The 230,686-nt window shown below is 50.8% G+C and carries 225 protein-coding genes, 1 tRNA gene, 3 pseudogenes and 1 riboswitch (2 of these 230 cut by a window edge); of the genes and pseudogenes, 102 read left to right on the top strand and 127 right to left on the bottom strand.

Going from position 1 to position 230,686, the window contains the following annotated elements; genetic code table 11:
* Nucleotides 1-456, top strand: partial view of a YeeE/YedE family protein gene (locus JL661_RS09165; RefSeq protein WP_046024580.1) — the final stretch only. It extends 537 nt beyond the left edge of the window; 456 of the gene's 993 nt are visible here — the last part of the coding sequence; its start codon lies beyond the left edge, outside the window; its stop codon occupies nt 454-456.
* An 8-nt stretch (nt 457-464) separates the two neighbouring features.
* A complete protein-coding gene (locus tag JL661_RS09170) occupies nt 465-1,835 on the top strand; it encodes a rhodanese-like domain-containing protein (RefSeq protein ID WP_004237571.1) in 1,371 nt (456 codons plus the stop codon).
* Nucleotides 1,836-1,890: 55 nt separating this feature from the next.
* On the opposite strand, the gene JL661_RS09175 is transcribed toward JL661_RS09170, so the two are convergent.
* Entirely contained in the window at nt 1,891-2,154 is a 264-nt protein-coding gene (locus JL661_RS09175) for a VF530 family protein (RefSeq protein ID WP_062771647.1), read from the bottom strand.
* Between the two features lie 366 nt (nt 2,155-2,520).
* On the opposite strand from JL661_RS09175, the gene JL661_RS09180 reads away from it, so the two are divergent.
* The 3 genes from JL661_RS09180 (at nt 2,521) to JL661_RS18375 (ending at nt 4,898) form a co-directional block, all read left to right on the top strand.
* On the top strand, nt 2,521-2,880 hold the full coding sequence (locus JL661_RS09180) for a hypothetical protein (protein ID WP_062771650.1): 360 nt from the start codon (nt 2,521-2,523) through the stop codon (nt 2,878-2,880).
* A gap of 345 nt (nt 2,881-3,225) precedes the next feature.
* Nucleotides 3,226-4,347 (top strand): ribosomal protein uL16 3-hydroxylase, encoded by a 1,122-nt coding sequence (locus tag JL661_RS09185; RefSeq protein ID WP_062771653.1) that lies wholly within the window; start codon nt 3,226-3,228, stop codon nt 4,345-4,347.
* Nucleotides 4,348-4,490: 143 nt separating this feature from the next.
* Nucleotides 4,491-4,898 (top strand): hypothetical protein, encoded by a 408-nt coding sequence (locus JL661_RS18375; protein ID WP_015422704.1) that lies wholly within the window; start codon nt 4,491-4,493, stop codon nt 4,896-4,898.
* A gap of 13 nt (nt 4,899-4,911) precedes the next feature.
* Here the strand turns inward: JL661_RS18375 and JL661_RS09195 are convergent, their stop codons facing one another.
* The 4 genes from JL661_RS09195 to JL661_RS09210 form a co-directional block, all read right to left on the bottom strand.
* Entirely contained in the window at nt 4,912-5,397 is a 486-nt protein-coding gene (locus JL661_RS09195; RefSeq protein WP_004237567.1) for a GNAT family N-acetyltransferase, read from the bottom strand.
* An 82-nt stretch (nt 5,398-5,479) separates the two neighbouring features.
* Entirely contained in the window at nt 5,480-8,176 is a 2,697-nt protein-coding gene (gene mgtA / locus JL661_RS09200) for a magnesium-translocating P-type ATPase (protein WP_062771656.1), read from the bottom strand.
* 669 nt (nt 8,177-8,845) lie between these two features.
* Nucleotides 8,846-9,292 (bottom strand): GNAT family N-acetyltransferase, encoded by a 447-nt coding sequence (locus JL661_RS09205; RefSeq protein ID WP_036417523.1) that lies wholly within the window; start codon nt 9,290-9,292, stop codon nt 8,846-8,848.
* Nucleotides 9,293-9,296: 4 nt separating this feature from the next.
* Nucleotides 9,297-10,634: an aminotransferase-like domain-containing protein gene (locus JL661_RS09210; RefSeq protein WP_062771659.1), complete on the bottom strand. Its 1,338-nt coding sequence runs from the start codon at nt 10,632-10,634 to the stop codon at nt 9,297-9,299.
* An 86-nt stretch (nt 10,635-10,720) separates the two neighbouring features.
* Here JL661_RS09210 and JL661_RS09215 point away from each other — a divergent pair, with 86 nt between their 5' ends.
* Both JL661_RS09215 and JL661_RS09220 read left to right on the top strand, forming a co-directional pair.
* Nucleotides 10,721-11,605 carry a DMT family transporter gene (locus tag JL661_RS09215; protein WP_036417526.1) on the top strand — a complete coding sequence of 295 codons (885 nt, stop codon included), beginning with the start codon at nt 10,721-10,723 and terminating at the stop codon, nt 11,603-11,605.
* A gap of 9 nt (nt 11,606-11,614) precedes the next feature.
* Nucleotides 11,615-11,854: a M91 family zinc metallopeptidase gene (locus JL661_RS09220; RefSeq protein WP_072013210.1), complete on the top strand. Its 240-nt coding sequence runs from the start codon at nt 11,615-11,617 to the stop codon at nt 11,852-11,854.
* Here JL661_RS09220 and JL661_RS09225 read toward each other — a convergent pair.
* From JL661_RS09225 to malI, 9 genes are all read right to left on the bottom strand, one after another.
* A complete protein-coding gene (locus tag JL661_RS09225; protein WP_004239362.1) occupies nt 11,845-12,987 on the bottom strand; it encodes an MFS transporter in 1,143 nt (380 codons plus the stop codon). The genes JL661_RS09220 and JL661_RS09225 overlap by 10 nt on opposite strands.
* Nucleotides 12,987-13,781 carry an aKG-HExxH-type peptide beta-hydroxylase gene (locus JL661_RS09230; RefSeq protein ID WP_225310082.1) on the bottom strand — a complete coding sequence of 265 codons (795 nt, stop codon included), beginning with the start codon at nt 13,779-13,781 and terminating at the stop codon, nt 12,987-12,989. Before JL661_RS09230 ends, JL661_RS09225 begins: the two co-directional genes overlap by 1 nt.
* A 523-nt stretch (nt 13,782-14,304) precedes the next feature.
* Nucleotides 14,305-15,330 carry a threonine aldolase family protein gene (locus JL661_RS09235; protein WP_004237556.1) on the bottom strand — a complete coding sequence of 342 codons (1,026 nt, stop codon included), beginning with the start codon at nt 15,328-15,330 and terminating at the stop codon, nt 14,305-14,307.
* Between the two features lie 69 nt (nt 15,331-15,399).
* Complete coding sequence (locus tag JL661_RS09240) at nt 15,400-16,056, bottom strand: Crp/Fnr family transcriptional regulator (protein ID WP_036417529.1); 657 nt, start codon at nt 16,054-16,056, stop codon at nt 15,400-15,402.
* A gap of 120 nt (nt 16,057-16,176) precedes the next feature.
* Nucleotides 16,177-17,424 (bottom strand): adenosylhomocysteinase, encoded by a 1,248-nt coding sequence (locus JL661_RS09245; RefSeq protein ID WP_218480966.1) that lies wholly within the window; start codon nt 17,422-17,424, stop codon nt 16,177-16,179.
* A 117-nt stretch (nt 17,425-17,541) separates the two neighbouring features.
* Entirely contained in the window at nt 17,542-18,003 is a 462-nt protein-coding gene (locus JL661_RS09250) for an NUDIX hydrolase (RefSeq protein ID WP_062771661.1), read from the bottom strand.
* Between the two features lie 18 nt (nt 18,004-18,021).
* Complete coding sequence (locus tag JL661_RS09255) at nt 18,022-18,927, bottom strand: AEC family transporter (RefSeq protein ID WP_004237552.1); 906 nt, start codon at nt 18,925-18,927, stop codon at nt 18,022-18,024.
* 151 nt (nt 18,928-19,078) lie between these two features.
* A complete protein-coding gene (locus JL661_RS09260) occupies nt 19,079-19,648 on the bottom strand; it encodes a hypothetical protein (RefSeq protein WP_062771664.1) in 570 nt (189 codons plus the stop codon).
* A gap of 5 nt (nt 19,649-19,653) precedes the next feature.
* Nucleotides 19,654-20,682, bottom strand: coding sequence for a Mal regulon transcriptional regulator MalI (malI, locus tag JL661_RS09265; protein ID WP_004237550.1), 1,029 nt, complete (start codon nt 20,680-20,682; stop codon nt 19,654-19,656).
* A 195-nt stretch (nt 20,683-20,877) separates the two neighbouring features.
* Between malI and malX the strand changes: the two genes are divergently transcribed.
* Nucleotides 20,878-22,494 (top strand): maltose/glucose-specific PTS transporter subunit IIBC, encoded by a 1,617-nt coding sequence (malX, locus tag JL661_RS09270; RefSeq protein WP_004239373.1) that lies wholly within the window; start codon nt 20,878-20,880, stop codon nt 22,492-22,494.
* Nucleotides 22,495-22,544: 50 nt separating this feature from the next.
* Nucleotides 22,545-23,717, top strand: coding sequence for a MalY/PatB family protein (locus tag JL661_RS09275; protein ID WP_004237548.1), 1,173 nt, complete (start codon nt 22,545-22,547; stop codon nt 23,715-23,717).
* Nucleotides 23,718-23,755: 38 nt separating this feature from the next.
* Here JL661_RS09275 and JL661_RS09280 read toward each other — a convergent pair whose 3' ends face one another.
* The 3 genes from JL661_RS09280 to JL661_RS09290 all read right to left on the bottom strand — a co-directional run bounded on the left by JL661_RS09280 (nt 23,756) and on the right by JL661_RS09290 (nt 25,953).
* A complete protein-coding gene (locus JL661_RS09280; protein ID WP_004237547.1) occupies nt 23,756-23,920 on the bottom strand; it encodes a hypothetical protein in 165 nt (54 codons plus the stop codon).
* A gap of 1 nt (nt 23,921) precedes the next feature.
* Entirely contained in the window at nt 23,922-24,701 is a 780-nt protein-coding gene (locus JL661_RS09285) for a PadR family transcriptional regulator (protein WP_049245749.1), read from the bottom strand.
* 241 nt (nt 24,702-24,942) lie between these two features.
* On the bottom strand, nt 24,943-25,953 hold the full coding sequence (locus tag JL661_RS09290) for an NAD(P)H-quinone oxidoreductase (RefSeq protein ID WP_004239380.1): 1,011 nt from the start codon (nt 25,951-25,953) through the stop codon (nt 24,943-24,945).
* 502 nt (nt 25,954-26,455) lie between these two features.
* Between JL661_RS09290 and fnr the strand changes: the two genes are divergently transcribed.
* Both fnr and uspE read left to right on the top strand, forming a co-directional pair.
* On the top strand, nt 26,456-27,214 hold the full coding sequence (gene fnr / locus JL661_RS09295; RefSeq protein WP_004237544.1) for a fumarate/nitrate reduction transcriptional regulator Fnr: 759 nt from the start codon (nt 26,456-26,458) through the stop codon (nt 27,212-27,214).
* 143 nt (nt 27,215-27,357) lie between these two features.
* Nucleotides 27,358-28,305: a universal stress protein UspE gene (uspE, locus tag JL661_RS09300; protein ID WP_004237543.1), complete on the top strand. Its 948-nt coding sequence runs from the start codon at nt 27,358-27,360 to the stop codon at nt 28,303-28,305.
* 58 nt (nt 28,306-28,363) lie between these two features.
* Here uspE and JL661_RS09305 read toward each other — a convergent pair whose 3' ends face one another.
* The 3 genes from JL661_RS09305 to pntA form a co-directional block, all read right to left on the bottom strand.
* On the bottom strand, nt 28,364-28,807 hold the full coding sequence (locus JL661_RS09305) for a hypothetical protein (protein ID WP_004237542.1): 444 nt from the start codon (nt 28,805-28,807) through the stop codon (nt 28,364-28,366).
* Nucleotides 28,808-28,885: 78 nt separating this feature from the next.
* A complete protein-coding gene (pntB, locus tag JL661_RS09310; RefSeq protein ID WP_004239384.1) occupies nt 28,886-30,277 on the bottom strand; it encodes a Re/Si-specific NAD(P)(+) transhydrogenase subunit beta in 1,392 nt (463 codons plus the stop codon).
* Nucleotides 30,278-30,282: 5 nt separating this feature from the next.
* On the bottom strand, nt 30,283-31,812 hold the full coding sequence (gene pntA / locus JL661_RS09315; protein WP_046024596.1) for a Re/Si-specific NAD(P)(+) transhydrogenase subunit alpha: 1,530 nt from the start codon (nt 31,810-31,812) through the stop codon (nt 30,283-30,285).
* Between the two features lie 392 nt (nt 31,813-32,204).
* Here pntA and ydgH point away from each other — a divergent pair, with 392 nt between their 5' ends.
* Both ydgH and JL661_RS09325 read left to right on the top strand, forming a co-directional pair.
* Entirely contained in the window at nt 32,205-33,161 is a 957-nt protein-coding gene (ydgH, locus tag JL661_RS09320; protein ID WP_004237539.1) for a DUF1471 family protein YdgH, read from the top strand.
* Nucleotides 33,162-33,425: 264 nt separating this feature from the next.
* The gene (locus tag JL661_RS09325) at nt 33,426-34,817 is read left to right on the top strand and encodes an amino acid permease (RefSeq protein ID WP_062771667.1); all 1,392 of its coding nucleotides are present in this window, start codon (nt 33,426-33,428) and stop codon (nt 34,815-34,817) included.
* A gap of 251 nt (nt 34,818-35,068) precedes the next feature.
* Here the strand turns inward: JL661_RS09325 and hrpA are convergent, their stop codons facing one another.
* Complete coding sequence (gene hrpA / locus JL661_RS09330) at nt 35,069-39,040, bottom strand: ATP-dependent RNA helicase HrpA (RefSeq protein WP_150974904.1); 3,972 nt, start codon at nt 39,038-39,040, stop codon at nt 35,069-35,071.
* Nucleotides 39,041-39,214: 174 nt separating this feature from the next.
* Here hrpA and JL661_RS09335 point away from each other — a divergent pair, with 174 nt between their 5' ends.
* A complete protein-coding gene (locus tag JL661_RS09335) occupies nt 39,215-39,820 on the top strand; it encodes an FMN-dependent NADH-azoreductase (protein WP_062771670.1) in 606 nt (201 codons plus the stop codon).
* 93 nt (nt 39,821-39,913) lie between these two features.
* Here the strand turns inward: JL661_RS09335 and JL661_RS09340 are convergent, their stop codons facing one another.
* From JL661_RS09340 to JL661_RS09350, 3 genes are read right to left on the bottom strand one after another with little or no spacing between them, the layout of a single operon-like run.
* Nucleotides 39,914-40,252, bottom strand: a complete 339-nt coding sequence (locus tag JL661_RS09340; protein WP_004237535.1) for a YdbL family probable chaperone protein — start codon at nt 40,250-40,252, stop codon at nt 39,914-39,916.
* Nucleotides 40,253-40,260: 8 nt separating this feature from the next.
* A complete protein-coding gene (locus JL661_RS09345) occupies nt 40,261-40,452 on the bottom strand; it encodes a YnbE family lipoprotein (RefSeq protein WP_004237534.1) in 192 nt (63 codons plus the stop codon).
* 17 nt (nt 40,453-40,469) lie between these two features.
* Entirely contained in the window at nt 40,470-43,079 is a 2,610-nt protein-coding gene (locus tag JL661_RS09350; RefSeq protein ID WP_062771673.1) for a YdbH family protein, read from the bottom strand.
* A gap of 155 nt (nt 43,080-43,234) precedes the next feature.
* Here JL661_RS09350 and JL661_RS09355 point away from each other — a divergent pair, with 155 nt between their 5' ends.
* The 3 genes from JL661_RS09355 (at nt 43,235) to JL661_RS09365 (ending at nt 45,673) form a co-directional block, all read left to right on the top strand.
* On the top strand, nt 43,235-44,239 hold the full coding sequence (locus JL661_RS09355; RefSeq protein WP_004237532.1) for a 2-hydroxyacid dehydrogenase: 1,005 nt from the start codon (nt 43,235-43,237) through the stop codon (nt 44,237-44,239).
* A 564-nt stretch (nt 44,240-44,803) separates the two neighbouring features.
* Nucleotides 44,804-45,124 (top strand): hypothetical protein, encoded by a 321-nt coding sequence (locus JL661_RS09360; protein ID WP_015422702.1) that lies wholly within the window; start codon nt 44,804-44,806, stop codon nt 45,122-45,124.
* A 279-nt stretch (nt 45,125-45,403) separates the two neighbouring features.
* Complete coding sequence (locus JL661_RS09365; protein ID WP_004239392.1) at nt 45,404-45,673, top strand: hypothetical protein; 270 nt, start codon at nt 45,404-45,406, stop codon at nt 45,671-45,673.
* A 1-nt stretch (nt 45,674) separates the two neighbouring features.
* Here JL661_RS09365 and ytfE read toward each other — a convergent pair whose 3' ends face one another.
* From ytfE to norV, 3 genes are read right to left on the bottom strand one after another with little or no spacing between them, the layout of a single operon-like run.
* A complete protein-coding gene (gene ytfE, locus JL661_RS09370) occupies nt 45,675-46,337 on the bottom strand; it encodes an iron-sulfur cluster repair protein YtfE (RefSeq protein ID WP_004237529.1) in 663 nt (220 codons plus the stop codon).
* A gap of 38 nt (nt 46,338-46,375) precedes the next feature.
* Entirely contained in the window at nt 46,376-47,512 is a 1,137-nt protein-coding gene (norW, locus tag JL661_RS09375) for an NADH:flavorubredoxin reductase NorW (RefSeq protein WP_036422862.1), read from the bottom strand.
* On the bottom strand, nt 47,509-49,023 hold the full coding sequence (gene norV, locus JL661_RS09380; RefSeq protein ID WP_004237527.1) for an anaerobic nitric oxide reductase flavorubredoxin: 1,515 nt from the start codon (nt 49,021-49,023) through the stop codon (nt 47,509-47,511). The genes norW and norV overlap by 4 nt, the downstream gene beginning before the upstream one ends.
* A 179-nt stretch (nt 49,024-49,202) precedes the next feature.
* Between norV and norR the strand changes: the two genes are divergently transcribed.
* Both norR and JL661_RS09390 read left to right on the top strand, forming a co-directional pair.
* Complete coding sequence (gene norR, locus JL661_RS09385; RefSeq protein WP_062771676.1) at nt 49,203-50,726, top strand: nitric oxide reductase transcriptional regulator NorR; 1,524 nt, start codon at nt 49,203-49,205, stop codon at nt 50,724-50,726.
* A 109-nt stretch (nt 50,727-50,835) separates the two neighbouring features.
* Nucleotides 50,836-52,875, top strand: a complete 2,040-nt coding sequence (locus JL661_RS09390; protein WP_062771679.1) for a TonB-dependent receptor family protein — start codon at nt 50,836-50,838, stop codon at nt 52,873-52,875.
* 48 nt (nt 52,876-52,923) lie between these two features.
* Here JL661_RS09390 and JL661_RS09395 read toward each other — a convergent pair whose 3' ends face one another.
* A complete protein-coding gene (locus JL661_RS09395) occupies nt 52,924-53,640 on the bottom strand; it encodes a Crp/Fnr family transcriptional regulator (protein ID WP_046024601.1) in 717 nt (238 codons plus the stop codon).
* Between the two features lie 96 nt (nt 53,641-53,736).
* Between JL661_RS09395 and JL661_RS09400 the strand changes: the two genes are divergently transcribed.
* The 6 genes from JL661_RS09400 (at nt 53,737) to JL661_RS09425 (ending at nt 58,655) form a co-directional block, all read left to right on the top strand.
* Nucleotides 53,737-54,819, top strand: coding sequence for an ABC transporter substrate-binding protein (locus JL661_RS09400; protein WP_004237523.1), 1,083 nt, complete (start codon nt 53,737-53,739; stop codon nt 54,817-54,819).
* Nucleotides 54,819-55,838, top strand: a complete 1,020-nt coding sequence (locus JL661_RS09405) for a FecCD family ABC transporter permease (RefSeq protein WP_049246172.1) — start codon at nt 54,819-54,821, stop codon at nt 55,836-55,838. Before JL661_RS09400 ends, JL661_RS09405 begins: the two co-directional genes overlap by 1 nt.
* A complete protein-coding gene (locus JL661_RS09410; RefSeq protein WP_015422700.1) occupies nt 55,835-56,575 on the top strand; it encodes an ABC transporter ATP-binding protein in 741 nt (246 codons plus the stop codon). The genes JL661_RS09405 and JL661_RS09410 overlap by 4 nt, the downstream gene beginning before the upstream one ends.
* A 40-nt stretch (nt 56,576-56,615) precedes the next feature.
* Nucleotides 56,616-56,963 (top strand): cupin domain-containing protein, encoded by a 348-nt coding sequence (locus JL661_RS09415; protein WP_004237520.1) that lies wholly within the window; start codon nt 56,616-56,618, stop codon nt 56,961-56,963.
* 3 nt (nt 56,964-56,966) lie between these two features.
* Nucleotides 56,967-57,737, top strand: a complete 771-nt coding sequence (locus tag JL661_RS09420; RefSeq protein WP_004237519.1) for a class I SAM-dependent methyltransferase — start codon at nt 56,967-56,969, stop codon at nt 57,735-57,737.
* A gap of 408 nt (nt 57,738-58,145) precedes the next feature.
* Complete coding sequence (locus JL661_RS09425; RefSeq protein ID WP_225310083.1) at nt 58,146-58,655, top strand: ATP-grasp domain-containing protein; 510 nt, start codon at nt 58,146-58,148, stop codon at nt 58,653-58,655.
* 160 nt (nt 58,656-58,815) lie between these two features.
* Here the strand turns inward: JL661_RS09425 and ycgN are convergent, their stop codons facing one another.
* The 4 genes from ycgN to JL661_RS09445 are packed head-to-tail and all read right to left on the bottom strand — an operon-like array spanning nt 58,816 to nt 61,405.
* Nucleotides 58,816-59,262: a cysteine cluster protein YcgN gene (ycgN, locus tag JL661_RS09430; protein WP_024473000.1), complete on the bottom strand. Its 447-nt coding sequence runs from the start codon at nt 59,260-59,262 to the stop codon at nt 58,816-58,818.
* Between the two features lie 35 nt (nt 59,263-59,297).
* Nucleotides 59,298-59,954, bottom strand: a complete 657-nt coding sequence (locus JL661_RS09435; RefSeq protein ID WP_004237515.1) for a fumarylacetoacetate hydrolase family protein — start codon at nt 59,952-59,954, stop codon at nt 59,298-59,300.
* Nucleotides 59,955-59,988: 34 nt separating this feature from the next.
* Nucleotides 59,989-61,083 carry a lytic murein transglycosylase gene (locus JL661_RS09440; protein ID WP_004237514.1) on the bottom strand — a complete coding sequence of 365 codons (1,095 nt, stop codon included), beginning with the start codon at nt 61,081-61,083 and terminating at the stop codon, nt 59,989-59,991.
* A gap of 37 nt (nt 61,084-61,120) precedes the next feature.
* Entirely contained in the window at nt 61,121-61,405 is a 285-nt protein-coding gene (locus JL661_RS09445; protein ID WP_036420597.1) for a YcgL domain-containing protein, read from the bottom strand.
* Nucleotides 61,406-61,564: 159 nt separating this feature from the next.
* Here JL661_RS09445 and minC point away from each other — a divergent pair, with 159 nt between their 5' ends.
* The 3 genes from minC to minE are packed head-to-tail and all read left to right on the top strand — an operon-like array spanning nt 61,565 to nt 63,407.
* The gene (gene minC / locus JL661_RS09450; protein ID WP_062771682.1) at nt 61,565-62,275 is read left to right on the top strand and encodes a septum site-determining protein MinC; all 711 of its coding nucleotides are present in this window, start codon (nt 61,565-61,567) and stop codon (nt 62,273-62,275) included.
* A gap of 22 nt (nt 62,276-62,297) precedes the next feature.
* Complete coding sequence (minD, locus tag JL661_RS09455; RefSeq protein WP_004237510.1) at nt 62,298-63,110, top strand: septum site-determining protein MinD; 813 nt, start codon at nt 62,298-62,300, stop codon at nt 63,108-63,110.
* Nucleotides 63,111-63,113: 3 nt separating this feature from the next.
* Nucleotides 63,114-63,407, top strand: coding sequence for a cell division topological specificity factor MinE (minE, locus tag JL661_RS09460; RefSeq protein WP_004237509.1), 294 nt, complete (start codon nt 63,114-63,116; stop codon nt 63,405-63,407).
* Between the two features lie 52 nt (nt 63,408-63,459).
* Here the strand turns inward: minE and rnd are convergent, their stop codons facing one another.
* The 5 genes from rnd to yoaA all read right to left on the bottom strand — a co-directional run bounded on the left by rnd (nt 63,460) and on the right by yoaA (nt 70,136).
* Complete coding sequence (rnd, locus tag JL661_RS09465; protein WP_062771685.1) at nt 63,460-64,605, bottom strand: ribonuclease D; 1,146 nt, start codon at nt 64,603-64,605, stop codon at nt 63,460-63,462.
* A gap of 146 nt (nt 64,606-64,751) precedes the next feature.
* A complete protein-coding gene (fadD, locus tag JL661_RS09470; RefSeq protein WP_036414727.1) occupies nt 64,752-66,443 on the bottom strand; it encodes a long-chain-fatty-acid--CoA ligase FadD in 1,692 nt (563 codons plus the stop codon).
* A gap of 304 nt (nt 66,444-66,747) precedes the next feature.
* Entirely contained in the window at nt 66,748-67,338 is a 591-nt protein-coding gene (locus JL661_RS09475; RefSeq protein WP_004237505.1) for a Slp family lipoprotein, read from the bottom strand.
* Nucleotides 67,339-67,424: 86 nt separating this feature from the next.
* Nucleotides 67,425-68,126, bottom strand: coding sequence for a tRNA (adenosine(37)-N6)-threonylcarbamoyltransferase complex dimerization subunit type 1 TsaB (tsaB, locus tag JL661_RS09480; RefSeq protein ID WP_036417553.1), 702 nt, complete (start codon nt 68,124-68,126; stop codon nt 67,425-67,427).
* An 84-nt stretch (nt 68,127-68,210) separates the two neighbouring features.
* A complete protein-coding gene (gene yoaA, locus JL661_RS09485; protein WP_015422697.1) occupies nt 68,211-70,136 on the bottom strand; it encodes a DNA repair helicase YoaA in 1,926 nt (641 codons plus the stop codon).
* A gap of 100 nt (nt 70,137-70,236) precedes the next feature.
* Between yoaA and JL661_RS09490 the strand changes: the two genes are divergently transcribed.
* The gene (locus tag JL661_RS09490) at nt 70,237-70,581 is read left to right on the top strand and encodes a RidA family protein (protein ID WP_004237501.1); all 345 of its coding nucleotides are present in this window, start codon (nt 70,237-70,239) and stop codon (nt 70,579-70,581) included.
* A 167-nt stretch (nt 70,582-70,748) separates the two neighbouring features.
* On the opposite strand, the gene lsrK is transcribed toward JL661_RS09490, so the two are convergent.
* Nucleotides 70,749-72,344 (bottom strand): autoinducer-2 kinase, encoded by a 1,596-nt coding sequence (lsrK, locus tag JL661_RS09495; RefSeq protein ID WP_004237500.1) that lies wholly within the window; start codon nt 72,342-72,344, stop codon nt 70,749-70,751.
* Between the two features lie 85 nt (nt 72,345-72,429).
* Nucleotides 72,430-73,353, bottom strand: a complete 924-nt coding sequence (gene lsrR, locus JL661_RS09500; protein ID WP_004237499.1) for a transcriptional regulator LsrR — start codon at nt 73,351-73,353, stop codon at nt 72,430-72,432.
* A 336-nt stretch (nt 73,354-73,689) separates the two neighbouring features.
* On the opposite strand from lsrR, the gene lsrA reads away from it, so the two are divergent.
* The 7 genes from lsrA to JL661_RS09535 all read left to right on the top strand — a co-directional run bounded on the left by lsrA (nt 73,690) and on the right by JL661_RS09535 (nt 81,229).
* Nucleotides 73,690-75,252 (top strand): autoinducer 2 ABC transporter ATP-binding protein LsrA, encoded by a 1,563-nt coding sequence (gene lsrA, locus JL661_RS09505; RefSeq protein ID WP_062771691.1) that lies wholly within the window; start codon nt 73,690-73,692, stop codon nt 75,250-75,252.
* Nucleotides 75,246-76,250, top strand: coding sequence for an autoinducer 2 ABC transporter permease LsrC (gene lsrC, locus JL661_RS09510; protein ID WP_004237497.1), 1,005 nt, complete (start codon nt 75,246-75,248; stop codon nt 76,248-76,250). Before lsrA ends, lsrC begins: the two co-directional genes overlap by 7 nt.
* On the top strand, nt 76,247-77,251 hold the full coding sequence (gene lsrD / locus JL661_RS09515; RefSeq protein WP_004237496.1) for an autoinducer 2 ABC transporter permease LsrD: 1,005 nt from the start codon (nt 76,247-76,249) through the stop codon (nt 77,249-77,251). Before lsrC ends, lsrD begins: the two co-directional genes overlap by 4 nt.
* A gap of 41 nt (nt 77,252-77,292) precedes the next feature.
* A complete protein-coding gene (lsrB, locus tag JL661_RS09520; RefSeq protein ID WP_015422696.1) occupies nt 77,293-78,309 on the top strand; it encodes an autoinducer 2 ABC transporter substrate-binding protein LsrB in 1,017 nt (338 codons plus the stop codon).
* 65 nt (nt 78,310-78,374) lie between these two features.
* The gene (lsrF, locus tag JL661_RS09525) at nt 78,375-79,256 is read left to right on the top strand and encodes a 3-hydroxy-5-phosphonooxypentane-2,4-dione thiolase (RefSeq protein WP_004237494.1); all 882 of its coding nucleotides are present in this window, start codon (nt 78,375-78,377) and stop codon (nt 79,254-79,256) included.
* Between the two features lie 3 nt (nt 79,257-79,259).
* A complete protein-coding gene (lsrG, locus tag JL661_RS09530; protein ID WP_015422695.1) occupies nt 79,260-79,559 on the top strand; it encodes a (4S)-4-hydroxy-5-phosphonooxypentane-2,3-dione isomerase in 300 nt (99 codons plus the stop codon).
* An 812-nt stretch (nt 79,560-80,371) separates the two neighbouring features.
* Nucleotides 80,372-81,229: a hypothetical protein gene (locus JL661_RS09535; protein ID WP_046024609.1), complete on the top strand. Its 858-nt coding sequence runs from the start codon at nt 80,372-80,374 to the stop codon at nt 81,227-81,229.
* Nucleotides 81,230-81,256: 27 nt separating this feature from the next.
* Here JL661_RS09535 and JL661_RS09540 read toward each other — a convergent pair whose 3' ends face one another.
* The 7 genes from JL661_RS09540 to zwf form a co-directional block, all read right to left on the bottom strand.
* Nucleotides 81,257-81,871: a protein-methionine-sulfoxide reductase heme-binding subunit MsrQ gene (locus JL661_RS09540; protein ID WP_046024610.1), complete on the bottom strand. Its 615-nt coding sequence runs from the start codon at nt 81,869-81,871 to the stop codon at nt 81,257-81,259.
* Nucleotides 81,871-82,875 carry a protein-methionine-sulfoxide reductase catalytic subunit MsrP gene (gene msrP / locus JL661_RS09545; RefSeq protein WP_004237488.1) on the bottom strand — a complete coding sequence of 335 codons (1,005 nt, stop codon included), beginning with the start codon at nt 82,873-82,875 and terminating at the stop codon, nt 81,871-81,873. The genes JL661_RS09540 and msrP overlap by 1 nt, the downstream gene beginning before the upstream one ends.
* 96 nt (nt 82,876-82,971) lie before the next feature.
* A complete protein-coding gene (locus JL661_RS09550) occupies nt 82,972-84,348 on the bottom strand; it encodes an ATP-binding protein (RefSeq protein WP_049246163.1) in 1,377 nt (458 codons plus the stop codon).
* Complete coding sequence (locus JL661_RS09555) at nt 84,345-85,013, bottom strand: heavy metal response regulator transcription factor (RefSeq protein WP_015422693.1); 669 nt, start codon at nt 85,011-85,013, stop codon at nt 84,345-84,347. Before JL661_RS09555 ends, JL661_RS09550 begins: the two co-directional genes overlap by 4 nt.
* 112 nt (nt 85,014-85,125) lie before the next feature.
* The gene (mdtI, locus tag JL661_RS09560; RefSeq protein ID WP_004237484.1) at nt 85,126-85,458 is read right to left on the bottom strand and encodes a multidrug/spermidine efflux SMR transporter subunit MdtI; all 333 of its coding nucleotides are present in this window, start codon (nt 85,456-85,458) and stop codon (nt 85,126-85,128) included.
* 1 nt (nt 85,459) lies between these two features.
* A complete protein-coding gene (gene mdtJ, locus JL661_RS09565; protein WP_004239441.1) occupies nt 85,460-85,849 on the bottom strand; it encodes a multidrug/spermidine efflux SMR transporter subunit MdtJ in 390 nt (129 codons plus the stop codon).
* A 508-nt stretch (nt 85,850-86,357) separates the two neighbouring features.
* Nucleotides 86,358-87,833: a glucose-6-phosphate dehydrogenase gene (zwf, locus tag JL661_RS09570; protein WP_004237480.1), complete on the bottom strand. Its 1,476-nt coding sequence runs from the start codon at nt 87,831-87,833 to the stop codon at nt 86,358-86,360.
* Nucleotides 87,834-88,163: 330 nt separating this feature from the next.
* Here zwf and JL661_RS09575 point away from each other — a divergent pair.
* Both JL661_RS09575 and pyk read left to right on the top strand, forming a co-directional pair.
* Nucleotides 88,164-89,013 (top strand): annotated as a pseudogene (locus tag JL661_RS09575) (MurR/RpiR family transcriptional regulator).
* 252 nt (nt 89,014-89,265) lie between these two features.
* Nucleotides 89,266-90,708 carry a pyruvate kinase gene (gene pyk / locus JL661_RS09580; protein WP_004239443.1) on the top strand — a complete coding sequence of 481 codons (1,443 nt, stop codon included), beginning with the start codon at nt 89,266-89,268 and terminating at the stop codon, nt 90,706-90,708.
* 62 nt (nt 90,709-90,770) lie between these two features.
* Here the strand turns inward: pyk and lpxM are convergent, their stop codons facing one another.
* The 3 genes from lpxM to znuA all read right to left on the bottom strand — a co-directional run bounded on the left by lpxM (nt 90,771) and on the right by znuA (nt 94,222).
* Nucleotides 90,771-91,751, bottom strand: coding sequence for a lauroyl-Kdo(2)-lipid IV(A) myristoyltransferase (gene lpxM, locus JL661_RS09585; RefSeq protein WP_046024612.1), 981 nt, complete (start codon nt 91,749-91,751; stop codon nt 90,771-90,773).
* 157 nt (nt 91,752-91,908) lie between these two features.
* Complete coding sequence (gene mepM, locus JL661_RS09590) at nt 91,909-93,285, bottom strand: murein DD-endopeptidase MepM (RefSeq protein WP_032098299.1); 1,377 nt, start codon at nt 93,283-93,285, stop codon at nt 91,909-91,911.
* A gap of 22 nt (nt 93,286-93,307) precedes the next feature.
* A complete protein-coding gene (gene znuA / locus JL661_RS09595; protein WP_004237288.1) occupies nt 93,308-94,222 on the bottom strand; it encodes a zinc ABC transporter substrate-binding protein ZnuA in 915 nt (304 codons plus the stop codon).
* A 76-nt stretch (nt 94,223-94,298) separates the two neighbouring features.
* Here znuA and znuC point away from each other — a divergent pair, with 76 nt between their 5' ends.
* Entirely contained in the window at nt 94,299-95,108 is an 810-nt protein-coding gene (gene znuC, locus JL661_RS09600; protein ID WP_046024614.1) for a zinc ABC transporter ATP-binding protein ZnuC, read from the top strand.
* Nucleotides 95,101-95,886: a zinc ABC transporter permease subunit ZnuB gene (znuB, locus tag JL661_RS09605; RefSeq protein ID WP_036414719.1), complete on the top strand. Its 786-nt coding sequence runs from the start codon at nt 95,101-95,103 to the stop codon at nt 95,884-95,886. Before znuC ends, znuB begins: the two co-directional genes overlap by 8 nt.
* A 63-nt stretch (nt 95,887-95,949) precedes the next feature.
* Here the strand turns inward: znuB and JL661_RS09610 are convergent, their stop codons facing one another.
* From JL661_RS09610 to aspS, 7 genes are all read right to left on the bottom strand, one after another.
* The gene (locus tag JL661_RS09610) at nt 95,950-96,702 is read right to left on the bottom strand and encodes a glutamine amidotransferase-related protein (protein ID WP_036417569.1); all 753 of its coding nucleotides are present in this window, start codon (nt 96,700-96,702) and stop codon (nt 95,950-95,952) included.
* A gap of 199 nt (nt 96,703-96,901) precedes the next feature.
* The gene (gene ruvB, locus JL661_RS09615; RefSeq protein WP_062771694.1) at nt 96,902-97,912 is read right to left on the bottom strand and encodes a Holliday junction branch migration DNA helicase RuvB; all 1,011 of its coding nucleotides are present in this window, start codon (nt 97,910-97,912) and stop codon (nt 96,902-96,904) included.
* A 37-nt stretch (nt 97,913-97,949) separates the two neighbouring features.
* Nucleotides 97,950-98,564, bottom strand: a complete 615-nt coding sequence (ruvA, locus tag JL661_RS09620; RefSeq protein WP_004239448.1) for a Holliday junction branch migration protein RuvA — start codon at nt 98,562-98,564, stop codon at nt 97,950-97,952.
* Between the two features lie 100 nt (nt 98,565-98,664).
* Nucleotides 98,665-99,189, bottom strand: a complete 525-nt coding sequence (ruvC, locus tag JL661_RS09625; RefSeq protein WP_004237294.1) for a crossover junction endodeoxyribonuclease RuvC — start codon at nt 99,187-99,189, stop codon at nt 98,665-98,667.
* A gap of 89 nt (nt 99,190-99,278) precedes the next feature.
* Nucleotides 99,279-100,022: a YebC/PmpR family DNA-binding transcriptional regulator gene (locus JL661_RS09630; RefSeq protein ID WP_004237295.1), complete on the bottom strand. Its 744-nt coding sequence runs from the start codon at nt 100,020-100,022 to the stop codon at nt 99,279-99,281.
* Between the two features lie 51 nt (nt 100,023-100,073).
* Nucleotides 100,074-100,526, bottom strand: coding sequence for a dihydroneopterin triphosphate diphosphatase (gene nudB, locus JL661_RS09635; RefSeq protein WP_004237296.1), 453 nt, complete (start codon nt 100,524-100,526; stop codon nt 100,074-100,076).
* Nucleotides 100,527-100,531: 5 nt separating this feature from the next.
* Nucleotides 100,532-102,301: an aspartate--tRNA ligase gene (gene aspS, locus JL661_RS09640; RefSeq protein WP_015422679.1), complete on the bottom strand. Its 1,770-nt coding sequence runs from the start codon at nt 102,299-102,301 to the stop codon at nt 100,532-100,534.
* Between the two features lie 257 nt (nt 102,302-102,558).
* Between aspS and JL661_RS09645 the strand changes: the two genes are divergently transcribed.
* From JL661_RS09645 to JL661_RS09660, 4 genes are all read left to right on the top strand, one after another.
* The gene (locus tag JL661_RS09645) at nt 102,559-102,957 is read left to right on the top strand and encodes an MAPEG family protein (RefSeq protein WP_004239452.1); all 399 of its coding nucleotides are present in this window, start codon (nt 102,559-102,561) and stop codon (nt 102,955-102,957) included.
* An 84-nt stretch (nt 102,958-103,041) separates the two neighbouring features.
* Nucleotides 103,042-103,806: a carboxy-S-adenosyl-L-methionine synthase CmoA gene (cmoA, locus tag JL661_RS09650; protein WP_004237299.1), complete on the top strand. Its 765-nt coding sequence runs from the start codon at nt 103,042-103,044 to the stop codon at nt 103,804-103,806.
* Nucleotides 103,799-104,773 carry a tRNA 5-methoxyuridine(34)/uridine 5-oxyacetic acid(34) synthase CmoB gene (gene cmoB, locus JL661_RS09655; protein WP_036417575.1) on the top strand — a complete coding sequence of 325 codons (975 nt, stop codon included), beginning with the start codon at nt 103,799-103,801 and terminating at the stop codon, nt 104,771-104,773. Before cmoA ends, cmoB begins: the two co-directional genes overlap by 8 nt.
* Nucleotides 104,774-104,899: 126 nt before the next feature.
* Nucleotides 104,900-107,086, top strand: a complete 2,187-nt coding sequence (locus JL661_RS09660; RefSeq protein WP_004237302.1) for a glycoside hydrolase — start codon at nt 104,900-104,902, stop codon at nt 107,084-107,086.
* 55 nt (nt 107,087-107,141) lie between these two features.
* Here JL661_RS09660 and cutC read toward each other — a convergent pair whose 3' ends face one another.
* Nucleotides 107,142-107,894, bottom strand: a complete 753-nt coding sequence (gene cutC / locus JL661_RS09665) for a copper homeostasis protein CutC (protein WP_004237303.1) — start codon at nt 107,892-107,894, stop codon at nt 107,142-107,144.
* Nucleotides 107,895-108,055: 161 nt separating this feature from the next.
* Complete coding sequence (locus JL661_RS09670; RefSeq protein WP_004237304.1) at nt 108,056-108,610, bottom strand: VOC family protein; 555 nt, start codon at nt 108,608-108,610, stop codon at nt 108,056-108,058.
* Between the two features lie 168 nt (nt 108,611-108,778).
* On the opposite strand from JL661_RS09670, the gene argS reads away from it, so the two are divergent.
* The gene (argS, locus tag JL661_RS09675; protein ID WP_004239458.1) at nt 108,779-110,509 is read left to right on the top strand and encodes an arginine--tRNA ligase; all 1,731 of its coding nucleotides are present in this window, start codon (nt 108,779-108,781) and stop codon (nt 110,507-110,509) included.
* A gap of 73 nt (nt 110,510-110,582) precedes the next feature.
* Here argS and JL661_RS09680 read toward each other — a convergent pair whose 3' ends face one another.
* The 3 genes from JL661_RS09680 to rimJ form a co-directional block, all read right to left on the bottom strand.
* Nucleotides 110,583-111,458, bottom strand: a complete 876-nt coding sequence (locus tag JL661_RS09680; RefSeq protein ID WP_062771697.1) for a leucine-rich repeat domain-containing protein — start codon at nt 111,456-111,458, stop codon at nt 110,583-110,585.
* A gap of 69 nt (nt 111,459-111,527) precedes the next feature.
* Nucleotides 111,528-113,063: a murein biosynthesis integral membrane protein MurJ gene (murJ, locus tag JL661_RS09685; protein ID WP_004239461.1), complete on the bottom strand. Its 1,536-nt coding sequence runs from the start codon at nt 113,061-113,063 to the stop codon at nt 111,528-111,530.
* A 74-nt stretch (nt 113,064-113,137) separates the two neighbouring features.
* Nucleotides 113,138-113,722, bottom strand: coding sequence for a ribosomal protein S5-alanine N-acetyltransferase (gene rimJ, locus JL661_RS09690; protein WP_004239462.1), 585 nt, complete (start codon nt 113,720-113,722; stop codon nt 113,138-113,140).
* Nucleotides 113,723-113,890: 168 nt separating this feature from the next.
* Here rimJ and mdtH point away from each other — a divergent pair, with 168 nt between their 5' ends.
* The 3 genes from mdtH to JL661_RS09705 all read left to right on the top strand — a co-directional run bounded on the left by mdtH (nt 113,891) and on the right by JL661_RS09705 (nt 117,396).
* The gene (gene mdtH, locus JL661_RS09695; protein WP_004237312.1) at nt 113,891-115,090 is read left to right on the top strand and encodes a multidrug efflux MFS transporter MdtH; all 1,200 of its coding nucleotides are present in this window, start codon (nt 113,891-113,893) and stop codon (nt 115,088-115,090) included.
* Nucleotides 115,091-115,154: 64 nt separating this feature from the next.
* The gene (locus JL661_RS09700) at nt 115,155-115,712 is read left to right on the top strand and encodes a lipoprotein (protein WP_032098255.1); all 558 of its coding nucleotides are present in this window, start codon (nt 115,155-115,157) and stop codon (nt 115,710-115,712) included.
* 370 nt (nt 115,713-116,082) lie between these two features.
* Nucleotides 116,083-117,396, top strand: coding sequence for a CitMHS family transporter (locus tag JL661_RS09705; RefSeq protein WP_062771700.1), 1,314 nt, complete (start codon nt 116,083-116,085; stop codon nt 117,394-117,396).
* A gap of 64 nt (nt 117,397-117,460) precedes the next feature.
* Here JL661_RS09705 and JL661_RS09710 read toward each other — a convergent pair whose 3' ends face one another.
* Nucleotides 117,461-118,021 (bottom strand): TorD/DmsD family molecular chaperone, encoded by a 561-nt coding sequence (locus tag JL661_RS09710; protein WP_062771703.1) that lies wholly within the window; start codon nt 118,019-118,021, stop codon nt 117,461-117,463.
* Nucleotides 118,022-118,084: 63 nt separating this feature from the next.
* Nucleotides 118,085-119,026 (bottom strand): glyoxylate/hydroxypyruvate reductase GhrA, encoded by a 942-nt coding sequence (ghrA, locus tag JL661_RS09715; RefSeq protein ID WP_046024622.1) that lies wholly within the window; start codon nt 119,024-119,026, stop codon nt 118,085-118,087.
* 336 nt (nt 119,027-119,362) lie between these two features.
* Here ghrA and JL661_RS09720 point away from each other — a divergent pair.
* The 3 genes from JL661_RS09720 (at nt 119,363) to JL661_RS09730 (ending at nt 121,973) form a co-directional block, all read left to right on the top strand.
* Nucleotides 119,363-119,452, top strand: a tRNA-Ser gene (locus JL661_RS09720).
* Between the two features lie 268 nt (nt 119,453-119,720).
* A complete protein-coding gene (dauA, locus tag JL661_RS09725; protein ID WP_004237318.1) occupies nt 119,721-121,442 on the top strand; it encodes a C4-dicarboxylic acid transporter DauA in 1,722 nt (573 codons plus the stop codon).
* Between the two features lie 81 nt (nt 121,443-121,523).
* Nucleotides 121,524-121,973: a methyltransferase family protein gene (locus JL661_RS09730; protein WP_004237319.1), complete on the top strand. Its 450-nt coding sequence runs from the start codon at nt 121,524-121,526 to the stop codon at nt 121,971-121,973.
* 7 nt (nt 121,974-121,980) lie between these two features.
* Here the strand turns inward: JL661_RS09730 and mnmL are convergent, their stop codons facing one another.
* From mnmL to hemA, 6 genes are all read right to left on the bottom strand, one after another.
* Nucleotides 121,981-122,883: a tRNA modification radical SAM protein MnmL/YtqA gene (gene mnmL / locus JL661_RS09735; protein WP_024472955.1), complete on the bottom strand. Its 903-nt coding sequence runs from the start codon at nt 122,881-122,883 to the stop codon at nt 121,981-121,983.
* Between the two features lie 6 nt (nt 122,884-122,889).
* On the bottom strand, nt 122,890-123,741 hold the full coding sequence (gene kdsA / locus JL661_RS09740; RefSeq protein WP_004237321.1) for a 3-deoxy-8-phosphooctulonate synthase: 852 nt from the start codon (nt 123,739-123,741) through the stop codon (nt 122,890-122,892).
* Nucleotides 123,742-123,807: 66 nt separating this feature from the next.
* Complete coding sequence (gene sirB1 / locus JL661_RS09745; protein WP_004237322.1) at nt 123,808-124,614, bottom strand: invasion regulator SirB1; 807 nt, start codon at nt 124,612-124,614, stop codon at nt 123,808-123,810.
* The gene (prmC, locus tag JL661_RS09750; protein ID WP_004239470.1) at nt 124,611-125,447 is read right to left on the bottom strand and encodes a peptide chain release factor N(5)-glutamine methyltransferase; all 837 of its coding nucleotides are present in this window, start codon (nt 125,445-125,447) and stop codon (nt 124,611-124,613) included. The genes sirB1 and prmC overlap by 4 nt, the downstream gene beginning before the upstream one ends.
* Complete coding sequence (gene prfA, locus JL661_RS09755; RefSeq protein ID WP_004237324.1) at nt 125,447-126,529, bottom strand: peptide chain release factor 1; 1,083 nt, start codon at nt 126,527-126,529, stop codon at nt 125,447-125,449. Before prfA ends, prmC begins: the two co-directional genes overlap by 1 nt.
* 36 nt (nt 126,530-126,565) lie before the next feature.
* Entirely contained in the window at nt 126,566-127,828 is a 1,263-nt protein-coding gene (gene hemA, locus JL661_RS09760) for a glutamyl-tRNA reductase (RefSeq protein ID WP_036414691.1), read from the bottom strand.
* 280 nt (nt 127,829-128,108) lie between these two features.
* On the opposite strand from hemA, the gene lolB reads away from it, so the two are divergent.
* From lolB to prs, 3 genes are all read left to right on the top strand, one after another.
* Complete coding sequence (gene lolB / locus JL661_RS09765) at nt 128,109-128,738, top strand: lipoprotein insertase outer membrane protein LolB (protein ID WP_004239473.1); 630 nt, start codon at nt 128,109-128,111, stop codon at nt 128,736-128,738.
* The gene (gene ispE / locus JL661_RS09770) at nt 128,723-129,598 is read left to right on the top strand and encodes a 4-(cytidine 5'-diphospho)-2-C-methyl-D-erythritol kinase (protein WP_004237327.1); all 876 of its coding nucleotides are present in this window, start codon (nt 128,723-128,725) and stop codon (nt 129,596-129,598) included. Before lolB ends, ispE begins: the two co-directional genes overlap by 16 nt.
* A 76-nt stretch (nt 129,599-129,674) precedes the next feature.
* Entirely contained in the window at nt 129,675-130,622 is a 948-nt protein-coding gene (gene prs / locus JL661_RS09775) for a ribose-phosphate diphosphokinase (RefSeq protein ID WP_004239474.1), read from the top strand.
* A gap of 97 nt (nt 130,623-130,719) precedes the next feature.
* On the opposite strand, the gene JL661_RS09780 is transcribed toward prs, so the two are convergent.
* Nucleotides 130,720-130,989: a stress-induced YchH family protein gene (locus tag JL661_RS09780; protein ID WP_004237330.1), complete on the bottom strand. Its 270-nt coding sequence runs from the start codon at nt 130,987-130,989 to the stop codon at nt 130,720-130,722.
* A gap of 303 nt (nt 130,990-131,292) precedes the next feature.
* Between JL661_RS09780 and pth the strand changes: the two genes are divergently transcribed.
* Complete coding sequence (gene pth / locus JL661_RS09785) at nt 131,293-131,883, top strand: aminoacyl-tRNA hydrolase (protein WP_004239475.1); 591 nt, start codon at nt 131,293-131,295, stop codon at nt 131,881-131,883.
* Between the two features lie 106 nt (nt 131,884-131,989).
* A complete protein-coding gene (ychF, locus tag JL661_RS09790) occupies nt 131,990-133,081 on the top strand; it encodes a redox-regulated ATPase YchF (RefSeq protein ID WP_004237332.1) in 1,092 nt (363 codons plus the stop codon).
* A 46-nt stretch (nt 133,082-133,127) separates the two neighbouring features.
* On the opposite strand, the gene JL661_RS18380 is transcribed toward ychF, so the two are convergent.
* Together JL661_RS18380 and JL661_RS18385 are read right to left on the bottom strand one after the other, a co-directional pair.
* Nucleotides 133,128-133,658, bottom strand: coding sequence for a DUF6216 family protein (locus tag JL661_RS18380; RefSeq protein WP_247718656.1), 531 nt, complete (start codon nt 133,656-133,658; stop codon nt 133,128-133,130).
* Nucleotides 133,648-133,971 (bottom strand): DUF6216 family protein, encoded by a 324-nt coding sequence (locus JL661_RS18385; protein WP_345739884.1) that lies wholly within the window; start codon nt 133,969-133,971, stop codon nt 133,648-133,650. The genes JL661_RS18380 and JL661_RS18385 overlap by 11 nt, the downstream gene beginning before the upstream one ends.
* Nucleotides 133,972-134,243: 272 nt before the next feature.
* Between JL661_RS18385 and yedE the strand changes: the two genes are divergently transcribed.
* The 9 genes from yedE to JL661_RS09840 all read left to right on the top strand — a co-directional run bounded on the left by yedE (nt 134,244) and on the right by JL661_RS09840 (nt 144,415).
* Nucleotides 134,244-135,323 (top strand): YedE family putative selenium transporter, encoded by a 1,080-nt coding sequence (yedE, locus tag JL661_RS09800; RefSeq protein ID WP_004237334.1) that lies wholly within the window; start codon nt 134,244-134,246, stop codon nt 135,321-135,323.
* Nucleotides 135,313-135,582 (top strand): hypothetical protein, encoded by a 270-nt coding sequence (locus JL661_RS09805; protein WP_004237335.1) that lies wholly within the window; start codon nt 135,313-135,315, stop codon nt 135,580-135,582. The genes yedE and JL661_RS09805 overlap by 11 nt, the downstream gene beginning before the upstream one ends.
* Nucleotides 135,583-135,751: 169 nt before the next feature.
* Nucleotides 135,752-137,218, top strand: coding sequence for a TrkH family potassium uptake protein (locus JL661_RS09810; RefSeq protein WP_036414684.1), 1,467 nt, complete (start codon nt 135,752-135,754; stop codon nt 137,216-137,218).
* A gap of 92 nt (nt 137,219-137,310) precedes the next feature.
* Nucleotides 137,311-137,802: a YbaK/EbsC family protein gene (locus tag JL661_RS09815; protein ID WP_004239482.1), complete on the top strand. Its 492-nt coding sequence runs from the start codon at nt 137,311-137,313 to the stop codon at nt 137,800-137,802.
* 503 nt (nt 137,803-138,305) lie between these two features.
* Nucleotides 138,306-139,280, top strand: a complete 975-nt coding sequence (locus JL661_RS09820) for a substrate-binding domain-containing protein (protein ID WP_062771709.1) — start codon at nt 138,306-138,308, stop codon at nt 139,278-139,280.
* 60 nt (nt 139,281-139,340) lie between these two features.
* A complete protein-coding gene (locus JL661_RS09825; RefSeq protein WP_062771807.1) occupies nt 139,341-140,834 on the top strand; it encodes a sugar ABC transporter ATP-binding protein in 1,494 nt (497 codons plus the stop codon).
* Entirely contained in the window at nt 140,827-141,822 is a 996-nt protein-coding gene (locus JL661_RS09830; RefSeq protein ID WP_024472941.1) for an ABC transporter permease, read from the top strand. The genes JL661_RS09825 and JL661_RS09830 overlap by 8 nt, the downstream gene beginning before the upstream one ends.
* Nucleotides 141,822-142,769, top strand: a complete 948-nt coding sequence (locus JL661_RS09835) for an ABC transporter permease (RefSeq protein WP_197708807.1) — start codon at nt 141,822-141,824, stop codon at nt 142,767-142,769. The genes JL661_RS09830 and JL661_RS09835 overlap by 1 nt, the downstream gene beginning before the upstream one ends.
* A gap of 11 nt (nt 142,770-142,780) precedes the next feature.
* Nucleotides 142,781-144,415 carry an FGGY-family carbohydrate kinase gene (locus JL661_RS09840; protein WP_062771712.1) on the top strand — a complete coding sequence of 545 codons (1,635 nt, stop codon included), beginning with the start codon at nt 142,781-142,783 and terminating at the stop codon, nt 144,413-144,415.
* Nucleotides 144,416-144,567: 152 nt separating this feature from the next.
* Here JL661_RS09840 and JL661_RS09845 read toward each other — a convergent pair whose 3' ends face one another.
* Nucleotides 144,568-145,032: an Lrp/AsnC family transcriptional regulator gene (locus JL661_RS09845; RefSeq protein WP_004237343.1), complete on the bottom strand. Its 465-nt coding sequence runs from the start codon at nt 145,030-145,032 to the stop codon at nt 144,568-144,570.
* 194 nt (nt 145,033-145,226) lie between these two features.
* Between JL661_RS09845 and JL661_RS09850 the strand changes: the two genes are divergently transcribed.
* Nucleotides 145,227-145,835 carry a LysE family translocator gene (locus tag JL661_RS09850; RefSeq protein WP_004237344.1) on the top strand — a complete coding sequence of 203 codons (609 nt, stop codon included), beginning with the start codon at nt 145,227-145,229 and terminating at the stop codon, nt 145,833-145,835.
* A gap of 51 nt (nt 145,836-145,886) precedes the next feature.
* On the opposite strand, the gene JL661_RS09855 is transcribed toward JL661_RS09850, so the two are convergent.
* The 3 genes from JL661_RS09855 to JL661_RS09865 form a co-directional block, all read right to left on the bottom strand.
* Nucleotides 145,887-146,291 (bottom strand): type II toxin-antitoxin system death-on-curing family toxin, encoded by a 405-nt coding sequence (locus JL661_RS09855; RefSeq protein ID WP_004239490.1) that lies wholly within the window; start codon nt 146,289-146,291, stop codon nt 145,887-145,889.
* The gene (locus tag JL661_RS09860) at nt 146,291-146,743 is read right to left on the bottom strand and encodes a type II toxin-antitoxin system Phd/YefM family antitoxin (RefSeq protein WP_036420608.1); all 453 of its coding nucleotides are present in this window, start codon (nt 146,741-146,743) and stop codon (nt 146,291-146,293) included. The genes JL661_RS09855 and JL661_RS09860 overlap by 1 nt, the downstream gene beginning before the upstream one ends.
* An 81-nt stretch (nt 146,744-146,824) precedes the next feature.
* Entirely contained in the window at nt 146,825-148,246 is a 1,422-nt protein-coding gene (locus JL661_RS09865; protein ID WP_032098240.1) for an aminotransferase-like domain-containing protein, read from the bottom strand.
* Between the two features lie 138 nt (nt 148,247-148,384).
* Here JL661_RS09865 and JL661_RS09870 point away from each other — a divergent pair, with 138 nt between their 5' ends.
* The 4 genes from JL661_RS09870 to JL661_RS09885 all read left to right on the top strand — a co-directional run bounded on the left by JL661_RS09870 (nt 148,385) and on the right by JL661_RS09885 (nt 151,882).
* Complete coding sequence (locus tag JL661_RS09870; RefSeq protein WP_062771715.1) at nt 148,385-149,725, top strand: cytochrome ubiquinol oxidase subunit I; 1,341 nt, start codon at nt 148,385-148,387, stop codon at nt 149,723-149,725.
* A complete protein-coding gene (gene cydB, locus JL661_RS09875) occupies nt 149,715-150,722 on the top strand; it encodes a cytochrome d ubiquinol oxidase subunit II (protein ID WP_004237347.1) in 1,008 nt (335 codons plus the stop codon). The genes JL661_RS09870 and cydB overlap by 11 nt, the downstream gene beginning before the upstream one ends.
* The gene (locus tag JL661_RS09880; RefSeq protein ID WP_073970162.1) at nt 150,703-150,858 is read left to right on the top strand and encodes a DUF2474 domain-containing protein; all 156 of its coding nucleotides are present in this window, start codon (nt 150,703-150,705) and stop codon (nt 150,856-150,858) included. Before cydB ends, JL661_RS09880 begins: the two co-directional genes overlap by 20 nt.
* 199 nt (nt 150,859-151,057) lie before the next feature.
* Entirely contained in the window at nt 151,058-151,882 is an 825-nt protein-coding gene (locus JL661_RS09885; protein ID WP_218480968.1) for a siderophore-interacting protein, read from the top strand.
* A 44-nt stretch (nt 151,883-151,926) separates the two neighbouring features.
* Here JL661_RS09885 and phoH read toward each other — a convergent pair whose 3' ends face one another.
* Together phoH and JL661_RS09895 are read right to left on the bottom strand one after the other, a co-directional pair.
* Entirely contained in the window at nt 151,927-152,712 is a 786-nt protein-coding gene (gene phoH / locus JL661_RS09890; RefSeq protein ID WP_004237350.1) for a phosphate starvation-inducible protein PhoH, read from the bottom strand.
* 311 nt (nt 152,713-153,023) lie between these two features.
* Nucleotides 153,024-154,023: pseudogene (locus JL661_RS09895) on the bottom strand (endonuclease).
* 179 nt (nt 154,024-154,202) lie between these two features.
* Between JL661_RS09895 and JL661_RS09900 the strand changes: the two are divergent.
* Nucleotides 154,203-154,376: a hypothetical protein gene (locus JL661_RS09900; protein ID WP_004237352.1), complete on the top strand. Its 174-nt coding sequence runs from the start codon at nt 154,203-154,205 to the stop codon at nt 154,374-154,376.
* On the opposite strand, the gene JL661_RS09905 is transcribed toward JL661_RS09900, so the two are convergent.
* Nucleotides 154,373-154,846 carry a threonine/serine exporter gene (locus JL661_RS09905; RefSeq protein ID WP_024472934.1) on the bottom strand — a complete coding sequence of 158 codons (474 nt, stop codon included), beginning with the start codon at nt 154,844-154,846 and terminating at the stop codon, nt 154,373-154,375. The genes JL661_RS09900 and JL661_RS09905 overlap by 4 nt on opposite strands.
* A complete protein-coding gene (locus JL661_RS09910; protein WP_004237355.1) occupies nt 154,846-155,634 on the bottom strand; it encodes a threonine/serine exporter family protein in 789 nt (262 codons plus the stop codon). Before JL661_RS09910 ends, JL661_RS09905 begins: the two co-directional genes overlap by 1 nt.
* A 205-nt stretch (nt 155,635-155,839) precedes the next feature.
* Between JL661_RS09910 and JL661_RS09915 the strand changes: the two genes are divergently transcribed.
* Nucleotides 155,840-156,478 carry a TetR/AcrR family transcriptional regulator gene (locus JL661_RS09915; RefSeq protein ID WP_032098295.1) on the top strand — a complete coding sequence of 213 codons (639 nt, stop codon included), beginning with the start codon at nt 155,840-155,842 and terminating at the stop codon, nt 156,476-156,478.
* A 26-nt stretch (nt 156,479-156,504) separates the two neighbouring features.
* On the opposite strand, the gene JL661_RS09920 is transcribed toward JL661_RS09915, so the two are convergent.
* Entirely contained in the window at nt 156,505-156,915 is a 411-nt protein-coding gene (locus tag JL661_RS09920; RefSeq protein ID WP_032098235.1) for a hypothetical protein, read from the bottom strand.
* A gap of 257 nt (nt 156,916-157,172) precedes the next feature.
* Here JL661_RS09920 and JL661_RS09925 point away from each other — a divergent pair, with 257 nt between their 5' ends.
* On the top strand, nt 157,173-157,466 hold the full coding sequence (locus tag JL661_RS09925) for a DUF5339 domain-containing protein (RefSeq protein ID WP_004237358.1): 294 nt from the start codon (nt 157,173-157,175) through the stop codon (nt 157,464-157,466).
* A 64-nt stretch (nt 157,467-157,530) separates the two neighbouring features.
* Here the strand turns inward: JL661_RS09925 and JL661_RS09930 are convergent, their stop codons facing one another.
* The 3 genes from JL661_RS09930 to JL661_RS09940 form a co-directional block, all read right to left on the bottom strand.
* Nucleotides 157,531-157,968 (bottom strand): universal stress protein, encoded by a 438-nt coding sequence (locus JL661_RS09930; protein WP_004237359.1) that lies wholly within the window; start codon nt 157,966-157,968, stop codon nt 157,531-157,533.
* Between the two features lie 278 nt (nt 157,969-158,246).
* Entirely contained in the window at nt 158,247-158,675 is a 429-nt protein-coding gene (locus JL661_RS09935; RefSeq protein WP_004239509.1) for a universal stress protein, read from the bottom strand.
* A 78-nt stretch (nt 158,676-158,753) separates the two neighbouring features.
* Nucleotides 158,754-159,617, bottom strand: a complete 864-nt coding sequence (locus JL661_RS09940; protein ID WP_062771718.1) for an NAD(P)H-hydrate dehydratase — start codon at nt 159,615-159,617, stop codon at nt 158,754-158,756.
* A gap of 154 nt (nt 159,618-159,771) precedes the next feature.
* Between JL661_RS09940 and JL661_RS09945 the strand changes: the two genes are divergently transcribed.
* Complete coding sequence (locus JL661_RS09945) at nt 159,772-159,993, top strand: DUF2594 family protein (RefSeq protein ID WP_004237362.1); 222 nt, start codon at nt 159,772-159,774, stop codon at nt 159,991-159,993.
* A gap of 170 nt (nt 159,994-160,163) precedes the next feature.
* Here the strand turns inward: JL661_RS09945 and JL661_RS09950 are convergent, their stop codons facing one another.
* Together JL661_RS09950 and JL661_RS09955 are read right to left on the bottom strand one after the other, a co-directional pair.
* Nucleotides 160,164-161,615 carry a DUF3999 domain-containing protein gene (locus JL661_RS09950; protein ID WP_062771720.1) on the bottom strand — a complete coding sequence of 484 codons (1,452 nt, stop codon included), beginning with the start codon at nt 161,613-161,615 and terminating at the stop codon, nt 160,164-160,166.
* The gene (locus JL661_RS09955) at nt 161,615-164,308 is read right to left on the bottom strand and encodes a DUF2339 domain-containing protein (RefSeq protein WP_062771723.1); all 2,694 of its coding nucleotides are present in this window, start codon (nt 164,306-164,308) and stop codon (nt 161,615-161,617) included. The genes JL661_RS09950 and JL661_RS09955 overlap by 1 nt, the downstream gene beginning before the upstream one ends.
* Nucleotides 164,309-165,042: 734 nt before the next feature.
* Between JL661_RS09955 and hemB the strand changes: the two genes are divergently transcribed.
* Entirely contained in the window at nt 165,043-166,017 is a 975-nt protein-coding gene (hemB, locus tag JL661_RS09960; RefSeq protein ID WP_032098231.1) for a porphobilinogen synthase, read from the top strand.
* Nucleotides 166,018-166,218: 201 nt separating this feature from the next.
* Here hemB and JL661_RS09965 read toward each other — a convergent pair whose 3' ends face one another.
* The 9 genes from JL661_RS09965 to ftnA all read right to left on the bottom strand — a co-directional run bounded on the left by JL661_RS09965 (nt 166,219) and on the right by ftnA (nt 173,610).
* Nucleotides 166,219-166,569: a DUF488 domain-containing protein gene (locus JL661_RS09965; protein ID WP_062771726.1), complete on the bottom strand. Its 351-nt coding sequence runs from the start codon at nt 166,567-166,569 to the stop codon at nt 166,219-166,221.
* Nucleotides 166,566-167,081 carry a methylated-DNA--[protein]-cysteine S-methyltransferase gene (locus JL661_RS09970; protein WP_004237369.1) on the bottom strand — a complete coding sequence of 172 codons (516 nt, stop codon included), beginning with the start codon at nt 167,079-167,081 and terminating at the stop codon, nt 166,566-166,568. Before JL661_RS09970 ends, JL661_RS09965 begins: the two co-directional genes overlap by 4 nt.
* A 443-nt stretch (nt 167,082-167,524) precedes the next feature.
* On the bottom strand, nt 167,525-169,570 hold the full coding sequence (prc, locus tag JL661_RS09975) for a carboxy terminal-processing peptidase (protein ID WP_062771729.1): 2,046 nt from the start codon (nt 169,568-169,570) through the stop codon (nt 167,525-167,527).
* A gap of 18 nt (nt 169,571-169,588) precedes the next feature.
* On the bottom strand, nt 169,589-170,281 hold the full coding sequence (proQ, locus tag JL661_RS09980; RefSeq protein ID WP_004239523.1) for an RNA chaperone ProQ: 693 nt from the start codon (nt 170,279-170,281) through the stop codon (nt 169,589-169,591).
* A 95-nt stretch (nt 170,282-170,376) separates the two neighbouring features.
* Nucleotides 170,377-170,874: a GAF domain-containing protein gene (locus JL661_RS09985; RefSeq protein WP_004239524.1), complete on the bottom strand. Its 498-nt coding sequence runs from the start codon at nt 170,872-170,874 to the stop codon at nt 170,377-170,379.
* 378 nt (nt 170,875-171,252) lie between these two features.
* Nucleotides 171,253-171,591, bottom strand: a complete 339-nt coding sequence (locus tag JL661_RS09990) for a YebY family protein (protein WP_036417614.1) — start codon at nt 171,589-171,591, stop codon at nt 171,253-171,255.
* Nucleotides 171,592-171,621: 30 nt separating this feature from the next.
* A complete protein-coding gene (gene copD, locus JL661_RS09995; protein ID WP_049246150.1) occupies nt 171,622-172,521 on the bottom strand; it encodes a copper homeostasis membrane protein CopD in 900 nt (299 codons plus the stop codon).
* 7 nt (nt 172,522-172,528) lie between these two features.
* A complete protein-coding gene (copC, locus tag JL661_RS10000) occupies nt 172,529-172,912 on the bottom strand; it encodes a copper homeostasis periplasmic binding protein CopC (protein ID WP_004237375.1) in 384 nt (127 codons plus the stop codon).
* A gap of 191 nt (nt 172,913-173,103) precedes the next feature.
* Complete coding sequence (gene ftnA, locus JL661_RS10005) at nt 173,104-173,610, bottom strand: non-heme ferritin (protein ID WP_004237376.1); 507 nt, start codon at nt 173,608-173,610, stop codon at nt 173,104-173,106.
* 236 nt (nt 173,611-173,846) lie between these two features.
* Between ftnA and JL661_RS10010 the strand changes: the two genes are divergently transcribed.
* Complete coding sequence (locus tag JL661_RS10010) at nt 173,847-174,080, top strand: DNA polymerase III subunit theta (protein WP_004239531.1); 234 nt, start codon at nt 173,847-173,849, stop codon at nt 174,078-174,080.
* A 54-nt stretch (nt 174,081-174,134) separates the two neighbouring features.
* Here JL661_RS10010 and yebF read toward each other — a convergent pair whose 3' ends face one another.
* Together yebF and JL661_RS10020 are read right to left on the bottom strand one after the other, a co-directional pair.
* The gene (yebF, locus tag JL661_RS10015; protein ID WP_004237378.1) at nt 174,135-174,518 is read right to left on the bottom strand and encodes a protein YebF; all 384 of its coding nucleotides are present in this window, start codon (nt 174,516-174,518) and stop codon (nt 174,135-174,137) included.
* 140 nt (nt 174,519-174,658) lie between these two features.
* Entirely contained in the window at nt 174,659-174,853 is a 195-nt protein-coding gene (locus JL661_RS10020) for a YoaH family protein (protein WP_004237379.1), read from the bottom strand.
* Between the two features lie 124 nt (nt 174,854-174,977).
* On the opposite strand from JL661_RS10020, the gene pabB reads away from it, so the two are divergent.
* The 8 genes from pabB to mntP all read left to right on the top strand — a co-directional run bounded on the left by pabB (nt 174,978) and on the right by mntP (nt 183,173).
* Complete coding sequence (pabB, locus tag JL661_RS10025; RefSeq protein WP_062771732.1) at nt 174,978-176,357, top strand: aminodeoxychorismate synthase component 1; 1,380 nt, start codon at nt 174,978-174,980, stop codon at nt 176,355-176,357.
* Nucleotides 176,354-176,920, top strand: coding sequence for a CoA pyrophosphatase (locus tag JL661_RS10030; protein WP_004237382.1), 567 nt, complete (start codon nt 176,354-176,356; stop codon nt 176,918-176,920). Before pabB ends, JL661_RS10030 begins: the two co-directional genes overlap by 4 nt.
* Nucleotides 176,921-177,110: 190 nt before the next feature.
* Nucleotides 177,111-178,475, top strand: a complete 1,365-nt coding sequence (locus tag JL661_RS10035; RefSeq protein WP_015422671.1) for an L-serine ammonia-lyase — start codon at nt 177,111-177,113, stop codon at nt 178,473-178,475.
* Between the two features lie 483 nt (nt 178,476-178,958).
* Nucleotides 178,959-179,942: a PTS mannose transporter subunit IIAB gene (gene manX / locus JL661_RS10040; RefSeq protein ID WP_170927072.1), complete on the top strand. Its 984-nt coding sequence runs from the start codon at nt 178,959-178,961 to the stop codon at nt 179,940-179,942.
* A 63-nt stretch (nt 179,943-180,005) separates the two neighbouring features.
* Nucleotides 180,006-180,803 carry a PTS mannose/fructose/sorbose transporter subunit IIC gene (locus tag JL661_RS10045; RefSeq protein ID WP_004237385.1) on the top strand — a complete coding sequence of 266 codons (798 nt, stop codon included), beginning with the start codon at nt 180,006-180,008 and terminating at the stop codon, nt 180,801-180,803.
* A 13-nt stretch (nt 180,804-180,816) separates the two neighbouring features.
* Entirely contained in the window at nt 180,817-181,674 is an 858-nt protein-coding gene (locus JL661_RS10050; RefSeq protein WP_004237386.1) for a PTS mannose transporter subunit IID, read from the top strand.
* Between the two features lie 109 nt (nt 181,675-181,783).
* Nucleotides 181,784-182,242, top strand: coding sequence for a DUF986 family protein (locus JL661_RS10055; RefSeq protein WP_004237387.1), 459 nt, complete (start codon nt 181,784-181,786; stop codon nt 182,240-182,242).
* Nucleotides 182,243-182,399: 157 nt separating this feature from the next.
* A riboswitch (yybP-ykoY riboswitch) is annotated at nt 182,400-182,597 on the top strand.
* 6 nt (nt 182,598-182,603) lie between these two features.
* A complete protein-coding gene (gene mntP / locus JL661_RS10060; protein WP_062771735.1) occupies nt 182,604-183,173 on the top strand; it encodes a manganese efflux pump MntP in 570 nt (189 codons plus the stop codon).
* Between the two features lie 51 nt (nt 183,174-183,224).
* On the opposite strand, the gene rlmA is transcribed toward mntP, so the two are convergent.
* Nucleotides 183,225-184,040 carry a 23S rRNA (guanine(745)-N(1))-methyltransferase gene (gene rlmA / locus JL661_RS10065; protein WP_062771810.1) on the bottom strand — a complete coding sequence of 272 codons (816 nt, stop codon included), beginning with the start codon at nt 184,038-184,040 and terminating at the stop codon, nt 183,225-183,227.
* A gap of 82 nt (nt 184,041-184,122) precedes the next feature.
* Here rlmA and JL661_RS10070 point away from each other — a divergent pair, with 82 nt between their 5' ends.
* The 3 genes from JL661_RS10070 to JL661_RS10080 all read left to right on the top strand — a co-directional run bounded on the left by JL661_RS10070 (nt 184,123) and on the right by JL661_RS10080 (nt 186,494).
* Nucleotides 184,123-185,172, top strand: a complete 1,050-nt coding sequence (locus tag JL661_RS10070; RefSeq protein WP_062771738.1) for a hypothetical protein — start codon at nt 184,123-184,125, stop codon at nt 185,170-185,172.
* 96 nt (nt 185,173-185,268) lie between these two features.
* Entirely contained in the window at nt 185,269-185,991 is a 723-nt protein-coding gene (locus JL661_RS10075; protein ID WP_062771741.1) for a vWA domain-containing protein, read from the top strand.
* A 272-nt stretch (nt 185,992-186,263) separates the two neighbouring features.
* A complete protein-coding gene (locus tag JL661_RS10080; RefSeq protein WP_004237393.1) occupies nt 186,264-186,494 on the top strand; it encodes a YadA C-terminal domain-containing protein in 231 nt (76 codons plus the stop codon).
* 91 nt (nt 186,495-186,585) lie between these two features.
* Here the strand turns inward: JL661_RS10080 and JL661_RS10085 are convergent, their stop codons facing one another.
* Nucleotides 186,586-188,004 (bottom strand): phosphatidylinositol-specific phospholipase C, encoded by a 1,419-nt coding sequence (locus JL661_RS10085; protein ID WP_062771744.1) that lies wholly within the window; start codon nt 188,002-188,004, stop codon nt 186,586-186,588.
* Between the two features lie 1,361 nt (nt 188,005-189,365).
* Here JL661_RS10085 and JL661_RS10090 point away from each other — a divergent pair.
* Nucleotides 189,366-191,498, top strand: a complete 2,133-nt coding sequence (locus JL661_RS10090) for an autotransporter domain-containing protein (protein ID WP_062771749.1) — start codon at nt 189,366-189,368, stop codon at nt 191,496-191,498.
* 75 nt (nt 191,499-191,573) lie between these two features.
* Here the strand turns inward: JL661_RS10090 and JL661_RS10095 are convergent, their stop codons facing one another.
* From JL661_RS10095 to guaB, 5 genes are all read right to left on the bottom strand, one after another.
* Entirely contained in the window at nt 191,574-193,166 is a 1,593-nt protein-coding gene (locus JL661_RS10095; RefSeq protein WP_036414650.1) for an MFS transporter, read from the bottom strand.
* A gap of 72 nt (nt 193,167-193,238) precedes the next feature.
* Entirely contained in the window at nt 193,239-195,107 is a 1,869-nt protein-coding gene (locus JL661_RS10100; RefSeq protein WP_004237400.1) for an amidohydrolase, read from the bottom strand.
* A gap of 107 nt (nt 195,108-195,214) precedes the next feature.
* Entirely contained in the window at nt 195,215-195,859 is a 645-nt protein-coding gene (locus tag JL661_RS10105; protein ID WP_004237401.1) for a hydrolase, read from the bottom strand.
* A 580-nt stretch (nt 195,860-196,439) separates the two neighbouring features.
* Entirely contained in the window at nt 196,440-198,017 is a 1,578-nt protein-coding gene (guaA, locus tag JL661_RS10110; protein WP_004237402.1) for a glutamine-hydrolyzing GMP synthase, read from the bottom strand.
* A gap of 59 nt (nt 198,018-198,076) precedes the next feature.
* Nucleotides 198,077-199,543 (bottom strand): IMP dehydrogenase, encoded by a 1,467-nt coding sequence (gene guaB, locus JL661_RS10115; protein ID WP_004237403.1) that lies wholly within the window; start codon nt 199,541-199,543, stop codon nt 198,077-198,079.
* Nucleotides 199,544-199,715: 172 nt separating this feature from the next.
* Between guaB and xseA the strand changes: the two genes are divergently transcribed.
* Nucleotides 199,716-201,092 carry an exodeoxyribonuclease VII large subunit gene (gene xseA, locus JL661_RS10120; RefSeq protein WP_062771752.1) on the top strand — a complete coding sequence of 459 codons (1,377 nt, stop codon included), beginning with the start codon at nt 199,716-199,718 and terminating at the stop codon, nt 201,090-201,092.
* 47 nt (nt 201,093-201,139) lie between these two features.
* On the opposite strand, the gene JL661_RS10125 is transcribed toward xseA, so the two are convergent.
* The gene (locus tag JL661_RS10125; protein ID WP_062771755.1) at nt 201,140-203,173 is read right to left on the bottom strand and encodes a S9 family peptidase; all 2,034 of its coding nucleotides are present in this window, start codon (nt 203,171-203,173) and stop codon (nt 201,140-201,142) included.
* A 153-nt stretch (nt 203,174-203,326) separates the two neighbouring features.
* Here JL661_RS10125 and JL661_RS10130 point away from each other — a divergent pair, with 153 nt between their 5' ends.
* On the top strand, nt 203,327-203,875 hold the full coding sequence (locus JL661_RS10130; protein ID WP_062771758.1) for an NADPH-dependent FMN reductase: 549 nt from the start codon (nt 203,327-203,329) through the stop codon (nt 203,873-203,875).
* A gap of 18 nt (nt 203,876-203,893) precedes the next feature.
* Here JL661_RS10130 and JL661_RS10135 read toward each other — a convergent pair whose 3' ends face one another.
* The gene (locus JL661_RS10135) at nt 203,894-204,700 is read right to left on the bottom strand and encodes an MBL fold metallo-hydrolase (protein ID WP_004239615.1); all 807 of its coding nucleotides are present in this window, start codon (nt 204,698-204,700) and stop codon (nt 203,894-203,896) included.
* Between the two features lie 191 nt (nt 204,701-204,891).
* Between JL661_RS10135 and JL661_RS10140 the strand changes: the two genes are divergently transcribed.
* The 4 genes from JL661_RS10140 (at nt 204,892) to JL661_RS10155 (ending at nt 208,171) form a co-directional block, all read left to right on the top strand.
* Nucleotides 204,892-205,350, top strand: coding sequence for a DUF6097 family protein (locus JL661_RS10140; RefSeq protein WP_004237409.1), 459 nt, complete (start codon nt 204,892-204,894; stop codon nt 205,348-205,350).
* A gap of 128 nt (nt 205,351-205,478) precedes the next feature.
* Nucleotides 205,479-206,144 (top strand): response regulator, encoded by a 666-nt coding sequence (locus JL661_RS10145; protein ID WP_004239617.1) that lies wholly within the window; start codon nt 205,479-205,481, stop codon nt 206,142-206,144.
* Complete coding sequence (locus JL661_RS10150) at nt 206,145-207,563, top strand: ATP-binding protein (protein ID WP_036418342.1); 1,419 nt, start codon at nt 206,145-206,147, stop codon at nt 207,561-207,563. It abuts the gene before it with no gap.
* A 35-nt stretch (nt 207,564-207,598) separates the two neighbouring features.
* Nucleotides 207,599-208,171, top strand: a complete 573-nt coding sequence (locus JL661_RS10155; RefSeq protein ID WP_004237412.1) for a cysteine hydrolase family protein — start codon at nt 207,599-207,601, stop codon at nt 208,169-208,171.
* A 42-nt stretch (nt 208,172-208,213) separates the two neighbouring features.
* Here the strand turns inward: JL661_RS10155 and JL661_RS10160 are convergent, their stop codons facing one another.
* Complete coding sequence (locus tag JL661_RS10160; RefSeq protein ID WP_004237413.1) at nt 208,214-208,540, bottom strand: AzlD domain-containing protein; 327 nt, start codon at nt 208,538-208,540, stop codon at nt 208,214-208,216.
* The gene (locus JL661_RS10165; RefSeq protein ID WP_004237414.1) at nt 208,540-209,202 is read right to left on the bottom strand and encodes an AzlC family ABC transporter permease; all 663 of its coding nucleotides are present in this window, start codon (nt 209,200-209,202) and stop codon (nt 208,540-208,542) included. Before JL661_RS10165 ends, JL661_RS10160 begins: the two co-directional genes overlap by 1 nt.
* Nucleotides 209,203-209,308: 106 nt before the next feature.
* Between JL661_RS10165 and JL661_RS10170 the strand changes: the two genes are divergently transcribed.
* From JL661_RS10170 to JL661_RS10180, 3 genes are all read left to right on the top strand, one after another.
* Nucleotides 209,309-209,866 carry a helix-turn-helix domain-containing protein gene (locus tag JL661_RS10170; RefSeq protein ID WP_062771761.1) on the top strand — a complete coding sequence of 186 codons (558 nt, stop codon included), beginning with the start codon at nt 209,309-209,311 and terminating at the stop codon, nt 209,864-209,866.
* Between the two features lie 143 nt (nt 209,867-210,009).
* Nucleotides 210,010-210,582 (top strand): HdeD family acid-resistance protein, encoded by a 573-nt coding sequence (locus JL661_RS10175; RefSeq protein WP_004237416.1) that lies wholly within the window; start codon nt 210,010-210,012, stop codon nt 210,580-210,582.
* 201 nt (nt 210,583-210,783) lie between these two features.
* Nucleotides 210,784-212,067, top strand: coding sequence for a mechanosensitive ion channel family protein (locus JL661_RS10180; RefSeq protein ID WP_004237418.1), 1,284 nt, complete (start codon nt 210,784-210,786; stop codon nt 212,065-212,067).
* Here JL661_RS10180 and JL661_RS10185 read toward each other — a convergent pair.
* Complete coding sequence (locus tag JL661_RS10185) at nt 212,044-212,580, bottom strand: DUF924 family protein (protein WP_032098766.1); 537 nt, start codon at nt 212,578-212,580, stop codon at nt 212,044-212,046. The two genes, JL661_RS10180 and JL661_RS10185, sit on opposite strands and share 24 nt — an antisense overlap.
* A gap of 128 nt (nt 212,581-212,708) precedes the next feature.
* Here JL661_RS10185 and yddG point away from each other — a divergent pair, with 128 nt between their 5' ends.
* Nucleotides 212,709-213,602: an aromatic amino acid DMT transporter YddG gene (yddG, locus tag JL661_RS10190; RefSeq protein WP_036418352.1), complete on the top strand. Its 894-nt coding sequence runs from the start codon at nt 212,709-212,711 to the stop codon at nt 213,600-213,602.
* Between the two features lie 81 nt (nt 213,603-213,683).
* A complete protein-coding gene (locus tag JL661_RS10195; protein ID WP_062771764.1) occupies nt 213,684-214,808 on the top strand; it encodes a glycosyltransferase family 9 protein in 1,125 nt (374 codons plus the stop codon).
* Nucleotides 214,809-215,084: 276 nt separating this feature from the next.
* Here JL661_RS10195 and JL661_RS10200 read toward each other — a convergent pair whose 3' ends face one another.
* Nucleotides 215,085-215,363, bottom strand: a complete 279-nt coding sequence (locus JL661_RS10200) for a DUF6694 family lipoprotein (RefSeq protein WP_004237422.1) — start codon at nt 215,361-215,363, stop codon at nt 215,085-215,087.
* Nucleotides 215,364-215,575: 212 nt separating this feature from the next.
* Between JL661_RS10200 and JL661_RS10205 the strand changes: the two genes are divergently transcribed.
* The 3 genes from JL661_RS10205 to osmB all read left to right on the top strand — a co-directional run bounded on the left by JL661_RS10205 (nt 215,576) and on the right by osmB (nt 217,260).
* Entirely contained in the window at nt 215,576-216,475 is a 900-nt protein-coding gene (locus JL661_RS10205) for a helix-turn-helix domain-containing protein (RefSeq protein WP_004237424.1), read from the top strand.
* 227 nt (nt 216,476-216,702) lie between these two features.
* The gene (locus JL661_RS10210; RefSeq protein WP_062771768.1) at nt 216,703-216,930 is read left to right on the top strand and encodes a hypothetical protein; all 228 of its coding nucleotides are present in this window, start codon (nt 216,703-216,705) and stop codon (nt 216,928-216,930) included.
* Between the two features lie 111 nt (nt 216,931-217,041).
* The gene (gene osmB, locus JL661_RS10215) at nt 217,042-217,260 is read left to right on the top strand and encodes an osmotically-inducible lipoprotein OsmB (RefSeq protein ID WP_004237426.1); all 219 of its coding nucleotides are present in this window, start codon (nt 217,042-217,044) and stop codon (nt 217,258-217,260) included.
* Nucleotides 217,261-217,289: 29 nt separating this feature from the next.
* On the opposite strand, the gene JL661_RS10220 is transcribed toward osmB, so the two are convergent.
* The 17 genes and pseudogenes from JL661_RS10220 to JL661_RS10300 form a co-directional block, all read right to left on the bottom strand.
* Nucleotides 217,290-217,886, bottom strand: coding sequence for a DUF1287 domain-containing protein (locus JL661_RS10220; protein ID WP_150974905.1), 597 nt, complete (start codon nt 217,884-217,886; stop codon nt 217,290-217,292).
* Between the two features lie 15 nt (nt 217,887-217,901).
* Nucleotides 217,902-218,159 carry a hypothetical protein gene (locus JL661_RS18390; RefSeq protein ID WP_225310084.1) on the bottom strand — a complete coding sequence of 86 codons (258 nt, stop codon included), beginning with the start codon at nt 218,157-218,159 and terminating at the stop codon, nt 217,902-217,904.
* 454 nt (nt 218,160-218,613) lie between these two features.
* Complete coding sequence (locus JL661_RS10230) at nt 218,614-218,883, bottom strand: YidC/Oxa1 family membrane protein insertase (RefSeq protein WP_004237430.1); 270 nt, start codon at nt 218,881-218,883, stop codon at nt 218,614-218,616.
* 471 nt (nt 218,884-219,354) lie between these two features.
* Nucleotides 219,355-219,981 carry a tail fiber assembly protein gene (locus JL661_RS10235; protein WP_004237433.1) on the bottom strand — a complete coding sequence of 209 codons (627 nt, stop codon included), beginning with the start codon at nt 219,979-219,981 and terminating at the stop codon, nt 219,355-219,357.
* A gap of 1 nt (nt 219,982) precedes the next feature.
* Nucleotides 219,983-221,329, bottom strand: coding sequence for a phage tail protein (locus JL661_RS18395; RefSeq protein WP_225310085.1), 1,347 nt, complete (start codon nt 221,327-221,329; stop codon nt 219,983-219,985).
* Nucleotides 221,330-221,334: 5 nt separating this feature from the next.
* A pseudogene (locus JL661_RS18600) lies at nt 221,335-221,998 on the bottom strand (DUF2612 domain-containing protein).
* Nucleotides 221,995-223,182, bottom strand: coding sequence for a baseplate J/gp47 family protein (locus JL661_RS10250; protein ID WP_062771777.1), 1,188 nt, complete (start codon nt 223,180-223,182; stop codon nt 221,995-221,997). The pseudogene JL661_RS18600 and the gene JL661_RS10250 overlap by 4 nt, the downstream one beginning before the upstream one ends.
* Entirely contained in the window at nt 223,175-223,519 is a 345-nt protein-coding gene (locus JL661_RS10255) for a contractile injection system sheath initiator (RefSeq protein WP_004237440.1), read from the bottom strand. The genes JL661_RS10250 and JL661_RS10255 overlap by 8 nt, the downstream gene beginning before the upstream one ends.
* Entirely contained in the window at nt 223,516-224,208 is a 693-nt protein-coding gene (locus JL661_RS10260) for a Gp138 family membrane-puncturing spike protein (protein ID WP_004237442.1), read from the bottom strand. The genes JL661_RS10255 and JL661_RS10260 overlap by 4 nt, the downstream gene beginning before the upstream one ends.
* A 16-nt stretch (nt 224,209-224,224) precedes the next feature.
* On the bottom strand, nt 224,225-225,040 hold the full coding sequence (locus tag JL661_RS10265) for a baseplate hub protein (RefSeq protein ID WP_004237444.1): 816 nt from the start codon (nt 225,038-225,040) through the stop codon (nt 224,225-224,227).
* Nucleotides 225,033-225,326, bottom strand: coding sequence for a phage baseplate plug family protein (locus JL661_RS10270; RefSeq protein WP_036418366.1), 294 nt, complete (start codon nt 225,324-225,326; stop codon nt 225,033-225,035). Before JL661_RS10270 ends, JL661_RS10265 begins: the two co-directional genes overlap by 8 nt.
* Nucleotides 225,323-225,862 (bottom strand): phage baseplate protein, encoded by a 540-nt coding sequence (locus JL661_RS10275; RefSeq protein ID WP_036418368.1) that lies wholly within the window; start codon nt 225,860-225,862, stop codon nt 225,323-225,325. Before JL661_RS10275 ends, JL661_RS10270 begins: the two co-directional genes overlap by 4 nt.
* Entirely contained in the window at nt 225,859-227,829 is a 1,971-nt protein-coding gene (locus JL661_RS10280) for a phage tail tape measure protein (protein WP_062771780.1), read from the bottom strand. The genes JL661_RS10275 and JL661_RS10280 overlap by 4 nt, the downstream gene beginning before the upstream one ends.
* Nucleotides 227,830-227,911: 82 nt before the next feature.
* Nucleotides 227,912-228,370: a hypothetical protein gene (locus JL661_RS10285; RefSeq protein ID WP_062771783.1), complete on the bottom strand. Its 459-nt coding sequence runs from the start codon at nt 228,368-228,370 to the stop codon at nt 227,912-227,914.
* A gap of 42 nt (nt 228,371-228,412) precedes the next feature.
* A complete protein-coding gene (locus JL661_RS10290; RefSeq protein WP_062771786.1) occupies nt 228,413-228,865 on the bottom strand; it encodes a phage tail fiber protein in 453 nt (150 codons plus the stop codon).
* 15 nt (nt 228,866-228,880) lie between these two features.
* Nucleotides 228,881-230,368: a DUF3383 domain-containing protein gene (locus tag JL661_RS10295; RefSeq protein ID WP_062771789.1), complete on the bottom strand. Its 1,488-nt coding sequence runs from the start codon at nt 230,366-230,368 to the stop codon at nt 228,881-228,883.
* Nucleotides 230,369-230,377: 9 nt separating this feature from the next.
* Nucleotides 230,378-230,686: the 3' portion of a phage gateway protein gene (locus JL661_RS10300; RefSeq protein ID WP_046024352.1), read on the bottom strand. 207 nt of this gene lie beyond the right edge of the window; only the last 309 of its 516 coding nucleotides appear in the window; its start codon lies off the right edge, out of view — the gene reads right to left on this strand; it ends in the stop codon at nt 230,378-230,380.

The following is a 230,686-nucleotide window of genomic DNA, read 5'->3' on the forward strand; positions in this document are numbered from 1 at the left end:
CGCTTTAATTATCTGCCGCTGAATATTACCGGTATGCTGATCGGTATTCTCGGGATTATTGCCTGGGTTTTCAGTGCTGAGGCCGGACGTAATTTTGGCTATGGCGTTGCTGTTCCTTCCGGCAATGTTATTCAGTATCTGATCACCGGACAGCAGCGTTATTTTAACTGGGGAACCTTATTTGTTATCGGTATTTTCGCCGGTTCAATGATAAGTGCGGTTATCCGCAAAGAATTCAGATTAAGACTTCCGCCTGATGGTATTACCGTCGTTAAACGCCTGACCGGCGGGATTGTTATGGGAGCAGGGGCAACACTGGCAGGCGGCTGTACCGTCACGAATTCCCTTGTGGCAACCGCTTATTTCTCCTGGCAGGGATGGATTTCCACATTCATGATTATGGCTGGTGTTTGGATCACCAGTTATTTTTTCCGTTCAGGGCAATGTCGTTTATAGGATCACATATGAAAACAAAATCACTCTTTCTTCTGATACCGTTATTACTCTCAGGTTGTGACCAGACGGTGGTAAAAGAGATCGGCATTGAAGAATTGTCGGAGAACCTGAACAATCCGGAATACATTATTATCGATACCCGGCCGGACAGTTTATATTTCGGTTTTAAAGATAAAGGCGCGGCCCGCGGCGGCCATATTAAAGGTGCGATGCAGTTTACTACCGGCTGGCTGGATTTTATCGATGAGAATAAATTTGATACGTTTGTCGAAGAAAAGGGGATTTCCAAAGAAAAAACCCTGGTATTTTACGACAGTGACCCGGATTCACTGGAACGTATTACTGCTGAATTTGCTGCCAAAGGTTTTCAGGTCAGGGCATTTAAATCCTTTATCCAGTACAGCAATTCTGATCTGCCGATGGATAAATACCCGAATTACTTTCTGAGTGTTTCTCCCGCCTGGGTTCAGGCCGCACTGAACGGTGAAAAACCGGAAAGTTATACCAGTGATCAAAAACCGGTGATATTTGAAGTGTCGTGGGGGGATGCGGAGCAATCAAAATCCTATGCAACGCATATTAAAGGTGCTTTCCATTTTAATACCGACTGGATAGAAAATGCGCCGGTCTGGAATTTATCCGAACCTGACGTTATCAAAAATAATCTGCTGAAAAACGGGATCCGCAAAGATACCCCGGTTGTCGTCTATTCTGAAAATCAGATGGCAGCATTGCGGGTATTATGGGCACTGAAATGGGCGGGTGTTGAGGATGTCCGTTTCCTGAACGGCGGTTTAAATGTCTGGACTGATGCGGAATTACCAACGGAAACCACCCTGAATATTCCGGTACCGGTTGCGGATTTTGGTGCGGAAATTCCGGTTAATCCGCAGGTCACTATTGCCATGCCGGCAGAAGCCATACAGGGTCAGAAATCCGGCCTTAAACTTATCAGCAACCGGACATGGGATGAACATACCGGCAAAATCTCCGGTTATGACTATATTCCGCGCAAAGGTGAACCGGCCGGGGCAATATGGGGATTCGGCGGTAAAAATTCGAATGATATGTCCGATTACTATGACCCGGACGGCACATTACGTAATCCGGAAGAGATTTTTGCTTTATGGAAAACGCAGGGTATTGAACCGACAGACCAGGTCGCGTTTTACTGCGGCACCGGCTGGCGGGCAAGTGTTTCCTGGTTTATGACCCAACTGGCGGGCTGGGAAAACAGCCGGATTTATGACGGCGGCTGGAATGCCTGGCAGATGGATCCGACATTACCGGTATTAAATAATATTCAGAGCCAAAAACCGGCAGCACTGAATGATTATGGTGAAATAATCAAAAAACCGGGACAATCCTGTAAAAGCTGATTTAACTGAAACACCGGTTTCCGCAGAATTAACGGAAGCCGGTATTATTGGTTATTTACCATGGGCCTTCCGGCCAGATGCTGTCTGTTTTTTCAGCAGCATCATCCAGCGAATCGAGATATAAGTTCTCAACCTCGGTACGGGCCCAGGGAGTGCGGCGGAGAAATTTCAGACTTGATTTTACACTGGGGTCATTCTTAAAACAGTTAATATTGATTAACTTACCCAGCTTTGCCCAGCCATATTTTTCGACCAGTGCATTAACCTGCATTTCGAGAGTAACGCCATGCAGCGGATCGTTGGATTTGTGGGCTGTCATGAATGAATATCCTGTTATTTTGCCTGAGCCGGGAAGAATACCGCAAACGCCGGAGTATGACAATTATCCCTCCCGGCAGACTCATTCCGTATTACTTCAGGATCTGCATTCTTCCGTTAGTCACCTTACCTTCACTGACTAATTTTCCGGCAGTATCGAATTGTTTAACTGTACCGGTAAGGGCACCGTTTTCCATTGTACCAACTGAAAAATATCGTTCCGATATTCAGAATAGAGCGGAAAAATTGCGCTGACTATAGGAAAGGGATTACTGGCGTACTGTTTTATATTGATGCTGATGACTGATAAGATATCTGTCAGAAAAGTTAAACGGATTTAATTACCACAAAAGAGAGAACAGGGCAGATGAATCTGAAAAAGCAGGCAGCGAACCGTCTTATTTTTGTACTCTCATTTTTCCTTATAGCCGGATGTAAACCGGGTAACCCCTCAGAGCAACCTGAAAAAATCAGCCGGTTTGATGGCGTTTATATATGCAGTATAAGCAAGTCATTCAATCAAATCGCAATTGAACAGAAAAATAAACACGTTTTTCCGTCTGTACTGACAAAAACCACCATTACAGTTAAAGATGGCATTATGACAGTTCATGGTATGACGTCAGGTGATTACGTCACTCATCAAATGTCGCTGACTGAGCCACCGGTTACCGGCAACGGCCGTGTGCTGTATTCAGAAGTGGAGCTGCGTTATAAAAACGGTTAGCGGTTGCATATACAGCAGATATGCAACCCGTTGAATTTAATCGGGGTAGTGACGTGTATCAGAGTGTCGGCGTGGTTTATCTTGCCATGAATATCATTTAACATAATATACATTATGCGAACTAAAGTATGAAATAACGAAATCTGTTATTCCGCCAGGCTAAATCATGCTGGTTCATTTATCGTGGATAACGATTTCTTGTCTCCGACCGTCCGACAACTGAATCACTATAAGCCCACGAATCTCCCCGCAAAAGTTATTGACCCGCACTTGACCCCAAACAAAAATATGACAGCGCATTGCTTCTATAATTATCCGCTTATTTCCTCATATAGATGTGGTCACATGGTTAACAAACTGAATCTTAACTGGCCTGAATTTTTAGAAAAATACTGGCAGAAAAAACCCGTTGTACTGAAAAATGCATTTCCTGATTTTGCCGACCCTATCACGCCGGATGAACTGGCCGGCCTGGCTATGGAGCCGGAAGTTGACAGCCGCCTGGTCAGCTTCATTGATAACAAATGGGAAGCGAGTCACGGTCCGTTTGAGGACTACAGCCAGTTAGGTGAAAAAGGATGGTCATTGCTGGTACAGGCTGTCAACCATTGGCATATGCCGGCTGCGGAATTGGTAAAACCGTTCCGCGTGCTGCCTGAGTGGCGTCTTGATGACCTGATGATTTCCTACTCAGTGCCCGGCGGTGGTGTCGGACCACATATTGATAACTATGATGTTTTCATTATCCAGGGCATGGGCCGCCGTCGCTGGCGTGTGGGTGACGCCCTTCCCATGCGTCAGTTCTGCGCACATCCGGCATTACTGCATGTCGACCCGTTTGAGCCGATAATTGATGTGGAAATGGCGCCGGGCGATATTCTGTATATTCCGCCGGGATTTCCTCACGATGGTTTCACCTTCGAAGATACCATGAACTATTCTGTCGGCTTTCGCGGACCGACAGGACGTGATCTGCTGAGCAGCTTTGCAGACTATGCACTGGAACAGGATCTGGGTGGCGTCAATTATGGCGACCCTGACCTGAAAGTACGTGAAAACTCAGGTTCAATGGAATCTTATGAGGTTGAACGCCTGCGTGCCATGATGATTGAAATGATCAACAAGCCAGGTGATTTCGAACAGTGGTTAGGCCGTTTTGCAACTACCCCGCGCCATGAGCTGGATATTGCACCTTCGGAACCGCCGTATGAGCCGGAAGAAGTACTTAGTGCTCTGAATGCCGGTGAAAAACTGATACGACTGAGCGGACTGCGTGTTCTGCATATCGGGGAACATTTCTTCGTTAATACCGAAGGCTGGATGACCACCGAAATTAAAGGTGCGGATACATTGTGCCGGTTAACCGAAGTCGGCGTGAATGAGCTCGGTGAAGCACTGGAGAACCCGGTTTTTGTTGCGGAATTAACCGAATTTATCAATCAGGGATATTGGTATTTCGACGAATAAGTCACATCAGCCCGACAAGATAAAACACCCGCTGACGGGTGTTTTATCTCCGCGTTTCAAAAACCTCTCGTTCACTACGCTCAGCCATGATAAATTGGCCGGATGTCCATCCCCAAATATTTCCTTTTTTGTGAGATAGTTCAATGAGTAAGAGCGGAAGAAACTATACAAAAGAAAAAATAAGACAGCGCCATATAGCAAATAAAAAAAGAAAACACCCTATTCGTCTTTTTATCAAAAGTTGGGATTTTTGGGGTAAATCCTGCCTTGGCCTTTTTGTTTTTGGCATGTTTATTTATTCATTAAATGATAATGTAACCATTCATTTTTTATGGATAATCTATGCCTGCATTTGTTTACCTTTATTTCCGTTTGCTAAAAAATGCAGTGATGATGTCCTTCGTCATTATTTTTCAGAATCAACATTTGAGGATGTTATTAATGGTAGTAGCCCCCGGGGGCTTGGCGGATTGTATCTGATGCTCATTATTCCGTTTGTCATCCCACTGGCAGCGGGATACTTTATATATCAGATTATAAATTACAAATAAAATCTATCGTTATTTAATCATGTCCATCTGTATGATCTGAAAATAACCGGAATCGCCGGAAATCCACACCATCATAGTTAACAGAACCATCCGGCTGAAATCCGTAACGTGTTATAAACCGGGAAACTTTCCGGGATAATGGTAATAAAATGGTGATACTGGTTAAGTGTATTTCATCAAATGCGTGGCGGATAATTTCATCACAGATGATTTTTCCCGTTCCCCAGAAATCAGGATGAAGTACCAGCGCCAGGTCAGCATCATCACCTTCTTTCTGAAGCCCTCCCCAGCCTGCAAATACATCGTCGATCACAAATGCCCAAGGGCCATATCCATTTATTTCCCACTGAGCGTCTTTTTCTTCTGCCCAGTTGCGGCTTTTTCCATCATCAAAATCCGGACTACCCAGCGGCATTTGCTGTAACACTTTCGGGTGATTGTTCAGTGCGGTAATATCGGCCGGTTTTATCTGAGTGAGCCGTTTAAATTCTAAGTGCATAGTATTCCTTTTATTTTGATACTCTGATTGTACCTATTATTCAGTAAAAATCAGCTGAACAACAGGTACAACATATCTTAACTTACAGCCACATTCCGAAACGGCGGATATAAATACCCTTCATGATTTGTGCCAGACCGCAATAGCTGACCAGCGTAGCAGCAAGCCACGGGAAATATTCCCACGGTAACGGCTCAAGCCCGATATAACTTCCGATTGGTGAAAACGGCAGCCAGATCCCGATGGCCATAACAATCCCGGTAACCAATAATACCGGCAGTGTTGCTGTGCTCTGAATAAACGGGATCCGTTGTGTTCTCAGCATATGCACGACCAGCGTTTGTGATAATAACCCCTCAACAAACCAGCCGGAATGGAATAAAACCTGACTGTCCGGACTGTTTGCCCCGAAAACAAACCATAATAATGCAAAGGTGGTGATATCAAATACAGACGATGTCGGGCCAATCCAGATCATAAAGCGCCGGATATTGCCCGCATCCCATTTACGGGGTTTGCGCAGGAATTCTTTATCCATTTTATCCCACGGCAGCGCAAGCTGAGACATATCATAAAGCAGGTTCTGAATCAGTAACTGAATGGCCAGCATCGGCAGGAACGGAATAAAGGCACTGGCGATAAGAACAGAAAATACATTACCGAAGTTAGAGCTGGCGGTCATATTCAGGTATTTAATAATATTACCGAATGTCTCGCGCCCTTTAATGACACCCTCCTCCAGAACCATCAGATCTTTTTCCAGCAGGATAATATCCGCGGATTCTTTGGCGATATCCGTTCCGCTGTCCACGGAAATTCCGACATCCGCGTCCCGCAGTGCCGGCGCGTCATTAATTCCGTCCCCGAGAAAACCAACGGTATGGCCGGCGGACTGTAAAATCCGGACCAGGGCTGATTTTTGCAGCGGCGTCAGTTTGCAGAAAATAGTGTGTGTTTGCGCCACCTGTTTCAGTTCCTCATCACCGAGGAGCGCCAATTGATCACCACTGATACTCATCGAGGCATCCAGCCCGACTTCACGACAGATTTTTGCTGTGACAACCGCATTGTCCCCGGTAAGCACTTTTACGGTTACCCCGTTATGCTTCAGTGCTTTAAGAGCTTTTGCCGCACTGTCTTTAGGCGGATCCAGGAAGGTCAGAATTCCACATAAAATCATATTTTGTTCACTGTCTGCGGAGAGCGGCAATCCCTGCTCTTTGCTATCCAGAACCCGCTCTGCGAGCAGCAGTACTCTGAATCCGGTCTCATTGTAATGATTGACCAGCGCCATAATGGCCTGTTTTTTCTCATCATCCGCAGGAGAAATATGATTTCCGGTCCGGATCAGAGAACAGCACGCCAGCATCTCTTCCGCCGCACCTTTACAGATAAGCAAGGCGGTACCATCCGGTTTTCTTACGGATACAGACAGACGTCTGCGGACAAAATCAAACGGCAGTTCGTCAATTTTCTGATAATTGTGCAGAGACTCTGTTTCGGCTTTACCGCGCCCGAAACGGATGATCGCCTGATCCATCAGGTTACGTGTGCCGCTCTGGTGAAAACTGTTCAGCCACGCCAGTCCCAGTATGGCTTCATCGGTATTACCTTCCGTATCAAGATGATGCTCGAGGATAATGTTGTCCTGTGTCAGCGTCCCTGTTTTATCCGTGCACAGGATATCCATCGCACCAAAATTTTGTATTGCATTCAGCCGCTTAACGATAACTTTCCGCCGCGACATTGCAATTGCGCCTTTCGCCAGGTTCGAACTGACAATCATCGGCAGCATTTCCGGGGTTAACCCGACTGCGACGGCAAGTGCAAAGAGTGTGGCATCAAACCAGTCGCCTTTGGTAAATCCGTTAATCAGCAGGACAACCGGCACCATCACTAACATAAAGCGGATCAGCAGGATACTGACACTATTCACCCCGCGATCGAATGACGTCTGTGAGCGTGTTCCGACAATGGATTTCGCCAGTGAGCCAAAATAGGTTTTGTCACCGGTTGCCACCACAACACCCAGTGCCGTGCCGCTGGCCACATTGGTGCCCATCAGGCAGATATTGCCCGATTCCGTCAGTGATTGTCCGTTTTCCGTTATCGTTGCGGCATCTTTTTCATGGATATCGCCCTGAGTATCATATTTCTCTACCGGAACCGATTCCCCGGTCAGAATGGCCTGGCTGATAAAAAGATCACGGGAACGGAGCAGCCGCAAGTCCGCCGGTATCATATCCCCGGCGCTCAGAACTACTATATCCCCCGGAACCAGACATTTTACCGGCAGTTCTGCCCGGACAGATCGTCCTTTTTTACGCCGGAGTACTGTGGCAGTGGTTTTTACCAGTGATTTCAGGGCTTCTGCGGCTTTGTTGGTCCGGTATTCCTGCCAGAAACGCAGTACCACACTCAGAAAAACCATCGTTCCGATGATCAGTACACCGGTGAGGTCAGTGTCTTCGCCCTGTTGCAGGGGGATCAGATAATCCGTCATAAAGCTGATAACGGCCAGCGCCAACAATACATAAATAAACGGATTATGAAATGCGGAAATAAACTGAATAAACGCGGGAGGTGCTTTGTCATGTGCTACCACGTTTTCCTGATGTTCTATCAGGCGGTCAAGGGCATCAATTTCATCCAGCCCCAGCATATCAGAATGTAATTCTGCTAATGTTTCGTCTGGTTTTTTTGCGGCATATACCGCCGCAGGGAAAGCATTATTATCGCGCACAGCCGGAGTGACAGTGCGGTTAACGTTGACAGTCATGGTACGATTCCTTTTATTTCCTCAGATAAACTGAGTCATTTATTTTTCACCGGACTGTCTGATTTAACAGTTAATTTAAATAACTGTCATGATAACGGACAGTCCGGGAAATGATATATTTCCGGGCCCGGGTGGTGTGTCCATATATTCCTTATCAGCAAAAGATAGCCTGTACGCTTATTCATAAATGAATACGTACTGTGGATTTTTTAATAAAAAGCCATTCCCCTTCCGTTCTGAATAGACGGAATAGCAGGATACGGTGCGCAAACACGGCAATTTAAAATGAATTAACCGAAAAACAATCAGTTAGGAGGGAATAACGCCAGCATATAGAGATTCATGATAAATCCGTCCTTTCGGGCCTATCCCGTGAAAGATAAGCGAAATTAAATAAGGAAGTACCATTATAAAGAGAGGTACTGCCGCAGTATTACTGCCGGCAGTCAGAGAAAAACAGAATTACCGGCAGGATCAATGTATTTTGATAAATAATCTATGACTGTCCAATTACGTGTTCTCCGCAAGAAATAAACACATGGAGTATATTCCCGTAAAATCACAAAGTAAATCGTTTTCTCTGAGGGAGAAACAATATATATAATAGTATTATTTAGTTAAACAACACACTGATTTAACAGCGTATATACGATAAAACAGTATCCCTTTTCACTGTTTATAAATATCCGGTCTGACAATCTGCCAGATATAATTCTCCCGGTTGACCGGGCTGTAACCCGATTTTTCATATAACCACGGCGCTGACGATGTGACCAGCATAATGCGTCTCAGCCGGTTCATCACCGGATGTGACTGACAGCACTCCATCAGCCAGCGGCCGAGTCCTTGTTTCTGATATTCATCGATAATATAAACATCGCAGAGATACCCGAATGTAACCCCATCGGTGACAAGCCGTGCAAAACCGATTTGTTCTGTACCGGCAAATAACCCGAAACACAGGCTGTTCAATATACTTTCATTGACCAACTCCCGGCTGATCCCTTCCGCCCATGCGGAATGCGTCAGATAGTCATGAATTTTACCGATATCCAGCCTGGTGATATCCGTTGTTACGGTATAGTGCCGGTCATGCCATTCGTGAATGCTTTTCATAACATCATAAATCCATCAGATAGGTAATGGTGTCTCTGACAGCCATCAGCGCGGATTCCAGGTCATCATACGGCAGTGTGCTGACAGCCACACGGATAGCCTGCGGGATATCGCGGGTTACGGCATAAGACTCTGCAGGACTGACGGCAATATTGGCCGCTCTCAGGCGGCTGATAACCGCATCGCAGCGCACATTTTCCGGTAACGGGATCCACAAAAAATAGCCGGCCGGATGTGCGATATGGGGTAAATCAGCAAAAATCCGGCTGACAATTTTTTGCCGGGCTTTGGCATCGCGGCGCTTTTTCTGCTCCAGTTTTTCGGCTGCTCCCTGCTCCAGCCACTCACGGACAATACCGGTCATCAGTGCTGGTGTGTTCCAGGTAGTGATGCGGATAATTTTTTCCAGCTCAGCAATATATTCCGGAGGAGCAACAATTAATCCGACCCGCAAGCCGGTGGCGATATTTTTGGAAAATCCGGTGACATAAAATGTGATATCCGGCGCCAGTTCTGCCAGCGGAGCTGGTGCTGGTTTCTGCAGAAAAGCATAGGAGCCGTCTTCTATCAGAAAAAAACGGTTTTCCCGGGCCAGACTTATCAGCTTCCTGCGGGATGTCAGATCCATCACCCAGCCGAGCGGATTATGCAGTGTCGGCATGGTGAAATAGCCGCGGATTTTCCGCTGGCGGCATAATTGTGCCAGCGCTGCCAAATCCGGGCCTTCCGGGGTAACCGGCACCGGAACCAATTCGATATGACAGGTTTGTGCCAGTGCTTTAAAGCCGGGATAAGTCAGTGCATCCGCCGCAATTACATCACCGGGGCTGAACATGCTCAGTACAACAGAGGCCAGACCGTGCTGGGCTCCGCTGACCATGACAACAGTATCCGGGTCAACGGCAGAAAAACCACGCAACTTCAGGTGATCAGCAACAACAACCCTCTCCTGATGCCGCCCGGCGTGAGGCAGGTAATGCAGCAGACTTTCCAGATGGCCGCTCATGGATAACCGGCGCAGCGTGTGGCGCAGTAATGCGGTCTGTTCCGTGACTTCCGGATAGATAAAGTTAAGGTCATACATTGCCGGAGTGACATCACATTCAATACCGGTAACCGGTAATAAACTGATATCTCTGACAAATGTTCCCCGTCCGGTTTCACCACTGACCAGCCCCTGATTGATCAGTTCCTGATACACACGTGACGCTGTCACTAATGACAGCCCTTCCTGAGCCGCAAAAGCACGATGAGTCGGCAATTGTGTTCCGGCCGCCAGTTCACCGTTACGGATACGGGCTGCAAGGGTATCGACGTACTGTTTATAACGTGGCGTTGCCATACAAATGTATCCATGACAATTTTTTGATTGTCATAATTATCCGCATTATTCTCTGTAATAACAAGAGGTAATTAACGGAGTACAGGATGGATAATGCAATGACAACGGTTTCCCGCTCAACACACGGCTGGATCAACGGGTTTATCGGCGTGCTGATTTTCAGCGGTTCCCTGCCCGCCACCAAGGCGGGTATTACCGGCTTTGCACCGGATTTTCTGACAACCGCCCGCGCAGCGATTGCCGGCATTGCCGCTCTGCTCATTCTGGCCGTTCTGCGCCAGCGTTTGCCAGCTGCGAAGTATCTGTTGTCGCTGATCGTTGTGGCGGCGGGTGTCGTCGTCGGGTTTCCGCTGCTGACAGCTCTTGCTCTTCAGTATGTCAGTTCGGCACACTCGATTGTGTACCTGGGATTGTTACCGTTGGCGACGGCACTGTTTGGTGTGCTGCGCAGCAATGAGCGTCCGCGCCCGGCGTTCTGGCTTTTTTCTGTCCTCGGCAGCTTGTTTGTGATGGGGTTTGCCTTATTTCAGGGCGGTGAAAGTACTCTGACAGGTGATTTGTATATGGTTGCGGCCGTGTTGCTGTGCGGACTGGGTTACGCGGAAGGTGCCCGCCTTTCCCGGCCACTCGGCAGCTGGCAGGTGATCTGCTGGGCATTGGTGCTTTCTCTGCCGCTGATGCTGATTCTCAGTATCACTTTCCTGCCGGTGACATTCAGCGGTATACCGGCACAGGCCTGGGGCGGACTGATTTACGTTTCGTTATTCAGCATGCTGATTGGTTTTTTCTTCTGGTACCGTGGCCTGGCGGAAGGCGGTATTACCGGTGTCAGCCAGTTACAGCTGTTACAACCGTTTTTTGGGCTGGTGCTTTCCGCGTGGTTACTGAATGAAACCGTCAGCTCCGTAATGGTTGCGTCAACCTGTGGTGTGATTGCCTGTGTTGCCGGTTCAAAACGGTTTTCCCGGTAAGAAAAAACCATGTTGTGCCCGGTATCTGCCGGGCTGGCTATTGTTTTGTATCATGAATTAGTACATGTACTCCATTATCTGCAAGGTGAATGTATACACATTATTCCTGCTGATTCTCCTGAAAGTATCCGTTATCCTTATTGGGAAGAAGAAGCCAGAACCATTGGCTTCGATCCTTTTACATCAGAAACTATCTCTGAAAATACTTTTCGTGCAGAAATAGGTGTTCCGCTGAGAATTCACTGGTAACCCACTCCCTTTCGCGATGCCAGTATACCGGCGACAACCAGATACAGCGCAATAACCAGCGGTAAAAACAGTATCGAATCGCTGTAAACCGCCGCTGTCATTGCCGCACCAATTGCCAGTGAAATACCGGAGAGACCGTCGAGGACTGCGATTTTACGCGGAGAATTGGCCAGAGTGATCAGAGTATCGATACCCGCACCGTAAAACATTTCCAGCAGAGTGACACCCAGCACAATCAGTAACAGAGCCGGAAGTTCTGCGATACCGGAGAACCACGGAATAAACAAAAAAATGCATAAACCGGTTGCCGCCATCAGTGCGGTAATAATACCCCACTTCTCCGTGAAGTAACGGTATACCGGGATTTGCCCTGCGATAATAACCAGCGTATTAAACAGCAAAACCGGTCCTATCAGATACTCAGAGCCGGATCGGATAAGCTCCAGCGGCACAATGACTTCAAAACTGTAATACAGCATGGCAAAAATAGTGCTGAGCACAGAGATCAGAACGGTGTCTCTGCCGGTAAGATCAGAAAAATGAAAGTAATAAAAGTGATTTTTCGTTTCACCGGGACAAGAACGCAGTTTTGCTGAGAAGAGAATACCAATCATGAAAATCCCGGTCAGAATCAGTAATGCGTACGTAAAAGGCAGTGAAAAAAAGACACACAGTGTAATGAGTACCGGTGCAATCGCAGCACCGGTATTATTCAGCGTCATTCGTACTGAAAAGCTTTCGCTGATATTTTCCGAGGTAGCTTTAATATAGTATTTTACTGCTACTGAAAATACGGAGGTGGCAATACCGTTTGCCAGCATCACCACAAGACACAGATAAAATGTTTGTCCGATAAAGAGAAATAACAGTGATACCAGTTTAAACGACAGTGAAAAAATAATGGTTTTCTTACTATCAAACCGGCTTATCAGCGGAATAATAAAAAAATAGGCCAATGAGAATGACCAGAATTTAATCGTGCCGAGATACAGAATTTCTTTTTCACTGAGTGTTTTCCCGGCAAAATAAAGTAATGCCAGCGGCATCAATAACCCGGAGCCCAGCGCATTAAAGAAAAAGCAGATATTAATCGCCCTGCTTTTCCGTTCAAAAATCACCCGGTAGATCAGCATTAGCTGAGGTTCCAGCGCTGACAGATAGCCGTGAAAATATTTTTTCCTGTTTCTGTCAGTATGGCATGCTGCCTGACAATATCGGCGGTATTACGAAGCTTTTCCAGATTACTGCTCAGCCGGTCATAATATTCCGGCTCTGGTATACCGTTACTGTTACGGATAATTTCAGAAAATACATAACATATCCGGGATAATACAAACAAGGCATGAAAAATACCGATCATCGGCCGGTCGTCATCACGCAGTGGAGCAGCAAAGACTTCATCAGCTGGGTTTAGTACCAATGGATCCCCCGCATTGAGGATATTCAGTGCCGTATGGCCGCATTCATGTGCCAGAATATCAATATAATAAGCGACCGAATGTGACGGATGAACATAGGCAAACATCATTCCCCACATATAGAAATTGGTACCGGAACGCATAAAGCGGGAGCCGTCTGCGGTTTCCTGAGTCAGGTATATCTGATGGATAAACCGGTCAATTTCATTGCCGGTTTCCGGCGCGCAGCGATGAATAACGGATAATGCCTGTGTTATTTTTTCCGTTTCCGCTGCTGCCAGTACCGGATCATCACAATAGCCGAAACCAAGTTGTTTATCATCACGGATAATTTTCAGGATCATCGTTTCTGCCAATAAATGACCGGCAGATGTCAGTGGCGAGATAGTCAGTGGTAACGGCGTTCTTTTTCGCATCAACTGATTGAGGTAAGTTACCGCATCAGCATGTTCATCATCTTCCGCATATTTACCGGCGATATAATGAATAGCGCAATTTTGCCATGACAACGGAACTTCTGAGCTTATTTCTGGTAAACGATAATAGGATAATAAATAATTAAGTGATTCATAGACTTCATCAGAAAAATACTGATAAGCCTGCTGATGTTTATAATCAGGAAAAGTCAGATTTATCATATAACAGTGTCCGTCAGGTGGATTAGCCATGCCCCGGCTGACTGACATGGCCTATCAATTAGTTAGTGTGTTTATTATTTACTGAATGACCATCCTGATAACGGCGATTTTATTTTCAGCAATTTACTTTTATCTAATTTCTTCATTATTTCATTTCCTTATTAATAACAGATTATATGAATGGGTGTACTGTGTACTCAGATTGCTGTTAAACCCTAAAATAAAAATAACGATTAAAAAACACTTTTTTTAGTCAGTGTTATTTTTCTGAATCAGTATCACGGAAATAAGCAGGAATAATGATGAAATAAATAATTGCCATAATATGAAGTATAAAAAAACCACGCTGTGTTTTCACCGCGTGGTTTTATCAATACGGAAATTATCCGGACCCTCAGATCAGTGACAGAAATGTCTTTTTAAAGTCATCGATATCATGCTGTGTGGTTGCCCACGAGGTGCACAGACGCAGACAGGATTTTCCCGGTTCCTGCAACAGCGTTTCATGGAAAACAAACTGTTTTTTCAGCTTTTCTGCCAGTGCGGAAGGCAGAATAACAAAGACCTGGTTGGATTCCGGCGGTGCCAGGAAGGTAAAACCCTGCTCCGTAAAGAATGCCGCCAGTTGTCCGGCCATGCTGTTGAGGTGTTTGCCTAATGAGAAATAGAGGTCATCTGTAAACAACGCCAGGAACTGAGCACCCAGCAACCAGCCTTTTGCCTGAAGAGCGCCCTTCTGTTTGATACTGAACCGGAAATCATCTTTCAGCGCCGGATTATTGATCACCAGAGCTTCCGCCGCGATCGCACCGATTTTGGTACCGCCGATATAGAACGCATCTGTCAGTGCCGCGATATCCTCAATTGTCAGATCACTTTGTGCGGACATTAAACCAGATGCGAGACGGGCGCCGTCAAGATAGAGCCATAACCCGTGCTCATCACAGAAACGACGCAGTGCCTGCAATTCTGCTTTACGGTAAACCGTGCCGATCTCAGTGGAATTGGTAATATAGACCAGTTTCGGTTGTACCCAGTGCTCATCATTATGTTCGGCAATGACCGGTTTAAGATGATCGGGTGTCAGTTTGCCGTCAGGGGAAAATACGGTGATGACTTTGTGTCCGGTCGCTTCAATTGCCCCGGTTTCATGGGTGGCAATATGGCCGGTGCTGACGGAGATCACTGCCTGATGCGGACGCAGAAAATGGGAAATCGCCGTCAGGTTGGTGATTGTACCGCCGTTAAAAAAGTGGATATCAGCCTGCGGCTGACCAATCCGCTGTTTAATCAGCGCTGCGGCATCACCGCATAAAGTATCCGTGCCGTAACCGTCATGGCGGTGGCCTGCTGTGTCAGTAATGGCTTTTAAAACAGCCGGATGTGCAACTTCATTATAATCATTCTGAAAACGGTACATATGCTCCTCCGATAGTGTGCAGTAATACTATGCTTATACTTACCGGCGCACAATGGCACGGATCGCAGTTCAGTCCGGTTTTACCAGCCCGATCACACCTTCACTGAGGGTAATTTTTCCCTGTGTTTTCAGGCGCAGCAGAACTTTATCAGTATGACGCCGCGATGTGCCGAGAATGCTGGCCAGCATGTCACGGGGAAGATGGATCTGATGGCCGCTGATTTGTGTCAGCATATAGAGCAGATTGTTTTCGACGGAATCAACAGCATTCATCAGCCGCTGTTCACCGTTGATAAGGCAGCGTTTTGCCAGCTGGCGGTTAAGCAGCAGAGACAGGCGGTGATCCTGTGACAACCAGGACAGAAATGTTGCCGCCGGCATCCGCAGTACACGGCAGTCTGACAGCGCAATCACATCATAACGGTATGCCTGCCGGCAAATCGCCTCCATCTCCCCGAGGAATTCACCACGATAGCAGAATGTCAGCCCGACCTGCTTACCATTCTCCGCCTGCTTGTTAACAATAAACTCGCCGTCCAGAATGATATAGACCGCCTGAGCCGGGTCGCCCTGGCAAATCAGATTCTGTCCGTTATAAATATGCAGTGTGGTGACACTGTTTCTGACAACTTCCGGCGCATCACGGAGCAGGCCGTCTGCCTCCGGCAGCAGCTCTTCTTCGCTGAATTTCAGCCATAATTCACGAAACGGGGTTGTATTTTGCATGTACCGTATCTGTCAGGACGGGATAATCAGTGGGTAAACGTTAGCATGGTTAACAACAGGTTTGAACCGGTAAACACCGGTTTTGACGGGCTGCGGATTACCGGCAGCCCATCAGTCAGGTTACTTCAGCTCGTAGCCGTTCAGATACTGCTGCTGTCTGGTGGTCAGATTATCAAGTGAAACCCCCATATCCTGTAATTTCAGTGCCGCCACTTCACGGTCGATTTCATCACTGACATCATAAACTTTTGCTTCGTGGTCATGGCTGAGCAGATACTCGGCGCTGAGTGCCTGAAGAGCAAAGCTCATGTCCATAATTTCTGCCGGATGCCCGTCCGCACAGGCAATATTAACCAGCGCACCACGGCCCAGCAGATAGAGTGTGCGGCCATTTTTCAGGGTATAACCTTCGATGTTTTCGCGGACGATTGTGACGCTGTCACTTAACTGCTGAAGATCGGTCAGATTGATTTCATCCTCAAAGTGCCCGGTATTACTGATAATGGCACCCTCTTTCATCAGACTGAAATGATCCGATGTCAGTACATCACAGCAACCGGTGGCGGTGATAAAGATATCACCCAGCGGTGCTGCGGCGGACATGGTCATGACCGCAAAGCCGTCCATTTTCGCTTCCAGGGCTTTTATCGGATCCACTTCTGTGACAATCACTTCCGCGCCCAGTCCTTTCGCCCGCATGGCACAGCCTTTTCCGCACCAGCCGTAACCGGCGACGACCACGGTTTTCCCGGCAATAACCAGGTTGGTGGTACGCATAATGCCGTCAAAAGTGGATTGTCCGGTACCGTAGCGGTTATCAAACAGGTGTTTGGATTGTGCACCGTTAATCGACAGCACCGGGAAATTCAGTGCGCCGTTTTTTTTACGGGCCACTGCACGCAGAACACCGGTGGTGGTCTCTTCACAGGCACCGATCGTGTGCTTTGCATATTCCGGATACAGGCTGTGCAGCTCATGTACCAGGTCACCGCCGTCATCAATAACAATGTGCGGTTCACAGGCCAGAGTCTGTTTTACAAAGTTGCGGTAGGCTTCCGCATCCGCGCCGTGGATGGCAAACGTATGAATACCGCTGACAACCAGTGCGGCCACGATATCGTCTTTGGTGGACATCGGGTTGCTGCCGGTGACGGACACCTCAGCCCCGCCTGCGGCCAGAACCCGTGCCAGATAGGCGGTTTTTGCTTCCAGATGAATAGAAAGCGCTATGCGTTTTCCGGCAAACGGCTGTTCTTGTGTGAAACGCTGTTCCAGTGCACGCAGCAGCGGCATATGGGCGCGAACCCAGGCGATTTTTTGCTCACCCTGTGGTGCTAAGGAGAGATCTTTATAAATACTGGTAACCATGGCAACTCCTGCATACGGCTTTTATAACGGGATGAGCCACAGTAACCGGAGGTTGCGGGGGTCTCCAGGGCATTTGCCCTGAAACAGAAAAAAAAGGCAGCCGGGTGAAAGCTTTGTTCAGCGGCGCGCCTGCACCATAGCAATCAGGCCGCAGACATCCTGCGGGACATTGTCCGTTTTCAGGATCTCGTCCGGCGTCATCCACTGAAAGTCCGGATGTGGTACGGCGGTTTCATCCAGCGGATGGCACCAGTACACCATATCAATATGCCAGTGGTCGCCGGTTTTCTTATCCGGGATAAACTCTTTCAGGATCGCCATCGGTAATGGCAGCACGCCGGTTTCCGGCAGTGGTGTGATAAATTGCTGCGCCTGTGTATCCCAGCTGACAATCCGGCATTCCAGTCCGGTTTCTTCGTGAATTTCACGCAGTACAGCATCCTGAGGCTCTTCATTTTCCTCAATATGCCCGCCGGGCGGCAGCCAGATACCGAGCTTCGGATGGTGATGGAGCAGAAAACGGCCGTGACTGTCACTGACCAGACCGGAAGCGGTAAAATGTTTGATAACAGACGTCATTATTTTTTCTCAGGTTATTCAGGTGATCATGGTCAGAACCACCGGCAGAGTCAGCACCGCCACCATGGTCTGAAACGTGATAATCCCGGCCATCAGCTGGCTGTCACCACCGAGCTGACGCGATAAAATATAGGCGGTCGGTGCGGTCGGAATAGCAAAAAAGATCACAAACAGCTGATATTCCAGTTGGGTTAATCCCATCACGGTCGCCACAGCAATCGCCAGCAATGGCATAACACACAGGCGGACAAGGCTGTTAAGGCTGATTTTCAGTGCGGAATAGCGGATAGTCGCCACCTGCAATGCCGCCCCGACACAGAGCAGCCCCAGCGGCAGACTGGCACCGGCCAGCAATCTGGCAAACTGACCGGTGTTATACGGAAGACCGGCACCGGTGACATTCAGGAGCATCCCGATAATACAGGAAATAATCAGCGGGTTTGTCAGAATGGGTAACAACAGGCGGCGCAGCGATAACTGCCGAAATTCAGATAACGCAACCACGGAAATGATATTACACAGCGGAACCAGTACCGCGAGGATCACCGCCGCCACCGCCACACCGGACGGGCCGTAAAAATCATTGACGATGGATAGCCCGAGATAGGTATTAAAGCGGATCGCGCCCTGCAGCAGTACGCCGAATTCTGCCGTTGGTATTCCGCGCAGACGTTTTACCACCGCAAATGCTGCGGTGGCCAGCCCGAGCATAATTACCAGTGCGATTGCCAGTTTCGGCAGTTGCGGGTTATCCAGCGGAGCAACGGCGAGGCTGTTGATAAGCAGCGCCGGAAATAAGATATAGTAGTTCAGCTTTTCCGCGCCGTTCCAGAACCCGGCATCGAAAACCGGCCGCCGCTTCAGAATGCAGCCGAGCAAAATCAGCGCAAACAGCGGCCATAATGTCATCAGAATTGCGAACATCAGCGGAAATCCGGCAAGAAACGTATTCCCGCATCATAACAGGAACAACAGGTTACGCGAGCAGCAACGCCGGTTTTGTATCGCTGATCTCGTTTTTACATTTTATCTGCCGCAGCGCATAAAACGCACTACGTTTTGCCGGGGCTATATGTTAGCCCCCGGCAGACGTAATCACCTGATAAGTGCAGTCAAATGCCGCTTTCTGAATACGGTAACTGTCCTGCGGATCCTGTCGCGAGCGCAGCAGCACATCCCCTTTCATAACCCGCTGTTTTTCACCCCACGGCGCAATAATCACAAACGGTTTTTCCTGCGTGATCACCAGATAATCCATCGGCTCTCCCTGCGGCCGGAAACGCTGCCGGTTGCCGCTGTCAGACGGTGTCAGTGCACTGCCGTAACGGCGTGTAAACGCCGTTTTTTTCACCAGAATTTCTTCATTGCCGGTAGCGTCACAGATGTTCTGTACCACCCAATCCCCGGCTTTCGCCGGTTTTGAACGGGTTTCTTCCCCTTCACCCCGGATAAGGGTCACTACGATTTCACCGGGCACCGCCGGACGGGCGAGAACGTCTCTGGTTTTACGGGCAACACCGGTACGGTTCCCCGCGTCCGCAAATAATTGGTTGCGATCCTGAACCGGCAGCAAATCCAAATCTTCCGCCGGTGCGGAAAACGCAGGCAGCGTCAGGAATAGCAGTCCGGAGAGTATTTTTTGCATCGTCGTTATCCGTTTAGCTGGGAAAATCCGGGTGACAGTGTCACGCTTGCAGGCGGCGAGCTATCACCACCAATACGCCGCAGCAGACGCGTTGCGGCACTGCGGCCCACATCCCGCGATGGCTGGGTGATAAAGGCTACCGGGATGTCATACAGTGCTTCACTGCCGATATCATCAAACCCCACCAGGGCGATTTCCTGAGTGAAATAACTTTCGTTATCCCCCTGTCTGACCGTGTTACCGGTGCTCAGGGCGGCAAAATACGCGCCCAGCGCCGTACCGGTGTTGTGGCAGACAATCGCACTGACTTTGGGGTACTGATACATAAATTCAGATACCCGGCGGATAATATTCTGCTGTTTGTTATCCGTTTCCACTATCCATTCGGTGCGGAACGGCAACCCGTACTGCACCAGTGTCGAGCAGTAACCGCCGACCCGCTCAGCGCGGGTGAGAGAATCACTTTCACCGCCGAAATAGGCAATCTGGCGGTGACCGTTTTTGATCAGGTATTCCGTTGCCATTCTGGCGGCAGAGGCATTGTCCGGGCGGACAACATCAATGCCGGAGAACTCACTGGCCCGGGCCGCGCACACCATCGGGATCTGATAATGATTTATCCGCTCAACCACGTCATTGGTGAGAAATTTACCGCCGCCGACAATCACACCGTCCACGCCGTAGCGGATCAGACTGTCCAGTGAACGGGCAAACCCGGCAGAAGAATTGCCGCACTGAGTCAGAAAAACCTGTTTGCCCTGTGTTTCCGCATATTCACTGACACCGGCGGCGACTTCCGCATAAAACGGTTCGGTAATATCTTTGACAATCAGGCCGATTACATTAGAGATATTGTCCCGCAATGTGGCGGCCTGCTGATTGCGGACATACCCCAGTTCTTCAATTGCCGCGTTGACTTTATCTGCGGTTTTCCGCGAGATCCGCCCTTTTCCGCTGAGCACCAGTGACACCGTGGTTACGGAGACACCTGCCTGCTGCGCCACATCGACTATCGTGACTTTTCTGAGATTCATAACGCCGGATACTTCCTTATGCTCAGGATACTGCACGGGATTTTACACAAAATACGATAAAACGTTTTATCTATTTCCGAAATATGGTTGCCAGGTCATGTTTATTTTTTGTGATCGGGCAACTATTATAATCTGGTAAAACGTTTTATCTTATTTTACCTTCACAACACCACACTGACATTTACAGGATACCGTATGAGTAGCCAACCAAAACAAAAAGTCACGCTCTGGGAGTTTTTCCAGGGACTTGGCAAAACCTTTATGCTGCCTGTCGCGCTGCTCTCGTTCTGCGGGATCATCCTCGGCATCGGCAGTTCCCTCAGCAGCCGGGATGTACTGACACTGCTGCCGTTTCTGGATCACACCGTCTTCCAGTTACTGTTCACCTGGATGAGCAAAATCGGCTCATTTGCCTTCAGTTTCCTGCCGGTGATGTTTGCTATCGCCATTCCGCTGGGGCTGGCGCGTGAAAACAAGGGCGTGGCTGCATTTGCCGGGTTTGTCGGCTTTGCGGTATTTAACCTCGCCACTAACTTCTACCTCACTGCTGCTGATATTTTACCGACTACCGACCCTGCTATTCTGAAAGCCCATAACATCCGTGATGTGCTGGGTATTCAGTCAATCGACAGCGGGATCCTCGGTGCGGTTATTGTCGGTATTATTGTGTATATGCTGCATGAACGCTTCAATACCATCCGTCTGCCGGATGCCCTGGCGTTCTTCGGTGGTACCCGTTTTGTGCCGATTATCACCACTCTGGTACTCGGCCTGTGCGGCCTGCTGGTTCCGCTGATCTGGCCGTGGTTTGCGATGGGTATCAACGGATTAGGTAAGCTGATTCAGAGCGCCGGAGCATTCGGACCAATGATTTTCGGCTCCGGTGAGCGGCTGTTACTGCCGTTTGGCCTGCATCATATACTGGTGGCGCTGATCCGCTTTACTGAAGCGGGCGGCACTATGGAAGTGTGCGGTAATACCGTTAACGGCGCACTGACCATTTTCCAGGCGCAGCTCTCCTGCCCGGAAACCCAGGGCTTTGCGGCCAGTGCCACACAGTTCCTGTCTCAGGGTAAAATGCCGGCGTTCCTCGGCGGCCTGCCGGGTGCGGCATTAGCGATGTATCACTGTGCTCACCCCGAAAATCGTCATAAAATTAAGGGATTACTGATTTCCGGTGTGGTTGCCTGTGTTATCGGCGGCACAACTGAACCGCTGGAATTCCTGTTCCTGTTTGTCGCGCCGTTCCTGTATCTGATCCACGCAATTCTGACCGGACTGGGCTTTACCGTAATGGCGATTACCGGTGTCACTATCGGTAACACCGACGGTAACCTGATTGACTTTGTGGTCTTCGGGATCCTCCACGGTATCCAGACCAAGTGGTATATGGTGCCGGTGGTGGCCTTTATCTGGTTCGCTTCTTACTATGCGATTTTCCGTTTCGCCATTACCCGCTTCAATATCAAAACCCCGGGCCGCGATACAGACACCAAAGAAAGCGCACCGGCAACCGGCAGTTCCGCAGGAAAATCCGGCTATGATGTTCCGGCTATTCTGGCGGCGCTGGGCGGTAAAGAGAACATTATTTCACTGGATAACTGTATCACCCGTCTGCGGATGTCCGTGCAGGACATGAGCAAAGTGGATGACGCACAGCTTAAAGCATTGCGGGCGATCGGGGTTGTCCATCTGAATGAACATAACTTACAGGTGGTTATCGGCCCGCAGGTTCAGTCTGTCAAAGATGAACTGGAAAAGCTGATGAAATCCGCGCCTGATTCCGCTCAGCCGGAACCGCAAAACGCCTGATAACTGACACCGCACTGCCTGACAGTGCGGTTTTTCTTTACGGAGAAACTATGTCCTCTCTCTTTTCTGTCCCGGTTGACCGCCACGGCACTTACTGCACGCAATGGGATTTTGTGCAGGATCGCTTTGGTCAGGCGGATTTACTGCCTTTTACTATCTCAGATATGGATTTTGTCACCGCACCGGTGATCCTGAAAGCCATTTCAGAACGCACCGCGCACGGCGTGTTCGGCTACAGCCGCTGGCAGCACAACGATTTTCTCAGCGCTGTTGCACACTGGTTTTCATCCCGCTTTCAGGCGCAGATTGATACTCAGGCGCTGGTGTACGGGCCATCAGTGATTTACATGGTCAGCCAGATGATCCGCCTGTGGTCACAGCCCGGTGACGGTGTGGTGGTGCATACCCCGGCGTATGATGCATTTTATAAGACGATCACCGGTAATCAGCGCACTATTGTTCCCTGCCCGCTGCAAAAAACTCCTGAGGGCTGGTGGTGCGATATGGATGCACTGGGATCCCTGTTTGCAAAACCAGAGACGCGGATTCTGCTGCTGTGCAGCCCGCATAACCCGACCGGGAAAGTCTGGACCCGCGAAGAACTGACCACCATGGCAGAATTGTGTGAACGGCATAATGTGCGGGTGATCAGTGATGAAATTCATATGGATCTGTGCCGGGCGCCGCATCAGCACACGCCGTGGTCTGAAACCGGGCGCGGGGAGTGGGCATTATTCACCTCAGCATCCAAATCCTTCAATATCCCGGCACTGACCGGCGCTTACGGGCTGATTTCAGATACCGCCTCCCGCGAAGCCTATTTTCATCAGCTGAAAGCCTGTGACGGGCTCTCTTCTCCTGCCGTGCTGGCGGTTATCGCTCATATCGCCGCCTACCGGGAAGGTGCGCCGTGGCTGGATGAGCTGCGTGATTATCTCTTTGCTAATCTGGATTATATAAAGCAGCGGCTGGATGCTGAATTTCCGCAGCTGAACTGGCAGGTGCCGGAATCCACCTATCTGGCGTGGATAGATCTGAACCCGCTGAATGTTGATGATAATGCCCTGCAACATGCACTGATTACACAGGAAAAAGTGGCGATCATGCCGGGATATACCTACGGAGAGGAAGGACGCGGATTTTTGCGTCTCAATGCCGGATGCCCGCGTGATAAACTCGCCGCAGGCATGGATAAATTAATTAATGCGCTGAAATCACGCTGATTTTTTTGCACGACCCGGGCGCATTCGCTGCGCCCCGGTTATTCGTGTTTGCCGACCTTATTGCGCAAGGCGCGGCGTAAATAGGAAAACGGTAAGCTGGGACACGACTTATCTGCGGGCCTGCCGGTGTTCACCGCTTCCTGTTTTTCATCCTGAACCGGCTTTTCCGGCGGGATTTTTCCGGAGGTGGTGTTTTCCGCCATATTATTCCCCTTCTTTACTCAGAGCGTCGTTAACCGCTTCTATTTTCCGTACTGCATCATTAAGAATATCGGCAATCTGCCCGAGCTTGGTTTCATCCAGTTCACTGGTGACCAGTTTATGGCGCAGCAGTGCCCGTAAATTCCCCAGAGCCTGCTCGATTTCATCTGATAACAGAGAACCACGGCGGAAAGATTTGGTCTCCTGCAGGCGCTGTGCAATCTGTTCCAGAACATCGGTGTTCTCTTCCAGATGCATTTTACCTTCCGGTGTCAGGCTGTAGCTTTTACGGCCGTTACCGGTGTTTTCCGCGACAATCAGCTGCTGATCTTCGAGCAGGGTCAGTGTCGGGTAAATCACGCCCGGACTCGGTGTATAGAGGCCGGAAGTCAGCTGACCGATAGATTTGATTAACTCATAACCGTGACTCGGTTTCTGGTTAAGATTAGCCAGCATCATAATACGCAGGTCACCATGATCAAGCAGACGGCGAAGCCCTTTTCCGCGACCGCGGTGACGACCGTGTTCGGGCCCTTCGTGACAACCGTGGCCTTCGTGGTGCTCATGATGATCACCGTGGCAACCATGTTCGTGTTGTCCGTCATGTCCGTGATGATCACCATGGCAGCAATGGCTGCGGTGTTCGTCGTGACCGTGATGTTCGCCGTGGCAACGATGCCCGTCTTGTCCGTGGCGTTCCCCGTGACGGCCGCCATGACCCCCGCGGCGCTGACGCCCTTCCTGTGAATCACAGGCGCGGTGGCGTAAAGCATGAAGAAACATAATAAATTCCTTTTGTGATAAATAGTGATAATCAGCAAAATCAGAATTTAGATATATCTGTTTTGCCTTCAGGAACTACTATAGTCTCCCGGAATAGAAAGATCAAATTAGATATATCTAAAATAGCACTTTTTGTATTTTAACGGGAATGATTATCACTATCACAGTATAGCAGGAAGTGACCTGCACTATCAGCAAATGGTGCGAAACACACTGACAGTGCAGGTATAAAGGAAGAAAATCAGAAGTCAGGATTAATCAGAACAATTTTTCCGGTTAAATCGCCGGACTCCATCAGCTGGTGGGCCTGTGCCGCATCCGAGAGGTTAAAGGTATAATTGACCAGTGGCTTGACCTTTCCTGACCGCAGCAGCGGCCAGACTTTATGGGCAAGATCCCGGGCAATCACAGCCTTCTCTTCCGGTGTCCGCGCGCGCAGTGTCGAGCCGGTATGCAGCAGGCGTTTTACCATCAGCGGCATCAGATTCAGGTTCTGCGGGTTACCTCGCATCAGGCCGATCTGGATAATCCGCCCGCCTTTAGCCGCAACCTCATAGTTTTTGCTGACATAATCACCACCGATAAGGTCAACAACCATATTTACACCCTGACCGCCGGTCAGTTCCGGAATGACCTGTGCAAAATCCTCTTCACGGTAATTAATGACGTGATCGGCTCCCAGTTGCCGGGCAAGTTCTGCTTTTTCACTGCTGCCGACGGTGGTGTAAACCGTGGCACCAAAGGCTTTCGCCAGCATGATCGCCACACTGCCGATACCGGAGGTGCCGCCGTGGATAAGCACACTCTCTTCACTCTGCAGTTTGCCGGTCTGAAAGACGTTCGCCCACACGGTGAAAAAATTTTCCGGAATGGCCGCCGCTTCCGTGTAACTCAGGTTTTCCAGCGGCAGCGCGATACTGTCATGAACCAGGCAATATTCCGCATATCCTCCGCCCGCAACCAGCGCACACACTTTATCACCGACCTGGCGGCGTTTGCAGTCTTCCCCGACAGCCACAACGTCACCCGCGATTTCCAGTCCCGGAATCGGGGAAGCATCCGGCGGCGGCGGGTAACTGCCCTGACGCTGGAAGACGTCAGGCCGGTTGACACCGGCTGCGGCGACTTTAACCAGCAGGTATTCTCCCTGTACCTTCGGCAACGGCATCTCAATCGCCTGTAATACTTCCGGGCCACCGTGCCGGGTAATATCAATTGCCATCATCGATTCAGGTAATGCATATGACATCATTACTTTTCCTTAACTTAAACAGTCCCGGTTTTGTAATACCTGTCGTTTTATGACGAATCAGGCAAATTACGGTTTCAGCATAATGCAGCATATCAAAGATAGCACTGCAGGTTTATGACGGTGTATTATGTCCGGCTGCTGCTTTTTTATATTTTTTATCTATGCCGGACCGTGTTTCTTTTCGTTATTTATTTGTGATGTTTTTTAATGTATCACACCACTTTATAACGTGAAAAGAACGCATTATTCATATTTAATCCATTTATTAACATACTGATGAGCAGGAAATTGACCTGCATTCCCTCCCTCTGTTATTTTAAACCGGATTATTGAGAGTTTAATCAAATAATTCACATTATGACATCACGAAAAAAGCATAATATGTCAATATTATGCCCCTGTTTTCAGCCCAGTATGACGATATTTAAACTCAGACCACTTACCACTTTTGGTAGTCTGTGATAAAATTGATTCAAATCAATATTATTTCAAGAGCAAGCCTATGATCCCGGAAAAACGTGTAGTACGTAGAATTCAATCAGGTGGCTGCGCGATCCACTGCCAGGATTGCAGCATCAGCCAGCTTTGCATCCCGTTCACGCTCAATGAGCATGAGCTGGATCAGCTCGATAATATCATCGAGCGCAAAAAGCCTATCCAGAAAGGCCAGGCACTGTTTAAAGCCGGAGATGAGCTGAAATCACTGTATGCAATCCGCTCCGGGACCATCAAGAGCTACACCATCACCGAAGAAGGTGATGAGCAGATCACCGGTTTCCATCTTGCCGGTGACCTCGTCGGCTTTGATGCCATTATCAATACCGAGCATCCGAGTTTCGCCCAGGCGCTGGAAACGTCCATGGTCTGTGAGATTCCGTATGAGACCCTGGATGACCTGTCCGGTAAAATGCCTAACCTGCGCCAGCAGATGATGCGCCTGATGAGCGGCGAAATCAAAGGTGACCAGGAAATGATCCTGCTGCTCTCCAAAAAGAATGCGGAAGAGCGTCTGGCTGCTTTTATTTATAACCTGTCCCGCCGTTTTGCGCAGCGCGGTTTCTCCCCTCGCGAATTCCGCCTGACCATGACCCGTGGCGACATCGGTAACTATCTGGGCCTGACGGTCGAAACCATCAGCCGTCTGCTGGGTCGTTTCCAGAAGAGCGGAATGCTGGCAGTAAAAGGCAAATATATCACCATCGAAGATATGGAACAGCTGGCGGCCCTGGCCGGTAAAGTACCTGCACTGCCACAGGATTAGTAATTCCTTCCCCGGCAACATTTTTGGCTGCCGTAAAACGCATCAGACCGGTTTATTTCGGTCTGGTGCGAATATTTCCTACATTCCTGCTCCCGTTTGGTTTATCTTTATAGATACGTATCCAGCCCCGCGAGGAGAGATGAATGTCTGAATATCAGAACCTCTTAGTTGCAATAGACCCCAATCAGGATGATCAGCCGGCATTACGGCGTGCGGTATATATCGTGCAACGCAATGGCGGACGCATCAAAGCTTTCTTACCTATCTATGATCTGTCATACGATATGACCACCCTGTTGTCCCCTGAAGAACGGGATGCTATGCGCAAAGGCGTAATTGCCCAGCGTTGCGCGTGGATCAAACAGCAGGCGCGTTATTATCTGGAAGCCGGCATCGATATCGAAGTGAAAGTGGTATGGCATAACCGGCCTTATGAGGCGATTATCAGGGAAGTTGTCAGCGGTGGTCATGACCTGCTGCTGAAAATGGCGCATCAGAATGATAAGTTTGAGTCTCTGATTTTCACCCCGCTGGACTGGCAGCTTCTGCGCAAATGTCCGTGTCCGGTCTGGATGGTTAAGGATAAAGTCTGGCCGGAACAGGGTTCTGTGGTGGTCGGTGTGAACCTGTCCAATGAAGAATCCTACCATGATGCGCTGAATCTCAAACTGGTGTCGCTGACACAGGATCTCGCAAAACGGATTGTGAAAGACCCGGCAATCCATCTGGTCAGTGCTTATCCGGTGGCGCCTATCAATATCGCTATCGAATTACCGGATTTTGACCCGAATACTTACAATAACGCGCTGCGCGGCCAGCATCTCATCGCCATGAAAGAACTGCGCCAGCAATTCTCCATCGGCGAAGAGTACACCCACGTTTATGAGGGATTACCGGAGAAAGTGATCCCGGAAGTGTGCGGTGAACTGAATGCCGGGGTGGTGGTGCTGGGTATTATCGGCCGGACCGGTATTTCTGCCGCGTTCCTCGGCAATACCGCAGAGCATGTTATCGACCATCTGAAGTGTGATTTGCTGGCGGTGAAACCGGACGGCTTTGTTTGTCCGATCGATACCAGTGATGATGATTAATCCTGTCTCCCGCAGAGGCCACGGCTTCTGCGGGAATTTTCTGCGCGTTCTGCGATAATCAGAACAATGGCGCACACATCCCGTCACCGAGCACTTTCTTCACGTTCTTCTTATTCGGTTTAAATTCACCGACTAATTTATTATCGGAATAAACCTTAAATTCCGCAGCTTTACTGAGCGCTTCAGTCAGATTGGTCCAGGCCGCAGCACCGGCACGGTGTTTGGTGCTGTCCGGTACAAAATATGCTTCGTCGTCAATCAGAAATTCAATCTGCCCTTCCACTTCATGATCACCGGCCGAAATATCAATACTGTGATCGATTGAATTTTCATAATCCTCCGGGTCCGCCCCGACGTTACAGGCAACGACAACGGTCACGCCGGTGTCATTACTGATCCCGTACTCGATAAACCCCTGGCCGAAACCGGATGTCCAGATATTCGGAATGGCTAATGCGGAGGCAGAAAAGAGAAAGAGTGAAACGGCCATCATTTTTTTCATTAATCTGAGCCCTCTGAGTGAAAAAAAGGCGGGTAACGCATTTACCCGCCTTGTGCATTTTATGCTTTTTTACCCGGATTACAGTGCGCGCAGAATAGCGTCACAGCTGGCTTTGGCATCGCCAAACAGCATCTGGGTGTTTTCTTTGAAGAACAGCGGGTTCTGAACCCCGGCATAACCGGTATTCATCGAACGTTTGAAGACAATCACGTTCTGCGCTTTCCACACTTCCAGAACCGGCATCCCGGCAATCGGGCTGTTCGGATCTTCCAGTGCCGCAGGGTTAACGGTGTCGTTCGCGCCGATCACCAGCACCACGTCGGTGTCTTTGAAATCATCATTGATTTCATCCATTTCCAGCACGATATCGTAAGGCACTTTTGCTTCAGCCAGCAGGACGTTCATGTGCCCCGGCAGACGACCGGCAACAGGATGGATACCAAAACGGACTTCGATGCCCTTATCACGCAGTTTCTGAGTGATATCGTGAACCGGATACTGAGCCTGGGCAACCGCCATACCGTAGCCCGGGGTGATGATAACGGAACTTGCCCCTTTGAGCATTTCCGCCACATCTTCCGCACTGATTTCACGGTGTTCGCCCTGCTCTTCATCACCGGATGATGCCGTACCGTCAGTACCGAAACCACCGGCAATCACACTGATAAAGGAGCGGTTCATCGCCTTACACATAATGTAAGACAGGATCGCACCGGAAGAACCGACCAGCGCACCGGTGACAATCAGCAGGTCGTTGCTGAGCATAAAGCCCGCCGCCGCCGCTGCCCATCCGGAATAGGAGTTCAGCATGGAAACCACTACCGGCATGTCCGCACCGCCGATAGAGGCGACGAGATGCCAGCCGAAGGCCAGTGCAATCACGGTCATCAGGATCAGGGTGAAGACCTGTAAGCCGGTGCTGTCGGTTTTGACAAAGGTCCATAACAGCAGGAAGGACACCACCAGTGCCGCCAGGTTCAGCTTATGGCGGTTAGGTAGCATCAGCGGTTTGGAGGATAATTTTCCGCATAATTTGCCGTAAGCAACAATAGAACCGGTGAAGGTCACCGCACCGATAAAGATGCCGAGGAACACTTCTGTCAGGTGAATATTGTTCATCACCGCCGAGGTCAGCGCCTGGTTGTGATCCATATAGCTGTTGAAACCGACCAGGACTGCCGCCAGACCCACAAAGCTGTGCAGAACAGCAACCAGCTCCGGCATTTCGGTCATTTCGACTTTACGTGCCAGACGAATACCGATTACCGCACCAATCACCATGGCAACAATAATCCAGCCGATATTGGCAGAATACGGCCCGAAGATGGTGGCAACCAGCGCGATAGCCATACCGGTAATACCCAGCAGGTTACCCCGTTGTGAGGTTTCATGGCGGGATAACCCGGCCAGACTGAAAATAAATAAGATTGCGGCAACAATATATGCCGCTGTAACGACTCCGCCCGACATATTCATTACCCCTTACGAAACATTTTAAGCATACGCTGTGTGACGGTGAATCCGCCGAAAATATTGATACTGGCAATCAGTACCGCAATGAAGGAGAAGAATGTCACCCAGCCGCCGCTGCCGATTTGCAGCAGTGCGCCGACAACGATAATCCCCGAAATTGCGTTGGTCACCGCCATCAGCGGGGTATGCAGCGCATGACTGACATTCCAGACCACGTAATAGCCGACCACACAGGAGAGTGCGAACACGGTAAAGTGGGATAAAAACTCCGGCGGAGCCACGTTGGCCAGCCAGGAGAACAGGATAAATGCCAGTACCATCAGGCCGTATTTCAGCCACGGTGACATCGGTTTTTCCGGTTTTTTCTCTGCTTTCACAGCGGCCGGTTTTGCCTGCGGTTGTGCGGATACCTGAATCGGCGGCGCAGGCCAGGTGATTTCACCGGCTTTCACTACCGTCAGACCGCGGATCACCACATCATCAAAATCAATGTTGATCTGCCCGTCTTTCTCTTTGCACATCAGCTTCATCAGGTTCACCAGGTTGGTGCCGTAAAGCTGGGATGACTGTGTGGCAAGGCGCGCCGCCAGGTCGGTATAACCGATGATTTTCACGCCGTTTTCCGTGGTGTGGATTTCCCCCGGAACGGTCAGTTCACAGTTACCGCCGTTCTGAGCCGCCAGGTCAACAATCACGCTGCCTGATTTCATCGACTCAACCATTTCTCTGGTGATGAGTTTCGGTGCCGGTTTACCCGGAATCAGTGCGGTGGTGACAATAATATCCACTTCTTTCGCCTGATCCGCGAACAGCGCCATCTCAGCTTTAATAAAAGCTTCCGACATGACTTTCGCGTAACCGTCACCGCTGCCCGCAGTTTCTTCGAAATCAAGTTCGAGGAATTCGGCACCCATACTTTTAACCTGATCTTTTACCTCAGGACGGGTATCAAAGGCACGGACAATGGCCCCGAGGCTGCCTGCCGCACCGATAGCGGCCAGACCGGCAACACCGGCACCGATAACCAGCACTTTGGCAGGCGGTACTTTACCGGCAGCAGTGATCTGCCCGGTGAAGAAACGGCCGAAGGCGTTGGCGGCTTCCACAATCGCACGGTAACCGGCGATATTGGCCATCGAACTCAGTGCATCCAGCGACTGGGCGCGTGAGATACGCGGTACAGAATCCATCGCGAAGACGTTAACACCCTGTGCTGACAGTTTTTCCAGCAGCTGCGGGTTCTGGGCAGGCCAGATAAAGCTGACCAGTGAGCTGCCCGCCTTCATCAGCGGAATTTCATCATCCTGAGGAGCATTCACTTTAAAAATAAGGTCAGACTGCCAGGCTTCCTGTGTGCTGACAATATCAGCACCGGCTTCGCGGTAAGCGTTGTCATCAAAACTGGCAAGATGACCGGCTCCTGTTTCAACAGCCACATCAAATCCGAGTTTTTTCAGTTGTATTACTGTTGCCGGCGTGGCGGCGACCCGGGTTTCACTGGACTGTCGCTCTTTTGGTACACCAATACGCATAATGTTCCCTTATATAAGCTCAAGTGTTTTACGGATGATTGGTCGGACATGTGCGTAAAAAAACAACCAACTGCACAAATTCAGATCAAAAGCACCCTTTTATCCGATATGTCCTAATAAGCTACTGAAAAATGTGATATCGATCCATCTAATTTGTTTGCTGAATGAAATTAAAACGGTATTTATCCGGGCGGAAATTTTTTTTGCCGATAAATGACTATGATTGCATAAATTTATGGTAAAAATAGCTGTATGATTAACAGTCGTTAGATTGCACGATAAATTAAAGCGACAACAAGCACAAATACATGTCATAATTGTGCGGCCAGGATATAAAATTTACAGGTTCAGCACGTTATGAATATTAATTGCGCAAGGCGGAAGGATTTTGTATGAAGCTGAAAACAACGGTCATCGCATCTGCGATGTTTTTTTCATTTACCAGTCTGCTCCCCGCTCAGGCGGCACAGGAATTAACACCGGAACAGGCCGCTCAGTACCAGCCTTTCGAGCGGATTGCAGTTACAGGGCGTTTTAATGCTATTTATGAAGCCGCAGCTGCCGTTTCGCGTAAAGCAGACAAAATGGGTGCCGATGCTTTCTATATCCAGAGCCTCGATGATCTGAACAACAACGGCAATATGCGTGTTGTTGCGGATGTTTACCACCGCGATGCACCACCGGCCGAGGAAAAAGGCTACCGCCAGTTCCGTGGCGTTAATGAATTACCTGAGAAAGATGCCATCGGCCTTCAGCCGTTTGATACCGTCACTGTCAGCGGCTTTTTTGCCAACAGCCCTGATCTGAACGATGCTATCGCCAAAGAAGCAGTGAAAAAAGATGCGGCCTCTTTCTTTATCGTCCGTAATATTTTCACCAACGATGGCGGTAACCAGCTGGTCACTGCATATGTCTATAAAGCGGATGCACCAAAACGTGTACTGCAGACAGAAGAAGCGCTGATCCCTGCGGATTCTGATGCCGGTCGTGCCGCACTGGCTGCCGGTGGCGAAGCTGCCAAACAGGTCGAAATCCCTGGTGTGGCCTCCTCTACTGACACCGCCGGTAACAATGTCGGTCGTTTCTTTGAAACCCAGTCCTCCCGCAGCGGCCGTTATACCGTGACTCTGCCGGACGGCACCCAGGTTCAGGAACTGAACAAGGCGTCAGCCGCTGTTATGGCACCGTTTGACAGCGTAACCTTTACCGGTTACTACACCACGTCACCGGAAGTCTCTTATCAGGTCGCCAAACGTGCGGCAGCCAAAGGGGCGAAATATTATCATATCACCCGTCAGTGGCAGTCCAGCGGCGGTAACGTGACTATCAGCGCTGATTTATTTAAATAATCACCGCCTGACAGTTCACCGGAAAAAGCGTATCTCTGATACGCTTTTTTTATGGCTTTTGTCCGGGGTATTAACACTTTCACTACATTCTTCTGCTGTCATTCTGATAAACAGTAAATATGCATAATATAATGCAATTAATGCATGATTAAACATTGCATATCCCGCCGTGTATCCGTACAATCAGCGCCAATTTTTGCGTATTCAGTCAGATTGACTGCATGAATACCCTGCTTACCGCATCAGATTTACCGGGAAGGTCTTTTGGATAAGAAACTCAGTTTAACCGCGCTCACCGCATTAGTGCTCAGTTCTATGGTTGGTGCCGGTGTGTTTAGTCTTCCGCAGAATATGGCCGAAGTGGCCAGTCCGGCTGCACTTATTATCGGCTGGTCAATTACCGGTGTCGGTATCCTCTTTCTGGCTTTCGCCCTGCTGCTGCTTTCCCGGCTGCGTCCGGATCTCGACGGCGGCATCTTTACCTATGCCAAAGACGGTTTCGGGGAACTGATTGGTTTCTGCTCCGCCTGGGGATACTGGTTATGTGCAGTGATCGCCAACGTCTCCTATCTGGTGATTGTGTTTGCGGCGTTCAGCTTTTTTACGGATACCCCGGACAATATTGTTTTCGGCGACGGAAATACCTGGCAGGCGCTGATTGGTGAATCTGTTCTGCTGTGGTTTGTGCATTGCCTGGTGCTGCGCGGCGTACAGACTGCCGCCGGTATCAATAAACTGGCAACGTTCGCTAAACTGGTGCCGCTCGGCCTGTTTATCGTACTGGCTGTGATCGCTTTCCGCTGGGATACCTTCCATCTTGATTTCACCGGTGTGGATCTCGGCGTGCCGGTGTGGCAGCAGGTGAAAGATACCATGCTGATCACCCTGTGGGTGTTTATCGGGATTGAAGGTGCTGTTGTGGTTTCTGCCCGTGCCCGCCGCCGCAAAGATGTCGGCCTGGCCACAATGATGGCAGTGATTTCCGCACTGACGATTTATATCCTGGTTACCCTGCTGTCAATGGGGGTTGTTGCCCGTCCGGAACTGGCAGAAATGCGCAACCCGTCAATGGCGACACTGATGGTGAACCTGATTGGCGGCAGCGGTGAGATTATTATCGCAGCGGGTCTGATTATTTCTGTCTGTGGTGCATACCTGAGCTGGACAATTATGGCTGCCGAAGTGCCGTTTATCGCCGCACTGCATGGCTCTTTCCCGTCACCGTTTAAAAAACAGAATGCGAATAATGCCCCATCCACCTCTTTATGGATGACTAACGGTGCGGTACAGCTGGCACTGGTGCTGATCTGGCTCAGCGGCAGTAATTACAATACGCTGCTGACCATTGCTTCTGAAATGATTCTGGTGCCCTATTTCCTGGTCGGTGCATTCCTGGTAAAAACCGCCCTGAGAATGAAAAAACCGGCACTGCTCGGCGTGGGTATGATTGCGGCAATGTATGGCTTATGGCTGATTTATGCATCCGGCATTATTAATCTGATGCTGTCAGTTGTGCTCTATGCACCGGGTATTCTGGTATTTCTCTATGCCCTGAAAAACCGTGAGATAAAAACCACACTGCATTTTGTCGAGTGGAGCATTATTGCAGCCCTGCTGATAGCGGCAGTTCCCGCACTCTGGTATCTGGTGCGCTGAAAATCTGAAAACAGGAGCCGGTCACTGACCGGCTTTTTTGTCTCCTTCCCCGCTTCCCCCAATTTTCTCTGCCGAACATAAACAAGCACCGTTGCTTCCTGCGGAGGATTGAGATGAAAACAAACTGCATGTTGTAACTAAAATGATGCATTCACAGAAAAAGGACAAAAGAAAACGGGCGATGATATGCCCGTTTGTTACTATAATCACCGGCACTGGATAAATAAACAGCGTTCCGCAAAAACGGCACTTTACCCGCTGATTTGTTCCATTGCCTGAATAATCCGTTTATCAGAAACCGGATACGGCGTTCCCAGTTGCTGGGCGAACAGACTGATACGCAACTCTTCTATCATCCAGCGCACAGCCTCCGCTTCCGGTCTGCGTTTCTCCACCGGTGGTAACTTACCCTGCCACTGCTTCCACAGGTTCTGAACATGCTCAATTTTACTCATATTCGCCCTGTCGCGGTTAACGTCAGATACCAGTTTTTCGATGCGCCGCTCTATCCCCTGTAAATAGCGCAGGATATCCGGCAGACGCTGCCAGCCGTGAGCCGTTACAAAGCCCGGGAAGACCAGTCCGCTCATTTGTGCTTTGATGTCAGAGAGCGCAAACGCCATCTGCATATCAATCCGCCCTTTCAGGCGTTTACTGATGGCAAATGTGGTGGTCAGGATCTGCTCCACCAGCTTCGCGATACCGACAACGGTTTCGTTCAGCTCAGCCCGGACAAACTCCTGTAACTGCGCGAATTTATCTTCCTGCCAGACCACGCCGCCGTATTGTGCGATCAGCTTGTCGACGCCACAGGCGATACAGTCATCAATCAAATCCAGCACTTTGCCGTACGGGTTAAAATACAGCCCCAGTTTGGCTTTGTTCGGTAATTTCTCATGCAGATATTTGATTGGCGACGGGATATTCAGCAGCAGTAAGCGCCGCGTTCCCGCCTGCATCGCCAGTTGCTGCTCAAATTCCGTTTCAAAGACCTTAATCCCGACACTCTGCTTTTCATCCACCAGCGCCGGGTAAGCTTTCACCGCATAACCTCCGCGCTTTTGCTCATAACAGCCGGGAATATCGCCGAAACGCCAGATATGAGCACCGCTTTGCTCGATACCGTCATCGACCACATCAGACAGTGTCTGTTGCACCTGCTCTTTCAGGCTCAGTTTCAGTGCTTCCAGATCGTAACCTTCCGCCAGTTTTTTCTGTTTATCCCCCGTGATACGGAAGGTGATTTTCAGATGTGCCGGAATTTGATCCAACTGCCAGGATTCGCGATCAACCGTGACACCGGTCATACGGCGCAGTTCCCGCTCCAGCGCATCCAGCAGTGCGCCCTGCGGCTCAGGTACCCGCTCCATAAATGCGCCCGCATAGTTTGGTGCAGGCACAAAATTGCGGCGTACCGGTTTCGGCAGCGATTTAATCAGCGCAATAACCAGCTCTTCACGCAGCCCGGGGATTTGCCAGTCAAACCCTTCCGGACTGACCTGATTCAGTACCGGCAGCGGAATATGTACGGTCACACCGTCCGCTTCGGTTCCGGGTTCAAACTGATAGCTCAGGCGGAATTTCAGATCCCCCTGATACCAGTAGTTCGGATAATCCTGTGCAGTTACCTGATTAGCATCAGAGCGGATCAGCATGTTTTTCTCATAATTGAGAAAATCCGGTTTCTGTAGCCGTTCCCGTTTCCACCAGTTATCAAAGTGGCGTGACGAGATAATATCCGGCGGCAGACGGGTATCGTAGAAACTGAACAGAGTTTCATCATCCACAAGGATATCGCGGCGCCGGGATTTGTGTTCCAGCTCTTCCACTTCATTACGCAGTTTCTGGTTTTCCCGGAAGAACGCATGACGGGTCAGCCAGTCACCTTCCACCAGCGCATGACGGATAAAGAGTTCACGACACAGCGCCGGATCGATATTACCGTAGTTCACCGGACGTCCCGCCACGACCGGCAGGCCATAGAGAGTCACTTTTTCCATTGCCATCACCGCACCCTGAGATTTCTCCCAGTGCGGCTCGCTGTAGTGATATTTCACCAGATGCGGTGCCAGCGGCTCTATCCATTCCGGTTCAATTTTAGCGGCAATCCGCCCCCATAACCGGCTGGTTTCCACCAGCTCCGCCACCATTACCCATTTCGGCGGCTTCTTAAATAAGCCGGAACCCGGGAAGACGGAGAAACGCGCATTACGCGCCCCGGTGAACTCCTGTTTTTCCGTGTCTTTCTGCCCGACATGGGACAGCAGACCGCTCAGGAGCGACAGATGGACACTTTTATAATCCGCCGGTTCGCTGTTCACCGGAATTCCCTGCTCTTTCACCACCTGGCGCAGCTGGGTATACACATCCTGCCATTCGCGGATCCGCAGATAGTTAAGAAACTCCTGACGACACTGTTTGCGCAACTGCGAGTTGGATAACACTTTCTGCTGTTCTTTCAGGTAGTTCCACAGATTCACAAAGGCAATAAAGTCAGATTCTTTATCCGCAAAGCGGCGGTGTTTTTCATCGGACGCCTGCTGTTTCTCCAGCGGACGCTCACGGGGATCCTGGATGGAGAGTGCGGCGGCGATCACCATGGTTTCCCGCACCGCGCCGTGGTTACGGGCTTCCAGCACCATCCGCGCCAGGCGCGGGTCAATCGGCAGTTTCGCCAGCTGACGGCCGGTTTGTGTCAGATGATAATGCCCTTCGGCGGAGGTTTTACCGTCGATAGCACCCAGTTCTTCCAGCAGTTTGACGCCATCCTGGATATTGCGTTTATCCGGCGCTTCCACAAACGGGAAGGCGGCGATATCCCCCAGCCCGATCGCGGTCATCTGCAGAATAACGGAGGCCAGGTTGGTACGCAGAATTTCCGGGTCGGTAAATTCCGGCCGTGACAGGAAATCATCCTCCGAATAGAGTCGGATGCAGATCCCGTCAGAAACACGGCCGCAACGCCCTTTGCGCTGGTTTGCCGAGGCCTGCGAAATTGGTTCTATCGGCAGACGCTGAACTTTTGTCCGGTAACTGTAGCGGCTGACACGGGCAAACCCGGTATCAATCACATATTTGATGCCGGGAACGGTCAGCGAAGTTTCCGCCACGTTGGTGGCCAGTACGATACGGCGCCCGGTGTGCGGCTGAAAAATCCGGTTCTGTTCACTGTTGGAAAGACGGGCAAACAGCGGCAGCACTTCGGTATGGCGCAAGTCTGCTTTGTTCAGGGCATCGGCGGTTTCACGGATCTCCCGCTCCCCGCTCATAAAGATAAGGATATCCCCCGCGCTTTCCCGTCCCAGTTCATGCACGGCATCCAGAATGCCCTGAGTCAGGTCGCGATCCGAATCATTCTCTTCCCCCATCACCGGACGATAACGGACTTCCACCGGATAGGTACGCCCGGAGACTTCAATAATCGGTGCATTACCGAAATGACGGGAAAACCGCTCCGGATCAATGGTCGCAGAGGTGATGATCACTTTCAGATCCGGACGTTTCGGCAGAAGCTGACGCAGATAGCCGAGGATAAAATCAATATTCAGGCTGCGTTCGTGGGCTTCATCGATGATGATGGTGTCATACTGCAGCAACAGCTTGTCCTGCTGTAATTCTGCCAGCAGGATCCCGTCCGTCATCAGCTTAACCAGCGAATTATCACTGACCTGATCACTGAAGCGGACTTTATAACCGACGGCGCCGCCAAGCGGGACTTTCAGTTCCTCCGCAATACGGGAAGCTACGGTCCGTGCAGCCAGACGACGCGGCTGGGTATGACCGATAAACCCGGTGATACCGCGTCCCAGTTCCAGACAGATTTTCGGGATCTGCGTGGTTTTACCGGATCCGGTTTCACCCGCGATGATCACCACCTGATTATCACGGATCGCGTTATAAATCGCTTCGCGCTTCTGCGAGACCGGCAGATTATCCGGATAGGTAATCTCCGGCCGGTTGGCAATGCGCAGCTCTGTGCGGGTAATACCGCGCAGCATCTCATCCTGTAACCCTGCCAGCACCTTCTGCTGAGATTCGGGGTTGCGGATCTTCGCCACCCCCGCCAGCCGTTTGCGGAACTGATGCTGCTCCCGCAGCGATAGATGGGGGATTAACTGTTTTAATTCATTAAGAAGGGAATTCACCTTGCTGTCCTTCTGATAGGTAATATCGTGCCGTCTGTACGGTTTGGCTTTTTGTGCGGCGGGTCTCCCCTCTGTCATTGTTATCCCGTTTTCGGAGTAACGCACACCGCGTGTCTTTATTAAACTTGCCGTATCCGGCCATTGTCAGATTTTTTGATGTTATGCGCCGAATTTATCTGCTGTTCTTTATACAGCGGCTTTCATACACTGATTACGTAATAAATAAGCTGAATCACAATAACAAGGTTTACTATGCAAAAAGTTCTCGTTCTGAAATCCAGTATTCTTGCGGACTACTCACACACCAACAAAATGGCGGATTATTTTATCGGACAATGGCGGAAAAATCATGCAGATGATGCGATCACTGTCCGCGACCTGAGTGCTGACCCGGTACCGATTCTGGATAACGAAATTGTTTCCGGTATGCATGGTTCCGCAGGCGGCACCTTAACACAGCGTCAGGAGTCCGCAAATGCATTACAGACTGAACTGATTGATGAGCTTTTTGCACACAACGTTATCGTATTCACCGCACCAATGTATAACTTCACCATACCGACACAGCTGAAAACCTATCTGGATTTCATTGCAGCTGCCGGCAAGACCTTCCGCTATACCGAAAAAGGTGCCGAAGGGCTGGTGACGGGCAAACGTGCGATTGTTCTGACTGCACGCGGCGGTTTCCACCGCGATCAGACGTCTGACCTGATTGTGCCGTTTATGACACAGTTCCTGGGTTTTATCGGGATCAGCGATATTGAGTTTATTTATGCCGAAGGTGTCTCGATGGGTGAGGATTTTGCTGAAAAAGCACAGCAGAATGCCCGTCAGTGCGTTGAAGCGCTTTCCGCATAACCGGATAACAACACAAAAACAAGCAGTATCATCATTAATCATCCTTGTTCCGCGCCGGGTCATCCGGCGCTTTTTTTTGCATCCGTTAATCCGTTACTCTTTCTTCAGCCATTTACCGTTGATACCGAGCACATATTCGCCCTGCGGCGCGCGGGTCACCAGTTTCTGTCCGGCGATTTTAGCCACTTCATCCGCTTTCATCCGGTTGGTTTGTGCCAGTTCGCTGTATTTTTGCGTCCGGGCTGTATTAATCTCTTTCACCAGACCGCTGACATCCTGCCGTGACGATGCTTTATCCACGGCCGCGATATAACCGCTGAAGGTTTCGCCCACCAGTCCCTGCTGTTTGGCCTCATCCAGGGTCAGTGCAAACGCAGAGCTGCTGATCAGTAATGTCAGCGCGGCCAGCCCGCTGTTAATGAATTTACGCATTATTCACCTCAAAATATCGCTGAGTTATTTTTCAGCAAATCTTCAACCTGGCGGTCAATTTTGACATTAATTTCATGTTCAATTTTGACATTCATATTGATATCAATGGGTTTATCCGGTGTGGCCACTTCCACCCGCAGACAACCGTTAAGCGCGATAATCATCAGCGGTAATACCGCACCTGCTATCCATTTTTTCATTCTGACTCCGTCGGATGTTACTCCTGATTCTGTGAAATACTCTTTTCCAGCCAGGCTTCCAGATTGCTGCCGAAACGCAGACTGCGCCATAACTGAAACACATTTTCCTCATGCCGGTAATTCAGATTTACCGCCCGCCGTGCATCCAGTACCGGATTATAGCCGGAAACCACTGATGACATCGTCAGGACACCCAGGTTGGTCAGATTAACATCCGTCCGCACCCGTTTCATCACCAGATAATCCAGCCAGTTAATCGCCGTACCCGCTGAAATATTGTTTTCACTGACCGATTCAACAAACTGATTATCCAGATTGAGGGTCAGCGGTTCGTCGTTTTCCACCCAACCGTTATGCACAATCCACTGCGGATTATCAATATAAAACGGTAATTCCCCGCTGATACTGCCTTCAAGGGCAAACTGTGTCACTTTCAGCGTATTGATCAGCGGGCCGGTATTCAGTTTATCCAGTTTTATCACCGCTGCGGTTTTCTGCGGAATGGTCAGTGACGGCATGGTGACCTGTCCGCCCAGAATATCCAGACTGACGCCGGACAGTTCCAGCGGATAGGCATCACCGTACGGGTAATAACCCTGCAAATCGGCTTTAATATCCGTCACTTCAAACAGATTCTCAACACGCGCAATCCGCAGCATCACAGGCGTTTTACTGCCGAGCTGCCAGCGGCTGTCCGCGAGCCGCCACGGCAGCACAAAATCCACGCCGCTCACTTCGCCGTCTTTCAGCCACATGCCCGCCTGTTTGACCACCCAGTGCCCGCCGGCGACAAATCCCTGACCCGGTGCAGCAGAATACGCCGCCTGGGCATAGAAAACACCGTTACGCAGTGTGATCCCCAGATCGGCCGGGATCAGCGTCTGAAATGCCCGCATATCCTGCTCCGGCCAACGAGCCTCACCACGCAGACGGACACCGTCCCAGCGGCTCCAGTAATGTATCGGCCCGATATTTTTTCCGGCTGACAGTGTGCCTTTAACAGAAAAATCGCGGGGGTCACGGCCATCCAGCGTCATATCAAAGGTCGCGGACGGCAGATAGCTGTTATCCAGCCGGATTTTCCGGGTGGTCAGCTGCACTTTACCGGACAATTTCTCCTGCCCGTCAACCCGCGTCCAGATCAGCGGGGATAACAGTGTCAGCGCCGGGGCATCCATCGACATCATACCGTAGCGGATACCGTTGAATCCGGTGTTCAGTTTCCGGATACGGATTTCCTCATCCAGCCAGGAACCGGCGCCGGAGAATGTCCAGTCCGCATTCAGCGGTTTCATCCGGCCATTTCCCCAGATTTGCCAGTACCAGCGGCCATTATCCGGCAGGAATTCCCGCGCCTGGCCTTTCATCTGAAAACGGTAACGCCCCAGCTCCGGATTATTCACCGTCACAATAGCATCCAGCGGCCCGGAAATTCCCTGCTGTGACAGCGAGGTTCCCGCCAGCGGCAGACGCAGTTCTTCCACCAGAAAATCCGGACTGAGCTGCCCGCGAGCCCGCACCAGTGCCCCGGAGCGTAACCGGATCACCGGATCGGCAAACGTGCCGGTCAGTACCGCCGGTACCCGTCCGGCTGCCCACATATCATTGTGATTAACCTGCCCGGCCAGCTCAAAAGGAATATCAAACTCAGTCAGCGGAAGCGGTGTTTCCGGTAACTGCAATACCACCGTGCCTTTACCGCGCACACCCTGCGTGGTCACGGAGATCCGCGCCCCCAAAAGCATATCCGCCGGTGAGGAGAGCCAGTTTTTCAGTTCTGCGCTGATAGTTCCCCGCAGGGGCTGTTCCCACTCATCCCAGCGCCATTCCCCGTTTTTAATCAGAATACTTTCCGCCGTGGCTTCCCAGGGAATATTCAGCAGCACGGTCTGCGGATCAGTTTCACTCAGCGTCAGAACACCCTGCCGCCCCTGCCAGTCAAAGGCAGCCATCAGCGGCTGTGGCCGGTATGTGGTTGTGATTTCAGCCTGTAATCTGCCTTTATCCGGCAGCTCCGCTGTATTCAGCGGCAGTGTCAGTGCGCCGCTGAGCGCAAATTTTTCATCACCAACAGTGGCATCCAGTTGTGACAGAGTCAGGTTCAGCGCCGGATCAACCGCCAGTTCCGCCTGAATGTTCTCACCCTGATAACTCAATTGCTGTCCCCGGCCGGGTGCGGTTGTCAGGCTCAGTTTTCCCCGGTACATCTGCCAGGGCGCGGGGATAACGTTATCAGCGGTCAGCGTCACCGGCGGCAACTGCGATAACAGCGCACCGATATCAACCGGTGTAGTGTCTGTTTCTTCAGGGCCGGAAGGTAATTTCTGAAAGCAACCCGCATCACCGGTCAGTGAACCGGCATCAATAATCCAGCGGCCGCCGCGCTGATAGTGAAGTGACAGCTTTTCCCCGCCCGCCAGCTGACATTCATTACTGCGGAGAGCCGCTTCTTCTATATAGAGGCCACCCGCACGAATTTTTGGCTGAGAAAGTGACAGTGTAACGCCATCCGGCAGAGAGGATTTCACCACGGCAGGCAGCCAGCGCGGAATTGTCAGCCAGGCCGCCGGGAGGATAATCATCAGCAGAGCAAGCAGTACGACCAGCACTTTCAGTAATTTTTTCATAGACCTCAGAGGTGCAGTTCCCCGGTTACAGATACATCAACTAAGCGTTATACTGTAGTCAGCAGATTTCAATCATTTCTGAACACAGGACCGCCCTATTTTGTCAGGGCTATCCGGTTTAGTGTAGCGATTTATTTTTTAGCGGAGGAACCCCGATGAAAATCGTCAGTTACAGTACCAAACATTACGACAGCAAACATATGGATTTGATTAATCAGGATCCTCGCTTTCAGTATGATATCGAATATTTTGATTTCCCGCTGACACAACAAACCGCAAAAAACGCCGTGGGTGCCGATGCTGTCTGTATTTTTGTTAATGATGATGCGAACCGGGAAGTATTGCAGGAACTGGCGGATCTCAATATCAGAATCCTCGCACTGCGCTGTGCGGGTTTTAATAACGTGGATTTAGCCGCCGCTGAAGAGCTGGGTATTCAGGTTGTCCGTGTTCCGGCCTATTCCCCGGAAGCTGTGGCTGAACATGCCGTCGGTATGATGCTGAGCCTGAACCGCCGTATTCACCGTGCTTACCAGCGCACCCGCGATGCTAACTTTTCTCTCGAGGGTCTGACCGGCTTTAATATGCATAACCGCACAGCCGGGATTGTCGGAACAGGCAAAATCGGCCTGGCCGTACTGCGGATATTAAAGGGATTCGGGATGCGCCTGCTGGTGTCTGATCCTTATCCTAACCAGACAGCACTGGATCTGGGTGCAGAATATGTCGATCTGAACACGCTGTTTGCGCAATCTGATGTGATTTCACTTCACTGCCCGCTGACGCCGGAAAATCATCATCTGCTGAATGAAACCGCATTTGCCAAAATGAAAGACGGCGTGATGATTATCAATACCAGCCGCGGTGCATTAATTGATTCCGCTGCCGCCATTAATGCCCTCAAACAGCAGAAAATTGGCGCGCTGGGTATGGATGTGTATGAAAATGAACGTGATTTATTCTTTGAAGATAAATCGAATGATGTGATTCAGGATGATGTGTTCCGCCGTCTCTCTTCCTGCCATAACGTCCTGTTTACCGGCCATCAGGCGTTTCTGACAGAAGAAGCTCTGTTGAGTATCAGCGAAACCACGCTGGAAAACATCACTAAGCTCTATAATGGCGAAACATCTTGTAACATTGTGTTACAGAATTGGTAGCTATTACACGGAACATTACAATTTAATCCCGGGGATTTTATTTTGTTTCCCGGGATTCTGGTCATAAAAAAACCAATAAACATAAACTTAGGTGATGTCATTCAGTTTATTCTTAATTTTGCCCATCCCGATTTTTGATGCTAATATTCGCTCCGTTTTTTGATGAGTTTTCCTCAATAATCACAGCAACTGACATTCCCGTTTATATTGATCAAATTTAAACAGGAATGTATTTCGGATAAAAAAAGCCCCGTAACGGGGCGGACAGGATATAGATACTGAGTAAAGTGTTTTTGTTTTAATGTCCGCATTATAAACTACACTTAATAAACAAATCCTAAATAAAAAGAACAGAAATAACAGCCCTTGTTTTTGTTGCGACAGGCTATTTGTTATGGGTCTGTTTAATAATACTGATGTAACATTCAAACTATAAAGTAAGACGTAGCGATCATATATTATCATTAACCGTTAACTATCATTTGTGATGTTATTAACTGATACTTTTCTCATAATATTAAAACGGGACACTTTCAGTTAATATCGAATACAGAGAGTAAAAATATGTCTATGTTAAACCGTTTAGTTTTAGTTGCAGGTATTGCATTATCTTTTGTTACACACAGCGCATCATTGCAGGGTCAGCAAGGCGGCGTCATCAATTTCTACGGGTCACTGACAGAAGCCCCCTGCACCTATCAGGTATCCGGCAATAACGTCAATGCCGAATGTTACCGTTCCGGTGAAACCGCCAAATATAACAGCAGTATTCAGGCGGATAATAAACCTAACGGTACATTAATACCGGATAACATTGGTGAAGTAAATATCACTCCGGTTTTATCTGATTCAGAAAAACATATTGTCACCATAAGCTATCGCTGATTAGGCAAAGATATACTACACAGCAAATATAGAAGTCAAATAACGGATTTATTAAAAATAACATTTATCCCGTATTATAAAAAATAATAAACAATATGCCTCATTTAAATCAAACACCCACGGGTGTTTGATTTTCTTATTTGTGATAAAGAAGAATCTTATTCCCGCCCTCATCGTGACCACTCTCAGATTCAGCCGGTAGTACTCTTATCTGTCATATGATAACGTCGTATGTAAATTAAGTAATATTAATGATACCGGTAAAGGGACACCGCACGAATGAATCATTCTCTGACAATGTTACTGCAGCGTTTGCAAACCACCGTACCTGCATCACAGGTTACTTTTACCCGTGATGAACTGAATATACTTATCCGGGTACTCTCTGCATACACTGCAGCACCGGCAGCCTCACTGATTATCACCACCCGCGACTCCGGAGCGGTCAGCCATGCTATTAACTACGGCTGGAGTGAGGAAGAAAAACAGCTGACGGAACAGCAAGGCGGGCAATATATCCCGCTGTTCCGTCATGATATCAGCAGCTGAACTATTCCCCGGCCAGAGCGCGCGGAAACAGTAAGTTATTCTCCAGGCTGATGTGTTCCATTAAATCATCAATGAAGGTATTGATACCGTTATACAGTACCCGCCAGGTTGTGCAGGCTTCTTCCGGTGCTGTGACATTATTGGTGATAAATTTAATCACCTCCACAATATCCCCCGCATCATCATGCTCTGCTTCCATAACCTGTACCGGCCCTGCCGCCTGCGGTCCCATGCCGTTGCAGATCATCGGAAACAGCACTTGTTCCTCTTTCATCATATGCGAGGTCAGCTCTTCATGCAGTGCCGTCAGTTGCCGGGTCAGCCCTTTCGGGACACTGGCTTTGGCGGCATGCACCCGCTCCACTTTTTCCGCCTGTAAAATCAGTTCCGGTAATTGTGCGCGGTGGCGATCGTGATAACGGGTAATAATAAAGGCGATAATGTCGCTCAGCGGGGCTTTCCGCCAGTCCTGCGCCGGTGCCTCATCTTTCAGGGCGAGTAATGCCTGTTCAATTTCATCGATATTCAGGGATTTTTTCTCTGCCGCTTTTGCCAGTGTCCGTTTTCCGCCGCAGCAGAAATCCAGATCATAACGGCGGAAAAGTGCCGATGCACCATTCACAGACAGCGCCAGTTCGCCCAGGGTTTTTTCACGTAATGTCATTTTTATTACCTCAAAATTCAGTCATAAACCATGATAAATCAGTGCTGCGGCAGCTGACGCAGCAGCGTAAAAGCATCACTGAGTTTGTCTTCCGTTACCGCAAAAGCGTGCAGATTTCCGGCGCTGTCATGGCCTTTGGCCGTCATACCGTTGCGGCTGATATCAATACTCCACCGCAGATCAGGATGATGAAAATCCCCGGCGAGCTGTACCGGCAGATCCGGTGTTTTCACCCTGATAAGCATTGGCGGCAGTGTCAGTTTTCCCTCTCCGCCGGTCAGATTTTTTGCCAGACAGACCGCGCTGAGCATAATCGGCTGCAGATACTGCATCACTTTACCGTCAATTTCCGCGCAATCGCCGAGGGCATAAATATCCGGATCGGATGTCTGTAATGAACTGTTTGTCACAATACCGCGCCGGACAGTCAGACCGGCCAGCTCAGCCAGCGAGGTATCCGGTTTCAGTCCGGTGGCGGCAATCACCACATCCGCGCGGGTCACACAATCATGATCAAACAACGCCTCTATATCATTTTCTGTTTTCTTCAGTGACTGTAACTGTGTACCGGTCAGCACCCGCACACCGGATGCGGACAGGTTATGCCGCAGACGGCTGCTGAGTTCAGCGGGCATCAGTGAGGACAAAATACTGGCCGCCATATCCGCCAGGGTAACGGTTTTCCCGGCCCGGCAGAAATCCATTGCCAATTCTGTGCCGATCAGGCCGCTGCCAAGGATCAGTACCCGCTGTGCATTACGCAGCCGTGTTTCGTGCCGCTGAAAATCCTCGCGGCTGTTAAGTGTCAGCATCAGTTCATTGCCGGGCACCGGCGGACGGCCCGGTGTTGCCCCGGTCGCCAGCACCAGTTTGTCATAGTGCCATTGCTGCTGCTCACCGCTGATAAGATGCTGTTGTGCATCAATGCCGCTGATCCGGGTATGCGGGAACAGCGCCACATTATATTGCTGTGCAAATTCCTGTGCTGACTGCCGGATAAGATCATCAGCACGCTGATTCAGACTTATCACATGGCTTAAATCCGGTTTGTTATATTCATCGATACTGTCTGCCGCAATCACCGTCAGCAGCACCTGTGTATCGGTTTTACGGATATTTTTCACCAGCTGGCGGGCAGCAAAGCCCCCGCCGATAATCACAATACCTGCACTCATGCGGCCTCCGTCGCCAGGACATCAAATACATCTTTACCGAGAGAGCATTCCGGGCACAGGAAATTATCCGGTACACAGGACCACGGTGTTCCCGGCTCCACGCCCTGCACCGGCTCGCCTTTCTCAGGATCATAAACCCACTGGCACACACCGCACTGCATGCACGGCCCCAAGTCCTGAGATGATACATTGGTGACACTGTCACATGATTTTGCTTTTCCGGTATCATTAACAGCGGCTGCCGGGGCGGCCACCGGTTGCGGCGTGATCGCTTTTGGTGCCGCAGCTGCCGGTCTGCTGACCGCCGGTAATACCCCGGTCGCCCACTGCCGCGCCAGGTCACGTCCGTATTGGCGGCACTCTTCAAGGGTATTCAGATCAGGACGCCATTTTGCTTTCAGTGACATCGTGGTTTCAAAACCGGCATCCATCAGCCGGGTCTGCACACGGTCAACCGCTCCGCCGTTCCAGCCGTAGCTGCCGAAAGCCGCTGCTTTTTTATTGCGGAACCGCAGACCGGTTAATTCCTCCAGCATGCCGGCAATTTTCGGCATCATGACATTATTCATAGTGGATGAGCCCACCAGCGCTCCTTTTGAACGGAACACACTGGTGATGATGTCATTCTTATCGCTGCGGGCGACGTTAAAGATTTTCACCGCCACATCCGGGTCCGCTTCATTGATCCCCTGTGCGATTGCATCGGCCATCATGCGGGTGTTGTTCGACATGGTGTCATAGAAAATCGTGATACGATCTTCCTGATAATCCGCCGCCCATTTCAGATACCACTCCACGATTTGAGTCGGATTATCGCGCCAGACCACGCCGTGTGAGGTCGCGATCATATCCACCGGCAGCCCGAAACCGAGGATTTCAGTAATTTTCGGGGTCACCAGACGGCTGAACGGCGTCAGGATGTTGGCATAGTAACGCTGGCACTGCTCAAACAGCTCAGTCTGATCCACCTCATCGTTAAACAGGCGCTCGTCGCAATAGTGCTGACCAAAGGCATCATTACTGAACAGAATGGCATCTCCGGTCAGATAGGTCATCATACTGTCCGGCCAGTGCAGCATCGGGGTTTCGACAAAAATCAGCTGTTTGCCGTTACCGATATCCAGGGTATCCCCGGTTTTCACCACATTAAAATGCCATTCCGGGTGATGATGATGTCCGTTAATAGAATCAATGGCATTTTCAGTACAGTAGATTGGCGTGTCCGGGATCGCCGCCATCAGTTCGGTTAATGCCCCGGCGTGATCTTCTTCCGCATGGTTAATCACAATGTAATCAATATCGTTCAGGTCGATTTGTGTCTGCAGATGCTGCACAAACTCGCGGCTGAATTTGTGATCAACTGTATCAATCAGGACATTTTTCTCTTCGCGGATCAGATAGCTGTTATAGCTGCTGCCGAGCAGGGTTTTGTATTCTGTTCCGTGGAAATCGCGGACTTCCCAGTCACGCTGTCCGACCCAATGCACATTATTTTTTACATGAATAGCCATTTGATAGTTACCTTCTGTTTTTATGCTTCGTTACAGAGAGATAATCAATTTGCGTGCCAACTTTTACTTTGTTGTTTTATAAAGATTTTAAATTTCAGGACAAAAAATAAGTGTCAAAATGACTATGCAATTAACTGTCATTATGACATTGTACTGTCATAATGACAGCGGAGGAACGCATGGGATTTTCAGTTGATGTACTTACCGGCATTGCTATTGCCTTACAGCGGGATATCGGTCATCAGGATCGCTTTCAGCGTCTGGTCTCCACGCTGCGCCGGGTACTTAATTGTGATGCAGCCGCGCTGCTGCGTTATGAATCACATCAGTTTATTCCGCTGGCGATTGACGGGCTGTCGCCGGATGTTCTCGGCCGCCGCTTCCGGCTGGATGCGCATCCCAGACTGGAAGCCATCGCCCGTGCCGGGGATGTCGTCCGTTTTCCCGCAGACAGTCAGTTGCCTGACCCTTATGATGGTCTGATCCCGGATCATGTCCATCTGAAAGTGCACGCCTGCGCCGGTCTGCCGCTGTTTGCCGGGCAAAACCTTATCGGTGCGCTGACACTCGACAGCCTTGCACCGGACCAGTTTGATACATTCAGTGATGAAGAATTACGCCTGATTGCCGCTCTGGCCGCCGGAGCACTTAATAACGCCCTGCTTATCGGTCAGCTCGAGAACCAGCAACTGGCATTCAGCGCCTCCGCCGGGCTGGCGGCAGGGCAATCCGGCGGACAAACCGATATTATCGGCCTTTCACCCTGCATGATGCAGTTAAAGAAAGAGATAGCCATTGTGGCCGGTGCTGATATGAATGTGCTGGTCAGCGGCGAAACCGGTACCGGTAAAGAGCTGGTGGTGCAGTCCATTCACGAATTATCCGCCCGCCGTGATCACCCGCTGGTGTATCTTAACTGTGCGGCACTGCCGGAAACCGTTGCGGAAAGTGAACTATTCGGGCATGTCAAAGGCGCATTTACCGGTGCTATCAGTAACCGCAGCGGGAAATTTGAAATGGCGGATAACGGTACCCTGTTTCTGGATGAGATTGGTGAGCTGTCACCGGCGTTACAGGCCAAGCTGCTGCGGGTCTTACAGTATGGTGATATCCAGCGGATCGGTGATGACAGGCCGCTGCGGGTGAATGTCCGCGTGCTGGCTGCCACCAACCGGGATCTGCGGGCAGAAGTTGCCGCAGGCCGTTTCCGGGCTGACCTGTTCCACCGGCTCAGCATTTTCCCGTTACAGGTGCCGCCGCTGCGGGAACGCCATGAAGACATCCTGCTGCTGACCGGCTATTTCTGCGAACGCTACCGTCAGACGTTTGGTTTGCCGCAGGTGGTAATAAGCCCCGCGTTACGCCTGGCGCTGCTGCACTATCACTGGCCGGGTAATGTGCGGGAGCTTGAACATGCCGTGCACCGCGCCATTGTGCTGGCGCGTGCCACCGGTAACAGTGAAGAGCTGCTGTTACAGCCTCATCACTTCTCGCCGGAAGAAATCCCTGAACCGGTTGTCAGCCCGGAAACACATCCTGCAGAGGCCGATCAGGATCTGCGCACGGCCACCGATGCCTTTCAGACGGAACTTATCCGCACGGCACTTACCCGCAGTGACGGCAGCTGGGCAGCGGCGGCCCGCCGTCTCGGGATTGATGCCGGAAATCTGCACCGTCTGGCAAAACGTCTGGGGCTGAAATAATCCCCGGACGGGACTTTTTGACAAATGTCATAGGGTAAGCCGCATTTTCTGCACTATGTTATGACCTCAAATGAAAATGATAACCATTACATTTATGAGGTCAGGGATAATGCAGAACAAAATCACCCGCCGCAGGCTGACACACTGCCTCGCGCTCTCACTTACTGCCGGTGTCTCCGCTGCGGCAGCGGAACCCGCACCGGACACCCTTATTGTCACCGCTGCAAAACAAAGCCGTCTCGCACCGGATGCCGCACAGGAAAAAGAAAAACTGGAGAATGTCGCGGGCGGCACCAACCTGATTATGGTTGAAAAGGATACCCGGCTGGCGACGCTGCATGATGCACTGGATTATCAGCCCGGCGTGCTGGTGCAGAATTTCTTCGGCGGTATTGATCAGCCCCGGCTGAATATCCGCGGCTCCGGTGTGCAGAGTGCCCCGCTGGCACGCGGCATTCTGCTGATGCAGGACGGGCTGCCGGTCACCGATGCGGACGGCAGTTTTCATATCAGCACCCTGGAAATGAGGGATGCGCGGATGATCAGTGTCCGGCGCGGCGCCAACAGCCTGAACCCGCAGAGTAACAGTCTGGGCGGTGAGCTGGATCTGATTTCCTATACCGGCCGCGATGAAGGCGGACGCCTGCGCTATGAATACGGTTCTTACGGCCGCGAAGGTTTACAGACGGCATTCGGCGGCGTATCGGATGACGGCCGTTTCGACGGACGCATCAATTTCACTTATGACCATTTCGACGGCTACCGTAAACACTCCTCATCACAGCGCAAAACCGTGCGCGGTAACTTTGGCTATACCGGTGATAATTTTGAGAACCGCACCTCCCTCAACTGGACCGATCTGCGCTTTGATGTCGCCGGGCCGGTCTCTGAAGCCGTGCTCGACAGTGATCCGACAGAGGTTTACCCGATGGTCTGGCTGCGGGATCCGCACCGCAATGTGGAGCAGTTCCGTGCCGCCAACCGTTCGGACTGGCAGATCGATAATCAGCGCATCAGTGCCGGTGTCTGGTATATCCGTACCCACGATAATTTCACCACCCCTGCCTATTACCGTTTCAGTCAGAGCCACAGTGAAGGTATGCAGCTGGGCTGGCAGATGGAAACCGAGCCGGTCTCCTGGCGGGCAGCACTGGCGGCTGATCATATGAGCCTGGAAACCGATCTGATGCAGAACCGGCGCGGCACAAAGATGGACAAAACACCGATCGGCAAGTTTGACGGCAAAGCAGACAATATTTATGCCTCCGCCGGTGCCGGTATTCATCTGACACCGGGTCTGACCCTGAATCTGGATCTCAAAGCCACTCATGCGCGGCGTGATACGGAAAAGCGCAACAGTTCCGTTTCACTGGATCAGAACTGGACCTTCTGGACCCCTAAAGCCGGGGTGATCTGGCGTCCGGCTGATAATCAGCGCTGGTTTGCCAACGTCAGCGCCAGTCAGGAGCCCGCGACCTTCCATGAAATCATTAATTCCTCTGACGGCCGCCTGACAAAACTGGATCCGCAGAAAGGCGTGACGTTTGAAATCGGCGGTGACGGTGATATTACCGAACAGCTGAAATGGAATGTGGCGCTCTACCGCAGCTTTATCAAAGATGAATACATCACAACTTATGATTCAGAGGGAAATATCACCGGCGTCTTTAATTATGCCGCCAAAACCCGTCATCAGGGGCTGGAAGCAGGAATTAACGGCGTGATCCCGGCGGGTCCCGGAGATGTGGAATATAAGCTGGCCTGGACGTGGAATGATTTCCGTTTTATGGGCGGTGAATATAACGGCAATTATATCGCCGGAATCCCGCGTAATATTGTCTCGGCGGAAGTGCTGTACCGGATCGGCGACTGGCGTTTCGGCCCGAATATTCACTGGGCACCGACCGACATGGCCGTCGATCACGAAAACCATCTCAATATTCAGAAGCGCAAACACTATGCGGTGCTCGGGCTGAGAGGCACTTATCAGCCTGCGGATAACTGGTCGCTCTATATGTCAATGGATAACCTGACCAACGAACACTATGCGACCACCTCTGTAGCGAACCGCTCAGTCACCGGCAAAGACAGCACTCTGTTCCCGGGGATGGGATTCAGTGTCAACGGCGGTATCACCTATAATTTCTGATCTTACTGATATAAGAAATCCCCGCCCGGCGGGGATTTTTTTATTTATTCAGAACGGGCGCTGCGCCGGGATAGCCAGTTCCGCCAGATAGGATTCATTGGTGATCCGCACCGCGTCTTTATCAATTCCGATAAACGCTTTCTGCCGCCAGCCGGAAAACAGGCGGCTGAGAGTTTCATAACGAACACCCAGTTTTGCGGCTAACTGCCCGCGCGATAACGGCAGCACCACACAATCCGATTGCTGGCACCGTTTCAGATCCAGCAGATAAGCTGCCAGCCGCTGCTCTGCGGAGCTGGAGGTCAGCCAGTCGATATGGTTAATATTCTCATACAGCTTCAGGCTGAACCGCGCCAGTAACTGCGCCATAATTGCCGGACAGGCATGACACAGCCGTAAAATCGCCTGTTTATCCAGCATCAGCGCACTGCTGTCTGTTCTCGCCCGCAGGCTCATCGGGAAGCGATTGTGCGGCATAAAGACAGCAGCAATCGCCACCAGCTCACCGGCGGTAAACATACCGAATACTTTTTCCTCACCCGACCAGGTGTGACGGAAAACATCAATCTGCCCGCTGATCATCAGCGGACAGGCTTTTACGGTCTCTCCTTCACGACTGATCAATTCCCCCGCCGCAAACTGACGATGTGTGCTGTCTGCCAGTACCAGCGTCAGATCATCATCCTCTGCCGCCTGAAATAACGGGCACGACCGGAGGATCGCCATTTGCTGTGCGGGGGCAAGGGTCTTTTTGACAAATGTCATAGGGTTTTCCTCTCAGTGCGGCCAGAATAAATGCAATTATAAATGATAACCAATCGCATTATCAATTTAATCATAAAATAAAAGGCGAATAACCTTATGATTAGTAATAGATTTACATTATTGCCGGTACTGTTTTTTACCTGCACAACAGCAGCTTATGCCGCAAAAGGTGCCGTGCATTTTACCGATATGTCACAGCAGAATATTGAACTCGCCGCTCCGGCACAGCGGATTGTGGTGATCCCGATTCCTGCCGCCTCCATGCTGGTCAGTGTTGATGAGAGCAGCAAACGGCTCGCCGGGATGCATCCCTTTGCCGGTGTCGCTGCCCGCGACGGCATGCTCAGTGTGATGTTTCCGGATGTGCTCTCTGTACGCAGTGATGTGGTGGGGAATGATTTCGCACCGAATATTGAAGCCCTGCTCTCGGTTAACCCGGATCTGGTCTGGCAATGGGGACACCGGGGCGATGACATTATCACGCCGATGCGCAATGCCGGTCTGACCGTTGCCACACTGGATTACGGCAAAGAAGCCTATACACAGGAGTGGCTGACCCTGATGGGGAAAACCCTCGGCAAAGAAACCAAAACGGACGGGCTGATTGCCTGGCGCAAACAGGTGATCAATCAACTGGAAAACAGTGTTGCTGCGATTCCGGAAGACAAACAACCGCGTGTGCTCTATCTCTCTCATTTTAAACAGAGTATCCAGACTTTCGGATCCACGTCTCATAACAATGCGGATTTTGCACTCGCCGGGGGTGTCAGCCTCAACCGTGACCTGACCGGGCCGCGCACCCTGAATATCGAGCAGATTCTGGTGTGGGATCCGGACATTATCCTGCTGGGCAATTTTGAGGCCGGACTGGCACCCGCTGATATTTATAACAATCCGATGCTCAGTGATGTGACCGCGGTAAAGAATAAACGGGTCTATAAACTGCCGATCGGCGGCTTTATCTGGGATGCGCCAAATCAGGAAACGCCGCTTTACTGGCAGTGGCTGGCTCAGATTTTTCATCCGGAAAGTGCGGCATTTCCGCTGCGGGAAGAGATCCGCAAACGCTATCTGCAACTGTACGGCTATTCTCTAACCGATGAAGAAACAGACCGTATTTTACAACTCGATCTGAACCGGGAAGGCCGTGATTATCTGACACTGATGGGGCGGCCGTGATGCGAAAATCCCGTCTGCAATGGTGCCTGTTATCCGCCCTGCTATTACTGACCATCGTGCTCGCGCTGTGTGCTGGGCGCTATGCGGTCTCTGTGACAACGGTTCTGCAAATTCTGGCGGATACCCTGACCGGACGCAGCCCGTCTGCAGAATACAGCCGCACCGCTGAAAATGTGGTGTTATATGTCCGTCTGCCGCGCATTCTGATCGCCGGGCTGGCCGGTGCCGGGCTGGCGGTTGCCGGTGCCGCATTACAGGGCATCTTCCGCAACCCGCTGGTAGGGCCGCAGATTATCGGTGTTTCATCCGGCGCAGCGCTGGGCGGCGCACTGGCCCTGCTGCTTTTCTCCTCTTTATTTATCACTATCAGTTTTGCCTTTCTCGGCGGTCTGCTGGCCATTGTGCTGGTCTTTTTACTGGGGCTTAACCGGCACGGCAGCAGTCTTCTGATGCTGATCCTTGCGGGAGTGATTATTAACGCTTTTTTTGCCGCCCTGATTTCGCTGATCACCTATTTTGCGGATCCGAATAATACCCTGCAAACCATCGTGTTCTGGCTGATGGGCAGTTTTGCCACTGCAACCTACCTGAAAGTGAGCGTGTTACTGCCGGTTGTCATCATCGCAGGCGGGATTATTTTTGCCCTCCGCTTCCGCATCAATGTGCTGTCCCTCGGCGAGGAAAACGCACAGGCGCTGGGGCTGCCCGTCACCGTAACCCGCTGGACTATCCTGGTCTGCGTCACGCTGATCACCAGCGCCACCGTGGCCGTTTCCGGCACCATCGGCTGGGTCGGGCTGATTATTCCGCATATCGCGCGACTGATCAGCGGACATGACCACCGCGTCCTGCTCCCCGCCAGTGCCCTGACCGGTGCGATTTATCTGATCGCCGTAGATACCCTGGCGCGCAGTATGACCAGCGCGGAGATCCCGCTGAGTGTCATCACCGCACTGATCGGGGCACCGATTTTCGCCCTGCTCATTCACTCCATGAATAAAAAGGTGGCAGACCTGTGATCCGTGTTAATCAGCTCAGTTACCACACCGGCAAACGTCCGTTATTTGACGGACTGACATTCCGCCAGCCGCCGGGTACTATCGCCGCCATTCTCGGCCCGAACGGCCGCGGAAAAACCACCTTGCTGCGTCTGCTGCTCAGCCTGCAAAAAGGGGCAACCGGTACTGTGCAGCTCAGTGCACCGGCAGCCTATGTGCCGCAACTCAGCGGCGCGCTGTTTAATTACTCTGTCCGCACCATGGTCAGCCTCGGCAGGGTTCGCCACCTGCCCTGGTATGCGTCCCCGTCCCGCCGTGATCACGACATAACTGAACAGGCAATGGCTGACCTCGGATTAACCCCCTTTGCGGACACCCCATTTAACCTGCTCAGCGGCGGTGAAAAACAGATGGTGATGATTGCCCGCGCACTGGCCGGTGAACCGGACATTCTGATCCTGGATGAACCCACTTCCGCGCTGGATCTGGCAAATCAGGATACGGTTCTTTCCGTTCTGAAAATGCTGGCTGCAGAGCGCGGCAAAACCATCCTGTTTACCAGTCATTATCCGCAGCATGCCCTGCATATTGCGGATCACTCATTGTTACTGTTTGACGGTACACAGGCGCAGTTTGGTCAGACACCCGCACTGCTGACTGAAGAAAATCTGGGAAAGCTATATCAGCTTCCGGTTTCTGTCGTGCCGGTTAATCATCCGCACCGGCAGACCTGCGGAGTGATCCCTCTGTTCCGCTGACTCTATGTTTATTACCTGATTAACTACAAGGATACTTATTATGAGCAATAACACGATTACCCCGGCAGAAGCATTAGTGATTGCTGACCTGGTGAACTACACCGAACAGGGTATTTCCAGCCGCGTTCTCGCCAAAAACGGCGGCGGCAATATCACCCTGTTTGCTTTTGATAAAGGTCAGGCACTCTCTGAACACAGTGCCCCGTTTGATGCCATTGTAATGATTGCCGAAGGCTCTCTGATCCTGACCATCGCCGGAAAACCGGTGACGGCAAAACCCGGGGATATTGTCCGTATGCCGGCCAATATTCCCCATGCTGTGGACGCGCCGGAGCGGGCAAAAATGCTGCTGGTGATGTTACGTGAACCGGAAAACAAACAGGACTGAATAATGGAAAGTACACATACCGGTCATGAAGCCGGACACAAATTTCTGGCGCGTCTGGGTAAAAAACGTCTGCGCCCGGGGGGCCGCACCGCCACAGAATGGCTGCTGGCACACAGCGGATTACAGACCGACAGCCGCGTACTGGAAATTGCCTGCAATATGGGCACCACCGCCATTGAAATCGCACAGCGTTTTCAGTGTCATATTACCGGCATTGATATGGATAAACAGGCACTTGCCAATGCACGGAAAAATATCCTCGCTAACGGGTTGTCACACCTTATCACCGTACAGGAAGCGGATGCCTCAAAACTGCCGTTCCCGGATAATCATTTTGACGTGGTTATCAATGAAGCCATGCTGACCATGTATGCGGACAAAGCCAAAGCCCGTCTGTTACAGGAATATCTGCGGGTACTGAAGCCCGGTGGTCGTCTGCTGACCCACGATATCGCGCTGACAGAGCGGCGAGAGGATGAGAGTGTCACGCAGGAAATGCAGGCTGCCATTCATGTCAAAGCACAACCGATGCTGAGTGATGACTGGCTGGCACTGTTCCGTGACGCAGGTTTCCGTGATGTGATCCGCTCGGAGGGTGCGATGACACTGATGACACCGAAAGGTATGCTGCACGATGAGGGACTTGCCGGCACACTGAAAATCATCCGCAACGCCCTGAAAAAAGAGAACCGCCCGCAGTTTTTACAGATGTTCCGCCATTTCCGGCAGAATCGTGATCGCCTGCGCTATATTGCCGTTGTCAGTACAAAATAATAAGCAGTGAGGAATGTCGTGAAAAATGCACCGGATATTTTTTTCCGGTGCACTTTTATCTGTTTCCGGGGCAAAGAATTGTTACCATGATGAAAAATGCTGCCCGTCACCGGGTTTGATATTCAGAGGAATGATATGCAAATTATTTATCCTGGATACTACACCGGCAACTATCTGCCTGACGACACCTTTGCTGAGGAATATCGCTGTGCACAGCAACAGGGGGTTTCCTGTCTGTTACTTGACTAGGAAGCGGTATCTGACGGTAAATACCGCTTTTCCGGCAATATTTCAGCTGACAGCCCGGTAATCTGGCGCGGGTGGATGCTGACCGGAAAAGAATACCGGCACTTACATCATGCTGTTACGACCTGTGGCGGTAATATGCTGGTGTCCCCTGAGGAATATTTGCAAAATCATCATATTACCGGCTGGTATGATTTTTGCCGTCATTATACAGCAGAAACAATCTTCACAACCGAAGATGCTGATTTCGATACCCTGACCTCACAATTAAAGTGGCCGGGGTATTTTGTTAAAGACTATGTTAAATCACTGACCACATCACGCGGATCACTTGCTGCAAACGCTGATGAGATCCGCGAAATTATCCGGCTGATTTTTCGCTACCGGGGACAAATTGAAGGAGGTATCAGCCTCAGGCACTATGAATATTATAAAACTGACAGCGAACGCCGCTATTTTGTGCTGAATGGTCAGGCTTTCTCTGCTGATGATAATATCCCGCCTGTTGTCCGGGAAATTGCAGATATCATTACCACACCTTTCTTCTCTGTGGATATTACGGAAAATACAGCCGGTGAATTACGTCTGATAGAAATCGGCGACGGTCAGGTCTCCGATATAAAAGAATGGGATACTGAAAAATTTATTACTCTGTTTTCTGGTGCTGACTGAGATTACATTTCGTTATGGCTCACTCACAACACATGACCTATCCATCAAAACTAAACTTAAATATGCCATGTTTCAAATGTATAATAAATATTTATTGCGGAACAGATGGAGCACGTCAGCGCAAAATGCCCCATCTATGTCCCGCGTTGTAAACAATCAGTTAAAACCCGCCCTCGGGCTTATTCAGAATATGGTCTTCCCAGTTCTGTACCACACTTTCGGTGACGGCTATGTGACGGACGGTAATGCCTTTCTGGTGCATCAGGGATTTGGATCCGCTGATTAGCGGGTGCCAGGGTAATAACGGTTTGCCTTCCATGACCAGGCGGTAAGCACAGGTCATCGGCAGCCAGGCGTCAAATGTCGGCAGGTTTTCCCGCGTCAGTTTGATGCAGTCCGGTTCATAGCGGAAACGGTCTTCATAATGACGGCACTGGCAGCTTTTAATATCCAGCTGGTTGCAGGCCACATCGGTGAAATAAATTTCATCAGTGTCTGCGTCCATCAGTTTCTGCAAACAGCATTGCCCGCAGCCATCACACAGTGATTCCCACTCTTCGTCACTCATTTCATCGAGGGTTTTCACCGTCCAGAATGGTTGAGACATGTTCTTTTTTCCTTTTACTTCGTGGCTGACCCGTTTCAGATAATCCGCGTGGTCAGCATGTGATCATTTACAGAGATTTTCAGCATATCGCCCGATACCAGCGGCCCGACACCTTCCGGTGTGCCGGTCAGGATAATATCCCCCGGACGCAGCGTGAAATAGCGGGACATATAGCTAATCAGCGGTATCACCGGCGTCAGCATTTCGCGGGTATTTCCCTGCTGGCGCAATTCATTATTAACGGTCAGGCTCAGGGTGACATTCTGCGGATCCGGGAATTCATTGACCGGAATAAACCCGGACACCGGTGCAGAGCCGTCAAATGCCTTACTTTTTTCCCACGGCTGCCCTGCCGCCTTTAATTTCATCTGCACATCGCGCAGTGTTAAGTCCAGCGCGACACCAAAACCGGCAATCGCCCGGGCGCAGCGATCTTCATTGGCCTGTTTCAGCGGAGCGCCGATCAGAACCGCCAGTTCGGTTTCGTGATGCACTTCGCCGAACTCTTTCGGAATGGCGACCGGCTGACGCAGATCGCACAGTGCTGTTTCAGGTTTAATAAAAAGAAGGGGTTCTGCGGATGCCTGTGATTTCATCTCCGCAACATGCTTTGCATAATTCAGCCCCACACATACCACTTTCCCGACCGGAAAATCCAGGAGAGCGCCCTGCCAGTCACGATGCTGATACATAGTCTTACCCCTTTAATTTATTATTCTGATGACATCAGCGGATTTCCGCACCGACATTATCTGCCATCAGCGAAACGCTGAGTGCAAAGAAATACGAGCGGTTCCAGTGCATGATGGTGATAAAGTTCTGTGTGACCAGATACACCCGCTCCTGCTTATCTTCCGGTACGACTAACCACATCGGGGTCGATTCCGGCAGGTTTGCCTGTGCAGGGAGTGTCACACCCAGGGCCTTCCACTGCGCCAGTGTTTTGCTCTGGTTTTTCTTTGTTCCCTCAATGCTGCGGTCAAAGCCTGCGGGAACAGTCACTTCATATCCCCACGGCAGCCCTTCTACCCAGCCTTCAGTGGCCAGATAATTCGCCGTGGAAGCAAACACATCCGCTTTGTTATTCCAGATATCCACCACGCCGTCACCATCACCGTCCACGGCATAAGTCAGATAGCTGGCCGGCATAAACTGGTTTTGTCCCATGGCTCCGGCCCAGGAGCCTTTCAACTGCTGATCTGCCGGGATATGTCCCTGGTCGATAATCTGCAGTGCTGCGATAAACTGTTTAATAAACATCTCTTCGCGGCGGCCTTCATAGGCCAGGGTTGCCAGGGCGGAAATCACATCTTCTTTACCCTGATAACGACCGAAACCACTTTCCAGTCCCCACAGGGAGACAATATATTCCTGCGGCACGCCGTAACGCTGACTGATACCGGATAGCAGCGCCGCATTGGCATCATGCTGTTTTACTGCGGCGCTGACAGCGCCTTTGGTCACACGGCGGGCCAGGTAATCATCCAGCGTGACTTTTTTCTCAGGCTGGTTTTTATCAGACGTTATAACACGTTCGATAAAATGAAAATTCTCAAAAGCGCGGGTCAGTGTGGATTCTTTAATACCCTCCTGACGTGCCATCGCTTTCAGCTGTTCAGCATAGGCCGGAAATTGTTCTGCTGTCCGTGAGTCAGCCGGAAATTCCCGCTGTAAATCCGCCACGGACAACCGTGCAGCGGCCGGCTGCTGCACTGCCGGAGCATCAGCCGTTAATTTGGCCGGTGATACCGGTGTCTGAGATGCACTGCATGCCGTCAGCGATGCCGTAATAATCACGGCGCTTAATAATGTCAGGCGCATAGCGATATCCTTTCTGGTTATTTCGCGGGGATTATTATTAGGATTTATCCTGAATATTCAGTGTATCCCGGTATTCCGATAACAGATCTTCCACCGGTGGCGGGAACTGCAGATAATAACCGGCATCGATCAGTTCCTGTTTCACTTTCTCAATATCCGCATTGGCCAGTTTATCGCGGTTTGCAAGGTTGATCAGCATGCTGAAGACGGGCTTGCCGAAACTTTTCAGCAACTCTTCCGGGACACGGGAAAAATCATCTTTCTTTTCGATGAACAAATAGGTTTGATCGCGGTTCGGACTTCTGTAAATTGCACACAACATTGGAATTATCCCGTTTAAATCAAATCGTGACTTGCCAGTAAATGGCACTAACTATAACATGCTATTGTTTTTGATAATATCGTTACCCGGCATTGCGTCGCTGCAATGCAATTTATATATGGCTGAATAGCGGGCCGCTAATTATACTGAGTCGGACAGATGTCACCATCGCCAATTGATCTTAAAGGCAGTAACTTCACACTTTCGGTTCTTCATCTGAATAATGAGGATCCTCAGATTATTGAACAGGCTGTGCGCGAAAAAGTCAGCCAGGCGCCGGCCTTTTTCCAAAATGCTCCTGTTGTGCTTAATGTCAGCCAGATTTCATCCGGCGCGAACCTGAAAATTATCTTCCGTGCCGTCACTGACGCCGGTTTGCGGATTGTCGGGATCAGCGGCTGTCAGGATGAGAAAATGCGCCGGGCCGCAACCCGAAGCGGGCTTCCGCTGCTCAATGAGGGCAAGAGTGCCCGTGTTGCTGAACCGGAAGCGCCGGAGCCTGAAACACCGGCAGCATCATCCGCCGCAGATTCATCCTGCCGGAAGACCCGGCTGATTAATGTGCCTGTCCGTTCCGGCCAGCGCATTTATGCCCCGAACAGTGACCTTATCGTGACCGCCAATGTCAGTGCGGGCGCGGAACTCATTGCGGATGGTAATATTCATATTTACGGGCTGATGCGCGGACGTGTGTTAGCCGGTGCGGCAGGTGATACGGAAAGCCAGATTTTCTGCACCCATTTGCATGCGGAACTGATTTCTATCGCCGGACAATATTGGCTGAGTGATCAAATCCCGGGCGAATTCGCCGGGAAAGCGGCCAAACTCAGTCTGGTTAATAATGAACTCACTATCAACAATCTAATATAGACCTTTAACAAGGAATAATTCCATGGCACGCATTTTAGTTGTTACTTCAGGTAAAGGTGGCGTAGGCAAAACCACTTCCAGCGCGGCCATAGCGACCGGCCTTGCCCAGAAAGGAAAGAAAACCGTTGTGATCGATTTTGATATCGGTCTGCGTAACCTTGACTTAATCATGGGGTGTGAGCGTCGCGTCGTGTATGACTTCGTGAACGTTATTCAGGGCGATGCCACACTAAATCAGGCACTTATCAAAGATAAGCGGACTGAGAATTTATTTATCCTGCCTGCTTCGCAGACCCGCGATAAAGATGCACTGACCCGCGAAGGCGTGGAGAAAGTGCTGAACGAATTAGGTGAGATGGACTTTGATTTCATCATCTGTGACTCCCCGGCAGGGATTGAGAGCGGCGCACTGATGGCGCTCTATTTTGCTGATGAAGCCATTATTACCACCAACCCTGAAGTTTCATCTGTCCGTGACTCTGACCGTATTCTCGGGATCCTGTCCTCCAAATCCCGCCGTGCGGAACAGGGACAGGAGCCGATTAAAGAGCATCTGCTGCTTACCCGTTACAATCCGGGCCGTGTCAGCCGCGGTGATATGCTGAGTATGGAAGATGTGCTGGAAATCCTGTGCATCCCGCTTATCGGTGTGATTCCGGAAGATCAGTCTGTTCTGCGTTCATCCAACCAGGGTGAGCCGGTGATTCTGGATCAGGAATCAGATGCAGGTAAAGCTTATGACGATACCGTCGCCCGTATTCTGGGTGAAGATCGTCCTTTCCGTTTCATTGAGGAAGAGAAAAAAGGTTTCTTAAAACGCTTATTCGGGGGGTAAACCATGGCGCTGTTAGACTTCTTCCTGTCGAGAAAAAAACCGACAGCTAATATTGCAAAAGAACGTTTGCAAATCATTGTTGCAGAGCGTCGCCGCGGTGAATCTGAACCGAATTACCTTCCGGATCTGAAACGCGATTTACTGGCAGTTATCTGCAAGTATGTTCAGGTCGATCCGGAGATGCTGTCTGTCCAGTTTGAGCAGAAAGGCGATGATATATCCGTTCTTGAACTGAACGTCACGCTGCCTGAAGGCGATGAAGGCACGAAGAAAGACGAGACTGCAAAAAAAGAGTAGTTTTAGTGACTGATAATAACACGGCGGGTTACCCCGCCGTGTTTTTTGCTGTTTATTCCCCGGAGACAGCACTGACCTCAATACCGGCAACCACCTCTGCCAGAACAGTCTCCAGCAATGGTTTACGCCAGCCGTTCAGCAGTTCCGGCTCTTCGGATGACGTTTTAAATCCCCACACTTTATTCAGATACTGGTTAATCTGACGGCGTGATGCCAGCAGCTCCGGACTGAATTGTTCCGCTTCGCTCAGCTCAGTAATGCGTGCTTTAATCGCCTTAAATGTTTTGCGGTATAACGGATGATCGGACACATTTTCCACCGGAGCCGGATAATCAGCCTCATTCAGTGCACGGCTTTCTTCCGTTAACGCCAGCAGGCGTCTGCCGTGACAGCGGATTTCCTGGCCGGTCAGCCCCAGTCCGTCCAGCTCGCCCAGCGAGGTCGGCATATAACGCGCCACTTTCCACAGATGTTCTTCACGTACCACAAAATTGACCGCCATATCACGCTGACGCGCCTGTTCCAGCCGCCATTGCGCCAGTTTCTGTAAACAGGCCAGTTGCTGCGGACGCAGTTGTGCGGCACCGCTGAAATCGCGGTAAGCTTCCGCCGGGTCAGTCTGGGTAATACGGCGCTGCGCCATCATGGCACACTCTTCTTCCGCAGAAGCCAGGTAACCGGCCGCACGGACTTTTTCTGTCAGTTTTTCCGCCAGCGGCAACAGGTAATACACATCCGCCGCTGCATATTCACACTGTTTTTCTGTCAGCGGACGCGCCAGCCAGTCAGTGCGGGATTCACTTTTATCCAGGGTAACACCGAGGTAGGTTTCCACCAGCGTGGCAAACCCGCAGGAGAGCGGATGCCCGGTAAAGGCGGCCAGCACCTGGGTATCCACCAGCGGCTGCGGCACACATCCCATGCTGTTGAAAAAGACTTCGATATCCTCACTTCCGGCATGGAGATATTTGATCATATCCGGTGCAGCCAGTAAGGTTTTCAGCGGTGTCCAGTCAGTGATCCCCAGCGGATCGACCAGTGCGAGATGCTCCCCGTCATAAAGCTGAACCAGACCGAGATGCGGATAATAGGTTCGTATCCGGACAAATTCGGTGTCCAGAGCAAGATAAGGTTTGCCGGTAACCTGTCCGCAATAGGCGGCAAGGTGTGTATCGCTGGTAATCAACTGATAATTCAAAACAACTTCTCTTAGTCTTTGACGACGTGGTTAAGTGATGTGATACAGAATAATTCAACAGATCAGAGTATTTCAATCAATAGTCGTAACAGAACAGATAAACGCCGGTTTTAACCGGCGTTATTATTCTGCGGCCTGATGTGGTGTCATGCAACCGGCTGAACATCCGTTTTGTGCTTTTCCTCATCGCGCAGTTCGCGGCGCAGAATTTTACCGACATTGGATTTCGGTAATTCATCACGGAATTCAATGATTTTCGGGACTTTATAACCGGTCAGATAACGGCGGCAGTGCAGACGCAAATCATCTTCTGTCAGTGATTTATCTTTACGGACCACAAAAATCTTCACAGTCTCACCGGAGCTTTCACTCTCCACGCCGATAGCAGCACACTCCAGCACTGCCGGATGCAGCATGACCGCATCCTCAACTTCATTCGGATAGACGTTGAAGCCGGACACCAGAATCATGTCTTTTTTGCGGTCAACAATGTGCAAAAAACCGTTCTCATCAAACTGCGCGATATCCCCGGTGGCGACCCAGCCATCTTTCAGCACTTCAGCGGTGGCATCCGGGCGGTTCCAGTACCCTTTCATCACCTGCGGACCACGGACCCACATTTCACCCGGCTGCCCTTCCTGTACATCCGTGCCGTCATCATCCAGCAGGCGGATCTCAGTGGACGGTACCGGGAATCCGATACTGCCGCTGTAACTTTTCAGGTTATGCGGGTTGCCGGCGACCAGCGGGGAGCATTCTGTCAGCCCGTAGCCTTCCAGCAGATGTTTGCCGGTCAGTTTTTCCCAGTTTTCCGCCACTGCTTTCTGCACCGGCATACCGCCGCCGACAGAAAGATTCAGGGTGGAGAAATCGAGTTTGTGAAATTCCGGATTGTTGATCCAGGCATTAAACAGGGTGTTTACCCCGGTAATAGCCGTGAACGGGTATTTGCTCAGCTCTTTAATCGTTCCGCTGACATCACGCGGGTTAGTGATAAGCAGATTACGGCCGCCGATTTCAATAAACAGCAGGCAGTTCACTGTCAGTGCAAAGACGTGATACAACGGCAGTGCGGTGACAATCAGTTCTTTGCCGACATTCAGCTCCGGAATATAGGCCGCCCGCGCCTGCTCAAGGTTTGCCAGCATATTGCGGTGGGTCAGCATCGCGCCTTTAGCCACCCCGGTGGTACCGCCGGTGTATTGCAGAAATGCCAGGTCTTCACGGTGAATTTCCGGTTTGACATACTGCATGCGGTAACCCTGATGGATAGCGCGGCGGAATGAGATAGCATCCGGCAGGTTATATTTCGGTACCAGACGCTTGATATATTTGACCACAAAATCCACCAGCGTGGCTTTCGGACGGGAAAGCTGATCACCCATACGGGTCAGGATCACATGGCGGATTGGCGTGTTATAAACGATTTTTTCGAGGGTGTGTGCAAAATTGGAAACAATCACAATCGCGGCACAGCCGCTGTCATTTAACTGATGTTCTAACTCTCTTGGTGTATAGAGGGGGTTGACGTTCACCACCACCATCCCTGCACGCAGGATCCCGAATAAAGCTATCGGGTACTGCAGTAAGTTCGGCATCATCAGCGCGATGCGATCCCCTTTTTTCAGGCCCAGTCCGTTTTGCAGGTAAGCGGCAAATGCGCGGCTTCGCTCTTCCAGTTTCCGGTAGGTCATCACCTCGCCCATATTGATAAAGGCGGGCTGGTCCGCAAAGCGTGATACCGCATTCTCCAGCATCTCTGCCATTGAGGCATAGGTGTCAGGATTGATATCTGCCGGGACATCTTCCGGATAGTGTTTAAGCCAGACTCTTTCCAAGGTTTTACTCCTGATTATTGCTGCTCATCTCATGACCCGCCGGTGTTAACAAAATATTTACATAAATAAAGTATTTACATAAAACGGCGTTTTCGGATAATTTTTCTGTTTCAGGTTGAGAGTCACATCACTAATTTGTTTTATAAAGCCAGATAACAATCGAGGCGGCAAATGCCGCCTCTTAATCTATTCACTGTAACAAGCTGAGGATAATCATTCCTGCTTATCGTCACGGGCGGGATTATACACTCAAATCCGCATTTATGCTGAACTTTAAGGTTACCGTACCCGCAAATCCGCGCGATTAAGGTACTAAATAATCCTGCACCACTGCCGGTCCCGGCGGATAATACCAGCCGCCGCCATAATAGCCGCCGCCGTAGTACCCGTTATGCCAGCGCCACGGATCCGGACCATACACCGGCGGCGGCATAATCACCTGCCGTGCCTGGTGCCAGCGCTGGAAACCAGTGACATCAATCACCGGGAAAGTATAAGGAACATCGCCTATCTTACCGGCTTGTGTACCGTTCATCAGCCCGACCACCGTGACATACTGGTCGCGGAAGTTATCCGGCTCCATAAAACTGTTGATCCGGGCATACATCCGGCCGGTGATCGTTGAACCGAGGAATGGCGCACCGGTGCTGTTCAGCGGCATCACCGCGATTTCCAGCTGTGTCATATCCGGCTGATTCTGCACGCTGAGTACCCGCCCGCCGAAACGCGCTTCCATCCCTTTGTAAGCCTGCGGCGCTTTCTGAACGGCCTGAAAATCCGTCAGCATCGTGGTGCCGCTGCCCTTAATGGATTCCGGTACTGTGGCGCAGCCGGCCAGCGCCAGTGATAAAATCACAACACCATACTTCAGACTGCCCCGTAAGCGATTCATCATGATATGAGCTCCTGTGACGGATAGTATTCATTTATTGTGGCTGATGATTGCCGGTTCAACAATTGACACAGGCTATTTTTTTTACGTTATTCCCGGCCCGGTAATTTCTTCCAGGTCACTTCGTTGCGCAAATACACCGGCTCTGCCGATTCAGGGGCAGATGTTTCCCCGCGGCGCAGTGCATTCAGTGCAGGCGGCAGCATATCCTGTGCATGCGGCAGCGTAATCTCTGTCATTTGTGTGCTGAGGGTCAGCGTTTCCTGCATCTGCGGATACGCCGCCCAGCCGGTGCCTGCCAGTCCCCATTCGCCGGTGAGTGCGGCACAGCGGGTGACAAAATCAGCCGGTTTCAGCACTGCTTCCGCCAGTTCCTGCCGGAAAATACCCTGCTCATCACGGACATACGCCGCGCAGTACACTTCATCCATGCGGGCATCAATGGCAACCAGCACACGGGAGAGCCCGGCAGTACGGAAAACCCCTTCCGCCATGGTTTCCAGTGATGAGACACCGATCATCGGCAGCTCAGCGCCCAGCGCCAGACCCTGCGCGATCCCGACACCAATCCGCACGCCGGTAAAGCTGCCCGGCCCCTGACCAAAGGCCAGTGCATCAAGATCACGGAGAGAGAGATTCTGCTGTGCCAGCACCGCCTGCACCATCGGCAGAATGCGCTGTGTGTGTTCGCGGGGGGTGACGGCAAAATCGGCGGTGATCTCACCATTGTTGTAAAGTGCAACAGAACAGGCTTCTGTTGCTGTATCTAAGGCTAAAATTCGGCTGGACATGCCATAACTCCGGCAAATAAATAAGGTTTATGGTAACAAAAAAATCACGGTAACAGTGACTTTTATTGCGAAACTGATTCAGTGTTATTCCGCTGTGCGGCGCTGTGACTGCCGTGCTGCCAGAAATTCCGCAGCTTTGGTCAGTGAACGGGTCCGTGGCGACGGCGGCAGACTTTTCAGGAAGATTTCCCCGTAAGGCCGCATAACAATCCGGTTATCACAGATCACAATCACGCCGTAATCCTCCGTATCACGGATAAGCCGCCCGACCCCCTGTTTAAGGCTGATCACCGCATCCGGGATCTGAACATCACGGAACGGATCGCCACCGCGTACCTGACAATCTTCCATGCGTGCTTTCAGCAGCGGGTCATCCGGTGCGGTAAACGGCAGTTTGTCGATGATGACACAGGTCAGTGCATCACCGCGCACATCCACCCCTTCCCAGAAACTGGCGGTGGCCACCAGCAAGGCATTACCGGAGGAGATAAAATCACGGAGCAGCTGTGTTTTACTGGTTTCCCCCTGCACCAGCACCGGCAGTGTCAGTGACTGGCGGAATTCGGCGGCGAGATCACGCATCATCTGGTGTGAGGTGCATAAAAAGAAACAGCGGCCACGGTTATGGTTGATCAGCGGGCGCAGTTGTTCCGCCAGCTGTTTTGCCGCACCGTACTGATTCGGCGACGGCAGAAAACGCGGCACACAGAGCAGAGTCTGTTCCTGATAATTAAACGGGCTCGGCAGGATCAGGGTTTCGGCGTTATCCAGCCCGAGGCGGCGGGTAAAATGGTGCAGATCATCATTCACCGACAGTGTCGCGGATGTAAATACCCACGCCATTTTCTGATTACTCATCATTTCGCGGAATTTGTCTTCCACGGTCAGCGGTGTCAGTGCCAGCAGGAAATGACGTCCATAGCTTTCAAACCAGTAACTGTAACCGGGGATGGAAACATCTTTCAGCCGTTTGAGCCGGTTGCGGTACAGGGTCGCCCGTTCAAACGCCGCATCCAGCATGGCAGAGCGGCCGAGAGAGAGCTTCATCACGTCATAACAGAGTTCCAGAGCATCATCGAGCAAGGTGAGCGCCCGCTGAAACTGCGGCTGTGCCAGCAGTTCCCGCAGATTACCGCGAAAACCGGTATCACCGAGTGCCAGCCGGAAATCCTGCACACTCATCGTCAGGCGATCCGCACATTTCTGTAACTGCGCCTGGTCACGCAGCTCGCTGCGGTAGGCTAATGTGATATCGCGGGTCAGATCAAATAACTGACGGCTGCTGAGCTGCTGACCGAAATACTGACTGGCGATATCCGGGATCTGATGCGCCTCATCAAAAATAATCACATCCGCCTCAGGGATAAGCTCCCCGAAACCGGTGTCTTTCACCACGCGATCCGCCATAAACAGATGATGGTTGACCACCACCACATCCGCTTCCAGTGCCTTGCGCCGGGCTTTCAGTACAAAGCATTCTTTATACTGCGGACAGTCGCTGCCGAGGCAGTTATCGTTGGTACTGGTGATCAACGGCCAGACCGGGCTGTCTTCCGGAATATCGTGACAGGTGGTGATATCCCCCAGTTCAGTCGCTGTTGCCCAGCGCCGCGCCGCCACTATCTGCGTGAGCGTTTCCGGCTCCATATTGATATCGCCGAGAGTCTGCTGCTCCAGCCGCTCCAGACAAAGATAGTTCGAGCGCCCTTTGAGCAGCGCCACCCTGCCGTCATAATCCAGCGCCTGAATAATGGTGGGGAGATCGCGGTTATAGAGCTGATCCTGCAACGCTTTGGAGCCGGTGGAAATAATAGTTTTCTTTCCGGCACGCAGCGCGGGTACCAGATAGGCAAACGTTTTGCCGGTCCCGGTTCCGGCTTCCGCCACCAGTTGCCCCTGCGTTTCAATTATCCGGCTGATCGCCGCCGACATAGTGACCTGGGCTTCCCTCGGCTGAAAACCGGGAATGACACGGGCTAAGCGGCCGTTTTTTGCAAAATCGTCTGACACGCGCGTTCTCTTCTGACAAAATAGGCGCTAATTATGCCAAGGGTTGAGCAATAGCACCACCTTGCCGTGTAAGAAACTGGATATATTTACAGGAGAGAGAATGACAATTCAGCGAATTGATCCGGAAGACCGCTGGTCTGAAGCGGTTGTACACAACAACACCGTTTATTACACCAGTGTTCCGGAAGATCTGAGCGGCGATATTACTGCCCAGACCACCAGTGCCCTGCACGCGATCGATAAAATTCTGGCCCGCGCCGGTTCAGATAAAAGCAAAATCCTCGATGCGACCATTTTCCTGGCAGACAAAGCCGATTTTGCCGGTATGAATACCGCCTGGGATGCATGGGTCGCGAAAGGCAGTGCGCCGGTTCGCTGCACCGTGGAAGCTGCTCTGATGCACCCGGATTATAAAGTCGAAATCAAAGTGATCGCAGCAGTCTGAGTGTTGAAAAAAGCTCTGCCGGTCAGGTACTGAGCCGGTAACGGGCAAAGGAAACGAAAAGCATGCGAGCCATGGATGGCGAGCCTGAGCGTACAGGGACTGTATTCACAGCGACTTTTCGTTTTTGCCCGTTAACGGCCCTCTCCGGAGCCGGATTATACCCCCGGTTATTTCAGCCCCGGCGCCTTCCACATCGATGTTGTCAGGCCGGAATCCACCAGCGAAAGCTGATCCGCATATACCTTCTGCCAGTTCTGTTTGGCTTTGTCATAAACCTCGCGGTGTGCCGGATTTGGCTGATACTCATGCTGCCACTGCACCAGACGCTCACCCGCCGTCACCATATCATCATATAACCCGACACCCGCTCCGGCGGCGATCGCACACCCCAGCGCCGTGGCTTCTTTGACAACCGGTACCCGTACCGGCACACCGGTAACATCCGCCAGGATCTGGCTCCACAGTTTGCCTTTCGAACCACCACCGGCGAACACCAGTGAATCCGCTTTCACACCACTGAATTTTGCAATCAGATCAAGATTGAGGGATGAAACAATCGCTGCGTTCTCCTCCAGTGCGCGGAACAGCGAGGCTTTGTTACTCTTTTCCGCATCAATGGAGAGGTTAATAAAGGAAGGCGCCGCGTGATACCAGGATTTAAAGCGCATCACATCGGAGAAAATCGGCATAATACCGTGAGAGCCGGCAGGCACACGGGCCGCCATATCTTCCAGTAATGAGTAAGTGTCCACGCCGAGACGTTCAGCGATAATTTTTTCTTCCGCGCAGAACGCATCACGGAACCAGCGCATCGTCAGGCCGGTAAAAAAACTGATGGATTCCGCCTGTACCATCCCCGGGATCACATGTGGGTTGATGCGGGTATTCATATCCGGATCGGTGACCGGTGCCGGTAAATTCACCACCTGCTGCCAGAACGTGCCGCCGAGCACCGCAGTTTGTCCCGCTCTGACCACGCCCAGCCCGAGACAGCCCAGTTGAACGTCCCCGCCGCCCATCACCACCGGCGTGCCTTCTGCCAGACCGGACTCTTTCGCGGCATTCGCTGTGATATAGCCCAACACGGTACCGGTTTCTTTAACCGGAGAGAGAATATCCGCGCGCAGCCCGGCCATTTCCAGCAGGCCAGGCCGCCAGTCACGGGTTTTCAGATCCAGCATCCCGGTGGTACCGGCATTGGAAGGATCAACTGCCAGCTCGCCGGTCAGTTTGCAGGCCAGCCAGTCGCTGATCATAGTGAGTGTGCCCGCCTGACGGTAGATATCAGGCCGGTGATGTGCCAGCCACAGCAGACGCGGCATAGCACCGAGGGCTAAAGTCTGGCCGGAGCACTGATAAACATCATATTCAAAAGTGTTATCGTACAGCTCTTTTAATTCACTGACTTCATGGCTTGAGCGCGCATCCACGTTGGCACATGCCCAGATCGGTTCGCCGTTGCGGTCATACAGTACAATGCCTTCACGCATTGAGCAGGCCGCCACCCCGGCAATCGCCGAAGCAGGCAGACCGGCATTTTTCAGCGCCAGCGCAATACAGTGACACGCCAGCTGCCAGTTCACCGGCAGATCAAATTCCATCGAGCCCGGTACATCCGGCAGCTCATTGTGACGCCACTCCGCCTGTCCGACCGCCACCTGATTGCCGTGAAGATCAAAAATAACGGCTCTGATACTGCCTGTTCCCGCATCCAGCGCCATCAGGTATTTTTCTGATGAGCCGCTGCCCGTAATCTGATTCATGTCGCCATCCTCACAAATTCAATTGGACTGATACCGTTACACCATGAAATACAGCGTGATTTTCGTCTGCGGGACAGTCAGTGCATCAGGTTAATAATGTCAGCATCACCCGTGCCGTCTGCTCGTCTGTCACCAGAGAGTTGATATAGCCCCCCAGCAGTGCCGCCACAATCACCTCGGCTTTTTCCTCACCGCCCGCCACCCCGACCACCGTCGGAATATTTTTCAGCTCTGCGGGGGTGATGCCGATAAGTTCGCGGTGCATCTCCACTTCTTCTGTCAGTTCCCCTTCGCGGCCGATAAAGTAGCCAAGAATATCCCCGACCGCCCCGCGCCGTGCCAGCATCAGCTGTTCGCCGCTGCTGATATAGCCGGAACGCATAATGGTCGCATCCTGTTTCTGATTCACAGCGCCCAGGCCGACAACGGCAATATCCGCTGCACTGGCTGCCATCAGCACATCCTGCACGCTGCGTTCCTGACGGAATGTCGCTGCCACTGCGGCACTTGATGCCCGCAGCGGTGCCGGAATAATGCTGACCGGGCAGTTGGCATCAAGCTGGCCGATGCCGGTCATGTACTGCCCGACGCCGCCGGAGAGAGTCACCAGACGGATCTGCTGCGAAGAGACAAACCCGCTCAGATGCTGCAATGTCGCCATTGCCGCCTCCCCGAACCCGACTGCCAGCAACTGGCCGGGCGAAAGCTGAGACATCAGCAGATGTGCACCGGCCACGCCGAGGCGGGTATGGATCTCCGGGCCGTTCAACGCCGGGAGTATGCGAATTTGTTTTAACGAAAATCTTTTTTTCAGAATATCTTCAAGTTCAAGGCAGCCTTCAAACCGAGAATTTATCTGTACCCGGATGACGCCGGACTGACGTCCTTTTTCGAGCAAACGCGAAACTTTCAGCCGTGTCAGACCGAGCAGATCCCCGATATCTCCCTGCGTGAGACCATCGTGGTAATAAAACCAGGCAATACGGGCCAATAACTCTTCTTCATTCATACTAAGTCCTGAGGCGTCATAGTCCATCGAAGAAACGGAGCTTACCGGGGCTGCTTTCGTGTTTTTTGAAACTGTTGTCATGTGAACTTTTGTTTTCCGTTTTTACAGATAAGCACCTTTTACAGAAATCTGCCAGAGGTGCAGGCCAAAATTTTGAACAAATTCTAACGCAGATCTGATTTTTTCACAAAATATGGCCGAAATATTGTCTTATTTGATTTTTATGGCTTACATTTATGAACAAATGTGTTTATAAATTATAAATGTTCATTTTATTGATGTTTTCTTAACCACATAACATCCGGCAGCAATACCCATAACACCAGAGGTGCCGTTATGTCAGAGAAGCAACACCCGATTCAGCCGCTGCTCACCGCCCGCGGAATAGCCAAACAGTTCTCCGGTGTGGTTGTCCTCAAACACATCGATTTCACACTGTTGCCGGGACAGGTTCATGCGCTGCTGGGCGGCAACGGCGCGGGAAAATCCACGCTGATGAAAATTATTGCAGGGATTGAACAGCCGGATGCAGGCACCCTGACGCTGGAAGGTCAGGAGATATCGCACCTGACTCCGGCGAAAGCCCATCAGCTGGGACTGTATCTGGTTCCGCAGGAGCCGCTGCTGTTCCCGAATCTGTCTGTGCAGGAAAACATTCTGTTCCGGCTGCCGAAACATCAGGCGGGCAAAGCCAAATTACAGCAAATGCTGACATCACTGCGCTGCAATTTTGATCTCAGTGCGCGGGCGGGCAGCCTGAATGTGGCGGATCAGCAGCTGGTGGAGATCATGCGCGGTCTGATGCGGGATTCCCGCATCCTTATTCTTGATGAACCGACAGCATCTCTGACCCCCGCCGAAACCGAACGCCTGTTTGGGCGGGTGCGGGAATTACAGCAGCAGGGTGTCGGGATTGTCTTTATCTCTCATAAACTACCGGAAATACATGCCATTGCCGATTATCTGAGCGTGATGCGTGACGGCAATATTGCGCTGGCCGGTCCGGCAAAACAGTTTTCCACTGATGAAATCATTCAGGCCATCACACCTGAAGCGAAGAAAAAGCCGCTGTCAGAGACGCAGAAGCTCTGGCTGGATCTGTCCGCCACCCGTAACAGTCCGCAGGATGATACGCCGGTGCTGGATGTCCGTAATGCGTGCGGCGAAGGATTCCGTAACATCAGTTTTGTTGTCAACCCGGGGGAAGTGGTCGGGCTGGCCGGTGTCGTCGGCGCCGGCCGGACCGAACTCGCAGAAACATTATACGGGCTGCGCCCGCTGATCGCCGGAGAGGTTTTCCTCAACGGTGACAATCTGCGCGGTGTCAGCAGTGAAAAACGCCTCATCCGGGGGCTGGTCTGTTTACCTGAAGACCGTCAGGCCTCCGGACTTTTCCTTGATGCCCCGCTCACCTGGAATATCGGTGCGCTGGTGCATAACCACCAGGGGCTGCTGGTCAACCGCTCGCGGGATGATGCCTTGCTCGAGCGTTACCGCCGTGCCCTCAATATTAAATTCAGTGACGGGCAACAGACGGTACGCACGCTGTCCGGCGGTAATCAGCAAAAAATCCTGATCGCCAAATGCCTCGAAGCCAATCCGTCACTGCTGATTATTGATGAACCGACACGCGGCGTGGATGTCGGCGCCCGTAATGACATTTATCAGCTGATACAAAGTATCGCACAGCAGAATGTGGCAATTTTACTGATCTCCTCTGACCTCGATGAAGTGGTGGCGCTGGCTGACCGCGTGCTGGTGATGCATCAGGGGGAATTCTCCGGGGAATTGCAGCACAACGAGCTGAACACCGACACTATTATGCATATGGCGTTCGGCGAACACCGCCCGCAGACAGAAACAGAAAGCAGCCCGTTACAGGAGGCCGCATCATGCTGAAATATATCCAGAATAACCGTGAAGTAACGGCACTGCTTGCTATTCTCTGCCTGTTTGTCCTGCTCGGCGGCATGGAAACCCGTTATTTCAGTCTGCAAACCGTCACCATGATTTTCGGCAGTGCGCAAATCCAGATGCTGCTGGCCATCGGTGCCACCCTGGTGATGCTGACCCGTAATATTGATGTGTCTGTCGGATCCACCACCGGGCTGTGTGCAGTGATTGTCGGTATCGCGCTGAATGCGGGACTGCCGCTGACGGTGGCGATCCTGCTGACTGTCGCTGCCGGTCTGCTGGCCGGATTCTTCAACGGCATCCTGGTCACCTGGCTGCGGATCCCCGCCATTGTTGCCACCCTCGGTACGCTCGGGCTATATCGCGGCATTATGCTGCTGCTCACCGGCGGAAAATGGATTGAAGGTTTACCGGCGGAACTGAAAGATCTGTCAAAACCGGTCTTCCTCGGGCTGTCGCCAATCGGCTGGTTTATTATCCTGCTGATTATTCTGATGACCCTGTTCCTGTCCCGCACCACCGCCGGACGCGGTTTCTACGCCACCGGCGATAACTTACAGGGCGCGCGCCAGTTGGGTGTGCCGGTTGATCGCACCCGCATCATTGCCTTCTCTGTAAACGGCATGATGGCGGCACTCGCCGGGATTGTGTTTGCCTCACAAATCGGTTTTATCCCGAATCAGACCGGTAACGGCCTTGAAATGAAAGCCATCGCCGCCTGTGTGCTGGGCGGGATCAGCCTGCTCGGCGGCACCGGTACCATCGTCGGCGCTATCCTCGGTGCCTATTTTATGACTCAGATTGACAGTGTGCTGGTGCTGCTCAGATTGCCGGCCTGGTGGAATGACTTTATCGCCGGCTTTGTTTTACTCGCGGTTCTGGTCTTTGACGGCCGTCTGCGTGTGGCGCTGGAGAAAAACCTCCGCGCCCAGCGCTATGCCCGGTTCCTTAATCCTTCCGCACCGCAGGAGGCGAAAAAATGAGCATCACCAAACGTTACGGCTGGGAAATTGCCCTGGCGCTGCTGATTGTCCTCGAAATCCTGTTATTCGGTATGGGTAACCCGCGCCTGCTGGATGTCAATGTGCTGCTGTTCAGTACCAGTGACTTTATCTGTATCGGTCTGGTGGCGCTGCCGCTGACGCTGGTGATTGTCAGCGGCGGGATGGATATCTCCTTCGGCTCCACCATCGGGCTGACCGCTATTGTGCTCGGGATCCTCAATCAGGCCGGTGTACCGATGATTGCCGCCATTCCGCTCACTCTGCTGACCGGCGCACTGTGCGGCCTGATTAACGCCCTGCTGATCCTGTTTACCGGGGTTAACCCGCTGGTGATTACGCTCGGCACCATGTATCTGTTCGGCGGCTGCGCCCTGCTGCTCTCCGGATTATCCGGTGCGACCGGTTTTGAGGGGATCGGCGGCTTCCCGGCAGCCTTCACTGATTTTGCTAACCTTGATTTACTCGGCATTCCGCTGCCGCTGATCATTTTTGTCCTGTGTGTACTGGTGTTCTGGTTTTATCTGCACCGTACCCATCCGGGCCGTAATGTCTTTTTAATCGGGCAGAATGCCCGTGTCGCGCGCTACAGTGCTTTCCCGGTGACACGCACTATCTGTCTGCTGTATGCGATGGTCGGTGTCAGTGCCGCACTCGCCTCTGTCATTTTAGTGTCCTATTTCGGCTCTGCCCGTGCGGATCTCGGGGCATCGTTCCTGATGCCTGCTATCACCGCTGTTGTACTGGGTGGTGCTAATATTTACGGCGGTTCCGGCTCTGTATTAGGCACCGCGCTGGCTGTTTTGCTGATCGGCTTTTTACAGCAGGGATTGCAGATGATCGGCGTACCAAATCAGGTCTCCAGTGCACTCTCGGGTGCGCTGCTTATTGTTGCCGTTGTTGGTCGTTCCGTTTCTTTACACCGACATCACATCCTTGGCTGGTGGGCGCGTAAACGCAACAGGCAATTCGTATCAGAGTAAAACACGTTTGTTATCACAGATTTGACGAAATGGAGAAAACCATGAAACCCATCATGAAAAAACTGGCGCTCGCCACTGCATTAAGTCTCGCATGTGTTTCCTGGGCGAATGCAGCAGAAAAAGTCGCCTTTATTCCTAAACTTGTCGGTGTCGGCTTCTTTACCAGCGGCGGCCAGGGTGCTGTGGAAGCCGGGAAAAAACTCGGTATCGATGTCACCTACGACGGCCCGACCGAGCCGAGTGTGTCCGGTCAGGTACAGCTTATCAACAACTTCGTTAACCGGGGCTATGACGCGATTATTGTCTCTGCCGTTTCGCCGGACGGATTATGTCCGTCACTGAAACGCGCCATGCAGCGCGGTGTGAAAGTCCTGACCTGGGATTCCGATACCAATCCGGAATGCCGCTCTATTTATATCGACCAGGGCACCCCGAAACAGCTCGGCGGCATCCTGGTGGATATGGCTGCGGATCAGGTGAAGAAAGAGAAAGCCAAAGTCGCCTTCTTCTATTCCAGCCCGACCGTAACTGACCAGAACCAGTGGGTCAAAGAAGCGAAAGCGAAAATCGAAGCCGAGCATCCGGGCTGGGAAGTCGTCACCACCCAGTACGGTTATAACGATGCCACCAAATCCTTACAGACTGCCGAAGGTATTCTTAATGCCTGGAGTGACCTGGATGTGATTATCGCGCCGGATGCCAACGCCCTGCCGGCGGCGGCTCAGGCCAAAGAGAACCTGAAACGTAACGATGTGGCGGTTGTCGGGTTCAGTACCCCGAACGTGATGCGTCCGTATGTGGAGCGCGGCACAGTTAATCAGTTCGCGTTATGGGATGTTGTCAAACAGGGCGAAATTTCTGTCGCCGTGGCTGATGCACTGATGAAAAAAGGCGAACTGAATGTCGGCGATAAGATTACCGTCGCCGGTGTCGGTGAAGTTGAAGTCTCCCCGAACAGTGTTCAGGGCTATGACTACGAAGCAAAAGGCAACGGGATTGTGGTACTGCCTGAGCGCGTGATCTTCACCAAAGAGAACATTAACAACTATGATTTCTGATGTAGTTGCTGATTTAACCAATGGCGCGGGCACCCTCCGCGCCAGTTTAACCAGGGGAGAATTCCATGGCTGATTTAGATGATATCCGTGACGGCAAAGACTTCGGGCTTAATACGCCGCAAAAAAACACCCTTTATACCCTCAAAGGCTGCGGTTCGCTGGATTGGGGTATGCAGTCGCGTCTGGCCCGTATTTTTAATCCGCAGGATAATAAAACGGTCATGCTGGCCTTTGACCACGGCTATTTCCAGGGGCCGACCACCGGCCTTGAGCGGATTGATATTAATATCGCCCCGCTTTTTGAGCATACCGATGTCCTGATGTGTACCCGCGGGATCCTGCGTGCCCAGGTGCCGGTCACGACCAACAAACCGGTGGTGCTGCGGGCATCCGGTGCTAACTCCATCCTGACCGAACTCTCCAACGAAGCGGTTGCGGTGGCAATGGATGATGCGGTACGCCTGAATGTGGCGGCGGTTGCGGCTCAGGTCTATATCGGTACTGAGCATGAACACCAGTCCATCAAAAACATCATCAAAATGGTGGATGCGGGGATGCGTGTCGGTATGCCGGTAATGGCAGTGACCGGGGTGGGTAAAGATATGGCGCGTGATCAGCGTTATTTCTCACTCGCCAGCCGTATTGCTGCAGAAATGGGCGCTAATATCATCAAAACCTACTTTGTTGAGGAAGGTTTTGAGCGCATCACCGCCGGTTGTCCGGTACCGATTGTCATTGCAGGCGGTAAAAAACTGCCGGAAAACGAAGCTCTCGACATGTGTTTCCGCGCCATTGACCAGGGCGCATCCGGGGTGGATATGGGCCGGAATATTTTCCAGTCCGAAAACCCGGTTGCCATGATGAAAGCGATCCGTGCCGTTGTGCATGGCGGTGAGAGTGCAGCACAGGCTTATCAGCTGTTCCTGAGCGAAAAGAACAAGGGGTAAATTTTGAACGTAACATTAGTGGAAATTAATGTGAAACCCGGCAAAGTGGATGAATTTATTGCCGTTTTTCGTGAAAACCATCTGGGATCGATAAAAGAGCCCGGTAACCTGCGTTTTGATGTGTTACAGGACCCGGAAGTGGAAACCCGCTTTTATATCTATGAAGCCTATGCCGATGATGCAGCCGTGGCGGCACATAAGAAAACCCCGCACTATTTACAGTGCGTGGAAAAGCTGGAAGACCTGATGACCGGCCCGCGTAAGAAAACTGTCTTTATCGGGCTGATGCCGGAAGTGAAATAAGCATATCCTGTTTGATCTGTTAAGTGACCGCACAATGGCGGTCACTTTTTTGTATTGATTATTCATTGTTTCATTTTTATGGATGATTATTTATCTTATTTTTTTATTTTTCCCGAAAAATCGGATTAATAAAATATAATACGCATGTTCATAATTGCACTCAAAAATAACAAGCATGTATTTTTTAATCTATCTCATATTTTCCTTCTGACATAAAATCGGGCTCAATCCATTTTGGTCCTTTCATATAAAGGCCGCCTTTCTCTCCTCCGCACATTATTTTTTCTTCATTCAGAAGCCGGTGCGTTTCGCGGAGAATCATAATATTACACGACTCATATTTATCCGGGCCATTATGACGATAAAAAAAAACGATCTATTGCCGGGTAAATAAGACCACTTTCACGCCTGGCAACCAGAAACAGGATAACATCTTCCATCGATTCATTTTTTACCATTTCATTGTAATCAATCATTTTACATATTTTTCTCTCATAATAAAATCTGACTCAATCCATTCATCTCCTCTTCTGAACGCCATTCACAATGAATATGCTGTATCAGCTATATCATACATATTATCAGCAGCATTACTTTAAAATCTGCCTGCAGGTGATTTTATCTGGTGATTCTTTTCCGGACAATACTGAAATGCGTTACTCTGACTTTCTAAAACTGTTGTTTCGGCGAATATCATTAAGAGAATTTCAGAATAAATAATGCAGATTGTCTGTTTGTCTGGTTGCCTGAACGGAATAACTCCCTTACCATCGAAATAAATGAATCTGAATTTATAGCTTTCCGGAGAAATCGTGAAAAAACTCACAGTAACCTGCTCAGTTCTGCCTTTGGCGCTGTTTTCCGCTGTTTTCGCCCTGCCATCCTATGCCGCAGAAACTGACTGCCAGCCGATGTCTGAACAAACCCGGCTCAATCATATGAGGATGATGGGGCTTTCTTACCTGAACGGACCGGTAAAATCATCCTCCATGGTCACCGACAGCGATCAGCAGGACAGCGATGTCAGGATATTTTCTGCCAGTAATGTGACACTGTCACCCTGCGGACAGATCACTCACTATGATTTCATCCGCAGAAGTATGCAATACGGCATGACCTTTGATATACAGGTAGCCGGAGCGGAAACCGCTGATGCCATCAGTATGGAATACCGTTTTTCCTCAGACGAAGTCGGCCGGAAAAAAGAGCGCCCGACCATCAGCCGGATTATCCTGCTCAAAGATGCACAACAGGTGATTACCGGCTACCGGACAGAAAATTTTATTGAGGGCAACAGCACTATCCTGACCGAAAACGGCGCTGTAGAATACCGCGATGGCAATATACATTCTGTAGTGATAGACGGCGAAGTTCTCGCCAAACCCTACAGTATGAACTTTGAATATGACAGTGCCGGCCGGGTAACCCGTATTTACACCACGCCGACCCTTCTCAGTAATTACCATTTTACCTACAATGAGAAAGGCGGCCTGGATAAAGGAACAGAAAGAACGGAGTCGATCGGGATCGTCACCGGTAATGATATTCAGTGTACAGAATGGGATACCTATCAAAACTGTACCGCAGGGCTCTGGCTCCGACATATTAACGGTGAACCGGCCGGTGAAGTACCTTTCCGTACCACTTATGAGTATTACAGTGATAAATAACAGCAGAAGACAATCAGCATAATCGTATTACCCGATTTTATCGGGTAATACTTGTTCTTTACTTCGCTGCTGCCGGCGATGACAGTACGCCAGAATAACCAGTACCAGATAAATGGCCGGTTCCGGTGTATCTGTCTTCGCTGCTAAAATATAGTGCGTAATAACAATAAACAACAACGGATACAGCAAATTATGAATTCGTTTCCACCACCGGCCTGATAAGTTGCGTATCCGGTCAGACGACGTCACTGCCATCAGGCACAAAATTAACCAGCCAGCCACACCGAGATTAAGATAAAAACGGGAAAGTATCTCACTGAAAAAGAGTGCCGTATTTTCTGCACCTATTTCAAGAAAAAAATAGCTGGCCAGATGCAGCGTTGCCCAGAAAAAACACCATAATCCGAGTAATTTTCTCACCTGATATAAACTGTTCAGCTTAAAATAAAAAGCAATCACCGGTATCACTGTGATAATAATAACTAAACGAAGTGCCGTAATACCGGTGAAATGCTGAATGTCTTTTGCGGGATCTGCCCCCAGTACCCCGTAACTAACAGCATAAATAAGCCATACCAGTGGCAATACTGCCGTCAGATGAAAAAAAAGTTTAACCACCGGGTAACGGAATAATTTCATCATCAGAAATATCTCCGCAAATCCATTCCTTTATATAATTCTGCCACGTCTTCTGCATACCCGTTAAACAGTAATGTCGGCTGCCGTGTTGTCCGGCCTAACCCTCCGGAGCCGATAAAACGTTCTGTAGCCTGTGACCAGCGCGGATGATCAACCTGCGGGTTTACATTGGCATAAAACCCATATTCACGGGGTGCTGAAAGATTCCATGTGGTCGGCGGCTCAGATTCTGTCAGGCGAATTTTAACAATGGATTTTATGCCTTTAAAACCATATTTCCACGGTACCACCAGCCGGACAGGTGCTCCATTTTGTTTCGGCAGTTCTTTTCCGTAAACACCGGTTGCCATCAGTGTCAGAGGGTGAAGTGCTTCATCCAGGCGCAACCCCTCAATATACGGATACTGAAGCCCGCCTCCGGTAAAACGGCTCTTTTGACCGGGCATTTGTTCCGGGGCGTACACCGTTTCAAAAGCAACATATTTCGCTTTGCTGTTCGGTTCCGCTGATAATAATAAATCTCTCAGAGGAAAACCGACCCACGGAATAACCATTGACCATGCTTCCACACAGCGCATTCGGTAAATACGCTCTTCAGCCTGAAATTTATGACGGATCTCATCGGCATTTAATACCAGAGGCCGGTTAACTTCCCCCTCAACTGTCAGTGTCCATTCATCCGTTTTCAGGGTATGTGCGTTTTCAGCCGGGTCCGATTTATTCAGGCCGAATTCATAGAAATTATTGTAACCAGTCACCTTATCCTCCGGCGTTAATGCCAGGCCGGACTGATACTTTTCAGGTTTTGTATAACTGAGGTCTTTTAAGATTGTCTCCGGAACGCCGGGCTTATCATCGCCGGAAAACCACGAAAACAGACCGGCGCTGACTGACGGGCTGACCATTAATCCGGCCGTACCGGCACCTAATAACTTAAGCAGATTCCTGCGTTTCATCATAAAAACGGATTCCGGCGTAATCTCAGACGATCGTATTATTTTTTTCATGATGAGTCCCTGTATTCAGCAATCACGGTGATAACATTCCGGAACTGTTATACCGCATAATCTGAATTTAAAGCTGACAGGACGATGACAAATTTGTCATGAAAGGGGATGAGTATCCGGAAAAATTAAGGTTACCGTGTTATATGACCCGGTACGTTCAAATCTGACCTCACCTGAATGCAATTCTGTTATTGCCTGAACAATCGATAAGCCCAGCCCGCTTCCTTCTGACGTTCTCGCATTATCTCCGCGCCAAAAGCGGGTAAAGACCTGTTCACTGTTTGCAACAACATCACCTTTGTTCATCACTGAAATGACGGTGCTGCCATGATTATTTTCTGCACCGGCAATAACCTCCGTATTTTCATATGAATATTTAACCGCATTTGACACAACATTAACCATAATCTGCATCAGCAATACTTTGTCTGCTGATACCGTCACATCCGATATTTTATTAACCAGCCGGATATTTTTCTCATCGGCATAAAATGCCAGTAACTCATAAATATCCTCAACCAGCTCAGAAACAACGATGGTTTCCCGCTTCAGATTAATATTTTTATTCTCTGCTCTGGCGATAAACAGAATATTTTGTATTATTTTTGCCAATTTATCCAGCTCTTCTGTATTGCTGGCGATAATCGCTTCATACTCATCCGCAGTGCGCGTTTTTTGTAATGTGATTTCATTCTGAATTTTAATGGCATTAATGGGTGTTCTTAATTCATGCGCTAAATCATCCGCAAGTTGTGTCAGCCGGACAAAATCATTTTTCAGCCGTGAGCGCATGATATTCAATGAATCACCCAAACTTTTCAGTTCATCCGGTAAGCGGCTGATATCCACCGTCTGTCCCAGAGAGTGCAGATCTGTTTTCGCGGTGATCCGGCTGAGATGCGTAATATCCTGCAATCCCCGGCGGATAAGCCATATACTGAAGACGACCATCAGAAGAATAGCAATAACGGAAACAATCAGACTTTGCTGTAAATATCCGCGTAAAACACTGCTGCGATCAACCGAACGCTTTGCCAGAGTGACATATAATTTACCTTCAGGAGCCTGAATCTCAAAATTAACCACGGAAACCGGCATGTTATCATCCGTATTCTGGTATGAGATTAAAGGCGTTTCCTGATTATCCGGATAATTAAGTTTGTCCCGGGTATTCAGGGTTATCTCCGGGTTGGTATCCACAATAACGTGATTATCAGCATCTGCTATCTTAATAACATCCTGCCGCATATCCATCATCCGCCGGAAATAAACAGGTAACGATTTAATATCAATACCACTGACTATCAGTTTAGCCAGTTGGTCGGCACGGTTAATCAGGATGTCATCATCTTTTGAGGCAAGTTCATTTTTCAGAGAGTGATAAAGGATCAGTGTGACAAAACCTGCGTTTGCCACCATCAGCAACATAAATAATGATACAATTTTAAATCTCAGTGAACGTATTTTCATCATTCCGATCCGTTCAGGCGGTATCCCATACCACGGACAGTTTCAATTAATTTACGATCATGATCGTCATCTATTTTTTTTCTGAGCCGCCGGACAGCCACATCGACAATATTGGTATCACTCTCAAAATCCATTCCCCACACCTCACAGGCAATCAGTGTTCTGGGCAGGATCTCCCCTGAATGCAGCGCAAAAAAAAGCAACAGTGAATATTCCTGACGTGTCAGCGATATTTTCACGCCTCCCCGCTGTACATCATGACGGGTCAGATCAATGCTGAGATCGGCGATCTCAATCACTTTGGAAGCTGGTTGAGAAGTACGCAGCTGATTCCGGACTCTCGCCAGTAATTCGGAAAATGAAAACGGTTTAACCAGATAATCATTCGCGCCCAGTTCCAGTCCTTTTACCCGGTCAGCAACTGCATCCCTGGCTGTCAGACAAATAACCGGTACCATTTTGGCGGTTCTCAATATTCTCAGCACTTCCCAGCCATCCATACCGGGCAACATAATATCGAGAATAACCAGCCGGTAATTGTTCTCCAGAGCAAGATACAACCCGTCTCTGCCATCTGCCGTGATATCAACAATAAATCCGGCTTCCTCTAATCCCTTTTTAACCCAGCTGCCGGTCTTTTCATGATCTTCAATCAGTAATATTTTCATTTTTATAATCCGGAATTTTACCTGTACATCCTGCATCAGTGTATTTTAATTCCGGACATAAAAAAACAGCAGACAACTCCGGGTTGTCTGCTGTTTTTCTGTGACGCAATGATCAGGCAAACTTAATCATCACCATACCCAGCAGAAGCAGAATAATCCCGCTCCAGCCTTTGTAATTGAGGCGCTGGTTAAACAGGATCCAGCCTGCAGCCACTGTTGCCACAATACCGAATGCTCCCCACAATGCATACGCAACGGAAAGCTCGATACCGCGGACTGCCAGTGCCAGACAACTGAATGCCCCCAATACCGCCAGCAGCGATAAAATACCCAGCCACAGACGTTTAAAGCCGTTTGACATTTTCAGCAGGATATTCGCCAGAATCTCCAGTACCACGGCCAGCAGTAAAAATGCACCGTGCCACCATTCAAATGTCGATAACATATTACGCCCCTTTCAGCATCTCATTCAGTGGCGCACGAACCGGTTTGGCAGCAGGCTGCTTTTTCTGCACTTTTTTGGTGCCGTATTTAATCAGGGTGATACCCGCGATTAACAGTGCCAGACCGCCCAGTTTCAGCGGTGACAGCGATTCATGGAACCACATCACACTAAACGTGGTGATGATCAGGATCCCGATCCCTTCCCACAGCGCATAAGCCACCCCGAGGGCCACTTTTTTCACTGCCATGGATAATAAAATATAAGAAGAGGCAATCATGATATACATCACAATCATCCCCGCACTGCCGCCGGAGACACTCGCGTATTTCATCGACAATGTACCGATCACCTCGGTAATAATGGCTAAGCCTAAAAACATCCAGTAAATCATAGTTATTTCTCCTGATGGACAACGCATACAGGTTCACGGCGCAAAACAGACTGTTTGCGTGAACGGGTGCGTTTATCGCGAAACGAAAACGTTAAATGTAACGATGTGACCAAAAACGCAGGCGCGTTTGGTTCGTCAGACGAAAAGAGAAATAGCTATAACTCGCCGTACCAGTAGTGTTCGCTTGATACGATAGCGGAAAGGAAAAGTACATGGGTAGAACGTCGGATTTTAATCCTGCTACTACTGTCGCTTTGCATGATGTCTTATTCTTTTGTCTGTCCCCGGACAGGGTGACAACAATGAAAGAATCCTCCGGTTATTAATATTCATATTATTTTTAGCACAAGTAACACAGTTCAGCAATGCTGCGGTGAATTATTTTTCAGTAAATAATTTTATTTTTTAGACAGTTATAAAAAATGACCACCTTCTTATTCAGAAGATGGTCATAATTACGCAAATATTGAACCGGTTAACTACCTTTACTGATACCGCAGATGGATAATTATTCCACTTCGTTCCAGGCATGACCGTCACGGGCCATCATGGCGATAGAGGCTATCGGCCCCCAACTGCCTGCCTGATACGGTTTTGGCGGTTCATTATCCATTGCCCAGGCGTGCATAATAGAATCCACCCACTTCCAGGCTTCCTCCACTTCATCACGGCGGACAAACAGTGCCTGAATACCGCGCATAGCTTCCAGCAGCAGGCGTTCATACGCATCCGCAATATGTGTCTGGTTGAACGTTTCCGAGAAACTCAGATCCAGCTTGGTGGTTTGCAGACGGTGTTTATGATCCAGCCCCGGTGCTTTGTTCAGCACTTCAATATCAATACCTTCGTCCGGCTGCAGACGGATAGTCAGTTTATTCGGCGGCAGATGCTGATAGGTTTCATTGAAAATATTCAGGGACGGCTGTTTGAAATAGACCACCACTTCCGAACATTTTGACGGCATCCGTTTTCCGGTACGCAGATAGAACGGCACACCGGACCAGCGCCAGTCGTCGATATCCGCGCGGATAGCGACAAAGGTTTCGGTCTGGCTGACGGTATTCGCGCCCTCTTCATCCAGATAACCCGGTACTTTTTCGCCGTGAACAAACCCGGCGGTATATTGCCCGCGTACGGTTTTTTCACGGACATTCGTGATATCAATGGTCCGCAGTGAGCGCAGCACCTTCACTTTCTCATCACGGATACGGTCACTGGTCAGGTCATCCGGCGGTGACATGGCAATCATAGTCAGAATTTGCAGCAGATGGCTCTGCACCATGTCACGCATCTGCCCGGCTTTATCAAAGTAACCCCAGCGCCCTTCAATCCCCACTTCTTCCGCCACCGTGATCTGGACGTGGTCGATGGTACGGTTATCCCAGTTATTCACAAACAGGGAATTGGCAAAACGCAGCGCCAGCAGGTTCAGTACCGTTTCTTTGCCGAGATAATGGTCGATGCGGTAAATCTGGCTCTCTTTAAAATATTTCGCTACTTCGGTATTGATCGCCTGTGATGAGGCCAGATCATTACCCAGTGGTTTTTCCATCACCACACGGCTCGGTTCTTTATTCAGATGCGCTTCACCCAGCCCTTTGCACATGGCGCTGAACGTGCCCGGCGGCATCGCGAAATAGTAAACAGCAGTATTTTTGTTTTCCGCAATAATATTGGCGAGGCTTTTGAAATGAGAGGTCTCATTCACATCGAGATTACAAAACAGCAGACGGGCACTGAATCGTTCCCAGAGCACCGGATCCAGTTGCTCGTTGAGGAAGGTATTGAACGCATCCTCAACAAATTTCTGATACTCCTCACGGGACCAGTCCGCACGGCCTGCCCCGATAATCCGCGTTTCCGGATGAATATTACCGGCTTTTTCCAGCTGATATAAAGACGGGAGTAACTTGCGGCGTGCGAGGTCGCCTTTGGTACCGAAAATGACTAAATCACAGGCGGGAACCGTTGCTGTCAGCGCCATAGAAAACCTCTCCTCGTGGCTGTGGAATTGTAATTTTGTTACAGAGATAACGAATAATGTACTCGTTTGCGCCTGGCCAGTAAACATAAATGCGGGTTACCGCACATTCTGACAGGTCTCTGTCGCCGGTCTTTCTGTGTGCAGTTTTGTAATTTAATTACTTTTTTGATGCAAACTTACTAAAATGAAAATCAGACACAGCTCAAACTTTCAAAAAAAAGCCGGATCCGGGGGAGTTTCCCCTCTCCTTTGCCCGGGCTTACGTAGTATATTTTCAAAAAATGAGGGTGGCCGGTGTGTCACACAGATCAATATAAAAGGCACAGTGGCATGAATATTTTAGACCGTCTCCGTAACAGTCTGGATTACCTGAGTAAATCGGAAAAAAAAAGTTGCAGAGACGATCCTCGGTGCACCACAAATAGCTATTCATTCCAGTATCGCCACACTCGCCAAAATGGCGGATGTCAGCGAACCAACCGTTAACCGGTTCTGCCGCCGTCTGGACACCAAAGGTTTTCCGGATTTCAAACTGCTGCTGGCGCAAAGCCTGGCAAACGGCACTCCGTATGTCAGCCGCAATGTGGATGAAAATGATTCCGTTGAGGCATACACCGGCAAAATCTTTGAGTCCGCCATGGCTGGTCTGGATGCAGTCAGAAGCACCCTCGATATGCTGACCATCAACCGCGCCGTGGATTGCCTGACACAAGCCCGGAAAATCGCCTTTTTCGGCCTGGGTGCATCTGCGGCGGTCGCCCATGACGCGATGAATAAATTCTTCCGTTTCAATATCCCGGTGATTTATTCCGACGATGTGGTGATGCAGCGCATGAGTTGTATCAACAGCACCGAAGGTGATGTGGTGGTTTTAATTTCCCACACCGGCCGGACAAAAAACCTGGTTGAAATCGCCCGTATCGCCCGTGAAAATGACGCTACCGTGCTCGCCATCACCTCCGAGAACTCGCCGCTCGCGGCGGAAGCCTCTCTCACCATCATTCTTAATGTACCGGAAGACACTGATATTTATATGCCGATGATCTCCCGTCTGGCACAGCTGACGATTATTGATGTCCTCGCCACCGGTTTTACCCTGCGCCGCGGCCCCAAATTCCGCGATAACCTGCGCCGGGTCAAAGAAGCCCTGAAAGACTCCCGAATAGATAAACTCCGTTGATTTTTAACCATTTGTGTCAATTTGACACATTTCCTGCTGCCGGGTGTAATGACCATCACGAATTAGTAATATAACGGATGGTAGGATAACGTCTGACTCACTGTTTTGCGTTTGCTGACTCGATTTTTATTTTAAATACGCGATAATCAGACAGGAGTGAATCGATTTTACACTTTCCTGCCGGGAGCGATTTTCCCGGCGGGGAGTTTTTATCAACACCATTTCACCTTATTCAGGTCAACGGAGTAATTTATGTCAATACGCCTCAGAAGAACGAAAATCGTAACGACCCTGGGCCCCGCCACCGATCGCGATAACAATCTTGAAAAAATCATCCGTGCCGGTGCCAATGTGGTTCGTATGAACTTTTCTCACGGCAGCCCGGACGATCACGTTGAACGTGCGAATAAAGTCCGTGAAATCGCTGCCCGCCTCGGCGTACAGGTGGCTATCCTGGGTGATCTCCAGGGGCCGAAAATCCGGGTGTCCACCTTTAAAGACAATAAAGTTCTGCTGAATGTCGGCGATAAATTTATTCTGGATGCAGAGCTGGGCAAAGGCGAAGGTACCAGTGAGCACGTCGGGATCGACTATAAAAAGCTGCCGGAAGATGTGGTGACAGATGACATTCTGTTACTCGACGATGGCCGTGTGCAGCTGAAAGTGCTGGATGTCAAAGGCACTAAAATCATGACCGAAGTGACCGTCGGTGGTTTGCTTTCCAATAATAAAGGTATCAACAAACTCGGCGGCGGGTTATCTGCCGATGCGCTGACAGAAAAAGATAAAGAAGATATCAAAACCGCAGCCCGTATTAATGTTGATTACCTTGCTGTCTCCTTCCCGCGCAGTGCGGAAGATCTGCACTACGCCCGCCGTCTCGCCCGTGATGCCGGTTGTGAGGCAATGATTGTCTCCAAAGTCGAACGCGCCGAAGCGGTCGCCACCGATCAGGTGATGGATGAAATCATTCTCGCATCCGATGTGGTGATGGTCGCCCGTGGTGACCTCGGTGTGGAAATCGGCGATCCGGAGCTGGTCGGCGTCCAGAAAAAATTGATTCGTCGCAGCCGTCAACTGAATCGTGTCGTGATCACAGCAACCCAGATGATGGAATCCATGATCACTAACCCGATGCCGACCCGTGCGGAAGTGATGGACGTGGCAAACGCCGTACTTGATGGTACCGATGCAGTAATGCTCTCTGCAGAAACCGCTGCTGGCCAGTATCCGGCGGAAACCGTGGAAGCAATGGCGCGGGTTTGCCTGGGCGCAGAGAAAATGCCGAATGTGAATATCTCCAAACACCGCCTGGATATGACCTTCGACAATCCGGAAGAAGCAATTGCGATGTCCACCATGTACGCGGCCAACCACCTCAACGGCGTGAAAGCGATTATTGCCATGACCGAATCCGGCCGTACCGCGCGTATGATGTCCCGCATCAGCTCCGGCCTGCCGATTTTCGCCATGTCCCGCCATGAAAAAACTCTGAATCAGTGCTCACTGTACCGTGGTGTCACCCCGGTATTCTGCAGCACCCACACCGATGGCCTGGCAGCAGTCACCGAAGCTATCAGCCGCCTGAAAGAAAAAGGCTATCTGTGCACCGGCGACCTGGTCATGGTCACCCAGGGCGACCAGATGGGCCTGGTCGGCAGCACCAATACCAGCCGTATTCTTGAAGTGAAGTGATTTTCTTCAGATAAAAATGAAACCGCCTGTCGGATGACGGGCGGTTTTTTTTATGTCCCGTCTCAGGGCAATTCTTTGTGTTTATAGATTTTATACGGCTCTTCTTCACCGTCTTTGCGGGTTTTCAGCAGTTTCAGGATCCAGGTGTATTGTTCGATATTCGGGCGCACCAGGGCTTCCACTTCTTCGTTCATGCGACGGGCGATATACAGGTCGTCCTGACCGTCAATATCATCCATCGGCGGGCGGACGTGGATATGGAACTGGTGATTTTTATGATCGTACACCGGAAACAGCGGGACAATCGCCGCTTTGCACACTTTCATCAGCCGCCCGATAGCAGGCAGTGTGGCTTTATAGGTGCTGAAAAACGGAACAAACTCACTGTGCTCTTCGCCGTGATCCTGGTCCGGCAGATAATAACCGCTGAAGCCATTACGCACACTGGCGATAAACGGTTTGATACCGGCCTCGCGGGAATGCAGGCGGCCACCGAAGTGAACCCGGGCTTTATTCCACAGGTAATCCGCCACCGGGTTTTTCTGGTGATGGAACATACCCGCCACTTTATTTCCCTGCGCGGCAAACAACATAGCCGGTAAATCGATCGCCCAGCCGTGCGGCACCATAAAGATGATATTGCGCCCTTCTGCCTGTAACGCGTCAATAATGTCCTGCCCGTGAACCTGCGTGCGGGAAATCACCCGCTGCGGATTGCGCAGACACAACTCCGCCAGCATCACAAAGGCGTGTGGTGCACTGGCAAACATCTCATCTGTGATCCTTTCCCGCTCCGCTTTCGGCATGTCCGGGAAACAATAATACAGATTGATCAGTGCCCGGCGGCGTCCGCCTTTGGCAAAACGCCCGGCAATCCGGCCCACACCGGCCAGCATCGGGTCACGTAATTTAACCGGCAGGTAGCTCAGACCGGCCAGTGCGCCTGCCGCAACCCACATGCCCCAGTATTTCGGGTGCAGGTAATGGCGGTGAAATGTCGGGATATAGCCCGCTTTGCTGTCTGTATCGTTTTCTTTATACACAGAGGGATACCCGTATTAAATTAAGCTTATTTATCATGATATTATAAATACCGTGATCTATTATTATTGATTATCTGAAATCAGAAGTACATTAAAATTCTGTACGCTGAGAATGCGGCAGGCGGGTGTCTGTGCACCCGCTGCCGGAATGAGAGGATTAATCAAGTGTCAGCTGTGGCCGGTATTGTTTGACCAGTGCCAGATAGCCGGTGCGGTCTTTGCCGGTCAGCCCGCCGGAACGCGGCAGTTTTGCTGTCAGCGGGTTCACAGCCTGTTGTCCGTTCCAGACTTCAAAGTGCAGATGCGGACCGGTTGAGCGCCCGGTATTACCGGATAACCCGACTTTATCACCGCGTTTGACTTTCTGGCCCGGTTTGACCAGCAGTTTGCGCATGTGCATATAACGGGTGGTGAACTGACGACCGTGACGGATAGCCACGAAATTACCCGCCGCACCACTGAATTTAGCCACAACCACTTCCCCGTCACCGACTGCCAGTACCGGTGTGCCGACCGGCATCGCGAAATCGACCCCTTTATGCGGGGCAACACGCCCGGTGACCGGGTTTACACGGCGCGGGTTAAAGTGTGAGGAAACACGGAATTGTCTGGCGGTCGGGAAACGCAGGAAGCCGCGCTCCAGCCCGTCGCCTTTGGCATCATAAAAACGGCCGTCTTCGGCGCGGAATGCATAATAATCACGTCCGTTAGTATGCAGACGTACAGCCAGCATCTGGCTCTGTTCCTGTTTGCCGTCCAGCATTTCACGGGAAGTCAGTACAGTGAAGCGATCGCCGTTTTTCACTTTACGGACATCCACCTGCCATTGTAATGCTTTGGAAATATCACGCACTTCGCTGCGGGTCAGTCCCGCTTTTGATGCACTGGCATTCAGGCTGCCGCTGACTTTGCCGGTCAGGCGTTTAGTCTGCCATTCACCTTCGCGCATCTCTTTGGTTTCTTTGAATCCGTTGCCGCTGCGGACATAGGTACGGGTTTCACGGCGGTTCACCGCCCAGCTCAGGGATTTCAGTTCGCCGTCGTCATTCAGCTCCCAGGCGAGGGTCTGGCCGATTTGCAGGTTACGCAACCCTTTGTACTGATTGGATAATAAAGCCACATCAGAGGAATCTATCCCGTACTGTGTCAGAATGGCAGACAGGCTGTCGCCGCTGGCAACAGTGTATTCAAGTGATGTCGGGATAACGGTGTCAGTCGGGGAGGCTTCGTCGATATCATCAGACTCTTTGGCAAGTCCTTCATCCGGCAGCTGATCACTGCTGTCGGTGATAATATCGTCAGTATCGGTATCAGTGTCCGTGCCGGTTCCTGCCTGCGTGCCGGAGGTGTCAGCAGGTGGCGCAAAATCAGTTTCAATATATTGTTCGTTATCAGCATTCCGCTCATGATATACAGCAAACGGGTGCCAGACAGCGACACCCAGTGTTGCGGCAGTTAACATCCCCAGCATCATGCGATGCGCTTTGGGTAACTGGTTGTATACCAGAACGGCGGATTTTGCCAGTTGCTGCAATTGCACGCGTTCTGTTCCTTATTTATTGCTCCAGGCAGGATGCGTACTGTGCTGATAACCGTGACAGGAAGTTGGTATAACCGTCCCGATCCACTGCAATTCCGCTGCCCAGCGGGTCAAGGACGCCCATCTTCGCGTTCGTCCCTTTGGCCACCGCTTTAATGACTGCCGGCCTGAACTGCGGCTCAGCAAACACACACAAGGCGTTTTGCTCAGCCAGCTTTAATTTGATGTTATTGAGTGTCTGCGCACCCGGCTGAATTTCAGGGTTGACCGTAAAATGCCCGGAAGGCGAAAGGTCAAAACGTTTTTCAAAATAACCATAGGCGTCATGAAAAACAAAATACCCGTGTGTTTTCACCGGTGCCAGCTGCTGAGCAATATTCTTCTCAGTTTCAGTAAGTTGTCCATTGAATTTACGCAGGTTTACGTCCAACACAGATTTTTTATCCGGATAACTCACCAGGAGTTTATTATACACTGCCTGAGCGGTCTGCCGGGCAATATCCGGTGACATCCACAGGTGCATATTGTACTCACCGTGGTGGTGATGCCCGTCCTCATCATGGTCGTCATCTTCATCGTTTTTCAGCAGAAAAGGTTTAACAGACTCAAGTTCGCTGATAACGATCTGTTTTTGCTCCGGAACAGCTGAAAGCGGCTTTTGCAGGAAGGTTTCCAGCTCCGGCCCGACCCAGACAACCAAATCCGCTGAACGGATTTTTTTCAGGTCAGACGGTTTGAGTGCATAATCATGCGGCGAAGCACCATCCGGCAGTAAAATCTGTGTGTCCGTGACGCCATCTGCAACCGCAGCGGCGATTAACCCGATAGGACGTACTGATGTTAACACATCTGCGCTGGCGGTTTGTGCGGCCAGACTCAAAAATGTGGCAATAAACGCTGTTTTTATTCCGTGCCGTGACTGGTGCTGCATAATGGAAACTCCGTGACATGATTGCGATAATGTTATATTATAACGTTTCATTCATTCTGCAAGATAATAATTTGTCATGTCAACACTTATCGCGGTAAATGATGTTTCTGTCGCTTTTGGTGCCAATACGGTACTCGAGGACATTTCATTTACATTATCCCCCGGGAAAATCATCACCCTTCTCGGGCCGAACGGCGCGGGAAAATCCACTATTGTCCGTGTGGTACTCGGCCTTACCGAACCGACGTCCGGCACCGTCACCCGCACACCGGGTCTGACTGTCGGCTATGTTCCGCAAAAACTCTATCTCGACCCGACAATGCCGCTGACGGTGGCCCGTTTTCTGCGTCTGAAGCGCGGTGTCAGCAAGGGCGAGAGTCTCGCGGCGCTTGAGCGGGTCAATGCCGCGCATCTGACCGGAAAACCGATGCAACGGCTGTCCGGCGGTGAAATGCAGCGTGTGCTGCTGGCCCGTGCCCTGCTCGCCCGGCCGCAGCTGCTGGTGCTGGATGAGCCGACTCAGGGTGTGGATGTCAACGGCCAGGTCGCGCTGTATGACCTGATCACCCGGCTGCGTGATGAACTGAACTGCGCGGTGCTGATGGTTTCTCACGATCTGCATCTGGTGATGGCAAAAACCGATACCGTGCTGTGTATCAACCGGCATATCTGCTGCTCCGGCGAGCCGGATGTGGTAGCCGCCCATCCGGAGTTTACCGCCATGTTCGGTAGCCGGGCCGCGACACAGATCGGCGTGTACCGTCATCATCACAACCACAGTCACGAGAACGGCAGTGCAGTGCTATCCCCTTCTGCACCCTGCTGCGGGAATCACGCCCCGGCAGATGTCTCTGTAAAACCAGCTCCGGAGTGCCGCCATGATTGAATTACTGTTACCGGGCTGGCTCGCCGGGATTTTACTGGCGATCGCGGCCGGTCCGCTCGGCTCCTTTGTGGTTTGGCGGCGGATGTCCTATTTCGGAGATACGCTGGCGCACGCTTCGCTGCTCGGGGTCGCCTTTGGCCTGCTGCTGAATGTCAGTCCGTTTTATGCCGTGATTGCCGTGACACTGATTCTGGCTATGCTGCTGGTCTGGCTGGAACGCCGTCCGCAACTGGCGGTGGATACTCTGCTGGGTATTATGGCGCACAGTGCGCTGTCTCTCGGTCTGGTGGTGGTCAGTCTGATGTCGAATGTGCGGGTGGATCTGATGGCGTATCTGTTCGGTGACTTGCTCTCAGTGACCTATGAAGATTTGCTGCCTATTGCCGTGGGTGTAACTATCGTGACCGGTTTGCTGATGTGGCAGTGGCGCAATCTGCTTTCTCTGACCATCAGCCCGGAACTGGCATTTGTTGACGGTATCAACCCCGGCAGACTGCGGATGATGCTGATGCTGGTCACGGCACTGACCATCGGCCTTGCCATGAAATTTGTCGGGGCGCTGATTATCACGTCTCTGCTGATTATTCCTGCCGCTGCCGCCCGCCGTTTTGCGCGGACACCGGAGCAGATGGCTGCGGGTGCGGTTGTCACCGGGATGATTTCCATCACCGGCGGATTAGCCTTCTCCGCCTTTTATGACACCCCGGCGGGACCGTCCGTTGTGCTGTGCGCCGCCTGCTGCTTTATTCTCAGCCTGTTGGTGAAACCACATAATTAATTGTCTGTACAGCAAAAAAGCCCTGTTCTTTCAGGGCTTTTTACTTTCAGCTAAACTGTGTTATTACGCTGTTTCTGATTTTGTCCGCACTTTCGGTTTCACCGGATTCACACTCAGCACCAGCTTATCGAGAAATGTGATTAGTTTTTCATTCATTTCACTGTAGCTGTGTCTGCGGATAGCGCTTGGTGTATCAACAAAACGGAATCCGGCGGCAGATTTCAGATCATTTTCGCCGTTGAGGATCAGATACTCCACCACATCACGGGTCAGTTCCATATGACACTGGAAGCCGTAAACGCGTTTGGTGTATTCAATAATCTGACGCGGACAACCGGCACTGAAAGCGATAATCTGCGCGCCTTCGGTTAATCCCGGCATATCATAATGCCAGTGGCCCACCCCCAGCGAATCGCCGAAATGAGAAAACAGCTGGCTGCGTTTTCCGGCGTTGGTCATATGGATGGTAAATTTGCCGAACTCTTTTTCCGGACTTTGTGTATACGGCGCGCCTAATGCTTCGCCGATAAGCTGTGCCCCGAGGCAGACCCCGATGACAACTTTATTTGAATTGATAGCATTGGCGATAAACGCCTGCTCTTTTTTGGAATCAAAATAAGAGCATTGCGCAGTGGTGGTTTCCGGGTTTTGCGGCCCGCCCATGATAATCAGAAAATCAATTCCGCTGATGCTGTCAGGTAACTTGTCACCTTCATACAGACGGGTGAACGTGACATCGTAATTATTCTTCCTTGCCCAATACTCGTAAGCGCCCGGTGCTTCAAAATAGTCATGAATGATAAAATGAACACGCATAGTCAGTTCCTTTTCCCTTTAACGAAATCCTCCTTTTTACATTACAGGGTTCAGACGATGCATGCCAATTTTTAAATGTCGAAAAACAACCAATTACAGAGATATCCTCCCGGAATAATCCCCAAAAAAGCCATTTAATTATCACATGGGCAAAATGGTAAACATATTATGTTTACCCTAAGGTTTGACGGCCGGGTTCTTAATCGTTTCCACTGTGATCAATACCAAAGTGACGATAGGCATGTGCGGTGGCAAGGCGTCCGCGCGGTGTCCGCTGAATAAAGCCCTGCTGGATTAAGAAAGGTTCGATGACATCCTCAATGGTTTCCCGCTCTTCACCGATGGCCGCCGCCAGGTTATCCAGCCCGACCGGGCCGCCCATAAATTTATCAATAATGGTGACCAGCAACTTGCGATCCAGGTAATCAAACCCGGCAGAATCCACATTCAGCATATCCAGAGCCTGACCGGCAATCAGCCCGTCAATACCGCCGTCACCTTTCACCTGGGCAAAATCCCGCACCCGGCGCAGCAGACGGTTGGTGATACGCGGTGTGCCGCGTGAGCGCATGGCAATCTGGCGGGCACCATCATCCGAGATATCCAGCCCCATATAACGGGCACTGCGGCTGACAATATGCTGCAAATCATCAGTATTATAAAATTCCAGCCGCTGCACGATCCCGAAACGGTCCCGCAGCGGTGATGTCAGAGAGCCTGCACGGGTGGTGGCACCGATCAGAGTAAACGGCGGCAGGTCGATTTTAATGGAACGGGCAGCAGGCCCTTCCCCGATCATGATATCCAGCTGGTAATCTTCCATCGCCGGATAGAGAATTTCTTCCACCACCGGAGAGAGGCGGTGGATTTCATCGATAAACAGCATATCGTGGGGTTCGAGGTTGGTCAGCATGGCCGCCAGATCACCGGCTTTTTCCAGTACCGGTCCGGAGGTGGTGCGCAGATTAACGCCCATTTCATTGGCGACAATATTCGCCAGTGTGGTTTTCCCGAGCCCCGGCGGGCCGAAAATCAGCAGATGATCGAGGGCATCCCCGCGCTGACGGGCAGCCTCGATAAAGATTTCCATCTGTGAACAGACCTGCGGCTGACCCACATACTCCGCCAGTAATTTCGGCCGGATAGCGCGATCCACCACCTCATCATCCGGCAGCGTTTCCGCCGTAATCAGTCTGTCAGCTTCAATCATGACCTGTCACCCCGTTGTGTCATCATCGTTTTTATTATTACAGCGCGGCGCGCAGTGCTTCGCGGATCAGTGTTTCGCTGTCTGAACCGGCTTTTGAGACTTTCGCTATCATGCGGCTGGCTTCCTGCGGTTTATAGCCGAGGGAAATCAGTGCCTCAATGGCTTCAGATTCCGCATCTGCCTGGCTGTTACCCGCCTGCTGACTGGCCGGAAGCGACATTTCCGCATCACGGAACAGGTCACCGTTAAGCCCTTTGAAGCGGTCTTTCATTTCCACGACCAGACGTTCGGCAGTTTTCTTGCCCACACCCGGCAATTTAATTAACTGTGCCACAGCCCCCTGCTCAATCGCCGCCACAAACTGCTGCGCAGACATACCAGAGAGGATAGCCAGTGCCAGTTTCGGCCCGACGCCATTCACTTTGATTAATTCACGGAACAGCGCGCGTTCCTGCTTATCATTAAAGCCGTACAGTAACTGTGCATCTTCCCGCACAATAAACTGGGTGAACAGAATGGCTTCCTGACCGGCATCCGGCAGTTCATAGAAACAGGTCATCGGCATATGGACTTCATAGCCCACACCATTGGTTTCCAGTAATACGACAGGCGGCTGTTTTTCCAGCACAATACCTCTTAAGCGACCGATCACGCGCGTCTCCTTTATGATTGCGGCAGAGCCTGTTTATAGCATAAAAAAAAGCTGGACGTATATCCAGCCATCAGAAAATCACGGGTATCTGCGACACCGGTTACTCTTTCAGCCGTCCGCGTGCCATCACCAGACGCGGCTGCCCCATCTGCACCAGGTTCTGGTTAAAGTGACAGTGAGTAATAGCAATCGCCAGTGCATCTGCCGCATCTGCCTGCGGTGCCGCTGACAGTTTCAGTATTGAGCGCACCATATGCTGTACCTGGGCTTTTTCCGCCGCCCCGGTACCGGTGACCGTTTGTTTCACCTGGCGCGCCGCATATTCAAATACCGGCAGATTATTATTCACCGCTGCCAGAATCGCCACCCCACGGGCCTGTCCCAGCTTCAGGGCAGAATCAGCATTTTTGGCCATAAAGACCTGTTCGATAGCAAAACAATCCGGCTGATACTGGGTGATGATTTCACTGACACCGGCGTAAATTTTGCCCAGACGGGACGGGAGATCATCCACCTGTGTGCGGATACAGCCGCTGCCGATATACAGCAGACGCCGTCCCTGCTGGCGGATAACACCATAACCGGTCACCCGCGAGCCGGGGTCAATACCGAGAATAATTGCCATAGGAGGACCGTATTGTCACAACAGGAAAAAAGCAAGAAAACAGAGGGATGCGCACAGTGGCGCATCCTCTGCGGAGTGAGTGACGGAAATTACAGCAGTGCTGCAACTTCGTCTGAGATATCGCCGTTGTGGTAGACTTCCTGCACATCGTCAGAGTCTTCCAGCATATCGATAAGGCGCATCAGTTTTGGTGCGGTTTCCGCATCCAGATCCGCTTTGGTGGACGGGATCATCGATACTTCGGCAGATTCAGCTTTGAAACCGGCTGCATCCATCGCGTCTTTGACATCACCCAGAATTTCCCAGGCGGTATAAACGTCGATAGCGCCGTCGTCAAAAGTTTCAACGTCTTCAGCACCGGCTTCGAGCGCCGCATCCATCACCGCATCCTCATCCAGACCCGGTGCATAGGAAATGATACCTTTGCGGGTAAACAGATAAGCGACGGAGCCATCGGTTCCCAGATTGCCGCCGGTTTTGGTGAACGCATGGCGCACATCCGAAACCGTACGTTTACGGTTATCCGTCAGGCACTCAACCATCACAGCAGTACCGCCCGGGCCGTAACCTTCGTATACGATGGATTCCATGTTATCGTTTTCATCATTACCCGCCCCGCGTGCAATCGCACGGTTCAGGGTATCGCGGGTCATGTTGTTTGCTAACGCTTTATCCACTGCCGCACGCAGACGTGGGTTAGATGCAGGATCAGGACCACCAATGCGCGACGCCGTGACTAATTCACGAATGATTTTCGTGAAAATTTTACCGCGCTTCGCATCTTGCGCGGCCTTGCGGTGTTTGGTGTTGGCCCATTTACTATGACCTGCCATTCTCTAATCTCCAGATTAAGTCTTACGACGTTCATTCATTTAAATCCGCTGTCACTGCGGAAGAACACACTGACGAACGAATTCTTCAATTGCTTCCCCGTTACTGGGTGAGATAGTTTTCGCGGCGGCATCCGCTGCCGGTAACCACTCATACGCCAGATGCTCCGTTAAGGGAACCGCTTTCAGCGCGGGTAAGCATAACACAAACCAGTGTTCCGTATTGTGCGTCACGTCCGGTGCATACCGGTGACGGAAATGCGGAAAAATGGTATAGCGGACGGTGCGCTGACAATCCGTCAGCCGCAGTCCCTCCGCAAGGATATCAATACCGGTTTCTTCTTTTACTTCCCGCAATGCGGCATCGCGGGGAGTTTCTCCCGGTTCCAGACTGCCGGTGACGGACTGCCAGAAAGCAGGATCGTCACGGCGCTGTAACATCAGAACACGCCCCGTTTCCTGCTCACAGATAACCACCAGCACAGATTCAGGGCGTTTAAAAGCCATCAGATTCAGTCACTCTCTTTCTGAGTTACTGCAATCGCCAGCTCTTTCAGAGCATCGTCATTCGCGAAGCTCGGTGCATCTGTCATCAGACAGGCGGCAGCCGTGGTTTTCGGGAACGCGATAACGTCACGGATGTTTTCGGTACCGGTCAGCAGCATCACCAGACGGTCAAGACCAAAGGCCAGACCCGCATGAGGTGGTGTGCCGTATTGTAACGCATCGAGCAGGAAGCCGAATTTGCGGCGCTGTTCTTCCGGGGTGATCCCGAGGATGCCGAATACCGTCTGCTGCATTTCGTTACGGTGGATACGGACAGAGCCGCCGCCCACTTCGTAGCCGTTGATAACCATATCGTAGGCATTGGCGATCGCGTCTTCCGGCGCGTTTTTCAGCTCTTCCGGTGACATATCACGCGGCGAGGTGAACGGATGGTGCATCGCGGTCAGACCGCCTTCACCGTCGTCTTCAAACATCGGGAAGTCGATCACCCACAGCGGACGCCAGCTGTTCAGGTCGGTCAGGTTCAGGTCACGGCCGGTTTTCAGACGCAGCGCGCCCATTGCATCGGTTACGGTGCCTTTCGCGCCCGCGCCGAAGAAAATAATGTCGCCGGTCTGTGCGTCAGTGCGCTCCAGAATGGCTTCAACGGTTTCTGCGGTCAGGAATTTGGCGACAGGAGACTGAACACCCTCAATACCGGCAGAGCGGTCGTTCACTTTCATCCATGCCAGGCCTTTCGCGCCGTAGATGCCGACAAATTTGCCGTATTCATCAATCTGTTTACGGGTCATTTCCGCGCCGCCGGTGACACACAGTGCCACAACACGGCCTTTCGGATCATTTGCCGCATCAGCAAATACAGAGAACTCAGAATCTTTCACCAGGTCGGCGATATCTGTCAGTTCCAGCGGGTTACGTAAATCCGGTTTATCAGAACCGAAGCGGCGCATTGCTTCCGCAAATGTCATCACCGGGAAATCACCCAGTTCAACATTGATGATTTCATTCCACAGTGAGCGGATCATACGCTCCATGGTCGCACGGACCTGGTCCGCAGTCATGAAAGAGGTTTCCACATCGATCTGAGTGAATTCCGGCTGACGGTCAGCACGTAAATCTTCATCACGGAAACATTTGACAATCTGATAGTAACGGTCAAAACCGGACATCATCAGAAGCTGTTTGAACAGCTGCGGAGACTGCGGCAGTGCGTAGAATTTGCCTTTGTGGACACGGCTCGGCACCAGGTAGTCACGGGCACCTTCCGGTGTGGCTTTGGTCAGCATCGGGGTTTCGATATCGAGGAACCCTTCGGTATCCATAAAGCGGCGGACAAACCCGGTGATGCGTGCGCGGGTTTTCAGGCGGTTCGCCATTTCGCTGCGGCGCAGGTCGAGATAGCGGTATTTCAGACGCATCTCTTCGGTGTTTTCGTGGTTGCTGTCGAGCGGTAACGGCTCGGAGCGGTTAAAAATGGTCAGGCCATCTGCATGCACTTCCACACTGCCGGTCGCCATCTCTTTATTAATTTGATTTTCAGGTCGCGCGCGGACAGTTCCGGTAATCTGAATACAGAATTCATTCCGTAATTCAGAGGCTTTGGCAAATGCTTCTTTTTGGTCGGGATCGAAGAAAACCTGAACGATGCCTTCACGGTCACGCATATCGATAAAAATCAAACCCCCGAGATCACGACGACGGTTTACCCAACCACTAAGGGTTACTTTTTGATCGATGTGAGCACTGTTGAGCTGCCCACAATAATTAGTACGCATACGATATCCTTTTGTCCGCTATTGTGCGTTTCTGCAAAATTTTGGCATGGTTCTTTATGAAGAAATGTCAAAAAGGCGATCATTATAGTGGAAAATTCCTGATGAGATAAGTGCAAACAGCACATCTGCCGCAGAGAATTTAGCCACTAATTGATAATTTTCAAATAATTCAGTATGCCTTAATATTAAGGATTGTGTTACCCGCTGCTTTGAGGTTTATCATTCTTTTGCTGTTTCAATTGGCCATGGAGTAAAAAATGGTTAGTTCCCTTTATATTGTACTGGGTGCGCTGTTAATCATTAAACTGTCACTCGATGTGATTAAACTGCGGACACTTTACCGCGTCGCTTATGGTGACGGCGGATTTTACGAGTTACAGACGGCGATTCGTGTGCAGGGCAATGCGGTTGAGTATATCCCTGTTGCACTCCTGCTATTACTGGTGATGGAGCAGAACGGCGCCCAGGTGTGGATGGTCCATGTCTGCGGGGTTATTCTGATTGCCGGCCGGCTGTTTCACTCTTACGGATTAAAACACCGCGAGAACCGCTGGCGGCGTACCGGGATGGCTGCCACCTTCACCGCCATGATCCTGATGGTGCTGGCGAATATCTGGTATCTGCCGTGGCAGCAGATTTTTTCGCCGTACATGTAACCGCTCACGCCGGGACATAACACTTTCTGCGCCGGGTCACCTCTGTTAGAATGCGCGCATCTTTTTGTATTGCAGATCTGTGTTATGTCCAAAGAAATTCCGAATCCGCCGCAGGATACTCTGTTCGCGGCACCGATTGCCCGTCTTGGTGACTGGACGTTTGATGAGAAAGTCGCGGATGTGTTTCCCGATATGATCAAACGCTCAATTCCGGGCTACTCTAATATTATTGCCATGATTGGCATGCTGGCCGGCCGTTTTGTCACGCCCGGCAGTCAGGTTTATGATCTCGGCTGTTCCCGCGCTGCCGCCACCCTGTCTATCCGCCCGAATATCGCGGATAAACCCGGCTGCCGGATCATCGCCGTGGATAATTCCGCGCCGATGGTGGAACACGCCCGCCGCCATGTGGAAAGTTATAAATCCCCGGTACCGGTTGAAGTAACCGAAGGCGATATCCGCCATATTGCGATTGAGAATGCCTCAATGGTGGTTCTCAATTTTACCCTGCAATTCCTGGCACCGGATGACCGCGCCGCACTGCTGAAAAAAATCTATCAGGGCCTGCTGCCGGGCGGCGTGCTGGTGTTATCGGAAAAATTCAGTTTTGAGGATGAGCAGATCGGCGATTTGCTGTTCAGCATGCACCACGATTTCAAACGTGCCAACGGCTACAGTGAGCTGGAAATCAGCCAGAAACGCACCATGCTGGAAGATGTCATGCTGACCGACAGTGTGGAAACCCACAAATCACGGCTGAAAGCGGCCGGTTTTGAACATTGTGAAGTCTGGTTCCAGTGCTTTAACTTCGGGTCATTACTGGCAGTGAAAGAGAATAACCATGATTGATTTCGGCAATTTTTATCAGTTAATTGCAAAAAATGAGCGCCTGAGCCACTGGCTGGAAACACTGCCCGCGCAGATTGCGAAATGGAATAAAGAGTCCCTGCACGGCTACTATCCTGGCTGGGTAAAAACCATTGAAAATCTGCCGGACATGACTCCGGACATTCTCGATCTGAAAACCGGGGTTACTGCACAGCGCACACAGCCGCTGACCGACGGGGAAACCCGCCGTATCAATAACATTCTGCGCAACCTGATGCCGTGGCGTAAAGGCCCGTTCTCGCTCTACGGTGTGGAGATTGATACCGAATGGCGTTCTGATCTGAAATGGGATCGCGTTCTGCCGCATCTGTCCCCGCTTGCCGGGCGCACCATTCTGGATGTCGGCTGCGGCAGCGGTTATCACATGTGGCGCATGGCAGGTGAAGGCGCGGAACTGGTGATCGGTGTGGATCCGACTCAGCTTTTCCTCTGCCAGTTTGAAGCCGTGCGCAAGCTGCTCGGCAATGACCAGCGCGTGCATCTGCTGCCGCTGGGTATTCAGGAACTGCCTGCACTTCAGGCTTTTGATACCGTGTTCTCCATGGGTGTGCTTTATCACCGCCGCTCCCCGCTCGACCACCTCTGGCAGCTGAAAGATCAGCTGGTGTCCGGCGGCGAACTGGTACTGGAAAGTATTGTTGTTGAGGGTGATGAACATCAGTGTCTGATCCCGGGTGAACGCTACGCGCAGATGAGCAACGTCTACTTTATTCCGTCAGCCAAAATGCTGGCTGTCTGGCTGGAAAAATGCGGCTTCATCAATATCAGGATCGTGGATGAGTCTGTCACCACCACGGATGAGCAGCGCCGTACGGAGTGGATGATCAATGAATCCCTCGCCGATTTCCTCAATCCTGACGACCCGTCACTGACGGTTGAAGGCTATCCCGCGCCGCGCCGCGCGGTGCTGATCGCCGAAAAGCCATAACCATCAGGAATGCGTATACACCCTGATATTTACAGGGTGTATACCTCCGAAAAACTGACTGTTCTCTCTCCGGGGATTCGGCTACCCTGCCTGTCATATTATGACGAATAAAGGCCACTCCGGATCATGAAATATCGCCTGTCCGCACTGTATCTTCCGCTTCTGTTGTCTGCCTCTGCGGCCTCTGCCACTGTGTTAACGGATAATAATCATCAGGTTTTTATCGACCCGGAAACCCTGCACATAGCAGTGGCGGATACCACTGTCAGCCGGGGAACAGAAAAACAGCCGGTCAGTGATTTAACAGAATATCCCCGCCGTGTCAGCTGGTTCTGGCCGGACAGAGATATGAATGTCACCGCTGTCCTCAATGATACCGAGCTGACCCTGACATTCACCACCAATCAGCCGCAGAATTTTCAGTGGTTCACCCTGCCGGATAACACTGTTTCCGCCCTCTATATGCCGCTGGGCGAAGGACGTCATATTCCGCTGAATAATGAACAGTGGCGTCACTATATGGTTACTGAACAGGATAATATCGATACCAATCAGGATTTGCAGTTACCGCTCTGGAGTCAGCAGCAGGATCGGGTCTACAGCTGGGTGTTACTCAGCCCGTTCCATAACCGTCTGCACTTTGAGGAAAAACAGCAGCGCCTGCAGATGAGCGCGGTACATCAGTTTAACCGTTTTAATCAGCAGCAGCCGTTTACTGTTCTGCTTCACACCGGTGATACCCCGCTGGACGGCGCACTGCGCTACCGCCGCTGGTTACAGGATAATAAGCAGTTCACATCACTGGAAGAAAAATTCGCACAGATCCCGGACGGCAAAAAACTGATCGGTGCCACCCATATCTATTTATGGGGAAAAAGTATTATCGATCAGCAGGATATTACTGACTGGCCGGGACTGGTACGTTATCTGCAATCCCCCGCCGGTAACGGGTTATGGTCGGCAATGGAGCCTCAGAGCCGTGATGCTTTTGCTGCTCTGAACGGTAAAACACCGGAAAAATGGCAGCAGCCGTTTCTGGCCGATGCTCTCAACCAGGCACTGAAGAAAGTTACACCACTGAGCCGCACCCCGGATGACAGTGACTTTATGGCTGCGCAGAAAACACAGGCCCGGGCGATCCGTTCTGCCGTAAAACAGCAACTGAGTCCGTTCCTGGCACCGGAAGCCAACTGGGGTCAGGGGTTATCCCTTCCTCTTTTAACCGCACTGACCGGGGCAAAACTGGATAAGCTCTGGCTGGGCACCGATAACTGGACTGCTACCTGGTATCAGCCGCAGGCGGTCAGCTATGCCAAAGAGCACGGTTATCTTATCGCCAGCTATGATTCCTACGACACCGCCATCCCCTCGGGAAAAAATACGGAATGGCTGACGGCACAGATCCCGTCAGAATTACGCGAAAAATGCGCGATTGTGACCGGAACAGGCAGAAAACTGCCGGGATTCGGCGGGGATGGTTATTACCTGAATCCGGGCTGCATGCAGGATTTTTCAGAAACACGCATGACTGAACTGGTACAGCTGACCGGCATCAACAGTCTGTTTCTTGACGTGGACGGCACCGGCATGGTGTCTGATGATTATAATCCGGCGTCACCCACAAGTGCGGATGCTATGGCGGCAGCGAGAAATAACCGCTTACGGTCGGTGGCAGAAAACATCCGTATCCCGCTGGGTTCGGAAGACGGTAATGCCGTGACCGCGCAATATCTGATGTTTGCCCACGGTACCGAAACCCGCGGCTTCGGCTGGAGTGATGCGGATATTCACCGCAACAAACAGTCCCCTTACTATCTGGGAGCCTGGTGGCCGGAAAATGAACCGGCGATCTTTTTTACACCGGGAAAACTGAAAGATATCTACCTGACCACGGAATTTGATCCGCGCTGGCGGTTGCCGCTGTATCAGGCTGTATTTCATGATGCGGTGATCACCACGCATCACTGGACGCTGGATAACCTGAAATTCCCGGCGGTTACCACCACACGGGAACTGCTGAGCCAGCTGTATAACACGCCGCCACTTTATAACCTCAGCCGTAATACGGTACAGAAGCGTCTTCCTGCGATGATAAAATCGGACAGTATTTTCCGCCCGCTGCATCAGCAGTTATGGAATAAAGCCCTGACCGGCTTCCGCTGGCTGGACAGTGACGGCCTGGTACAACAGACACAGTTCAGTGATGGCTCTGTCATCACCGTGAATTTTGCTGACCATGCCATTGCCGGTTATCCGCCGCGCTCACTCAGTGCGATACCGGCAGAGGGAAAGCCCGTTAACGCCGCCTTCTGACAGCAAAACGCCCTCAGTATGAGGGCGTTTTTGATGTAACCGGAAATGAACCGGATCAGTGCACGACCATACTGTGCAGATCCAGAACCCCTTTCATCGCCTCGACGGTGTCCCCGTCCACACAGGTATGGGAAAACTCATCAGCTTCGCTGTCACTGCCCATCGCCACACCGACTTTGCGGTAGCGCATAGTGGACGGCTTGGTTTTGGATGCTGAACTGTGCACTTCCTGAAGGCCGATATCAAGGAACTTCTGAATATTCGCCAGCCGCACACCGGCACCGGCCATAATCACCGGCCCTCTGCTGGCTTCCTGTAACTCTTTGAGCAGAGGTAATCCCAGCTCCGCACTCAGCTGCTGGCCGGATGTCAGAATACGGCTCACACCCAGGTCGGTCAGCTGCTGTAATGCCAGCATCGGATTCGCACACATATCAAAGGCTCTGTGGAAAGTGACCGCCATGTCGCCCGACAGTTTACACAGCATCTTCATCCGCGGCAGATCAACATGCCCGTCCTCATCCAGAATACCGGTGACCACCCCGGGAAAACCCAGGTCGCGGATTTTGGCGATATCATTCTTCATAACCGCAAATTCCGAGGCTGTATAGCAAAAGTCACCGCTGCGCGGACGGAGGATCGGGTGAACCGGGATCCGCAACCGGTCGATAGTCTGTTTCAGCATGCCCCAGCTCGGGGTCAGCCCGCCCTCTGACGGCGCGGCACACAGTTCAATCCGGTCAGCGCCGGCTTTTTCCGCAGTGAGGGCACATTCCACGCTGTAACAACAAATTTCCAGTTTCGCCATTGATTAGCCTCATCACTTAATTTCGCAGGTAAATATCTCTCGTAAACGATTCAGTCATCCTGATATACACTATTACATGTAATTTAGATTAATGAATTGTTAAATATCACAAGATGCGAAATATCCGGCCGATTCGCACAGGGAAATGTCAGAATTGCAGGTTACCGCTCACTTTCGACAATCTCCTGCAATGTAAACGGATGAAACTTAATGGTGATATTTTCCCGGCTGACAGCCAGTGTCGGGTTCGGCAACCGCTCCTGTTCGCCGTGCGGATGGCTGGCTTTTATCACTACCCCGGCCGGTAATGGTGACGGCAGCAGTGCGGCAGCCCGCTCTGTCAGGGTCTGCGGGTCACCCGGTAACACCAGTTCGATATGTTCCCAGCCCTGGTGTGCATACTGTTTATCTTTCGGGAACGGCAGTTCCACCACCGGAATCTGCCAGTGCAGCAGTGTCAGCGGCTCATACAGTAAAAACAGATAAATCGGGCGGCCGTTAATCTGATTATCCGATAAAACGGTGCCGCATTCGCGGAATCCGGCCAGCCACTGTTCCGCCAGTGCCGTATCGTGAGCCCGCAGTGAGATGTGATCCGCCTGATAGTGCGTGAGATCAAGCTGCAAATCCGCCGCAAACTGCTGTATTTTTCCGGCAAACACCGGCAGCTCTGCCATCAGACCGGCAAGGGATGCTGTCTGTACGCTATTTTTCATTATGATCCCCTGTGAGAATTCATCCGCAAAGGCGCAGATAGTAGCATGAGACCCTGTTTTTGTGGTATAAAACCAGCCAAATTTCACGACAACATCCCGCCCGGACGAGCCCGCTCCTCCGTCGCTGTTTCCGGGGTGTCATTTTGTTCTTTAAATTAAGGTAAACCGGTGAATATTCAGGCAATTCTTTCAGATAAGATCCAACAGGCTCTTATCAGCGCAGGGGCACCACTTGATTGTGATGCTATCGTTAAGCAGTCCGCCAAAGCGCAGTTTGGTGATTACCAGGCCAATGGTGTGATGGCTGCCGCGAAAAAAATGGGTATGCCGCCCCGACAGCTCGCTGAGAAAGTGATTGAACTGCTGGATCTTGACGGAATTGCGGAAAAAACGGAAATCGCCGGTCCCGGTTTTATCAATATTTTCCTCTCCCCTGACTGGCTGACCACTCAGCTGGAAACCGCGCTGGCTGATGACAAACTGGGCCTGACCCCGGTTGAGCCGATGACCATCGCCATCGACTACTCTGCTCCGAACGTAGCCAAACAGATGCACGTCGGGCATCTGCGCTCCACCATCATCGGTGATGCGGCAGCACGTACCCAGGAGTATCTGGGCCATAAAGTGATCCGCTGTAACCACGTCGGTGACTGGGGAACACAGTTCGGCATGCTTATCGCGTATCTTGAAAAAATGCAGAATGAAGATGCCGGCGATATGGCACTGGCCGACCTGGAAGCCTTCTATCGCGAAGCGAAAAAGCATTACGACGAAGACGAAGTATTTGCTGAGCGCGCGCGCGGCTATGTGGTCAAATTACAGGGTGGTGATGAATACTGCCGCACCATGTGGCGTAAGCTGGTGGATATCACCATGCAGCAGAACCAGGAAACCTATAACCGTCTGAATGTCACCCTGACCGAAGATGATGTCATGGGTGAAAGCCTGTACAACGACATGCTGCCGGGCATTGTCAGTGACCTGCTGAACCGCCGTATCGCCGAAGAGAGCGAAGGCGCGATTGTCGTCTATCTTGATGAATTCAAAAATAAAGAAGGCGAACCGATGGGGGTTATTATCCGCAAAAAAGATGGCGGATATCTCTACACCACCACCGATATCGCCTGTGCAAAGTACCGTCATGACGTACTGCATGCCGACCGCGTCCTTTATTACATTGATTCCCGCCAGCACCAGCATCTGATGCAGGCGTGGACCATCGTCCGCAAAGCCGGTTATATCCCGGAGAGCATGACACTGGAACACCATATGTTCGGTATGATGCTCGGCAAAGACGGCAAACCGTTCAAAACCCGCGCAGGCGGCACTATCCGCCTGTCCGATCTGCTGGATGAAGCTGTTGAACGCGCGGAGAAACTGATCCGTGAGAAAAACAGCGATATGCCGGAAGATGAGCTGAAACAGCTGGCGGAAGTTGTCGGTATCGGCGCGGTGAAATACGCGGATCTGTCAAAAAGCCGTACCACCGACTATATCTTCGACTGGGACAACATGCTGGCCTTTGAAGGTAACACCGCACCGTATATGCAGTATGCCTATACCCGTGTGGCATCCGTCTTCAAACGTGCGGATATTGATGCGGACAGCCTGACACAACCTATTATCCTGACTGACGACCGCGAGCGCCAGTTAGCTGCCCGTCTGTTACAGTTTGAAGAAACCATTACTGCTGTTGCCCGTGAAGGTCTGCCGCATATGATGTGCAGCTACCTGTATGATCTGGCAGGTCTGTTCTCCGGTTTCTACGAGCATTGCCCGATTCTGGCAGCGGAAAGCGAAGAACTGCGCCAGAGCCGTCTGAAACTGGCGCTGCTGACACAGAAAACCCTGAAAGCCGGTCTGGATACTCTGGGTATCGGTACTGTCGAGAAGATGTAATCCCGGCATTACCGGCGATTATTTCTGCAAAAAAGGAACCTTATGGTTCCTTTTTTATTGCCTTCTGAGTCTCTTACAGCAATACCCGGCACCCTGCTGCCTGTAATTTTTCTGCCACCGGTGGAATGACGGAGAAATTATTCCAGCGCAGGTCCAGTTTGCGCAGCTGTGTTAATGCTGCCAGGCTGTCCGGCAGTGTACTCAGCTGATTCGCACGTAAATCCAGATATAACAGGGATGATAATTCACCGGTGTTTTCCGGCAGGGCTTTCAGGGCATTGAAACGCAGATTCAGTGTATTGAGTTGTTGTAACCGGCTTATTTCCGGCGAAATAAACGCCACCCGGTTATTATTCAGATCAAGAATTTCCAGCGCTGCCACAGCTGCAATCTCATCCGGAACAGCGGTTATTTTATTATTCATCAGATGCATTTCGCGGGTATTTTTCAACCCGCTGACAGCAGAAGACAGTTCCGTTATCCGGTTATTATAAAGACGGATTTCTTCCATTTTTTCCATTTCAGAAAACCATGCCGGTATTGCTGTCAGTTGATTATCCGTTGCATTAAAATAACGCAGATTTTTCAGTCCGGAAAATGACGACGGTAAGCTGCTGTATCCGTTTTCACTGAGATAAAGATATTGCAGCTGATGTAATTCACCTATTTCCGGCGGAACATCCGCGATACAATTATGTCCCAGATCCAGCATTTCACAGGCAGTCAGCTGTGCAATATCCGGCGGAATATAAGCCAGCTGATTACAGGAGAGATTCAGTACCTGTAATGACGTACAGTGACGCAGTGCAGCCGGATATTCAGAGAGCTGATTGTTATAGGCACTGATAACCTGCCGGGTATACGGCGGCGTGATAAACGCATCAATTGACGTATACCCGCCGTTATCCAGGTTCAGTTCAGCATCAGAAACAGTGTGTTGGTGCAGCATACAAACGCTCCGGCATCCGCGATTCCGCAGGGCTTGTTATCAGCCCCGTCAGAATAAGATAAAAACAGTTTATAAGCTGCGCTGTGCAAAGTCCCGCAGGCGGAAACCAAGCGCATACAGTGCGGCAAAATAGGCACCGGCACCGGCAATCACCACACCCATCAGGCGCAGCATACGCATCAGCATATTGCCCTGTGACCATTCCGGCATCAGATACATCATACCCACCAGTACCGCGGCCATAAACAGCATTGCGATCACCAGTTTGAGGAAAAATTTTCCCCAGCCCGGCAGCGGTGTGAAGATATTCTGTTTGCGCAGTTGCCAGTACAGCAGTGAGGCGTTGAAACAGGCCGCAATACCAATCGACAGCGCCAGACCGGCATGTTTAAACGGCCCGATAAAGGCCAGGTTCATCAGCTGTGTCAGGATCAGCGTGGCAATCGCGATTTTCACCGGTGTTTTGATGTTCTGGCGGGAATAGAATCCCGGTGCCAGTACTTTAATCACAATCATCCCCATCAGACCGACGCAGTAGGCAATCAGTGCCTGTTGTGTCATCAGGGCATCAAAGGCGGTGAAATTTTTGTACTGGAACAGGCTGACCGTCAGTGCTTCCGCCAGAATCGCGAGCGCCACCGCACACGGCAGAGCCAGCAGGAAACAGAGACGCAATCCCCAGTCCATCAGTTTGCGGTATTCGGTGGTATCCCCTTTGGAGAAGCTTTTTGCCAGCGACGGCAGCAGAATCGTCCCCAGTGCCACCCCGAGCACACCGGACGGCAGTTCCATCAGACGGTCAGCGTAATACATCCAGGAGACCGAGCCGGACACCAGGAATGAGGCAAAAATGGTGTTGATAATCAGTGAAATCTGGCTGACCGATACCCCGAGGATCGCCGGCCCCATCAGTTTCATTACCCGCCAGACCCCGCTGTTACGGAAAGAAACTCTCGGCAGCACCAGCATGCCGATTTTTTTCAGGTGCGGCAGCTGATAGGCAATCTGTAATACCCCCCCTGCCAGCACAGCCCACGCCAGCGCCATAATCGGCGGATCAAAATACGGGGCGGCAAACAGTGCAAAACCGATCATACTGACATTCAGCAGGGTCGGTGCAAATGCAGGGACGGAAAAACGGTTCCAGGTATTGAGGATCCCCCCCGCCAGTGAAGCGATGGAGATCAGAAAGATATACGGAAAGGTGACTTTCAGCAGATTGGCGGTCAGCGTAAATTTATCCGGGTCATCGGTAAAACCCGGTGCGGTGACATAGATAATCCACGGTGCGGCCAGCATTCCGAGCACGGTGACCACCGCCAGAATCAGTGTCAGCATCCCGGAAACATAAGCGATAAAGGTGCGGGTCGCTTCCTCGCCCTGCTGAGTTTTATATTCCGATAAAATCGGCACAAAGGCCTGGGAAAATGCCCCTTCGGCAAAAATACGCCGCAGCAGATTCGGCAGTTTAAAGGCGACAAAGAAGGCATCGGCAGCCATCGATGCCCCGAAAATCCGGGCGATAATGGCATCACGGATAAAGCCGAGTACACGCGAGAACATCGTCATCGAGCTGACGGCGGCGAGAGATTTCAATAAATTCATGCTGAGTGTGCTGGTCAGATAACAAAGGCGGAAATAGTATCACGATAACGCGGGCGGAACAGAAAAACCCGCCGTTATCGTGGCTTAACCCAGTCCGGGGTGGTCAGTGCGGTCAGAACATGGTCACGCCACCGGCCGTTAATCATCAGATAATCTTTTGCGTAGCCCTCTTTTTCAAACCCGAGCCGGGCAAGGAGTTGTCCGCTGCGCTGATTATGCGGCATATAGTTTGCCATAATGCGGTGCATGCCCTGCTGACGCTGCATATAGCGCAGTGTCGGCTCCAGGGCTTCCTGCATATAATGCTGCCCCTGCCATTTTTCTCCCAGTGAATAGCCGAGAAAACAGGCGTAAAACACGCCGCGGATGACATTACTGTAGTTCGCCACCCCCATCACCTCATTTTCAGCCTGATCCAGCAGCAGAAAATGGAAAGCGGTGCCCTGACGGTGCATATCCGTCATCAGCTGTAAGCGGGATGACCAGCCGGAAGGATGATAGTGGCTGCGGTCGCGGAGAGGCTCCCAGGGTTTCAGAAATGCTTCGTTTTCACAGTAATATTCACTGATGCGGTACGCGTCCCGCTCGTGCGCCAGCCGGACCACCATTCTGTCCGTGTTAAAACGCAGCTGCGGCGTATTCGCGCGGTAGCCGAACAACATAATTCCTCTCTCAGAAGGCCGTAGTCAGGGTGTGCTTAACCACGTTCCGTCGATAAAAAAAATATCATCCTGAATTCTCTGTTATCAGACGCTGAATAAGCAGAGAATAGAAGGCGTAATCATCTCCCTTTTTTCTATTCCTTTCAATATTTAATGTGGTGCTGAATGTCACTTGTCAGACAAGCCCGGACGCTGGGTAAGTACTGGTTGCTGGTGGATAACCTGCTGGTTGTTCTCGGCTTCTTTGTGGTCTTCCCGCTGATCTCCATCCGTTTTGTTGAACAACTCGGCTGGGCGGGGATTGTGGTCGGGTTTGCTCTGGGGCTGCGCCAGCTTGTCCAGCAGGGGCTGGGAATATTCGGCGGTGCGATTGCTGACCGCTTCGGTGCCAAGCCGATGATCGTCATCGGTATGTTTCTCCGTGCAGGCGGTTTTGCCCTGATGGCCATGGCGGATGAGCCGTGGATCCTCTGGCTCTCCTGTATTCTCTCGGCTATCGGCGGCACGCTGTTTGACCCGCCGCGCACTGCGCTGGTAATCAAACTGACCCGCCCGTATGAACGCGGCCGTTTCTATTCCCTGCTGCTGATGCAGGACAGCGCCGGGGCGGTACTCGGGGCACTGCTCGGCAGCTGGCTGCTTATCTATGACTTTCATCTGGTCTGCTGGGTGGGCGCGGCAATCTTTATTATCACCGCCCTGTGTAATGCCTGGCTGCTGCCCGCTTACCGCATTTCCACCACCCGCACCCCGGTCAAAGAGGGGCTGACCCGCGTACTGAGTGACAAACGGTTCTCCCGCTATGTGCTGACACTGACCGGTTATTTCATTCTCTCCGTGCAGGTGATGCTGATGTTCCCGATCATCGTCAACGAACTGGCGGGCACACCGGCGGCGGTGAAATGGATGTATGCCATTGAGGCTGCATTATCACTGACTCTGCTCTATCCGCTGGCCCGCTGGAGTGAAAAACACTTCCGGCTGGAAACCCGTCTGATGGCCGGTTTATTCCTGATGAGCCTGAGTATGTTCCCGGTCGCACTGACTCATTCACTGCATGTATTATTCGCGATTATCTGTTTGTTCTATTTAGGTTCGGTGATTGCCGAACCGGCACGGGAAACCCTCAGCGCGTCACTGGCGGATCCGCGCGCACGCGGCAGTTACATGGGCTTCAGCCGCCTGGGGCTGGCATTCGGCGGTGCCATCGGTTATACCGGCGGCGGCTGGCTGTATGATCTGGGTAAAGAAATGCAATTACCTGAACTTCCCTGGTTTTTACTCGGTACAATCGGGCTGATTACACTGATAGCACTTTACCGCCAGTTTAACCCGAAGAAGATAAGCCCTGCCGTATTAAATTGATCCGGATATTTGGGATTTGCCGCAGCACAGGTTAGTATCGGGTGGTATACAACAGGAGATACCGATGAGATTATTCCTTTTTACCGCGGCACTGGTCGCAGCAACAGTTTTAACCGGCTGCGATAAATTAACCGAAATCAGTGTCAGTGAAGAGACCATTAACAGTGCGGTGGCAGAGAATATCCATCTGAATAAACAGATTGGTATGGATGGTGTGGCAGATGCGGATTTTACCCTGGAAAAACTGCTCACCGAGATTGGCCGTGAAGAGCCCGGCAAAGTAAAACTGACGGCAATCGGCTCGCTGAAGCTGGTTTCGCTGTTCGGTTCACGGGATTTCACTATTTCAATGTCTCTCAGCGCCGCACCGTATTTCGATGCCACCAGCGGGTCAATCTATATGCGGGATGTTGAAATTACCAATTACACGCTGGATCCGGACAAATGGGATACCCTGATTTCCGCGCTGATCCCTTATCTCAATCATACACTGAGCACCTTTTTCAATATCACCCCGGTGTATGTTCTGAATGGCGATAATACAGCCGAAGCGGCTGCGAAGAAGTTTGCCAAGGGCATTGAAATTCGGCCTGGCCGGATCGTTATCCCGTTAACCGAATAATTTCGATTAAAAATTTTAATTGTGATAGTAAATTATTAATTCACTAAATTATGATACCGTTCCTTAACTATCCCGCTGGGAACGGTATCACCTTCCTGTTTTGCAGAAGAATATGACGAAAATTCAATGCATACGAAAAGATACCAGGTTATCCCATTCTGACGCATCTGCAGTACGCTTCCTGTAAAACAGAGTGAAACACTGATTTTTCTGCTGTTACAGATAAAATTAATTTGTGATTGAGCGCTTTTTTCTGAATCTGCAGGATTCTTTTTTGATGATATATTTCACAATTCATAAACATTTTTAACACTCATCTAATCTCTTTCAGTAACATCAGAAAATAACTATTCCGGATAAGGATCATCTGATGCTGACACTGATTGGGCTGCTGATCATCATTTCTATTGTCGTTCTGCTGATGACAGGAAAAACCAGCCCTGTAATTGCCATGTCTGTTATTCCCCTGCTCGGCGCCCTGCTGGCCGGCTATTCCCTGCCTGAAATCACTGAATTTTTTGATTACGGCATCAAAAAAGTGGCCAGTGTCGCAGTGATGTTCCTGTTTGCCATTCTGTTTTTCAGCATTATGAAAGATCTGCACATCTTCAATCCGTTTATCCGCCTGATGATCGGGCTGACCCGGGGAAATGTGGTCATTGTGGCGATGGTTACTGCGCTGGTGGCAGCCGTTGTGCATCTCGACGGTTCCGGTGCGGCAACGTTTCTGATTATTATCCCGGCGTTTTTACCTATCTACCGGCGGCTGGGTATGAGCCCGTATCTGATGTTGCTGCTGATGTGTATGAGTATGGGGGTAATGAATATGGTGCCGTGGGGCGGACCGCTCGGCCGCGCCTCTGCTGTGACCGGTATTTCCGCTTCAGTGCTGTGGCAGCCGCTGATCCCGGTACAAATCATCGGTATTACCGCATCGGTGCTGGTTGCCGCGCTGTTTGGTCTGCGGGAAAAACGCCGGATCGCCCGGGCGGCACAATACGGCACCACGCCGTATGAGCAGGATTCGCTTCTTGAATTGTATGATGAGGCGGATAAAGAACACGGTACGGAAAAACCACAGCGCTTTCTGATTAATATCTCGCTGATCCTGCTGGCTATCCTCAGTCTGGCACTGGGGTGGCTCGCGGCACCGTATATCTTTATGCTGGCGCTCTCCGCCGCTCTCATTGTCAATTACCCGAAACCAAAAGACCAGGTAGCCGTGATTAACCATCATGCCCCGCAGGCGTTATCTATGGCAGCAATTATCCTTTCCGCCGGGGTATTCCTGGGGATTATGGATAAAGGCGGGATGCTGGAGTCCGTGGCAAAGGATCTGCTGCTGATTATTCCGGGACATATGGCGGAACAGTTTCATATTATTATCGGGATGATTGGTGTGCCGCTGGATATCTTTACCAGTACCGATGCCTATTACTTTGCCCTGCTGCCGATTGTCCGTGATGTGGTGGCATCCGCCGGTATTCCGCCTGCTGATGTGGTGTATGCCATGGCTATCGGTAATAACGCCGGAACCTTTGTCAGCCCGTTCTCACCGGCTGTGTGGCTGGCGGTGGGGATTGCCGGGGTGGATATGGGGCGGCATCTGCGCTACTCCTTCTTCTGGATCTGGCTGTTCAGCTTTATCACCCTGGCGGCAGGCTGGTTCCTCGGGCTGTTCTGAGCCGGATACAAAAAGCCCGGTCATCTGACCGGGCCTGAAAAATAATATGTGACAACGTCACACATTAATCATCGTTTTCGTCTTCTTCTGCGTCTTCTGTCAGCTCTTCATACAGCGCGGACAGTGCTTCACGGGTCAGAATAGCCAGGGTGCGGTAAAAGCCGTGCTGTGCATGTGACTCAACTTTCCCGAGAAATGCATCACTCCACGGCAGCAGATAGTCCGCAAACAGCGCCGTCTGCGCACTGACTTCATCTTCCTGTGCCTGATCTTCCAGCCAGGATGCCCCCAGCAGCAAAGATCCGAAACTGTCTGTTACCGCATCAGTCAGCGGCATACCGCGTTCACTGAGAAACTGACGGACTTCACTTTCCGGTTCACCGGTATAGTCCGACCGGAGCTGAGCCACCGCCCCGTCAGCAAACAACTGCTGATAATCCGCTGCCAGTTCCGCACTGTCGCAATGCTCAGCCAGCCGTGTCAGCAGTGCATCCTGCTCCAGCGGCCAGTGGGCTTTCAGCTGCCCCTGCTTAATCATCGTCAGAACCGGTGCCAGCACAGGATCAGCCGGAGCGCGGTTAAACAGGGTTCCGAGCAGGCGGCAGACCAGTGAAAATTCATTCATACTTCAAATCCTTATTAACTGAGTTGCCGCTATTGTCCGGATTGTCCTTATTGCTGTAAAGAATTAATACCCCAGCTCCATATTCACCACGCCCTGCGGTGCTTCGCCCCGCTCAATCCGCTCAATATTAGCAACGATGGCTTTCATTGCCTCTGACGGAATGGTAAATGCAGCAATGTGCGGCGTGACATCCACCCGCGGGTGGGTCCAGAACGGGTGCATTTCCGGCAGCGGTTCGGTGGCGAACACATCCAGGCTGGCACCGGCAATCTGTCCGTCATCAATGGCTTCCAGTAAATCGTTATCCACCAGATGCGAACCGCGCGCCAGGTTAATCAGGTAAGAACTCTGCGGCAGCTTACTGAACAGTGACTGGTTGAGGATCCCTCTGGTCTGCGGTGTGTCCGGCAGCAGATTGATCAGCAGGCGGCTGTGGCTTAAGAATTCATCCAGTTGATCGTTGCCGTGGAAACTGGTCACGCCGGGGATCTGTTTTGGTGTCCGGCTCCAGCCATGGACTTTAAATCCGAATTCTGCCAGCTTTTCCGCCACGGAACGGCCGAGAACTCCGGTTCCCAGCACACCGATTTCGAATTCATCAAATGTGAAAGCAGGCTGTGCTTTCCAGATACGCTGCTCCTGCTGGCGTTTATAAATATCCATCTTGCGGAAGTACCACAGCGCCTTGGCAACCGCGTACTCCTGCATCTGCGCCCCCATCCCGGTATCTTCAAGGCGGATCACCGGCACCCCGGCAGGCAGTGTGCCCGGGTTTGCCTGTTCCTGTTTCAGAATGGCATCCACCCCGGCACCCAGCGCAAAGACCCCTTTCATGGTGGTCCGCCCGGCCAGACACTCACGCGGCGGTAACCACACCAGGGCATAATCCGCCGGCTGGTTATCACCCGGAACCCATTTGCGGATATCCGCCTGCGGCAGGTGTTTTTTCATGCCGTTGATCCACAGCTCAGAATCAAAAAAAGGATGGTAGAAAATAATATTCATGCGGCGCTCCTCTGTTTTTTTACCAGCCTGATAGGATTACGCAAAGAATTCAAGCCCCGGACAGATTTTCGTATCGTTAAAATGTTGTTATTGTTAACTGACCTGCATATTTTTCCGGCAGATGATTTTCCGCCGGAAAAAAATCAGCGGTTATTTTTCAGGCAGCCGGTACGCTGTTTTCAGCGGATTTGCTATGTTAATCACCAATATGCTGTTTTTTTGGTTAAACAAACGAAAAAACACATTTTTTTTCATGGCGTGTATTGACGGGTTACGTCGCTTCCCCTATAGTAGCGCCCCGTTGCAGCGAGATATCAACGCAACGAACAGTACCCCGGTGAGATGTCCGAGTGGCTGAAGGAGCACGCCTGGAAAGTGTGTATGCGCGAAAGTGCATCGAGGGTTCGAATCCCTCTCTCACCGCCATCTTAAGAGAAGAGCCTGCTGAGCAATCAGCAGGCTTTTTTTCGTTTCTGCTTTTTCTTTTTTATGCTGCTATCCGGTCCGGCGGCAGAATATCCTGTTTTATTACACCTTAACTTCTTCATATTTTTGATTTTATTTTAATATCCGCTATTGTATACAGCGTCATTTGATGTATCTCAGCTAAATCTCTCCCTGTTTTGCGTAGACTAATGCGCGTTGGCGTCTCCCTATTTTTTTCATATGACTCAGAGGTGACAGTTGTCCGGAAATGAAAATTTCAACATTTAAAGGATTATCTCTTTTTACTGCATTAATTGACTCGTGCTGGAAACAGCCTTACTCCGTTTCCCGTCTGATAAAAGATACCATTGCAGGTATCACCGTCGGGATTATTGCTATCCCACTGGCCATGGCATTGGCTATCGGCAGTGGTGTGGCACCGCAATATGGCCTGTATACGGCCGCTATCGCCGGTATTGTGATTGCGGTGACCGGCGGCTCCCGTTTCAGTGTCTCCGGGCCGACCGCCGCGTTTGTGGTGATCCTCTACCCCGTATCCCAGCAGTTCGGGTTAGGCGGGCTACTGATAGCCACTCTGATGTCCGGGATTATCCTGCTGGCAATGGGTCTGGCGCGTTTCGGTAAACTCATTGAATATATTCCGATTTCCGTGGTGCTCGGCTTCACCTCAGGGATTGCGATCACCATCGCCACCATGCAGGTGAAAGACTTTTTCGGTCTGACCATGGCGCATGTACCGGAAAACTATGTTGATAAGGTTATTGCCCTTGTCAGAGCCATGCCGACCATCAATCTGTCGGATACCCTGATTGGCGTAACCACACTGCTGGTGCTGATCTACTGGCCGAAACTGAAACTTCGTCTGCCGGGACACCTTCCCGCTGTAATTGCCGGGATGCTGGTGATGCTGGTGCTGTCCCTGTTCGGCATGGAAGCGGCCACCATCGGCTCCCGTTTCAGTTATACCCTGGCGGACGGTACACAGGGTGCGGGGATCCCGCCGATTCTGCCGCAGTTTATCCTGCCGTGGAATTTACCGACCCCGGACGGCAAAGAATTTGTGTTCAGCTGGGCCACCATTACCGCCCTGATGCCGGCAGCGTTTTCGATGGCAATGCTGGGCGCGATTGAATCGCTGCTCTGTGCGGTGGTGCTTGACGGTATGACCGGCAAAAAACATAACTCCAACGGCGAATTACTGGGTCAGGGACTGGGTAATATCACCGCACCGTTCTTCGGCGGCATTACCGCCACTGCTGCTATCGCCCGTTCGGCGGCTAACGTGCGTGCCGGTGCCACATCGCCGGTCTCTGCTATTATTCACTCTCTGCTGGTGCTGCTGACTCTGCTGATCCTGGCGCCGCTGCTTTCTTATCTGCCGCTGGCCGCGATGTCCGCTCTGCTGCTGATGGTGGCATGGAATATGAGTGAAGCGGCTAAAGTCATTGAACTTATCCGCCGCGCGCCGAAAGACGATATTATCGTGCTGCTGCTGTGCCTGAGCCTCACTGTGCTGTTTGATATGGTCATTGCTATCAGTGTCGGGATTGTGCTGGCCTCACTGCTGTTTATGCGCCGTATCGCCAATATGACGCGCCTGAGTGAGTCTTCCTATACCGATCACGACAAAGGGCTTCTGGTTGTCCGGGTTAACGGCCCGCTGTTCTTTGCCGCTGCCGAGCGGATTTTTGATGATCTGAAAGTCAAAAGTTCGGGATATCACACCATTGTAATGCAGTGGGATGCGGTGCCGGTACTTGATGCGGGTGGATTAAAAGCCTTCCGCCGTTTTATTGACGAAGCTGGTGTGGATACACACATCGTGGTCACCGATATTCCGTTCCAGCCGCTGAAAACCCTGGCGCGGGCACGGATTGTCCCGGTTGAGAATAAAATCAGCTTTTACCCGTCGGTCAGTAAGGCACTGATTGAACTGGGGCTGATGGATGGTGTGACATCAGAGGCATGATAACCTCTGTAATCAGGCTATAATGAACAGAGCGGCGGGCGTAATGTCCGCCGTTTCTTTATCTGTTACCGGAGAAAAATCATGGCCGTATTCCGTCTTCCCTTTCTTAACTGGCTGATTATCAACGCCGTTGCAGCCATCTGGCTGTATGCCAAAGATGCACTGGTGATTCAGTTCAGCGGCTGGAGCGGCATTTTAGCCATATTGATCGGGCTGGAAAGTCTCGGCTGGATTGGTGCATCACTGGTGTATTTCCGCCGCCATAACACCACGCCGAACCCGCTCGGCGAAGCGACCCATCTCATCACCGGCGGACCGTTCCGTCTGTCACGCAATCCGGTCTACCTCGCGCTGACCACTGCCTGTATCGGCTTTGCTCTGCTGACCCACTCTTACTATTTTCTCATCGGCGGCCTTATTTTCTGGCTGATCACCGATCTGTTCAGCATCCCGCAGGAAGAAAAATTCCTTGCCGGAAAATTTAAACAGGACTGGGCGGCCTATTGCCAGCAGACACGGCGCTGGCTGTAATTCACGCTCAGATTGCGCTGCCCTGGCCGCCGTTTGCCAGCAGATACTGCCACAGGCCGTTCATGCCGAGCCAGCGGTTGCTGCACCAGTCCGGTGCCAGTAAGGTCGGACGCCGTGCGCTGGCGCAGATGCGGTGATAAATAACGTCCGGCGGTGTGTGGCGGATCATCTCCCCGGCGGTGGCGACATACTCTTCGAGGGAAATGGTGGGTAAGCGCCCCGCCCGCCAGGCTTTTGCCATGGTGCTGCCTTCCACAATATGCAGCGGATGCAGTTTGATACCTTCAACGCCGGTCTCCAGCACACGCTCAAGTGTGATGAGATTATCGGCTGCGGTTTCTCCCGGCAGACCGGTGATCAGATGACAACACACTTTCAGCCCGCGTTCACGGGCGGCCCGGGTGGTGGCCTGATAACAGGCAAAATCATGACCGCGGTTGATACGTTTCAGGGTTTTATCATGGGCGGTCTGTAATCCCAGTTCCAGCCATACCTCATAGCCCTGCTGCTGATAGCTTTGCAGCAGCTCCAGCACCGCCTCCGGCACACAGTCCGGCCGCGTACCGACACACAATCCCACCACATCAGCCTGTGTCAGTGCGGATTCATACATCTCTCGCAGCAGTTCAACTTCCGCGTAGGTGCTGGTATAGGCCTGGAAATAAGCAAGATAACGTTTGGCGCGGGTGATTTTTCCGGACTGCTGGCTCAGTTGATCCTCAATGGAATCATACTGTGCATTTTCATCCGCAAAAGAAGCCACATTACAGAAGGTACAACCGCCGCGCCCGAGGGTGCCGTCGCGGTTAGGGCAGCTGAAGCCGCCGTGGAGGGTGATTTTATGGATTTTTTCGCCATAACGGCGCTGAAGATCAGCGCCGAACATGTTAACGACTGTGTGAAGCTGCATCGGAAATTATTCGGTATCCAGCTCAGGGAAGCTTTTCACCAGATCGTCGATAGCTTTAACCTGCTGCAGGAACGGCTCCAGTTTTGCCAGCGGCAGCGCGGAAGGACCATCACAACGGGCATTATCCGGGTCCGGATGTGCTTCCAGGAACAGACCGGCCAGGCCGACTGCCATCCCGGCGCGGGCCAGTTCAGCCACCTGACCACGGCGGCCGCCGGATGCGGCACCAAACGGGTCACGGCATTGCAGGGAGTGTGTGACATCGAAAATCACCGGGCAACCGCCGGAGGCTTTTTCCATCACTTTAAAGCCCAGCATATCCACAACCAGGTTGTCATAACCGAAGTTTGCACCGCGATCACATAAAATGATCTGGTCATTGCCGCCTTCACGGAATTTTTCCGCGATATTACCAACCTGCCCCGGGCTGATAAACTGCGGTTTTTTGATGTTAATGACCGCGCCGGTTTTCGCCATGGCTTCCACCAGGTCAGTCTGACGCGCCAGGAAGGCCGGTAACTGGATCACGTCCACCACGTCCGCCACCGGCTGTGCCTGCCAGGATTCGTGAACGTCGGTAATAATTTTCACACCGAAGGTTTTTTTCAGCTCTTCAAAAATCTTCATCCCTTCCTCAAGGCCCGGACCACGGTAAGAATTGATGGAAGAGCGGTTTGCCTTGTCAAAAGAGGCTTTGAAGACGTACGGAATATTCAGCTTCTGCGTGACAGTCACGTAATGTTCGCAGATTTTCATCGCCAGATCGCGGGATTCAAGGACGTTCATGCCGCCGAACAGAACAAACGGCAGCGCGTTGCCGACACGAATATCCCCGATAGATACGACTTTCTGTTGCATGGTATAACCTTTTGGCAGAGGCAATTAAATTGCGTTTATGAAAATATGTAAAACGATATCCGTTTATCAGTGCAGAACGATATGCTGCTGTTCGTAAGTGTGGATCTGCATTTTTATCATTTCAGATACCGGATCCTGCGGACATTGCTCAATAAAATAATTCAGATCGGAAACTGCAATATGGCTGCAGTCCAGCTGGGCATAAATCAGCCCGCGATCACGGATTTCATACGGGTCATCCGGATCAAATAATAAAATGGTTTCGCTGACTTTCAGTGCCTGCTCCATTTTTTTCTCTTCCATCAGCGCGACTTTAATACTGTCGAGGTATTTGCGCACCACATGGCTGTTTTCGGCTTCTTCGAGATCATCCCCGGTCAGATGATGCGCCGGGCTGACCGTACCTTTAATCCAGACATCCAGTGTGTGCTGATCCAGCAGATCGCCGTTAATCGGGTTAATAAACAGGGTTTCGTCATCGAGATCCGCCCGCAGAATCAGCTGGGTCGGGAAAACCACCGGCACAACCGGCAAACCGATAGCCTGTGCAATATGCAGAAACAGGATGCCGAGTGATACCGGCGAGCCGCGCTGAGTACGCAGCACATTATCCAGCCACAGCGTGTCAGACAGCGAATAAACGCCGCTGGCGCCGCTGAACTGCCATTTGTGGTAAAAGAGTGTGATCAGGGTCTGTAAACAGGTATGTTCGTCGGAATACGGCGGGAGGCGTTTACGGGTCTGACGGATAAGTTCATTGATGTGTGCTTCTGCCTTTTCCCGGTCAAAATCCGGACGGACAGTTTTTAACACTAACATAATGCCGCTCAGTAACGGCGCACCATTGAATTCAAAATCGGCAATGCTTTTCATTTCTCTTCCCGTTGACCTAAAGTAACCCGATCATTTCCGCCATAATCGCGGCGGGTTTCCACCCGGTAAAATCCGTTTTCCCGGAACAGTTCGCGGACAGCGTCTCCCTGCCGCCAGCCATGTTCCACAATCAGCCACCCGCCAAGTGTCAGATAATGAGCGGACTGCGCAGCGATTTCCGCCAGATCGGCCAGGCCGTTCTGCGGGGCGACCAGCGCACTGCGCGGCTCGAAACGGACATCCCCCTGCACCAGATGCTCATCATTCTCATCAATATATGGCGGGTTACTCACTATCATAGCAAATTGATGAATCGGCAGTGAAGCAAACCAGCGACTTTCTTTAAAGGTTGTATTCGTCAGCCCCAGACGGGCGGCATTGCGCTGTGCCAGCGCCACCGCATCCGGCTGGATATCCGCCCCGGTCACATGGCAATCCGGCCGTTCAGAGGCCAGTGCCAGCGCAATCGCGCCGGTGCCGGTACCGAGATCCAGAATATCGCAGGATGCTGCCGGTAACAATTCCAGCGCTGCCTCCACCAGACATTCGGTATCAGGACGCGGAATAAGTGTGGCGGGAGACACTTCCAGCGGCAGTGACCAAAACTCGCGCACACCGGTGATATACGCCACCGGCTCGCCCTGCTCCCGGCGGACAAGCAGCGCCTCAAGACGCTGCTGTTCATCCCCGCTGAGCGGGGTTTCATCAAAAGCAATAATGTAGCTGCGGGTTCGGCCGGTGACAAACGTCAGCAGGATTTCCGCATCCCGTTTCGGGCTGTCGCTGTGACTTAAACGGCTGACAGCCTCTGCCAGCCAGGTCCGGAACGTCATCAGTCCTGCTCAGACAGCGCGGCGAGCTGATCTGCCTGATATTCGTTCACCAGCGGCTGGATCAGTGCATCCAGCTTACCTTCCATGACCTCATCCAGACGGTACAGAGTCAGGTTGATACGGTGATCCGTCACCCGTCCCTGCGGGAAGTTATAGGTGCGGATCCGATCCGAACGGTCACCGGAACCCAGCAGGTTGCGGCGCTCAGAGGCTTCCGCCTCATGACGGCGGGACTCTTCCGCCGCTTTGATTCGTGCGGCCAGCACCGAGAGTGCTTTGGCTTTGTTTTTGTGCTGCGAACGCTCGTCCTGGCACTCCACCACAATCCCGGTCGGAATATGAGTGATACGGATAGCGGAATCCGTGGTGTTAACGTGCTGACCACCGGCCCCGGATGAACGGAAGGTATCAATGCGCAGATCCGCCGGGTTGATATCCGGCAGTTCCGCTTCCGGGACTTCCGCCAGCACCGCGACAGTACAGGCTGAAGTGTGAATACGGCCCTGGGATTCGGTTTCCGGCACACGCTGCACGCGGTGGCCGCCGGATTCAAATTTCAGGTTACCGTAGGCATTTTCACCAGTGACTCTGAAAATAATCTCTTTATATCCGCCGTGCTCGCCGTCGTTACTGTTCATGATCTCAATCCGCCAGCGGCGTGATTCCGCATAACGGCTGTACATACGGAACAGATCACCGGCAAACAGCGCCGCTTCATCGCCGCCGGTGCCCGCACGGACTTCCAGGAAGCAGTTGCGTTCATCATCCGGATCTTTCGGCAGTAATAAGACCTGTAATTCCTGTTCTAAGGTTTCATTCCGCAGTTTTGCGTCTTTCAGCTCTTCCTGTGCCATTTCCTTCATTTCAGGATCATCAAGAAGCATTTGGGCGGTGTCGATATCATCCTGAATGGTCTGCCAGGCTTCAAAACATTTCGCAACGTCAGTCAGCTGCGCATATTCTTTCGACAAGGCACGGAATTTATTCTGATCAGCGATAACATCGGCGTCCGCTAGGTGCGCCTGAATTTCTTCATAACGTTCTTTCAATGCTTCCAGTTTTGCGACAATAGAAGGCTTCATTCGTAGTCTGCTACCTTAAAAAATATATAGAGGAAGTTAATGATGCTCCAGCCCAAGGCTGTCGCGTAACAGAGTCAGACGACCGGTATCACCGTCACCGGCGGCCTGCTGAAGTGATTTGGTTGGTGCGTGGATCAGGCGGTTGGTCAGCTGCTGTGACATCTGGTTGATAACCTCTTCCGGGTCATGCCCCTGCTGAATCAGTGCCACGGCTTTTGCGGCCATGGCGGCGCGGATCTCTTCAGCCTGTTCGCGGTATTCGCGGATCGTATTGACCGCGCTCTGGGCGCGCAGCCATTCCATAAAGTGCCCGCTTTCCTGCACCACAATGGATTCCGCCTGTTGTGCCGCCACCTGGCGCTGCGCCAGATTGTGCTCAATAATCGCCTCAAGATCATCCACAGTGTAGAGATAAACGTTACTGAGTTTTTCCACATCGGCTTCGATATCACGGGGAACCGCAATATCCACCAGCAGCATCGGGCGGTTACGGCGCGCTTTCAGGGCGCGTTCCACCATACCTTTACCGATAATCGGCAACGGGCTGGCCGTGGAGCTGATAACAATATCCGCTTCCGCCAGCCGGCTGTCGATTTCCGGCAGTGTGATCACCTCTGCATTGACTTCCTGCGCCAGCACGCGGGCCCGCTCGCGGGTACGGTTGGCGATCATCATGTGTTTTACGCCGTGCTCGTTCAGGTGACGGGCCACCAGCTCGATGGTTTCCCCCGCCCCGACCAGCAGGATATTCAGTCTGGATAAGGATTCGAAAATCTGACGCGCCAGGGTACAGGCGGCAAACGCCACCGATACCGCATTGGCACCGATATCGGTTTCAGTACGCACCCGTTTGGCGACAGAGAAAGATTTCTGGAACAGGCGTTCCAGTTCACGGGAAAGTGAACGGTATGTCTGTGACTGAGCAAAGGCTTTTTTGACCTGCCCCAGGATCTGCGGCTCGCCGAGTACCAGGGAATCCAGCCCGCTGGCCACCCGCATCAGATGACTGACAGCTTCATTATCCTGATGCCAGTAAAGGCTGGACATCAGTTCCTGCGGGTTGATGTTGTGATAGCGGCACAGCCAGTCAATCAGCTGATCGCGCTGATTATTCTGTTCATCCACACTGAGATAGATTTCTGTCCGGTTGCAGGTAGACAGCACAACGCCGCCGCTCACGGACGGTTGTTCGAGCAGATTGGTTAATGCCGCTTCCATGCTGTCCGGTGAGAAAGTCACTTTCTCACGTAAGGCAACAGGTGCGGTTTTATGGTTAATGCCGAGAGCTAATAGAGTCATATCCTGCAATACAGACCGGGGTAAGTGTGTAAAATACCGGTTAAGTATACCGGAAATCAACACCCTTACTAAGGATAACTGCATGCATTTTAGCAGCCGATCCCGCGCAATTAAAGCGTTAAACGGGAAACAGTGATAATAAGCACGTAATGCGGTGCGCAACAGGCCGTGTCAGCCGGGCGGATAATTGCGTAAATCAGCGTAAGAGAGGTAGGAAACAGCCACTGAAACAGGCACAATACTGTTATTGCTTTTATAAGTTGTTAAAGGAAATTACAACGTGGCCTCTATTCAATTACCGCGCTTTATCCGGCTTCTGCCCCTGTGCAGCCTGATACTTGCCGCCTGTACCCTGCCCGACAATACAGAGAAAGGCGATGTTTCCGCCACCTCTGCCGGCTGGAAAGCACAGACAGAACAAATAAATCAGTTACAGCGTTATCAGACGCGCGGCTCGTTTGCCTACATCGGTACCACCCAGAAAACCTATGCCCGTTTCTTCTGGCAGCAGTATTCCCCGGACAACTACAAACTGCTGCTCACCAACCCGGTCGGCAGCACCGAGCTGGAACTGATTGTCAAAGACGGCCAGACCCAGCTGACCGATAACAAAGGTCAGAAATATTACAGTGATGATCCGGACAGCATGATTTACCAGCTGACCGGTATGACTATCCCGATGGAAAATCTGCGTCAGTGGATTGTCGGCCTGCCGGGTGACGCGCAGTCCTATGCCATCAGCAATCAGTATCACCTGAAAGCGCTGAGCTGGGCTCAGGGCATGGAAAAGTGGAAAGTCACTTATCAGTCCTATGATGAAAAAGTCTCCCCGCAACTGCCGAACCGCCTGGATATCGAACAGGGTGATAACCGCATCAAGCTGAAAATGGATTCATGGACACTCAACTGACATCACTGACCTGGCCGTCCCCCGCCAAGCTGAACCTGTTTTTATATATCACAGGCCGCCGCGCGGACGGCTATCATACGCTGCAAACCCTGTTTCAGTTTCTGGATTATGGTGACAGTGTCACAATTACACCACGTACTGACGGTGAAATTCGTCTGCTGACCCCGCTTGCCGGCGTACCGGATGAGCAAAACCTGGTGATCCGCGCCGCCCGTCTGTTACAGATTTATGCACGGGAGCATCACCTGACAGCGGATTTACCCGGTGCGGATATTGCCGTTAAAAAAATTCTGCCGATGGGCGGTGGTATCGGTGGCGGTTCCTCCAATGCTGCCACAGTGCTTATCGCTCTCAACTATCACTGGAAGTTACAGTTACCCGACGAAACGCTTGCAGAGCTGGGTGTGATGCTCGGTGCGGATGTCCCGGTATTTGTCCGGGGCCACGCGGCAATTGCTGAAGGAATAGGCGAAATTCTGCACCCTGCGTCTCCGCCGGAACGCTGGTATCTGGTTGCACACCCCGGAATTTCGGTTCCGACACCGCTTATCTTCACAGATCCGCAATTAATTCGCGACACGCCGATCCGCTCTCTGGCCGCATTATTACAGGCTCCGTACGCAAATGACTGTGAACCGATTGCAAGAAAACGTTTTCGTGAGGTTGATTGCCTTCTTTCCTGGCTGCTACAATATACTCCGTCACGCCTGACCGGTACGGGTGCATGTGTGTTCGGAGAGTTCGAAAACCAGGCAGCCGCCCGACAGGTGTTAATTAACGCGCCGGCGTGGGTGAAGGGCTTTGTGGCACGTGGTGTCAACATTTCGCCGCTTCATCAGTTCCGCGCTGGTCTACTGTAATTGCCCCTGATTCCGTCTCCGGACGCTTTCAGGTTCACAATTCAATCTCTCTGGACGCATGCCTGAGGTTTTTCTCGTGCCTGATATGAAGCTTTTTGCTGGTAACGCCATCCCGGAACTAGCACAACGTGTTGCCAACCGCCTGTACACTAACCTCGGAGACGCTGCGATCGGTCGTTTCAGCGACGGTGAAGTCAGTGTTCAAATCAATGAAAACGTGCGTGGTGGTGATGTTTTCATCATCCAGTCCACCTGTGCGCCAACTAACGATAACCTGATGGAACTGGTTGTCATGGTTGATGCACTGCGCCGTGCTTCTGCGGGTCGTATCACTGCTGTTATCCCGTATTTCGGCTATGCCCGTCAGGATCGCCGCGTCCGCTCAACGCGTGTGCCAATCACCGCGAAAGTGGTCGCTGACTTCCTCTCAAGTGTGGGTGTTGACCGTGTGCTGACAGTGGATCTTCACGCTGAGCAGATTCAGGGCTTCTTCGATGTTCCGGTTGATAACGTCTTCGGCAGCCCAATCCTGCTGGAAGATATGCTGCAGAAAGATCTGGACAACCCGATTGTGGTTTCTCCGGATATCGGTGGTGTGGTCCGCGCCCGTGCGATCGCCAAACTGCTGAACGACACTGATATGGCTATCATCGACAAACGCCGCCCGCGTGCGAACGTTTCTCAGGTGATGCATATCATCGGTGATGTTGCCGGTCGTGACTGTGTACTGGTTGACGATATGATCGATACCGGGGGCACGCTGTGCAAAGCTGCGGAAGCACTGAAAGAACGTGGTGCGAAACGTGTGTTTGCATACGCAACTCACCCTATCTTCTCCGGCAACGCGGTCAACAATATCCGTGATTCTGTGATTGATGAAGTGATTGTCTGTGACACCATTCCGTTATCAGCGGAAATCAAAGCACTGAATAAAGTCCGTTCTCTGACTTTATCCGGAATGCTGGCAGAAGCCATCCGCCGTATCAGTAATGAAGAGTCTATCTCCGCGATGTTCGAACACTGATTTCATAATCAGTATACACATTGCGTGCTTAAACCCGTTGTGAAGACAACGGGTTTTTTGTTGGCAGGCATTTTAACCGTTAGCGATAATATTTCGTTTACGGCATCCGGCGGCGGTAGCGGCTGTGGAAATGACGCAGCCAGTAATATTTATCCGCAATGGATTCACGGCGCCCGCTCAGACCGGCTCCGCCCAGCCACACCAGGGCACCGATAAAGATCCCCATCAGGGAGGCTTCGGAATAGATATCCGGTAAAGGAAGTGCAAAAATAAGGACACCGACAGTAAAGGCCATACTGCCGACCATCAACAGCATACCGACAACCATCAGCAGGTTACCGAGCAATAAGGATAATTTACGTTTCATAGGGACCTCCGCCACTCTTTTGTCTGCTAACAACTCAAAGTACGAAAGTAGGAATTCCTTCTTGACATAGATTATAGCCCGAATTGATACGTATATGTTGCGTATGAGATCACATAGACCAAAAATAAAACTTTTTATTTGGCTTATTGTGCCAAAAAGCGAAACTTAATAATTCATCGCTAAATTATTGCACAAATAGTCACATCCGTCCGGGAAGGACGTTTCTTTTGTACTCCGCGCGGGTGACGGGTAGAATAGCCCTCTTTGCAGTCAAAACCTGCCTGAACAACAAGTGATACAAGTGTGAGTCAGATAAAATTAATTGTGGGGCTGGCCAACCCCGGTGCGGAATACGCCCAAACCCGCCACAATGCCGGTGCCTGGTATGTGGATGAACTGGCCCGCCGTTATAATCAGTCATTAAAATCAGAAAGTAAGTTTTACGGTTATACCGCGCGTCTGAATATTCAGGGGAATGATGTCCGCCTGCTGGTACCGACCACCTTTATGAACCTGAGCGGCAAAGCAGTCGGTGCCCTCGCCGGTTTTTACCAGATTGCCCCGGATGAAATTCTGGTGGCACATGACGAGCTGGATCTCCCGCCCGGCGTGGCAAAAATGAAGCTCGGCGGCGGCAACGGCGGTCATAACGGTCTGAAAGATATCCAGAGCAAATTGGGTAACAACCCGAACTTTCATCGTCTGCGTATCGGCATCGGCCATCCGGGTGATAAAAGCAAAGTTGTCGGTTTTGTACTGGGCAAGCCCCCCGCCTCCGAACAACAACTGATTGATGAGACCATCGATGAAGCTGTGCGCTGCACCGATGTGCTGATGAAAGACGGCATGGCAAAAGCCATTTCACGTCTGCATACATTTAAAGCCGGTCAGTGAGCCGCAGGTATCGTCTGTTTATCCGTAACCGTGTATAATCGGCGGCAATTATTTAACGTGCTTGCAGGCCGTTTTGGTCTGCTGTCATTTTTAAGGTGAAGAATTTATGGGTTTCAAATGTGGTATCGTCGGTCTGCCGAACGTCGGGAAATCAACGCTGTTTAACGCGCTGACCAAAGCAGGTATTGAAGCGGCGAACTTTCCGTTCTGTACAATTGAGCCGAACACCGGCGTGGTGCCGATGCCGGATGCCCGTCTGGATGCACTGGCGGAAATCGTAAAACCACAGCGTATTCTGCCGACCACCATGGAATTCGTCGATATCGCCGGTCTGGTGAAAGGCGCCTCCAAAGGTGAAGGTCTGGGTAACCAGTTCCTGACCAACATCCGTGAAACAGAAGCTATCGGCCACGTTGTCCGCTGCTTTGACGATGATAACATTGTTCACGTTTCCGGCCGTGTTAACCCGGCAGAAGATATTGATACCATCAATACCGAACTGGCGCTGGCTGACCTCGACACCTGTGAACGTGCTATCCACCGTGTGCAGAAACGCGCCAAAGGCGGCGACAAAGACGCGAAACTGGAGCTGGAAGTACTGGAAAAATGCCTGCCGCTGCTGGAAAACGCACAGATGCTGCGCACACTGAACCTGAATAAAGAAGAAATGGGGGCGATCCGCTACCTGAGCTTCCTGACCCTGAAACCAACCATGTACATTGCCAACGTCAATGAAGATGGCTTTGAAAACAACCCGTATCTGGATCAGGTGCGTGAAATCGCAGAGAAAGAAGGTTCAGTTGTGGTGCCGGTATGCGCGGCAATCGAATCCGATATCGCTGAGCTGGAGGATGGTGACCGCGAAGAGTTTATGGCTGACCTCGGTATCGAAGAACCGGGCCTGAACCGCGTGATCCGCGCCGGTTACGCCCTGCTTAACCTGCAGACCTATTTCACCGCCGGTGTGAAAGAAGTCCGTGCATGGACTATCCCTGTCGGCGCAACCGCCCCGCAGGCAGCCGGTAAAATCCACACCGACTTTGAAAAAGGCTTTATCCGCGCCCAGACCATCGCATTTGAGGATTTCATCCAGTACAAAGGCGAACAAGGTGCAAAAGAAGCCGGTAAAATGCGCGCAGAAGGTAAAGATTACATTGTGAAAGACGGCGACGTACTGAATTTCCTGTTTAATGTGTAATCTATATTCATAAGGCATCCGGGAGGATGCCTTACCTGATATATATTTATTTCCGTTTCTTATATAATTTTATTTTATTAAACAGCATCTTTCTTGCATCCAGAGTGTATGATAAAAACAGCATATACTTAAATCGGAATACTGATACGAGTAATATCACTATAGCTAAAAAACCATATACCAATCGTTGTTCCTTTATTAATTTCACAAGATAATCCTGGTCTGATTTATTATCAAAGGTGTTACAAATCATAGTGACCGTATCCTTATCTAAGGTTGATTTTATTTCTTCCGGAGATAAACAGTTATCTTTATTTACTATCCACGCTGGCGTATTCCCGCCAAAATACTGATATTCACGGGCACCATCTTTATTAATCAAAAACCACTCTGAATTATTGACACTGACCAATCCGGCAGGTTTGACGGCTATATTTAAAACCGGAATAAAAACCAGCGTAAGCAAAAATGCAATCTCTACCGGAAGGGAGAAAAATAATATCTTATTGATTTTTTTAATTTTTAATCTCTCAATGCAGAGGTTGCTTTTAAGCTTAGATATTAATTTAAAATCCAATTCGAACTTTCTGACCCAATGTTGAAATTTCTTTTTTTTGCCGCTTCGATACTGCACTCGTGTTATAATAATAATTAAATTCTTCAATTTCTAATATATCATTAATAAAATCATTTTTATCCTTATAATTAAACCCAATACAAACCCTCCATATCCTTCTGACAACAGAAAATCCTGATTTTGATTTCTTCCTTATATAATAAAACAAGCCAATTGTTATTGATAAACATAAAATAAAAACCATTTCTTTGTTAAAAATTGATGATACATAAGATATTGATGTCTCAAATGAAATTGGCATTTTATTTATCATCCGCTAGTTAAATTGAGAATAAATTTTAATAAAAATTATGGCTGTAAACAATAGTGTTGTTACCTTTTATATCTCAATTTTTTATCAGCGATAACCTTCATCAGGATGATTTTACTATCTGCATCATTGTTCCGTGAATTTACGGAGATTAGTTATTGCTTTCAAAATCTTTGACCCGGGTAAAAGATATTATTTGTCACTGCGGTACATTGACCCTGTGCTTAATAGGTTCTATTAGTCAGGAGATAACATCTCCATAACGGAGTCATATAATGTCCGCAACAAAAATAATTATCATCATTTCCGGTATTATTATAGGGATCAGTGCTGTAGTCCTTGGTATATACGGAAACCCGCCAAATATGGGTGTTTGTGTCGCTTGTTTTATCCGGGATAGTGCAGGCAGTATGGGATTGCATAATACCGAAACCGTCCAGTATCTTCGTCCTGAAATTTTTGGTTTTATTCTCGGCTCATTCGGGGCTGCGGTTATTTTTAAAGAATTTCAGTCCAAAGCCGGTTCTGCACCGGTGATCCGCTTTACACTCGGTTTTCTGATGATGGCCGGTTGTCTGGTTTTTTTAGGATGTCCGCTGCGGATGATCCTGCGGATTGGTGCCGGTGATTTAAATGCGGTTGTCGGGTTATTAGGCCTGGTCGCCGGTATTGGTATCGGCAGTCTGTTTATTAAGAAAGGATTTTCATTACCGCGTAATTATCAGCAGTCTGCCGCTGAAGGCTTAATATTACCGGCGGTGTGCCTGGTCTTATTTGTGCTGTTTATTATCGACAGTTCCATTTTCAAATCCAGTGTCAAAGGGCCGGGAGCCGCTCATGCTCCGGTCTGGATGGCAATAACCGCCGGGCTTATTATCGGGGTGATTATTCAGCGTACCCGTTTCTGTTTTATCGGTATGGCTAAAAATATCTTTCTGTCCCGCAATTACACGATGGCAATCGGCGTTCTCGCCCTGCTGCTGGTTGTTATTGCCGGTAATATGCTCACCGGAAAAATCAATATCGGGTTTGATAATCAGCCGATTGCCCATAATGACGGGCTGTGGAATTTCCTCTCCATGTCACTGGTCGGATTATGTGGTGTCTTTATTACCGGCTGCCCGCTGCGGCAATTAGCCAATGCCGGACAGGGTAATACCGATGCGGCTGTCAGTGTGCTGGGGATGCTGACCGGCGCGGCTTTTGCGCATAATTTTTCCTATGCCTCAAGCCCTGCCGGTGTGACTGAAAACGGTAAACTGGTTGTTATTATTGGCCTGGTACTGACCATCGCCGTCGGCATTATTTATACCCGGCTTGCCAATAAAAAATCCGGAGCTGAGAATGCCGCATAACGGTCTGTTTCATAACTATCTGTTTCTGTTCCATGTGCAGCACGGATTAAAAAAACTGAAAATCCGTTTGCAGGAAGATTCCGTGGCATCATCCGTTATTGATGCGCCGCGCAGGATCACCACGGAATGTGAAACAGCGCTGGCTGCACAATTTTCCGCTGAAAATGATTATCTGAAGTATACCGGTGAAAATATCCGTGAAATCTGGCGGACGGACGGTTCGGATTATCAGCGGGTGTGGGCTGACGAAACGATGTAATATGGCTTTTTTGTGCCGTTATACTGACAGAAGGCTGCTGCCGGTTGCAGCCTTTTTTGATCCTGCTGCGCTGTTCAGCTGAAAACAATTTACAATCAGCGGCAATCAGTTCACTATCAGCTATTTCGTATTATCTGCTGTTTATTTTAGAGAATCCGGTGGTCATCCTGTGATATCAACCCGTTCCCGAGTCATTATCCATCTGAGCAGTTTTCTGATAGTGATTTACAGCCTGACACTGCTATTACCGATGCTGGTTGCGCTTATTGCGCAGGAGCAGAGTTTTTTCGCGTTTGCCGGCAGTTTCCTGATTTTCTTTCCGGCCGGGTTAGTGTGCTGGTACCGCAGTAAAACCACCGGGCTGCAATTACAGACGCGGGACGGCTTCCTGGTTATTGCGGTATTCTGGCTGTTATTTTCTGTTATCAGCGCCATGCCGTTCTGGCTGGATGACCATCTGAATATGGCTTTTGAGGATGCCTTATTTGAAGGTGTTTCCGGTATTACCACCACCGGCGCCTCAGTATTTCACAATGTCACTGATTTGCCCCGCTCGGTTTTATATTACCGCGCCCAGCTTAATTTTATCGGCGGTCTGGGGGTTATTGTCCTGGCGGTGGCGATATTTCCGCTGCTGGGTATCGGGGGAATGCGTTTATATCAGTCTGAAATGCCGGGTCCGTTTAAAGATGAGAAATTAACACCCCGTTTAGCCAGTTCTGCCCGCAATTTGTGGTTCACCTATTTATTACTGGGATTTTGCTGCACGGTTGCTTTTAAACTGGCCGGAATGACCTGGTTTGATGCCTTATGCCACGGGCTGTCGACCGTCTCTCTCGGCGGGTTTTCCACTTACAGTGAAAGTATCGGCTATTTTAACAGCTCCGCGATTGAGTTAGTGGCAGGGGCTTTTTCATTATTATCCGCCGTCAACTTTACCCTTTATTTTGTGGCGCTGGCAAAACGCAGCCTGAAGCCCTTATTCAGTAATACGGAATTGCGTTTCTATTTTGCCGTGGCGGCATTGATTATCGGGCTGGTCTTTTTTGAAGTGTGGCGGGCAAATATGTATTCGTCCGCAGAAGAATCCTTTGTGCATGCTTTTTTCCTCACCAGCTCCATGCTGACAGATAACGGGCTTGCCACCGGTGATTATGCACAGTGGCCGTCTCATATTATTGTTCTCTTATTATTTGCCAGTTTTTTCGGTGGTTGTGTCGGCTCCACCTGCGGCGGAATAAAAGCGATCCGGTTTTTAATTCTCTCCAAACAGAGCTGGCGGGAAGTCTATTCCCTGATCCACCCGAAAGCACAAACCCTGATTAAAGTCGGTGATACCGTTGTGCAGCACCGGCTGATTAATTCCGTCCTGAGCTTTTTCTTCCTTTATGTTATTTGCACCTGCTTTTTTATCTGGTGCCTTAATCTGATGGGGTACGATTTAATGACCTCATTTGCCAGTGTCGCCGCCTGTATTAATAATATGGGGCTGGGGTTCGGGTTAACAGCACCCGGGTTCGGGGAGATCTCTCCGGCGGCAAAATATCTGCTCTGTTTTGCTATGTTATTAGGCCGCCTGGAGATATATACCCTGCTGGTGCTGTTATCGGTCAGTTTCTGGCGTAACTGGCCGTAGTTCACATCACATTCCGGACGCAAACACATTGGTTTTCCCTGTATTTTTGATTACCGTGACCGGTAGTCAAAATAAGAAACAGGGAAAGCCGTATGTCTTCATCAGATAATATCCTCCGCAAAATCACCACCCTTCTGGATAATCACCATGCCCGCTATGAAATCATGAGCCATGATGCACTCGGTTTTACCTCTGATGAAGTGGCTCAGGTGCGCGGTGTTGAACTGGGGCAATGCTCCAAAGCCGTGGTGTTAAAAGTGAAAGGCAACGGCGTGAAGAAAAATGTGCTGGCGGTATTGCCCGGAGATGAAAAAATTGACGGCGAAAAACTGGCCGGTTTTTTCGGTGCTAAAAAGATTTCCTTTGCCACCGCTGAACAGGTGAAAACACTGACTGATTGTGTCCCCGGGGCACTGGCACCCTTTACATTTAATCCGGAACTGGAGCTGGTGATTGACCCGGTTCTGTTTGAACGCTACACCGATATCGCCTTCAATGCCGGAACACTGACAGAAACCATTGTGCTGAATGCAGAGGATTACCGGACGATAGTGAAACCACAGGAGTTCAGTTTTATTCTGTGATACGTTTCAACAACCACCAGCGAAAATTACAGTAGAATCAAATAATAAGTAAATCACATCTGTTGTTTGTGTTGTTTTATTTCAGAATTAATATCACCTGCTGATTTTATTTTGTGATATGAATCACGTAAAAATGCAACAACATTATTTGTTGCATTACAAACAATCGGTTCAGCGCGATTTTATCGTAAGTCATAAGTATTTTTACAAATGTCAATAAAAATACTTTCCGCATGGCAATAATAAAATGCACTGATTGTTTTTATTTATAGGTTATTTTGTTAATTTTTTGTTTCATTGATATAGTTTCATGTAATTTAATTACACCGAATATCAATTGAAACAGTTTTGCATCAAATTAACAACACACCTATATCAATAATGGGCATAGATCACATTTTTTAGTTCTTCCTCCCCCTTTTATCATCCCTGCTCCTATAGTCAGGCTTCTATTTGGTCTCCCTGCAACACTCTCTGTATCCATATAAAAAGGGTTATTACCGATGAAGAAATCATTTTTTAAAGTTGCGGCATTATCTGTTGCACTCTTTTCCGCCAGCGTCATGGCAAAAGAATACGAAATCGTCAACGTCGTCAAAGTCTCCGGGATTCCGTGGTTTAACCAGATGGATAAAGGGGTTCAGCAGGCGGCAAAAGATCTGGGCGTAAATGCGTATCAGGTCGGTCCTTCCACGCCGGATCCGGCTCAGCAGGTAAAAATCATTGAAGACCTGATTGCCAAGAAAGTCGATGCTATCACCGTGGTGCCGAATGACGTAACTGTTCTTGAGCCGGTCTTTAAGAAAGCCCGCGAACAGGGAATTATTGTGCTGACTCACGAAGCACCGGACGGCCATAACGCCGACTGGGATATCGAAACTATCGATAACGATGCTTATGCCAAAGCAACCATGGATGAACTGGCGAAAAACATGGGCGGCAAAGGCGGCTATGTGATTTATGTCGGCTCCCTGACAGTTCCTCTGCACAACAACTGGGCAAACCTGGCGGTTGAGTATCAGAAGAAAACCTATCCGGAAATGTTTGAAGTGACCAGCCGTATGCCGGTTGCGGAAAGCATTGATGCCTCTTTCGCGGCGACCAATGACCTGATGAAAGCCCATCCTGAAATGAAAGGGATTGTTTCTTACGGTTCACTGGGCCTGATTGGTGCCGGTGAGGCCATCAAGAAAAAACGTGCGAAAAACAAAATCAGCACCGCGGGTATCCTGATGCCTGCACAGGCTGCACCGTATCTGAAAGGCGGCGAAATCAAGAAAGGTTTCCTGTGGAACCCGGCTGATGCGGGTTACGCGCTGGTGTCTGTCTCCAAAGATATGCTGGACGGCAAAAAAGTGACCGACGGTGTGGAAGTCAAAGATCTGGGTAAAGCTGAAATCGATACTCAGAAACAGGTGATTAAATTCAATAAAATCCTGGAAGTTGACAGCAATAACGCCACCTCGCTCGGTTTCTGATCCTTCTTTATTTTTTGTTAAAAAGGGCAGCATCCGTGCTGCCCTGTCATGGGCTGGTATATGTCAAAAGACGCACTGATTACCTTAAAACAGGTTTCCAAACACTTCGGCTCCGTCATTGCACTCGATAATATAAATCTGACGTTTAACCGGGGTGAGGTTCATTGTCTCGCCGGCAAGAATGGCTGCGGCAAAAGTACCTTATTCAAGGTGATCTCCGGGGTCCATCCGCCGGAAAAGGGCGCAGAAATTATTATTAACGGGCAGAGCTACAACAGGTTAACCCCGCAGCAATCTATTGAGCAGGGTATCCAGGTGATTTACCAGGATCTCTCGCTCTTTCCTAACCTGACTGTTGCTGAAAACATTGTGATTCAGGAACATGTTAAGTGGTACAAAGGGCTGGCCAACCGCCGCCGCCAGATGAAACAGGCGCAGGAAATTATCAGCCGTATTGGCTTGTCCCTGCCCCTGCATAAACGTGTTGAACAACTTTCCATTGCTGAATGTCAGCTGGTCGCTATCTGCCGCGCGATGGCAAATGATGCCCGGCTGGTGATTATGGATGAACCGACAGCCTCACTGACGCGCAGTGAAGTCAATCAGCTGATCCGCGTGGTCGCTGATCTGAAAGCCAACGGCGTCACCGTGGTGTTTGTCAGCCATAAGCTGGATGAAGTGATGGAAATTTCCGACCGGATCTCCGTGATCCGCGACGGGAAACTGATCGGAACGTATGATGCGGATAAGATGAACAGTGATGAGCTGGCGTATCTTATGACCGGTCAGCGTTTCGAGTTCACACCGCTTTCTGCGTACAACACCGTGGGACTCTTACGTCTCAGCGCAGAGAAACTGACAAAACAACATCAATTTTATGATATTGACCTGAAGCTGCATGCCGGTGAAGTGGTCAGCATTACCGGGCTGCTCGGTTCCGGGCGCACAGAGTTGTGTCTGTCACTGTTCGGCATGACGAAACCGGACAGCGGCACCCTGCTGATCAACGGTTCACCGGTTAAGCTGAACTCCAACCGGGATGCGATTAACCACGGCATCGGCTATGTGTCGGAAGACCGCATGAGCACCGGGCTGGTGATGGCGCAATCCATTCACGACAACACCACCTCGGTGGTGCTGCCGCGTCTGACCCGCAAAGGCGGGCTGCTCGACCATACCCGGGCGCATGACCTGGTCAGTAAGCTGATTGAGGCACTGCAGATAAAAGTGTCCGACCCGGCACTGCCGGTTACCAGCCTGTCCGGCGGAAATGCCCAGCGTATTGCTATCGCCAAATGGATTGCGGCGAAACCGGATATTCTGATCCTCGATTCCCCGACAGTCGGCGTGGATGTCGCCAATAAAGAGAGTATTTATCAGATCATCAGAATGCTGGCCGCCGAAGGCATGGCGATTTTAATGATCAGTGATGAAATTCCTGAAGTATTCTATAACAGTCACCGGGTCATTGTGATGAAAGAAGGTCGTTTTACCCATGAGTTCAATCCGTTAACCACAACGGAGCAGGCAATCACGGAGGCGGTTAATGCTTAAGTCATGTCGTCATCTGTTTGCACATCATGAGTTCTGGCTGGCGGTATTAATTGTGCTGCTCAGTGTGTTTCTCAGCATCACCAATGAAGATTTTATGACATTGGGCAATGTGTTTGATATGACCACCAGCACCGCCATTCTGGCGATTATGGCCTGTGGTCTGTTTGTGGTGCTGGTCTCCGGCGGGATTGATATCTCCTTCCCGGCCACGGCGGCCACCGCGCAGTATGTGATGGCTACTTATGTGCTGTCACAGGGTGGTAACTTCTTTATCGCCTTTGCTATCGCGGCGGTTGTTGGTTTACTGCTGGGGCTGATCAACGCCCTGCTGATTTACCGCCTGAAAGTGCCGTCTATTATTATCACCATTTCCACCCTGAACATCTTTTTCGGCCTGCTGATCTATTTCACCAACGGCGAATGGCTGTACGGTTTCCCGGAGTGGTTTATGGATGGGGTTGAGGTGATGTCATTTACCGGCAGCGACGGTTATGACTACGGCCTGTCCCTGCCGATCCTGACCCTGATTACCGTGATTATTTTCACCGGTTTTCTGATGAGCAAAACCCGTATCGGCCGTCAGATTTATGCGGTCGGCGGTAATGCGGATGCCGCGAAGCGTGTCGGTATCAGCATTCTCGGCGTGATGCTGTTTGTTTACGGCTATATGGGCGCGCTGGCAGGAATTGCTTCTGTGGTGCAGACACAAATCACTCAGTCCGTTGCACCGAATGCCCTGATGGGCTTTGAACTGACAGTGCTGGCAGCCGTGGTATTAGGCGGTGTCAGTATGACCGGCGGCAAAGGCTCTCTTACCGGGGTTATCCTCGGGGTTGCCCTGCTGGCAATTGTCAAAAACGGCCTGACCCTGGCCGGTGTACCGTCTTACTGGCACACCGTGCTGACCGGGCTTATCATTGTTATCAGTATCAGCTTCACCGCGTATAACGAAAAACGCCGTGCCGCTGCCGGAGGTCATCTGTCATGATGTCAATGCTGAATCTGCGGAGTGACCGCAACATTATTTACCTGCTGGTGATCATGGCCGCTATCCTGCTGTTGCAGGGAATGTTTAATGCAGGCGCGTTTTTCTCTGTTTCCAACTTCCAATCAATGACGTCCCAGATGCCGCTGCTCGGTATGCTGGCGCTGGCGATGTCTGTCTGTATGCTGACCGGCGGGATCAACCTGTCCATTATCGCGACCACCAATGCCTGCGGGCTGGTGATGGCGAGTGTGATGGCGATGAGCCCGGGTGACGGCGCCATGTTACTGCCTGCCCTGCTGGCCGGGCTGGTCACTGCCGTGATTATCGGTCTGATTAATGGTTTTCTGATTGCGTTTGTCGGAGTGTCTCCGATCCTCGCCACCCTCGGGATGATGACCTTAATCAACGGCCTGAATGTGCTGATTTCCGGCGGTACCGTGATCTCCGGCTTCCCGCCGTCACTGCTGTGGCTCGGTAACGGTACCCTTCTCGGGATCCCGATGCCGCTGATCCTGTTCCTGCTGTTTGCGTTCCTGCTGTGGGGATTGCTGGAATATACGCCGCTCGGCCGTACCGTTTATCTGATGGGTTCTAATGAAAAAGCAACGCGCTTTTCCGGCCTGAATACACAGAAAACCATTATGGCAGTGTATGTGATTTCATCTGTTCTGTGCTGGGTGGCCGCGATTATTATGATGGCTAAGTTTAACTCCGCCAAAGCAGGATACGGAGAATCTTACCTGCTGATCGCTATTCTCGCCTCTGTGCTCGGCGGTGTGAACCCGGACGGCGGTTTCGGACGCATTATCGGCATTGTACTGGCTCTGTTTGTCTTACAGATGCTGGAAAGCGGCCTGAACCTGCTGGGTGTCAGCAGCTACCTCATCATGGCGCTGTGGGGCGGTATTCTTATCTTATTTATTGCATTGCAGAAAGCCCGGTCATAAGGGAGCGGATTATGAGTGTCTATTTTATTGGTGTGGATGTCGGGAGCGGCAGCGCCCGGGCCGGGGTTTTTGATGCTGCCGGACGCAAAAAAGGCGAAGCAAAGCGGGATATCCGTCAGTTCAAACCACAGGCGGATTATGTGGAACAATCCTCCGATGATATCTGGCGCAGTGTGTGCCTCGCGGTAAAAGATGCGGTGGCACAGGCACGTATCGACCCGATTCAGGTCAAAGGCCTCGGTTTTGATGCCACCTGCTCCCTGGTGGTGCTGGATAAACAGGGTCAGCCGCTGACGGTCAGCCCGACCGGCCGCAGCGAGCAGAACATTATTATGTGGATGGATCACCGGGCTATCAGTCAGGCGCAGCGGATCAATGACACCAAACATCCGGTGCTGGCGTATGTCGGCAACCGCATCTCGCCGGAGATGGAAACACCGAAACTGTTATGGCTGAAGCAGAACATGCCGACCACCTGGGCGAAAGCGGGCTATTTCTTTGATCTGCCGGATTTTCTGACCTGGAAAGCAACCTATACCAACAGCCGGTCACTCTGCTCCACCGTGTGTAAATGGACCTACCTCGGCCATGAAGATCGCTGGGATACCCATTTCTTCCGCCAGATTGGCCTGGAAGATCTTCTGGAAAACGATGCGCAGATTATCGGCCGCGAAATCCGCCCGATGGGTGAGCCGGTCGGTAACGGTCTGACACCAAACGCAGCGGCAGATCTGGGGCTGATTCCGGGCACGCCGGTTGCCACCTCGATTATTGATGCCCACGCCGGCGGGATCGGCGTGCTGGGTGCCGCAGATGCCACCGGCGCACAACCGGATTTCAACACCCGGCTGGCGCTGATCGGCGGTACCTCATCCTGTCATATGGCGGTATCCAAAAATGCCCGCTTTATCGACGGGATCTGGGGTGCCTATTACAGTGCCATGATTCCGGGTTACTGGCTCAATGAGGGCGGACAATCCGCAACCGGCGCACTGATCGACCATATGATCACGTCACACCCGCAGTACAATGACGCGAAAAAACTGGCTGAACAGAACCAGCAGACGGTGTATCAGCTCCTCAATGACCGCCTGCTGGCACTGGCGGGTTCAAAAGAGGATATCGCCCTGCTGACACGGCATATCCATGTGCTTCCTTATTTCCACGGCAACCGCTCGCCGCGTGCAAACCCGAATCTGCGCGGCGTGGTGACCGGTCTGCGTATGACACAAACCCTTGATGATCTCGCGCTGATTTATCTGGCGACCATCCAGGCGATTGCGCTGGGCACCCGTCATATCATTGAAGAGATGAATAAAGCCGGATATGCCATTGATACCATCATGGGTTGCGGCGGCGGCACCAAGAACCCGATCTTTATTCAGGAACATGCTAACGCCACCGGATGCGCCATGCTGCTGCCGGAAGAGAGCGAAGCGGTTCTGCTGGGTTCGGCCATGCTCGGCTCTGTGGCTGCGGGCTTTTATGCCTCTATCCCGGAAGCGATGCAGGCCATGAGCCGGATCAGCAAAACGGTGACACCGCAGACTGAGAGCATCAAACAGTTTTATGATGCCAAATACCGCGTATTCCATCAGTTGTATCATGATGATCAGCGTTACCGGCAACTGATGTCCGAAGTATAATATTCTGGTTTTATCTGCAGAGGCGCGTTTTTTTAACGCGCCTTTTTCTTTGCCTCTGATTTGACCCTCATCACAAAATCACTGCGCAATCCTGTTGCTTATAACCTGCATGAGTGCACAATTCTGTTGCTTTTCGTGATAATCCTCACAGTTTACAGGGGTAACGCGTGTGTCACCTTCAGGGTTTCCATCGGCACTTCCGTTTTAACGCTTTGAATACTTGGGATTTGTGTCAGATGATCGGCATGAAAGCGGCGGTATGAGGTCAGGTCTTTGGTCACAATGCGGATCATCGCATCGCATTCACCGGCCATCAGATGACACTCCACAATCTCCGGCATTTCATTAATGGCCGCAACAAAATCATTGATAGTCTGTGCGTCCTGCCCCTTAAACCAGATACGGGCATAGAGCATCAGCCCAGCGCCTATCTTGCTGCCGTCCAGAATCGCCGCATAGCGCCTGATAACGCCGGTTTCCTCCAGACGACGTACCCGTCTCAGACAGGGTGACGGAGAGAGCCCCACTTCGCGTGCCAGCTCCACATTCTGCATTCTGCCGTTACGTTGCAGCTGGTCCAGGATCCGCCGATCCATCTTATCCAGTTCAATTGACATTTAAATCACCACCTGACAGTTTTCGCGCAATAATATTGCTAAGAATAGTTTTTTCGGGTCAATTTAACAACCTAATTTCCCACGAAGCCCCGTATAATTTGCATAACAAATCAGGACGTCACAATATTGAATTAAATTCTTAATATTCAACAAATTGTGAATTATTCATATATTTTTTGAACTTGGGGTGTCGTATGGTCATAAATACATTGATGGTGTTTGGCGCAACCGTGTTACCCATTGTATTTGCTCCCGGACCCGATATTTTATTCGTTTCATCACAAGGTCTCGCCAGCGGTTCCCGCGCGGCACTGAAAGCCAACATGGGCGTGCTGCTGGGTTACGGTATGCATTCCATTCTGGCGGCATTCGGGCTGGCAGCCGTTGTGGTGGCATCCCCGGTTCTGTTTAACGGCATGCGCTGGTTCGGCGTGGCCTATATTGCGTATCTGGCTTTCCGTATGGTGATGTCTGCCATGCACAAGAGCGAAATGCCGCCGATGCAGCCGGCAGCAAAATCGGTTATCACCAAAGGCTTTTTTACCAGCTTCCTGAACCCGAAAGGCCTGCTGGTCTACTTTGCTATCCTGCCGAACTTTATTTCCGGCAGTGAGAGTGTTGCGATGCAGTCCCTGTTGTTATCCGGTGTGTATATCGCCAGCTGTGCCATTGTTTACAGCGGTGTGGCACTGATTTTCGGCCAGATGAGCAAAGGGGAATATAACGACAAACGCCGCCGTATCGGTGAAGGCGTTGCCGGGGGATTACTGGCCACCGCTGCAATGAGCCTGGCATTCAGTTAATCTGAGAAAAGTCAGCGCAATCAGCAAAACGGGCACTGAAAAGTGCCCTTTTTAATATCCGCCGGTTGTCTCTTCAAGCAGGTCGTTGTGATAATCGGACAATACTTTGAGAACAAACGCTGCTGTATCGCGTTCCGCTTCTCCGGTGGCTGCCAGTATGGTCAGCTTGACCAGTTCCATAGAGACATTAAGTTCAACGCCGTTCAGTATCAGAAACACACTGGCTGCCTGGAAAGCCGTTCTTTTATTTGCATCATTAAAAGCATGCGCTTTGGCAATTGAAATCAGGTACATGGCAGAGAACTTAAAAATATCCTCACACTCCTCATAATCCCGCAATGCCTCAATACGGGATAACGCCCCTTCCAGTTTGCTGAGATCCGGTTTACCGCTGTTCGGCAGTGTTGAGCGCTGTATTTCAACCACTTCATCAACTGTCAGAAATCGGATAGTCATTATTTGTCTTCCAGCGCTCTGATGATGTCAGCGTGTTTTGTTTTCGTTCTTGCCAGTGCCTTCTGGAAATCGGTCAGATTTTTACCGGCAATATCCGAAAGCTGCCCGGTAATACGCAGCATCTCTTTCATTGCATCTGAATTCACCGCAGCCTCAAGCTGAGCCGACGCTTTACGCACCGTTTCGATAAAATCCGGGGAAGGCAGAACAGATTTTACCGCCTCCTCCATTTGCCGGAGCTGATTTATGGTATCCGCCGGAAACAGTGTTTCCGGTTTACCGGCAAAATACTCCGCCGCCGGTTCTTCTGCTCTGCATGATGACAGGACAGTGCCGGAAATCACTACATCCGGCTTTCCGCGCTGGGTGATTGTCACGTTCTCGCCATTCCTGAGACTGTCCAGGATAGCGGAAAGCTCCGTTCTCATCATGGTGTAGGATACATTTTTCATAATAACAACCTGTACATGTACACATTTGTCCGGATAATAGCCCGGATCCTGAGTTATGACAATGCATACCGGATGTTCAAATCACCCCTGTGTTTTCTTCAGTACATGACACAGCTGCCCCAGCACTTTCATGGCGTTATCCAGCCGCTCATTCCATTCAAATGAGCAGTTCAGGCGGAAGGCGTGATTAAACTGGTCACTGGTGGAAAACATCGAGCCGGGCGCGATGCTGATCTGTTCATTGAGTGCCATACGGTACAGTTTGACGGCATCAAACGGTGGTTCAAATTCCAGCCAGAGGAAATAGCCGCCCTGCGGGCAGTTGACCTTCACATCTGACGGGAAATATTCGCTGATGGCATACAGCATCCGGTGCTGGCGCTGCTCCAGCTGCTGACGCAGTTTTTTCAGATGCGCATCATAACCGCCCTGACCGAGATATTCCGCAATCGCCTGCTGTGTCGGCATACTGGCGGATACCGTACTCATCATCTGTAACTGCTGGATTTTCCGGGCATGTTTACCGGCCGCCACCCAGCCGACGCGGAAGCCCGGCGCCAGACATTTGGAAAACGAGGAGCAGTGGAAGAAATTGTTATCTTTATCCAGGCTTTTCGCCGGTTGCGGCGCATTGCTGCCAAACCAGAGCTCACTGTAGACATCATCCTCTATCAGCGCGATTTCATGCCGCGTCAGGATCTCCACCAGCCGCCGCTTGTTTTCCGGCGGCATGGTGCCGCCGAGCGGGTTCTGGAAGTGCGTCATCAGCCAGCAGGCTTTGATATCATAGCGCCCTGCCACCTCTTCCAGCGCATCAAGGTCAATCCCGGTCTGCGGATCGGTTTTGATCGCCACCGCTTTCAGGCGCAGACGTTCAATTGCCTGCAATGCGCCGTAAAATGCCGGTGATTCAATCACCACCCAGTCCCCCGGTTCTGTGACCGCCTGTAAGCTCAGTGACAGAGATTCCATTGCTCCGGCGGTGATGACAATATCATCCGGTGAGACATGGATCCCCTGTGCGGCATAGCGCCGGGAAATATTACGCCGCAGTTTTTCATTGCCGGGCGGCATATTGACCACCGCGCTCTGCGGTGCGATGCGACGGGCCACTGCACCCAGCGCTTTGGAGAGCTTCGGCTGCACCAGCAGCGAAGGATCGGGGAATGCCGACCCGAACGGAATAATGGCCGGGTCTTTGCAGGCCTGAAGGACATCAAACAGCGAGGCGTTGATCTCCACATTTTCACTCAGGTGCATACCCAGACCACCTTTGGCCTGGGCAAACGCCGGGGCGCGTTTGGCGACAAAATACCCGGACTGCGGACGGGCCACCACCCATCCCTGGCTCTCCAGTAACTGATACGACTGTACGACAGTCATCAGGCTCAGTCCCGACTGTCTGGCACTTTCCCGTAATGACGGCAGCCGGTCACCAACCTGCCAGATATCATCTTCGATCTGCTGTTTTATCTGCTCTGCTAACTGTTCGTAGCGTGTCATGGAGCGCTCTCCGTAAAACTGTTATGGACATCTCATGACTAATTGTCACTATTATACTTTAGCAACTCATGGTGTACTGTGCCACACATTTCATCTGCGTAATTATCATTTACATAGCTATAACAACGAGAGGTCACAATGTTTGGGTTAAGTGCCCTTGAGCTTGCGCGAATTCAGTTCGCCTTCACTGTGTCGTTTCATATCATTTTCCCTGCAATCACCATCGGCCTGGCGTCATTCCTGGCGGTGCTTGAGGGGATGTGGCTGAAAACCCGCAATGAGGATTACAAAAAGCTCTTTCATTTCTGGTCAGCCATCTTTGCCGTGAATTTCGGCATGGGGGTGGTTTCCGGTCTGGTGATGGCCTATCAGTTCGGTACCAACTGGAGTTTCTTTTCTGAGTTTGCGGGATCAATCACCGGTCCGCTGCTCACTTATGAAGTACTGACTGCGTTCTTCCTGGAAGCCGGTTTCCTCGGCGTGATGCTGTTCGGCTGGAACCGTGTCGGTGAAAAGCTGCACTATTTCGCCACCTGCATGGTTGCGCTCGGCACACTGATGTCCACTTTCTGGATCCTGGCTTCCAACAGCTGGATGCAGACCCCGCAGGGGCATGAAGTAATAAACGGTGTTGTGGTGCCGGTGGACTGGTTCGCGGTGATTTTCAATCCGTCCTTTCCGTACCGCCTGCTGCATATGACAACCGCCGCATTTCTGGCATCCGCCTTCTTTATCGCTGCTTCTGCCGCCTGGCATCTGCTGCGCGGCAACAAATCCGGTGCCATGAAAAAGATGTTCTCCATGTCATTGTGGCTGATTGTGGTTCTCGCACCGCTCCAGGCACTGATTGGTGATGCACACGGGCTGAACACACTGAAACATCAGCCGGTTAAGGTAGCGGCAATGGAAGGTCACTGGGAGAACAAACCCGGGGAGGCCACACCGCTGATCCTGTTTGGTATTCCGGATAATGCACAGGAAAAAACCCGCTATGCCGTGGAAATTCCCGGGCTGGCCAGCCTGATCCTGACACACAGCCTTGATAAACAGGTGCCCGCACTGACCGAGTTCCCGCCGGAAGACAGACCGGACAACGTGTTCGCCGTGTTCTGGTCATTCCGCGTGATGGTCGGCTTCGGCATGCTGATGCTGCTGGCTGCCGCACTGAGCCTGTGGCTGCGTTACCGGGGGCGTTTATATGATTCCCGGCCTTTCCAGCGCTTTATGTTATGGATGGCACCGTCCGGGCTTATCGCGATTCTCGCGGGCTGGTTTGTGACTGAAATCGGCCGCCAGCCGTGGGTGGTTTACGGATTACAGCGCACGACAGATGCCGTTTCAGCACACGGTGAGATGCATATGAGCATCAGCCTGCTGATCTTCTTTATTGTTTATGGTTCTGTGTTTGGTATCGGCTACATCTATATGATGAAACTGATCCGCAAAGGTATCGCGCCGGAGGTGTCTCATGGGCATTGATTTACCCCTGATTTGGTTCGTCATTATTATATTCAGTACGTTGATGTATATCGTAATGGACGGATTTGACCTCGGTATCGGCATCCTCTATCCCTTTGTGAAAAGCAATGCTGACCGCGACCTGATGATGAACAGTGTCGCCCCGGTCTGGGACGGTAACGAAACCTGGCTGGTGCTGGGCGGGGCCGCGTTGTTCGGTGCTTTCCCGCTGGCCTATGCCGTGATTCTGGATGCACTCGCCATTCCGCTGACACTGATGCTGGTCGCGTTAATCTTCCGTGGTGTGGCTTTTGAATTCCGCTTTAAAGCAGATGAACATCACCGTTATTTCTGGGATCGCGCGTTTCTGATCAGCTCAGTTATCGCCACTTTTGTGCAGGGTGTAGTCGTCGGCAGCGTGATTGAAGGTTTTCCGGTTGCAAACCGCGCCTTTACCGGCGGTGCCTTTGACTGGCTGGCGCCGTTCCCGCTGTTCTGCGGTTTCGGTCTGGTGATCGCGTATGCCCTGCTCGGCTGCGGCTGGCTGGTGATGAAAACGGAAGGTCATTTACAGCAGCAGATGTATAAGGTGCTGAAACCTCTGACCCTGGTGATGCTGGCGGTACTGGCCGTGATCAGTCTGTGGACACCGCTGGCGCATGACACCATTGCGGCGCGCTGGTTCAGCTTCCCGAATATTCTGTTCTTCCTGCCGGTACCGCTGCTGGTGCTTGTCTGTGCCGTTGCGCTGTTCCGCAGTGTCAGCCGTCATCTGCACTATACGCCGTTTTTTGCGGCACTCGGCCTGGTTTTTCTGGGTTTCACCGGACTCGGTATCAGTATCTGGCCGATGATTATTCCGCCGGTGATCGATTATGAAATGGCCGCCGCCCCCGGCGAAAGTCTGAGCTTTATGCTGGTTGGCGCTTTATTCATCATACCTGTGATCCTGGTATATACCTGGTGGAGTTATTATGTCTTCAGAGGAAAAATCACCCATGACCAGGGCTACCACTGAGTCTGCCGCAGCGGCCCCCTGGTGGAAAAAATCCGCCTGGATGGTCGCTATCTGGGCAGGCAGTGTTCTGGCATTGTTTGCAGTCTCATCGCTTTTCCGCTTATTAATGACGGCGGCGGGAATGAAAGTAAGATAGTCGTCATGTCTCATCAGTAAGTACCTCATCAGTACGTCATGCACTGTGTAAGCAGCTGCATTGCCCGGCACACCGTACCCCCATACGGTGTGCTTTTTTAAATAATTTTATTGATAATGATTACCATTCTTCTGAATTCCTGATACACTCCGCGAAATAGATATAACGAAACTAATAACAATAGAACGGAGAATTGCGCATGAGCCGGAAAAAAAATATCTACCGCCCTGCACCGCCGCGTCTGATTCAGGTGAAATCCTTTACCGACGTCACCCCCAATCTGCGCCGCATCACCTTTACGGCTGAGTCACTGGATACCTATCCGGCAGATTGCGAAGGTGGTCACCTGAAGCTGTTTATTGCCAAAGATGCGCCGAATCCGCCTGCTCTGCCGGTATTGTCCGATAAAGGACCGGTCTGGCCGGAAGATAAACCACGGCCGACCGCCCGTACCTATACCGTGCGTGCGATCCGCCCTGAACTGAAAGAAATCGATATTGAATTCGCTATGCATGATGATGCCGGTCCGGCGGTGGATTTCGCCAGAAATGCCAAACCGGGTGATTATATCGGTATTACCAATCCCGGCGGACCGGATCCGCTGCTGCCGGTGGCGAAACACTACTATATGGCAGCTGATTTAACAGCACTTCCCGCTGTTGCCGCGCTGCTGGAAAAAATGCCTGCAGAGGCTCAGGGCAATGTGGTGATCCGCATCGATCACGCGGATGACCAGCAGGTGCTGAACAAACCGGCGGGTATCACCCTGCACTGGGTGACCGGCGGCACAGAGAAAACCGCTGAAGTCACCGCACTGTTTAAAAGCTGGCCGGTCGCCGATGTGACAGAGTGTACGTTCTGGATTGCCGGAGAGGATGCGATGGTCAGGGATCTGCGCCGCTATGTGCGCCGTGAGCTGAACGGGGAACACAGTCAGATGTATGCGATCCCGTACTGGCGTTTCGGTTACGATGAGGAAGGTTATCACCGCCTGCGCCATGATGTGATGGATGCTGACGACTGATAATAAACAGGCTGCGGCGGTGTCTGCCGCCGCAGCCCCTGTACTCAGTTATAAGCCTGCAATGCCCGCAGACAGAGTGACGAACGCACACAGTCATCCTGCGTGAAAGACACCACTGATACCATATCGTCATCCCGGAAACGGCGCAGCACATCGGCCAGCCCGGACGGGACATTGCCCGGTAAATCACACTGACTGACATCACCGTTGACAATCACTGTCACATTCTCCCCCATCCTGGTCAGGAACATTTTCATTTGTGTGACAGTTACGTTCTGTGCTTCATCGAGGATCACCACCGCATTCTCAAAGGTTCGTCCGCGCATGTAGGCAAACGGTGCAATTTCCACCTTACCTATCTCCGGACGCAGACAATACTGTAAAAATGAAGCCCCCATCCGTTTCACCAGAACGTCATACACCGGCCGGAAATACGGCGCGAATTTTTCACTGATATCTCCGGGCAGAAAGCCCAGATCCTCTTCCGCCTGTAACACCGGACGGGTGACAATAATCCGCTCGATTTCCTTATTGATCAGTGCATCTGCCGCCAGTGCGGTACTGATAAAGGTTTTGCCGCATCCGGCCTCGCCGTTGGCAATAATCAGTTGTTTATGCGCTATCGCTCTGATGTATTTATCCTGTGCATCATTTCGCGGTAAAACAGCACTGTTGTCGCGTTTTTCCCGCGCCATGCCGATAGCTTCCACCCCGCCCGCCGGGATAAAAACCGCCACATTATCATCATTAAAACGTGCCCTGCGCGACTCTTTCCGGCTCATTCGTTTTGCCTCTTTGCGTGCTCTGACTACCGCTTTTTGTCTGCCCATAATCTTAATCCTGTTGATTTCTGATGACGGAATAACTGAAACAGTGAGTTGGCAACCGGCGGCTCCCTTCAAGCCATGAGTGAACATTCAGATAAAAAAAAAGCCGGTGATAAATCCGCCCTGTTGTTCAGGGTATTTATCACCGGCCGGTACTGTCGTTCGTCTGTATGTCGCATTCGTTATCCTCAGATGACAAACTAAAGCGAACACTAAACTGACTTTGTGACAGTATAATGACAATACTTTCTTTTCAGCAATTAAAATCGGCGGATATTTAACATTTTTGCCACATTTCTGTTATCCGCCGCACATCAGCGTGCTTTGCAGTTCTTCGCCATACTATAGCCTGCGGCCTGTGCAGAAGCGGCATCAGGGAACATTTCAACATTTTTACTGCTGATCCGGTTATAGCCCGGGCAATCCGGAAAGTGGTAAATCTTACTGTTACGGTTACCGCGGATACGCTGATTTTCAGACTTTTTTTTCTGCCTGCGGCGGTACGTTTACCGGTGTCACCGGCACGGACGGCAGGCGGGTAAAAATACCGTCAGCACTGTTGATATGCCCCGGCTCCCAGCGGCGTTCGCCGGTCACAAACGGGTTTGACTGCCCGGTAACCGCACGGATACGGCGATCCCGTTCCCGCTCGGCGGCAGACGGCGGAAATTCGCTGTCCCACACCATCAGTAATTTCTGCTGCTGTTCTGACATTGCCAGATCGTAGCGGTCATGCATATAGAACCAGACCCGCGCCACCTCGCCTTTGACTTCATCGCGCGGCTCGAAAACCCGCTGCTTAAAATCCACCCGGCTGGTGCACTGCCCGTAGCTCTGTGAACCGGCGCCGCGTGCGATCCCGTAACGAAAATTACTGCGATCCCCGTTGACTTCGCCGACAGACGGCGCCAGGTTGTGGAGATCTGCTTCCATTGCACGGAAGACCGGGTCCTCACTGACACAGTTTTTGCGCCCGCCGTTCTGCCAGCACTGACGCTGATGCCCGAACACCCAGGCAGGAACAATATGCTCCCACTCAATCCGCTCTGCGCGGGTCAGCTGTGACCGTACACGGTAACCGCAGCTGTTCAGATCCACCCGGCCGCCGGATTTTCCGGTCCACTCCCACTGACAGCCGCAATACAGTGTTCCTTCCCCCTGCGGGTTACGGTTCTGGTCGTAATAAATTTTTTCACGGGCCACTATTTTGGCCTCGTCAAACCGTTCCGGCGCAGCTGCAAATACCGCAGACGTAATAACACACAACAAGAATAATGAAACACGAAATGATTGAAAAATACGCATATAAATCATAAACCAACAGAATACCAGGGGTGGCAATTATGCCACGCCGTGCGGGAATTATCGCCACAGATTTTTTATTAATCTGTCAATCCGCCGGATAAGACAATTTCAGGGTGTTTTTTTACAGAATGGTTTTAATTCAAAACGTTATACTACGCAGCCATCAATACGAATTCCGGAGAATAACGATGCATCCGCTGGTCGATGAGATGATAGAAGAAATAGTCGGCACCGCCTGTGCCTACGATGATAATGAGGTTGATGTCCGTGTGCAGGAAAGCCGCAACCGGGTGCAGATTCAGATTAGTGTGACCGATAAACCGGTTATGGACATTATCCTGAATCTGACCCGTATCAGTTAAACGCGCGGACGCTTGCGGTACAACCACAAACCGGGAACAGACAGCCCGATAGACAACGCGCCGACCACAAAGCCCGCCCGCAGGAAATTGCTCACCAGCATCTCCAGCAGTTCCGGGGTAAAACCGGACTGTGACAGTTTGATCACCGCCAGCATTGCCATATAGGCATTAATACCCGGAAACATCGGGATTATGGCCGCTACGGTAAAGACTTTCGGGTGTGCCAGCCACCAGCGGGACCACTGAATACCGATGATCCCCACCAGCACCGATGCCCAGAATGTGGCGGCAACGATGTCAAAACCGGCGGCAATCAGCATAAACCGGCTGCCGTGACCTATCGCCCCCAGCAGTGCGCAGTATTTCAGTGCCCGTTTCGGCACGTTGAATACCATGGCAAACCCTGCCGCCGGAATAGCTGCCAGCAGCATATCCTGCGCCAGTGCAGCCAGAAAAGAGAGTACCGTCATCATATCCAGTCCCTCAGGCTGCCGAGTGTGATCGCGGTAAAAATACCGATACAGGTTGCCAGGGTGAGCAGGCTTGCCATCGCCCAGCGGGCAAGGCCGGTGTTAACATGCCCTTTGAACATGTCCGCAACCGCGTTGATCAGCGGAAAACCCGGCACCAGCAGCAGCACACTCGCCGCCATAGCAATGCCGGACGTTGCCGAAAACAGCGGAATTTTCAGCATCATTCCGGCCACCATCGTGGCAACAAACGCCGTAAAACAGAAGTTAATCAGCGGGTTCATATGCCGTGCGGTCAGCACCTGACGGACATACATCGCACAACCGCTGGCGGCAAAGGTAATCACCGCCCCGTCCCAGCCGCCGTTATTCAGCTTACAGAAACAGGCACAGGACAGCGCCACCATCAGCACCATCACCCAGCGCGGATAGCGCAGTGGTTTCATATGAGCGAATTTTTTCTGCACCCCTTTGCAGTCAAGATGACCGTGCTCCGCGAGGATCACCACATGCTGCACTTCTGTGACGATATGCATATTAATACCGCGATCGACCACCTTGCGGGTGGATGTCAGGCAATGCCCGTCAATGATCGTGGTCAGCACAATGGCATTCGCCGAGATGGCGCAATCCACCTGGTCAGCTCCCAGAGCCTTCCCTGTCCGTCCCGCCAGCTCCTCCACCAGCATGCTTTCCGCACCGTGCTGTAACAGCAGCAACCCGCACTCGATACACAGGCGGGTGATAGCCCGCTGCATATCCTGTGTAATCTCTTTCCCCTGTCCCATAATTTTACCGTTAACCGTTGATGGTCCGACTTTCCCGCTATTCTAATTCTTTGTATTAACAACTCACTGGGTTTGATCAATAGTTTGATAATAAATAGTCTTACTATGCCGTAATTGCAGTATGGCAGGGAAACAGGCTATTGAGCAATCCTGCGCGGCGTGGTTAAATCAGGACATATCACTGCCACAGGAGCCTGTATCTGTTATGTCATCCACCCCGTCACCATTAACCCCGAAAGGGCAGCGCCGCCGTCATGCCATTCTCACCGCCGCTGCGGATGTTTTTATCCTTCATGGTTACGAAGGCACGACTCTGGATATGATAATTGAACAGTCCGGCGGGTCACGTTCCACTCTGTATACCTCTTTTGGCGGGAAAGAAGCATTGTTTCTGGCCGTTATAGACCATCTTATCAGCGGAATTTTTGAGGATAATGAAGAGGAAAAACCGGAAACAGCACCCGATGCAGAGACACTGTTATACACCAGCGGCAGACGCTACCTGTACAGTATTGTTCACCCGCAGTCACTCGGCTTATATCAGCTGATTCTGGCGGAATCACAACGCTTCCCGCAAATCAGTGAACAATTTTACCGCGCCGGTCCGCTGCGTGCCGCACAACAACTGGCGGCCGGGCTGAAAGCACTGCCCGGCATCACCGCGACTGAGGAAACATTGCTGGCCGTTGCCGCCCGTTTTCTGGAAATGCTGAAAGCCGACCTGTATCTGCCGGTTTTCAGTCATCGTCATAACAAGCCAACGGCGGAATTTATTGAAAAACAGCTGCCGTTATCTGTGGAGATAACGGCCTGTTACCTCCGCCACACATTAACCCCCCAATGAGCAGCGGTTATCATTAGCATCTCCCTTCAGGCGGTCACTTCTGCCGCCTTTGCCCGCGCCGCTGCCATGTCATCAGCAACAAACACCGGCACACCGTAGACTGCACCGGCCATCGGCGCGAATTTCTCCAGCTCCGCTTTATCCCCGGTTTCCTGATTGACCGTCAGGATCATCACATTGCAATATGCCGCCATTTTCTCTTTTCCGGTTTTCAGCCAGCGGCGGACATACTTACGCGCATCCATATCTTCCTGTGTATCCGGCTTTTCCGGCCCGTCTTTCGGCGGGTAAATTAATGCGAACGGTGTCTGCTTGTCCAGCAGCGCATCCAGCTCTTTCACCCACTGTTCTGTTTGTGCCATATTTTCCGGGAATGACTGCATTATCACCACCGGGAAGGCGCCTGTATCCATATGAACAAAATTAACTGCTGACATAATAACTCCGTAACCCTTTTTGTATTTATCAGTACATTATTATTCCGGCAGAAACCTGTCAACAAATAAGAATGCGTTTCAATTGCATCAGCACAAATTGCGCATTATCTGCCCGCAGGTGCCGGGCTGTGTTATTCTTATGCATAAAGTAAGTAATTATTCTGAGATTCATCTTATTCTTATATATATTCCATGATATTTCGGGGCATATTGATTAATTATTCATATCCGTTCCTGCCTACAACATAAGGTCTATAATGAAAAAGCTGACACTAATTACCCTGGGATGCCTGTTCTCTGTTACTGCTTTTGCTGCCAATGCCAGCAAAGTCTGTGATGAATATTTCACTGAAATCGACGAAATGGTCAAACTGGCAGAGCAGGAAGCCAAAGGTGATGCTGATGCGACTGCACAGATCACTGCCATGAAACAGCAGCTGGAAACCGCAAAAACACAGATTAAATCTGTACCGGAAGAGACTCAGGACATGGCGTGTCAGCAGGGCCTTGATGCACTGAAGGAATTCAAAGCATCGATGGCGAAACAGTAATTCTGTTTTCACGAAAAAGGTCCGCGTTTGCGGACCTTTTGGTTTTTATCGTTATACTTAATATTCAGCGGACAACCAGTACGGAAACCTGCGCATGTGCCACAATCCCGGAGGCGGTTGACCCCAGCAGATGGGTTGAAATACTCGGGTGACGCGAACCGACAACAATCAAATCAGCATGGATCTCTTTTGCTTTTGCCAGCACTTTATCTCTCGGCGTGCCGTAATCCACAAAATAACTGACCTGCTCTGCCGGTAAATCCACTTTTTCGGCAATCGCTTTTAACTCATCTTTTGAACGGGCAACGGCTTTTTCCGCAAATGAGTTCAGCAATTCATAGTGGTAATTATAGCTTATTGAGAATTTCGAAATATCCGGTACAGAGTGAAACAACATCAGTTTCGCCTGTGACATCTTTGCCAGATAAATCGCGTGTTTCAGGGCATTACTCGTCAGTACATCTTCTGTCACATCAATAGGAACTAATATCGTTTTATACATACCATCCCTCATTGTCAGTTCAATGTGTATTTGAATTAAGTATAGGCAATAAACAGGAAACCGCCGTGCCGGGATAAAATTTCACTGCCTTTTTATGATTTTGTGTTTTCTATCCGGAAAAAAATCCGGCTATACCACGTATTATTCCTCTGTATTTTCGTATGAGACAGGCAGATAACCAGCAAGAAGAGAATGATTCTTTTATGAGTAGCGGGGATGACGGCAGGAAGAACAAAAAATACCGGTGGCATCATCGATACCACCGGATACAGATTACATCAGCGGACAACCATTACTGAAACCGGTGCGTAACGGACAACACCGCCGGCAGTCGAGCCCAGCAAATGAGTGGAGATATTCGGACGGCGGGAGCCGATAACAATAATATCGGCTTTTACCTCTTCCGCTGCCTGGATAATTTCATCACGCGGCGAACCGAACGTAATAGTGTAAGCAAGACGCTCCGGCGGCAGATCAATAGAATCCATCAGCATATGAAGATCTTCTTCCGCTTTAATGGTCGCTTTATCTTTTATCTCCATATAACCCAGCGCATACGCATTAATAATCGCGGATGAGATCGGCAGGACATGGACAATATGCAGCTTAGCCCCTGTTTCTTTCGCCAGATAGAGTGCATGGCGGACAGCCTTACTGGTCAGTTCTTCTTCTGAAATATCGATAGGAACCAAAATTGTATTATACATACTGCCTCCTTGAATAAATCATGCGATATATTGTCACTATATTAAACAGAGCGAAAAATATCTGTGAGATTGATACCGTTAACTCTTATTACCCGGCATTTCTGTTATCAGGCGGTTACGGATTAACCGCACATAATCAATAATTTCATGAGCAGTTAATCCGGCAGGGCCGATACCGGCGGCCACACATTCATCTGCCGCCGCGCCGTGCAGCCAGACCCCGCCACAAACCGCTTCCTGCACCGGCAGCCGTTGTGCCAGCAGACTACCGATAATACCGGATAGCACATCCCCGCTGCCGGCAGTCGCCAGCCCGCGGTTACCACTGTGATTACACCATAGCTCACCGTCCGGTGAGGCAATCAGGCTGCGGTGCCCTTTCAGCACCGCCCAGCAGTGATACTGAGCTGCCAGCGCCAGCACTGCCGCCGGGCGATCCGCCTGAATATCCGCCACGGTGGTATGCAGCAGACGGGCGGCTTCCTGCGGATGCGGGGTTATCACACAGTTATCATCCAGCGCGATACCCGGCGTGGCGGCCAGAATATTCAGTGCATCCGCATCCAGCACCTGTGGTTTACCGGTCTGCATAAACGCCGCTTCCGCCAGCGCCCGGCTCTCTGTACTCTGCCCCAGTCCCGGACCGGTAACCTGTGCGGTCAGCGCCGGATCATCCGCAAGGGCGCGGGCAGTACGCAGCATCAGCTCCGGTGCATTCTCAACAAACGGCACCGGCAACTGCGGCTGATTAAACCCCAGGATCACTTTGCCGCATCCGGTTTTCAGGGCGGCACATCCGGCCAGAATAACCGCACCGGTCATTCCGGCCGCCCCGCCGGTGATCCCGAGGGTACCGAATGTGCCTTTATGACTGTCTTCCGGGCCCGGTGTTTTTAATGCCGGGTAATCGCGGGTTATGGCATTGATATCAATAATATTCATATGATTATTTTGCCTTTTTCAGCGGATAATGAACGCACCCTGTTTATCAGCATAACGGGAAAATAAAAAAGAAGGTAGAGCAGTGACGGGCAGATCTGGTATTCTTTGCGGCTGATATATCCGGGACTGATAAATATAACGGTTGAGGTTAACCATGAATAACGCATTTAAAACTGAAAACGATACTGAAACACTGGCTGCGGAAGTGACCTGCTTAAAAGCACTGGTGACATATTTACTGAAGGCGGTGGGTCAGGCGGATGCCGGCCGTATTATCGTCAATATGGAACGCCAGATCAGCGAAATTGATGATGAGCATCTGTCAGGTACCTTTAAAAATACCATTGCCCAGATTAAAACTGAGTACCGGAAATAATTTCCGGCCTGGCAATTAATGCTGTCCGGGGATAATGCAACGAATCGCTAAAGAGAGAGGCCGCTGTTTGTGTCAGGATAATGTTCCTGTACTAAATACCCTTTCTTTTTTATTTTCGTTTCTGTCCGCACGCTGTTATACAACGTGCGGACTTTTTTTATGCTGTACGGTTATTTCTGTTCCGTTTTCATTTCTTTCAGCAGGCGGACAGCAAATAATCCGAGTATTACCACACCAGCCACCAGCACACCCCATAACAGCCAGGTTTTCCAGGCAAACGGCGGCGGGGCTTCCGGTTCAGGCAGTAACTTCGCTTCCCCGCCCAGTGTGACCACTTTTTCTGACACATCAGCCCGCGGAATCGCATCCTGACTATTCAGATTATTGCCCGGCAGAAGCTGGGACAGCGGTAAAAATACCGCATTGGCATCATGCGCCCCCCATACCAGCAGATACGGCGCAGAGCCCTGGGCGTTGAAGGTCAGATATTGTGCATATTTAACCCCGGTGACCTTCGGTGGTGTCCCGCGCCAGCTGCTGTTAATCGCGGTCAGTCTGACCTGGCGGACCGGCAGATCATTCAGCCGGATGTTACTGTTGCGGTTTTCCGCATCATCCGACACCAGTGAATAAAGCACTTTATTATCCAGCGGCAGCCAGTTCCCTTCTGTACCACTCCGGTATTCTACCCGTACCGGCAGCACCGTATTTTCCCGGTCAATATGAAAATCCAGACGGCTGAGACTCTGGGTATTCGGCAGACTGTAAATCATACTGCCGTCAGTGTCCTCCGCAGGCACAAAATCAAAACGGTTCACCTCACGGCGCTCCACAGTCCGGGAACTCATCCCTTCTGCGGTGGTGATTTGCGGTGGTGCCTGATTGTTATCTCCGGTAACGGAAAGCAGCCAGTATTTCGCCCTGCTTTCATCACCGCTGATATAGCCCGGAATTTTTATCTGCTGTGCCAGCAGCGTATCCTCACCGGATTTCAGATCCATCAGCGGCACATCGAGGATCACCGGCGACCAGTTCTGTTTGTCATCGCTGCTGAACAGTGAGGCTTTGGCCTGCATATTACCGGTCTGCTGCGGCCAGTTCAGTGTGACTTCCCGCAGCGGCAGCGGGAGCTGCTGTTTGTTATCCGGCACCAGCAGGTAAGTCGCGGTGGACGGACGCGCCAGGCTGTCCGCATTATCATTGTAAATCGTCAGTTCTGTACCGTTATCCGCTTTCAGGCGGATTTTGCGGTTGCCATCCTGCTCTTCCGTCCGGCTTTGTGACAGCGGATAGATAACGAAGCGGACACGCGCGCTTTCATCTTGTACCTGCTTCGCCGCCGTCAGTGACATCGGCACCGGCGTACCGGAGCTGTCAAAGATACGGATATCCCGCAGATCCGGCCAGGCACTGTTGAGCCAGACATTATCCGGGACTGTCAGCCGGTAAAATGGGGCATTCTCCGCCCGGAGCTGTAATTCCGCCCCCTGATTAAAATCATTCAGTGTCTTCGCCGGGGTATCCGCCCGCGAAAGGGTCGTCACCGATGTCAGCACCGCCGCCAGGAGCACAGCCCCGGTATGCCATTTGCGGCGCAGTGCCGCCTTTTTACCTGTGATCATCAGTTATCTTCCTTATTATTCTGTATGTCAGTGCCTGTTTTCGGCGGTAACGGCGAGAAATATCCCACAACCAGTATCAGCAGTGCCACCCCGATAAATGCACCGGCTCTGGCAAGCCCGCTGCTCTGGTTCATATCAACCACAAAGAGTTTAATAATCACCACGGCAAAGACAGCCGCCCCGGCCAGCCACAGATGGCGTTTATGCCGGCGGGTTGCGGAGGTCATCAGGATCACGGCAGTCAGTGCCCAGACAATCGCCAGCGTGGTCTGAATAAGACGGGACTGCAGCAGCCCGACGGTTGTCCATGTGGTGCCGTCCACAAAGGCCAGGGCGCGGATCAGAATACCGTTCGCCCACCAGATACCAAGCACAGCGATGGCAATACCCAGGCCGCGCACCACATCTGCCCGGAAATGCACTGCCGGTGTGGTCCGTATCAGCGCATCACGCAGACACCACAGTGCAGCAAGCCCGAACAGCCCGGCTTCATCCAGCGGGTTCAGCAGCGGCACATACTGCCAGAGCGACAGCTGACCATCCTGCATATTTCCGGTAAACAGCGCCAGCCCCAGTAACACAGCCAGCGGATAGGCACTCTGCCAGTACAGCGCGGCATGATTGTCCATCGGCGGCCGGTGCAGGCGCTGCATGGCGTAAAGCACGAAAATCACGCCGCACGCCGACAGCATGGCAATAAAGTAACCCCACTCTTCCATACCCCACGGCAGCTGCATTTCTGCCCACATCACTTCGGCGGCGACCAGGCCGATGACGGTCCAGAGTGATGCGCCATGCATCAGATTGCTGACAATGCGCGGTGCCTGTTCCGGCAGCAGCCGGATAAAGGTGATCATACTGCCGATAACCAGCAGCCAGATAAAGCCGCCGTACAGCGAACCGGCCGCATGTGTTCCGGTAAGGATATAGTCACACAGTATCAGCAGGCTCACTATCCACAGCGCACTGATGCAGTAATACAGCTGAGTCCACTGCACTTTGCGCGCCAGGAAGAACCAGCTCCAGACCGAGATCACAAGCCCGGTCAGCACATATTCCTCACCGGACAGTAATTCACCCGCCGGTGATAACCACGGCAGCATCCACAGCCACGAGAGCCAGGTGATCATGGCCGGGATAATCAGCAGTCCGGAAATCAGTTTGCTGCGATTCATCAGACGAAAATGGTGATGAAGCGCCCCGGCAACCAGCAACCCGCCCCACTGGAAGATATACATCCAGACGCTTTGTTCTGACCAGTAAATAAAGTCCATGCTGTAGAGCAGAGACGCAAACCCGAGCAGCACCAGCCCGGTGGCACTCCAGCCGACAATCCGCTGTTTTTGCAGACAGGCGAACCAGAGTATCGCCAGCCCTTCAATCGTCCAGGCCACGGATGTCCACTGCGGCGACAGTGCCAGCGGTACCGCCAGCGAGATAAAGCCGATACTGAGCAGCAGGAAACCGAGCGACAGGCGCTGCCCGTCAGCACGGAAGCGACGCAGACTGACCACCGCCAGCAGCAGATAAATCAGCCCGAAGGCCAGCGATGACATTGCGGTACCGAGATAGAACGGCTCCGTAATGGCATATTGCAGGGAAAACGCCAGCACCGGCGGCGCAAACAGCAGCACCGAGTCCACCATCAGCTGTTTTCGCCCGTCATCTGTCCGGACATGATGCCGTGCATATTGCTGCGTCAGCAGCCCGTAGACCACCAGATTCAGAATAATGAAGATCTGACAGTTCAGGTAATACTCCGGCTGATAGTTATCCACGCCCCAGATCACACCGACCACAAAGGTAAAGGCGAAACCGGCGATATTCAGCACCCGCCAGCCCTGCCAGTAGTTCATGATCAGAATGGAGACGGAAAGCATCAGATAATAGGAGAACAGCGCGATATAGTTACCGCTGCCGGTGGAGAGCAGCACCGGTGCCGCATAGCCGCCGATCACAGCCAGGACCGCCAGGCTGACCGCGTTCTGTATCACCGCAAAGAAAACAGATGCCAGGCAGATAACCACCATCAGCGGCAGTGCAAAGGCCAGCGGCAGGAACTCATAAAGCTTATAGGCGGCAAATATCGTGATATAAAACGCACCGAGGCTGCCGCCCTGAACAATCAGGCTGTACAGCCGGTTTTTATGGCGGACACACCAGCCGACAACAAAGAGTGTTACTGACAGGATTGCCGCGCCGATCAGACGGACTTCCGGTGTCAGGATATTATTTTCGATACTGAATTTCAGCAGATAGGAGAGGCCGATAAACAGCAGCAGAATACCGATTTTGGCCGGGAGATTGCCGTTAAGCAGCCATTCGAGAATATTGGCCGCCGGGCTTTTGCGCTCCGCCGCTGCAGTATCCGCCGGGAACGGCATTGCCGCCGCCGCGATGACGGGTTCCGGTTCAGAAACAGGATCAGGTTCCGGCACCGGTTCATACTGCACTTCCGGCTCCGGCTGCAGCGGGATCACTTCAGACAGCGCAGCGGCCTGAACGGTGGCCTCCGCTACCGGCTGACCGCCGGTCAGGGCATCCAGTTCGCGGCGCAGTGATTCCGTTTCCTCCGTCAGAACACTGACCTGCAACTTCAGCAGCGTTGTGCGCCGCAGCGCCGCAACAGCAATAAACGGCGTCACAACAATGAGCGCCACTAACACAAAACCCCAGAAGAGTAATGAATCCATGTTTATCCTGTTTTTCAGTCTTTAACTTAGAGTGTAGACAATTTTTAATTTCCGTTATCTCACATACTGCCTGTTATGCTGCTAAAAATCAGGTGAATAAATACGGGTATTTAACAAATACCATAAAATGCTGTTTTATCCCGTTAATCCGTTGTTAAAACACCGGAAACATCTGCTGATACGCGGGATTCACACCTGTTTTGACTGAAAATCATTTTTCTGGATTTTAAATATTGACTGTTATCACAAAAAGGGGCAATTTTGAGATACAGATCACAACAATAAAAGGACACTCACTATGCGATTTTTAGCCCGCTTCTTAAAAGAGTTAGACAACGTCACCGCGTCCTTCTGTGTGGTCGCATTTTACCGTAACCGTCTCTGACGGACAGACTGAGCATTTTTGAGCTGTATCGGTTCAAATCAAATTTAGTTTAAATGTTAAATTTAATTTGTGAGAAAGATTGACACTCATCAACAAAGTGCTAAAGTTATGTCATCGAATTGTGAGAACGCAATAAACAAGAACGCAATTATGTTACCTGCAATAAAAAATATCAGACGTTTTATCTCAGAGCTCAATAAAATCGCCCGTATTATATTCTGAAGATAAACGCACATCGTTTTCAGGCTCCCTCTGCGGAGCCTTATTTTTTTCTGCCTGTACCCCATCCTCCTCTGAAAGGTTTATACTGACCGCATTATTTTTTGTGAAATAAGGAGCAACTGTCGTTATGCAACATGACATCCAGCGTCTCAGAAGAATTCGTCAGACCCCGCAGATGCGTGATCTGTTCCGGGAAACCTCATTAAGCCTCAATGATCTCGCGTTACCGATTTTTGTCGAAGAAGGCGCTGATGACTATAAAGCCATCGACAGCATGCCCGGCGTTATGCGCATTCCGGAAAAGCGCCTCGCTTACGAAATCGAGCGGATCGCCAAAGCCGGTATCAAATCCGTCATGACTTTCGGTGTTTCACATCATCTGGATGCAACCGGCAGTGATGCCTGGGCGGAAGATGGTCTGGTTGCGCGGATGTCCCGTATCTGCAAAGAGACCGTGCCTGAAATGGTAGTGATGTCCGATACCTGTTTCTGTGAATACACCAGCCACGGGCACTGCGGTGTGGTGCATGACGGCGTGGTCGATAACGACGAAACCCTGCATAACCTCGGGTTACAGGCAGTGGTTGCCGCACAGGCAGGGGCTGATTTTATCGCGCCTTCCGCAGCCCAGGACGGCCAGGTACGGGCTATCCGTCTGGCACTGGATGCCGCCGGGTTCCATCAGACCGGGATTGTGTCCTACTCCACCAAATTCGCCTCTGCCCTTTACGGCCCGTTCCGTGATGCAGCCGGTTCCTGCCTGAAAGGCGACCGCAAAACCTATCAGATGGATCCGATGAACCGCCGCGAGGCTATCCGTGAATCCCTGATTGATGAGCAGGAAGGTGCGGATATGCTGATGGTGAAACCGGCCGGAGCTTATCTGGATATTCTGCGCGATGTGCGCGAGCGTTCAAATCTGCCGCTGGCGGCCTATCAGGTGAGCGGTGAATACGCGATGATCAAACTGGCTGCACAGGCCGGTGCTATTGATGAAACCCGCGTTGCACTGGAGACTCTCGGCTCCATCAAACGTGCCGGGGCAGATTTAATTTTCAGTTATTTCGCCCTGAGCCTGGCAGAGAATAAGATCCTGAGCTGATACGCTGAATTATCTTCTTTGCTGAAAAATCCCGGGTCGCCGGGATTTTTTGTGCTGTGACGCTTCCGGTACAGGCAGACAGAACGAAAAAAACGCTGTAAATACATCCCTGTACGCTCGGATCGCGCCATCCGTGGCGCTTACGTTTTCCGTTCGCCTGTCTGCCTGTACCTGCGCGTCAGTCAGGCCGCCGATATGTCATCAGGATAATTTTTCTTCCAGAAATGCCTTCAGCACTTTAGCCTGGTTATGTTCTTTATCTTTTGCCGCAAACAACAGTGTCAGATTGCCCTGCACCGCTCTGGCCACCAGCGGTTGCCAGCTTTGCAGCCTGCTCTCCAGCTCTTCACGGTAACGCCGTTCAAACTCCGGAAACTGATCACTGTTAGCGTGGAACCACTTGCGTAATTCCGTATCCGGCGCAACATCCTTATTCCATTCATCGTAATTCAGATCGGTTTTTTTAATTCCGCGCGGCCACAACCGGTCAACCAGTACCCGGTAACCGTCACTTTCCGCGACCTCATCATAAACCCGTTTACAGAAAATCATGCTGATGCTCCTTTAACCTGTTTTTCATGAGCCAGTAACCAGGCTTTGCGGTCCGTTCCTCCTGCATAGCCGGTCAGTTCGCCGTTTTTGCCGGTAACGCGGTGACACGGTACCAGCACGGAAACCGGATTCATCCCGTTGGCCCGCCCGACAGCCCGGACAGCGCGCGGTGAGGATAATGACACCGCCAGCATACTGTAAGTAACGGTGCTGCCAAACGGCACAGACAATAATGCATCCCAGACTTTTTGCTGAAAAGGCGTTCCCGGCAGCACCAGCGGAACGGTAAATATCATCCGTTTACCGGCAAAATAGTCCTGCAGTTGTGACTCCAGCAACGCCAGTTGAGGATGATTTCCGTCTGTTACCGCCATTTTCAGCCGGGAAGAAACCAGCTGTAAGGTATCTTCACGGCGGTTGTCTTCTGTAAATTCCAGAAAACAAACACCCTGCTCTGTTGCCGCGGCCGACATTTCACCCAGTACCGTGCTGAATTGTGTACGAAATATCATCAGAATTCCTTTATTTTCCGTGTATCACTGTCAGGTGTACCGTTTTCTTTACAAAATCGTATATTTTATGAGTTAAAATTGATTTTATTGCGCTCAACTTCTTTTGAGTGAAAACTTGATTGAACTCACACTAATGAGTAAAGTACATCCCAACGATACAGCACATTAACTGTACCAGTTTAGATTAACAGATAAACACGTTCACCTGAGTATTGAACATTATTTTCAGAAATAATGGAGGAATTGTTATGGCTAAATTAATTAAATCCACAAAAACAACTTTTGATCGTATTACCACTGCAGTTATGACAATTTCTGTACCGCGCTTCTTTTAATTAATACGCGACGAATTGCCGGTGCCGCTGTGTTTATGCGGCACAAAAAAAATCGACAGCCTGAATGCTGTCGATTTTTTTTTTGATGTTATTCCGTAAAATAACAGGTTATTGCGCACTCTTACTGATATCCGGCACTTTTGCCAGATCTGCTGCAATCTTAACGGTTTCATCAAGATACGCGTCCGGCCCTTCATAATCTTTCGGCAGTGCCTCGAGATTTGCCAGCGGTTTCTTGCCTTCACGGGCATAACGTTCATTAATCCGTTTCAGCTTAATCCCTTCCAGCTCTTTATCTTCTTTATCACGCTTCGCGTAATTCAGGGAAATAATATACTGAGTCGGTTTATTGGCTTTAAACCGTGCCAGGTCTTCGTAAATATAAGCGAATTCCGGATCGGTTTTTGAACGTTCCTGATATTTCTGAGCCAGTTCAGGTACCGCTTTGCGGATAATATCTGTCTGTGAATACTGCGCCGGGGCAATGCTGTCCCACGGTAATGCATTATCCTCAAAGCTTTCACCGATATCGTCGTTATCAAAGCCGGTCGGCATAATGATATCCGGCGTTACCCCTTTACGCTGGGTACTGCCGCCGTTAATACGGTAGAATTTCTGGATAGTATATTGCACAGAGCCCAGATCCGGCCATTCAGGGCGCAGCATCTGGTCATAAATACGGCTGACAGGGCGATGCTGCTGCACAGTACCTTTACCGAAGGTCGGTTCACCGACAATCAGTGCACGGCCGTAATCCTGCATGGCTGCTGCGAAAATCTCAGACGCGGATGCGCTCAGGCGGTCAACCATCACCACCAGCGGACCTTTGTAGTAGATAACATCATCGCTGTCCGCATCTTCACGGACACGGCCGTTGTTATCCCGCACCTGCACCACCGGACCACTGGTGATAAACAGGCCGGACAGATCAACCGCTTCTGTCAGTGCACCGCCGCCGTTACCGCGCAGATCGATAATCACCGCATCCACTTTCTCTTTGGCCAGTTTCTGCAGCTGGGTTTTGGTGTCATTGGTCAGACCCACATAGAAACCCGGAATATTGAGCACTGCGACTTTCTGGTCGCCGACCTGTTTGATGGTCATTTTCACCGCTCTGTCTTCCAGACGGATCTGCTCACGGGTCAGGGTCACAATACGTGGTTTGGCCCCTTTGGTATCACCCAGCACTTCCAGGCGGACTTTACTGCCTTTGGCACCTTTGATTTGTGATACCACATCATCCAGGCGCCAGCCGACCACATCCACCATCGGCTTGCCGGTCTGACCAACAGCCAGAATTTTATCCCCGACCGCCAGTTCCTTGCTCTTCAGCGCAGGACCACCGGCGACCAGTGAATTAATCACAGTGTAATCATCATCCATCCGCAGCACGGCACCAATGCCTTCCAGAGACAGGCTCATTTCTGAGTTAAACTGCTCGGTATTGCGCGGGGAGAGATAACTGGTGTGCGGATCGATCTCGCGGGCAAACGCGGTCATGATCAGCTGGAAAACATCCTCACTTTTCGTCTGTGTCAGACGCTTCAGAGCATAGGTATAGCGCTTGGTGAGGGTTTCTTTGATTTCATTGTCATCTTTGCCGGACAGTTTCAGGGTCAGCCAGTCATACTTGACTTTGGCATCCCACAGTTTATCCAGCTCGGCTTCTGTCTGCGGCCACGGTGCTTTGCTCCGGTCCACATCAATGACATCGTCGCCGTCAAAATTCATCGGCTGCTTCAGGCGGTTCAGCGCGTACTGAAAGCGCTCAAAACGGCGTTTTTGTGACAGATTAAACAGATCGTATAACGGCTGTAATTCCCCTTTGCGGAGATAATTGCCGACATCTGCTTTGTTCTTACTGAATTTCGCCACATCAGACGCCAAAAAGACGTTATGGCTGTAATCCAGCAGATTCAGATAACGCTCCAGAATTTTCGCTGAAAATTCGCCGTCGAGCTGAAACTGACGGTAATGGGAATGCAGAAACCGGGACGTCACACGCTCACTGACCGTAGAGTGCTCCGGTGCCTGCTGAGTATCCGGCAGCTGGCTGATTTTGACATCCGGCAGCACAGAGGTGCCGGTTTTTGCCATCGTATTGCCGGTTAAACTAAATCCGATGAGCAACGCCAGGGGTAAAAATTTGTTCATGCCTCGGTTGACTCCGTATCAGAATTTTAAGTGTTCCGCACGCACGATCATTGCCAACCCTGAAGGCAGCTGAACACGTACACCGTCTTTGGTGATCTCGAGAACCTGCGCATCCATAACGCCGGAACCGACTGTCACCTTCAGTTGCTGCCCCACCTTCAGTGCCTGAATATCAGTGATTGGTGTCAGTTCAGACTGAGATTCGGGACGTGGTGCACGTGGTTTACGTGGTGCATCAGCGGATTTCGGCGACGGAGCTTTACCGGTACGCGGCGCTTTAGGCTTATCCGTACGGCTGCGGCGGGAGTCAGCGGCGGCTTTATCTGCCGGACGCGGTTTTTTCTCACCGTCCTGCTCACGTTTCTGCGCGCGCTGCGCCTGGACTCTGGCTTTCGCTTCCGCTAACTGGGTACGGGCATGTTCAACATGTTCCGCTTCCAGATCGCCGCAATCGTTACCATCCAGGTCAACACGTTTGGCCCCTTCTTTGACGCCGTACAGATAGCGCCAGCTGGAGGTGTACATCCGCAGTGCGGTACGTAACTGTGTTTTACTGATACCATCTTCTTCAGTGATACGACTGACGATATCGCGGAAGATGCCGATTTTCAGCGGGCGGGCTTCGCCTTCTGCCACAAAGCATTGCGGGAAGCGCTGAGCCAAAAATGAAATAATTTCTTTACTGCTATTCAACTTGGGTTGATTTTCCATGAATTTTCCTGATTACAACGGTGCTTTGCCAACCAGCAGGCATGAACAGGCGTCATTATAATAGTGTTACAGACAAATGCTATGCTCCCGGAGGCCTAACTTGCGATCATTTCACGATATTTCGGCATAAAGCACGTTGCCAGATGTGCGCAGAGCGCGTCATTCAAGGCTTTGAGACCAATTTCATCATTATTATCAAAACGATTAAAAACCGGGCTGTCGATATCCAGTACGCCGATAATCTGACCATTTACCACGAGCGGCAACACTATTTCTGAGTTACTGGCCGAATCACAGGCAATATGTCCGGCGAAATCATGCACATCATCCACACGGATAACCTGCCCCTGAGCAACCGCAGTTCCGCAGACACCACGACCAACCGGAATGCGGACACAGGCCACTTTCCCCTGGAACGGCCCCAGCACGAGGGTATCCCCCTGAAGGAGATAGAATCCGGCCCAGTTTATCTGTTCCAGCTCGTCAAAAAGGACGGCACTGACATTGGACAGTGTCGCGATGACATCTTTCTCATCACTGATAAGCGATGTTAAACGGCGGGTTAAATCCTGATAAAACGCGAGTTTATTCATGTGTCACACTACAGTTACGGGTTAATTATCCGGTTAAAGTAATGTTTAATTTATATCAAATAACGGGGCAGCCCTATAGGATTATTACAAATCCTTTCGCATTTTTCGTGAAAATGAGGGAGAAGAACGGCGGGAATAAAAAAGAGACCGGATAAAGTCCTCTATCCGGTCCAGGGAAAAAGGCTCATAGCGAGCCGTGCGCTAAAATTGCCATTGAAAATATCGTACAACCTACATGATTAAGATTAGTCGGTTTGGTTACATATGCAAAATATTTATTTATCAAATTGTTAACATGTATCTGATTTAAATGGCTTATATTTCAGATGGTTAATTAATAACCGAATATTAATCGTTAAATTTCATAATTAATATGTGTTATTTATCACCACACAGCGCACCGGCAGCCTCAATGATCGGAGTAAGATCCATGCCTTTTTCCGTGTCTCCGGTTTGTTTTAATGTGATAACTGAGAGATCAGTCACCTTTATTTTCTGCTCTTTTGCCTGTTGTGCCGCCACATCATTCAGCGGATACGACATCAGTGTCGACGGATTAATCACCCACAGTGCATTTCCGTCCCGGCAGTTGATCATCACTTCCTCACGGGTAAACGGCCACTTTTCACCAAACTCAAACTTGCTGATGGTTTTCAGCGGCGCAGCCTGTGCCGCACCTGCCAGTAAAAGAGGAATAAATGCCAGAGCTTTCTTCATAGTGTGTCCCGGTTGTCAGCCTGTCCGGAGTTATGCAGGCTGATAAGTTGCAAAAATCGCCACCATTAAAATGGCCAGTGTGCCGAGAATTATCTCAACCCAGCTGTTAATCATCAACAGGCGGAAGCGGCCTGATTGTGCGATTTTCGGTACCACCGCATAACGGTTTATCACCGCCAGCAGCACCATCGTCAGCACCAGCCCGGTTTTCAGCCATAACAGTGCCTGATAATCACTGCCGCTCCACTGCGGCCAGTCCGGCAACAGCAGCATGGTGCTGATAAGACCGGTTGCCAGTACCAGAAAGACAGCAAGATGCCCCAGGTTTGAAAAACGGATCAGGGTTGCCACCACTTCTTTCGGCAGTCCCTGCGCGAGTGTGTCACGCCGCAACAGGATCAGCAGACAGACCAGGAACGGCCACAACCCGCCGAACCAGTAAGCGGCACTGAGCAGGTGAACAACCTGATTAAACTGATAGAGCCGCCCTGTCCAGCCGCTGTGCAGCATGCCGTGGCCGGTAAAGGCGTGCAGCGCCAGCATCGCCGCAGCACAGATCAGAAACAGACTGCTTTGCGCCCGTCCGGACGGCAGCAGCAGTCCGCCGCAGAGAATAACGGCAAGCACCAGCTGCCAGCGCCAGATCTCCCCGAAAGAGGTGGAAAGCACCGCGAGGATAATATCCGGATCCTGCATATCCGCCCAGCCGTCCCCCATCAGTGCCGCCTGTAACAGCAGCCAGAGGAACGTTGTCAGGACCGTGAACACAGTTGCACTGCGGGCGGTATAACGCAGTCTGGCCCGCAGCAGCAGCGCCACCCGGTCACCGGGCAGCAGAACAGAGAACAGGCCGCATCCCGCAAGGAGCATCACGGCCGTAAAATGAATGAAGCGGCAGATAATCAACAGCGCTTCCGGTGTCAGTTCCATAACCGGTTTATTTCACCGTAAACTGATAGTCACCGTTTGTTTTGTGCCCGTCAACAGAAACTACTTTCCATTCAACGTGATAGATACCGGCCGGCAGCGTTTCTGTCAGCGGCAGGATCAGGCGGGTATCATTCCCTTCCGCCAGCTCCGGTTTTCCGGCAGCGACAGGTTTATTCTGTGCATCTTTCACACTGATTTTACTGAATTTCAGTTCAATCCCTTCTGAAAAATCCAGAGAGATATTTTCCGGTGAACCGGTCACCGCCGCATCTGCCGCCGGAACCAGGGTTTTGACATGAGCGTGAGCAAACGCCTGCTGGCCGGATAAACCGACAAATAAAACAACAACAGCAGATAATTTGCGCCAGTGCGCGGTCAGGTTGGTTAACATGATGGTATGCCTCATTTTTGCAGGTGATGTAATTATGCGGGACATACTAGCGCAACCGGGGGCATTGCGGAAACCTTCACAGGCCGGAGAGTGTTTTTTGTGATCGGTAACACAAATAAAAACCACACAAATATCAGTATATTATGATAATTGTGTGGCTATATTATAAATAATAATGCTGTCAGAAATAATCAGCTTGCGGATGGTTCGCTTGCCATACGGCCCAGATCTTTATCCAGCAGGAACAGCGACTTACCACTATCACCCACCATTGCGAATTTATCCAGCACAGATTTGAACAGTTTTTCTTCTTCGTGCTGCTCAGCCACATACCACTGCAGGAAGTTAAAGGTAGAGTAATCCTGTGAGGTCAGCGCAGCATGAACCAGCTTATTAATTTCATCAGTAATTAATTTTTCATGTTCCAGCGTCAGGGTGAAAATATCACTCACTGAACTGAATTCTGACGGTGGTGCATCTATGGCCCCGAGCAGCGGCATCGCGCCGGTATCGCTGAGGTAATTAAACAGGCGCTGCATATGCTCCATTTCTTCCGCTGCGTGCGCTTTCAGGAATGCGGCAGCACCTTCGTAGCCTTTATCTGCACACCATGCACTCATCTGCAGATATAAATTTGAGGAATAAAATTCAAGATTCAGCTGGGCATTCAGTTGATTGACCATATCCGGCTTTAACATATACAGGCTCCTGTCAGTCGTTTATTTCATCATCTGCGGTCATTATGCACACTCCTGCCGGGAAGAAAAGTGCTATTTAATAAATTCACAACATATTGAAAACAAAATGATTTTGTAAAGATAATCAGAATTAATCGCATTCTCTTTATGAGGATACCGAATACACGTCAATCCGGGCTTGCAGTCAGGCGGCAGCTCAGTTAAGTTAAGGCCGTCAGCCGTTACAGGAGCATATCGTGAGTTATAATCTTGCCGAACTCAGTCAGGAAGAGATGGATAAAATCAATGCGGACTTAGCCGCATCCGGTGTCGCCTTTAAAGAGCGCTATAACATGCCGGTGATCGCCGAGCAGGTGCAGCAGACACTGCCTGAATCCCTGCGCGCCTATTTTGCCGAACGTCTGGTATTTTACCGCCAGCGCAGTGCCGGGCTTTCCCGCCTGCCGTATGAGCCGAATGCCAAACGCTGAATATAATAAAGGCGTGCCTGAGCACGCCTTTTTACGGTTTAACAGCCAGTATCATTACTGCGGCAGACTGTATGTCATGGTCTTCGCCGCACAATTGATATCAACGGTGTAACTGACCTGTTTTTTCGAGCCGCGCACAACCAGCGGCACACTGTAATTACCGTCTTTCTCAGTCACTTCCGCCACATTCACCCAGGCAACCGGCTTGCTGCCCAGCAGCGCTTTATCATCCTGCCAGCGCGGGTAGCGGCTCTGCACAAAGTCATATTTTACCTGTGCCGCTATCTGATCTTTATTCAGCGATTCACACGCCGGGAAAGTCACCATACGCTCATTTTTGACTTCCGCCGTGGCCGGAGCCTGTGCGCTGACGGTGAATGCCAGCAGAATACCTGCACCTGCCAATCCGGTACGGGTGAACAGATTCATTGCCTTCATAAAACCTCCTGTTTTAATCCCGAAAGAGACTAAATGTCATTTTTATACAATAGCGCTTAATTAAATTTCACTTAATGCTTATTGCTGCAAAGTAACATATTTATTATCAGGAAATTGTGACACTTGTTAAATATTTGTTTCTATTCTTCGCTGTCGTCATCTTCCTCATCAAACAGCGCGCGGATCTGCTCACCGCCGTGATGCCGTTCGCGTAACTCCGCCGCGACCTGTGCGATAGCCTCACCACTGCTCATACCTTGCTGCATCAGGGTGTGGATCCGCTCAACTGCGGCCTGCTGTTCTTCATGACTTAACGCGGGCATTCCGGTAAACATAATCACCTTCTATAACATTTCAGTAAAAAACACATTATACTCATAAAGATGGCGGGACGCATCCGCCTGTTTTCCGATAAGATAACCGGCAGTTTCCGGACACAGATTACTGACAGACTGAATTATGACATCACATTCCGTACCTGTACTGACACCACTTGATTATCATCCCGGTCTCGCCCTGACCCTGTTTGCCCCGCTGTCGCATCAGCCGTGGGCCATGCTGCTGCACTCCGGCAGTGCTCAGCATCAGCATAACCGCTTTGATATTCTGACCGCCGATCCCCTGATGACACTCACCACCAGAGGCGATGAGACCTTAACTGAAGATAGCCGGGGGCAGCGCCTCCGTCAAAATGATGATCCGTTTCAGTTACTGGATGCGGCGCTGACACAGTGCGGACTGGATCCGCAACCGCACGATGACTATCCGTTTGCGGGCGGCGCGATGGGATTATGGGGCTATGATCTCGGGCGGCGTACCGAGTCTCTGCCGTCACTGGCACGTAATGAGCTGTCGGTGCCGGATATGGCCATAGGCATTTACGACTGGGCGGTGATTGTTGACCACCAGCGCCGCTGCGCCACATTAATTACCTATACCGATCCCGCCGCGCGTCTGCACTGGCTGGAGAATCAGAAGGCACCGGAGAGTCTGCCTTTCGCCCTGACCGGCCGCTGGCAGTCCGATATGACCGAAGCCGAATATCACGCAAAAATTGCCCGTATTCATGACTATCTGCAGGCCGGTGATTGTTATCAGGTCAATCTGTCACAGGGTTTTTCCGCTCCGTATGAAGGGGATGAATGGCAGGCGTTTCTGCGGCTGAATGACGAAAACCGGGCACCGTTTTCCGCGTTTCTCCGTCTGCCGGAAGCCGCCATTCTGTCGGTTTCACCGGAGCGCTTTCTGTGGCTGAAAGACGGCACCGCAGAAACCCGCCCGATTAAAGGCACCCGTCCGCGTCATCCCGCTGATCCGAAGGCCGACGAAGCAGAAAAACAGGCGCTGGCCGCGTCAGAGAAAGATCGCTCGGAAAACCTGATGATTGTGGATCTGATGCGCAATGATATCGGCCGGGTGGCACTTCCCGGCTCGGTCAGTGTGCCGTCACTGTTTGCGGTCGAGCCGTTCCCGGCAGTCTGGCATCTGGTCAGCACCATCACCGCACAGTTACCGGCGGCATGCCGGGCAGCACAGTTACTGCGCGCCTGCTTCCCGGGCGGTTCGATTACCGGTGCGCCGAAAATCCGCGCGATGGAAATTATTGAAGAGCTCGAACCTGTCCGCCGCCACACCTATTGCGGCTCCGTCGGTTATATCAGCGCCTGTGGCACCATGGATACCAATATCGCGATCAGAACCCTGATTGCGGAAAATAATCACCTTTATTGCCGGGCAGGCGGCGGGATTGTCGCAGACAGCCGTGCCGCAGATGAATACCAGGAAACGTTCGATAAACTGGGCCGCATACTGACGGTACTGCCGGAGAAAATATTATGAGTCCGCTTGAGCGCTTTATTCCCCGGTTTCAGTTAACCCGCCCTTCCGAAGCAGAAATTGCCGGTGAGCGGGATCGCCGGGCCGCCGTTTTGCTGCCTATCACCAATAAAGCCCGGCCAGGGATCCTGCTGACACAACGGGCGGTATCGCTGCGCTCTCATCCGGGACAGATTGCCCTGCCCGGCGGCGCGGCAGATCCGGGCGAGATTTCCCCCATCGCCACCGCACTGCGCGAAGCGCGTGAGGAAGTCGGCATTCCGCCACAGGCCGTGCAGGTACTGGGACAAATGGCACCGGTGGACAGTGTGACCGGCTTCCGGGTCACCCCGGTGGTCGGGATTATTCCGCCATATCTGCCGCTGGCCGGTAACCCGCAGGAAGTGTCAGATATTTTTGAGCTGCCGCTGGATGCCGCCCTCGATCTGAGCCGCTACCGCTACATTGATATGACCCGCAATACTGTGGAGCGCCGCCTCTATTTTTACTTATATGAGGGACGGATGATTTGGGGGTTAACAGCGGGTATTTTATATCGCCTCGCAACGCAAGTGAAAAATGATTGATTTGTAACCGAATTCACACTTCTGCCCTATTTCCCCCTGCTTTTTTTCATCAGGTATGCCCGAATTTTATCCGAAAGCGCTGTTCCGCAGTGAAAAATGCGATAAACTACTTTATCCGTGTGAGCAAATAACAGTAAAGTAACGCGCTTTACGATAAATCACTATTACATTGTTTTTTAAGGAGTCTGACGTGATTAGCGTTTTTGACATGTTTAAAGTGGGGATTGGTCCTTCCAGCTCCCACACCGTAGGGCCGATGAAAGCCGGGAAGCAGTTTGCTGATGAGTTGGTTGAAAAAGGTCTGATTTCCCGCGTGACCCGCGTTTCTGTTGATGTCTACGGATCACTCTCCTTAACCGGGAAAGGTCACCATACCGATATCGCTATCATTATGGGTCTGGCCGGTAACTTGCCGGCAACTGTCGATATCGATGGTATCGCCGGTTTTATCCGCGATGTCGAAGAGACTGAGCGTCTGTCCCTGGCCAATGGTCAGCAGACTGTGGACTTCCCGCGTGAAGGCGGCATGAATTTCCACACCGGTAACCTGCCGCTGCACGAAAACGGCATGAGTATCACCGCATTTGCCGGTGATGAAGAGCTGTACACCAAAACCTATTACTCCATCGGCGGCGGGTTTATCGTCGATGCCGAGCATTTCGGTCAGGATAACGCCAACGAAACACCGGTATCCTACCCGTATGCCTCAGCGGAAGAGCTGCTGAATCACTGTCATCAGACCGGGCTTTCCGTCTCCTCCCTGATGCTGAAAAATGAGCTGGATATGCACAGCCGTGAAGAGATCGACGCGTATTTCGCCGATGTCTACAAAACCATGACTGACTGTATCGCTCACGGTCTGGAAACCGAAGGCATTCTGCCGGGGCCGCTGCGTGTGCCGCGCCGTGCCGCTGCACTGAACCGCCTGATCAACTCCGCCGGTAAACTCTCCAAAGACCCGATGAACGTGGTTGACCTGGTCAATATGTTTGCTCTGGCTGTCAACGAAGAAAACGCAGCGGGCGGCCGTGTGGTTACCGCACCGACAAACGGTGCCTGCGGGATCGTCCCTGCGGTACTGGCGTATTATGATCACTGCATCGAGAAAGTGACACCGGAAACCTATCTCCGCTACTTCCTCGCCTGCGGCGCGGTCGGCATTCTGTACAAAATGAACGCGTCTATCTCCGGTGCGGAAGTCGGTTGCCAGGGCGAAGTCGGTGTGGCCTGCTCAATGGCGGCTGCCGGTCTGACTGAAATCCTCGGCGGCAGCCCGGAACAGGTCTGTGTGGCTGCTGAAATCGGTATGGAACACAACCTGGGCTTAACCTGTGACCCGGTTGCCGGTCAGGTTCAGGTACCGTGCATCGAACGTAACGCCATTGCCTCTGTGAAAGCGATCAACGCTGCCCGTATGGCTATGCGCCGTACCAGCGCACCGCGTGTTTCTCTCGATAAAGTCATCGAAACCATGTATGAAACCGGGAAAGACATGAACGCCAAATACCGTGAAACATCACGCGGCGGTCTTGCAATCAAGGTTCAGTGCGACTGATTTTGTGATTTAACTCACAAAACATAATTCGCTGACATTAATATCCCTGCAACATTGCAGGGATATTTTTTACCTGAAGCGCATCAGCACCGGTCATTTTTCGACCAATTTGTAATGTTTTCAGATGCAAATGTTTATAATATGTAAAATATCATAGTGTATAACTCTGCAAAACAATCAAACATCACCTCATCACTCTGACAAATAGCTCATTCAACACAATAATTAACTATAATTAAGTGTTTAATGTTTCTGTTTTGTTGTTTTCTGACGGAAAGCAAGTTTTTTTACCTTCATAGAATGTTAACCTTCTATTTAATTAGTGCCCCGAAATTAATTATCGCTGTTTAAACGTAAATAATTAGCGGTATCACGGGCCTGAGACTATCTTTACACCGGAGTCTTACGGTTTTTTTTCTGACCCATAAAAGATTCTGTGTAATACACAAGAACCATCCTGACTGATGTTAAGGGGGAACAGAGGTGAGTATAGCCATTATGATTGGCACCCACGGCAAAGCCGCTGAGCAGTTACTGCGCACGACGGAAATGCTGATCGGTGAACAGGAGAACGTCTCCTTCATCGATTTCGTACCGGGGGAAAATGCCGACACACTATATGCGAAGTACAATGAGAAGCTGCCCGGTTTATCAACCGCTGACGGGGTATTATTCCTCGTTGATACCTGGGGCGGCAGCCCGTTCAACGCAGCAAACCGTATTGTGACTGAGCAGGATCAGGCCGCAGGCGGCAACAGCAATTATGAGATAGTCACAGGCGTTAACGTGCCGATGCTGGTCGAGACTTTTATGTGCCGTGATGATAATCCGTCATTGCAGGAACTGGTTGCGGTAGCGCTGGAAACCGGCCGTGAAGGGATCCGCGCCCTGAAAGCACAGGACGAACCGGCACCGAAAGCAGCACCTGCACCAAAACCGGCCGCACAACCGGCGGCACCGGCAGGCCCGGGCGGACACATGACTATCGCCCTCGCCCGTATCGATGACCGTCTGATCCACGGCCAGGTCGCCACCCGCTGGACCAAAGAAACCAACGTCAAACGCATTATTGTCGTCAGTGACGAGGTTGCCAAAGACACCGTCCGCTCAACACTGCTCAAGCAGGTTGCTCCTCCGGGTGTAACCGCGCACGTGGTGGATGTGGCGAAAATGGTGCGTGTCTGGAATAACCCGAAATACGCCAATGACCGCTGCATGCTCCTGTTTACCAACCCGGCAGATGTTCTGCGCCTGGTGGAAGACGGTGTGGAGATTAAATCAGTCAACATCGGCGGGATGGCCTTCCACGAAGGTAAAAAACAGGTTAACAATGCGGTTTCTATCGATGAAAACGATATCGTGGCATTCAAAGCGCTGAATGACCGCAATATCGAGCTGGAAGTCCGCAAAGTCTCCACCGATTCAAAAATAAAAATGATGGATTTAATCAGCAAAGCTGAAAGTTAATTTGACCCATTACTCAATACAAAATTTGTTGTCTGCAAAATGACTGGTTAAAGGAGAAACACAATGGAACTTTCCGTTGTACAAATCGTCCTGGTCTTCATCGTTGCCTGTGTTGCAGGTATGGGGTCAATCCTCGATGAATTCCAGTTCCACCGCCCGCTGGTCGCCTGTACGCTGATGGGGATCGTACTGGGTGATATGAAAACCGGGATCATGATCGGCGGTACGCTGGAAATGATCGCACTCGGCTGGATGAACATCGGTGCGGCAGTGGCACCGGATGCGGCGCTGGCATCCATCATTTCCACTATCCTGGTTATCGCCGGGGGCCAGAACATCGGTGCCGGTATCGCGCTGGCTATTCCGCTGGCGGCTGCCGGTCAGGTGCTGACCATTATCGTCCGTACCATCACCGTGGCCTTCCAGCACATGGGTGACCGTGCAGCTGATAAGGGAAATCTCACCGCGCTGGGGATGATCCACGTCGGTGCCCTGCTGTTACAGGCAATGCGTATCGCTATTCCGGCGGTTATTGTGGCCGTGTCTGTCGGTACTGATGTTGTCCGTGAAATGCTTGACTCGATTCCTGACTGGGTCACCAACGGTCTGAATATCGCCGGGGGCATGATTGTTGTGGTCGGTTACGCGATGGTTATCAACATGATGCGTGCCGGCTACCTGATGCCATTCTTCTATCTGGGTTTCGTTACCGCGGCATTTACTGATTTCAACCTGGTTGCGCTGGGTGTCATCGGTGCGGTTATGGCTGTGCTGTATATTCAGCTCAGTCCGAAATACAACAAATCGGAAGTCGTTGTCGCTGCCGGCAGCAAAAACGACCTGGATAACGAGTTAGACTAAGAAGGTGAGCAACATGGTTGATACTACAAGCAACGTAACCGGCAGAAAACAGTTAAGAAAGAGCGATATCCGGGGTGTCTTCATCCGCTCAAACCTGTTTCAGGGTTCATGGAACTTTGAACGTATGCAGGCAATGGGCTACGCCTTCTCCATGGTACCGGTGATCCGCCGTCTTTATCCGGAAAATAATGAAGAACGCAGACAGGCTATCAAACGCCATATGGAGTTCTTTAACACCCACCCGTATATGGCTGCACCTATCCTCGGTGTAACCTGTGCGATGGAAGAGCAGCGCGCTAATGGTGCGGCTATCGACGACGGTGCCATCAACGGTATCAAAGTCGGTCTGATGGGGCCGCTGGCCGGTGTCGGCGACCCGATTTTCTGGGGTACCGTGCGTCCGGTCTTTGCCGCCCTCGGTGCGGGGATTGCCATGACCGGCAGCCTGCTCGGGCCGTTACTGTTCTTCTTCCTGTTTAACCTGGTCCGCCTGGCAACCCGTTACTACGGCGTGGCTTACGGCTACAAAAAAGGCCTGGATATTGTTCAGGATATGGGCGGCGGCTTCCTGCAGAAACTGACAGAGGGGGCATCAATCCTCGGTCTGTTTGTTATGGGTGCGCTGGTGAACAAATGGACAAAAGTGAATATCCCGCTGGTGGTGTCGGAAATTAAAAACCCGACCACCGGCGAGATGGAAATCACCACTGTTCAGACCATCCTCAACCAGCTGATGCCGGGCCTGATGCCGCTGCTGCTGACATTCGGCTGTATGTGGCTGTTGCGTCATAAAGTGAATGCCCTGCTGATTATTATCGGCTTCTTTGTGCTGGGTATTCTGGGTTATGTCTTTGGTTTCCTGGGACTGTAACCGGTAAAAAACACGTTCTGACGAACGCGTATTTTCAGAAAGAGTATGGTAGTTTAAACGGGAGGCTCGCCTCCCGTTTTCTGTTTCACTTCAGGGGAAAAGAACCACAATGAGTGTAAATGATATTGTTCTGCTGGCTGTGATTGTGCTGATGCTGCTGTTTGCCGTCTACGACGAATTTATTGTTAACACACTAAAAGGCAAAACACAGCTGCGGATAAAACTGCGCCGTAATCACCGCGCTGACGCTGTGATCTTTATCCTTCTTATCGGTATTGTTATTTATAATAATATAACCGGACACGGCAGCCCGTTAACAACTTATTTACTTTCCGGCTGTATTATCATTGCTATTTATCTGGCTTTTATTCGTTCACCGAAGTTATATTTTAAGCAGGACGGATTTTTTTACGCCAATGCATATATTAAATATGATAGAATAAAAACAATGAATTTATCAGAAGACGGCATTCTTCTTGTGGGTTTGGAAAATCGTAAAATTTACATCAAAGTCACGCATCTTGATGATTTACAAAAAATTTATAATTTTATGATTAATAATAAATAATAACCCCTTCTTTTTATCCCCCTACAGAAATAAAGACTAATGATGATATTAGTCTTTATTATCTTATTAAAATACCATGTAATGAAAATCATTCTCATTAGCATCTTTTAAAACTAAAATATATATTCTTGCCTTTTTTATTTTCTGTGATATCTTTCCGGTCACGTCATTGGGGAGTAGCCTGTTCTGTTATTAACCTCTCAGGGAAATAACAGAAAATCCGTGTCAACATACTTGCGTGATATTATATCAGCATGGTGCGGATGCCGTTTCGGTTGGCAAGACCATAGACACGCAGTTCACCGGAGGTCGGGGTTGGATTGTGTGTATATGGATAAGCTACCCGACCGAGACTGAGTTTATGAGTTTTTACGCCACCCTCGTCCTTGCCCTGGCCCTGTCTATGGATGCCTTCGCCGTTGCTGTCTGCAAAGGCGCTACCCTGCACAAACCACCTTTACGTGAAGCACTGCGCACCGGATTTATCTTTGGTGTGATTGAAGCCCTGACGCCGCTTATCGGCTGGGCTATCGGTATTTACGCCAGCCGCTACGTGATGGAATGGGATCACTGGATTGCTTTCTCACTGCTGTTTATCCTCGGTGCCCGCATGATTTACAACAGCGTCACCGTCGGTGATGACTGCTGCGCCCGCCATGAAAAACCACAGCGCCACAGCGCATTACATCTTGCCACCACAGCGGTTGCCACCAGCCTGGACGCGATGGCGATTGGTGTCGGCCTTGCGTTTCTGGAAGTCAATATTGTCCATACCGCGATGACTATCGGGCTGATGACCATGATTATGGCCACCACCGGGATGATCCTCGGGCGTTATATCGGCCCGATGCTGGGCAAGCGGGCAGAAATTGTCGGCGGGATTGTACTGATCCTGATCGGATTTACCATTCTGTATGAACATATTGGTTAATCGCTTAATCACTTCTGATGACCCGCTCCGGCGGGTCTTTTTGTTTCTGAATCAGGCTTCCCGGCGGTAAACCCGGATCAGAAAATCTGTTTCGCAGGAAAAGGCGGTTTCTGCTGCCAGCTGATGTTTCACAGCCTCTGTCGCTTTCCAGGCAAACGGTGTCATCGAAAGCAGTGCGAGTGCATCCGCGCCGTTCAGCAGCATCGGGTACGCCACCTGCTGCTCTTGTGCCGGACCGAATCCCGGGAAATGCTCTTCCTTCAGCGGGTGCAGATGCACCTCATCATAAATAAGGGATTTCAACTGATACAGATGACGCGGCCCCGGGGTCACGGTAATCACAATGCCGCCCGGTTTCACCACACGGGTTAACTCATCCGGATTACACGGCGCATAGATCCGCAGCACCCCATCCAGACTGTTATCCTCAAACGGCAGCCGCTGGCTGGATGCCACACTGAAGCTGACCTGCGGATAGCGTTTTGCACCGTAGCGGACAGCAACCTTCGCCACATCCAGCCCGTACACCGTCACCTGCCGTGCCGCAAGGTTTTCCGCCAGTGCGCCGGTGTAGTACCCCTCGCCGCAGCCGATATCCAGCACCTGCTCCGCCTGTACCGGTAAATACTGTTCAAATGCCGCGATTACCTGATCCCGCATCGGGCGGTAATGGTGATTATCCAGAAATGCCCGGCGCGCCTGCATCATCTCTTTACTGTCACCCGGCTCTTTCGAGCGCTTGAACTGGACAGGCAGGAGATTGATATACCCCTCTTTCGCGAGATCAAACTGATGGTGGTTTTCGCAGCTGTAACTGCCGGAGCGGTGCGTCAGCGGGTGCTGGCAAAGCGGACATTGGTAAGACATAATCATTCACTGTGAAATAATGTAAGGGTGCAACCGGCAACGGCCTGTGCCGGTGACGGAAAATCTGAGGCGAAACCATACCATGAAAACCTACTGGTGGCAGGATAAAATTGATGATTATCAGCAATGGCACAGCCTGCTTGTCAGGGTTAATCCTGAAACGGTAAATGAAGATGCCCCTGCGCTGCTCAGCGGCCATAACAGCCGGATGCAGCTGCAGCTGCGTGGTTATCCGCTGTTCTGGGCAACCGTACTGCGTGATCACTGTGGTGTCTGGCTGATTTATAATCAGGACCATCCCGCTCAGCAGAATCTGTTATCGCCGCTCCGCTCACAACAGACTGAGAAAATTGCCGCTCTGCCGGCAGAAGAACAGACCCCGCAGTGGTGCCGTTACTTCGCCCGTGATTTGCAGGAACGGCCTTCCCCGCTGCTTGCGGCCGGAGAGTGGCTGCTGCACCCGATGAATATCAGACCGCCGTCCGCCCCTTATGTTGTCAATGCCCCCTGTTCCCGGGAAAAATGGTGTTTCCGTTCACCGTCTGCCAACGATATCAGCAATGCGGACTGGCTGTTATACAGCGAAGACCTGCCGGATCTGCAATCCCCCGGACGGGTTATGTTTGCGGACTGGTGGTTCGGCGGTTACCAACTGCTGCCGCGTTACGCGGTTGAGCCGCAAAGCAGCCGCCTGAAATACTGGCGTAAAGTTGCCCGCGAAGGAAAACTGCCGCCGGTGCTGATCTGGTACATCAGCGGCCTGGCATCCTACATTATACTTGATGGTCATCTGCGGTTGCAGGCAGCGTACGACGAAAATATTCCGCCTTCCTTTATTGTGCTCAGCCAGTACCATGAATGCAGCTATGAACCGGATCCTGCCGCGATTGCAAAAGTGCAACAGGCAATAACGCATCAGATGGATAAAAATCCGCATCCGGATATCCGCGGGATCAACCAGACATTAATCAGCCTGTATCAGAACCGCTACGGGCGGCACTCCACCCGCAGCCGGGCAATACTGGGTGACGGTCGTTCATGGGAAGAGGATGTTTCCCGTTATCTGCGCCGCCACGGCGACACCGGGCACCTCACGGCTATTTTGCAGCGGACGGAAGAAACCGCGGGATAGTTAATCAGATAAATCTGCTGTGAATATTTTTTGTTCACCTCAGAATACATCATTATCCGTCGTATAACCCTGTCAGAAATAGTATAAGGAACATCTATGTTCAGACTCTCCCGCACCTTTATTGCACCACTCCTGCTGTTATTTTCCGCCTCGCTGTTTGCGGCAGCCGAAACCAAACCTGCGGCACCGGCAGATTTGGATCTGGTCTTTGTTCTGGATAAAAGCGGCTCCATGTCCGGTTTTGAACAGGACACCATCGGCGGTTATAACTCCGTTCTTGCCGAAAACCGTAAAAAAGAAGGCAATATTTACGTCACCACCGTTTTATTCAACCACGAAAACAGCACGCTGCATAACCGCGAGCCTATCAGCAAAGTCAAAAACCTGACACTGGATGATTATTCTGTCGGTGGCAATACCGCATTACTGGACGCTGTCGGTATTACTATTGATAAGATCCGCGAAAACCGCAAAATTACCAAAAATAATAATGTGTTATTTGTGATTATTACTGACGGCGAAGAGAATAGCAGCCGTAAATACAGTCGTGATAAGATTAAATCAATGATTAATTCTGCGGAGAAAGAAGATAAGTGGGACTTTATTTTCCTCGGCGCCAATATTGATGCTATCGCAGAAGCCGGTAATATCGGCATTAAAAGCGACAACGCCACCGGTTATGTGCAGGATAAAGCTGGTTACGGCAAAGCGTATGATGCCGTAAATAAAGCAGTTGAAGTAAAACAGCAATCAAAACCGATTACTTCCGAATGGAAAGCGGAAGTCGAAAAAGATAACAACGAACGCAGTAAAAAATAACAAAACACCTCTTATTTATTCACCAAAACAGTACGGTCCGCCGTACTGTTTTATTTTCTCATCCCGCCGTTCTTTTTTCCCCGCAACTCTGCTTACCATGAACATCAAATGACTGAAGTTCAGCCGGATAAATACGCCAATTTGACTATATTAATGCTAACACCACGGCGCAGAAAGCCAATAATACCGCGAATAATGCGTATAATCTGGCAACACACAACTCGGCCCGTATTGATAAACTGGAGCTGCGTTATGATGAGCTGAATGACAAGATGCAGCGCGGCTTTGCAATGTCAGCCGCCACGTCAAACCTGTTCCAGCCGTATAATGTCGGTAAATTTAACCTCAGTGCAGCTGTCGGCGGATATAACTCCGAAAATGCGGTTGCTGTCGGCAGCGGCTACCGTTTCAATAAAAATGTGGCAGTTAAAGCCAGCCTGGCAACCTCAACATCAAACGGCGGTGATGTCATGTATGGTGCCGGTATGAACCTGGAGTGGTAACACACCGGCATATACGGGATAACATATTTTTATAGTGAAGAGCCGGTAAGGTATTACCGGCTCTTTTTCTATCGGGTGATAATCATATTCACTATGATATTAATAAAAAAGCTAAAAACAATCCTCTTGCCGGATTTAGCATATTCCGAAAGTTAGTCATAATAACACCATTAGAAAGCATAGCGATATTATGAAAATCAGAAACGACGACACCACAGCATTCACCACGGGACATTATATGAGTAGCCAGTTCCGGGTTTTTATCTTCAGCATAATCCCTTATACTCCTTGTACCCCAAAATCCGGCTGCAATGCTGGTAAAATTAATTGTCATCCATTCAGTATTGCCTCTGTAGGCTGCAAAACTCCATGCATTTTTTATTGCATGCCATTTTTTGACTTCATCTGTTTGATTATATTCATCCTGTACGTGTATTCTTTCGCCAATATCAAATGTTGCATTATCTTTCCAGGACGTTTGTATTCCGTGGGGTCCGCCAAAGCGGCTGAAAAGAACAATTTTGCCTCTGACTTCCTCCAGCAGAGGGAAACGGTCCTCCCCAAACCACCAATAAGAATCATAATATTCCTTCTCAAAGGTTTCCTGAAAACTCCGGGTACATTTCTCTTCTGTATGTTCACGTTTAACTGACATAAGAATAAATTCACTCGGATTTTCCTGCAAAAAACGCTTACATTCATTCAGGATATCACCAAACATTTTATTTAAGTATATTATCCCATGATGCATGGCAAATGAATTACTTATATGACGACAACGTGCATCAATAAACCGGATTCCTGAATTAAGTTGCTCATAAACAGAATCATCCTGTGTTTTTACCATCCCGCCTTCACCTATCCCTTCACTATATGTACCTGTCGCTGAATCATGTGTACCGGGTAATGATATCTGGTTAATAGGCAACTTTCCATCAATGAACTTCAGCCAACATTTTTTTTTCAAAGGTCCCATATAGTGCCAATAAGCATTATCCTGTCCATTTTCCGGAAAATACCAGTTAAAAGAAGATGGCTTACCATTTTTTTTAAAAATAAAAAAAGAATTCAGTCTCGCACTATAGAAATAATCGCCTTCCTGGCCTTCATCTACATCCCAAGATTTAGGATCCACAGGATTACCTGCCCTAAAGTCGATAAAATCCCAATATTCATTTGAGTTGCCATCAGATGGAAAATACCATTTATGTTCAGACGGATTACCGTCTTTTTTCAAACGTAAGTAACCATATTCCGGCTCATAGTAAATGCAACCCTCGATTCCGGGTTCACGCCAAGTTTTGGGCTCTGACATCGTTCCGGGGTAATACCCAACCCAATCCCAGAACTGATTATTGACTTCTTTTTTCGGATAATACCAGTTTTTATCAGATGGACTGCCATTATATTTTAATCTAAAGAATAAATTATAATCCGGATAGTAGTAGATATCACCGATAACACCATCAACACCCCAGTATTTTGGTCGTTCATACGTTCCTAACTTCATTTTTATACCAATCTCCAATCATTGAGGGAGTCTGCCATATTTATATTTGGCAGATTACATTAAATCATTCATAGAAATAATGTTAGCACCAATTATTATGCGCTCCATTAGAAATGGTCTGTTTTTTATTAAAAAAAGCCAACAAGATAGAATTAAAATATTTTAACATATGTTTTCATTAGTGAATTTTAACGTAGGAGTAATAAAACGGAATGTAATAATTCATCATGAAATCATGTAAAACCACTGCACCTTTTAATATTTAAACTCACCACCATGATTATAGTTTCATTAAATTAAATCACCTTCCAATAAGAAGTGAAAATTAGAAATAAACTTCACTATAAATAGTATGGATTAATAATATACAAGATATTGATGTGTCGATTCAGTCGACATATCAATATCTGAATAAACTAAGGGTGACATATCCGTTTTGGTTGCTCAGTACCGAGACTGAACCGGAGCTATTTAAAGCACAGAAAAGAGAATAACCGAAAATAAAAATACAATTACAACCGCCGCGAGTAATACCCTGAATATCCCCTTCACCGTCTGTTCAAGAAATACCAGTCCGTGTTTGTTACCCATCTCGTTCAAGATCCATCATTTTACTCATTTTATTTTTAGTTATGTGAAACCCATCACGATATGATGATATTACTTATTCATTTAGTCAATAAATATACTGTTACCGGACTCTTTTTTTGATGACCATCAGTGTCACCCGCTCAGCAGACAAGGCAGTGCCCTGCATTCAGATCTGACGTATTTTTTATCCGTTTTGCTCTTCACCGGGGAAAAAACACATTCCCGCAACCGAACTGAAACAATTCATCGGATGCTGCCAATCAGTTGATAATGCTTTATCACTGAAAGTATGACGCAACGCAACAAACCCGGTATCATCATGTTATTACTCATTTTTTACCCTTACAACACTATGCCTTTCATAAAACAGATCTGACATAAATACAACGTTAATTGCAATTAATTCCAACTTATTCAAAATAACCAGATTTATAATCCGCAAACACCCTTTCAACCTCCCCAAAAGCAGTTCATCTGTTTTTTTTACTAAAAAAATGTGTCTGAGCGCAATTTTCATTTGCCTTAAGATCGAAAACCCAATAAATTACGCCTCAAATTGGTTTAACCCAAAATTTTCATGCAGTCATCCGCAACGATACAGGCGTGCCTGACACAACCTGGTTTGCATCCCCATTTTTATGATGGACATATATTATTAATATAATTAACTAATCTGATTTTTTAACAAAACTTTTGATTCAACACCGGGTTTATTGCTGACACCGCAATAAGTCACATCATCGTATTACCTGAAAAGAATAAATATCATCATGGCTTACGCACATAAAAAACACTTTAATAAAACATTACTGGCATTATTACTGACTTCACAAAGCACACTGGCATTTTCCGCAATGGATTATGAAGTCTCAAAGATAAAAGATATTGGTCAGTCATCATCTGTTTCTGTTGATGGTAAAGTAATTGCCGGAACTTATGAAATCTCAAATAATAACTATCGTCCTTTTATTATTATTGATGGCAATGCAGTTGACCTGAGTAAATATGCAGCCGGGAATAACAGTATTTATGTCTCCGGCCTTTCAGCAGACGGTAATATCGCCATCGGTTATATCGTTGATGTAAATAATAAATCTGACTCTAAAATGTATATTTATGATACCAATACCGATACGGTGAATATCCCTGATCAGCAGGCATTTGCCAGTGTCGCTTCCCTGGGTATTTCCGGTGACGGTAAAACCGTTATCGGCATTGCAGACGAAAAAGCTTTCCGCTTTAGCGGACAGGACGGCATTACATTATTAGATCCGTCAGAAACAGCAACCTCCACCGCAAACGGCGTTAATTATGACGGCAGTGTAATTGTCGGCCGCTTCATCAGCGGCAGTGGTCAGGCATTTAAATATACCGGTGATAAAGGCATGGTTTCACTGGGCACCCTGAGAGAAGAGAATGCGGGCGAATCCGGCGCTAATGCCGTATCCGCTGACGGGCTTGTTACCGTAGGCTGGTCAAATATCAGTGAATATGAAACACATGCGATGAGTCATACCGATAAAGACGGTATGCGTGATCTCGGCACCCTGAAGAAAGATAACAGCGGCTATTCCAGTGCTTCATCTGTTTCAAGTGACGGACAATTTATTGTGGGTTCATCCGATAACGAAGATGATATCGCACGTGGCTTTGTCTATGTTTCAGGTGAAAAAAAGATGTACGAACTGAAACCACTACAGGAAAGCTTTGAAGGTGAATCCAGTGCGGAAGCCATTTCTGCGGATGGCAAAGTGGTCGCCGGTTATGTGCAGAATGACAATAATGAAACATCCGCTGTTCTATGGAAACTGGACTATAAACCACCAATGACCCCGCTTGAGCCGTCAAAACCGGTTGATCCGTCTGAACCACTGACACCGCTTGAGCCATCAGAGCCGGTCAAACCAGTCAAACCAATCCTGCCGCTGACACCGGTTGACCCGGCTGATAACGGCGGTATCACGGCCTCTGATCCTGTTGATATTATTAAAACCCGCAATACAGTAACAAAACTGGCAAACAGCAGTTATCAGGTTCTGGATTTATACCAGACCGCCCTGTATAACCTCGCGGAAAGCCGTTGCCAGATGGGTGACGATAATTACTGCGCCGGCCTGTTTACCCAATATGACAATGTGCATCAGAACAGCCGTGTGGCCACCGGCGTATTTGGTTCATTCCGTTTACCGGCAGAAAACTGGACGCTGGGCGCGTCACTGAATTTCGCCGTAAATACCCGTCTGGCCGATGGCTACGACACCCGCGGCAATAATCATCCCGGTGTTGGCGCATGGCTGCGTTATCAGGAAAATAAAGATAACTCCGGCTTTAACAGTGAGCTTTCCGCTGCATTTTTACAGCAGGGTCTGGAAATCACCCGTCAGGCACAACGGGGCACTGAAACCGGAAAAGGCAATTCTGATATCAAAGGTTACTATGTAAAATTCACCACCGGTTATGGCATTACCGTGAGTGCAAATACCCTGGTGACACCACTGGCTGCTATTAAATATCATAATGTCACCCGTGCCGGATATACAGAATCAAATGGTATTGATTTCCCGGCAACCTATGGCCGTGCCGGAAATAAAAACCTTGATTTACAACTCGGCGTGGATTTGAAACATCAGTTTAATAAGAGCACAGAACTGGATGCAGGTATCGGCGCGGATATTAAACTCAGTCACCAGCGTGATGCCTTTACCGGCCATATTCAGTATGTGAACGATGCTGATTATATTTATGATCGCGGCAACAGCCAGAGTGTAAAACCGTATGCCCGTGCCGGTGTGAATTACTTTATCACGGAGAACTCAACCCTTCGCGGCGATATTGGTTATCACACCACGGATTACCGTAATGATGGTTTGCAGATTGGTCTCAGCTATTCATACCACTGGTAACCACTGTTTCAGTTAATTAAAATCATCCGGCAATAACTATTTATTGCCGGATTTTTATTATCTGTACAACCTGTTTTATTTCTGTTTTTCCGTATCCGCAGAATATGAGAGATAATGCACAACCGTTTTGCTCCGGATAATAGCATTTAACTGACTGTCAATCCGGCGATCATCCACGGTTGCCCGTTTATGCTGACGGTGATGTTCTGCCGGGGATGACACCATAAATGTCTCCATAAATTCATCCTGCGTACCGGGAACCGAAAACAGCCCTCTGGAATAACCACCATCCCGTAACCGGATCCGTTTTAATTGCTCCATCAGTGCAAAAAATTGCGCCTGATGTTCCGTATCCACTTTATACTGAATACACACCATCACCGGTTTTTTATCTTCCTCAGAATACGGTAATTCCTCCGGCATTGTCAGATGTTCAGACGGTGATAGATTGATATTGTCGTGGTCAATTTTCACTTTCAGCACACATAACCAGACAACAATAATACCTGCTGCCGCCGCAAGCAGCGCGATTGTTATTGATGTGTGTGAGGCAATCTGCCCCCAGATTAATGACCCCAGTGCCATTGACCCCGAGAATACCGTCAGATACAGCGCCAGTCCTCTCGCTCTGACCCAGTCCGGCAGTGCTGTCTGCGCTGACACCATCAGCGTGGAGAGCGTGATCAGCCAGCTGAACCCGGCAATAATACTGCCGGCGATTGCCAGATATTTTGATGTGGTCACGGCAAAGATCACCAGCACAATAACCGTTCCGGCAGTCCCGGCAGTCACTAATATTCCGGTACTGAACCTGGCCCGCAGCGCAGATAAACTGAATGCCCCGGCGACCGCCCCGATACCGATACTGGTGGTTAAAATCCCGTATAACGTTGCATCCCCCTGAAGCGACACTCTGGCAACCAGCGGCAGCATTGCCCAGTAAGCACTGGCGAACACAAAGAAGGCGGCGGCTCTGATAATGGTTTTAATCAATGCCGGACTGTAACGGGCATAGCGCAACCCGGAAATCATCGCGGCGACAACAGATTCCGCCGGTAAGGTATTTTCTTGGTGTTTCTCCCCTTTCCACCACCATACCGCCACAATAATGGCAATAAAACTGAGTGCATTAAGCATAAAAGGAAGATAAAGCCCTACTTGTGAAATCAGCACACCGGCCAGAGCCGGGCCAATGGCACGGCTGATATTAATCCCCATACTGTTCAGTGCGATCCCCGCTTTTAATTCATGCGGAGCCACAATACCCGGGACAATCGCCTGCCATGCCGGGCCTAAAAAAGCCGCACCGGATCCGAGAATAAAGGTAATTAACAATAACCAGCCAATACTGACCACATTGAAATAGACCAGAACAGCCAGTAATGCAGCGGCAAAAAACATCATGATATTGACAAATATAAGCAGCTTGCGCTTATCGAAAATATCAGCAATCGCCCCGGCCGGTAAGGCTAATAAAAAGACCGGCAATGTGGTCATCGCCTGAATGGTGGCAATCATGACAGGATCAGGACTCAGATTGGTCATCAGCCATCCCGCACCGACATCATTCATCCATGTTCCGATGTTAGAAAATAATGTCGCCATCCATAACACAAAGAAAATACGGTTACGCAGCGGCGACCAGGCTGATGATTGCGGATTAGTCATGTGAATATGATCTCCGGTTTAATATGGCCGGTGTTTTACCACCAGCCACAGTATTAACATGTACAGCGATAATTAAAATGCAAAGCAGGAACAGCCCAGCGCGCCCCAGAAGGCATTATCATCCGCAACCGGCACAGACGATTTACGGGCGATATCATGCTGGTGTCCGTGAACATGACACGAACCGCAGCACTGGTGTAACTGATTCAGGATCGCAGCTTTATTTTCCTGCTGTAAATAAGAGTAGTGTCCCGGCACTTTAATAACCGGTGACCAGTCAGGTAATACCGGAATTGACGGCGGTGCCAGCGGCCCGAAAATACCGTTGCCGTAAACAACCTCGCCGTTCACCACCGTCAGCAGGGATTCTATCGCTTTAATTTCCGCTTCCGGCACACGGAAATAATCGTCAGATAAGGCAATAAAATCTGCAAACTGCCCTGATTTAATCTGCCCTTTTTTACCCTGTTCATCAGAGAACCAGGAGCTGCCGATAGTCCATAACTCTAACGCGGTATCCCGGTCTAACCGGCTATTGTCGTCATACATCTTCATACCGCCGACTGTCCGGCCCGACACCAGCCAGTAAAGCGCTGTCCACGGGTTATAACTGGCTACGCGCGTCGCATCCGTTCCCAGGCCGACCGGCACTTCCGCGTTCAGCATTTTAGCCACCGGCGGCGTGTGTTTCACCGCTTCATGACCATAGCGGTCCGCAAAGTATTCGCCCTGGAATGCCATTCGGTGCTGAATTGCCAATCCGCCGCCCAGCACTTTTACCCGTTCAATATTTCGCTCACTGATGGTTTCCGCGTGATCGAAAAACCAGTGCAGGCCGTCAAACGGGATCTCTTTATTTACTTTTTCAAACACATCCAGCATACGGCTGATGGATTGATCATAAGTGGCATGCAGACGGAACGGCCAGCGGTGTTCAACCAGGTGGCGGATCACGGCTTCCAGCTCCGCATCCATATTATCCGGCAGATCCGGTCTCGGCTGCAGGAAATCCTCAAAGTCAGCCGCAGAGAATACCAGCATTTCCCCTGCACCATTGTGACGGAAAAAATCGGTTCCCTCTCCCGGCGACACCATCGATGTCCATTCGCGGAAATCCTCCAGTTCCTGTTTCGGACGCTGGGTAAATAGGTTATAGGCGATACGGATAGTCAGTTGATTCTGTTTTGCCAGCTCCGCGATAACCTCATAATCTTCCGGATAGTTCTGGAATCCGCCCCCGGCATCAATCGCACTGGTTACCCCGAGACGGTTAAGTTCGCGCATAAACTGACGGGTTGAATTAACCTGATAATCCAGCGGCAGTTTCGGGCCTTTCGCCAGCGCGGAATACAGCAGCATGGCATTGGGTTTTGCAATCAGCATGCCGGTCGGGTTACCGTGCTCATCCCGCTGAATTTCACCGCCCGGCGGGTTCGGGGTATCTCTGGTATAACCGATCACACGCAGTGCCGCTTTATTCAGCAGCGCGCTATCATAAAGATGCAGCACAAAAACCGGGGTATCCGGTGAAACCGCATTGATTTCATCTAATGTCGGCATCCGTCTTTCGGCAAACTGGAATTCACTCCAGCCACCCACAACACGGACCCACTGCGGCGCCGGCGTCACATCAGCCTGTGCTTTTAACATCGCCAGGGCATCCGATAATGACGGCACACCTTCCCAGCGCAATTCGAGGTTATAATTCAGTCCGCCGCGGATAAGATGAAGGTGCGAATCATTCAGGCCGGGAATAATCACCAGCCCTTTAAGATCAATAATCTCTGTTTCTTCATTCCGTAACTGCATAACTTCATCGTTGGTTCCGACAGCAATAAATTTGCCGTCACGGACAGCAACGGCCTGAGCAACGGGATTTTCACGATCGAGTGTATGAATATCACCGTTGATAAATATTTTTGATGCGAAGCGTTTATTCATGATGATGTGTTTCCTGTTTATGAGGAACTCACTGCTTATCAAATACTGTTGCGGCAAGCGGTATAGGAAAAAATAACCGGAGAGCGACCTCTCCGGTTGTTACGCTGTTACTTAATAACGCGCTGAGGTGCTTTATGAACCATAGTATAGGCGTAATCGACACCCATGCCGTAAGCACCGCTGTGCTCCTGAACCAGCCCCATTACTGCGTCATAGGTTTCTTTACGGGACCAGTCGCGCTGGTACTCCAGCAATACCTGCTGCCAGGTCACAGGAATAGCCCCGGCCTGCACCATACGATCAATAGAACGTTCATGCGCATCAACTGAGGTACCGCCGGATGCATCTGTCACAATATAAACTTCATAACCGGCTTCAATCGCCATTAAGGTCGGGAAATTCAGGCAGACTTCTGTCCATAATGCCGCCATCACTAATTTTTTACGTCCGGTGGCTTTAACGGCTTCGACAAATTTCGGGTCTTCCCAGGAATTCATGGAGGTACGTTCGATAGGTTTTGATTCAGGATGGACGGCCAGTAATTCAGGCCAGATATATCCGCTGAAGCTTTCTGTTTCAACGGAGGTATAAATTGTCGGCACATTGAAAATTTTTGCTGCTTTTGCCAGGCCAACGGTATTATTTTTCAGCTGCTGGCGGTCGATATTTGCCACACCAAAGGCCATTTGCGGCTGATGATCAATAAAAATAACGGCAGAATTTTGTGGGTTTAACAGTTCTAATTTAGACATAATGCGTTCCTGTTCAATTGGTTAAATTGATAAAAATAAATATTAATCTTGCTCACTGACAGGAAACATAATAGGCCGGCACCGGATAATGACCAGATGCCAAATTTGACTTTAGAAGTCAAAAAAAATGAACGATATTTGTTATTTGTTGATTATATTGTTTTTTATGCTGGTTTTTTCGGAGTAAATGGCAATCGCTTTATGCACCTATAACAATATGCTCATTATAGTTTAACTAAAAAACAGCATATTAATTCTTTCTTTGTTTTATTGTTCCGGAATGAAATGATATCTACTGATCGTCGTATGTTGATGATCATTCGTTATTCAGATGATCCTCAAAAATATCTCATTTTGTCCTTCATCACTCTTTTCTTATTTTATCTTTTTATACCAGCCATAATGTAAGTATCACGGTAAAAAGATGCGATAATACCGACTTTAATACCTCATTCAACTTGTGCTTGGCGCTGCTAATAAGTACCAGATACAACAACCGCCAAAAATAAAAAAGCCCATTTTTACATGGGCTTAACTCATTATTTTGCCAGCCACTGCCAGCTAATTTCTTATTGCAGGATCATTCCCACTCAATCGTCGCCGGTGGCTTGCCGCTGACGTCGTATACGACACGGGAAATGCCGTCGACTTCATTGATGATGCGGTTGGAGACGCGGCCTAACAGGTCGTATGGCAGATGTGCCCAGTGTGCGGTCATAAAGTCGATGGTTTCGACTGCGCGCAGTGAGACAACCCAGTCGTATTTACGGCCGTCGCCCATGACACCGACAGAACGCACCGGCAGGAAGACAGTGAATGCCTGGCTGACTTTATGGTACAGATCCGCTTTGTGCAGCTCTTCGATAAAGATAGCATCAGCACGGCGCAGGATGTCGCAGTACTCTTTTTTCACTTCACCCAGTACGCGGACACCCAGACCAGGGCCCGGGAACGGATGGCGGTACAGCATATCGTACGGCAGACCCAGCTGCAGACCGATACGGCGGACTTCGTCTTTAAACAGTTCGCGCAGCGGCTCAACCAGTCCCAGCTCCATATCTTCCGGCAGGCCGCCGACGTTATGGTGGGATTTGATCACGTGGGCTTTACCGGTTTCAGAGGCGGCAGATTCAATCACATCCGGATAGATAGTGCCCTGTGCCAGCCATTTGACTTGTTTCTGTTTTGACGCTTCTTCATCAAAAATTTCAATGAATGTATGGCCGATAGCTTTACGTTTGGCTTCCGGGTCTGCAATACCTTTCAGGGCATTCAGGAAACGGTCTTCCGCTTTGGCGTGGATGATATTGAGGTCAAATTTGCCCGCAAACATCTCCATAACCTGCTCTGCTTCGTTCAGGCGCAGTAAGCCGTTATCCACGAATACACAGGTCAGGCGCTTACCGATAGCACGGTTTAACAGCATGGCAGTCACAGATGAGTCCACACCACCGGAGAGTGCCAGGATAACATGATCATCACCAATCTGCTCACGCAGACGGATAACGGTGTCTTCAATAATGGCTTCCGGAGTCCACAGGGCTTCACACTGACAGATATCCAGCACGAAACGTTTGAGGATTTCCTGGCCCTGGTGAGTATGGGTCACTTCCGGGTGGAACTGTACGCCGTAGAAACGTTTTTCGTCGTTTGCCATGATCGCAAACGGACAGGTTTCGGTGCTGGCGACAGTCACGAAATCAGACGGGATAGCGGTAACTTTGTCACCATGGCTCATCCACACATCCAGCAGCGGTTTGCCGTTGTCATCCAGCATATCCTGAATACCACGGAACAGTTCGCAGGTTTCGCGGATTTCAACCTGTGCATAACCAAACTCGCGCTCGTCAGAGGTTTCTACTGCGCCACCGAGTTGCATAGACATGGTCTGCATGCCGTAGCAGATACCGAGAACCGGTACACCGGCGCTGAAGACATACTCAGGCGCGCGCGGGCTGTTGTGTTCAGTGGTGCTTTCCGGGCCGCCGGAGAGAATAATACCGTTCGGATTGAAATTACGGATCTGTTCTTCAGTGACATCCCATGCCCACAGTTCACAATAAACGCCGATTTCACGGATACGGCGCGCGATCAGCTGAGTGTACTGCGATCCAAAGTCGAGGATAAGAATGCGGTGCTGATGAATATTCGTTGTCATTAATGTATGTTCCAAGAGCAAACAATTATAGGCTGGCGGTCCACAGACCGCCGCATGAATCAGAGACCTGAACGGTAGTTTGGTGCTTCTTTGGTGATAGTCACATCATGAACGTGACTTTCCTGAATCCCGGCACCACTGATACGGACAAACTCTGCTTTAGTATTCAGTTCGTGAATAGTTGCACAACCGGTCAGTCCCATGCAAGAGCGCAGGCCGCCCATTTGCTGGTGAACGATGGTTTTCAGTACACCTTTGTAAGCCACACGGCCTTCGATACCTTCCGGCACCAGTTTGTCAGCGGCGTTATCGGTCTGGAAGTAACGGTCAGAAGAACCTTTGGACATCGCACCGAGTGAACCCATACCACGGTAAGATTTGTAAGCACGACCCTGATAGAGTTCCACTTCGCCCGGAGATTCCTCGGTACCGGCGAACATCGAACCGACCATCACACATGCCGCACCGGCTGCCAGCGCTTTCGCGATATCACCGGAGAAACGGATACCGCCGTCAGCGATAACCGGAATGCCGGTGCCTTCCAGCGCTTCAACAGCATCAGAAATAGCCGTTAACTGTGGTACGCCCACGCCGGTTACGATACGGGTGGTACAGATAGAACCGGGGCCGATACCCACTTTCACTGCGCTGACACCGGCTGCTGCCAGGGCTTTCGCGCCTTCGGCTGTGGCGACGTTACCGCCGATGATCTCGAGATCAGGGTATTTTTCACGGGTTTCACGGATGCGCTGTAACACGCCTTCGGAATGACCGTGAGAGGAGTCGATTAACAGAACGTCCACACCGGCAGCCACCAGCGCATCAACACGCTCTTCGTTACCGGCACCGGCACCGACTGCTGCGCCGACACGCAGACGGCCGTGCTCATCTTTACAGGCGTTTGGTTTACGCTCTGCTTTCTGGAAATCTTTTACAGTGATCATGCCGAGCAGATGGAAGGAATCATCCACCACCAGCGCTTTTTCCACGCGGCGCTCGTGCATTTTTTTCAGAACCACTTCGCGGGCTTCGCCTTCGCGGACGGTTACCAGACGCTCTTTCGGGGTCATGACGGCAGTCACCGGCTGATCCAGGTCAGTCACGAAACGCACGTCACGGCCGGTGATGATACCGACTAATTCGTTATCGGTCGTGACCACCGGATAACCGGCAAAACCGTTCTGTTCAGTCAGGGTCTGGACTTCGCGCAGTGTGGTGCACGGAGTAACAGTCTGCGGATCAGAAACAACGCCGCTTTCGTGTTTTTTCACACGGCGGACTTCATCAGCCTGACGCTCAATGGACATATTTTTGTGAATAAAACCGATGCCGCCTTCCTGGGCAAGGGCAATCGCCAGACGGGCTTCCGTTACGGTATCCATCGCCGCCGAGATCATCGGGACGTTCAGACGGATTTTCGCGGTGAGTTGTGTCGATAAATCGGCAGTGTTGGGCAGAACTGTGGAGTGTGCAGGAACTAAGAGAACATCATCAAAGGTTAAAGCTTCTTTTTTAATACGTAACATGTGCAATATCTCACCAGGCAGCAGGATTGAAAGAAGATAAAATATTGCCGCGGCATTATACAGGTGGTAATCGGTTGCGCCTAGCCTTTTTTTCAAAAATTCGTTGCTAATCTGTCAGAAGGCGGTAGTATCGGACAATTAAGTCCTTGTTTTATTATTTGATCTGGCTCACATGTTGCTACCTGAAAATACCGCAATTTTTACTGTTACCCGGTTAAATACGACTGTCCGGCAGTTACTCGAGCTGGAAATGGGCCGGATTTGGATCAGCGCGGAGATCTCCAACTTTTCGCGCCCGTCTTCCGGTCACTGGTATTTTACCCTGAAAGATGAAAAATCCCAGGTGCGGGCAGCCATGTTCCGCGGCAACAACAGCCGTGTGACATTTGCGCCGCAGAACGGGCAGCAGGTGCTGGTACGCGCTGCGATCACGCTGTATGAGCCGCGCGGGGATTACCAACTGATTGTTGAGTCCATGCAACCTGCCGGTGAAGGTCTGCTTCAGCAGCAGTTTGAACTGCTGAAAGAGAAACTGAAAGCCGAAGGACTGTTTGATACCCATCTGAAAAAACCGCTGCCGGTGCCTGCCACCTGTGTGGGCGTGGTGACATCCGCCACCGGGGCCGCCCTTCACGATATTCTGAATATTCTGCGCCGCCGTGACCCGTCACTGCCGGTGATTATCTACCCCGCTCAGGTTCAGGGTGCTGATGCACCGGCACAGATTGTCCGTGCAATTGAAACCGCTAACCGCCGTAATGAATGTGATGTGCTGATTGTCGGGCGCGGCGGCGGTTCACTGGAAGATTTGTGGAGTTTCAATGATGAGCGGGTGGCGCGGGCCATTTTTGCCAGCCGGCTTCCGGTGATCAGTGCCGTCGGTCATGAAACGGATATCACTATCGCCGATTTTGTCGCGGATTTGCGGGCACCAACCCCGTCGGCGGCGGCAGAACTGGTCAGCCGTGACCTGACAGAGCGCCTGCGGCAGATCCAGTCAGTACAACAACGGCTGGAAATGGCGATAGATTATTTTATTGCCAGAAAACAGCGGTTGTTCAGCCAGTTACATCACCGCTTGCAGCAACAGCATCCGCAACTGCGTCTCGCACGGCAGCAACAACTGATTCAGCGCCTGGAACAACGGCTGATTCAGGCCGGACAGCTTATGCTGACTCAAAAGTCCCGTCAGCTGACACAAACAGAACAGCGTCTGATGCGCCGGGATCCGCGCCCGCAACTGCAACAGCAGCAGCGCCATGTTCAGCAGTTGCAGTACCGTCTCTCCTCTGCCATGCGTGAACAGCTCAGTCAGCAACGCGAACGGTTTGCCCGTCTCTGCTCTACACTCGAGGGTGTCAGCCCGCTGGCAACACTCAGCCGGGGCTTCAGTATCAGCCAGACAGACAGCGGTGAAGTGCTGAACAAAACCCGTCAGGTAAAAGTCGGGCAGAAAATCACCACGCTGTTACAGGATGGCAGTGTGGAGAGTGAAATTATCGCCGTGCACAAAAAAGCGGCTGCCCGTAAACGGAAAGCCGCTGAGTAACATCCGATTTTACCGGTGACATTGTCACACATTAAGTGACAGTGTCACTACTCCTGTTGTTCATCCACCATCAGCAGGAACACATAACCGAGCGCCACATCCCACAAATAGTTGAACCGTCCTGACTTACCGCCGTGCCCCGCTTCCATATCGGTATAGAGCAGCAGCAAATTATCATCCGTCTTCAGTTTCCGCAGTTTTGCCACCCATTTTGCCGGTTCCCAGTACTGAACCTGAGAATCATGCAGGCCGCTGGTCACCAGCATATTCGGGTAGGCTTTCGCCTCAATGTTGTCATACGGGCTGTAGGCGCGGATATCCCGGTAAGCGGATTCATTTTCCGGGTTGCCCCACTCGTCATATTCGCCGGTGGTCAGCGGAATGGACGGATCCGACATGGTGGTCAGTGCATCCACAAACGGCACCTGTGTCACGATACCGCGATACAGCTCCGGCGCCTGATTAATCACCGCTCCCATCAGCAAGCCGCCTGCACTGCCGCCGGTAGCGTAGATCCGGTTTTCCGCACCATAACGCCGGGCAATCAGTTCGCGAGTCACATCCACAAAATCATTAAAACTGTTGATTTTATGCTGCATCTTTCCGGCATTGTACCAGCGTTTACCCAACTCACCGCCGCCGCGGATATGCGCCTGAGCATAAACAAAACCGCGATCCAGCAGGCTCAGCCGGTTGGCGTCGAAATCCGGATCCATACTGGCACCATACGCGCCATAACCTTCAATCAGCAGCGGATTGAATCCCTGCTGATAGTGATCTTTATGCCAGACCAGCGAAACCGGTACCTGCACGCCGTCACGGGCAGTGATCCAAATTCGTTCACTGTGATAATTATCCCGCTGAAAACCGTTTACCTGCGCCTGTTTCAGCAGCGTCCGTTCCCCGCTGACCATATCCAGCTCATACACCGATGCCGGTGTGGTCATCGAGGTATAACCGTAGCGCAGCAGCTGACTGTCCGGCTCCGGATTCAGCCCGAGCCACGCGCAGTAAGCACCGTCATCAAACGCAACCTGTGTTTCTTTCCCGCTCTGCCGGTGAATAATACGGATTTGCGGCAGTGCGGCGTGGCGTTCCTGTAATACCAGCCAGTCACGGAACAGCGTGAAATCTTCCAGGTCGGTATCCGGCTGCGGCGCAATCAGTGTTTGCCACGGATTTTCCGGTGCATTCGTCTGGTAGAGGCCAAACAGTTCGTTTTCATGGTCAGAGCGGATATAAAACTGACCATCCAGATGATCGACGTGATACTCACGCCCGTCCTGACGCGGCGAGAAACAGACCGGCGGCTGTAATGGATCATTGGCATTGATCAGATGAACTTCGGAGGTTACCGGGCTGTGACAACCGATAAAAATCCACTCACGGGAGGATGACAGGGATAACCCGGTATAAAAACGGTCATCGTCCTCGCGGTATACCAGTTCATCCTGTATGGTATCTGTGCCGAAACGGTGGCGATATACCTCGAACGGCAGCAATGTCTGCGGATCCTGACGAACATAAAACAGAACCGAACCATCGGCTGACCAGACCAGATCGTCAGCCACTTCTGTCAGCACTGATTCCTGCCAGTGATTATCGGTCAGATCACGGTAAGCCACCTGATATTCACGGCGGCCGACTTTATCCTCGGCAATCGCAATACGGCGGTTATCCGCACTGACTGCAAGAGACACCAGCTCATAATAGGCCAGCCCCTGTGCCCGTACATTGCCGTCCGCCAGCACTTCCCACTGGTCACTGTTTATTTTGCGCCGCTCATACAGCGGATACTCTTTGCCCGCCTCAAACCGGGTGCGGTAAACATAGCCGTTGTAACTGTATGGCGCGGATTCATCCGCCTGCGGCATGCGGGCGACCATCTCCTCATACAGCGCTTCGCGCAGCGGCTCTGCTGCCTGCAATTTCTGCTGTGTATAGCGGTTTTCATCCGTCAGATACTGAATCACCTGCGGATCACTGCGGGTATCATCCCGCAGCCAGTAATAGTTATCCGTCCGGGTTTCACCATGTGCAGTGAACTGTACCGGGCGTTCCGGGGCTTGCGGGATAGTCATTCCGGCTCCTGATAAGATCTTTTTTTTGTTGTGATGTCATAGAAATTTACTAAATTTTGCTCTCTGTTCCGCGATTCCGCACTATGATAGTAACGTTTTCATTTGTTTTATTGCTTGTTCATCACCGGGTTTTCACCGGTTCAGGAGGTTACAATGAAACAGTACCGCGTTGCTGTTGTTGTCGGTTCACTGCGTGAGCAGAGTTACAACCGTCAGCTGGCGCATGCTCTGGTCTCTCTTTTCCCTGCACACATTCAGTGCGAATTTGTCAGTATCGGCTCACTGCCGCTCTATAATCAGGACTGTGATGCACAGCCGCCTGCTGAGGTGCTGGCATTCAAACAGCAGATTTCACAGGCTGACGGCGTGATTTTTGTTACGCCGGAGTATAACCGTTCTATTCCCGGTGTGCTGAAAAACGCACTGGATCAGGGCTCCCGTCCGTGGGGACAAAACAGCTGGGATAACAAACCGGCCGCTGTAATCGGTACCTCTGCCGGGGCGATGGGTACCGCGATGGCACAGCAGCATCTGCGCAATGTGCTGGCATTCCTGAATATGCCGACACTCAATCAGCCGGAGATGTACCTGCAATGGTATGACGGCATGATCGGCGAAAACGGTAAATTCAGTGAAAAAACCGGTGCGTTTGTGCAGAAATGGGCAGATGCCTATGTCTGTTTCCTGGAAGCGCACGGCTGATAAGCCCGCCGGGCAGACTCAGCGGAATGTCAGTTGCTGCCCGGTATTAAAATCGTCCGCATTCAGGGCATTGCGCCCTCTGGCACCGGTACAGTGACAGCCGTACACCCGGGTTTGCGGATCCACGGCCTCCTGTGCGCGGCGCAGTGCTGCCGGTGTTGCCCGGCGCAGATGCAGCCCGCCGACCACCGCCTGCACCGGTGCATTATCTGTCAGGGCACGCGCATGCTGTATCACTGACTCAATGCCTGAATGGCTGCATCCGGTGATAATCACAATCCCCTCCTCCCCGCGCCAGATCAGAAAACTGTCGTCACGCACATAATCTGCCTCACCGTTACTGAGCAGTACCCCGTAACGGCGCACCACGGCCCGCTGCGTGATTTCTCCGGCGAACAGAAAGCGGGATGAGATAGAATACGGTTTTTCCGTCAGCACGAACTGATAGTCACGGCGCAGTGTTTCTTCACAAAATAACGGAGATAACCGCTTGAATTTCAGCGGGTAACTGCCCAGCCACAATGCGGCGCGGCGCGGCTCGAAAATATGCGGGTGTGCAATCACCTTCAGCGCCGACGGCAGATTATGCCGTTCCGTACGGGTTAATCCGCCGAAATGGTCATAATGACCGTGAGACAACACCACCGCATCAATATTTTCCAGTGAAATCCCCAGTGCCTGTGCATTGCGGATATAGGTATCATCCGCGCCCGTATCAAACAGCAGCGAGGTTTCCCCGTCGTCCAGCAACAGGCTGAGACCAGGGTGAGAATCCAGTTTCGGGTCAGTATTCGTATTTTCCAGTAGTGCGGTGATGCGTAACATGGATGATAATCCCTGAAAGATAAATGTATTCTGCCGTTATATATAACACAGTGTTTTCCGCTATAACGTATCTGTATTGTACCGCAGAGTGCAGATTATGATTTAATTCAGGTAATGTTAATAAATCAGCATGACCCGGCTGTAAAATTGTTAAATAATAGCCGGCCGACACAGACTTTCAGGAGTTCCGCATGGGAATTATTACCGCTTTTGCAAAAAGCATCGATAACAGTCAGCTTTTACGCCTTTTGCATCAGCAAATAGAAAAACAGGATGCGCCGGTAGCCTGCCGTGACGATCTGGACGATCAGCTCACCGATATCGCCGCCTATATGCACGATGAACATTATCCCGCCCTGGCAAAACGCCGCAAAAAGGTGAATATGCTGACCGGGTTACTCGCCCTGCCGGTATTACTCTTCTCCCTGCTGCTGTTTTCACAGAAGATTATTGATGCCCTGTCACTGAATATCGACATCAGCTATTTATCCCTGACCCTGCTGGATTACAGCCTGACCTATATCTGGGCAGTGTTTATTTATGCCGCCGTGTTGTTCGGCACCATTTTTTATTTTTATTTCCTGCAAAAACAGACAGAAAAATATGCCGGTCATCTGATTGATGATTTTATAAACCGGATATCACATTAAGCGGGATTGATTAAGGGTACATTAAGCCCCGTTGCCACAATAATTTGCCTGCGTTGTCACAGTAATCGTCAATGCTATACTGCAATCCGCTTTTACAGAGAGCCCGCTTTTACAGAAAGAGAGGAAACGTGCAAATTCTATTAGTCGAAGACGATTTACAATTAGGTAAAGCACTGTGCCGGGGACTGGAACTGGCCGGTTTTCGTGTGTGCTGGCTGCGTTTACTGGCCGATGCCCGTAAGCGGCTGACAGAACAGCATTTTGACCTGATGCTGCTGGATCTGGGGTTACCGGACGGCGACGGGTTTGACTCTCTGGTGGAGTGGCGCAACAGCGGGGAGCAAATCCCGATTATTATTATGACCGCCCGCAATCAGCGTGATCATCTGGTCAATTCCCTCGATTCAGGGGCGGATGATTTTATTTCCAAACCGGTTGAACTGCCGGAATTAATTTCCCGCGTTAAAGCAGTTTCCCGCCGTATTGCCGGTTTTTCCTCACAGTTATGGAAAGTGGATAATATCACCCTTAACCCGATGAACCATCAGGTGACACTGAATGACGAGTTATTACTGCTCTCCGGCAAAGAGTATCAGCTGTTATATGAATTAATGCGCAATACCGGTAATGTGGTGCGTAAGCATGAGCTGGAGCAGCGTTTATTCGGGCTGGACGATAAAATCGAAAGTAATTCCCTGGAAGTGCATATCCATAATCTGCGCCGCAAAATCGGTAAAGAGAAAGTGATTACCGTCCGCGGAATTGGTTATCTGCTGAAAAAGGACAGCGAATAAGTGAGAATCCGCTCATTCTTTGTTTATACCGTTCTCCTTCAGACCTTCTCAATGCTCCTGCTGTGGGGCGTCTGGATAGCCTGGCTGAAATACGCTTATCTGCCCGGTTTAAGTGAAGATTTTAATGCCCAGCAGATGGTGATTGCCCGTGGTGTCTCTGACACACTGCGGGAAACCCCCACGGATTCCGCCACCTTCCCGCAGATTGCCCGTGCCCTGGAGAGTATGTACGCCAATGCGATGAAAAGCGGCCTGGAAGAGGAAAATTATGATCCGCTGGTCGCTATTCTGCACAGTACAACGGGCGAAGTGCTGTACAGTAATAAACCGGATGTTCATATTCCGCTGAAACCAGACGGAATCGAGCGTTTCACCGAGGACGGCGAAACCTGGTATCTTGCTTATAATACCGACCCGGATATGCAGCGCACTGCGGTTATCGGGGAATCCGGCACCGACCGCCATATGCTGATCGGCGACCCGGCAACCGGCACCGCCGTCCCGCTGCTGTTTATTCTCGGCACCATGCTCTCATCCACGATTATCACCACCTATCTCAGTCTGCGCCCGCTGCGTGAAACCACCCGCAGTATCGCCACCCGTAACCCCGGCAACCTGACACCCATCAGCATGAAATATCAGTACAATGAAATGCGTCCGGTACTGCATGCCATTAACCAGCTGATGCAGCGGGTGGATGCCGCCAATCTGCGGGAAAAACAGTTTATGGCGGATGCCGCTCATGAACTGCGTACGCCGATTGCCGCCGTACTGGCACAAATTCATCTGCTCAAACAGATTGATGACCCGGCGGAGCGCAACGAAATCACTGCGGATATGGAAATCAGTCTGGATCGCGCGGTATCACTGTCACGGCAGCTGATTGATCTGGCCCGGCTGGAAACGGAAGATTATCCGCTGAAAATGGAAGAGATCGACCTGACCCAGGCACTGAGCCACACCATTGCCATGCTGGTGCCCTACGCCCTGCGCAAAAATATTGAGTTTTCCTTCGACGGTCCGGAAAGCTGCATTGTTGTCACCGATAAACAGGCGCTGTTCTCCATCATCAACAATATTCTGAATAATGCGGTGAAATACTGCCCGCCGGACAGCCAGGCCGAAGTCTCGCTGGACACCGGCAATCCGGATGAAGTGCAGATTATTATCCGCGACAACGGCAACGGCATCAGTGAGCAGTACCGCCACCGCCTGTTCTCTCGCTTTTTCCGTGTGCCGGGCTGCAGTGAAAACGGCAGCGGTCTCGGCCTTGCCATTGCACAGAATCTGGCGGAAAAAATCGGCGGTTATCTCTCCGTCACCGACGGATTGCAGCAGCGCGGTATCGGGTTTGTGATCCACATTCCGGCAAAAAACCGTGAAATTTCCGCTGCTTCCCATGACAGTTCTGAAACATAAGGCTATGCTGAAAAAAGTCAGAACAGGAGGGACAGATGAAACAGGCACTGATTATTATCGACCTTATTAATGACATTACCGGCAAACACGGGCTTTCCAACGCCTGCCATGACCAGACTGCCGCCCGTAATCTGATTGCAGCCACACGGGAAACCGCCCGTCAGGCGCGGCAGCGGGATATTCCCGTGGTATGGGTGCGGGTCGGGTTTGCGGATGACTGGCATGATATCCCCGCCGGATCACCGATGTTTCAGCGGGCAAAAGAGATTGGTGCCCTGAAACTGAGCGGCAGCGGTTGTGACTGGGCAGACGGTACGGATGTGCAGAAAGAGGATGTCTGTTTTGTGAAGAAAGGCGTTAGTGCCTTTGCAGGAAATGATTTGCTGATCTGGCTGCGTAAAGCCGGGATTGAACACCTTGTTCTGGCCGGTGTCAGCACGGTGATGGCAATTCAGAGCACCGCGCGTTATGCCCACGACAGCGGGTTTTATGTCTCGGTAGCGGAGGATTTGTGTGCCGCACCGACAGCGGAGCTGCACCAGATAAGTCTGGAGATGCTCCGCCCGATGGCTGCTATCACCACATCCGCCGCCTGGCTGGCACAATAATCTTTTATCATCCGCGCAGTGATGCTGCGCGGGTCTCTCTGTTTACCACAGCGACAGCAGATAACGCAGCAGTGCGGTCACAATCGCAGCGGCCAGCACAATCACCAGAAACGGCTTTTTATACCACGTCAGTATTCCCGCAACCGCCACTCCGGCCATTTTCGGCCAGTCTGATAATTCCTGTCCGCTGAAAATCGTCATCGTTACCGCCACAGCAAACAGAATGACAATCGCCCCCGTGGAAAGCAGATTTTTAACGTGTGACGACACCGAGAAACGCCCGCTGAGCAGCGCCCCGGACGCCCGCATGGCATACGTACCGACCGCCAGCAGCGCGATCCCCGTCAGAATGGATAATGTATCCGGCATTACGCTCTCCTCAGGCTGACCACCAGCCCCAGCAGTGATAACAGCACCGGGATCCCCGGCGGTAAAAATGGCGTTGCCGCCAGGGCAATCACCGCTCCCAGCAGAGCAGCGCGGCGTGTTTTCGCCTCACGCAGTGCAGGCAGACACAATGCCAGGATAATCGCCGGGAACATGGCATCCAGCCCCAGCGCTTTGGTATCCACAATAAAGGTACCGAGAAACTCACCGATAATCGTCCCCAGCGGCCAGCACAGAAAAATTCCCAGCCCGCACAGCCAGAATGCGGCTTTCTGTTTGTCCTTCTGTTTTTCCGCCAGACCGAACACCACACTCTCATCATTAAGAATATGGAAGCCCAACAGTTTTTTCGGGCCTTTACCGGCAAGGTCGTGCACCGCAAGGCTGAACGGCACATGACGGGCATTCACCAGCAACCCGGCCAGCGCCGCAGACACCGGACTGCCGCCGGCCGCCACAACGCCGATAAACAGAAACTCTGACGCCCCTGCCAGCACAACCAGGGACAGTGTCAGCGGTACCCAGAGCGGAAAACCGTTGGCATGCGCCAGCGCCCCGTAGGAAACGCCGACAATTAAATCCGCCACACAAACCAGCAAAATATTGCGGATCATGGCATTATCGAGTGGAATAGCGAGTTTCATTGCGATAGACTTATAAATTGAACGATACGTTCATTATGTCGAACGGTTTAAATTACGCAAGTGTTAATTCCGGGTTATTTCCGTTAACCAGCAGAGAGTGTATTTTATGGATTCACCTATCACCCCGCCCCTGCAGATCATGGCTGTCAGGCTGACCGAAGAGCGTCAGCGCCAGGGACGTTCCATCGCTGATGTCGCGCGCAGTGCCGGTATTGCAAAATCCACACTGTCACAGCTGGAATCGGCACAGGGAAACCCGGGAATCGAAACACTGTGGTCGCTCTGTGTGGCACTGAATATCCCGTTTGCCAGTCTGTTTGAAACCCCGAAAAGCCGGGTAACCGTTTTGCGGCGCGGGGAAGGTATTCAGGTCAGTGCTGAGAATGCGTATTACCACGCTTTTCTGCTCTCTTCCGCTTCTGCGGTTAACCGCCGTGACCTGTACACCATCACCGCGCAGCCCGGCAAAGACCGCGTGTCTGAGCCGCATATGGCACAGGTTACCGAACATATCCTGCTGATGACCGGCAGTGCCGTCGTCGGTACCCTTGATGAACCCGCCACACTTTTGCCCGGCGACTATATTTCCTACCCCGGCGATGTCCCGCATATTTTTAAGGCGCTGGAGCCCAATACCACGGCAGTCATGATTATTGAGCACTGATTTTACGCATTTGGTATTCACAAATACTTACTTATCGCAAATAATGTAAAGTGAAGTTTATCATTTCGGGTATATTCCGCATCCGGTATCAGGCTGCCCTGCATGCTCTGATGCCGCTGTAACGGGCTTACTAAGGAAAAACCATGCTTGATTTTAATCGTCAGAATTTAACTCATATGACAGCCGACGCCCTGAAGAAACAACGGGGCTACCTGTGGATCATCGCCATTCTCCTGCTGGCCGGTGGTGTGGCCTGTCTGATGAACCCGCTGATATCCGGTGTGACTCTCAGCTATATTATCGGGGGGCTTCTCCTGATAAACGGGATCTCCATGTTATTTGTGACACTCAGCAGCCGGCTCTACAGCGGCGGCAGTAAGCTGTTTTCCGTTCTGGTTGCGGTCGCCTATCTCCTTCTGGGTTATGTGTTCCTGACCGAACCGCTCACCGGGATGCTCAGCCTCGCTATTCTGCTCGCCATTCTGTTTATTGCCGGCGGGATCCTGCGTCTGGGTTCTGGTCTGCGTCAGATGTCTCAGGCGCGCGGCTGGCTGAACATTATCATCGGCCTGCTCGATCTGTTTATCGCTTACCTGCTGGTCGGTAACGGCCCGATTGTGTCTGTCACCCTGATTGCGACTCTGGTCGGTATTGAACTGCTGTTCAGCTCTTTTGGTCTGATCGCCGTCGCTTCTGCCCTGAAAAAGAATAATTAACCGCATCCGGTGGCGCGGACAAATAATTTGCCGCGCCACATCCCCCTTTTTTTTTTTTTTTTTTTCGCTTTTCCCGTATCTTTACATACCCTTTCAGTACCCGTGCCTGAAAAATGGTACAGTATTCAATGTGATCCCATTTTTAACATTTTGCTGCTCACTAAGGAGTCTGTAAAAACCACGTCACAGGAGACATTTTTTATGGAGCAACAACTGCGGTTATGGCTGCAACAACAATTTGAACTCAGTAATGACTACGCCTCATGGGCGGCCATTACCGGGGTTATTGTCCTTATTCTGGCTATCGCTGTTATTCTGCATCTTACCCTGCACAAAGGCCTTCTGCCGTATATTGAACGCCGCACCGGTGGTGCTCAGCGTCCGTGGGGCGCGTTAATTACCCGCACCCGGCTGTTTAACCGGTTTGCCTTTCTGATTCAGGGGATAGTATTTAATATCCAGGCGCTGATCTGGCTGGGACGCGGCTCTGCCGCACAGGAGATCCTCACGACCGGCGCACAGGCATGGTGTCTGTTGTTCGGCATGCTGCTGCTGTTTTCCGTGATGGACATTCTTCAGAACCTCTCCCGCCATACCCCGTCTCTGAGCCGCCTTCCGCTGCGCGGCGTGATGCAGAGCCTGAAACTGATTATCGCGGTGCTCTTCAGTATCCTGATTATTTCGCTGCTGATAGGAAAATCCCCGCTGATTTTACTGAGCGGACTCGGTGCCATGACCGCCGTGCTGATGCTGGTCTTTAAAGACCCGATCATGGGACTGGTAGCCGGTATTCAGTTATCGGTCAATGATATGCTTAATGTCGGGGACTGGCTGGAGATGCCGAAATACGGCGCGGACGGTGCCGTGACGGATATCGGGCTGACCACGGTCAAAGTGCAGAACTGGGATAATACCATCACCACCATCCCGACTTACGCCCTGATTTCCGATTCCTTCAAAAACTGGCAGGGAATGACGGCATCCGGCGGACGGCGCATCAAACGCAGCATGAACCTGGATACCACCAGCATCCGTTTTCTGACTGATGAAGAGATCAGCCGGCTGCGGCAATCAAACCTGATAGCCGGGTATATCGATGCCAAATTACAGGAAATCGCAGAATACAATGCGCAGGAACCCGGAGATACCCTGCTCAACCAGCGGCGGCTGACCAATATCGGGACATTCCGTGCGTATGCGGAGGCATACATCAAAGCCAGTCCGCATATTCACAAGAAGATGACGACCATGGTGCGCCAGCTGGCACCGACACCGGACGGGCTGCCGGTGGAAATCTACGCCTTCACCAATGTGACGGCGTGGATAAGCTATGAGCAAATCCAGTCCGATATTTTTGATCACCTGTTTGCGATCCTGCCGCAATTCTGGCTGCGGGTGCATCAGACACCAACGGGCTTTGATATGCGCGGTATTGCCGCGCATTTCGCCCGTGAGTGTGAATCAGAACGCCGAGCCGGGCTGTAACAGAAACTCCGCCTCTTCCGGGGTGGAGTTCCGCCCCAGAATCTCATTGCGGTGCGGGTAGCGGCCGAAGCGGTCAATGATCGCTTTGTGCCGCCGCTCAAAATCCTCCGTGCTCTCATCAAGCCCTTTAAACAACTGTTCCGCCTGCTGATGGATCAGTGCGGATTCTGAATGCATATACGGCATCAGCACAAACTTGCGCTGAACCGGGGGCAGTTGCAGATAATCCGGTGTTTTCACTGCTTCCTGTGCCAGCACCAGCGCCATCGGGTCCTGTGCAAATGACCGCGCGTCACCGCGCCAGAGGTTACGGGAAAACTGATCCAGCACGAGGATCTCCGCCAGACGTCCGCCGATGTGTGCCCGCCAGCTGGAACATTCTCCGGCAGCTGCCTGCTCCCATACCTTAAGAAAACGGCGGCGGATCAGGTCATCAAACTGTGTGTCTTTCTTAAACCATTGTTCCGGTGTGGCTTCATTAAACCAGAAATCCAGAATCTGTTGTGCTTCCATCGTCAGTCTCCTTATCAGTCCGGCCATGAGGATCTCTCCCTTTGCCCGGCGGTCATATCACGGTATGCTGGGAAATCATTATTAGTTTAACGCATATATTGTCAATTATTTATCACAGGCCGATATTCATGGGAAAACTGTCCGCACACACCGCCACATTTTACGGCGTTCTGGCCATTCTGTTCTGGAGTACTATTGTCGGATTAATCAAACGGGTCAGTGAGGATTTCGGGCCTGCTTTCGGTGCGGCGCTGATATACACCCTGGGCTCAGTGATGTTACTGCTGGTGACCGGATTTCCGGCCATCCGCCGCTGGCCGCGCCGCTATCTTATCTGGGGCACGCTGTTGTTCGTCAGTTATGAGATCTGCTTTATTCTGGCGCTCGGTTTTTCTCAGAACCGTCAGCAGGCGATTGAACTGGGTATGGTGAATTACCTGTGGCCTTCCCTGACTGTCGGACTGGCTGTACTCATGGGCGGGCAGCGTCTGCGCCTGCCGCTGATAGCCGGTCTGGTGCTGGCGGTGCTCGGTATCAGCCGGGTGATTGGCGGAGAGAACGGGTTATCCCTCAGTTCTGTCGCCGCCAATGTCGCACTTAATCCGCTGAGTTACGGCCTGGCGTTTGCCGGTGCGGTGATCTGGGCCTTCTACAGTAATTTATCACGCAGGCTGGCGGACGGTAATAACGGCATTACCCTGTTTTTTATCATCACCGCCCTGATGCTGTGGGTGGTGACAGCCTTTGACGGCATCACACTGCCCGCTGAATTTTCCGTGTCGACCGTTGGTTTTCTGGTTGCCGCCGCTGCACTGTCCTGTGCCGCAAATGCACTCTGGACCATTGCGGTACTGCGCGGTAATGTTGCCCTGATAGGTACACTCTCTTATTTTACCCCGGTACTTTCCACCGCGTTTTCCGCATTATTACTCAGCACTGCTCTCTCCTTTGCATTCTGGCAGGGGGTGCTGATGGTTACCGGTGGTTCCTTATTATGCTGGCTCGCCACCCGCCGGAAATAACATGAAAATGAACCGGCGGATTTCCGGCGGAATATGCTAAATTAGCGCCATGCTATTATTGGTTGCTTTTCAGGAAATACGATGTCCAAAAAACTTAAACATAAACTGGTTAATTTATTCTTACAGATTTATACGCGCCGCCGTGATTTTTCGCACTCCGTCGCTGCCTTTAAACAGCTGAAGACTATCGACTTCCGGAATATTGTTATTTATTCGACAACGGCACTCGGGGATTTTCTGATGAATACCCCGGCAATTCATGAAGTCAGAAAGCGTTTTCCTGATGCCAGAATTACCGTTGTTTCCGGTAATAAAATGGCACCTTATATCCTCACCGGTATCGGTAAAGACTGGGACGATGTGGTGTGCTGGAACAGCAAAGTCAATACCGTACTGAAACTGGTCAGGGATTTAAAAGCGCACGGAACACCGGATCTGGTTCTGATTATGCACTCACATAACCCGTATGATTATCTGAGCGCAGTCATGACCGGGGCACCGTTTGTTTTCCGCTGTAATCATCCGACAAACCCGTATATGGAGCGCTGGCTGACAAACTCGACCCGCTTTGCACACCGCCATTCAGTACAGGTCCGCCTTGATCTGATCACTCCGCTCGGCTGCCGGTTTACCGAAAAAAGTGTTGAGATGCGGGTACCGTGTGAGGTCACAAAAGTACCGTCACCGGTAAGACGGGTTGGTTTTCAGATGGGCGCTTCCAGTGAGGAACGACGCTGGCCGGTTGAGAATTTTGTCACACTCGCACGCACTCTGCTTACCCGGTACCGTGACCTGAATATTGTTCTGGTCGGCTCGCCGAATGAAATTCGCCTGTCCGATGAATTTCTCAGTTTACTTGAGCCGGAATTTCACAACCGGATTGAGCCTCTGATCGGTAAAACCACCGTCGAAGAATTAACACAAATCGTAAATAACCTTGATCTTCTGGTCACAAATGACACCGGAACCATGCATCTGGCATTTGCGTTAAAAGTCCCCAGTGTCAGCATGCATGTCAGCACCTGTCCGCAATTCACCGGCCCTTATCAGGACTATGAATTACATGAAATTATTTCTGGGTTTGCCTCAAAATTACTGCTGGAAGAGGGAGAGCATGAAATGGCCTCAATTTCTGCGGATACAGTAATTGAAGCAACCGTTAAATCATTATCTGCGCGGGGAATATTGCCGGTATCAGAGGAATAACGCTGCGGAATAATCCTGAGTAAAAGCACGGTCTCACACCCGGCCGTAAAATACAGTAGACTGACAGAAAAAGGAGGATCTATGTCAGAGAATATGCAGAAGCCGAAAATGACACAGGAAGAAGAGGACGAAATTGAGTCCCTGACAAAAAGCCTTGTCATGCGGGATAAGATGAAACTGCCGGGAACGTATTAAATTCCACCGCGATGCGGCCAGAAACCGTTAACCGTAAAACTAAGCCTGCCGGCAGCAGATAAACCGGCAGGCTGAAAAGGGTTATTTTGCCATTTCAATAATTTCTTTTGCTGTTTTACCCTGTAATTTTTCTTTCAGCAATGCCATCATTTTTTCTTCATCGCCACCGCTGGCAAAAGCCACCTGGAAGCTGATTTTAGTAATAGCGCCTTTCAGCTCACGGGATTGCTCCGGGCTCAGATCTTTTTCCATTTTTGCAATGGATTCCTGTGCTGCCTGCTGAGAAGACATATCCAGTGTTGCATCACCACAAGCGGTAAGAGCAAAAGAGAGCGCGATAACTGCCAGTAATTTTTTCATTTTCCACCTCGTTAATAATATCTGCAGTATTTTACATTGCCGGAAAGATAAAACCATGTTTATTACAGGCAGAATTAACCGTTTATTTATACAGTTATAACCATGTTTGCCCGCCCTGTGAAAACGGGAAATTTATTTGTTATTGTAAATCAGCTGTTTTTCAATACCGGTGCCGATATAATACCTCCGTCTGAGAAATACACGGAAAAGCTATGTTTAACGAATGCGTTGTTGATGAAATTTTAAACTGGATAGAAAATAATCTTGAGTCTGATCTTTCATTAGAAGCCGTTGCCGGGAAAGCCGGATATTCCAAATGGCATTTTCAGCGTATTTTCAAACAACAGACCGGCTATACCCTGGCAAATTATGTCCGTGCACGGCGTTTATCCTGTGCGGCCATCGCCCTGCGCCTGCTACCGCTCAACCTGATGCATTTATCCATGAAGTACCGCTTTGATTCACAACAGACATTCTGCCGTGCCTTCAAACAACATTTTGGTATTACCCCGTCAGGATACCGTAAAAAAAGCGGCTGGCAGCCGGGAGGCTTTGTACTGCCGAAACGTTATGCCGGAAAACTGCACTCCTCGGTTGAGATGACGACATTGCCGGAAAAAGTACTGACCGGGACTTCGAATGTGTATCAGGCGGCATCGGATACCTGGAATATGAACCTGCCAAAGCTGCGCAAATATTACTGGCAGCCTTTTTTACAGCGGCTGACCGCTTTACCGGAGGCGGTTTATGCCATACACGGTGTCAGTAAATCTGCCGGGGACACTTTCTCAATGTATTATGCCACCCTGGCCGAAGCACACTGCCTGAAAAATACGATGCCGCAGGATATTGTTTATACGCCCGGACATGCCCATTACTTAAAAATTATTTTTACCGGTGATTTTTCAGATATTGATTTTCAGGATATTACTTATGATATCTATAATAATATTCTGCCGGAACTGAATATAATCCGCCATCCGGAGCATCCGGATACGGAAGAGTACATATTTCAGGAAAACATCACTGAATTAAACCCGGAAAACCCGAAACTGGCAGTCCGGGTGATTAATTATTACATCCCTGTTATGACTGATGCAGCAGGCTGGTGATCATTATCGGCCGGGACTATGCTGTTGCGGCCATTTTGTTCTGATCCCTGCTGTGCAATAACTCCCTGCATATATTCCAATCGTAGTTTATCTTATCTGCCCGTATATTATTCTGATAGTTGTCTTAAAATAACAAAATCAGGAATTGACTGTTATTTACCCTCTGTTTTTTACACAGGAACCGGTTACTATGAAAAGGAGTATCTTCTGATTTGCGGAGGTAACCGATGTCATCATATGCAGAACATATCACCACGGCGCACATTCAGTGCGATGCGGAAGAAGCGCTGCTGCCGACACATCCTTTCGCTGCTGTTTCTGTCGCGGATGCCGCTATTGCGGATGAAGCCGAAGTCACGGCGCATAATGACCGGATTGAACATCTCAGTAATGCCATCAACTACACTTACGGTATTTTATATTGCCATCTGTCGTTTAAGCCATTAGCGGTATAGCTGATATCAGGTAATGTACCGGGATTGTTACGTATTTCCCGATTATTCTGATACAGACGATTCCCGAACAGGTCTATGTTGTAACACGCCTATTGTTCAGGAGTTTATGAGATGAAAATGAATATTAAGAGAGTAAGCACAGTGACTTTATCCGCAGTCCTGCTGATTGCTGTAGCCGGTTGTTCAAATATGTCGAAACGTGACCGGAATACTGCTATCGGAGCCGGTGTCGGTGCTGTTGGTGGTGCAATCCTGACCGACGGCAGCGCACTCGGAACCGTCGGCGGTGCGGCAATCGGCGGCCTTATCGGACACCAGGTGAAAAAATAATTTCCGGAGCCGGCATACCGCCGGCTCTTTCATTCTTTCCCTGCTTTATACCGGTAATGCCCGGTGATTTTCCAGCTGAACAGCACATCCTCACTGACCTGTCCGCCGCCGATATTATGCATGACCAGCGGATTTCCGCTGAACAGCGCAGTTTTACCGATCACAATACCGATATGCGGACGACCATTATCCAGCTGCCAGGTCACAATGTCACCAGCCACATAATCCGCCGCGTTTTGTGTGATCGGTTTGGTTTCTCCTTTCCGGCTGAAAAAAACCATCAGATTGGGCACTCTGCGGTGATCAATATTTGTATCCGGCCGTGTCTGTCCCCACAATTTACGGCCCGGGTAGAGAGAAAACGCCGTTTTGATATCTTCATGCACCTCTTTTTGCAGATCGATACCTATTTTCCGGTAACTGCGGATCACCACATCCGAACATACCCCTTTCCGGGGTGAAACATCCCCGCCGGGATAAGCGATTTTTTCATAGGACGGATCATACAACACCAGCCGGTCAAGCTGCTGAGCCGCCTGATTCAGCGTTCCCGCACCGTAACCGGCGGGTATTATGGCGACAGACAGTAAAACAGCACATATTCCGGCAATATAATGACGCATCATTTCCTCCGTAACCGCTCAGAAAATCCCGTCCCTGCCCCAGATGTAACGTAATACACCGGCAGCATCCCGCGGACTGAGCTGTAATATATTCTGATACAGCGCTGATTTTATTTCACAGGCCAGTATGGCATCCTTTTCCAGGGTTTCGGCTTCCTCTTCATCTAGCAAATCACCATAGGTATGGCGCAGCCGGAGAAAGATACCGGTATATAATGCGTCAGTTTCTGCCTGAGATAAACCCGGCATTGTTTCTTTTGCGGGTAAAAATGTCATGACAGCTCCGTTATCCGGCTCTGCAGGGTAAATGAAGCTGAAACAAAGCAACCCAGAGGGATCTTTATCCATCGCGCTGTTAAACAATGCCTGCCGGTTTTCTGCATATTGCAGTATCATTTCATCCGGCGTTTGCTGCAGCAGTACTTTTCGATCGTCTGTATTACTCATATAAATCATACGGTAAAAATTCCGCAGTTTAATACCGGATAAAAGAGAATTCCGTCCTGATATATTGCTGTGCATTGTTTCTGCCGCAACCGCTTTTGGTGACAGAAAAAAAATAAGAAGAAAAAACAGAAAGAAGGCAGAAAAATACACTGTAATACGTAAACGGGGCATTACAGTAAACAGCAGAAAAACCCCCGGCACCGGAGCGGAATGTCCGGATAAAATGCCGGGCAGCATCTGCGCTGTCATATCAGCAGGTTACCCGGCTCATTCCAGTACCAGCTTATCCGGCCCGTTCAGCCCAGACATTATATTCTCTGACCAGCGCCATGACTTCATTATTGGAATCTTTCATTTCCCGCATATGCGCCTGAAGCTTTTTCAAATCACCGGGAAATTCCCGCTGAATTTCCTGTGTTTTTATCCGCAGACGCTGCATTTCTTTATTTCGTCTTTCCAGCGCCGCCATCAGCATATCTCTGATTTGATTACACTGCGCAATAGCTTCAAAATCGAATTCTGAATACGCCCGCATATCGTCGTTGTCAGTCATAAAAGCATTACCCTTATCTGCAATATACTGAACACCGATTATAGCGTTTTACCGCCGTGATTGTCCCCGTACCTTGTGGCAGGTAAAAATATTACCGTCTCTTTATCCGGCAGAATATTTTCACCAGCAGTCAGATTCACTGGTTACGCATGAGGTGATTAAATTGCCATGGTTCACCGTCTAATCTCTTCATGGATATGATCCCGTATTTACTTAATAATGAAAAGATGCATTTTCAAAGTATCAGTGCTCCGAAAATAGTTATCATTTATTTCAATGTATTCAGAAAAGCCGGATCCTCCTTTTATCCATAGGATTCTTACATGGTATTAAAACTAACAGCATTAAATATAAAATTAAAAAAATGTTATAAGGCTACTCTCATGTATAGGACACATAAAAGTCTAATCATTCTACTTAATTACTCTTTTCATTAAGAAGCGGCAGATTAAACCGCCGCTTCTGATATTATCAATCCACCGAATCCGGAAAAACAGGCCATGTTGTAGCGATACCTGCTGATGTATCAGTATCAGTGACTTCTATACTAAAAATTTCCCATTTTGTCAGCTTAACCTGATCTTCAGCAGTTGCCATCCCCAGGCGTATTTTTCTCTCAAGCATAACAATCATCTGTTCTGCTTCAGACAGCAAGGATTGTTTTCGACTATTCGCTATGGTGATTTCATGTTTTAATTTTTCGGACTCATCTGTGACCCACTCCTCACCATTCCATTTATCAAAAGGTGTCAGTGGTTCACGTAATGTCAGATTTTCTGGTAAAGTACCAAACATACTTATTTGAATTTTTTCTTTCGTAATTTTGTCATAACCAGTTTTACCTCTGTGATCTTCAGTATGCACCCAATGTTTACCATCTTCACTGCGAACAACTGCAAATCCGGGAGCAGGTATTACTGGTTTATCCAAATAAACATCGGCTTTTAAACTAAATCCTAACGGAACTTCATCCTGGCTTTTGCCGGTATATTCTCTTGTAAGGGGATGACAACAATAAACCTCCGCCCATCCGGGAGTGATTGCCAGGCCATTCTTGTCAAATTTTGCGTACTGAATTTTTGTATTGTATTCTGCCATTTTAAATAACCCTTGTAATATAAATAACCGCTTTATTTACCGGTCTGAATTCATGAGCTGTCCTTACTTGCCGGGAAGCATCAAAAGAGTACGAAATTGAGTTTGCATTGGCACCAGCAGCACGTCCGCCTTTATTTACTGAATGCCGGAATACTCCTTCTGAGAAATCACCGCCTTCAATTGTCGGGTTACCAAAATTCCCGGTTAAATTTTGCATTGCATCATTTTGAAAACTCCCGAGTTTTCGTCCGGAATCATATCCTCTCCCATTGTCTAATGCGCGTTTAAAAAGTCCTCTGTCATCAGGGAGTTTCAGATCCGGAAAAACTTTGGCAAGCATTGGGTATAAAGATGCATTAAACTCGCGACCATCATTTATTAAAAACCCGTCAGGAATGGCTACTGCTGACTGCCATTCAATAGTGGCGCCAATAGGAATACCGACAATCTTATCCTCATTTACTGCCCCATTATTATTTAAATATCTAACTGTCAGCCCTGCTTTATGGTCAATATATAGCTGCGCTGTATCAGACCCTCCGCTTCCTGATGATATTGAAAACCCTTTGATATATTTAACACTCACTCCGCCTGAAAAAACCCCATTGAAACCGCGTTCCGGCATTGTTGTAATATCACTAAAAACATAATAATTCCCCGCCGGTTGGTAGTTTCCCTTCGGCTGAAATTTTTCACTCAAACCGAGATTATTGATAAATTCGCTTTTATCCGGTATATCCGCACCATTTTTATCTTTAGCTAGTTTTCCGTTACTCTCTGTTTTAGTTGCATAATCACCAACCGGTTGTTTACCTGCCAACCCGTTAATCAATTCAGATTTAGTGGCATAATTACCTTTCGGTTGGAAATTAGTATCAGATTCCGCTTTGGAATAACTGTAACCTTCCGGCAGATAATTACCCGCAGGCTGGAATTTCTGATCAGACTCACCTTTGCTGTAAGCGCCCACCTCTCCGGCGGTCAAATCTGCTTTCAGTTCTGCCCATGCCGTTCCGGCAACCGGTTCGGTGGTGTTATTTTCAATTTTTGACTGCCAGGTTTTGTTTTTGTGGTACACAACACTGCGGACAGCATACGGTTTACCGGCCTCCTGCCAGACCGGAGCCCCGAAGGACTGCATTTCGCCGACTGCTTCTGTGATATCGTGAAACAGGCTGTTCATCTTCTCACGTTCGATATCTTTGGCGGCCGGATCAGTGGCCTGGTCCCGCTCGTAGTCATACCCGTAACCCTGGGTATAGGAAACCGCGCCGTCGGCCCGGACTTCATCAGGAATAGCAGCGCGGTCCCCTTGTGTTGCAAAGGGGACTTTAAATAATTTAGTCATACGTTTTATGCTCCGAAGTTACCGCTCAGGAAGTTTTTCCGGTTTTCACCATGACCAAAGGCTTTTTTGGTCACAATCCGGTATTTGACGCCGACACCGGACGGGCGCGGCATAAGATCGAAGTTCTCCAGCAGAACGCGCAGGCGTTCATCCGGATTAAAATTAAACACGTAGTACAGATAGGTCATATCCAGCGGATCGAGCACAAATACCCTGCTGTCTTTATTGCCGAAAAACCGTTCGAGGAATTCATTAATATTGCTGACCGTCGGGCTTTGCGTCAGATTGAAATAACGCATACGGATAATCAGCCGTTTTTGTTCCTGTGTCAGTGACAGTGTGTAATCGCTGTTACGCCGGAAATTCGCCCTGAAATTGGCCTTTTTATTACCGAAACCGGTACCGATTTTTGTTTTTATCATGCGGCGGAATATCCACTCCGAGCGGCACATCCAGGATCCGTGCCCAGATACCGAGGCCAAAATCAGTGGCGGTATCGATATTAAACACATCGTTGTACCAGTTCTGCCAAAAGCTGACGGTCGCCCGCTCAAACCAGTCCGATTTATGGCGGGCCAGTGCTTTCAGGTTTTCCGCCTCTTCGTACTGCCATAACAGTGCCCGCAGCAGATCTGAATGAAATGAAAACGACTGAATGGAGTCTGTCATACAAACACCACCTGAACCGCACTGCGGTTAATTTTGGCAACTTCTGTCAGTTTTACCGGATAAATATCCGGTGACCAGTGTGTGCCGTCTGCGGATAATTCAATACGGGTGATAAACAGCCGCGGCTCAGCGGCATTAATACCGACAGAAATCTCAAACGGTGAAACTTCCCGCCCGGCCACCAGCCCGCCATCCCCTTCGGTATCCCCGTTTGCCCAGGCTTCCACCGCTGCCGGGATAAGGGTTTGTGCATCCAGAGAAGTTTTTTTGACCGTCACACGACAAAACAGCACCACTTCTTTTGCGCGATCGAATTTTACCGTGTAAACCTGCCCGCTGACCGGCTCCGTCACCTCAACCTCCTCACTGCCGTTATAGGCGGCACCGATGGTTTTGGTCCGCAGCAGTGCGGCAGCAATTTCCTGGCTCTCCCCGCCTTCAACGCAGACATACACACTGTGCGGTACAAGTGTGATACCGTCCGCTGCCATCGGGGTATTGGTATAATTTTCCCGGTATACCAGAGAGCGGACACCCTCCAGCTCATACAAAGCGGAGGTCATGGCCTCACCGACACTGACCGTATTTTTTGCCAGTGTCAGTTTACGGCGGCGGCGGGACTGTAAATCAGACTCCGCAATCCGGCCGGTAACCGCACCGGTCGGGTTAGTCACCGTCTCCCATCCGAGAACAGAACTGGCCACCGTCATCATCTGCCCGGCCGGACACTCCACGGGACCGGTTTCAACTGCACGCATATCGCCGCTGACAGTCCCGTTTTTACCGATAATCAGCGATTTTGTGGTGAAAAACGTGTCACCGGCCAGTGTTTCTGCCTGTGCCCCTTTCGGAATGATAGTGCCCGGCACACCGCCGAACTGTACCTGCGTCAGAATCGAGCGGGTGGCATCCCGGCGCTCCCCTCCCATCAGTGCCCAGATAGCATCCAGAAACACGCCTCCGGCAAGATCCGGGTTTATCTGATTTGCCAGTTCCGCATTATTACGCACAATGGCATCACGATTCTCTGTTTCCATCGTGATCAGCACCCCCTGCGGGGTTTCCGGCGAAATATCCAGATCCTGACCAAACACCGCCTTAAACTCATTTTCAACGGCTGTGCGCTGCTCAGCAGTATCCGGGATAATCACGCCGGATGAGGTAATATAGTTATATTCAGCCATTTAACCTGATACTCCCGTATTCAGTTTGTAAAACAGCGGTATAGCTCAGATTGTTATCTTTCAGGACGGCCGCGAATGAAATCACTTCTGTGACCTGCGGGATCTCCCCTATCCGTTCACGGAATGCGGTTTCAAACACCGGCAGATCCGCCTGCCGTCCGAACGTGGTTTTCCAATACGGAATGCCCTTGTCCTGCTTATGCAGCATTTCGCCGCGCAGTGCTTTGATATACTGAGCACAGCTGTTTTTTACTGCCTGTTCATCGCGGGCGATGGCGAGATTACCGTCTCCCCCGGTGAACAGATCATTATTTTCACTGACATCAAATGTCATCATAGCGGTTCTCCTGAATCCTCATGTCCGCGCTGAATACCGCTGTGTTTGTGGGTTGAACCGATGTCTTTGCCGTTATGTTTCAGGGTGCCGCCCGCCGCATTACTGTCACCATTCACAGCGTGATTACCATTAATAGTCACATTCCCGGTATAAATGGTTTCCGGTGCATTAACCTCAAACAACGGTGTATCCAGTACGGCTTTATCCCCGTGCAGCGATAAACACACAGCACCATCCGCAGACTGCACCACCAGGGCATCCGTATTTTTGCCGTCGATTACCCAGCCTTTGAGTGTATCGGGAAAAAACATGGCATCACTGAATGTGTGCAGACGTGCGGTATTGGGTTCGTCTTCCAGTCCGCCGCGCTGGAAAATCAGGCTGATATCCCGGTCATTGGCTTTCAGCCAGCCGAAATCCCCCGGTTTTACCGGCATACGGATAAAAAAACCGCCGCCGCCGAAACGAAACACCGGAATATTAGCCAGCGCACCGCGCCCGACTTTCTTTCCGGCGGTCGTCACCATCATCACCAGCGGTTTCACCACGGCCCGGTTACTGGTGTCGTCATAACTGACCACCGTGGCCGGCAGCATATCGTCAATATTCATCAGCAGACTGCGGAACGCAGCCGCAAACTGCCCGGCCAGACTGCCTTCACTGGCCATATCACTGTTAGGTTTATTCATTGCTTTGCCCGTGTCGTCAGGCCCGTTTGCAGGTTGCCGTATAAAAAAAGGCATCCTCATGTGAGGCGATATCGAATTTCAGCTGCTCGATGATGTAATCCCCGTTCAGCGAAGGGTTGAATTTGCTGTTCAGCCGCAGCATACCGCCGAGGCAGGATTCACCGTCGATCAGATATGACACTTCAAGCCCTTTCTCTGTCGCTTTCGGGATCCCGATCATGCCGGTTTTCTGACTCAGAATACGCAGTTTGCCGGACAGCGCTTTATCCCTGTCTTTCACATACAGCACATCGTCATCAATAAAGGCTTTCACATTCCCGGCGTCCTGCAGCCGCTCAATCTGCTTCAGCGCGGGACCGCAAAAATACCAGTTAGCGACATTTTTATCGGTCGCCTGGAAATCCAGTGAAACGTGGCAGTCTTTTGCGATTTTTGCAGCGATCTCACTCATTTTTGACATCGCCTGCCCCCCGGAAGTCACAATATCGCGGGTGCCGGCATTGCCGGTTTTGGCTTTCAGCGTCAGTGTCACATCCGGCGGTGACGCGATTTCCGCGCTGACAATATCGCCGGTAAAGATGCGGAATACACCGGTACTGCGCCGCCCGGCCTCCAGAATAATCCGGTGCGGTGTTTTGCTCTCCGTAAAGGGGCTGGTTTCCGTCAGCAGCATGTTGCGGGTTTGTGTATTCAGGCCATCAATGCTGAATGAACAGTCATTCTGTAACGGATTGGCGTATTTCGTGCCCGAAGCATGCATGCGCATGCCCTCATACCATTGCAGACGGCCGTTAACCTCGATGGCACAGCGGATCCTGCGTAAGTCAATCATCATCCCCCCGCCAGACCAGTGTCTGTGTTTTTCCGAACTGTTCCCACCAGGGCAATTCATCCCCGCCGGTCAGTAACGTAAAATTGCCGCCTGACGTAAGATAGCGGTACGGGATCAGAGGCTGCTCCGGCAGCATCCGCATTCCCTGCACGACAATCTCATCATCGCAGCGGATATCACAGCACATCACTCCGTGCGCAATTTTGATTGTCAGTTCCCATTCCTGTTCACTCAGCGTGACCCGCAGGCGCTGATTCGGCACGGTATTCAGTGGTATAATTTTCATTTGCCCCCCGGTTTACCGGCAGCCCCGCCGGCAAGTTTTACGGCAACAGAACTTTTTTTCGCTGGTGGCGGTGCCGCCGTCTGAGCCTGCACTTTGCCGCTGTTCACTGTGCTGCTCTGCTTTTTCTTCACCACCTTGCGCGGCGGTAGTTCGCCGTATTCCGGTTCAATCACCCGCCACTCGGTAAAGGTCAGCGAGAGGCTGAGACCATCAGCCATTTCCGGATTTTCATCATGGGTAAAAGAGGTGATCAGCATCGGCCCGTAGGCTCTCACCCTGGTCTGAATACACACCAGCTTGTGACAGTCATACGCCTGCTGCATTGCCTTAAACTCATCTTCTGTTTCGCCGGTGAGCATTAAATCCATACTGATAGTCACCGCATTAACCACGACATGATCACTGCGGGTTTCACCGGATTCCACCTGAAACGATGTGGCTTTATGGGTATCAGAGACTGTCAGTTTTACCGGGCTTGCTGAATCAAACAGCGTGGCAAATGAGTTCACATCAAAGATTTTGACTTCTGTTATCATTTCTCCATCCCCGAATTATATTCATGTCCCATATTTTCGATGTGCTGCCGCAGCACCTCAACGATATCCGCCGCAATAGTCTGCGGATCACCGTCTTTGGCAACGATACTGATCTCACCGACAGAGATAATATTTTCATTGCTGACCGCAGACTGATTACTGATCGTTCCGCTGGTCAGGGATGCCATCGGGTTAGCCGCCAGCGTGGTGACATGGCCGGTGATTTGTCCGGCAAGTTTCAGTGTTTCCTCTTCACTGAGAGGCGGGGTTTCCGGGATGCTGTACTCCAGTTTGCCCTTCGTGGTCACGGTACGGTTAACGTTCTGTTCAATCTCTGCCGAATCCCCCATACCGACCCAGCCTTTCACTGTACTCCAGCCCTCTTTGACCAGATCCATCCCTTTACTGATCCAGCCGAGGATCTCTTCAATCTGCTCCCACAGCCATGTGAAGATACCGACAACCGCATCTGACACGGTATCAAAGACCGCTTCAAATTCAGCGCCCCAGGCCATCACCCCCTGAATACTGGCAGTCAGCCAGTCAATAAACTCATTGAGTGCCGTGTTCATGGTGTTGTAAGCCGCGACGACAATATCCGCCACAACGCCAATCACCGACATAATGAAGTCAAACAGGACGACAAATGCCTCCCACACCGTGAGAATGACCGCTTTCAGCCCCGGATAACTGTCGAGTATCCGACCGATCATCGAGTCGTTACCGTCGATAAAATTCATGATGTCGTCATACACCAGCGCAAAAACCGCCGCCAGCAGAAGGATCCCCGCCACCACCGCCATAACCGGCAGCATGGCGGTCCATGTACTGATCTGTGCCAGTTTCATAGCGTGAACATATTTGCCTGTCACGACGGCAGCCACCGCGATAAAAAAGCCGGTGACAAAATTTTTGTTTTCTTTCGCAAAAACAACGATTTTTTCCAGCCAGTCCAGCCCCTGAGCCAGCGCCGGGATCAGCATACCCATCAGGCTGTTTTTCAGGAGGCCGGCGGATTGCTCCAGGCTCAGCATGGCATTGTTAAAACTGATGGATTGCTCAATACTTTCTCGGGTGATACCGCCATAGTCTTTCTGCGTTTCCATCATCCGGGATAACTCTTCCCGTCCTTTCATCAGCAGCTCAATGGTGCCGTTATCCTCAACTCCCAGTCCGCCGAGTGTCTTTTTGGCCTCACCGAATGACATGCCCTGCACTTTATCCGCAGTCTGTAACACCTTTTCCATCGAATCCCCGGCAAAACCGAATGATTTTGCCATCGCGGATAAATCGGCCTGTGCGGCACTGCGGGTTCCGCCGAGAGCAGCGACCGAGCCGGAAAACGCATCCACATCCTGCGTGGTGATATTGATTTCTCTGCCCAGTTTATCAATGGATTCAATTTCAGCGGCGCGGGCTGTCGCATCACTGATAAGTCCGGTGATTGTCGTTGAAATACCGGCGAAATTAAGGGATTTTTCCGCCAGTGCCGCAACTTTATCAAATGCACCTTGCCAGGCGGCATCCGAATCACGGAGAGCGCTCTGTACTTTTTTCTGGGCACTTATTTCTGCCGCCGCTGCCGCCTCGCCGGTGCGCCGGGTTTCAGAGATGCTGTTCTGCAGGTCATCATAATTCTGCTTCAGCGCCTTAAATACAGCGTCAGATTCCCCGCCGGTAAACTGTACCAGCGAGGTCACAATGGCACTCAGTTTCGTACTCATTTCACCGGTCTGTTTTGTCACTTCCCCGGCGTTACTCTCAAACTCAATATACTGTCCGCCGCTTACCTGCTCCTGCCACGGCCACATCTCTTTCAGCAGGCTACCGAACGTCAGCGTGTTTTGCTGCGCCTGTTTTATATCGTCAACGATGTCATCCGTGGAACGCCGGAGATTATCAAGTGCGCCGTTTGTCTGACTGATATCAGATTCAATTAACTGAACAAAGGTTTCCGTCAGAGACATTATCTATCCTTTAAAGCGGCCAGCGCTTCGTTATATCTGTTGGTAATGGCGATTTCCCACAGATCCAGTGCCTCCTCCAGATCTACTGAGGTTTTGAGTTCGCTGAGGGTGGCGAGTTTTTCGCTGATGATGACTGCAAAGAAGCTATCAGCGTTTTTATAACCGACGGGAGTGAACTGCCTGCCCTGCTGAGCAGGGAGGGGAGGAAACCCCGGCTCCCGCCTTTGCCGAAAAAACTGGTGTTGTACTTCAGCATTTCCAGCTCAAGGCGGATCAGTGATTCCCCGTCCGGCACATGGTTATCAATCAGAGCCTGTGTCTTCAGCGGGAGCTCTTCACCGCTGACCGGCACGCACACATAGGCCATCATTTTCAGCATGGCATCTTTACTGACTTCGTAGTCACCGATTTTCGGCGCATTGGACAGCGGATATTTGGCAAGAATTTCCCGCCCGGTAATTGCCGGAAGACGGCTGATAATGAATGTTTTCTCAACACCATCAGCATCTTTTACCGCCACTTCTTTAGGTTTGATCAGCATATTTTTTTCCCGTAAAAAAAGCGGGCTTTCGCCCGCTCAGAATTAACGATTACGTGTAAAATCAAAATCCTGGAATACAAATGTGTATTGTTTCGATTTCAGACGCCCCACACCGGCAACAGAGCTTCCGCGGCTGCCGTTGGTGATACGGCCGTTACGGGCGGTGGTGGTCGAACCGTTGCCGTAAGAGGCAACCATCGTGATATTATCCCCAGCGGCGCGGCGGCCTCTTTTCGCCGTATTGGCGTCCAGCAGGATAGCCAGGTTCTGATCTTCCTCACTACCCGCCGGCACGTTAATTGTTACCGTCTGCGGTGCCGGTGCTGACCAGCTCAGCAGGTTACCGTTGATATCCATGCCTGTTTTAACGATTTCGGTCGGCGGGAAATCCAGCGGATCTGCATCATCCGCAAACGCGGTGATAAGAATACCGGACGGAAAGGTTTTGCTGGCTTTCACCACCAGCGCGAGACCGGTTGCTGATACTTCAATCATATTTTTCTTCCTTACTTACACTAAGTTATGTGAGCCTTCGACTTTACGGACCCAGTCGCCTTTGCCGTAAATCAGCACGTATTTCATGACATACTCCGGCAAACCGTTTTTGCCGGTGTTTTCGGTGATTTTCGCGTCATACCAGTAACCTTTGTCCTGTACATCGTGCCAGGCCAGATCATCACTGGAAGCATCTGCCACCGCGATTTTCTGCACTTCTGTCAGGTTCTTACCGGCCAGAATAGTGCCGTTATCCAGCGCTTTGGTAACTGCACCGGCAATCACCATCAGTGCCTGCGCCTCACCGTCTTTATTGGCAGGAACACCACGGGTGGCCAGCAGAAGGCTGAACCACTGCTGTGCGATATACGCTTTCAGCCACTGCTCGTTGGCGTGAACACTCATATCCAGCGGATCAGATACTCCGCCGCACAGGAAGCCGCGCTGATAAAAACGGATTTGCGAGCCGGCCACCGCCGTTTCGCCGTAATAGTTCACGCGCAGCTTGTCGAAACGATCCGCATCCGCGTCTTTGGTCACCTGTGCCGGGAAAGTCACACCCAACTGACGAAACATGTAGTTTGTCGCAGCATTCGTCCGGTCATAATCGGTCGCTGCCATCACTGCCATCGGCAGCGCCTGGATAAAGTAACCATTGTCCGTTTTCAGGTTCAGACCAACAGATGCCGTTCCTGCCAGCGCGGAATTTAATTCCTCTGCATTGTCGGCAGACACACTGAGATGCAGCTGATATTTCACATTCTCACCGGCGACATACTGCGCCAGCGGCACAGCCTGCTCCGCCGGTAATTCAGTGAGGAACGTCGCACTGCCGAATGAGTCAGATACCTGCTCTGCCACCATAAAAGCTTCCAGTGGTGTCTGCGCCGGATGCCCTTCTGATGACAGCCCGGAAGAAAGTCCCATGGCATCCGCGAGAACGGAATACGCCACACCGGCGGAGACATGCTCCTGTACACCGCCGTTCAGTTCGAACGCATTCTTTTGTGCATTAAAAGTGAGATAACTGCCCGCGAACTGCGGCTCACTCTCAGCATTCAGTTTTGCCTGGATCAGTGAGGCAATATCGGCATAGGATTTGGCCGCCGCTAAATCCAGATCCTTATAGTTTTTGGTGGTCTGACCGATGGTTACGGACAGTGTGCCGTCTGTGACGGCTGTCAGATCAGCCAGCGCGGCCGCTTTGATACCGAACAGTGCCGGTGTGCGTCCGACCGGCGCGTATGCGGCAATTTGCAGCGCTTTCGGTTTACTGACCGGTGCCGGACTGACATAACTGAAATACTGACGGGCAAACTGAGCTTCCGGTGAATTCGCCCCCAGCAGTTCATCAACCTGCCCCGGCGCAAATTCAAGGACATGACCGGCCGGAATTTTCGGATCAGCAGAGAATAACCGTGCGGTCAGCTTACGCTCAGGCACAGCAGAAGCGCCGATGACCGCAGAGGCGATATCGACATAGCGTGTTTGTTTAATTGGCATAGTAAAACCTTATATGCAGTAAATATCCGGGAACAGCGCTGAAACAACGCCGGTCTCCGGGCGGAGTGTACGGGTAAACGTCACATTGAAATCAAAAGAAGGTGCCTGTCTGTAATGCCCCTGGTCATCAGCCAGATACGGCACCCGGATAGCACCGGCGCGCTGAACGCCGACTCCCTGTTTATTCAGCACACCGGTAAAGGGCAGTGAATTCACAATCATCCTGACTGCGGCCACAATATCACCGGCGGTATGTGTCTGAGATTCAGTAATAAACCCCTGAACCTGGTATTTTTTTTCAGTTATCTGGCTTTCGGT

Source organism: Morganella morganii, assembly GCF_019243775.1.
Lineage (GTDB): Bacteria > Pseudomonadota > Gammaproteobacteria > Enterobacterales > Enterobacteriaceae > Morganella > Morganella morganii.

Excerpts from the sequence above, each read along its gene's own strand:
- JL661_RS09170 (WP_004237571.1), top strand. The coding sequence starts at position 465 with ATGAAAACAAAATCACTCTTTCTTCTGATACCGTTATTACTCTCAGGT.
- JL661_RS09175 (WP_062771647.1), bottom strand. The coding sequence starts at position 2,154 with ATGACAGCCCACAAATCCAACGATCCGCTGCATGGCGTTACTCTCGAA.
- JL661_RS09180 (WP_062771650.1), top strand. The coding sequence starts at position 2,521 with ATGAATCTGAAAAAGCAGGCAGCGAACCGTCTTATTTTTGTACTCTCA.
- JL661_RS09185 (WP_062771653.1), top strand. The coding sequence starts at position 3,226 with ATGGTTAACAAACTGAATCTTAACTGGCCTGAATTTTTAGAAAAATAC.
- JL661_RS18375 (WP_015422704.1), top strand. The coding sequence starts at position 4,491 with ATGAGTAAGAGCGGAAGAAACTATACAAAAGAAAAAATAAGACAGCGC.
- JL661_RS09195 (WP_004237567.1), bottom strand. The coding sequence starts at position 5,397 with ATGCACTTAGAATTTAAACGGCTCACTCAGATAAAACCGGCCGATATT.
- mgtA (WP_062771656.1), bottom strand. The coding sequence starts at position 8,176 with ATGACTGTCAACGTTAACCGCACTGTCACTCCGGCTGTGCGCGATAAT.
- JL661_RS09205 (WP_036417523.1), bottom strand. The coding sequence starts at position 9,292 with ATGAAAAGCATTCACGAATGGCATGACCGGCACTATACCGTAACAACG.
- JL661_RS09210 (WP_062771659.1), bottom strand. The coding sequence starts at position 10,634 with ATGGCAACGCCACGTTATAAACAGTACGTCGATACCCTTGCAGCCCGT.
- JL661_RS09215 (WP_036417526.1), top strand. The coding sequence starts at position 10,721 with ATGGATAATGCAATGACAACGGTTTCCCGCTCAACACACGGCTGGATC.
- JL661_RS09220 (WP_072013210.1), top strand. The coding sequence starts at position 11,615 with ATGTTGTGCCCGGTATCTGCCGGGCTGGCTATTGTTTTGTATCATGAA.
- JL661_RS09225 (WP_004239362.1), bottom strand. The coding sequence starts at position 12,987 with ATGCTGATCTACCGGGTGATTTTTGAACGGAAAAGCAGGGCGATTAAT.
- JL661_RS09235 (WP_004237556.1), bottom strand. The coding sequence starts at position 15,330 with ATGTACCGTTTTCAGAATGATTATAATGAAGTTGCACATCCGGCTGTT.
- JL661_RS09240 (WP_036417529.1), bottom strand. The coding sequence starts at position 16,056 with ATGCAAAATACAACCCCGTTTCGTGAATTATGGCTGAAATTCAGCGAA.
- JL661_RS09245 (WP_218480966.1), bottom strand. The coding sequence starts at position 17,424 with ATGGTTACCAGTATTTATAAAGATCTCTCCTTAGCACCACAGGGTGAG.
- JL661_RS09250 (WP_062771661.1), bottom strand. The coding sequence starts at position 18,003 with ATGACGTCTGTTATCAAACATTTTACCGCTTCCGGTCTGGTCAGTGAC.
- JL661_RS09255 (WP_004237552.1), bottom strand. The coding sequence starts at position 18,927 with ATGTTCGCAATTCTGATGACATTATGGCCGCTGTTTGCGCTGATTTTG.
- JL661_RS09260 (WP_062771664.1), bottom strand. The coding sequence starts at position 19,648 with ATGCAAAAAATACTCTCCGGACTGCTATTCCTGACGCTGCCTGCGTTT.
- malI (WP_004237550.1), bottom strand. The coding sequence starts at position 20,682 with ATGAATCTCAGAAAAGTCACGATAGTCGATGTGGCGCAGCAGGCAGGT.
- malX (WP_004239373.1), top strand. The coding sequence starts at position 20,878 with ATGAGTAGCCAACCAAAACAAAAAGTCACGCTCTGGGAGTTTTTCCAG.
- JL661_RS09275 (WP_004237548.1), top strand. The coding sequence starts at position 22,545 with ATGTCCTCTCTCTTTTCTGTCCCGGTTGACCGCCACGGCACTTACTGC.
- JL661_RS09280 (WP_004237547.1), bottom strand. The coding sequence starts at position 23,920 with ATGGCGGAAAACACCACCTCCGGAAAAATCCCGCCGGAAAAGCCGGTT.
- JL661_RS09285 (WP_049245749.1), bottom strand. The coding sequence starts at position 24,701 with ATGTTTCTTCATGCTTTACGCCACCGCGCCTGTGATTCACAGGAAGGG.
- JL661_RS09290 (WP_004239380.1), bottom strand. The coding sequence starts at position 25,953 with ATGATGTCATATGCATTACCTGAATCGATGATGGCAATTGATATTACC.
- fnr (WP_004237544.1), top strand. The coding sequence starts at position 26,456 with ATGATCCCGGAAAAACGTGTAGTACGTAGAATTCAATCAGGTGGCTGC.
- uspE (WP_004237543.1), top strand. The coding sequence starts at position 27,358 with ATGTCTGAATATCAGAACCTCTTAGTTGCAATAGACCCCAATCAGGAT.
- JL661_RS09305 (WP_004237542.1), bottom strand. The coding sequence starts at position 28,807 with ATGAAAAAAATGATGGCCGTTTCACTCTTTCTCTTTTCTGCCTCCGCA.
- pntB (WP_004239384.1), bottom strand. The coding sequence starts at position 30,277 with ATGTCGGGCGGAGTCGTTACAGCGGCATATATTGTTGCCGCAATCTTA.
- pntA (WP_046024596.1), bottom strand. The coding sequence starts at position 31,812 with ATGCGTATTGGTGTACCAAAAGAGCGACAGTCCAGTGAAACCCGGGTC.
- ydgH (WP_004237539.1), top strand. The coding sequence starts at position 32,205 with ATGAAGCTGAAAACAACGGTCATCGCATCTGCGATGTTTTTTTCATTT.
- hrpA (WP_150974904.1), bottom strand. The coding sequence starts at position 39,040 with ATGACAGAGGGGAGACCCGCCGCACAAAAAGCCAAACCGTACAGACGG.
- JL661_RS09335 (WP_062771670.1), top strand. The coding sequence starts at position 39,215 with ATGCAAAAAGTTCTCGTTCTGAAATCCAGTATTCTTGCGGACTACTCA.
- JL661_RS09340 (WP_004237535.1), bottom strand. The coding sequence starts at position 40,252 with ATGCGTAAATTCATTAACAGCGGGCTGGCCGCGCTGACATTACTGATC.
- JL661_RS09345 (WP_004237534.1), bottom strand. The coding sequence starts at position 40,452 with ATGAAAAAATGGATAGCAGGTGCGGTATTACCGCTGATGATTATCGCG.
- JL661_RS09350 (WP_062771673.1), bottom strand. The coding sequence starts at position 43,079 with ATGAAAAAATTACTGAAAGTGCTGGTCGTACTGCTTGCTCTGCTGATG.
- JL661_RS09355 (WP_004237532.1), top strand. The coding sequence starts at position 43,235 with ATGAAAATCGTCAGTTACAGTACCAAACATTACGACAGCAAACATATG.
- JL661_RS09360 (WP_015422702.1), top strand. The coding sequence starts at position 44,804 with ATGTCTATGTTAAACCGTTTAGTTTTAGTTGCAGGTATTGCATTATCT.
- JL661_RS09365 (WP_004239392.1), top strand. The coding sequence starts at position 45,404 with ATGAATCATTCTCTGACAATGTTACTGCAGCGTTTGCAAACCACCGTA.
- ytfE (WP_004237529.1), bottom strand. The coding sequence starts at position 46,337 with ATGACATTACGTGAAAAAACCCTGGGCGAACTGGCGCTGTCTGTGAAT.
- norW (WP_036422862.1), bottom strand. The coding sequence starts at position 47,512 with ATGAGTGCAGGTATTGTGATTATCGGCGGGGGCTTTGCTGCCCGCCAG.
- norV (WP_004237527.1), bottom strand. The coding sequence starts at position 49,023 with ATGGCTATTCATGTAAAAAATAATGTGCATTGGGTCGGACAGCGTGAC.
- norR (WP_062771676.1), top strand. The coding sequence starts at position 49,203 with ATGGGATTTTCAGTTGATGTACTTACCGGCATTGCTATTGCCTTACAG.
- JL661_RS09390 (WP_062771679.1), top strand. The coding sequence starts at position 50,836 with ATGCAGAACAAAATCACCCGCCGCAGGCTGACACACTGCCTCGCGCTC.
- JL661_RS09395 (WP_046024601.1), bottom strand. The coding sequence starts at position 53,640 with ATGACATTTGTCAAAAAGACCCTTGCCCCCGCACAGCAAATGGCGATC.
- JL661_RS09400 (WP_004237523.1), top strand. The coding sequence starts at position 53,737 with ATGATTAGTAATAGATTTACATTATTGCCGGTACTGTTTTTTACCTGC.
- JL661_RS09405 (WP_049246172.1), top strand. The coding sequence starts at position 54,819 with ATGCGAAAATCCCGTCTGCAATGGTGCCTGTTATCCGCCCTGCTATTA.
- JL661_RS09415 (WP_004237520.1), top strand. The coding sequence starts at position 56,616 with ATGAGCAATAACACGATTACCCCGGCAGAAGCATTAGTGATTGCTGAC.
- JL661_RS09420 (WP_004237519.1), top strand. The coding sequence starts at position 56,967 with ATGGAAAGTACACATACCGGTCATGAAGCCGGACACAAATTTCTGGCG.
- ycgN (WP_024473000.1), bottom strand. The coding sequence starts at position 59,262 with ATGTCTCAACCATTCTGGACGGTGAAAACCCTCGATGAAATGAGTGAC.
- JL661_RS09435 (WP_004237515.1), bottom strand. The coding sequence starts at position 59,954 with ATGTATCAGCATCGTGACTGGCAGGGCGCTCTCCTGGATTTTCCGGTC.
- JL661_RS09440 (WP_004237514.1), bottom strand. The coding sequence starts at position 61,083 with ATGCGCCTGACATTATTAAGCGCCGTGATTATTACGGCATCGCTGACG.
- JL661_RS09445 (WP_036420597.1), bottom strand. The coding sequence starts at position 61,405 with ATGTTGTGTGCAATTTACAGAAGTCCGAACCGCGATCAAACCTATTTG.
- minC (WP_062771682.1), top strand. The coding sequence starts at position 61,565 with ATGTCACCATCGCCAATTGATCTTAAAGGCAGTAACTTCACACTTTCG.
- minD (WP_004237510.1), top strand. The coding sequence starts at position 62,298 with ATGGCACGCATTTTAGTTGTTACTTCAGGTAAAGGTGGCGTAGGCAAA.
- minE (WP_004237509.1), top strand. The coding sequence starts at position 63,114 with ATGGCGCTGTTAGACTTCTTCCTGTCGAGAAAAAAACCGACAGCTAAT.
- JL661_RS09475 (WP_004237505.1), bottom strand. The coding sequence starts at position 67,338 with ATGATGAATCGCTTACGGGGCAGTCTGAAGTATGGTGTTGTGATTTTA.
- tsaB (WP_036417553.1), bottom strand. The coding sequence starts at position 68,126 with ATGTCCAGCCGAATTTTAGCCTTAGATACAGCAACAGAAGCCTGTTCT.
- JL661_RS09490 (WP_004237501.1), top strand. The coding sequence starts at position 70,237 with ATGACAATTCAGCGAATTGATCCGGAAGACCGCTGGTCTGAAGCGGTT.
- lsrK (WP_004237500.1), bottom strand. The coding sequence starts at position 72,344 with ATGAATCAGATTACGGGCAGCGGCTCATCAGAAAAATACCTGATGGCG.
- lsrR (WP_004237499.1), bottom strand. The coding sequence starts at position 73,353 with ATGAATGAAGAAGAGTTATTGGCCCGTATTGCCTGGTTTTATTACCAC.
- lsrA (WP_062771691.1), top strand. The coding sequence starts at position 73,690 with ATGTCAGAGAAGCAACACCCGATTCAGCCGCTGCTCACCGCCCGCGGA.
- lsrC (WP_004237497.1), top strand. The coding sequence starts at position 75,246 with ATGCTGAAATATATCCAGAATAACCGTGAAGTAACGGCACTGCTTGCT.
- lsrD (WP_004237496.1), top strand. The coding sequence starts at position 76,247 with ATGAGCATCACCAAACGTTACGGCTGGGAAATTGCCCTGGCGCTGCTG.
- lsrB (WP_015422696.1), top strand. The coding sequence starts at position 77,293 with ATGAAACCCATCATGAAAAAACTGGCGCTCGCCACTGCATTAAGTCTC.
- lsrF (WP_004237494.1), top strand. The coding sequence starts at position 78,375 with ATGGCTGATTTAGATGATATCCGTGACGGCAAAGACTTCGGGCTTAAT.
- JL661_RS09540 (WP_046024610.1), bottom strand. The coding sequence starts at position 81,871 with ATGATGAAATTATTCCGTTACCCGGTGGTTAAACTTTTTTTTCATCTG.
- msrP (WP_004237488.1), bottom strand. The coding sequence starts at position 82,875 with ATGAAAAAAATAATACGATCGTCTGAGATTACGCCGGAATCCGTTTTT.
- JL661_RS09550 (WP_049246163.1), bottom strand. The coding sequence starts at position 84,348 with ATGATGAAAATACGTTCACTGAGATTTAAAATTGTATCATTATTTATG.
- JL661_RS09555 (WP_015422693.1), bottom strand. The coding sequence starts at position 85,013 with ATGAAAATATTACTGATTGAAGATCATGAAAAGACCGGCAGCTGGGTT.
- mdtI (WP_004237484.1), bottom strand. The coding sequence starts at position 85,458 with ATGTTATCGACATTTGAATGGTGGCACGGTGCATTTTTACTGCTGGCC.
- mdtJ (WP_004239441.1), bottom strand. The coding sequence starts at position 85,849 with ATGATTTACTGGATGTTTTTAGGCTTAGCCATTATTACCGAGGTGATC.
- zwf (WP_004237480.1), bottom strand. The coding sequence starts at position 87,833 with ATGGCGCTGACAGCAACGGTTCCCGCCTGTGATTTAGTCATTTTCGGT.
- pyk (WP_004239443.1), top strand. The coding sequence starts at position 89,266 with ATGTCAATACGCCTCAGAAGAACGAAAATCGTAACGACCCTGGGCCCC.
- znuA (WP_004237288.1), bottom strand. The coding sequence starts at position 94,222 with ATGCAGCACCAGTCACGGCACGGAATAAAAACAGCGTTTATTGCCACA.
- znuC (WP_046024614.1), top strand. The coding sequence starts at position 94,299 with ATGTCAACACTTATCGCGGTAAATGATGTTTCTGTCGCTTTTGGTGCC.
- znuB (WP_036414719.1), top strand. The coding sequence starts at position 95,101 with ATGATTGAATTACTGTTACCGGGCTGGCTCGCCGGGATTTTACTGGCG.
- JL661_RS09610 (WP_036417569.1), bottom strand. The coding sequence starts at position 96,702 with ATGCGTGTTCATTTTATCATTCATGACTATTTTGAAGCACCGGGCGCT.
- ruvB (WP_062771694.1), bottom strand. The coding sequence starts at position 97,912 with ATGATTGAAGCTGACAGACTGATTACGGCGGAAACGCTGCCGGATGAT.
- ruvC (WP_004237294.1), bottom strand. The coding sequence starts at position 99,189 with ATGGCAATTATTCTCGGTATTGACCCCGGCTCGCGGGTGACCGGTTAT.
- JL661_RS09630 (WP_004237295.1), bottom strand. The coding sequence starts at position 100,022 with ATGGCAGGTCATAGTAAATGGGCCAACACCAAACACCGCAAGGCCGCG.
- nudB (WP_004237296.1), bottom strand. The coding sequence starts at position 100,526 with ATGGCTTTTAAACGCCCTGAATCTGTGCTGGTGGTTATCTGTGAGCAG.
- aspS (WP_015422679.1), bottom strand. The coding sequence starts at position 102,301 with ATGCGTACTAATTATTGTGGGCAGCTCAACAGTGCTCACATCGATCAA.
- JL661_RS09645 (WP_004239452.1), top strand. The coding sequence starts at position 102,559 with ATGGTTAGTTCCCTTTATATTGTACTGGGTGCGCTGTTAATCATTAAA.
- cmoA (WP_004237299.1), top strand. The coding sequence starts at position 103,042 with ATGTCCAAAGAAATTCCGAATCCGCCGCAGGATACTCTGTTCGCGGCA.
- cmoB (WP_036417575.1), top strand. The coding sequence starts at position 103,799 with ATGATTGATTTCGGCAATTTTTATCAGTTAATTGCAAAAAATGAGCGC.
- JL661_RS09660 (WP_004237302.1), top strand. The coding sequence starts at position 104,900 with ATGAAATATCGCCTGTCCGCACTGTATCTTCCGCTTCTGTTGTCTGCC.
- cutC (WP_004237303.1), bottom strand. The coding sequence starts at position 107,894 with ATGGCGAAACTGGAAATTTGTTGTTACAGCGTGGAATGTGCCCTCACT.
- JL661_RS09670 (WP_004237304.1), bottom strand. The coding sequence starts at position 108,610 with ATGAAAAATAGCGTACAGACAGCATCCCTTGCCGGTCTGATGGCAGAG.
- JL661_RS09680 (WP_062771697.1), bottom strand. The coding sequence starts at position 111,458 with ATGCTGCACCAACACACTGTTTCTGATGCTGAACTGAACCTGGATAAC.
- murJ (WP_004239461.1), bottom strand. The coding sequence starts at position 113,063 with ATGAATTTATTGAAATCTCTCGCCGCCGTCAGCTCGATGACGATGTTC.
- mdtH (WP_004237312.1), top strand. The coding sequence starts at position 113,891 with ATGTCACTTGTCAGACAAGCCCGGACGCTGGGTAAGTACTGGTTGCTG.
- JL661_RS09700 (WP_032098255.1), top strand. The coding sequence starts at position 115,155 with ATGAGATTATTCCTTTTTACCGCGGCACTGGTCGCAGCAACAGTTTTA.
- JL661_RS09705 (WP_062771700.1), top strand. The coding sequence starts at position 116,083 with ATGCTGACACTGATTGGGCTGCTGATCATCATTTCTATTGTCGTTCTG.
- JL661_RS09710 (WP_062771703.1), bottom strand. The coding sequence starts at position 118,021 with ATGAATGAATTTTCACTGGTCTGCCGCCTGCTCGGAACCCTGTTTAAC.
- ghrA (WP_046024622.1), bottom strand. The coding sequence starts at position 119,026 with ATGAATATTATTTTCTACCATCCTTTTTTTGATTCTGAGCTGTGGATC.
- dauA (WP_004237318.1), top strand. The coding sequence starts at position 119,721 with ATGAAAATTTCAACATTTAAAGGATTATCTCTTTTTACTGCATTAATT.
- JL661_RS09730 (WP_004237319.1), top strand. The coding sequence starts at position 121,524 with ATGGCCGTATTCCGTCTTCCCTTTCTTAACTGGCTGATTATCAACGCC.
- mnmL (WP_024472955.1), bottom strand. The coding sequence starts at position 122,883 with ATGCAGCTTCACACAGTCGTTAACATGTTCGGCGCTGATCTTCAGCGC.
- kdsA (WP_004237321.1), bottom strand. The coding sequence starts at position 123,741 with ATGCAACAGAAAGTCGTATCTATCGGGGATATTCGTGTCGGCAACGCG.
- sirB1 (WP_004237322.1), bottom strand. The coding sequence starts at position 124,614 with ATGAAAAGCATTGCCGATTTTGAATTCAATGGTGCGCCGTTACTGAGC.
- prmC (WP_004239470.1), bottom strand. The coding sequence starts at position 125,447 with ATGACGTTCCGGACCTGGCTGGCAGAGGCTGTCAGCCGTTTAAGTCAC.
- prfA (WP_004237324.1), bottom strand. The coding sequence starts at position 126,529 with ATGAAGCCTTCTATTGTCGCAAAACTGGAAGCATTGAAAGAACGTTAT.
- hemA (WP_036414691.1), bottom strand. The coding sequence starts at position 127,828 with ATGACTCTATTAGCTCTCGGCATTAACCATAAAACCGCACCTGTTGCC.
- ispE (WP_004237327.1), top strand. The coding sequence starts at position 128,723 with ATGGACACTCAACTGACATCACTGACCTGGCCGTCCCCCGCCAAGCTG.
- JL661_RS09780 (WP_004237330.1), bottom strand. The coding sequence starts at position 130,989 with ATGAAACGTAAATTATCCTTATTGCTCGGTAACCTGCTGATGGTTGTC.
- ychF (WP_004237332.1), top strand. The coding sequence starts at position 131,990 with ATGGGTTTCAAATGTGGTATCGTCGGTCTGCCGAACGTCGGGAAATCA.
- JL661_RS18385 (WP_345739884.1), bottom strand. The coding sequence starts at position 133,971 with ATGATAAATAAAATGCCAATTTCATTTGAGACATCAATATCTTATGTA.
- yedE (WP_004237334.1), top strand. The coding sequence starts at position 134,244 with ATGTCCGCAACAAAAATAATTATCATCATTTCCGGTATTATTATAGGG.
- JL661_RS09805 (WP_004237335.1), top strand. The coding sequence starts at position 135,313 with ATGCCGCATAACGGTCTGTTTCATAACTATCTGTTTCTGTTCCATGTG.
- JL661_RS09815 (WP_004239482.1), top strand. The coding sequence starts at position 137,311 with ATGTCTTCATCAGATAATATCCTCCGCAAAATCACCACCCTTCTGGAT.
- JL661_RS09820 (WP_062771709.1), top strand. The coding sequence starts at position 138,306 with ATGAAGAAATCATTTTTTAAAGTTGCGGCATTATCTGTTGCACTCTTT.
- JL661_RS09825 (WP_062771807.1), top strand. The coding sequence starts at position 139,341 with ATGTCAAAAGACGCACTGATTACCTTAAAACAGGTTTCCAAACACTTC.
- JL661_RS09830 (WP_024472941.1), top strand. The coding sequence starts at position 140,827 with ATGCTTAAGTCATGTCGTCATCTGTTTGCACATCATGAGTTCTGGCTG.
- JL661_RS09835 (WP_197708807.1), top strand. The coding sequence starts at position 141,822 with ATGTCAATGCTGAATCTGCGGAGTGACCGCAACATTATTTACCTGCTG.
- JL661_RS09840 (WP_062771712.1), top strand. The coding sequence starts at position 142,781 with ATGAGTGTCTATTTTATTGGTGTGGATGTCGGGAGCGGCAGCGCCCGG.
- JL661_RS09845 (WP_004237343.1), bottom strand. The coding sequence starts at position 145,032 with ATGTCAATTGAACTGGATAAGATGGATCGGCGGATCCTGGACCAGCTG.
- JL661_RS09850 (WP_004237344.1), top strand. The coding sequence starts at position 145,227 with ATGGTCATAAATACATTGATGGTGTTTGGCGCAACCGTGTTACCCATT.
- JL661_RS09855 (WP_004239490.1), bottom strand. The coding sequence starts at position 146,291 with ATGACTATCCGATTTCTGACAGTTGATGAAGTGGTTGAAATACAGCGC.
- JL661_RS09860 (WP_036420608.1), bottom strand. The coding sequence starts at position 146,743 with ATGAAAAATGTATCCTACACCATGATGAGAACGGAGCTTTCCGCTATC.
- JL661_RS09865 (WP_032098240.1), bottom strand. The coding sequence starts at position 148,246 with ATGACACGCTACGAACAGTTAGCAGAGCAGATAAAACAGCAGATCGAA.
- JL661_RS09870 (WP_062771715.1), top strand. The coding sequence starts at position 148,385 with ATGTTTGGGTTAAGTGCCCTTGAGCTTGCGCGAATTCAGTTCGCCTTC.
- cydB (WP_004237347.1), top strand. The coding sequence starts at position 149,715 with ATGGGCATTGATTTACCCCTGATTTGGTTCGTCATTATTATATTCAGT.
- JL661_RS09880 (WP_073970162.1), top strand. The coding sequence starts at position 150,703 with ATGACCAGGGCTACCACTGAGTCTGCCGCAGCGGCCCCCTGGTGGAAA.
- JL661_RS09885 (WP_218480968.1), top strand. The coding sequence starts at position 151,058 with ATGAGCCGGAAAAAAAATATCTACCGCCCTGCACCGCCGCGTCTGATT.
- phoH (WP_004237350.1), bottom strand. The coding sequence starts at position 152,712 with ATGGGCAGACAAAAAGCGGTAGTCAGAGCACGCAAAGAGGCAAAACGA.
- JL661_RS09900 (WP_004237352.1), top strand. The coding sequence starts at position 154,203 with ATGCATCCGCTGGTCGATGAGATGATAGAAGAAATAGTCGGCACCGCC.
- JL661_RS09905 (WP_024472934.1), bottom strand. The coding sequence starts at position 154,846 with ATGACGGTACTCTCTTTTCTGGCTGCACTGGCGCAGGATATGCTGCTG.
- JL661_RS09910 (WP_004237355.1), bottom strand. The coding sequence starts at position 155,634 with ATGGGACAGGGGAAAGAGATTACACAGGATATGCAGCGGGCTATCACC.
- JL661_RS09915 (WP_032098295.1), top strand. The coding sequence starts at position 155,840 with ATGTCATCCACCCCGTCACCATTAACCCCGAAAGGGCAGCGCCGCCGT.
- JL661_RS09920 (WP_032098235.1), bottom strand. The coding sequence starts at position 156,915 with ATGTCAGCAGTTAATTTTGTTCATATGGATACAGGCGCCTTCCCGGTG.
- JL661_RS09925 (WP_004237358.1), top strand. The coding sequence starts at position 157,173 with ATGAAAAAGCTGACACTAATTACCCTGGGATGCCTGTTCTCTGTTACT.
- JL661_RS09930 (WP_004237359.1), bottom strand. The coding sequence starts at position 157,968 with ATGTATAAAACGATATTAGTTCCTATTGATGTGACAGAAGATGTACTG.
- JL661_RS09935 (WP_004239509.1), bottom strand. The coding sequence starts at position 158,675 with ATGTATAATACAATTTTGGTTCCTATCGATATTTCAGAAGAAGAACTG.
- JL661_RS09940 (WP_062771718.1), bottom strand. The coding sequence starts at position 159,617 with ATGAATATTATTGATATCAATGCCATAACCCGCGATTACCCGGCATTA.
- JL661_RS09945 (WP_004237362.1), top strand. The coding sequence starts at position 159,772 with ATGAATAACGCATTTAAAACTGAAAACGATACTGAAACACTGGCTGCG.
- JL661_RS09950 (WP_062771720.1), bottom strand. The coding sequence starts at position 161,615 with ATGATCACAGGTAAAAAGGCGGCACTGCGCCGCAAATGGCATACCGGG.
- JL661_RS09955 (WP_062771723.1), bottom strand. The coding sequence starts at position 164,308 with ATGGATTCATTACTCTTCTGGGGTTTTGTGTTAGTGGCGCTCATTGTT.
- hemB (WP_032098231.1), top strand. The coding sequence starts at position 165,043 with ATGCAACATGACATCCAGCGTCTCAGAAGAATTCGTCAGACCCCGCAG.
- JL661_RS09965 (WP_062771726.1), bottom strand. The coding sequence starts at position 166,569 with ATGATTTTCTGTAAACGGGTTTATGATGAGGTCGCGGAAAGTGACGGT.
- JL661_RS09970 (WP_004237369.1), bottom strand. The coding sequence starts at position 167,081 with ATGATATTTCGTACACAATTCAGCACGGTACTGGGTGAAATGTCGGCC.
- prc (WP_062771729.1), bottom strand. The coding sequence starts at position 169,570 with ATGAACAAATTTTTACCCCTGGCGTTGCTCATCGGATTTAGTTTAACC.
- proQ (WP_004239523.1), bottom strand. The coding sequence starts at position 170,281 with ATGGAAAATCAACCCAAGTTGAATAGCAGTAAAGAAATTATTTCATTT.
- JL661_RS09985 (WP_004239524.1), bottom strand. The coding sequence starts at position 170,874 with ATGAATAAACTCGCGTTTTATCAGGATTTAACCCGCCGTTTAACATCG.
- JL661_RS09990 (WP_036417614.1), bottom strand. The coding sequence starts at position 171,591 with ATGAAGAAAGCTCTGGCATTTATTCCTCTTTTACTGGCAGGTGCGGCA.
- copD (WP_049246150.1), bottom strand. The coding sequence starts at position 172,521 with ATGGAACTGACACCGGAAGCGCTGTTGATTATCTGCCGCTTCATTCAT.
- copC (WP_004237375.1), bottom strand. The coding sequence starts at position 172,912 with ATGTTAACCAACCTGACCGCGCACTGGCGCAAATTATCTGCTGTTGTT.
- ftnA (WP_004237376.1), bottom strand. The coding sequence starts at position 173,610 with ATGTTAAAGCCGGATATGGTCAATCAACTGAATGCCCAGCTGAATCTT.
- yebF (WP_004237378.1), bottom strand. The coding sequence starts at position 174,518 with ATGAAGGCAATGAATCTGTTCACCCGTACCGGATTGGCAGGTGCAGGT.
- JL661_RS10020 (WP_004237379.1), bottom strand. The coding sequence starts at position 174,853 with ATGTTTACCGGAATGCCCGCGTTAAGTCATGAAGAACAGCAGGCCGCA.
- pabB (WP_062771732.1), top strand. The coding sequence starts at position 174,978 with ATGACATCACATTCCGTACCTGTACTGACACCACTTGATTATCATCCC.
- JL661_RS10030 (WP_004237382.1), top strand. The coding sequence starts at position 176,354 with ATGAGTCCGCTTGAGCGCTTTATTCCCCGGTTTCAGTTAACCCGCCCT.
- JL661_RS10045 (WP_004237385.1), top strand. The coding sequence starts at position 180,006 with ATGGAACTTTCCGTTGTACAAATCGTCCTGGTCTTCATCGTTGCCTGT.
- JL661_RS10050 (WP_004237386.1), top strand. The coding sequence starts at position 180,817 with ATGGTTGATACTACAAGCAACGTAACCGGCAGAAAACAGTTAAGAAAG.
- JL661_RS10055 (WP_004237387.1), top strand. The coding sequence starts at position 181,784 with ATGAGTGTAAATGATATTGTTCTGCTGGCTGTGATTGTGCTGATGCTG.
- mntP (WP_062771735.1), top strand. The coding sequence starts at position 182,604 with ATGAGTTTTTACGCCACCCTCGTCCTTGCCCTGGCCCTGTCTATGGAT.
- rlmA (WP_062771810.1), bottom strand. The coding sequence starts at position 184,040 with ATGTCTTACCAATGTCCGCTTTGCCAGCACCCGCTGACGCACCGCTCC.
- JL661_RS10070 (WP_062771738.1), top strand. The coding sequence starts at position 184,123 with ATGAAAACCTACTGGTGGCAGGATAAAATTGATGATTATCAGCAATGG.
- JL661_RS10075 (WP_062771741.1), top strand. The coding sequence starts at position 185,269 with ATGTTCAGACTCTCCCGCACCTTTATTGCACCACTCCTGCTGTTATTT.
- JL661_RS10080 (WP_004237393.1), top strand. The coding sequence starts at position 186,264 with ATGCAGCGCGGCTTTGCAATGTCAGCCGCCACGTCAAACCTGTTCCAG.
- JL661_RS10085 (WP_062771744.1), bottom strand. The coding sequence starts at position 188,004 with ATGAAGTTAGGAACGTATGAACGACCAAAATACTGGGGTGTTGATGGT.
- JL661_RS10090 (WP_062771749.1), top strand. The coding sequence starts at position 189,366 with ATGGCTTACGCACATAAAAAACACTTTAATAAAACATTACTGGCATTA.
- JL661_RS10095 (WP_036414650.1), bottom strand. The coding sequence starts at position 193,166 with ATGACTAATCCGCAATCATCAGCCTGGTCGCCGCTGCGTAACCGTATT.
- JL661_RS10100 (WP_004237400.1), bottom strand. The coding sequence starts at position 195,107 with ATGAATAAACGCTTCGCATCAAAAATATTTATCAACGGTGATATTCAT.
- JL661_RS10105 (WP_004237401.1), bottom strand. The coding sequence starts at position 195,859 with ATGTCTAAATTAGAACTGTTAAACCCACAAAATTCTGCCGTTATTTTT.
- guaA (WP_004237402.1), bottom strand. The coding sequence starts at position 198,017 with ATGACAACGAATATTCATCAGCACCGCATTCTTATCCTCGACTTTGGA.
- guaB (WP_004237403.1), bottom strand. The coding sequence starts at position 199,543 with ATGTTACGTATTAAAAAAGAAGCTTTAACCTTTGATGATGTTCTCTTA.
- xseA (WP_062771752.1), top strand. The coding sequence starts at position 199,716 with ATGTTGCTACCTGAAAATACCGCAATTTTTACTGTTACCCGGTTAAAT.
- JL661_RS10125 (WP_062771755.1), bottom strand. The coding sequence starts at position 203,173 with ATGACTATCCCGCAAGCCCCGGAACGCCCGGTACAGTTCACTGCACAT.
- JL661_RS10130 (WP_062771758.1), top strand. The coding sequence starts at position 203,327 with ATGAAACAGTACCGCGTTGCTGTTGTTGTCGGTTCACTGCGTGAGCAG.
- JL661_RS10135 (WP_004239615.1), bottom strand. The coding sequence starts at position 204,700 with ATGTTACGCATCACCGCACTACTGGAAAATACGAATACTGACCCGAAA.
- JL661_RS10140 (WP_004237409.1), top strand. The coding sequence starts at position 204,892 with ATGGGAATTATTACCGCTTTTGCAAAAAGCATCGATAACAGTCAGCTT.
- JL661_RS10155 (WP_004237412.1), top strand. The coding sequence starts at position 207,599 with ATGAAACAGGCACTGATTATTATCGACCTTATTAATGACATTACCGGC.
- JL661_RS10160 (WP_004237413.1), bottom strand. The coding sequence starts at position 208,540 with ATGCCGGATACATTATCCATTCTGACGGGGATCGCGCTGCTGGCGGTC.
- JL661_RS10165 (WP_004237414.1), bottom strand. The coding sequence starts at position 209,202 with ATGAAACTCGCTATTCCACTCGATAATGCCATGATCCGCAATATTTTG.
- JL661_RS10170 (WP_062771761.1), top strand. The coding sequence starts at position 209,309 with ATGGATTCACCTATCACCCCGCCCCTGCAGATCATGGCTGTCAGGCTG.
- JL661_RS10175 (WP_004237416.1), top strand. The coding sequence starts at position 210,010 with ATGCTTGATTTTAATCGTCAGAATTTAACTCATATGACAGCCGACGCC.
- JL661_RS10180 (WP_004237418.1), top strand. The coding sequence starts at position 210,784 with ATGGAGCAACAACTGCGGTTATGGCTGCAACAACAATTTGAACTCAGT.
- JL661_RS10185 (WP_032098766.1), bottom strand. The coding sequence starts at position 212,580 with ATGGAAGCACAACAGATTCTGGATTTCTGGTTTAATGAAGCCACACCG.
- yddG (WP_036418352.1), top strand. The coding sequence starts at position 212,709 with ATGGGAAAACTGTCCGCACACACCGCCACATTTTACGGCGTTCTGGCC.
- JL661_RS10195 (WP_062771764.1), top strand. The coding sequence starts at position 213,684 with ATGTCCAAAAAACTTAAACATAAACTGGTTAATTTATTCTTACAGATT.
- JL661_RS10200 (WP_004237422.1), bottom strand. The coding sequence starts at position 215,363 with ATGAAAAAATTACTGGCAGTTATCGCGCTCTCTTTTGCTCTTACCGCT.
- JL661_RS10205 (WP_004237424.1), top strand. The coding sequence starts at position 215,576 with ATGTTTAACGAATGCGTTGTTGATGAAATTTTAAACTGGATAGAAAAT.
- JL661_RS10210 (WP_062771768.1), top strand. The coding sequence starts at position 216,703 with ATGTCATCATATGCAGAACATATCACCACGGCGCACATTCAGTGCGAT.
- osmB (WP_004237426.1), top strand. The coding sequence starts at position 217,042 with ATGAAAATGAATATTAAGAGAGTAAGCACAGTGACTTTATCCGCAGTC.
- JL661_RS10220 (WP_150974905.1), bottom strand. The coding sequence starts at position 217,886 with ATGATGCGTCATTATATTGCCGGAATATGTGCTGTTTTACTGTCTGTC.
- JL661_RS18390 (WP_225310084.1), bottom strand. The coding sequence starts at position 218,159 with ATGACATTTTTACCCGCAAAAGAAACAATGCCGGGTTTATCTCAGGCA.
- JL661_RS10230 (WP_004237430.1), bottom strand. The coding sequence starts at position 218,883 with ATGACTGACAACGACGATATGCGGGCGTATTCAGAATTCGATTTTGAA.
- JL661_RS10235 (WP_004237433.1), bottom strand. The coding sequence starts at position 219,981 with ATGGCAGAATACAATACAAAAATTCAGTACGCAAAATTTGACAAGAAT.
- JL661_RS18395 (WP_225310085.1), bottom strand. The coding sequence starts at position 221,329 with ATGACTAAATTATTTAAAGTCCCCTTTGCAACACAAGGGGACCGCGCT.
- JL661_RS10250 (WP_062771777.1), bottom strand. The coding sequence starts at position 223,182 with ATGGCTGAATATAACTATATTACCTCATCCGGCGTGATTATCCCGGAT.
- JL661_RS10255 (WP_004237440.1), bottom strand. The coding sequence starts at position 223,519 with ATGATGACATTTGATGTCAGTGAAAATAATGATCTGTTCACCGGGGGA.
- JL661_RS10260 (WP_004237442.1), bottom strand. The coding sequence starts at position 224,208 with ATGAATAAACCTAACAGTGATATGGCCAGTGAAGGCAGTCTGGCCGGG.
- JL661_RS10265 (WP_004237444.1), bottom strand. The coding sequence starts at position 225,040 with ATGATTGACTTACGCAGGATCCGCTGTGCCATCGAGGTTAACGGCCGT.
- JL661_RS10270 (WP_036418366.1), bottom strand. The coding sequence starts at position 225,326 with ATGAAAATTATACCACTGAATACCGTGCCGAATCAGCGCCTGCGGGTC.
- JL661_RS10275 (WP_036418368.1), bottom strand. The coding sequence starts at position 225,862 with ATGATAACAGAAGTCAAAATCTTTGATGTGAACTCATTTGCCACGCTG.
- JL661_RS10280 (WP_062771780.1), bottom strand. The coding sequence starts at position 227,829 with ATGTCTCTGACGGAAACCTTTGTTCAGTTAATTGAATCTGATATCAGT.
- JL661_RS10285 (WP_062771783.1), bottom strand. The coding sequence starts at position 228,370 with ATGCTGATCAAACCTAAAGAAGTGGCGGTAAAAGATGCTGATGGTGTT.
- JL661_RS10290 (WP_062771786.1), bottom strand. The coding sequence starts at position 228,865 with ATGATTGAAGTATCAGCAACCGGTCTCGCGCTGGTGGTGAAAGCCAGC.
- JL661_RS10295 (WP_062771789.1), bottom strand. The coding sequence starts at position 230,368 with ATGCCAATTAAACAAACACGCTATGTCGATATCGCCTCTGCGGTCATC.